Genomic DNA, 230,686 nt, shown 5'->3' with positions numbered 1-230,686 from the left:
GGCCCTCCAAGACCTCCGTCTCGCTGTTGTCCGTGATGCCCGTGGTGATGATCGCGGCGCGCAGCACGGGCTCTTTCTCCGTGCCTTCCAGCACGTACACCAGTTGCTGCCTGCGCTGGAGTTTGGCATCGGCGGAGCCCGTGACCTTGCTGCCTTCCGGCGGGGTGAAGCGCAGCGCGGTGTTTGGCACCTTCAGCACGCCGCTTCTCTCCGCGGTCATGATGGAAACGTCCGCCGTCATGCCGGGAAAAAGACGCTGCTCCGGATTCTCCACGTCGATGAGCGTTTCATAGGTCACCACATTCTCCTTCGTCGTGGGGGAGATGCGCACCTGCACCACCTCGCCGCTGAAGACATCATCCGGAAAGGCGTCCACGGTGAAATCCACCTTCTGCCCCATCTTCACGCGGCCGATGTCCGCCTCGGAGACCGTGGCGCTGATGCGCATTTTTTTAATGTCCTGCGCGATGGTGAAGAGCACCGGCGTGTTCATGGCCGCGACGACCGTCTGGCCTGCGTCCACCTTTCGTGAAACCACGATGCCGTCCACCGGCGCGGAGATGCGGCAGTAGCTCAGGTCCGTTTGAGCCTGGTCGAGCACCGCCTCCTTGATGGTCACGGTGGCATCCGCCTGCCCCAGCTCCGCCACGGCCTGCTCCACATCCAGCGCCATGACTCCGCGCAGGGGAAAGAGCTCCTTCTTGCGGGCCAGGTTCTGCTTCTTCCACATGGCGCTGGCCCTGGCACCGGCCAGCTCTCCTTCGGCGGCCTTCACCTTGGCGGCATAGATGGAGGTGTCCAGCTCTGCGATGAGGTCCCCGCGCTTCACGATGGAGTTGAAGTCCGCGTTGAGCTTCATGACACGGCCGGACACCTGGCAGCCCACGTCCACGCTCACCACCGCGCTGAGCGTGCCGCTGGCCATCACCACGGCGCGCAGGTCTCCTTTGGCGACGGTGGCGGTCTCATAGCGCAGCATGCCCGCCCCCGGTGGTTTGCATGCTGAAAGGGCAACGAGTGACAACAAGATGAAGATGCGTGTGTTCATTTCCAGCCGCCTCCGACGGCCTGATAAAGTTTGATGCGTGCGGCCACCGCGTCATAGCGTGAGCCGATGAGGTTCTGCTGCGCAGTGAAGAGATCCTGCTGCGCCGTCATCACATTCAGATAAGTCGCCACGCCGCGCTGATCCCGTGCGGAGGCCAGGTCATAGCGCCGCTGCTGGGCGGCGGTGAGCTCCTCCAGCGTGCTTATCTGCTCCCGCGCCGCACGCTGCGCCACCAGCGCATCCGCCACCTCCCGGAAGGCGCTCTGGATGGCCTTCTCGTAGTTTGCCACCTCGATGCGCGTGCGCACCTTCGTGGCATCGAGGTTGGCCTTGTTCCGGCCGCCTGCAAAAATGGGCAGGCTGATCTGCGGCGCAAAGCTCCACACCGCCGTGTTTGGGCCAAAGAGGCTCGTCAGCTCCGCGCTGGTGGTGCCATCGGAGGCGGTCAGCTTCACGGTCGGGAAGAAGGCCGCGCGCGCCGCACCGATGTCCGCATTCGCCGCACGCAGCGTGTGCTCCGCCGCGAGGATGTCCGGCCGGCCCAGCAGCAGCTCCGAAGGCAGCCCTGCGGAGACCGCCTTCACCGGTGCATCCGCCAGCGCCCTGCCCTGCGGCAGCCCGGCAGGCAGCGGCTGGCCGAGCATGAGCACCAGGCCGTTCTCCGCCTGCGCGCGCTGGCGCTGGTAGGAAATGATATTGGACTTCGCTGTGAGCACCTGCGTCTCGGACAGGCGCAGGTCCAGCTCCAGCAGGCCGCCCGCTTTGAAAATGCTCTCATTGAGGCGGTAGCTTTCCTCCACCACCGCCAGTGTCTTCTTCGTGTTTGTGATGAGCTCATCCAGCCGCCTCACCGTGTAGTATTGCGTGGCCAGCTCTGCGATGAGCGTCACCTGCGCGGCACGCTGCGTTTCGGTTTTGGCCAGGTAAGTCTCCAGCGCCTTCGCGCTCAGGCTGCGGATGCGGCCAAACAAGTCCAGCTCATACGAGGTGGTGCCCACCTTGGCGGACCACTGCTCCGTGGTCAGCCCGGCCAGGTGGCTCTGCGCCAGATCACTCGATGCAGACACGGTGGGCAGCAGCGGCGCGCGCTCGATGCGGTACTGCGCCCGCGCCTCCTCCACGCGCAGCATGGCCACGCGCAGATCGCGGTTGTTTGCCAGCGCGATGTCGATGAGCCGCACCAGCCGCGCGTCACCACCGAACACGCTGCGCCATGGCAGCTCGCTGCTTCCTGCCTCTGTGCCGCCACCGTGCGGAAAGCGCGCGCTCACCGGGGCTGCGGGGCGCTCCAGCTTCGGGATGAAGCTGCAGCCTGCCAGCAGCATCTGGCAGCCGAGCACGGCCAGCGCACAGCACCGCGTCTTGCGGAGAAATGGGGGCTGTTTCATGAACTTCATGGGTTCAATCATCACGCGATCCACATTTTCTGCGGCGGGATTCAGACCAGCGGATGAATCCGCATGACAAGCGGCATTCGGCGTGGATGAGCGGCAGCCGCCGCTCATGGGGCTTTTCCACCGTTCATCATTGCAGGAGGCCTCCCGGTCACTGTAGACTGGCATTTCACCCGGCGTGGCGCAGAGTGGCATGGAAATGAACGAGGCACTGCAGAGCACCGGCACCACACCGCCCTTCGCCGGGCGCGGCTATCGCCTCATGCAGACAGGCTTCTGGTCCTTGTTTGCGCTGATGGTCACCGTCACGCTCATCTCCGGACCACCCGCCATCGCCTTTGATGCTGACGCCCCGGCCACGGCGGAGGCGCTCAGGCGGGCCTTTGCCGCGCTGCAGCCTCTCATGTGGCTGCAAAACGTGGCCATGACTCTCTGCGGCATTCTGGCCACGCACCAGCTGCATCTTCTCTCCCTGCGGCACCGCTGGGATCTCTCCCCGCTGAAGCGTCTGGTGCCTGTGGTCATGCTCACCTGCGTGGCGTTTGCGGCCGTCATATCAGTCATCCTCAATGCCCTGCGCTGGTGCTTTGCCAGGATGGGGATTGGCGCGGAGGTCGCAGGCCGGGGGCTGCTCATTGAGCTGATCGCCACCGGTGCCGTGGCCCTCTTTCTCCTGGGCATGTGGGCCGCGCTTTATTATGCCTGCCAGGCTTTCACCCGGCTGCATCAGATTGAGGTGGCCTCCCTCCGCCATGCCGCCGCCATCAAGGAGGCGCGGCTGCAGACCATCGCCACACAGCTCAATCCGCACTTCCTTTTCAACTCTCTCAACACCCTCCGTGCGCTCATCGATGAAAACCCGGAGCAGGCGCGTGATGCCGTGACGCGGCTCTCGCTCGTGCTCCGCGCCTCGCTGACCTCCAGCGATCACAAGCTTATCCCCCTGCGCGATGAACTCATCGCCGTCGATGCCCTGCTGGGCCTCGAACTCGCGCGCTACGGCGACCGCCTGCAAGTGGAGCGACACGTCGGCACCGGCTGTGAAAAGGCGCTCGTTCCGCCGCTGCTGCTCGTCACTCTGGTGGAGAATGCCGTGAAGCACGGCGTGGCTGCCAAGCTGGGGCCGGGCCTTCTGAGCTATGAGGCCAGCCTGGACTCCGGGGCCCTGAAGCTGGTGGTGAAGAATTCCGGCGCCCTCGTGGAAAACTGGCAGGACAAAGGCGGCATCGGCCTCTCACACACGCGGGAGCGTCTGACCCTGCTCTTCGGCAGCGCCGCCACCATGACGATCAGCCCAACTGCCGGCGGAGTGGAGGCCTCCGTAATCCTCCCGCAATCGCAGCAATCATGAAAGCCCTCCTCATCGACGACGAACGCATGGCCCGCCGCGAAATGCGCCGGCTGCTGGAGGCACATCCCGAAATCGAGATCGTGGGAGAGGCAGACAGCGGCCACGCCGCGCTGAGCCTGCTGCCCGCGCTGAAGCCCGACGTCCTCTTTCTCGACATCCAGATGCCCGAGATGGACGGCTTTGAATTCGTCAATGCCATGAGCGCAGGCGGCCACAGCCCGCAGGTCGTTTTCTGCACCGCCTATGATGCGCATGCCCTGCGCGCCTTTGAGGTGAATGCCGTCGGCTATCTCCTCAAGCCCGTCGATCCCGCCCGCCTCGCCGCCGTCATTCAGAAGCTGCATGATCCCGCCCCTTCTGATGCCGATGCGCCGCAGGATGAGCCGCCTCTGCGCGAAACTGACCGCGTGCTGCTCAAAGGAGAACAGCGCACCTGGTTTGTACCCGTGCGCTCCATCTACCTGCTGCAGTCGGAGGGCAACCACACGCATGTCTTCTTTGAGGGCGGCAAAGTGTTGCTGCCCCGCTCGCTCGGCACTCTGGAGCAGCGCCTGAACATGCCCATTTTCTTCCGCGCCAACCGCGCCCAGCTCATCAACACCCGTGCCATCACCGACGTCACCGAATGGTTCAGCGGCGGCCTCCAGGCCACACTGGCCTCCGGGGACAAGGTGGAGATCTCCCGCAGGCAGGCCGCGCTGTTTCGAAAGCAGAAAGGTCTTTGATCATCCAGAGGCCGGTGATGCGCTCTCGTACACGCTGCGGCATATTGTGCTCAGTGGTCATGCGGTGCCGTCTTTGACAGGATGAACAGAATTCCAAGATTTCAGGATTAGAGCCAAATGCCTCGGCGCCACGGCCACCCTTCAGAATTAAATCCTGAAATTCTGGAATCTTGTTAATCCTGTCTAAACGGGCCACCAAGCCTCCCACCAACACTCGCATCACCCACCGCCCACTCTCCGCCGCTCGATCTTCGGTTTCATCAGCTCCCGCAAAATCATGTTCGGAAACCGCCGGCTCGGGGTGATGGCATAAAAGCTTTCCTTGATCTGCGGAAACTTGTGCCGCTCCACCAGTTCGCCGCTTTCGAGTTCGTCTTTGACCACCACGGGCGGCACCAGCGTCACGCCGTGCGTTTCACGTGCCATCAGTCGCAGCATGGCCATGTCATCCACTTCCGCCGCGATGATGGGCCGGATTCCCGTCTGATCCATCAGCACATCAAAGGCCGTGCGGATGCTGCTCTCCAGACTCGGCAGCACGATGGGCACCGTGCGCAGATCCTCGGGAAAACGAAAAGGCTTCATCCCGCGCTTCTTGTGCCCCACGAGACTGACCGCCTGCTCATCCAGCAGATGGCTGTGCCAGCCCGTCTCCGCATCGCGTCGCACCGGCGTGTTGGACAGCACCACATCCAGCGTGTGCGTCTGCAACTGCGCCAGCAGCTCGCGCAGACTCCCCGAGTGGATGATCAGCTCCACATCATCCCGTGGAATGAGCGGGCGCAAAAAGCTCAGCTGGAAATTCCGCGACAAGTTCGATGCCGCCCCCACGCGCAGCAGCCCACGACTCCGCCCCGCGCGATTCTTCAGCAGGTCCATCAGCTCCTCACCGCTGCGAAAGATGCCCTGCGCATACTCCAGCGCGATGCGCCCCGCCTCGGTCAAAACCAGCGACTTGTGCTTCCGCTCAAACAACGGCTGGCCCAGGCTTTCCTCCAGGCTGCGCAGCTGCACGCTGAGCGCTGACTGCGAGAGCTTCAAATGTTTCGCCGCCTGCGTGAGGCTGCCCTCCATGGCGATGGCGCGGAAGTAGCGGAGGTGGTGGTAGTTCAGAAAGGCCATGCTCTCACTTATAGCAAAGCGAACGATGAATGCCAATTCTTGAATTGGAACGAATCGTCTCTGTGACGGATGAAAGCAGCCTCATGGACCTACTCACCGCGATTCAATCCAACCTTCTCAGCCCCGCCATCCTCTTCTTCGTGCTCGGAGTCTTCGCGGCGGTTTCCAAAAGCGATCTCAAATTCCCCGAGGCCCTCTACTCCACGCTGACGATCTACCTGCTGACGGCCATCGGCTTCAAAGGCGGCGTCGCAGTGCATCAGGCGGGCATCGGCGTCGTGTGGCTGCCCGCGCTGGCCGCCATGCTTCTGGGGGCGCTGATCCCGCTGTGGACTTATCCTGTGCTGCGGAAGGCGGGGAAATTCAGCGTCGCAGACGCCGGAGCCATCGCCGCGCACTATGGCAGCGTGAGCGCGGTGACGTTCATCGCGGCGACGAATTTCCTCAAGAGCATCCACCAGCCCTATGAGAGCTATGCCTCCGCCTTCCTCGCCGTCATGGAGTCGCCCGCCATCATCGTGGGTGTCATGCTTGGCAAAGGGGCCCTCGGCGGAAAGCTTTCCCTGCGGGATTCAGGCCTGCGCCATGCGCTGCGGGACGCCGTGCTCGGCAAAGGCGTGCTGCTGCTGGTGGGCTCCCTCATCATCGGCGCGCTCAGCGGCCCTGCAGGCATGACCATGGTGGAGGGCTTCTTCGTCACCCCCTTCCAGGGAGTCCTGGCCCTCTTCCTTCTGGAGATGGGCATGGTGGCCGGGCGCAGGCTGGGAGACCTCAAAAAAGCGGGCCTCTTCCTCGTGATCTTTGGAATCAGCGCCCCGCTGCTGCACGGCACCGTGGGCGTGCTCCTCGGCCTCTGGGTCGGGCTGAGCATCGGCGGCTGCACCCTCCTCGGCGTGCTGGCGGCCAGCGCCTCCTACATCGCCGCACCGGCGGCGGTGCGCCTCTCGCTGCCGGAGGCAAATCCCACCTACTCGCTCACAGGAGCCCTCGCCATCACCTTCCCCTTCAACATCACCATTGGCGTGCCGCTCTTCTTCGAAATCGCCAAACGCCTGCATGCATAAAACCAGCTTCAACACACCACCAGCCATGAACCTTCATCCCATGAAACGCGTCACCATCATCTGCGAATCCATCCTTGAGGAACGGGTGCTCGAACTCCTGCAGGAGACCGGCGCCCGGGGCCACACCGCCTTTCCAGTGCGCGGCGGCGGCCACCAGGGCGAGCGGTACGCAGACATCACCGAAACCGCCAATGTGCAGATCGACGTGATCCTCAAGCCCGCGATCGCCGAAGCCCTGCTCCAGCGCCTGCAGACCGAGCTCTTCGCCGACTACGCCATGGTGGCCTATGAGAGCGATGTGCGCGTGCTGCGCCCGGACAAGTTCTAGCACCGCGCGCCCCCGCCCCGCCTCTTTTTTCCTTGAACCCTGCTCCGCTGAAACCAAACCGACACACAAAACCACATAACACCACATCCTAATACATGAATCCATCATTCTACAAACACACGATCTATCCGCTCGCCCTGCTGGGCGCCGCCGCGATCCTGGCCGCATGCATGCGCAATGAAGAACCGCCCGCCGACAGCCACGTGACCACGGCCGATGAGCAGGCGAGCCTCACGCCGGACGAGGTGCTCCGCCAGTTCAAGGAAGGAAATGCGAGGTTTCACAGCGGCCATCTGACACGCCGCAATTACAGCGAGCAGGTGCGGAAATCCGCGCCCGGCCAGTTTCCCAAGGCCATGGTGCTCAGCTGCGTGGACAGCCGGGTGCCGGTGGAGGATGTGTTTGACCAGGGCATCGGCGATGTCTTCGTGGGCCGCGTGGCGGGAAACTTCGTGAATGAAGACCTCCTTGGCAGCATGGAGTTTGCCTGCAAGGTGGCGGGGGCAAAGCTCCTCCTCGTCATGGGCCACCAGCACTGCGGCGCGGTCCGGGGCGCCATCGATGATGTCAAGCTGGGCCACCTGACCTCCCTGCTCCAAAACATCAAACCCGCCGTGGCCCGGAGCCAGCATTTCCCGGGTGAAAAGACCTCCGCCAATCCTCTCTTCATGAAGCGCGTGGCAGAAAACAACGTGCGGCTCACCCTCGCCAAAATCCGCGCTGAAAGCCCGATCTTGAAGGAAATGGAGGACAAGGGCCAGATCAAGATCGTCGGCGCCTTCTACCGCCTCACCGACGGCACGCTGGAGTTTGTCGAGTGATCTGGAAAAAAGCAGCGGCGGCGAGTTCCGCCCCGCTGCATCCCCCCCGATTGATTGCCTTCGGTAAAGCCGTCACTTGACAGCGGCGTGCCGCGTTGATTTTCCGCCCCTGAGAGAGGGCTGGTTTGACAACTTTGGACCGCCTTCTAGTCTCAGGCGATGAGTAATCCTGAAACCGGCAAGCCCGTTGACACTTCCAAGCCCCCCAGCCTCGACGAGAGTAAGGGCACGCGCCAGCCCTCCAGCACCAATTCCCCAGATCAAACATCCCATTCTGACCACGACCACGTCATCAGCCACGTCACCACCGCCGAGGAGCAGGCCAGCCTCACCCCGGATGAGGTGCTCCAGCAGTTCATCGACGGCAACAAGCGCTTCCGCTCCGGCAGGGTGACACGCCGCAATCACCGCGAGCAGGTGCGCAAATCCGCCGTCGGCCAGTATCCCAAGGCCGTCGTGCTCAGCTGCCTGGACAGCCGCGTCCCCGTGGAGGACGTTTTCGACCAGGGCATCGGCGATGTCTTCGTGGCCCGCGTCGCGGGAAATCTGGTGAATGAAGACATCCTCGGCAGCATGGAGTTCGCCTGCAAGGTCGCCGGGGCCAAGATGATCCTCGTCATGGGCCACCAGCACTGCGGCGCCATCAAGGGTGCCATCGACGACGTGCAGCTGGGCAATCTCACCACCCTCCTGGCCAAGATCAAACCCGCCGTGGCCCTGAGCAGCGACTTCACCGGCGAGCAAGTCTCCTCCAACCCCCTCTACATGCGCCACGTGGCCCGCAACAACGTCCGCCACGCCGTCTCCCAGATCCGCACCCTGAGCCCCATCCTCAAGGAGATGGAAGACAAGGGCGAGATTAAGATCGTCGGCGCCTTCTACCGCCTCACGGACGGGACGCTGGAGTTCGTTGAGTGATTTAACTGCACCTTGCAGCTGCAATCTGACCAGCATGCAGTCCAGAACCCGCAGCGTGCTTTAAAAGCATCAGCCCCTCACTCCACGCGCCAGCGTCCTGCATGCGGTGCCTCCCCTGATCAACGCAGAAGGAGGCAAGCCGCCGCTTTTTTCGAGATCTGATCTGAAGCTCAATCACTGGAGTCGGTCTCAAGACATTCTTTAATGCAAATATGTTGCAATTAAAGAATACACCATTATAACCTCTCTTGGGATGCCTGCTGACGCCCACAATCAGCCCGCTTGCAAAGCTGCTGACTGTCCACAAGCCGGCCCGGGGCATTCACGGCAAGGTTCAGGAGGCATGAACGCCTCCAACTTACGCCGAGCCTCTTTTCCCCCTGCTGTCGTCATGAACACCCCCAAACTCCCCGTCACTGTCATTTCCGGTTTTTTAGGCGCCGGAAAAACCACACTGCTCAATCACATCCTGTCCAACCGCGAGTCACGCAGGGTGGCTGTCATCGTCAATGACATGAGCGAGGTCAATGTGGATGCCCAGCTGGTCAAAGCGGGCCAAGCCCAGCTCTCCCGCACGGAGGAAAAGATGGTGGAGATGACCAATGGCTGCATCTGCTGCACACTGCGCGAGGACTTGTTGCAGGAAGTGTCAAAGCTCGCACTCGAGGGGCGCTTTGACCACCTTGTCATCGAGTCCACCGGTGTGTCCGAGCCCATGCCGGTGGCCGAAACATTCACCTTCACAGATCAGGACGGGCGCTCGCTCTCGGACATCGCCCAGCTGGACACCATGGTGACCGTGGTGGATGCGCGGAATTTCCTGAAAGACTATCACAGCACGCAGGAGCTGCAGGACCGCAATCTGGGCGTGGGAGAGCAGGACGGCCGCTCCATCGTGGATCTGCTGACGGACCAAGTGGAGTTTGCCAACGTCATCCTCCTCAACAAGACTGATGCCGTGTGCCCCGAAGAGCTGGACGAGGTGCGCGGCATCCTCAGGGCGCTGAACCCGCAGGCCCGGCTCCATGAGACCCTGCGCTCCCAGATTCCCCTCGGCGAGGTGCTCGGCACGGGGTTGTATGATCTCAGCACGGCGGAGCAGAATCAGGGCTGGCTGGAATCCCTCCAGGGTCACACTCCAGAGACTGAAGAGTATGGCATCAGCAGCTTTGTCTTCCGGTCCCGCGTGCCGCTGCATCCGCAGCGCTTTTCAGACTGGGCAAAGAGCCCGTGGCCCGGCGTGGTGCGTGCCAAAGGGATGTTCTGGCTGGCCACGCGCATGGAGCTGGCGGGCTTTGTCAGCCAGGCGGGCGTGATGCGCTCCACTCGTGCGATGGGCATTTTTTGGAGTGCTGTGCCGGAGGAAGAATGGCCGCAGGATGAGGAGTCGCTGGCGGAGATCCGCGCCAGCCTGCAGAAGCCCTATGGGGACCGCCGGAGCGAGATTGTGGTCATCGGCAGGAACATGGACCAAGGAGTCTTGGTGGCCAGGTTCCAGGCTTGCCAGCTCACCCCTGAAGAACTGGCTGGCGGACCTGAGGCCTGGGCACAACTGCCTGATCCTTTCCCCGCTTGGACTCCCACCGCCGAGGAGCATGCCCATGCCCACTGATCCCACAGTGCTGTGAGTGGGGTGCCCCCCATCACCAGCGTCCCACACCTCAAACCAGCCGATCCTTTATCATCAGCCCCCATTTCCTCAGGCCTCTGTCCTTGCCCTTCCACCCGATTACATTCACCACGTTTTTTTGCAGTCATACAGGTGAGTCCGCCTGTGTTACCAAGACGTATAAGACGCGACTTATCCTTAAATTTTGACACCGCCATCCACTCCCCCGCCCATCCTTTCCCCCACGACTCTGCTGCAGCTCTCCGCCATTCTCGGCAGTGAGATCTCACCCGAGCGTGCCCGTCTAGCCATCCATCAAGCCACGCAGGCGCAAAGCGATCCCCTCGCGCAGCTCAGCGCCGCCGCAGCAGGTGCAGGCATGCTGGTCTCCCCCGTGCGCCTGCCCCTCAGCGAGGCCGTGTGGCAGGCCCATGCCGACTCTCCCGTGGTGATCTGGAGCAGCGTGGAGAGCCGCTGGCTCGTCATCACCTACGCCGGCTGGTTCAGCCTTCGCCTCGCGGACGGGGAGCATCCCACGCATCGCATCACTGTCACGCGGCAGGCGCTCGCAAACCTCGTCGGGGTGGAAAGCGTGCACACCGTGGTGGAGGCCGGCATCGTCCACCTGGACCGCGCAGCGCAGGACATGAGCGCCGCACCGCAGCACGGCCACGCCGCGCATCATGACCACGCAGGCCTCAGCCCCGCGCGGCGCTTCATCGGCATGCTGCTGGCAGAGAAGCAGGAAGTCCGCACGCTGCTCATGTTCTCCGTCATCTCCGCGCTGCTCTACCTCGCCGTGCCCATGGCGGTGGATGCCATCGTGAGCAATCTCGCCTTCGGCGGCCAGGCACGCCCCTACCTCCAGGCCCTCGTCATCGTCTCCCTCGCCCTCTTTGGCTGCCTCGGTTTGCAGGCCGTCGTCACCGGCTTTCAGTTCTATGTGTCAGACATGATTCAGCGCCGCATCTTTGTGCGCGCCGCGTCAGACCTCGCCTACCGCCTGCCACGCGTGAAGGCGCAGGTGCATGATGAAGTGCACGCCCCGGAAATGGTGAACCGCTTCCTCGATGTGGTCACCGCGCAGAAGTCCACCGCCCTGCTGCTGCTCGATGGTGTGAACCTCGTCTTTGGCGGCCTCATCGGCATGCTGCTGCTCTCCGTTTACCATCCGCTGCTGCTCATCTTCGCCGCCGTCCTGCTGCTCCTCATCATCCTCAGCCTCTGGCTGCTCGGCCGCGGCGCGGTGGACACCAGCATCGAGGAATCACGCATGAAGTACGACCTCGTGAACTGGTTTGAAGAAGTCGCCCATTTCCCCTTCCTCTTCAAAGGCCCCGGCGGCAGCCGCATGGCCCATGAGCGCGCCAATGAACTCAGCACCGGCTACGTCATGGCGCGCGGCAGGCACTTCCGCGTGCTCATGCGCCAGGTCGCCGCGCTGCTCACGCTGCAGGTCGTCGCCTCCGCCGCCCTGCTCATCGTCGGCGGCTACCTCGTCATCAGCCAGCAGATCACCCTCGGCCAGCTCGTCGCCAGCGAGATCATCATGAGCGGCATCGTCGCCTCCCTCGCCAAGCTGGGCAAAAAACTCGAAGCCTGGTATGACGCCATGGCCGCCATGGACAAACTCGGCCACGTCTTCGATCTCGAAACCGAGCGCGAAGGCGGCGAAAAGCCCGCCACACACGGCCTCGGTGCCGAGGTCATCGCCAGCCAGCTCTCCTTTGCCCACATCCCCACCCTGCCGCTCTTCAGCGGGCGCAGCTTCACCATTCCCGCAGGCAGCAGCGCCGCCATCGTGGGCCCGCATGGCGCCGGCGCCAGCTCCCTGCTGGACATCCTCTTCGGCCTCCGCCAGCCCTCCGCCGGTTTCGTCACCATTGATGGCGTGGACCTCCGCAGCTGGGACCTCGAAGCCCTGCGCGAAAGCACCCAGCTCCTCCGCCGGGACGAGATCATGGACGCCACCGTCGTGGAAAATCTCCGCCTCGGCCGCAGCGACATCGGCATGGATGAAATCCGCGCCGCACTGAAACAAGTCGGCCTGCTTGATGAACTCCTCGCACGCCCTGAAGGCCTGAATCTCCACCTCAAGATCGGCGGCGCACCCCTCTCAGGAAATCAGCGCATGCGCCTCCTCCTCGCCCGCGCCCTCGCGCAGCGCCCGCGCCTGCTGCTCATTGATGAACTGCTCGACAACATGGACGACGCCTCCTTCGCCCAGCTCTCCGATGCCATCCTCGGCAAATCCCAGCCCTGGACCGTCATCGTCACCACGCGTGATTCCCAGGTCAGCAGCCGCTGCGATCACCTCATCGAGCTCGCCCCCTGCCGCCTGAGCGATGGCACCACCCCGAAATCTTCCGCCGCCTGATTGCCATGACGACGACTCACCCATCCCCCTCCCTCGCTTCCTCCGCGCCGCCGCTGCCCGCGCTCAGCCTCGCCAGCCCGGCACGCTTCACGCGCGTCTTCAGCCGCCTGCTGCTCATCAGCTTCGCCGTGCTCGCCATCGCGCTGCTGTTTCTGCCGTGGCGACAGTTCGTCGCCGGCACCGGCCGCGTCATCGCCTTCAATCCGCTGGACCGCCGCGTGAATGTGGAGGCCCAGGTCTCCGGCCGCGTGCGCAATCTCCACATCACCGAAGGCCAGCGCGTCAAAAAAGGCGAGCTCATCATCGAGATCCAGGACAACGACCCCAACCTCATCAACAACCTCCGCGCCCAGCGCGAAGCCATCGAAAGCCGCCGCGACTTTGCCCAGGGCCGCGTCGAATCCCTCACCGCGCAGATCACCCAGCAGGAGCTGGCCAAGGCCCAGGCCATCGATGGCGCGCACCAGCGCGTCGCCGGTGCGAAGATCGCCGCAGAAACCGCGCAGCTCAATCACAAGCGCACGCAGGAGCTCTTCAGCAAGCAGCTTGAATCCCAGCGCAGCATGGAGCTTGCCACCCTCCAGCGCGATGCCACCGCCGCCGATCTCAAGTCCGCCGAAGCCGCCCTCAAGCGCACCGGCAATGACATGGATGCCCTCATCGCCTCCATCCACGCCTCCAAAGGCAGCGCCCTCGGCGAAGTCGCCACCGCAGAGCGCGACCTCTCCGTCATCGACGTGCAGATCAATCAGAACCTCCGCCAGATTGTCGAGGCCCCGCGCGATGGCGTCGTCCTCCAGGTCGCCGTCACAGACGGCACCTACCTCCGGCCCGGCTCCCTCATCTGCGTCATCATTCCCGAAAGCGACAGCCGCAACGTGGAAATCTGGGTGGACGGCAACGACATGCCGCTCATCCACGCACGGAAAGAAGTGGACGGCGTCGTCACCCCCGGCAGCCCCGTGCGCCTCGCCTTTGAGGGCTGGCCCGCCGTGCAGGCCATCGGCTGGCCGCAGCTCGCCATCGGCACCTTTGGTGGCGAAGTCGTCTTTGTGGATGCCAGCGATGACGGCCAGGGCCGCTTCCGCGTTCTCATCGGCCCCGCCGATGACGTGGTGGACCGTGGCGATGGCAAAGGCCCCGTCACCGTCGGCTGGCCGGACCGCGAGCGCTGGCTGCGGCAGGGCACCCGCGCCAATGCCTGGTTCCTCCTCGATGAAGTGCCGCTCTGGTTTGAGCTCTGGCGCCAGATCAACGGCTTCCCCGCCGTGAACTCCAACGCCGACGGCAAGCTCGACCCCACCAAGAAGTGATATTTCCTACCACACTGAACCCGACCAAGACCCAGAACCTGATGAATACCAGCACCATGATCCCACCGACCAGCGCACAAGGCCTGCATGCCAGCCATCCACGCCACTCTGTTAAGTCGGGCCATCGTGGTTTGAATAAGCCTGCCCCATCGCCCAAAACCGCCCGCATCACGAGCCGCTCATTGCTGGGAGCGCCGATATTCTATCGGCTCTGGACGAACGTCCCCGGCACCACCCCACGCCCCAAGGCCCTCTCCGAAATGCAGCGTTTCAAGCAGGGGCATCGTTGTTTGAATAAGCCTTCCTCCTCGCCCAAAACGCCCCGCATCACGAGCCGCTCATTACTGGGAGCGCCGATATTTTATCGGCTCTGGGCGAGCGTCCCTGGCACCTCCCCACGCCCCAAGGCCCTCTCCAAAAGTCGGCGTTTGTCCACGCCGCAGGCCATCAGGCGCTGCCGTGCCGCCATGGTGGCCCTCATGCTCCCCTTCGCCGGAGTCGAAGCCGCGCCGGAGGAGAAAGAGAAGGAGAAATCCCGCCCGCTGCTCCTCCCGGAAGTCCTGCAAAGCGTCAAGACCCAGTACCCGCCCTACCTCGCCGCCATGATCGAGCAGGACATCGCCAACGGCCGCGTCCGCCAGGCCATGGGCGCCTTTGACCTCAACCTCAATGCCGGCGGCACCTTCGCCCCCGCCGGCTACTACGACGGCCAGACCGCCTACACCATGCTGGAGCAGCCCCTCACCAACTGGGGCGGCGGCGTCTACGGCGGCTACCGCCTCAGCAGCGGCTTCCTGCCCAACTACAACAAGGACCGCACCAGCACCGATGGCGAAGGCATCCTCGGCTTCCGCATCCCCCTCCTGCGGGACGGCACCATCGACCGCCGCCGCGCCACCCTCTGGCAGGCGCAGATTGATCAGGAACTCGCCGATCCCATCATCTTCCGGCAGTACCTGGACTTCATTCGCGCCGCTACCATCTCCTACTATGGCTGGCTCTCCGCCGGCCAGCGCCTCACTCTCACCGAAGAGCTCCTCCGCGTGGCCAAAGAGCGCGACTCCGCCATCGCCCAGCAGGTGAAAAACGGCGCCTCAGCCCCCATCGTGCAGGTGGACAATCAGCGTCTCGTCGTCAGCCGTGAGATCGCCGTCGTCCAGGCCCGCCGCCGCCTTCAGGCCGCCACCATTGAGCTCTCCCTCTTCTACCGCGATCTCCGCACCGCAGAGCCCATCCTCGCCCCGCGCACCCGCCTCCCCTCCGCCTTCCCCACGCACGGCCACCCTGCGGAATCCCAGCTGACCGTGGACATCGCCAAGGCCCTCATCTTCCGCCCCGAGATGCGCCGCATCGAGCTCACCCTGGAGAAAACCGGCATCGAGCGCCGCCTCGCCAAAAACAATCTCCTCCCCAGCCTCGAAGTCGGCGTGCAGGCCGCTCAAAGCTCAGGAGGCAGGCTCCCCTCCGCGCTGGAGCGCACTGAGATCGAGGCCAAGGTCGAGTTCAAGATGCCCCTCCAGCGCCGCGAAGCCAAAGGCCGCGTCGAGGTCGCCGACGCCCAGATCGAGCGCCTCAATCAGGAAATGCTCTTCGCCCGCCAGCGCATCACCGCCGACGTGCGCGACGCCCACAGCGCCCTCCTCGCCGCCCACGAAGTCCTCCTTCAGACCCGGCGCAACGTCGATCTCGCCCAGCAGCTCGCCACCGCCGAAGCCGAGCGCCTCAAGCAAGGCGCCACCGACCTCCTCGCCCTCCAGATCCGCGAGCAGGCCAGCTTCGACGCCAAAGTCCTCGAAGTCGAAGCCCAGTCCGAATACTTCCGCGCCCACGCCAACTACCGCGCCGCCATCGCCGCAGACAAATAACAAGCCCTCAGGCCTGGCATGAAAAGCAGCTCATCATTGTTTGAAAGCTGCCCCCTCCCAATCAGCGCCCCAGCCTTTTGGACTGCGGTCGCGCAGATGCAAGGCGCAAGCCTGCATCGCAGCTACCGCTTTCGCGGGGTGAATCACGATCTACTGCCCAAGCCCACCGTCCAGCCTGCGAAAGCGGCGTCGCGCCCAGGCTTGCCTATCCTGCGAAGCTTTAGCGAAGAAGGGCCGCACGCATTGATTGATTCGCTGCGCTCACCCTTCGGGCTCCTTGCAGTCGTCTGACTCACTTCGTTCGGCTCGCTTCGCTCACCCTGCGGTCAGCCTGCGGCTGTCTACCTCCGCTGCGCTCCGGTTCCAAGACGCTTCGCGCCCGCGAGAGCACCAGCCCTCACAACCACGCGCCAGCGTCTTGGACTGCGGTGGCACAGATGCACGGCGCAAGCCTGCATCGGCGACACCGCTTTCGCAGGGTATTGATCATTCCCCGACCTCATTCTGCCTGCCCGCCTGCCGGTGAAGCCCCTCAAAAGACGAAGCAGGCAGTGTCACCCATGTTCCAGCTCAAACCCGCGCCACCGCCGCCCCCCCCCAAAATGGGGTCAGTGTGCAAATTATTGACAAATTTCACCCACTAAAATCATCCTCATGAACCAGATCATCTCCCGCCGCGGCAAGCCCTCTTCTGCGGAACCGGACGCGCCTCAAAAAACTTTGCACCCACCGCGCCCTTCGGCAGCACGATGTTCTTCCCGGCGCGCTTCATCTCCATCAGCTCCGCCATGGAGATGGCATGATTTGGCACCACCGTGCCGCTCTGCCTCGGCACGATGATCTCCGGCCCTTCCTCACCCACGAGGTAAGGCTTTCCGGCCTGCACCGGCCCTCCTTTCGCGCGGCCTGGCGGTGTCTTATCATCCTCCCCCGCACCACCCATGCCCCCGTTCGCCACAGCATTGCGCCGCGCCATCTCCGCCTGCCTCTGCGGATCCGACATCGAGCGCCCCACCGGCCGCGCAGCCCTGTTCGCCAGATTGTTTTGGCCAAACGTCTCCGGCGTGGGCTTGTTCACCTCGTCGAAGTTCGTCTTCCCAATGCCCGGCCTCGTCGCATAGTTCAGCGTCTGGCTTGGCGTGTTGCTCTGCTCAGCGCTCAGGTTCATGCTCGGATTCATGGGACTCTGCCTGATCGTCGAACCATTGGGCGTCTGCCCCACCCCTCCCGCCACCTGCTGTGGCTGCTGGCCCATTGTGATCTTCGCCGCACCACTCACGTCACCGTTCGCCACCGCATTGCGCCGTGCCATCTCCGCCTGCCTCTGCGGATCCGACATCGAGCGCCCCACCGGCCTCGCCGCCCTGTTCGCCAGATTGTTTTGGCCAAACGTCTCCGGCGTGGGTTTGTTCACCGTGTCGAAGTTCGTCTTCCCAATGCCCGGCCTCGTCGCATAGTTCAGCGTCTGGCTTGGCGTGTTGCTCTGCCCGGCGCTCAGGTTCATGCTCGGGTTCATGGGGCTCTGCCCGATCGTCGAACCATTGGGCGTCCGCATCATCCCACCCGGCGGCTGCCCGGTTTGGCCGCCCGCCGTGCCTGCAGGACTCGCAGGCGTCGGAGTGGGAGCAGGAGGCTGCGCTCCACCGTCCGTCGTGGTCGACGCTTCAGCCCCTGCGGGTTTCTTCTTCGTCGGATCGAGATCCGATGCACTGTTTGTATTCTTGCTATAATTATAGGGTGATGGTGTGGCCATGATTCAGTGTCCTCTCAGTGTTAATTAAATGTTTGCTCTCCCGTCCTCTCTCAACGCCTCGTCGCCGCTCCCATCGCAGACACCCGCGAGGTGCTGCCGTCGCGGTTGATCTTCTTTCTGGGTTCGTGCGTCGTCGTCTTCAGACAGCATGTTTTGAAATGCCATGACACACCCTTGGGTCCGGATTTCAGAGTTCAAGTACTTTGATATTTTTTTCTGGTATCTTTAGGTATTCCTTCATCCCGTTGCACCCGCTTTCCAAATCCACGCCCCAGGCCGGCGGATGGGTTCAAGTCACGAAATCCCTCAGACCGCCACTCCCAGCCCTGCACGGCTCCTCACTCCACCGCGATAAGCCCCGCGCCTATTCACTTTTCACGCCATCCGCTCCTCGACAAACCGCGCCGCAGTTCAATACTCCCCCCCCGCCCCCTTCGATCCCCATGAAATTAGCCGACCCCGACTCACTGCCGCCGACCTCCCCCAAAACCATGGCGGTGCTCATTCTCATCCTCATCTGCCTCATGGCCGCCACCTTCAAGGCCGCCCTCTATCCTTCGCAGCCCTCCGCCTGGAAGAGCCTCCAGAACCCTCAGGCCCAGTCCGTCGCCGACACCAACACCCTCCTCTCCAAAAGCGGAGCCGTCATCGAAAACATCAAAACCACCGATGCCGTCACCACCGAGACCTGGAACCTGCGCCACCGCACCGGCACCTGGACCGTCCTCGTCCGCTTCGCCAAAACCCCCAAAGGCGATGCCGTGCAGTCCATCCAGATCCGCAGCGAAATCTCCCACCTCCCCGCCTTCACCCGCACCTGGGATTACACAGCCGCTGACGCCCCCGCCCCCGCTGCCAGCACACCGCCCTCGGCACCACCTCCGCCAGCCGCAAACGCACCTGCCAAGTAGCGCATTCGTCACTCCTCCCGGCACCAGTCCCCGTTGCTAAACAACACGCAGCGCCCCTCCTTGCCGTCAAAGACCACCGCATGGTCTGACCCCAGCGCCCCACACGCCGCCAGCACCACCCGCGCCATCTCTCGCGTGACGGGCACCCGCGCCGCCACCCGCATGATCCGCGAGGGGTCCATGCGCGGCCATGAGGTGAAGTCCGCCTCATCATCCACACCTCCTTCGCTGAATGATCCCACGCCCATCAGCGCCTGCTTCATCATCCAGAAGAAGTGCCCGAAATTTCGCAACTCCTCCTCTTCCGTCAGCCGCCGGTCCAGCTTCTCACAGTGCTTCTCAAACTCCCGCAGCAGCCCCTCCATCTCCTCCTCCGGCAAAAAGTGTTCCATCACCTCAGGCACAGCCACAGACCTTGCGGCCGCTGAGTGATCCACACCCACAGAACCCAGAACAAGAGGCATCACAGCATTCATAAACAACCGCCGCCAACCACCCGCCACCAAAGCAGGCATCAGCAGCATCCTCTTGGACGCAGCGCCCCGCTGAAATAGTCAGAGTTCCCTCCATGAAGTACGACAGGCACTCCTTGTATGTTGGAGACGTCCTGATTCCCGGACGCTGCGAAGTAACAGCGGGCTTGGAACTCAGGCTGGGTGGTGACGGCCAGCCTGCCTGAGCGTGTGCGGGACAAACACACCATCGCTCAATCCCCCGAGTCAGGCGCTTTGGCTAAGTTGCACCCACAATGTCCCCGCACTGCCAGCGCCACAGAGACGCGGGCTTCCGCTACTTCACCCGCCGATAATCCACCGGCCTCCGCCTCCTTCTCGTCGTCGGCTTGTACAACGTCGCGCTCCCCTTGCAGCGGTAGGCCATCGCCAGGCCCATCACATCATCATCGTGGCAGCCGCTGCGCGCCTCCTCGCGGCCGTTCTTGCTCCACATGAAGTTCTTGCACTCCGCCAAAATGTGCGGGCAGAACACATCCAGCGTCTCATTGTGAAACGCCAGCGCCAGACTGTCGATCACATCCCTGCGCTGGTCCCGGTCCTTCAGCTTCCACCCCAGCATGAAGTTCTGCTTCTCGCGGTCATACGGGTCCACCACCTGCCGCTTGTACAGCGGCACACCCGCATCCTTCAGCCGCTCCAGCACATGCAGCCCCATGTTCACCTCCAGCACCACCAGCGCCCCGCCATAATACTCGGACAGCAGCGCGATGTAGTCCGCCGTCAGCAGCGTCGTCCCCGTAAACGGCGGCCGCACACGCGCCACCACCGCATCCTTGTAGCACGCACCACCCGCCTCTTGGTACTCCGTGCGCAGCACCCCGATCGAATGCCTATCCGGGTCCCCGCTCGCCGCCTGATCCTCCCCCGTCATCGGGTCACACCACACGATGTAGCTGCACCCCGGCTGCGGCCTTTCCCAGATGTGAAAGCTGCCATAGCCGCTCGCATCCGTCTGAAACTCCACCCCGTCCCCCACCGCCACCAGAGAGCCCACCTCCGGCTCATGCAGCTGCGCCGCCAGCTCCAGCCGCCGCAGCGCCGCCACGTTAAAGCGCGGCCTGCCTGACGAAAGAAAGCAGCTCACCTCATCCTCCGGGTAAAACTCATCAAACGTATCCTCAGAGCCCGAGCACTCCGCCTCCATGATCGCCCGTCGCCACGCCATCTGCTCATGAGTCCATCCATAGCGCCGCCGCCCGTTCGCCTCACGCGGCGTCATCGTCGCGTCGATCTTCGCGCGCATCGCCTCCGTCACCGGCTTCGCATTCTCCGCAAACTCAAACCACGCCGCAAACACCTTCACCCACCCGTTCCCCGGCGCCGCATCCCCCGCACGCCACGCTTTGAGAAAATCATCCAAAGACAGCGCCCCCTGCCACGTCTCATAGTGCCAGCCGCTCGCACCGTCCGGCGTGCTCTCCGCGATCGCCAGCCCCGCATCATTCAGTGATGGCAGGATCGACGCCATGATCTTACGGTCATCCTTCACCCCGCCGCGCGGATACTTCGCACTCTCGCTAAACAGCACCGCCTGCCGCGGCTTCGAGATCCCCGGGTTCATCGACTCCGCGCTCGTGATCGTCGCCGTGCTCCCGTTCGCCCACTTCATCCGCCGCTCACGCGGCACCAGCGCATTGTGCCACGGGAAGCGGTCGTTCTCACTGAAGGTCCGTATCCGTTCCAGGATGCCCTGGCTGTTTGCGCTGATGTTCGCCAGAATCAGCGCATCCGTGTTCCGCTGCTGGCACAGATGGTAAATCACCTCCACGCTGAAGGTCGTCCCGCCGCACTGGCGGATCTTCGTCACAATCACGCGGATCGCCGGAATCCCCAGCGCCGTCAGCACCTCCACCGCCTCCGCCATCCGTCGCTGCAGCACATTCGCCCGCGGCGTCTCCAGCTTCTTCGTCGTTGCGTTCTGCACCTTCGTGCACGTCTCGAAATGGACCAGCGGCGAATGCGCCACCAGATGGAAATCAGCATCATTCATAGTGTAACCATCAGCCTTGGGTCCGGATTTCAGATCTCAAGTGATTTCTTCACCATTCTGGCTTTTTACATCATTTAATACCACACAATAGCCTCTTCCAACCTGTTCAAAACATCCAGTCCAGCCCCGGCCAAAAATCACCCTGCCAAAAATCCTGTTAATCATGCCCTCCTGTGAATCTCCATCCGTCCCGCCACCACACCAGGCCCCATTCACCCATCTCTCAGCCCCATTCACCCACCAGCAGCCACTTTTTCACCTCACCTAGTCCCATTCCCCACTTGCCCCCAGACAAATCCCGCGCACACTCCCCGCATGAAGATGCTGGTTCTCACCCTGCTTTTGCTCACCTCCGCCGCTCAGGCAGAGCAATGGCTCGTGAACGGCCGGACCTACAATGGCACCTTCCATAAATTCAGTGTCGACCACACCAAGGTCTTTGTCACCTCAGACAGGGACAGCTACAAAGGCAGCTGGATCAAAGTCACCGATCTCGACCCCGCCACCCGCGTCCGGCTCAAGGTCGCCACACCGCAGGAACAGGCCGCCGTCCAGGCCAAGAGGGAGCAAAATCGTCAGTTGGAAGCCCAGGCAGCAACTCAGGCCGCGACCCAGGCTGAGCAAAATCGTCAGCTGGACCTCCAGGCCCTGGCTCAGATTCAGAAGGAGCAAAGTCGTCTGGTGCAAGCCCAGGCCTATGCACCCTCCAATTCAGCGTACGCTGCGAGCCTTCAAGTACAAAACCAGGGACAACTGAGCAGCAGGCCTTCCTCCTCGATCTATACCCCGCGCTATTCCGGCTACCGCTATTCCGGCTACGGTTACTACAACTACGGTTATTCCCCCTTCCGCTACTCTCACTACTACTACCCGCGAACCGGATACCGCCACTACTCATCCTACGGCTACATTCCTCACGCCCACGTGACTCAGTACCACGTCCCCCATGTATACTCCTCAGGGGGCGTTCACGTGGTACAGCCCATCCTCCTCTGGAACCGTTAACAGCAAAGCCGTCACACAGGCCCACGGCTGCAATGAGACGCGAGCAGCAGCAGCGCCTGAGCACCCACCAAAAAAACGCCGCCACATTCCACTACCACACACGCAGCATCCTGTGTTTAGTGCTGGCCGCGTTCCACTCCGGCCCCGTCCGCACCTGGCGCGCACCACCTCAGCGCTTCCTCCTCATCCCATGAAACACCTGCTTTCCGCCCTGCTGGCCTCCTGCCTCCTCGTCTCCTGCGCCTCCAAAGACCTTGACCGCTGCCCTCCTGGCACCCCCGCCATCAAAGTCGCCCAGGCCGTCGACTGCACCCACAAGGACGGCAAGTTCACCCTCCCCGCCGGCATCTACCAGCCCGAGGCCCAGTCCGCCAAAGGCATCTATTACACCGCCCCGGAGCGCCTCAAAACCACCGGCATCATCCGCCAGGGCCATGAGCGCGGCGGCCTCTTCATCGCCAACGAAGGCTGGCAGTGGGCCTGGACCGGCCACCCCGGCTTTGAAGTGGAGGAAAACAAAACCTCCATCCTCAAAAAGCGCGGCATCCTCATGCCCAAATGCTACAAATTCGAGCCCTATGTGAAGTACACCAAGGTGAAGAGCCGCTAAACAGGCTCATATCACAGGAGGGAAATGAGCTCCTGAGTCACGTCTAAACGTGAGGCATGGGATTGTTCAACTGCTCCGCCAGAATGGTTTCGATGTCGGAGAGCAGAGCTGTGATGAGGGCGCTCCCGGTGAGCCGGGTGCTGCTTTGCAGGCGGTGCGCAATGCCCGCCTGCACGAGAGCGGGCATGGAATCGTTGAGCGCCTCACGCAGCTTGATCGACTGGAAGCGCTCGGAGCGCTCGTCGAGCCCAGGCTGGGAGAGACACGCGAGGAAGGTTTGCAGCGCCTGAAACAAAGGTGCCCAGGCGATCCAAACCGGAAAAGTCTCCGGCGGACTCCAGCTGATGAGAAGGCGCCATTGGGCATGGAGCAGGAAAAAGTGCTTTTCCCGGCCCACGCGGTGGGACCGGATGAGACCGGAGGTTTCCAGTTCATTGAGCACAAGCTGGACGCTGCGGGCAAAGTAGCCAGTACTGTTCGGCACGCGGTCTGCTATAGAGGGGTGAATGGAGCCAAGCATTTTTGAATTGAGGCGGCGGTGAAAGGGCCAGGGAGTGGGAGGTGGGCGACATCGTGGCATCCGGGCACGCGCAGCCCTGGCGCGCGCGCGCGCCTGCACTGCCCTTTGCTATGCGGGTTTCCAGTTGCTCAGCGTGCCATGCCGCGGCTTGCGCACCCGGGTGGCGCGCTGCACCTCAAGCCGCAGCGCCTCGGCAAGCTCCTCCTCGCTGGCCGTCTGCATCTGATGAAAGGCCAGCATCTCCAGCATGCGTTTGCTCGGCCGCCGTCCCAGCCTGCGCGTCAGCAGCACCGCGCAGATCAGCGCGGCATAGATCTGGATGGCCACGCCGTTTTCGCTCTCCGCAAACCAGTGCCGGCAGGGCAGCAGGCATTTGAGCCAGCGGAAAAATCCCTCCACCTCCCAGCGCTGCCGGTAGAGTCCGGCGAGCTCCCCGGCGCTGAGCTGTTCTGCCGTTTGATTGCTCACCAGCCATACGGGCTCCTCCATGTCCGGCCGGTCGACGACCACCAGGCGGAACGGGCCGCGCCTGCACAGGGCCCTCTCCCCGAGCATGACGCGCTCATCCCGGCAGACGCCGGCCTCAATGTCGCGCTGGCTTAGCGGCAGCTCCTGGAGCGTCTCCACCTTGACATGGTTCTGGCGCAGGCGCATGAGAAAGCCGCACCCGGCGCTCTCGAGCTCCTCGAGGTAGCGGTAGTTCATGCCGTAGTTGCGGTCGCCGATGTAGAACTCCCCGGCCTTGAGCTGCTGGCGCAGGGCTTTGCGCTCGCACAAAACCCCGTTGGAGGGCAGGCCGCCGGCAGGCAGGCCGTCGGCCAGGCGGTATTTGATGTGCAGGCGCACGGCGCGCTGGTCCTTGTACTGGCTGCGCCAGGTGGCCCAGTCCATGCGCGGGAGCACATACCACAAGGTGCTGTCGACCACGCGCAGCGCGGCGAGGTCCACGCCGCCGGGACCGGGCTGCGGGGGAAGGTCCGCCACCAGGCGCTCCAGCACGGCCTGGAGCAGCCGCGCATCAAAGAGGCTCTGCGCCTCCGAGAAGCTGCCCAGGCTTGCGGGCAGGGTGCCCAGGGAGCGTTGCGTGCGCTGCAGCCTGCTGGCCTGGCAGAGCCCGCGCATGGAGGTGATGACCGGGTTGAACAGGCCGAGCAAAAACAGCGAGAAGTAATCGCGCTGGTGGAGGGTGCGCCGCGGGTCGTGCTCGCTGCGGTGGGGCTGATGCAGCGGGCTGACCTCGTCGAGCACACGCTGGAACTGCTCGATGAGCTTCCAGTGCCGCAGCTGGGCGGCTTCAATCTTGGGGGCTGGGACTCGGGCTGCAGCCATCAGCAACTTCATGCCACCCTTCGCCCAAACGTACAGCAACGTTTTTGTCACATCACTCCACCTCAAACCCTGTGCCGAACACTATTGGCAAAGTAGCCCGTCTGGCGGGCGATTTCCGCCGGGTGGCCGTGCTCATGGCACAAAAGCCAGGCCATGACTTCGGCGCGGACCTGCCGACCAAAGAGAGCTCGGAGCTTGAAGAGAAACGTGGACGGTTGGTCGAGGCGCGGTTTCTGACTCATGCCACGGAGTTCAATGCGTCCGCGCTGCCAGCCCCAGCGCTGGAAATGAGGGTCAGGCTCCGCGAGCACTGGAACCCCCTCGAAGAGCGGCCGGGGTGCCTCCATGGTGGGGGCAGCCCCCCCTATCTTTTCCAGCAGCCGCCATTTGGCATGCTGGGAGGTGGAGGCCATTTTGTCAGCAATGGGACGAAGCAGCGTGGGGTCTCCCAGATGAAACTCCTTTGAGAGCGTCTGCAGGCGCTGAATGCTGATCAAAGCCCCGTTTTCGTGCAGCCAGTCCACGATTTCATCAAAGAGCCTCGGGTCGCTCCGGGCGATGGGCAGTGAGAAGAGCAGCAGAGCCTCAGGATCGATCATCCAAGGATCCCGGATGCTGGCATAACCCGCCACTCCCAAGGCGGACCACTGCCGCCATAGGAACTGAAGCAACACCTCCTGCAGGCGCTCCTTAAAGCTGTTTAATGAGGGATTCATGGCCCAGGCTTTTCAACACATTGGAAAGGACACACAGAAAGCCTTCAGACGGGTCCTGACTGCGGGTCCAGGAGGCTGCGGCCAGCAGTTCCTCCGCCGTCGGGTTCAGATCCTGAAGATCTTTGTAGTGGCGTCCCTGATCCGAATCAGCAGTGGCATAGAGCTTGAAGAACACCTGATCGTAGCGGCTGATATAGCTGATCCGAAGTGATGGGCCGTAGTCGCGTGTCACCAGGCGGTCGGCCATGCCTTCAGGAAAGCCGAAGCGGAGAACGAATCATCGGATGGACCGGTATTGAACCATTTGTCGAGCAGACCGAGATCCACCTGAACCTCATTCACCGCCTTGATCACCCAGTCTGGGAGTGGCTTCGCGGTGACGAGTGTCTCCGCCTCGACCCGGGCCAGCACATCCACATCCCGGGTGGTCGCGCGTCGCACCAGCCCCAGCGCCAGCAGAGAAGAGCCTCCACAGACGATGAAGTGCTGCCGGGGCTGATCCCGGGTGAGTTCGGCCAGCAAAGTGAGTGCCTCGTCAAGAAGGCTGGAATCGAGTTTCCTCATTTAAAAACAAATTAAATACTCAAATTCAGTATTTCAATTGTTTAATAACCTAAAACTGCCCCCGGTGCTCGGCCCTTCCCCTCTCCGCCACACGCCCCCTCCCCTCACTTCGCCCGCTGAATCCGCGCCGGCACATCATTGATGCTGTACCCCGCCTCCCGCAGCGCGTCCCACACCTTCACCAGGTTCCCCAGCGCCGCCGTCGTGTCAGCCTTCAGCTCCAGCTTCAGCCCGGGCGTGGCCTCTTTCATCGTCGTGATCGCCGCCGCCAGCATCTCCAGCTCCACCGGCTTTCCGTCCAGAAACACATGCTGCTGCTCATCGATGGTGATCGCCACGCGCACCTCCGGCGTCGTCGCCTCACCGCCCAGCGTCTTCGACTCCGGCAGCGTGATCTTCATCTGCGTCTTGTCCTTCTCAAATGTCGTCGTCGCCACAAAGAAGATCAGCAGGATCACCATGATGTCGATCAGCGACACGATGGGGATCGTCGGTACCGGGCGGCGTTTGGGGCGCAGATTCATGGCCATGGCGTGCAGCAGGTGGAGTGATGGAAAAGTTCTCGCTCACACACTCAGTGCGCCGGACGCTGCACTTCAAAGTGCTGGTAAAAATGCTGGATCGTCTCCTGCATGATCGACTCCACCCGCACCGCCAGCGCATCCAGCCGCCGGGAAAAATACGTGTGCGCCAGCACCGACGGCACCGCCACAAACAAACCCGCGATCGTGCACCGCAGCGCCACGCCGATCTCATGCGCGATCACCGTCGTGTCCGGTCCGCCACCCGCGCCAAACGCCGAGAACATCCCCACCAGGCCCACCGTCGTGCCCAGCAGCCCCAGCAGCGGCGCCACAGACACCATCACCTCCAGCAGCGGGATCCCGCTCTCCAGCCGGTGGATCTCCTCCCGCGCCTTGATCGCGCACGCATCATGGCACTCCTGCTTGCTCGTAAAGGCCCCGCTGATCGCCATGCTCCCCAGACGTGAAAGCATCGAGCCATCATGCACCAGAAACTCCTGCAGCGGCCGGATGTCTCCCTTCAGCGCATAGTTCGGGATCGCCCTTAGCTGGCTCACCACCGCGCTCGGCATGATCACCTGCTCCCGCAGCTGCAGCCACGCCATGATCGAAGCCCCGATGGCCGACATCGAACAGATCACGATCAGCCCCATCACAAAGCCCCCCGTCGAAAGAAACTCATAGATCAGCTGCAGCCCGGAAGGCGCAGCCTTTTCAGTGGCATCCGCAGCAGCGGCGGCGGCAGCCGCAAGCATGGGTGTGGCAGAGGCGAGAAGATCAGTTAATAACGACATCGTAGTTGAGTATCAGGTGTTCGAGAGTTTCCTTCGGCAGCAGGGGGATGACTTCTTCAGGGATGGGTGGGAGCTTTGCAGCATAAATCAACTTTTGGGTCAAGACCCTCAGCTTCTCATTGTTGCCCAGTTCATCGGTGACGAAGGCATGCTCCACCTTGCCGTTGAAGTCGACGACCACTTTAATATGAAAAACGTCAGGGCCCTTGCTGCCCTGCCGGATATACGGCTCATAGGTCTTGTGCAAGATCTTCTGGACCTGCTGGCCAAAGCGCGTCACGGGCTTCTTCGGGCTGGCGACTTTCTGAACGCCAGACTCCGATGACGCTCTCTCAGGATAGTATTCCAATCTCAGGCGTCCTCCATCCTGCTCCGTCAGCGCGGCCACGACTTCAGCAGGCATGGGCGGCAGCTTCATCTCACGGATCGCCTGCAAAGTAAATGTCGCGAATGTCCGAGTGCAGTTCTTCGTGTTGATGATCCGCAGGTCTTCCACCTTGCCTTTGGGGGTGACGTAAAATTCGACCACCATGCTGCCACTGCCCTGCGGGGAGTTACGCAGAGCGTTTATATGCCGATCCCACTTCTCCCTCACCTCTTTCCTGATCTGCGCTATGTAGCGCCCCTTGGGTGAGCGGCTGTTCGCAAGATCCCGGCGGGCCTGTTCGTCAGCAGCGCCCTGCTCATGCGTCGAGCACGCCACCAGCCCGCAGGCCAGAAAGACGGCACCCATCACTCTCATCATTGAATGCAAAAAATGACGCCTCTCGGTCATGTCAGTAAATGAGGACATTGTATTCAATTTTCAGGCGCTCCGGATCGTTCATCGGGAGCAATGGGAACACGTCAACGGGCATCGGAGGTATTTCAGCATCCTTGATCGCCCGCAAGGTTAATAAAGTGAGAGCACGGTAGGAATCCTTGTCATCCACCACGAGCGGGTCCTCCACCAGCCCTTGTTTGTTCACGTAAAAATTCACCTTCAGGCTCCCGTACGTGACGCCTTCCATCTGTAGTTTAAGGTAGATGCGCCACTTCTTTTCCACCGCCTGGGTGACCCGTTGGGTGTAGCGCTCCTTCGGCGTCGATGTCAGTTTCACCTTCGTCTGGGTGCCGCCACTGGCGCTGCCTTCCTTCGTCGGCGTGCTGCTGGGCTGCTGCTTCTCCACCTGCCGCACGCCGCTCTCCTTCGAAGTCAGATTCACAGGCACCTCATCCACTCCACCTCGGCTGGCACGCCCATCACTTGCCTCCGGCGGCAGGCCCCAGCGCTTTTCCATCAGCTTTTTCGTCTCCTCATTCATCAGCGGCCCTCCGCTGGCGGAGACCCCGCCCTTTTCCGGCCTGTTCGCATTAAAAACGATGCCCATTCCCATACGCCCGTCATGAAACTTTTTGACCCAGGGAATCAATTCCTCAGGCACTGGCGGGAACTTCGTATCCTGGATCACCATCACAGTAAACTTCGTCAGGACAGGGTCCGTGTTCTCGTTGTTCTTGACGTGGAGGTGCTCCATCTTGCCCGTCGTGCTCAAATAAATGAACACTCTCACGTGCCCGCGGGCCCGGTCATTCGGACTCTGCGCCAGGTAGTGCTTCCACTTCCCTCGCAGCCGCCCAGACACCTCATTGAGGTATCGCTCCATGCTTTCCCTCGCCTGCCTGTATGCTTCCACCTCCTCCTTCGTCGGCGCACTGCATGCAGAGAGCATGCCCAGCAGCGCCACCATCCCCAGCAGCCGCAGCGCCTGCGCTCTCTTCCCCGCATGCAGCAGCCCGCTCAGCACACCCAGCGCGCTCGCAGCAATTCTGAGCCCCGTCACGAAGCCCTCCAAGGGATGGAAATCAGCGGCCACGGGCATGATAAAGGATTTGCACGCGCCCCCCTTTCTTCCCCAGAGCACTGCGCACCTCCGCCGGCATCGGGGGGATTTCCGCATCTCGGATCGCCCGCAGCGTGAGCTCCGTCAGCCCCGGATCGCAGCCCTTTTGGACGGTGGCCTTCGGACTCTCCACCTTGCCTTGCGAGTTGACGTAAAAAACCACATCCAGCTCCCCCACAGACGGCACCTTCGACTGCATGAGGTAAAGGTACCACTGCCTTTGCAACCGTCCCACCACCAGCTTGCCATAGCGGCTCACCGGGGTCTCCTTCAGGTCCAGAGGATTTCCCTCCGCAGGGTACGCGCGATACCTCACATTATCCTTGTTCCACTGCACACGCGCCTCCCGCGCAGCGCGTTCCTCCGGCGTCAGCTTCGCATCCAGCGCAGCTACTGCACCTCCCTTGGTCGGAGGAGGAATGTACGCCTTGTACACGAGTTTCAGGACGCCCTCGTCCTTCGGCGTGAGTGAAGAGACCACATCCGCCGGCATGCGTGGGAGATCCACATCCCGGATCACATTCGTGGTCAGTCTCACCAGATCAGGGCTCGCCCGATTGGCGCCCACCACGCGCATCTTCACCACCTTGCCCTTGGGATTCACCCAGTAGCCCACCTCCATCCCGCCAAAGGCCGCATCATTCGGCCGCTTCTTCAGGTACAGGTGCCACTGCTTGTCCACCAGCTCGGACACTTTGAGGATGTACCGGCTCTTCGGCGGCATCTTCAGCGCCCCCACCCCGCTCTTCGCCGGCGAGCCGCACGCTGAGAGCATGCCCGCCAGAATCACCCAACCCAGCATCCGCACCTCGTCAGCCATGCCCATCCGCGCATAAAGCCTGAGTCTCGCCTGCATTGTCACTGCGAGAGCCAAGCAGGCACCCAGCATGTTGAGACCCATCAGAAAAATTTCTGCGGTGGTCAGATCAGTAAATAAGCGCATCGTATTCCACTTTCAGCCGGTCCTGATCATTCATCGGCAGAGATGGCACCACATCCGCAGGCATCGGCGGGATCTCCGCATCCTGGATCGCCCGCACGGTCAGCTCCGTGAGGATCGGGTTGGACTCCTTGTCATTCACCACCCGCAGGCTCTCCACCTTGCCCTTTTTGTTGACGTAAAAAACGATCTGCAGGTACCCCGCCGTCGCGCCGTCCCGCCGCAGGTGCAGGTAGATGTGCCACTTCTTCTCCACCTGCCCCGTCACCTGCCGGTAGTAGCGTCCCAGCGGCGTCTCCGCCGCATCCACCGCAGCCTCCTTGCCCCGGTTGGAAATGCTGCCCTTCGTCTGCGTCTTGCGGGTAAAAGGCGTGAAGGCGTTCGGGTCCTGGTTGTTCGTCGTGCGCGTCACGGCCTCATCCTCCACCACCGGCAGCGCCTTCGGGATGGGTTTTTCCTGCGGAGTCGGCGGCGGCATGTCCTGCGCTGTCTCCAGTTTTTTCGGCACCGGCTCCGTCTTCGGCGGCGCGTCCGGCGTCTTCACCATCGGGTCAGGTTTCTTCACCTCCAGCGGCAGCCGGTTCAGGTCCACCTTCGCCATCTCCTTGTCCGCCTCCTCCATCATCTTCGTCAGCGGCGTCTTCTCAGGCTCCACCTTGGCCATCTTCGGCGTCTCCACAGGCTTCTCCGTTTCTGGATGGGTCGTCTCCGGTTTGGGCGTCAGCACCGTCTGCGGCTTGGGCGGCTGCGGCGGTGCGGCATCCTTCGGCTTTAAAATGGAAGGCGGCGTCTGCGGGCTGGGCGGTGCCGGCGGCTTCGGTGCCAGCATCGCCACCTCGGGCGGCTGCGTCATCGGCCGCGCATCATCCTTCAGATCCCCGTTCTTAAAGTCACGGTCCGCCAGCTCGCGCGAGCGGATCTTGATGCCGTCCATCGAGGGCATCGGCTCCGTCGCATCCGGAGACGGCGCGATCACCGTCGCCGCATGCGTGTTCCGGTCCGCGATGAACGCCGGATTCTTCGGCGCCGTGTCCGCGCCCTGGCTCTGCGATGTCCGGATGTACACCTGCGGCTTCTGCACCTTCGGCGGCGGTGGCGGCGTCAGGAACTGCTCCGGAAACAGCAGCACCTCCTCCTCCTTTTTCTCCACCTTCGGCGGCTGGTGCGCCTCCAGCCACAGCCGGTGCGCAGCCTCGCTCGCAAACATCCACGCCAGCAGCACCAGCAGAAGCGCATGCACCACCACCGTGCCGGTGATGGCAATGCGCAGGTTGCTGCTGCGTTGGTTATCGATGGGATAAAAGTCAGTCACGATGCCGGGCCAATTTAGGGAAGAACGCGTCCCCCAATATAGTGCGCTCCCAGTCTTGAGAATCAAATGCTGATTGAGCAGCCTCACACCCCACCTCCCCCTCTCATCCTCAGCCTCCCACTCGATCCAATCACTCAGCCCCACCAGCCATCCGCCAGCCCCCAGTGCTGGTAGGGACGCGTTGTGCGCGTCCCTAGAATCCTTCGCCCCACCGCCCCCTTCCATCCCACCCGCTCTCCCCCTTCCCTACAGCCCCCGCCCTCCATCCCTCCACCATTGATTCGCCGCCCTCCCCCTCCGGCCTCACTTCGTTCGTCTACTCGCCACGCTCCGTTCCACCCCTGCAGTAATCCTGAAATTCTGCCATCCTGTTAATCCTGTCCATCTACACCATCTCCTCCCCTTGCCCCCTCTCCCAGCCAAAAAAAGGGCCCCCATCTCTGGAGGCCCTCTCATTTGAATCTTCAGCCAATCACTTCACCACCGCCTTGAACGCGATCGGGATGATCAGAATCGCCAGGATGTTCACCACCTTGATCATCGGGTTCACCGCAGGACCGGCCGTGTCCTTGTAAGGATCACCCACCGTGTCGCCCGTCACCGCCGCCTGATGTGCAAAGCTGCCCTTGCCGCCGTGGTTGCCTTCTTCAATGAACTTCTTCGCATTGTCCCACGCGCCACCGGCGCTCGTCATCGAAATGCCCACAAACAGACCCGTCACGATCGTGCCGATCAGCACCCCGCCCAGCGCTTCCATGCCCAGGAACGACACCGCGATCACAAAGATCAGTGGCAGCAGTGCCGGCACAATCATCTGGCCCAGAGCCGCCTTCGTCACGATGTCCACGCACTGCGCATAGTCCGGCGTGTCCGCACCCGTCAGGATGCCAGGCTTCGCCGTGATCTGGCGGCGCACCTCGCGCACCACCGCACCCGCCGCATTGCCCACGGCGCTCATGCAGAAAGACGTAAACAGGAACGGCAGCAGCCCGCCGATGAACATGCCGATCACCACCCGGTGGTCCATCAGGTCAAAGCTCACCTTGTGCCCCACAAACGCCTGCAAATCTTCCACATAGGAGCCAAACAGCACCATTGCCGCCAGTCCGGCGCTCGCGATCGCATAGCCCTTCGTCACCGCCTTCATCGTGTTGCCCACGGCATCCAGCTCGTCCGTGATCTTGCGCACGCCCTCGGGCAGACCCGCCATCACCGCGATGCCGCCCGCGTTGTCCGTGATCGGACCAAACGCATCCAAAGAAATCACAATGCCCGACAGCGACAGCATGGACACCACCGCGATCGCGATGCCATACAGCCCCGCCAGATCATAGCAGCCCCAGATCGCCGCAGCGATGGCCAGCACCGGCAGCAGCGTAGCCTGGTTCCCGATGCTGATCCCCGCGATGATGTTCGTCGCCGGGCCCGTTTCGGAAGCCTTCGCAATCAGACGCACCGGCTTGTGGTGCGTGCTCGTGTAGTAGTTCGTGATCCACACCACCAGCAGCGTCATCACCAGACCCACCGCCGCGCAGTAAAACAAGTTCGTGCTCGAAACCGCCATCTCACCGATCTTGATCCCCTGTGGGAAGATCGCCGCCGTGGACCACCAGAACAGCGCCGAAGCCACGATGCCAGACACCGCAACCCCGCACACCAGAGACGCCGTCGCCTCCTGCTTGATGAAGTTCACCCAGCCGATGCCAATGAGAGAAGCAATGATCGCCAGACCGCACAGCACAAACGGGTAAACCACCGCCGCCTCCGTGCCCACCGTCAGGTGGCCCACCAGCACGCCGCCGATCAAGCTCACCGCATACGTCTCGAAAACGTCCGCCGCCATCCCCGCGCAGTCACCCACGTTGTCGCCCACGTTATCAGCAATGGTCGCCGGATTGCGCGGATCATCCTCATTCAGATTCTGCTCATTCTTGCCCACCAAGTCCGCGCCCACGTCAGCCGCCTTCGTATAGATACCGCCGCCCAGACGTGCAAACACACTGATCAGCGAGCTGCCCAGCGCCAGCCCCACCAGCGAATCGATCGCATGCTTCGCGTGGTCCACGACACCGCTCACCACCAGGTAAAACACACCCACCGAGAGCAGGCCCAGCGCCACCACCAGCAAACCCGTCACCGCACCACCATTGAAAGCCACCTTCAGCGCCGAATGACTGCTCACCGAGGCCGCCTGCGCCGTGCGCACGTTCGCCCGCACCGCGATCATCATCCCGATGTAACCCGCCGCCAGCGAGCACACCGCGCCCACCACAAAGCCCGCCGCAGTCAGGCCGCCGCGCAGCCACCACACCGCCGCAAAAACAACGACCGCGATCAGGCTCACCGCCATCACCTGCCGGTTCAGGTAAGCCTTCGCCCCCTGCTGGATCGCCAGTGCGATCTCCGTCATCTTCGCATTCCCCGCATCCGCCCCCACGACCTTTTTGATCAGGATGAGCGCAAAAACAAGCCCCACGATGGAGAGGCCAATGGCAAGGGCGATGCCGTGAGTCAGCAGGAAGGATGGAAGCATGAGTGGATAAGGGTCGGGTGGTTGGTCCGTGGCGGGTAAAGCCGCGCACTTTAGCAAGTCGCAAATTACAGGCAAGAACTTGCTCCGAGTTTTCTGCCACCACTCTTTTTTCTTACCCACCCACTCCCAGCCCCCTCCCTAAATCCAAATCCCACCCACCCAGCCCCTCCGCCCCTGTTTTTCATTCTTCCATCTCCAACCGCCCGCCACACGATCAGCCCCCGAGCCACCCAGCGCCGTTATGTAGTACCGGCTTTCGTGTCCTTCGAAGCCTTGGCGCAGAAGGAAGCCGGTACGGTTTCTTCGTTCGTAGTTCACTTCTCATCTTCACCGCAGCCTGCCCGCACACCTGGGATTCTCGTTATTTCTCCGTGCAAAACACCCCTCACCTGATCAGCGATTTCAAACTCCGAAAACGTCGGTGAAAGCCAAATCCCCGCGGTAATCTCGCCTCTTTCCACGCGGTCTCCCGGCTGAAACTCACCACATTCAAGACTCGCCTCATACCCTGCAATGGAAACATCAACCAGATCGCCTTCATACAAATGCCCGTGCCAGCTCAAAGACTCCAGGTCCAGCATCAGCAAAGACACAGCACGCAAATCAGCCTGAATTTCAGCAACGGGGCACGTCAGGTAATGCTCAAACTCAGACTCACCAACGATCAGCAGGTAGCCATCCTTCCTGCCAAGTGCCACACGATAGGACTCCTCATCTTGGATCATCTGAAAATTCATCCCTTTCTTATAATCCATGCAGATCATTTTTCAGCAGCGAAAGCGCTGCCTGTCATGACGGACTTCCTCACTTCACCCCTCCTCCCGCACCAGCTCCCCATTCATAAACAACACCGATATCCCCTCGATCCCATCAAACTGGATCGCATAATTCGCCCCCACTACCGCACACTCTGTCAGCAGCTTTTTCAAGACCTTCTCAGTCACCGGCACCGAAGAGACAACCGTCACAACGTGTCCCGGATCCACATAGCGGCTCGATGAAAAATCCGCATCCTTATCAAGCCCGCCTTCACTGAACGATCCCACCCGCGCAAGCGTTGCCTTCACCATATCATAAAACCGGTCAAAATTTTCTATTCGTTGCTCAGCACTCAACGATGAATCCAGCTCCTCACAGCTATCAGCAAACGCCTTCATCCGAGCCGCAAAAGCCTCTTCCGCAAGTGTCGTCGGCAAGGTGTGGCTCATTGTGCATAAAAACGAAAATGAAAAAAACGGTGGTCACAGCAGCAATCAATGCAGGAAGGACTTTCACAATCTGCTGAGCTACAATCCGGCTGGATAAAGATCAAGCCCCCAGCCCCCTCACGGCTCAAACACCGCCTCCAAAAGCCAGACCAACATCATAAAGGCGCACATAAACCAGCCGAAAATGAAGAGGCTGAACATCGCCGAGTTCTCTTATTTGGTGTAAGTCCCGCTGCTGGTGCGGACTTTGCCAGTGAGCAGGCCTTTGATGGCCAGATATAAGAACAGCGAGGCGAAGAGAACCGGCAGCAAAATAGTGCCCGTCCTGGACTGGGCCAGAAGCGGGAGAAACTCAATTCCAAGCATGAGACATCCAACCATCACTTCAGCTGTTTGCCAAGGTTCAACGTGATCGGCCAGCCGCCCAATGCCAGGCGCTGAACATTCCGGAACCAAGCCCTCCCCCCTCACGGCGCAAACACCGCCACCAAGAGCCCGACAAACACCATAAAGGCGAGAATGAAATAGGCGAAAATGGTGATCCAGAACATCACAAAATTTTCTTTCTCGGTGTAGGTGTCGAAGCAGCCGCGGACCTTGCCGGTGCGAATGCCTTTGATGGGCAGATACAATAACACCGAGGTGACTAGAAGCAGCACCAAGATCTTCCCTATTCGGGACATGGCGAGCATGAGGGAGAGATGGAGCTCTGGCATGCGGCATTCAATCATCACTTCGGCCCACTGCCAATCTTCAACCTGATCGGCCAACCGCCCAATCCCGGGCGCAGAGCCTTCCCCCAGCCCACTTCCAAGAACCCGCAAAGCGCCGGTGCCTCGGAGGCAGGAACAACGCCTATTCAGAAACGGCCCCACCGCCAATACCAGATCTGCGCGGCACTAACATCCTACGGCTGTTCCTTGAGTCAGCTCACATTCATTCAAACCCCAGAAACGAACATGAGATCAAGCCGCAACTCTTCCCTCAATGCCTTCCTCGCCAAAATGTCCAGGGACGATGCCAGAACACATCGGGAAATGGGCATGGCCGCCGCAACCAAAGGCGCTCATGCCGGCAGGGAGGTCTCCAACCCCGGCAAGAACGCCGCCGGACGAGAGCCCTCCGCCCGCTAGAACCGAAACGAAAAAGAAGACCTGGCATGCCGGGCGCCCCGCGCAGGACAGGCCGCGTGGTTTTGGGGCAGTTGGTGTCAACAAAGCCACGCGGCAGCCGCACTGGGAGCGCCGTTTTTGAAAAACAGCTCTGGCACAGCCCCCTGAAGCACGAAGCTCCAACCCGCTTCATTCCGCGCCTTCGCTGCATTCGATCATCATCTCCTCCCCCCCCCCGCCCGCCTCTTCATCCCCGCCAGATGCTCGCGCCTCGCCGCGCGCTTGTTCGTCCGCGCCGCCAGATGCACCAGCGCCGCATTCGCCGCCGCCACCTCCTCCGGCTGCAGCAGCACTTCCTCGATGCCCGTGATGTAGCTCGTCAGGCTCGTGTCGATCACATATTCCGGCAGCTCCGTCTTGAACGTCGCTCCGCCCATGAAAAAGATCACCGATCGGAACTTCGACTCCGGCAGCTTCAGCAACTGCGCCAGCGCCCGCAGGTGCAGCTTGTTCTGCCAGATCGGATTCTGAAACGAAAACTTCCCCCCGGAGCCAAACGTCTGCGTCCACTTCGCCTGATGCTCAGAGCCGTAGATCCAGCCCGTGTAGTTCTTCGTCTCGATCACAAAGATCCCAAACGGCGACACCACCACGTGGTCCACCTGCGTCAGCCCATCCCCGTCCGGGCGCGGCACATACAGATCGCTGTAGCCACGGTATAGCGCCTCATCCAGCAGCCGAAACGTCCCCTGCGTCACCAGCACCTCCCCCAGCGATCCTTTGAAGGACGACTTGAACCGCCGGTACACAAACCGCACCGCATAAAGCACCGCCACCAGCAGAAACAGCGGCAGCGCCGGTTTGACGAGCGTGGTGAATAAAACGTTGGAGTCAGTCATCTGCCCCACTCTCCGCAGCAAACACCCCGCCACAAGCCCGGGTCCCCTCGCTCTGCCCTCATTGACCCCTCAGCACAGCCTGCGGCCTTCATCACTGGACGCACGCCTTTAACCATCATCAAACCCCGCATCAAAAGCCTACTCACGCGCAAAGCGGTAAAACAGCAGCTTGCGCGACAGCGGCAGAAAGACCTCCTTCGCCGCCTTCAGGTGCACCGGGTTCTCATTGTAGCGCAGACGCGCGGCTTCATCCTCAAAGCTCAGAATGAAGCACACGTCATAGCTCGTGTCAGAGAAAGCACCGCCCACCCCGTCCGTGCGGCCCACACAGGCATGCTTCACCTCCGGGATCCTTTTCCCAAAGTCATGCACCGCCTCGATCACCCTCCGCTGGTCCTCCTGGCTTCCAGCCTTCTTCAGCCAGACCAGCCCCACCTGATGCAGCCGCCCGCCTGCCTTCACTGCCCCCTGAGAAGCCGCGCAGCCCGCCAGCAGCAGGCTCAACGTCATAAGCACCACCGCCTGTATCTTCACCCTCATTTTCTTCATGTTATTTTGTAATTTTTTCTATTAGTTTATGGTTATTATCTTCTGAAAAAAAATCTCCAGCTTCACAGCGTCGGAATCGTCCCGCCATCGATGACGTATTCCGCGCCATGGATCGCCGCCGCGCGGTCTGAGGCCAGAAAGGCCACCAGCTCCGCCACCTCCCACGGCCAGGCCGGACGCCCGATGGGGATGCCCCCCAGCGCAGAGAGAATGCCCAGCCGCGCCGTCTCCTCATCCGTGCCACCGCTCTCCGCCAGCCGCTGCACCATTGCCTCCGCAGCCGTCGTGTAGATCCAGCCCGGAGACACAGACGTCACCCGCACGCCCTTCGGCCCCAGCTCCTTGGAGAGCGCCTTGCTGTACGTCGTCAGCGCCGCCTTCGCAGCCGCATACGCCGTGGTCGAGTCCGGCAGCGGCAGCGTCCGCTGGATGGATGAAATGTGAATCACCACGCCCCTGCCGCGCGCCACCATGTCCGGCACCAGCGCACGGTCCAGCCGCACCGCCGCCAGCAGATTCAGATTCAGCTCCTCCAGCCACAGCTCATCCGTCAGCGCCGCAAAGCCCCCGCCCGGTGCGTGGGAGCCGCCGAGGTTGTGGATCAAAACATCCACACCGCCGCACTCCTCCCGCAGCACACGCGCCACCACCGCCGTGCCCTCCGCCGTCGCCAGATCCGCAGCGATGAACCGCGCAGGCAGCGCCTCATCCGCCGGCGCCGTGCGCGCCGCCGTGATCACCTCCGCCCCCGCCGCAGCCAGTCGGCGCACCATGGCCTCTCCCGCGCCCTTCGTGCCACCGCTGACAAACACACGCTTGCCCGCAAACTCCGTCGCATCTCCCTTGAATGTCGGTGCTTTCATTGGATCGCAAGGTGAGAGATTTTGCCGCCATTCACCGTGAACGAATACTCGAGCTGCACCGGGCTGCCCGGAAACGTCCCGGACACTCGGCCCGTGGTCACAAACGCCCCGTCCGCCTCCCGCATTCCGATCACCTCCACCTGCGGCTGATACTTCTGCGTCGTCTCGGCGATCCACGTGCGGATCGCCTCCCGCCCCTGGCGGTCCTGGCTTTCATCACGCACCAGCGCATCATCCGCAAAGCACGCGGCGGCATCATCAATGCGGCCGTCATTCACAGCCGCGTAGTAGTCGGAAAGGACTTGGGGAAGGATCGTTTTCATGGTCTATGTCGTCTTGTTTTGGCGGTCAAAATCTTGACCTCACTCCATCGAACCACGAACTTACAAAATGGCAAGAACCCACAAAAAAGTAAGTAGCTTACCTGAGAAGCCACCCATTCCCTGGACCCGCCTCACCGCAGCGCAGGGCGTGGAGGAGGCCCTCCGCATGCTCGAAGGACGCTGGAAGTTTCTCATCCTCTTCCAGCTCTTTGGCGGCAACGTCATGCGCTTCTCAGATCTCGAGCGCGCCATCCCCGCCGTCACACAAAAGATGCTGGCCCAGCAGCTCCGCCAGCTTGAGAAAGACGGCATCGTCCAGCGCACCGTCTATCCCGTCATCCCGCCCAAGGTCGAATACTCCCTCACCCCCTGGGGCCAGTCTCTCTGCCCTGTGCTGGATGCCATCCTCAAATGGGCCGCCGCACGCGAAGAGCTGCAGTAAAAAACCACGCGCCGCATGCGCCATGCGCCATGCACCAGCGCATCAGCAGGTCCTCCATGTGCATGCTTTGAAGAGACCACCAAGTCCCTCATCAAACCCACCCCATCTCCCCCTTTCCCACTCTGCGGCGTCCCTGAATGGACGGCGAAGACACAGCACCAATCTTCGCATCGCATCAGCAGAGACGCCGCAGAGGCCGGAGTTCGGACTTCATCGGCCGCAGCGCAGCTCCCATGAGTCCAGCACCGCTCAGGCCGGTGCGTCGAAACCACAGCTCAGACCGCACTCACGCCGCAGGCTTCAGCACAAAGGCTTCAGTCACCTGCAGGTTTTGCGGCCCCTTGTACACCACTTTCCCTTCGATGTCGGCATTCTCCATCAGGCGCACATTCACCGCGCGCCATTGGGGGGCCTTCGGATGGGTGTCGCCGACGTAGGGATGGGACTTCAGGACAAGAGGATCGGATGAGGGTTTCATACGCAGATGTCATCGCACCTCCCGTCCAAACGTGTGTCCGGTTCTGTCCCGAACACATTATCAGGCGTTCCCTAAGTCCTCATGCCGCTCCCTCGGGCCAAATTTAGCCTTGTCACTTCACCCTCCTCACGCTGTCATCTCCTCCACACCCGCCGATGAAAACCATCTCCCTCACCCTCCTGACCTTCCTCTGCCTCGCCCTCAGCACCCAGGCACGCATCGGTGAAAGCTTGGACGACTGCATCAAACGCTACGGCGAGCCCGCCCAGCGCCCCCAGCCCAAGACCCTGCTCTTTCACAAGTCCGGCATCGCCATCACCTGCTTCTTTGTTGATGGCCTCTGCGTGCAGATCAGCTACAAAAAACTCGACTCCGTCACCCGCCTCAATGAACGCGAAGTGGAGATCCTCCGCATGGCCAATGGCAGCAAGTGGCAGCTGCGCCCGGACGACAACCGCAGCTCTTACCTCCACTGGTCCAATGAAACCTGCCAGTGCCAGTGGGACCGCAATACAGGTCTGCTGCAGTTTGAGTCGCTGGCGGAGAAGAAGAGAAAAGCAGACGAGATCCGCGCCGCAGAGAAAAAACTCCTCGAAGGCTTCTAGGCCTCCAGCCTCCTCACATCGCAAAGCCCCGCTTCATCCTGGCGCATCCCACCCCTTTCCTTTCCTACACAGCCCCCATCTTCTGGATGTCCGCCGCCTCGCGCAGCTGGCTCAGCCGGTTCTCGATCTTCTCCTTCGCCAGTTTTTCCATCAGAGACAATTTCACGATCTCCTTCACGCTTTCATACGGCTTCGGATCCGCATGCCGGATGTCATCCACTCGCAGGATCAGGAAAGTGCCGGGCTCCTCCAGCACCGGGCTGAGCTCCCCCTTTTTCATCTTCGCGATCACACCGGCCACCTGGTCGTTAATGTCTGAAAGCTGCGTCCAGGGCCACGCACCTCCCTCATCCGCGCGACTGTCGGCGCTGTTCTCACGCGCCATCTCCGCAAAGTCTCCCCCGTTCACCATCCGCGTGCGCAGGATCTCCGCCTGACTGCGCGCATTGGGCGTGGTGCTCAGGATCGTCAGCGTGTGAATCTTCACCGACTCCGGGTCGCGCCAGCGCTGCAGGTTCTTCTCATAATGCTCCCGCACCATCGCGTCCGTCACCTCCAGGTTGTTCGCGATCCGCGCCCGCACCGCGCTCACGATGATCATCCGCTCCCGCAGCTCATGGTACTTCTCCAAGGACATGCCCACAGCGTCGATCTCCGCCATCAGGGCGTCGTGATCCCCGTTGAAGGAGAGCTGCGTCACCTGCTTCTCATCATTTTCGATGTCCTCCTTGTTGATGACACCTCCCAGCCTGAAAAACTCATCCTCCAGCAGCTGGAAGTCGATGAGCCCGTTCAGCGCATTGCGTCGCACGTCCGCCAGCTCCTTCTTCAATCGCACCGGATCATTCGCCAGCTGGGACTGCAGCATCCGCACCTGCGCTTTGACCATCGCATCCAGATCGGAGGCATAAATCGGCATCCCGTTCACCTTGGCCACCACACGGTCTTTCGCTTGGCGCTCCTTGGCCTCAGCACCCTGCGCACCGGACTTGCCAAATCCAGCCAGTGTCAGCAGCAGCCACAGCGCCGCCACGCTCATCAGGCGTGCGCAGTTTTTCGGATCCATTCCACATCTCATGCGCCGCTTGCATCCATCACGCAAGCTCACCTGCCGCAGACGATGATCCATGGGTGAGGTCATGTTCATGTGAGAGATGTATATCAGTTTCTATTTTTTCCGTCGAGCCGGAATGGATAGGTCATTGCCCTACCCCATCCAAGACTCCGCTCATTTCATTCCAGCCATTTCCGGGCCTCCAGAGCGGCGCTCTGGTCGAAGTATCTGACCTCCGCCTTTGTGAACGGCTTGCAGAAAGTCGCCATGCCCTGCTCCCACTTTGAGTTTCCCACCATCGCCAGCCGCTCGATGCTGTTGAAGTGATGCAGCGCAAACTTGGTGTCTTCCCACAGGGCGCCCGCTGTCCAGCCGTGGAAATCCGTCATGTCAAACAGCACCCGCAGCTTGCCGTGCAGAGCCGCAAGGCGGTCAAACTCCGGCACAAAGTGATCGTAGTCTTCCTTGACCAGCTTGCCAGTCACGAACACCGCCACCGTGTTCCCATCGTTTTCTTCTTTGAGTTGTATCGGCATATGAGACTCCTTTGAAAACCTATCGGCTCTGCCTCAACTCGGAGGCTTGTCTAATTCGATTCCAGCCCCGTTTTTGGCTGATTCTTTTTGTCATGCTTCCCCCGACAGACCACCAGCCAACCGCGGTTCAAACACGTTCGTTTTCGTGAGCCCAGTACCCGTCGCTCCCGTAGTGCCGGAACAGGCCGCTCTCATACTCGCGGGTCACCAGCGCATCGTCAATGTACTCCGGCGATGCCTTCACCGCCTCGCGGCTCAGCTTCACGAAGACCTTCATTTCACTCCAGCTCACACGCTCGATCCATACCGGAGAAACCAGCACCTTCTTGCCCGGCCACCAGTTGCGTGTGTCCACCACCAGGTAGCGGATCGCCCAGGTCTCATCATCGATGATGAAGTCCACCACATGGCCGATCTCACCATCCGACGCCTGAATGTCATGCCCCGTCACCGCATCCGTGCTGCGCAGGTGCGGATCCCAGGAATGCTCCGGCGCCTCCGGTGCGCTCCAGTTCTCCGGGTCACGCACCAGATAAGGGTACGCGCCCCACATCAGCGGTCCGCCCCAGTACATCGGCCAGCCATAGTAGCCGTGGTAGTCCACCTCAAACTGGCGCGACACCGGCTTGTCACTGTCCCACGATGGGCTGTCCTGAATCTGCTGCCGCGTCAGATTCACCGCGATGGCTTTATCCTCCTTCACCGCACCCACCAGCGCATACGGCGAGATCAAAACCATCCTGCCATTGAGCCAGCCGCCCGTGTCCGCCACCAGGTAGCGGATCGTCCAGTGCTGGTCGTCGAAGTAAAATTCACGGACACTCCCGATCTCGCCATCGAGGCAGTCCAGCTTGAATCCTTTGAGTGCGTTTGCTTTGAGTAACATAACAGTGGAGTTGAGTTGCCAGCCCTTCAGGACGCCTACGCCAAACCCATCCCTGCTGGATGAATCGTGGCTTGCCTGTATCTATCAATACGCCGCCGGAGGGGCTGTTTGGTTGTGCCAATCTCCGGCCGCGCCAACAACCGCACCATGGGGTGAAACCCCACTATGAGGACTTGCATCACCCACTGACATCCTTGTCTTGAAGGCCAACGGCCTTCCGTATTTCAGCCCAGGGATGCCGAGCGATAGCGAGTGCTTCCCTGGGTTCTGCCAGCCAATCCGGAAAGCAAACCCAGCACTTCGCCACACGACGCCGGGTACCAGCAGCGTCTGCTACGCCATCACGCTGCAGGAAGCCGTGTCCAGCACCGCTGTATCGTCACATTCAGGTCTGCCCAGTTCTCTTCACGATGCCTCCCACAAACCTCACCCGCGCACATCATCCACACCTTCCGGCACCTCGGCAATCAGCCGCTGCATCGCCGCCACCTTCGCCCCGATGAAGAGCACATTCATCAAATCAATCTGCTCACGCGTGGCCCCCGATGTCCGGATCTTCATGTCCCCGGACCCAAAGCCCAGCAGCCAGTGGCGGAAAATATCGTCCCGGTGTTTCTCCAGCCCCATGCCTTGCGCGTTGTAGCTGTTGGAGCCGCTGCCAAAGAGCATCTTGTGCGTCAACTGCCCCGGCGTCACCTCCCAGTAGCTCAGCCGGTCAAAGACAAACACCGTCAGGAACCACGTGAGGAACATCAGCGTGGAAAACCAAAAATACGCGCCCATCGACAGGTGAATCGTCAGATGCTCAAACCACCGGAACACCTCGTCCCACCAGCCCACATAGGCCAGCACCACCGTCAGCAGCGCACCACCCATGATCACCATCCCCGAGGCCAGACCACGCACCGAAAAATTCGTGATCATGATGATCAGAAACAGCGTCAGGAAGTAGATCACCCCCAGGTTGTTGCCAGGATGCACCCACTCCAGCATCTGCCCCGTGCTCTCCGGATGCTGCTCCTGCCCGTGCAGGTAAGTCAGCGCAGCCATCACATACCCCACCACCCACACCGGCCACCAGAACAGCAGCGGCGAGTGACTGTAGATGCGGATGGTCGTCTGCCCACGGCGCAGCGCCGGATTCGCAGCGGCTGGCACCGGCTGCGTGCGGATCTCCTCAGCGCTGACCGTTTCCAGCGGCGCCGTTGCAGGGACTTCAATGGTGTTGTGCTCGTTCATGGTAGTTAGATTTTGTCCTCGTATTTTTCGAAACTTTTTTCCTAAATCGCCCGTGGAGACCTCCTCTGCCATGGCGCTTGTAAGTTAAAGAAACGTTCGGTTTGCCGCAGAGGAGCGGAGAGGCAGAGGGAGCAAAGAATGAAATCAATCTCTGCCACCTCTGCTCCTTTGCCCCTCTGCGGCAAACCGAACGTCCAAGACCTCGCCATATCGGAAATCATTTTTACAACCCGCGACTAGCTCCGTCCTCAGTCCTGCTCCGGCGTTGGATGAAACCGCCTCCCGCACACTCACGCGGCCGCCGCCTCCGTCATGATCTTCACCAGGGTGTCCTCCACCTCCTGCGCCGCATCGTTGAGCTGCGGTGTGTTAAACATCGCCAGCAGCGTCGTCGGCTTCAGGGTGGCCAGCACGGTCTTGCCGCCCTCCTCATACACGGAGATCCGGCAGGGCAGCGCCGTGGAGATGCTCAGGTTTTCATCCAGCACCTTCTTCGCCTGCTCCGGCTGGCACACTTCAAAGATCAGGCACTCATGGTCAAACACCACGCCCTTCTTCCACATGGTTTCCTTGAGATCATGCACCTGCATGACGCCGAACTTGTGGGCCGGCACCGCGATCTGCAGCGCCGCCGCCGTCTCTTTCACCGACTTGTCCGTGTTGAGTTGGATGAGCATAGGGATGGTTGGTTGGTTAAGGAGTGGATCGCATGGTCGCGGAAAGCGGATTTACTTTTTCGATAGTTCCCGGATCGCCAGCAGCAGCACCACCACCAGCACCATGCCGGTGATCGCCCACGTCCACGTGCCGTCTGCCATCCATCCTTCGCTTGGGTTCATCGTCAGTCATCGGGAGCGTTGCAGCTCACCGGTCAGGGGTGAATCTTGCCGTGGCCATGAAGGCGGCGCGTTTCGCCCTTCTAAAGCCAGCCGTGGCCTCCAGCGTCTTGTTGGATCGTTTGATGGCTTTGTCCATCACATCCACCATGGACGTGGCCGGGGTGCCGGCGGGTTCCAGGTGTTTCCAGACGTGTTCTTGCATGGTCGTGTCTTGGTTGATCCATCACCAGTGCAGGAGCAGCGCCACCACACCGGCTTTTGGAAACTGAAGCTTGTTTATATCTCCGATTTACCACGGTTCCCCCGTACATCTCCATGGGGTGAAACCCTACCGCACATGCCACGGCCCGGTGGGTGTTCACCCCATGGCGGAATCCCCCCCTGCACGCCATGCTCGTTTTCCCCTTCCTTCATGTTTTTTGGTGATCTCTGCCTTCGTGCCCTTCATTGACTCCCTCCCCTCATCCGCCCCCCACCGCCGTCTGGCAGCAAGACGGCGAAGGCATGAGCCTGACCCTCGCCGGAGACTGGCTGCGTGAAGGCCCCGCCGTCAGCGTCACGGGCACAGCCCCGGATCGCGCGCCCACCCGTTATCAAACAGACGCGCTGGGTGCCCATGACTCCACACTGCCCGCCTTCATCCTCGCGCATCTGCGCACGCTGAAGGCCCCCGCCGAGGGCGATCCGCAGCCCGCACCGCTGGACGGACTCCCCGACAATCTGCGCTGCCTGCTCCAGCTCGCACTCGCCGTGCCGGAGGATGGCGGCGCCCATCCGGACACACGCCCGCAGTCTCGGCTGGAAACCATCGGCAATATCACCCTCAGCGCCTGGCAGAGCGGCATCGCGCTGCTGGACTTCATCGGGCAGGCGGTGCTTTCACTCGGCCGCTTGGCACGTGGTCGTGCGCGCTTCCGCAGCTCAGATTTCTGGATGACGCTGCAGCAGTGCGGCGTGGAGGCCCTGCCCATCGTCTCGCTCATCAGCTTCCTCATCGGCCTCATCCTCGCCTTTGTCGGCAGCGTGCAGCTCGCGCACTTCGGTGCGGATCTCTACGTCGCAGATCTTGTGGGCATCTCCATGGTCCGTGAGATGGGCGTGGTCATGACCGCCATCATCATGAGCGGCCGCACCGGCGCCGCCTTCGCCGCGCACATCGGCAGCATGAAGGCCAATGAAGAGATCGATGCCCTGCGCACCTTCGGCTTTGATCCCTTCGACTTCCTCGTCCTCCCACGCATCCTCGCATTGGTGCTGATGATGCCCCTGCTCACCGTGTATGCAGACCTCGTGGGCATCCTCGGCGGCATGCTGGTCGGTGCCGCCTCGGGCATCCCGCCCGTGCTTTACTGGACGGAGACGGTCGCATCCTTAAACATCACCAACGCCTCCCTCGGTGTTATAAAAAGCCCCTTCTTCGGCGCCGCCATCGCCATCAGCGGCTGCATGCAGGGCATGCGCGCGGGGAATTCCTCCGCCGCCGTGGGAGAGGCCACCACGCGTGCCGTCGTCACCGCCATCACTTCCGTCATCGTGCTGGACTCCGCCTTCGCCGCCATCTTCACCCTGCTGGACATCTGACCATGGCCGCCAAAATCACCGTCCAAGATCTCACCATGGCCTACGGCGACCTCGTGGTGATGCATGACCTCAATTTCGAAATTCAAGACAAGGACATCTTCGTCATCATGGGCGGCAGCGGCTGCGGCAAGAGCACCCTCCTGCGCCACCTCATCGGCCTGCGCGAGCCAGCCAAAGGCTCCATCCTCTACGATGGCAAAGACTTCACCGCCACGCCTCTCGAAGAGCGCGGCCCCTTCTTCCAGCGCTTTGGCGTCATGTATCAGTCCGCCGCTCTGTGGTCATCCCTCACCCTCGCGGAAAACATCTCCATGCCGCTGGAGGAATCCTGCAAGCTCCCGCCCAAGACCCTGCGCGATCTCGCCTGCTACAAGCTCTCCCTCGTCGGCCTCTCAGGCTATGAAGACTTCTACCCTTCGCAGATCAGCGGCGGCATGAAGAAGCGTGCAGGCATCGCACGCGCCATGGCCTTGGACCCCGACATCCTCTTTCTCGACGAACCCAGCTCCGGCCTCGATCCCCTCAGCTCCCGCCGCCTGGACGATCTCATCCTCGGCCTGCGCGATGGCCAGGGCTCCACCATCGTCATCGTCACGCACGAGCTCGCCAGCATCTTCAGCATCGCCAACAACTCCGTGTTTCTCGACACCGCCACCCACACCCAGGGCGCCCTGGGCAATCCCTCCGATCTCCGCGATCACTCGGACAATCCTGCCGTGCGCCTCTTTTTAAATCGCGGCGACACACCTCCACCCACACCATGAGCAAAACCGCCAGCCCCACACTCATCGGCATCTTCACCCTCGTCGGCCTCGTGCTCGCCGCCGGGTCCCTCATCCTCTTTGGTGCCAGCCGCTTCTTTGAAAAGACCAGCCGCATCATGCTCTACTTTGATCAGAGCGCCAATGGCCTCCTCGTCGGCTCGGAGGCCCGCTTCGGCGGCGTGCGCATCGGTCGCGTCGCATCCATCCGTGTCCTGCTCGATTCCAAAGAGAACCGCAAGATCATCCCCGTCGTCGTCGAGCTCTCCGAGAAAGACCTCCGCTTCGTCGGCTCCACCACCGGAGACAAAATTGACTTCACCACCGATGCCGGCGTGAAGTTCGCCGTGGCCAATGGCCTGCGCGCACGCATGAAGCAGCAGAGCCTCCTCACCGGCCAGCTCTACATCGAGTTCGACATCGCCCCGGACAAGCCCGGCTTCCTCTTCAAACCCGAGAACCCGCCGAGCTTCCCCGCCGTCCCCACCATGGGCACCGAGCTCGATGCCATCATCTCCGGCATCTCGGACGGCCTGAAAAAATTCAACGACCTCGATCTCGCCTCAATCATGAAAGATCTGCGCGATGTCCTCTCCAACACCAAGGAGCAGATCGCCGCGCTCAATCTCAAGGCCATCAACGACAACATCCTCGGCATCACCACCGACGTCCGCGCCCTCACCGGCAACAAAAAACTCGGCCTCGCCATCGACACCCTCGCGACGGCGCTCAAGAGCTTCGATGAACTCGCCAAGAAGGCCAATCTGGGCATCGATCCCCTGCTCAAGGATTTGGAAAAAGTCATGCAGCAGGCCACTGCCGGACTGGAGAAAATCAAGGAAGCCTCCGCCGACATCTCCAACGTCACCAATCCCCGCGCCCCCGTCCTCATGCGCCTGCAAAACGTACTGGAGGAGGCGGAGCGCGCCTCACGCGCCATCAAGGAACTCGCCAACGAGCTCAAACGAAACCCCAGCACGCTCCTGCGCGGCAAAGACCTCAATCCATGAACACGCGCCTCCTCACCTGCGGCCTCCTGCTGCTGACACTCGCCGCCTGCAGCGTGCTCCAGCCCGTCAAAGACACCGCCACCCAGCACCTGCTGGAGCCTCTGGTGCCAGACCGCACCCTCACCGCTGCGCGCCCCGCCATCGCCGTGGGCCGCCCCTCCCTCCCCGGCTACCTCGACAGCCTGCAGCTCGTCACCCGCTCCGCCGGCAAGCTCATGGTCAGCAAGCTCGACCTCTGGGGCGAGCCCCTCGACTCCGGCATCTCCCGCGTCATCGCCAGCAATCTCAGCCGCCTCACCGGCTCCATGAACATCCAGCCCGTCGAAAGCTTCACCTCGCTCGATTACACCACCCTCCTCGAATTGAAGATCGCCCAGTTCGAACCCGACGCCGCCAGCCAAATGGTCCTGCAAGGCACCTGGAAACTCCAGCCCGTCACCGGCGGCGAAGCCCGCACCCACTACTTCCGCCTCCTCATCCCCGTCCCCCCAGATCCCACCTCCCTGCGCGCCCGCGTCACCGCCATGAACCAGGCCCTCGATCAGCTCTCCCGCCAGATCGCCCGCAGCCGGTAAAAGCACCCACCCAAAGTTGCCTTGTTCCTGCGGAACAAGGTCTCCCCTCATTTGGACTGCGGTGTCGCGCTCAGGCTTACCGCACGCCACCCGCCTCCCTCAGTTCGGATCCCCCTCATTGCGCCACGCCGCCATCGCCTGCGCATCCGTGGGTGCTTGCTGCATTCGTGTCAGCATCTCCCCTTCCCTGTATTCCGGCGAATGCTGGATCTCATCCCGCGTGAGATTCACCGAGATGTTCGACTCTCCCCAGTTCACGCCTTCGATCGACTTCGGAGAAATCAGAAACCGTTTTCCCGGCAGCCAGTACCGCGTGCTCACCACCACATGCACGATCTCCCAGGTCTCATCATCCACGATGAAATCCTGCACATGCCCGATCTCACCGTCCGTCGCCTTCACGTCGTAGTCCGTAACCTCAAACGTGCTGCGCAGGTGTGGATCCCAGGCCCACTTGCCGTCCACGGCGGAGTTCCACAGATCCCGGTCCCGCATGATGCCGGGATAATTCCCCCACAGCTCCGTGCCGGCCCAGTACGTCGGCCAGCCATGATGGCCGTAGTAGTCTTCTTCGTACTGGCGGGACACAGGCTTGTCACTGTCCAGAGAGGGGCTTTCCTCGATCTGCTGCTTCGTCAGGTTCACGGCGATTTGTTCCCTATCCCCCATCACGCCCACCAGAGCATGCGGAGAGATCAGCACCTGCCTGCCCGTGAGCCAGTTCCCCGTGTCCGCCACCAGGTAGCGCACCGTCCAGAAGCGGTCATCAAAGTAGAATTCGCGGACCTTCCCCATGGCGCCGTCCAGGCCTTCCAGTGAGTATCCCTTGAGTGTGGTGGCGGAAATGAGCATGGTCTTGGATAATGGCGTTGAGGGTGGGAAAATCAACGCAACCTGCCTGCCCCGCAACCCCGCCGAAATGGGGTGAAACCCCACCTGCACCTTCACGCCTTCACGCCTTCACGCCTTCACGCCTTCACGCCTCCGCAGGACCAGACCCTGTCGAAGAATGGCATCACCCACTGACGCTCTTGCCTTGAAGGCCAACGGCCTTCCGTCTTTCAGCCCAGGTGTGCCGAGCTTATACTTCGCTCGAGGGGGCTGTTTGGTTGTGCCAATCCCCGCCACGCCAACGCCCGCGCCATGACGTGAAATCCCACTGCCGGGACTTGCATCACCCACTGACGCCCTTGTCTTGAAGGCCAACGGCCTTCCGTATTTCAGCCCAGGGGTGCCGAGCTTTAGCGCAATGCCGTTAAGCAATGTTGACGACTTGATATAGAGGGGCAGCGGTGATGGAAGTAGGTGAGGTCATGCGCGGCCAGTCCTTCACGGACTGGCGCACCTTGCGCTGACAACTTCTGGCACGTCTTGGAGGCAGCGCATATGCGGCGATTTGAGCCCGCACCCGCCGCACTAGCTCGGCTTGCGAGGACTGGTCCATCAACCCCTGCGCCGAGCTGAGCACCAGCCACAACGCCTGGGTGTGCTCAAGACAGATGCTCAGGCTGATGCGCATCACTCCGGCGGCCTGCACCTCGCCCCCGGCTTGTGCGGCCGCCGCCAGGCGTTCTTCTGCAACCAGTGTGCAGGCCATGAGCAACGCAGCGATCTCCTGCTGTGCCGTCTCCGGCGTATGGCTTTGCAGCAGTCCGTTGCGCGCCACCTGCAGCTTGAGCTCACGGTAGAACACCTCCTGCTCCCAGCGCCGTGCATAAAGTTCGAGAACCTTCTGCGCCCCGGCCTGCTCCACGCTCAGGCTGGTCCACAGCCGCACCTCCACCCACTTGTTTTGCATGCGGCTCCACACGCGTCCGCGCACTTCGCGCACCACCAGCGTTTTGAGCACCCGGCGCCACTTGACCTTGTCACACAGGCGCACCTCCACCATGGCAGAGCCGTCGTCCAGCGGCATGCGCACCGCGGCGGCGAGCTTGTCTTTGACCCGCACCAGATAGTGTTGCGCCCTGGCCGTGTCGCATTGCTGCTGCAGCGTGTCGAGCACCGATGCATACCCGTAGAGGCGGTCAAGGATCAGCAGGCAGTGCTGCGGCAGAGCCTGCAGCAGCGGCAGGCTCAGTGCCTGCTCGCTCTCCCCATCAAGCCCCAGCGTGGCGTGCAGCGGCGCATGGGTGCCCAGCTCCACGAGCGCGGACATGCGGATGTGGGCGAAGGCGGCGCTGCCGCTGCGCGTCTGCATCTTGGTGATGCGTTCAAGCTGCTGTGCAGTGTTGGTCACGTTCCAGCGTGTGCCGTCGATGCCGAGGAGCCGCAGCCCCGCAAAAAAGCAGCTCTCATGCAGCTGCGCATCAGCCAGCGGCCGCAAGGTCTCGCGCATGATGAGCAGGAAGATGTCCCCGCCAAGCTGCTGGCGGCGCTGGCTGAGGGCGGAGTCACTGAGAGTCATGCCGAAAAAATGGCGCAGACATTGGGAGAAGCGACCGGCAAAAGGCAGCGTGTGCGCGATGAGGCCAACGATGATCTGCCAGGTGAAAATCTTGCGGCGGGGCCCCTGGTGGCGTTCCAGGTCGGCAGTCTCAAGTTCATCCCTGCTCCATTGCAGCAGCCTGAGAATGCGGCTGACGAGATCAACGGGCTGGTCGTGGGCAACAATAGCATGGCATGGCGGGGGCATCCCATGTCAGTTAACCATGAAACAACAATGTACAGTAATTATAGCTTAACGGCATTGAGCTTTAGCGAGTGCTCCCCTGGGTTTAGGAAGCCAATCCGGGAAGCAAACCCAGCACCTCGCCACACGACGCCGGGCACCAGCAGCGTCTGCTACGCCATCGTGCCGCAGGAGGGCGTGTCCCGCGCCCCATGGCATCCGGTCCCAGATGACACACGCACTCCATTGGCTCCTGTGAAAGCAGCCCTCTCATGCCCGCAGTCTCGCTCAGCGCTGCCCATCCTCCGGCTTGTTCAAAGCAGCGCTCAGACGCTGCTCCTCGCCCGCCTCGTCATTGCCTGCATCCACGAGCTGTTCCGCGATGGTCTCGTCCTTCTCAGCAGGCTCGCTCTCCACGCGGTGCCCGGCTTCGTCCTCACTTTCATCCCATGCGGAGATGCGGTCATTCCCCGGCACGGTTTCCGGCTCCAGCAGATCCTGGCTGTCGTCGGCCGCTGCATCCTCCATCACCTTGTCATTGAGATCGACTTCATCCCGAAGTTCCTGCGTCGTCCTGGTCGTGGGTTTCATAATAAAGCACCCTCCATCCTCCGGCCTCATCCAGCCATGGGGCCTTCACCCCAAATCGAAGATAGCTCCGCAAAACAAAGCCCTCACTCCGCCTTCTTCACACGCTTCGCCCGGCTCACTTCCTTCCCCACCGGAATCACCGCACGGATCGTCGTCCCCTTGCCGCGCTTCGACACGATGCTGAACACGCCGTTGACCATCTCCACGCGCTCGCGCATGCCGGTCAGGCCGAGTCGGCGGCTCCACTGCGGGGAGGAGAGCAGGTCCACGTCAAAGGATTTGCCATCATCCTTGATTTCCAGGCACACACCGCCGCGTGCATGCCGCAGGCTCACGTCCACATGGTGCGCCTGCGCATGCTTGGCCACGTTGATCAGCGCCTCCTGCGCCACGCGGTAGAGCACCGTGCGCTTGTCGTTGTCCAGCGCCTCCACATCCGGCGATGCGGTGAATTTGATCTCCCGCCCTTTGTGCTTGGGGATTTCGTTGATGTAAGTGCTGAGCGTCGGGATCAGCCCCAGCTGGTCCAGCATCGCCGGACGCAGTTCCCGCGCATAGTCGTGGATGATGCGCACGGACTGCTCCACCAGCTCACGCACCGGGGCCATGGCCTTCTCATCGACCCCCGCCGTGCGCGTGAAGACCGCCAGCCGCACATTGATGCCGATCAGCACCTGGCTGATTTTATCATGCAGCTCATGGCTGATCTCCTTGCGCTGATTTTCCAGGGCGAGGAGCCGCTGGTGGGAGGCCTCGCGCAGCTTTTTCTGCAGCTGGCGTGCCTGGTTCAGCAGCTCATGGGCATGCTGCTCGCTCATCTTGAGCGCGGCTTCCACCGCCTCACGGCGGATGATCTCCAGCTTGAGCTTCGCGTTGGAGGCGGCCAGCACTTCCATGCGGCGCTGGGTTTCCTCCGCACGTTTGCGCTCCGTGATGTTGTTGAAAAAGCATACCACGCGGTGGTCGCCGGACGGCAGCGTCACACGCTGGATCTGCCACTCATACGCCTCCTTCACATGGGTGTCCTTGCGCCGCTCCACAAACTGGGGTGCGTGGTACGGCTCCCCCGTCTTCAGCGTGTGCCGGAAGCGCCTCTCCGCCGCATCCGCCACCCGCTTCGGCCACAGCGACTGGATCACTTCCGCAAAGCACTGCCCGATCAGCGGCTGGACGTTGTTGAACAACGGCATCGCCTTCGGATTCACCTGCACCATGCGCAGCTGGTCATCCACCACATACACGCCGATGGGCGCCTGGCTCAGCAGCGCGGAAAAGAGCGCCTCATTGCGGCGCAGGATGTCCTCCACCTTTTTGCGCGCCGTGATGTCCACCATCACAACGTGGCATTCATGCTCGTTGCTCAGGCGCTTGGCCGCTATGTTCACGATCATCGGCGGCTGGTCCTGGCGCAGCAGCTCAAAGTCGGCGGAGTGCCGCGCATCGTCTTTAAAGACCTGCGCGAGGAAGACATTGAATTCCCGGCGCACTCTGGCTTCCAGCAGCGCGCCAAAGCGCTGGCCCAGCAGGTGTGACCGCTGCACGCCCACGATGGTGGTTCCGGTGAGATTCACCTGGCTGATGGTGCCGTCCACGCCCAGCGTGAAATACCCCACGGGCGCGAAGTCATAGAGATTCGTGTACATTTCCAGTCCCGCGTCCACCGCCGCCTTCGTGACCTTGAGCTCCTCGTTTTGCAGCTCCAGCTCGATCTGGTGAATCTGCAGCTCCTGCAGCGCGCACTGCGCATCCGCTGCATTGGGGGCACGCTTGGTTTTGACAGGCATTTCCCGCAGCCGGCCTTCAGCACGGCGGCGCAGGTCGATGGCTCGTTGTTTCATGATTTGGATTTCCTTTGCGGGGCGGCCGCCCGGCGGCCCTTGGGTTTGCCGAGAGCTTTGTCCAGCGCGCGGCTCTGCTCCGCCGCATGCTGCGTCAGCCGGCGGTGCTGCTCGCGCAGATCAGCCTCGATTTTTTTCGCCGCGGTGATGTCCGCAAACGTGATGACCACACCGTCGATGCGGTTGTCCACCGTGCGGTAGGGCATGATGCGCACCGTGAACCAGCGCCCGTCCTGTGTGGCGATGGAGCGCTCGCTGAAGACCAGCGTGCGCAGCACCTCGTGCGCGTCCTTGACCAGCTCGGGATAGAGCAGGTCGGACGCCAGGTCCGTGATGGGCCGCCCCACATCGCTGGGGATGAATTTGATGATCGTCTTCGCCTGCAGCGTGAAGCGCCGCACATGCAGCTCGTTGTCCAGAAACACCGTCGCGATGTCCGTGCTGTTGAGCAGGTTCTTCATGTCGTTGTTCGTGCCGGAGAGCTCGTCCAGCTTCGCCTGCAGCTCCGCATTCACCGTCTGCAGCTCTTCATTGAGCGACTGCATCTCCTCCTTCGAGGTCATGAGCTCCTCGTTCGTGGACTGCAGCTCCTCATTGGTGGACTGCAGCTCCTCGTTCATGGACTTCAGCTCCTCCTGGGAGGTCTGCATCTCCTCGCGCCCCGCCTGCACTTCATCACGCGCATGCTTCAGCTCGTTTTGCAGCTCCCGCTGCCGTGCGCTGCTGCTGGCCTTGCCTTTGGAATGATCAGGCCGCAGCTCGGCAGGGACCACGGTCTCAGCAAACACGATGAGCAGCATGCCCGCGAGCTCCTTCGGCTCTTCAATGGCCTGCACCATGATGTCCACCGCGCGCGTGTCCGCCGAGGGGCCGATTTTGATGCCCCGCACGGTGACGCTGCCCTTTTTGCGGATCACTTTTTGCATCGCGTTGGAGAGCTCCGTGCGAAGGCCGTCATGCGCCATGGCGATGACGTTCCAGTTCGCCTTGCCGGCGGCGGGCTCCAAAAATTTCCCCGTCTTGCCGCTGATGTAGAGGATGTCCCCATGCTCGTTCACCAGCACGGCGGGCGGTGCGTAGCGCTGCTGCAGCATCTGGTCCGCGACCGACTGCAAACTCGGTGCCGGCACTCGCGATGCGACCTGCGATTCCTGGCGGCTCGTGTGCGCCGGCATATACACGGCGGGAAAGTCCAGGTGGCTGCCCTGCATGGCGGTCTCGCTGCGCTGAAACAGGCGCTCCTTCAGCGCCAGCACCGTGAAGAGGTGCGTGAAGTTGCCGATGCTTTCCGCACTGCCGAGAAAAAGCACCCCGCCCGGATTCAGACTGTAGTGAAACAACGGGAAGAGCTTCTTCTGCAGCTCCGGCGTGAGGTAAATAAGAAGGTTACGGCAGCACAGCAGATCCAGCTTCGTGAACGGCGGGTCCATGATCAGGTTCTGCGGCGCAAAGACCACCATGGAGCGGATCTCCTTGTTCACGCGGTAGCCGCATTCTTCCTTGATGAAAAAGCGCGCCAGCCGCGCAGGCGACACATCCGCGACGATATTCTCCGGAAACAAACCCAGGCGCGCCTTGTCGATCGCGTCCTTGTCCAGATCCGTGGCATAGATCTGCAGCGAGATGTTGTCCGTGATCTTGAGCTGCTTCAGCGTCTCCTTGAAAGTCATGGCCAGCGAGTAGGCCTCCTCCCCCGTGGAGCAGCCCGCCACCCATGCGCGCAGGGTGCTGCCCGCAGGCCGGTCTTTCAGCAGCAGCGGCAGCGCCTTGGAGGCCAGCTGCTCCCACGCGGCCTTGTCGCGGAAAAAATTCGTCACACCGATGAGCAGCTCCTTGAAGAGGATGCCCAGCTCCTGCGGATTCTCCTGCAAGTAGCGCACATAACCGCTGATCTTGCCCACCTGATGAATCCCCATGCGCCTCTCCACACGGCGGTACAACGTGCTGCGCCGGTACAGCGTGAAATCATGCCCGCAGTGCGCACGCAGCAGGATGACGATCTTCTCCAGCGCGCTCTGCACCTTTTCCTCCAGATGCAGCTCGGACTTGTCCAGATGCGGCAGATGCCTCCGGTAGGCGATGAGTTTCTCCGGCAGCTCTTCAGCCGTGGCCACGATGTCCGCCAGCCCGGCATCGATGACGCTGCGCGGCATCGCATCAAACTTCGCCGTGGCAGGATCCTGCACCAGCACGATGCCCGCCTTCTCCTTGATGGCGCGCAGCCCCAGCGTGCCATCGCTGCCCATGCCGGAAAGGATGATGCCCACGCTCTGCTCACGCTGATCCTCCGCCAGAGAGCGGAAGAAGAAGTCGATCGGCAGCCGCAGTCCGCGCATCTCCACGGGAGCCAGCAGGTGCAGCACACCGCGCAGCACGGACATGTCGCTGTTCGGGGGAATCACATACACGCAGTTCGGCTCCGCCCGGGTGCGGTCCTTTACCTGCATCACTTTCAGCTTCGTGGCACGCTGCAGCAGTTCCGGCATCATGCCCTTCTGTGTCGGGTCCAGATGCTGCACGATCACGTAAGCCATGCCGCTGTCCTTCGGCACATGCCCGAGGAACTGCACCAGCGCCTCCAACCCGCCCGCAGATGCACCGATGCCCACGATGGGGCACTCAACGGCTTTCTTCGGCGGTGTCTTCCGTGGTGCAGGAGCGGCTTTGCGCAGGGTGCGCTTCCGCGCTGGAGGTGGGGCTGGCTTTTTCATGAATCAATCACAAGCCCTGTCTTTTGGCCTGGGTGGCGCCTGTGCCTTCAGCAGACTCCACGAACGACTGCTTGTCGAGCACGGTTAGCAGCACTGAGAATAGGAAGTCACTCATGGCGATTAAGATGTGCGCTTAATTTCCCAAGCCACGCACGATGTTCCTGAAGACCCTCATGGCTGACCGGTTCACTGCCCCTGGTCCCGCCTCTGTTGCAGGTCGATGAGATGATCCGAGAGAATCGGCAGCAGCGTCCGCTTGATCAGCGTCTTCGCTGCCACGGACACGTCCTCATTGGCCAGCGCGTTTTCATACTGGCTGATGCCCAGCTCCTCGCCCGCCTGCAGGCATTTCAAAATGGGGGCTTCTCCCAGCAGCACGTCCGACTCCTTCAGCGCCTCTTCAATGCCGGCCCATGTGCCTCCGGCAGCCGAGGGCTCCATGGCAAGTTCAGAAATAAATTGGTTCAGCTCAAAAACATTCGCCTGATGATCCGCGCGGATGCGCTCCAGCACGGTGTCGGTGGCTTCCGGATCATATTTGTCAATCACCTGGCTGTAGGTCTCAACGGCGGCGTTCTCCAGCGTCAGCAGCGCGTTGCACATGTCATAGGTCGTTTCGGTGGCGCTCATGGTATGGCAGGGTGTGGTATGGAATAAGGTGGCTTTCGGTGGCCTGCGGTCGCAGCGCCGATAAAAAAGAGCTGTGACAGCCGGGCGGGGGGTCGCCTCAACTGCCACAGCTGCTTGCGGTGAGAGGTGCGTCAGGAGATCAGACTAACCGGCTCCCTGCCCCTCTCGCGCAAATTACTTGCCGGCAAGTTCCTTGGCCTGGGCAAGGTGGGCCTTCAGCGTTGGGAGCATCTTTTCAGCCCATGCTTTCAGGTCGCTGTTCTTGGCGTCCTTGGCGGCTTCTTCGAAGTTGCTCACGCACTTCTTGTGGTCGCTGATCATGTCGGAAAGGAATTCCTTGTCGAAATCAGCCTTGGTGGCCTTTTCCAGCTTCTGGAATTCTTCCGCATGTTTCGGGCTGATCACGGCGGAGACTTCCACGCCCTTTTCGGTGGCCAGAGCATTGAGCTCCTTGTTCGCCTGGGTGTGGTCTTTGACCAGCATTTCAGCGAAGGCTTTGACGTCTGCACGCTCGGCTTTTTGCACGCCCAGTTCGGCGATTTTCAGTTCAGCATTGCCGGCGGCGGCTTCGGTTTTGACGAATTTGACGTCAGCTGCATCGAGGGTGTCCTTCGGTGCGGCGCTGCCGTTGGAAGTGAAGAGCATCGCGGCGCAAAGTGCGAGGGTGGATGCGGAGAAGAGAGAGGTTGTTTTCGATTTCATGGTGGTTGTTTTTCTTGGTTTTGAGGACGCAGTTGTTGGTGTCATCAGCAGCATGCTAGAGTTCCCGCGCCGCATCCGCCATGGGGTGAAACCCGACTCTTTTTATTTTTCACCCGGGCTTCCCGTGCCATGCCGCCGCTGCACAAAAAAGCCCTGCATCCGTGTCATGGAATGCAGGGCCGATGGATGAACCAACGCAGGCACTCAGGTGCAGCCGCGCAGCACAAAGAACAGCAGCAGCACAGGAACGGGGATGCCCAGCAGCCACAGCAGCGCCCAGCCGATTTTACCTTCTGTTGTTTTGCGCGTGATCAGTGTTTTCATGGAGTGCCTTGTGTATGGGGGGCGGGATCAGTCGCCGTTTTTTTATTTTACACTCTTATTGTAGTGCCGTGGCAGCACCACACGAAACGTGGAGCCCGCACCCGGGCTCGTCTCCAGCTCCAGGCTCGCATCCAGCAGCTCGCACAGACGCTTCACGATGGAAAGACCCACGCCCTCTCCGGGCAGCTGGCTGGGCGGCAGCGTGGTGGACTGCGCAGGCACCGTGGGTGCGTTCGCCAGATCTCCCGCCGTGCGGTCCTGGGCATGAATGTCATCCGCCGCATGCGCGGTTTGCGTGGCTTCATACAGCTGCCGTGCCAGCGGTGCGCCCGGGCCTGCGTCCAGTCCGGGGCCGGTGTCCTGCACACAAAACATCCAGTCATTCGTTTCACTTCCCTGGCCAGGCCCCCAGATCACGGTCACACCTCCGCTCTGCGTGTACTTGAGCGCATTGAGCAGCAGGTTTTGCAGGATGCGCTGGATCTTGGCCCGGTCGCCATGCACCCGCAGGGAGTCCGGTCCCAGCATCTTCAGATACAGTCCTCGCGCCTCCGCCAGTGGCGTGGATGTCAGGCAGAAATCCGCCAGCAGCACCCCCGCATCAAACGGCACCACCTTGCGAGTTTCCAGTCCCGCATCCAGCCGAGCCAGACTCATCAGATCCTTGAGCATGTCATTCAGAGATGACACGCCCTTCTGCAGCAAACTGGCAAACTCATGCCGGATCGGTTCCGTCACATTCTTGCGGTCCAGCACCGAAGTCGCTCCAGACACCACGCTCAGGCTGCCCTGCAGATCATGCGTGGCTTCACGCCATGCGGCCGCACGCGCCCGGTCCAGATCATTCAGCGTGGCCAGCGCCTGCTCCAGTTCACGCACATGCCCGTTCGCCTCCGCCTGGTGCAGCCGCCAGTACTGCGTGGCGCTGTCGCTGATGCCTTCCCAGCACAGCTGCGCCCACGCACGCCGTGCCGTCGGCAGAACAGGCGGCTCCAGATGGGGATGCGCCGGCGCATAGGCCTCCAGCTCCTCCATCACCGCCATCTGCAGCTGGCCCCACTCCTGCGTCAGCTCCCGCAGCTGGTAGCCCTGCTGCCAGCGCTGCAAACCATGCTCGATCACCTGGTCCTTTTCATTCTGCTGCGCCTGCGCGCTCTCCACCTGCGGCCACGCGCGCAGCCTCAGGGCCAGTGAATCCAGCACGCCGGGAATGTGGTCGTTGAACTGCAGCCGCGTCAATGATGACGCGATGTCCAGTTCCGCCACACTTTCCGTCGCAGTGCGCCAGCGTTGCAGGATCACCTCCCGCTGCTTTCCCAGGTGGGCCGCCAGCGTGCTCAGCTGCTCACGGGTCCGTGCCATTGCCTTGGCCGCGCTTACCACTTGATGCGCCCCTGGTGAATCTGATCCTGCATGCTCAGCTGCGACCACAAATATTCCTCGGTCGCATCAATCATCATCTCATCAATGAAACGATGCATCGTCGTGGAGATGAACAGCGTGGATGCCGCGCCAAACTCCAGATGCAGGCCTTCAAACTGACGCAGGTGGTGGATCAAAATGGCGCGCAGGTGCATCAGCTCACGCAGCATTTCAGGCAGTTCATACCCCTGCCGCAATCGCGTCGCACCGTGCTCCTCCGCATCTTTCAGTGACTTCTCCGCCACCACATCACTGCCGTAAAACCGCAGCGTCTTCACCAGGTTCTCAAAAATCTCAGGCAGGTGGTTTTTGAGCGCCACCGTGTTCAGGTTTTCGCTCGCAATGATGGCGGCGTCGCCATGCACTCGCGAAAGCCATTCATTGAGGATCACCTCCTTCTGCGCACCAAGGTAGTCGGCGAGTTGGACGTTCACACTGGCGGGAGGGGTTTCGGGCGGTGGTATCGTGGGGGCTATCATTGGGATTGAACTCATGTCGTGGTTGAAAGATCGCAGGAGTGGAAGGCCGGCGGCACGGTGCCTGCCTGAGCCTCTTCATAAGACTAGGGAGCGCGCACCTCATCCGCCATGGGGTATAACCCCCATCACCTCATGACAAAGCGATGCTGAAAGTCTCAAGCCCGACCGGGAGCACTCGGATAGGCGATGATCTCCGTGGCCCGGTTTCTCTCAGGATCGGCCTCATCTCCGCGAGTGCAGATCCCCTGCCCTCCGGCATCCGCAAAGATGACTTCCGCACGCGTGATTTCTGACGAGTTCTCAGCATGCACGGAGATGAGGATGCTCCCGTCCTGCAGCAGGTCGTGATCACGTCCGGCTTCTCGCTCCTGGATGCTTCTGCCGATCCATCCGCCGCAGACCGCACCAGACACGGCTCCGATCGCCGTACCCGTCAGCGCAGCCAGAACGGGACTCGCATCAATGAAACCGCCGAATCCCGGGATGGCCAGCACGCCGATCCCCGCAATCCACCCCAGTGCACCGCCGATGCCCAGCCCAGCAATGACGCCTTCAGGCATCTTCGTGCGCCGAATCGGCGCAGCTTCGTGGCCCGCATTCTGATCCGTCAGCAGTGCGGAAATGTCGTTGCTGGAAAAGCTCGCAGCCTTGAGCTGATCAACGATGTGTCCCGCCTGAGTGCGCGAGTTGGCGAAGCAGAAGACAGAAGTTCGAGGCATGGTGGTTGGGGCTTTAAAAGGTGATGGCTGGACTGAATTCGCCGCTGAGCCTGCAGGTGGTCGGAACCAAATGCGCCCCGCTGCTCGTCACGCCACACTATGCGCTGCCCCCTCCCCTTCACCATGGAGTGTTCACCCCATTGGCCGCACTGGCGATCTCGCTAGTCTTTCAGCATGAGTTCCTCCTCCCGATCCGGCTGCCTCCTCACGCTGCTTCAGCTCCTCGCCGTCTATCTGCTGAGCCACGGCCCGGTGATGGCCCTGTATTCCAGCCAGCGCATCCACGGCACAGTCCCGGCTGTGGTCACCACAATCTACCAGCCCCTCACATGGCTGTATGAACACACCCCGCTCGGCACCCCCATGACCGCCTACGATGCCTGGTGGAAGAACCTGCTGAAGAAGTCCTGAACCGCGCCCGCAAAAAAGGAGGAAGCGGTCGCCCGCTTCCCCCTGGAGGTCGTTGAATTCAGCCGCAGATGTTAGAAGCGGAACTTCACGCCCAGACGCGCCACGGTGAAGTCAGTGTTCGTGCCGGAGGCAAAGTAATAGTTGCCGTCCACAAACACGCCCATGCAGTTGAGGCTCGCAAAGCGGGCTTCAAGACCGCCACCCACATGGAAGTCACCACGCGTCGTCGCGTTGGTGCCCACGCCGCCGCCCGCCATCACATACGGGGCGATGCACAGGCTCTTGATCGGAGCACGCAGAACGATGCTGCCATCCATCTGGTGATGTTCGCTGTTCGTGGCATACACGCCGTAGCTGCCCTGAAAGCCCAGGTACTCGCTGACGAAGTATTCTGCCAGGACGCCACCACCGGCGACACCTGAGCCGCCATGGCTTGGAAAGAAGGCACCACCAAAGGCGCCCATGGCAAAGCCAGGTGCAAAGCAGTCACAGCCTTGGGCGGCGGCGATGGTGGGTTGCACGGCTTTGGAGTTGTCCACGGTGCCAGCGAAGGCGCTGGTAGCCAGGGTGAGAGTGAGGAGGAGTGAGGTTATTTTCTTCATGGGATGCATTGCGTTGGTTTTTTGACGGAGCCTTTGGAGCAGAAGTCCAAAGCCCCCCCCTCTAGGGGGTGGTGGCATTTTCTACCATGGGGTCAAACCCTACCCCGGCGGACGCTCCTCCCACGCGACATTTCATGCAAAGTAGGGTTTCACCCCATCGCAGTTGCCGTCCCTGCCGACGACGCTTGCCCACAAGCCATGAATTCCCCACCTACCCCTCCCATCACCGAGCCCCCCCTCAGGTTCAGTGTCGAGGCTGCACGCCAGCTGCTCGAGCAGGCGCTGGAAGCCGAGAAATCTGTCGAAGACACCGAGACAGATCTCGCTCAAAAGCGCGCCATCAATGCCTACACCGGCGCCTCCGCCCTGCTGCCGCCCGAGGTCATCGCCACCGCCGCCCCCGAACAAAGACGCTCTAGTTGAAGGAATGTCAGCAGGTAGGGTTTCACCCCATGGTTAGTTTTCCAGCGCTGGCTGATAACTGACGTCCAACAGCCGTACCAGCAAAGAATCAAGCCTTGCTGGCTCGAATGCTGTCCTTCCAGTACAAGCATGAGTGAATCCCTGTTGAGCCAATTGTCCGCCCATTACCTGGCGGCATTGCGCACCCATTTGGAGCAAGGCCGCCAGGCGAGCCTCCTGCCCGCCCATGCACTGGGTACTGAGGCGGTAAACATGGAACTCGAGACACTGGACCTGGCCAAAGTCCACCATCAGGCCCTGGCCGTGCTCATTCCCACTGATGGCTCGCCCAGCACACGCAACGAGATGACGCGGCGTGCGGAGGGCTTCTTCACCGAAGCCATCGTCCCCATCGAAAAAACCCACCGCCTGGCTCGCGAGTCCGGCGCCGACCTGCAGCAGCTCCAGGAGCGCCTGGGTCAGCGCACGCTGGATCTCGCAGATTCCCATCGTGACCTCCAGCAGGGCATCACCGAACGCATGACCGCCGAGGCCGCGCTGGAAGACAGCGAGCGCACCTCCACCCAGCTGCTCCTCGAATCCCGCCAGCTGGAGCAGCAGCTCAAGGACATGGCGCGCAAAATCATGTCCGCAGACGAAGTGGAGCGCAAAAAAATGAGCCTCCAGCTCCATGACGATATTGGCCAGTCCCTGCTTGGCATCCACATGCGGCTGCTTACCTTGAAAAAGCAGATGGCCGCCAGGCATGAAGGCATCACCCAGGAAATAGCCGCCACGCAGCAGCTGGTGGAGGCTGCCGTGAAAACCATCAACCACTTCGCCCACGAGTTCGGCATTCCCCATGAAATTTAAGCTCACTGATCTTTCGCGTCTCTATCACGCAGCTTTGCAGCAATTCCTGAAGGAAGGCCCGGCCGCCAGCATGGCACCCGCGCACGAGCTCGGACACCAGGCCATCGCCCTCGGGCTGGAGACGCTCGACCTCGCACGCATGCATGAGGTCGCCCTCGTCTCTCTCGTTCTGCCCAGTTACACTTCCAGCGCCAGCAGCGGTCTCATGGCGCGCGCCGGTCTGTTCTTTGCCGAAGCCATCACACCGCTTGAGGAAACTCACCGCGGCGCGCGTGAGGCCAATATTCAGCTCAATCACATGGTCCAGACCCTCAGCCTGCGCACCCAGGAGCTCGCCGCCACTGTGGAGGAGCTCCGGCAGGAAGTCGAACAGCGCAGGGCCATGGAGGAGTCCCTCCGCATCAGCCAGCAGACCTCCAGCGACCTGCTCAAAAAATCCCGCGAATTGCAGGAGGAGCTCCGGCAGCTCTCGCGTCAGCTCCTCACCGCCCAGGAGGAGGAGCGCAAAAAAATCAGCCGCGAGCTGCATGACGTCATCGCCCAGACCCTCACAGGCATCAATGTCCGCCTCGCGGCCTTGAAGACAGACTCCACCGTCAGCAACAAGACGCTGCAGGGCAAGATCTCCAGCACGCAGGAGCTCGTGGAAAAATCCGTCGACATCGTCCACCGCTTCGCACGCGAGCTGCGCCCCTCCGTGCTGGATGATCTCGGCCTCATCCCCGCGCTGCAGTCCTTCATGACCTCCTACATGCAGGACACCGGCATCCGCGTCAGCTTGCAGGCCTTTGCCGGCATTGAGCAGGCGGACGGCGCCATCCGCACCGTCCTCTACCGCATCGCCCAGGAGGCCCTCACCAATGTGGCGCGTCATGCGCAGGCCAGCCAGGCAGGCTTGAGCATCCAGAATCCGCACGGCGGCATCTGCATGAAAATCACCGACAACGGCTGCGGCTTCACCGTGGAAGGAAAGAGCAGCGCGAAAAAGAACAACCGCCTCGGCCTGCTCGGCATGCGTGAGCGCATCGAGATGATCGGCGGCACCTTCTGCGTGGAGTCCGCCCCAGGCAGAGGCACCACCATCTGCGTGGAGATTCCATCCCCGGATACCAGCGCCTAGCACACCACACAAAACCCGTCCTGCAACACTCCCACCTTGGAATGCCCATGACCCCCATCACCGTTCTTCTCGCAGATGATCACACCATCGTCCGTGAAGGCCTGCGTGCACTGCTCGCCTTGGAAGCTGACATTCAGGTGGTCGGTGAAGCCGCCAACGGCCATCAGGCCGTCGCCTTCGCCAACAAGCTCGCCCCGAATGTCGTCGTCATGGATCTCGCCATGCCCCTGCTCAGCGGGCTTGATGCCATCTCCCGCATTCGCGAATGCACCCCCGCCTCCACCAAGATCATCGTGCTGACCTCCTACGATGAGGAGGCCTACATCCGGCAGGCCAGGGAGCTCGGTGCCTCGGGATACCTCGTCAAGCAAAGCGACTCACAGCTCCTCGCCCGGGCCATCCGCGAGGTCTATCAGGGACACGATTTCTTCAAGCCCATCCATCACTCGTCGGTGCAAACCCCATGAAGCACCCCAGCTCCAGCATCCTCCGGCGCGGAAATCGAGGTGAGAATTCACCTCCCGCCAGCAATCCCTCTGTAAAGTAAACTCAATATGAACTCCATCAACGTCCTGCTCGCCGAAGACCACCAGATCGTCCGCGAAGGCCTGCGTGCCATGCTCAATCTGGAACCAGACATCAAGGTCGTCGCCGAAGCCGAGAACGGCCGCCAGGCCGTGGATCTCGTCACCAAGGTGCGCCCCGACGTCATCGTCATGGACATCGCCATGCCCCTGCTCAATGGCATGGAGGCCACACGCCAGATCCTTCAGGCCTTTCCCGGCACCAAGATTCTCATCCTCTCCGCCCACAGTGATGATGCCTACGTCGCCATGGTCATGGCCATCGGCGCCTCCGGTTATCTCATCAAGCAGACCGCCGCCCATGTCCTCCCAGAGGCCATTCGCGCCGTCCATCAGGGCAAGACCTACTTCAGCCCCATCATCGCCAAGCGCCGCAATCATCAAAAGCAAAAAGCCCGCGATCAGGGAGATCTCCCGGGCAAGGCCGTCCCCACCCTCAGCGCACGCGAGATGGAAGTGCTGCAGCTCATCGCCGAAGGCAAGGCCAACAAGGAAACTGCGGATGAACTCAACATCAGCGTCAAGACGGTCGAGAAGCACCGCCAGAGCCTCATGGACAAGCTCAACATCCACGACACCGCCGGCCTCACCCGCTACGCCATCTCCATGGGCATCATTGAGAACAGCGTCCAGGTGACGATCCTCTGATCCCGTTTGGGGGTTAACCCCCATGGCCAAACCGGGGGCCGCATTGGATGATGTGTCTGTCATGACACTCACCCCCGCACACGCTGCGCGTCTTTGTCCAGCCGCCAGTCACGAGTCCGTGCCCATGCGCTCACCGCAAGGCCAAACGGTGACGACTGAGACCCGCATCGAGATCGGCGGCTCCAGCGTCGGCGAAGATGAAACCGTGATCTTCATCCGCGACAACGGAGCAGGCTTTGATCCCCGTTACGCCGCCAAGCTCTTCGGCGTGTTTCAGCGCCTCCACAGCCAGGAAAAGTTTGAAGGCACCGGCATCGGCCTGGCCAACGTCCAGCGCATCATTCTCCGCCATGGCGGCCGCGTGTGGGCGGAAGGCGCGGTGCATGCCGGCGCCACCTTTTACTTCTCCCTTCCCACCCAAACTCGCTCAAACGAATGATCGCACCTCATACCCTCAAGAGCATTCTCCTGGTGGAGGACGACCCCCAGGATGTGCAGCTCATCCTCGCCGCTCTGGAGCAGCACCATCTCGCCGACAAGGTCTTCGTGGCGCACGATGGTGCCGAGGCGCTCGACTATTTGTACTATCGCGGCACGTATGAGCACCGCCCCCGCGGCTATCCCGTCCTGGTGCTGCTGGATCTCAAGATGCCCAAGGTCGACGGCCTCGAAGTCCTCAAAACCATCAAGTCTGACGCGCAGCTCAGGGCCATCCCCGTCGTCGTCCTCTCCTCCTCACGCGAAACCTCCGACCTCGCCGAATGCTACCGCCTGGGCGTGAACGGCTATGTCGTCAAAGCCATGGATTACCAGGGCTTCATGACCTCCGTCCGCCAGATCGGCGCCTTCTGGGGAAAGCTCAATGAACCGCCGCCAAACTGACGCGCAGGTCTTTGTGAAGGTGGAGCTTAGGGGCATGGCTGCTAACATGGCACGCACTTTTAAACTCACATTTATGTGCTCGGCACCTGATTGCCTCGAACTTATCCGCGTTCCAGATCGCAATCATAATCAACCCACCACTCCACCCGTTGAGGAATTCCAACCCCCTGGAGCCAGTCATATCGTACCGGCGGAAATCACACAGCGCTCAGGCAGAGCATCGTAGGCAGACGCTTCGCTTCCCGGCACCCGCCAGCAGGCTGCATTTGGAGATACATCCACGCTGGCAGCACTTCCGACGAATGGAGTCCGCCTCTGCACCTTGTGACCGATCTGCCAGTGCCGGGCTTTTTTGCTTCCCCCCGAAGGTCCCGCTCATCTACATTGAACGAAGCCACTTTAAAAACATCCCCCTCACCGTGCGCCGGCACCTTCAGGTTTTACCAGGCAGCGTGATCACCAGTCACAGAAAGAAGTCAAAATGAGCCCCCCTCTACGCATCCTGCACCTTGAAGACAATCCGGACGATGCCGCGCTCATTCTCTACCATCTCAAAAGCGGCGGTCTCTCCTGCACCACCACCTGCGTGCATAACCGCGCTGCGTTTGCAGCAGCTCTGGAACTCGGCGACTTTGATCTGATCCTCTCAGACTACACCCTGCCTGACTTTGACGGCCTCTCCGCCATCTCCCTCGTGCGCGCCAAATGGCCCGATCTGCCCTTCATTCTCGTGTCTGGCACCATGGGGGAGGACTTCGCCATCGATTCTCTCCGGAGCGGCGCCACTGATTATGTCCTGAAAACGCGGCTCTCCCGGCTCGTTCCCGCCGTGCGCCGTGCCATGCAGGAAGTCGCGGAGCGTGCCGAACGCCGGCGGCTGGAGGCCCAGTTCATCGAGGCGCAAAAAATGGAGGTCATCGGCCAGCTCGCCGCCGGTGTCGCCCATGACTTCAACAACATCCTCGGCGTCATCATGGGCTACAGCGACATCATGCTGATGAAGCTCGCCGCCACCGATCCCCTGCGCACTCCTGTCACAGAAATCCGGCGCGCCTCAGAGCGGGCTGCCGGCCTCACTCTCCAGCTCCTCGTCTTTGGCCGCAAACAAAGCGTGCAGCCCGTCATCACCGATCTCAATGTCGTCCTGCGCGATCTGGAGCAGATGCTGCAGCGCCTCATCGATGAAAACATCATCCTGACCCTCGTTCCCGGCACCCAGCCCGGGCACATCATGGCAGACCCCGGCTACATCGGGCAGGTGCTCATGAACCTCGCCGTCAATGCCCGCGATGCCATGCCGGACGGCGGCAGGCTCACCATCGCCACCAGCAGGGTCACGCTGGATGAAAACTTCACCCGCGAAAATCCCGGCGCCACCCCCGGAGACTACATGAGGCTCAGTGTCAGTGACACCGGCAGCGGCATGACCCCTGAAGTCAAGGAGCACATCTTCGAGGCGTTTTTCACCACCAAGCCCGCCGGCAAAGGCACCGGCCTCGGGCTGGCCACATGTCAGACCATCGTCCAGCAGTCCGGCGGCTTCATCACGGTTCACAGTGAGCTTGGCAAAGGCACCCTCTTCCAAATTCACTTCCCCTGCGTCCAGCAGCCACAGGCTCTCACCGCCGCAGCAGCTGCTGCTCCCCCCCCATCATCTGCCGGCGACCCGCTGCCACGCGGCACTGAAACCCTCCTTGTGGTGGAGGATGACCCCTCCGTGCGCCACCTCGCCGTGGAAGTGCTGAAAAACCAGGGTTATCACGTCATCCCCGCCATCAACGGCCAGGAGGGACTCAACCTGGCGCAGACCCACCAAGGGCCGCCGATCAGCCTCGTCCTCACCGATGTCGTCATGCCCGTGATGGGAGGCAAGGTGATGTCTGAGTGGCTCAAGGTCACCTACCCCGGCCTCAAAATCCTCTTCACCTCCGGCTACACGGATGATGTCATCTCACATCATGGTGTGCTGGATGCTGGTGTGGATTTCCTGCCCAAGCCCTACACGCCCGCCACCCTGTCCCGCAAAGTACGCGATCTCCTGAACGCCTGAAGCCTTCATGCAAGCGCCCCTTTCAGCCGCCAAGCCCGAACACCACCGCATCGAGGCCCTCGAAGCGGAACTGCGGGACACTGCGGCCCGCCTCAGCCGTGCGCAGGAGGAGCTGAGCTGGAAAAACGCCTTTCTGGAGGCCCAGGTCAACTCCACCATCGATGGCGTCATCGTCGTGGACCCGCAGGGCCGGAAGATCCTGCAAAACCAGCGTGTCGCCGACCTTTTCAAAATCCCCCGCCACATCGTGGAGGATCCCGACGACACCCGGCAGGTGCGCTGGGTCATGGACATGACCCGGGATCCGGACCAGTTCCGTGAAAAAGTCGTCCGCCTCTATGCCCATCCGTCTGAAATCAGCCGTGATGAAATTGAACTGACAGACGGCACCGTGCTGGACCGCTATTCGTCTCCTGTCCTCGGCAAGGATGGCGCCTGCTACGGCCGGATCTGGACGTTTCGTGACATCACCGAACTCAAACAGAGGGAGGCCGCCCTGCGCGAAAGTGAAGAGCGGGTGCATGCCGCGCTGCGGGCCTCCCACACCGGCACCTTCCGGTGGGACATCCGCTCCAATGAAGTGGTCTCGGATGATGCCATGCATGCGCTCTTCGGCCTGCCTGCAGCACAGACGGTCCGCACCCTGGAGACCTTCCTCGCCACGGTGCATCCCGATGACCTCGCCGGCGTGATCGAACGCTGCCGGCGTTGCGCCAGCGATGGCGCCGATTTTGACATGGAATTCCGCGTCCTCTGGCCGGATGGCAGCCTCCACTGGCTGGATAACAAAGGCAGGACCAGCTTTGATGAAGCTGGCAAACCTGCCTGCATGACGGGCACCTGCGTGGACATCACCACCCACAAAGTGCACGAGGAGTCCCTGCAAAAACAGCAGGCGGAGCTGCGTGTTCTCTTTGACCTGATGCCCGCGATGATCTGGTTCAAGGACACCCAAAACGGTTTCATCAAGGTCAATCAGCGCGTGGCCGAGGCAACGGGCCTGTCCATCGACGAGATCGAAGGAAAAACCGCAGAAGAAGTATTCCCCAAAGAAGCGGCCGGGTATTACGCGGACGATCTGGAAGTCATCCATTCGAAAGCAGCCAAACTGGGCATCATCGAAAAGCTAAGGGGGCCGGAAGGCCAGGAACTCTGGGTGCAGACCGACAAGATGCCGGTCTGCGACAAGGATGGAAAAGTGACCGGCCTCATCGCCATGGTTCACGACATCACCGAGCGCAGACGGACGGAGGAGGCCCTCCGCGAAAGCGAATTCCGCTATCATTCGCTGTTTGAGAACATGCTGGAAGGATACGCGCATTGCCGCATGGTGCATGAGGAGGGACAGGCGCGGGACTTCATCTACCTGGAGGTCAACAGCGCTTTTGAAAAGCTCACCGGGTTGAAAAATGTGGTCGGAAAACCCATCAGCGAAGTCGTTCCCGACTTTTACGAAACCAACATGCCGCTGTTTGAGATGTATGAGCGAGTGGCCTCGACTGGCGAGCCGGAACGCTGTGAGACGCATTTGAAAGCGTTGGGGGTGTGGTTCTCCATCGCCGTTTACAGCCACCAAAAGGGGCACTTCGTCGCCGTCTTTGACGACATCACCGAGCGCAAAGTGGCCGAGGAGGCGCTGCGGGAAAGCGAGGAGCGCTTCTCCGGTGCCTTTGAGCATGCCCCCATCGGCGTGGCCCTCGCCTCTCCCACCGGGCGGTGGCTCAAGGTCAACCGCGCCCTCTGCAAGCTCGTCGGCTATACCGAGGAAGAGCTGCTCACCCGCAGCTTCCAGGACATCACCCATCCCGATGACCTCCCCGACAGCCAGGAGTGCGTGCGCCAGCTCACCACCGGCGAAAGCCGTGTCTATCAGTCTGAGAAACGCTACATCCATGCCGCCGGCCATCTCGTCACCGTGCTGCTCAATGTGTCGCTCGTGCGCGACAGCCAGCAGCAGCCGCGCTACTTCATCGCCCAGATTCAGGACATCAGCGAGCGCAAGCGCACGGAGGAGTCGCTGCGCCTGCTGAGCTCCGCCGTGAAGCAGTCGAAGGAATCCATCATGATCACCGAGGCGCAACTCGACCTGCCCGGCCCGAAAATCATCTTCGTCAATCCCGCCTTCACGCAGATGACCGGCTACACGCCGGCGGATGTCCTGGGTCTCACCCCCCGCCTGCTGCAGGGCCCGCGCACGGACCGCACCGTGCTCGACCGCCTGCGGCGCAGCCTGGAGGCGGGGGACACCTTTTCCGGGGAAACCATCAACTACCGCAAAGACGGCACCGAATTTGTGCTGGAGTGGCAGATCGCCCCCCTCCTCAATTCCAGGAGTGAAATCACGCACTTTGTGGCCATTCAGCGCGACATCACCGCACGCAAGCGCCTCGAAGCCCAGCTCGTGCAATCCCAGAAAATGGAAACCGTGGGCAAGCTGGCCGGTGGCGTGGCCCATGAATTCAACAGCATTCTGACCGCCATCCTCGGCCAGAGTGAGCTGCTCCTCGACGATCTCCCTTCAGCCAGTCCGCTGGCAGGCAAAGTCACCGCCATCAATCAGGCGGCCGGACGGGCCGCCATCCTGACGCGCCAGCTTCTCGCCTACGGTCGCAAGCAAACGCTGCAGACAGAAATGCTCAATCTCAACTCCGTCCTGGCCGGCATGGCAGGCACGGTGCGGCATCTGGCGGGGCATGACATCGACATTCGCAACATCCCCGAGCCTGGGCTCCGCTTGGTGAAGGCGGATGCGGGGCAGATCTCACAAGTCATCGTGAACATCGTCATCAATGCCTGTGATGCCATGTCCGGCGGCGGCAGACTCACCCTCGAAACAGCCAATGTCACTCTGGATCAGGCCAGCGTGGAGCGTTATCCCGACCTCAAGCCCGGTGACTACGTGATGCTCGCCATCTCCGACACCGGCACCGGCATGAGCCCCGCAGTCCAGGCCCGCGTGTTTGAGCCCTTCTTTTCCACCAAAGGCGTGGGCGAAGGCACCGGCCTCGGCCTCGCCACCTGCTACGGCATCATCAAGCAGAGCGGCGGGCACATCACCGTCTACAGTGAGCCCAATGTGGGCACCACTTTCAAAATCTACCTGCCGCAGGTTGCAGCCGCCTCAGGCCCGGTTCCTTTACGCACCACCGTCCCCGGTCTGCCTCATGGCACTGAAACCATCCTCCTCGTCGAGGACGACCCCGCCCTGCGGGAGATGGCCGGCACCTTGCTCCAGCGCCTGGGCTACACCGTGCTGGCCGCCTCCAACGGCATCGAAGCCCTGAGCTTGCAGGAGGCGCACCTCCCCGGCCAGATCGATCTCTTGTTCACCGATTTCGTCATGCCGCAGATGAACGGCAGGGAGCTCGCGGAGCGGGTGCATGCCACCAGTCCGCACACCTGCACCCTCTTCACTTCCGCCTTCACGGCCAACGCCATCACCCATCAAGGCGTCTTAAACCAAGGGGCTCCGCTGCTGCAAAAGCCCTTCACCCCCGCTGCTCTCGCGCAGAAACTGCGCGAAGTGCTTGATCAGCCCCCGCCTGCATCGAAACCGGAAGCCGCAATCTCTTCCAATGGGGCAAACACCCCATAACAATTCCACGCCATCGCCCCGAGTGTGCGCCGCGACATCTCCCACATGGGATGTCCTCACGGAATCATCATGACCACACTCCAAAGGCCCGTTCCCGCCACCGCCCCACCTGCACCGCCCCCTCCCGCAAGCGTCACCGAACGCCTGCACAATGACGCCTTCCTGAAGACTGGAGCCTTGCAGGACGCCATCCTCAACAGCGCCAATTTCTCCAGCATCGCCACAGACGAAAAGGGCGTCATTCAAATCTTCAACGTGGGCGCGGAGCGCATGCTCGGCTACGCCGCCGCCGATGTGCTCAACAAAATCACCCCGGCGGAAATCTCCGATCCGCAGGAGGTTGTCGCCCGCGCCGCAGAGCTCAGCCTGGAGCTCGGCACCACCATCGCCCCCGGTTTCGAGGCCCTCGTCTTCAAGGCCTCACGCGGCATCGAGGACATCTATGAGCTCACCTACATCCGCAAGGACGGCAGCCGCTTCCCCGCCGTCGTGTCTGTCACCGCTTTGCGCGATGTGCATGACCACGCCAGCATCATCGGCTACCTCCTCATCGGCACGGACAACACCGTGCGCAAACAGGCCGAGGCCGAGCAGGAAAAGCTCGACCAGCTCCTCCGTGATCAGCAGTTCTACACCCGCTCGTTGATTGAATCCAACATCGACGCGCTGATGACCACCGATCCCTCCGGCATCATCACCGACGTGAACAACCAGATGGAGACGCTCACCGGCCGCTCGCGTGAAGAACTCATCGGCGCTGCGTTTAAAAACTACTTCACCGATCCCACCCACGCCGAGGCCGCCATCAAGCGAGTGCTCAGCGAAGGAAAAGTCACCGACTACGAACTCACCGCCCGTGCCAAGGACGGCACCGAAACGGACGTCTCTTACAACGCTACCACCTTCCATGATCGCGATGGCATCCTGAAGGGCGTGTTCGCCGCTGCGCGTGACATCACCGAGCGCAAACGCTGGGACAAGGTGCTGCAGGAAAAAACCGTCGAACTCCAAAAAGCCAAGGCCGTCGCCGAGAAGGCCAATCTCGCCAAATCCGACTTCCTCTCCAGCATGAGCCATGAGCTGCGTTCGCCGCTCAATGCCATCCTCGGCTTCACCCAGCTCATCGAGTCGGACACACCTCCGCCCACCGCCTCGCAGAAGGCCAGCATCGATCAGATTCTCCACGCCGGCTGGTTTCTCCTGGAACTCATCAATGACATCCTCGACCTCGCCGTCGTCGAGTCCGGCCGCCTCTCACTTTCGCTGGAGGCCGTTTCTCTGCCGGAAGTCCTCATCGAATGCCAGGCCATGATCGAGCCAACAGCGCAGAAGCGCGGCATCAGCATGTCCTTCCCCAAATTTGAAGGCCCCTGCTTCATTCAGGCGGATCGCACCCGTCTCAAGCAGGTCCTCATCAATCTCCTTTCCAACGCCATCAAGTACAACCGCGCCGGCGGCACCGTCGTGGTGGACTGCGATTTCACCATTCCCGGACGCCTCCGCATCGGCGTCAGAGACACCGGCGCGGGACTTTCGCCGGAACTGCTCGCGCAGCTCTTCCAGGCCTTCAATCGCCTGGGCAAAGAAGCCACCGGCGAAGAAGGCACCGGCATCGGCCTCGTCGTCAGCAAACGCCTGGTGGAGCTCATGGAAGGTTCCATCGGCGCGCACAGCACCGTCGGCACCGGCAGCGTGTTCTGGATCGAACTCGGCTCAGCCGTGGATCCCCACATTGATTTCATCAAATCCGTCACCACCACGCTTACTGCCATCCCCGAGGGCACAGGCAAGCGCACCCGCCTGATTCTCTACGTGGAGGACAATCCCGCGAACCTGAAGCTCATCGAGCAGCTCATCGCCCGCCGTTCGGATCTCCGCCTCCTCACCGCCCAGAATGGTACGGACGGCATCAGCCTCGCCCTTGGCTACATGCCGGATGTCATCCTCATGGACATCAATCTCCCCGGCATCAGCGGCATCGAGGCCATGAAGATCATCCGCCTTGATCCCACCACCGCGCACATCCCCATCGTCGCCCTCAGCGCCAATGCCATTCCGCGCGACATCGAAAAAGGCATCGAAGCCGGCTTCTTCCGCTACCTCACCAAGCCCATCAAGGTGAACGAATTCATGGAGACGCTCAATGAGACACTGGCCTTCGCCGAGAAGAGATTGCTGCAAGCCGCCTGAGCATGGGCCTCACGCCTTTCACCGCGGGTCCAGCAGCGCCGCCATTTCAGCTTAATCCCCCGGCAGCACAGCCAGACGGGAGGCCCCATCCGTTGCACAAGCATGCTCCTGCTTGCCGAATCTTATGACCAGTATGAATGGCGCTCAATTGAGGAGCGGCGTCGTTCGTTTTCGCAGTCCCCTCGCAGCGCCAAGTCCAGCACTCATGCGAACGCGACAGCGTCTTGGAGTGCGGTGGCAGAGATGCACGGCGCAAGCCTGCATCGCCGACACCGCTTTCGCGGGCTATGGCAGGCTCTTTGGCCTGAGCCTGCCATCCGGCCTGCGAAAGCGGCGTCGCGCCCAGGCTTGCCGCACGCACTCCAAGACGCTGCCGCGTGGCTCGGGTGCCTCAGCCATTCAGAACCCACTCTGCCCCCCATTAACTGATCCCCATTCATGACCAGTGCTGACATCTTCGTGGGCCTGCTGCTGGCCGTCGTCATTCTGGCGCTGGTCGCACGCAGACTGTCCCTTCCCTATCCCATCTTCTTTGTCCTCGGCGGTCTGGCTCTCAGCCTCATCCCAAAGCTCCCCGAGGTGCGGCTGGATCCCCAGATGGTGTTCGAATTTTTTCTCCCGCCCCTGCTCTTTCCCGCCGCGCTCTTCACCTCCTGGCGGGACTTCCGGGCCAACCTCCGACCCATCACGCTTCTCGCCGTCGGGCTCGTCCTCTTCACCACCGGGGCCGTCGCCTTGCTGGCGCACTATTTCATGGGCCTGCCGCTGGCCGCAGGCTTCGTGCTCGGTGCCATCGTCTCGCCGCCAGACGCCATCGCTGCATCAGCCATTGCAGACAGCCTGAAGATCCCGCGCCGCATCGTCACCATTCTCGAAGGCGAAAGCCTCGTCAACGACGCCACAGCCTTGGTCGCCTACCGCTTCGCCGTGCTCGCCGTCATCACCGGCTCGTTTTCACTCCCGCATGCAGGCGCTCGTTTTGTCATCATGAGCCTGGGAGGCATTGCCATCGGTCTGCTCATCGGCTGGCTCGCCGAGCACTTCCACAAGCGCGTGGATGACGCCCCCATCGAGGTCACCGTTTCATTGCTCACGCCCTTTGTCGCCTACCTGCTCGCGGAAAAGCTGGAACTCTCCGGCGTGCTCGCCGTCGTCATTGCCGGCCTGTACCTCGGCTGGCGCATGCCCGAGCTGCTGAACTTCAAAACGCGCCTTCAGGGCGGCCCCGTCTGGGAGATGGTCGAGTTCCTCCTCAATGGCTTCGTCTTCATCCTCATCGGCCTGCAGTTGCCCGAAGTCATCGAAGCCCTGTCAGTCCAGGCCATCCCCACTTCCCGGCTCGTGCTCTATGCGCTGACGATCAGCCTCACCATCATCCTCGTTCGCATCCTCTGGGTCTTCCCCGCCATTTATTTGCCGCGCTGGTTTTTGCAGAATCACGCCCGGAACAATCCCACGCCCCGCTGGCGGCATGTCATGATCATCGCCTGGACCGGCATGCGCGGTGTGCTCTCCCTCGCCGCCGCGCTCGCCCTGCCCATCACCCGTCAGGATGGCACCCCGTTTCCCGGCCGTGACTTGATCCTCTTCCTCACCTTCACCGTCATCATCGTCACCCTCGTCGTGCAGGGCCTCAGCCTGCCCTCGCTCATTCGCTGGCTCGGCATCAAAGAAGACAGCTCATCCGCCACTGAAGAACGCAAAGCACGCCTGAAGGCCAATCAGGAAGCCTATGCCAGCCTTCAGGAGATCGATGAAAAAGATCCCGCCAAGGCCGATGCCCTGCAGCGTCTCCGCCTCGAATACCAAGACCACATCCGCCAGGTGGAAGGTGCCGCCTCCGCCACTGCCAGCTCCCCGCTGCGCCGCTTCTCCACCGAATACGAGCGCCTCTCTCTCGCCGCACTCCTGCACGAGCGCCAGACCATCCTCCACCTGCGCAATGAAGACGTCATCAGCGATGAAGTCCTCCGCCGCATCCAGCGCGACATCGATCTCGCCGAAGCCCGCCTCGAGCACCGCCAGTGATGCAGCAGCACATAGAACAGCTTCCGAAACTGATTTCCTGAAAGCGAGCGTGGTGCCCCTCCGCGGCAAACCAAACTCCCCCAGACTCTCCATTCCGAAAAAATCCTGAAATTCTGAAATTCTGTGAATCCTGTCAAAGAATTCACCGCAGGACCTTTCAGGAACAGGAAGCAGAGAATCAACTCAATCTCTGCCACCTCTGCCTCTCAGCCCCTCTGCGGCAAACCGAACTCCCCCAAGTTCTCCATTCCGAAAAAATCCTGACATTCTGAAATTCTGTGAATCCTGTCAAAGAATTCACCGCAGGACCTATGAGGAAAAGGAAGCAGAGAATCAACTCAATCTCTGCAACTTGACTCCTCCGCGGCAAACCGAACTTCCCCAAGCTCTCCATACCGGAAATGAGCTCTGCCCATCGCCATCGCACACCGGCCTCATCACACCTCATCCACCGGTGCGATCCCCTTCAGACTGTCAAAGCTCACCTTCTTCATCGTCGCGATGAACTCCCGCATATACGCCGTCCCCGCCAGCGCACGCGTCGTCGCCGCATTGAGATTTGAAAACAGCCCGCTCTTGCGCACCGGCCTCTGCGCCACATAGCGCCGCTCCAGGTACGGCTGCACCGCCCACCCCGGCATCGCCGCGATGCCACGCTGGCTCGCCACCAGTTGCAAGATCGCCACCGTCAGCATCGCCGTGCGCCTTACCGGATTCACCCCCATAGGCCCCAGCACCTCGCGCACCACATCGATGCGATCATCCGGGATCGGATACGTAATGAGAGTCTCCTTCGCAAAATCCTGCGCCGTGAGGAATTTCTTCTTCGTCAACGGATGCTGATGCGCCAGCAGCGCCAGCACCTCATAGCGAAACAGCGGATGATACACCACGTCCTTGCGCGGCGGTGCTTTGGAAACAATCACCAGATCCGCCTGATCCTCGATGAGCAGCCCCGTGGGATCAGGCTGAAACCCTGAGACCAGATCCATCTCCACCTCCGGCCACGCGATGCGAAACTCATCCATCGCCGGCATCAGCCAGTCGAAGCACGAATGGCACTCCACCGCGATGCGCAACTGCCCCGCCTTCCCTTCCGCAATGCGTGCCACATCCCGCTCGCACTGCCGCATCTGCTTCACGATCTCATGCGCCGTCCCCAGCAGCCGCTCACCCGCAGGGCTCAGCCGCAGCGGGCTGCTCTTCCTCTCAAACAACGGCACCCCCAGATGCGTCTCAATGCTCTTCACCTGATGCGACAACGCAGGCTGCGACAGGTGCAGTCGCCGCCCTGCCTTGGAAAGATTCCCCGTCTCAGCGAGGGCGATGAGGGCATGCAGATGGCGGATTTCGATCATGCCCCATCATAACCATTTTCGATGATGATCCACAAAACTCTCTGGATTGTTAATGCTCCATCCAGCGATAGTTATTGCGTCGCTATGAGCGACAACATCATTCACACACACAATCTGGGCTACCCGCGCATCGGCGAGCAGCGCGAACTCAAGAAAGCCACCGAAGCCTTCTGGCATGGCAAACTCTCACGCGAGGAGCTGGAAGCCACCGGCCGCCGTCTGCGCCGTGACAACTGGGCCAAACAAAGCGCCGCAGGCATCGACCTCATCCCCTGCAACGACTTCTCGTTCTACGATCAGATGCTCGATTTCTCCTGCCTCATCGGCAATGTGCCGCCACGCTTTGGCTGGAAAGGTGAAGACGTCGATCTCGACACCCTCTTCCTCATGGCGCGCGGCTCACGCGGCGAAGGCCACGAAGGCTGCACCCATGGCTGCGGCACACATGAGGCAGCCTTTGCCTGCGAGATGACCAAGTGGTTCGACACCAACTACCACTACATCGTCCCCGAGTTCCGCGCGGACACCCAGTTCTGGCTTGTCGGCAGCAAAGTCTTCCGCGAGTTCGCCGAACTCAAAGCCCTCGGCCTGCGCGCCAAACCCGTGCTGCCCGGCCCCGTGACCTACCTTTCCCTCGGCAAAGTCCAAGACTCCCAGCATCCCGACTTCGACCGCTGGACGCTGCTCGACGGACTGGTGTCAGTCTATGAAAAAATACTGCAACGCCTCGCTGAGCAAGGAGCCGAGTGGGTGCAAATCGACGAACCCGTCTTCGCCCTCGATCTCTCCGCACAGCAGCGTGACGCCATCGTGGATGCCTGGCGTCGCATCGCTGCCGCCGCGCCCGGTTTAAAAATCATCGTCGCCACCTACTTCGGTGCCCTGCGGGAAAATCTGCCGCTCTTCCTCTCGCTCCCCGCGCACGCCTTCCACGTGGATTGCGTCCGTGCTCCGGCAGAGCTGGATGAAGTGCTGGAACATCTGCAGCAGGATAAAATTCTCTCCCTCGGCGTGGTCGATGGTCGCAACATCTGGAAAAACGACTTCACCAAATCCCTCAAGCTGCTCACCGCCGCGAAGGCCGCGCTCGGCACGCAGCGCCTCTGGGTCGCCCCTTCATGCTCGCTGCTGCATTCACCCGTCACACTCGCCTCCGAGCCCGCGCTCGATGCGCAGATCGAAAACTGGCTGGCCTTTGCCGATGAAAAACTCACCGAGGTCGTCACCCTCAGCGCCCTGCTGCGCGGCACCTCCCGCAGCGGAGTTCGGGAGGCCAATCAAGACGCCATCCACAGCCGCGCCACCAGCCGCCGCACGCACAATCCCGAAGTCCGGGCACGCCTCGCTCTCATCACAGATCAGGATGCACGCCGTCATTCCCCCTTCCCGCAGCGGCAGCTCTTGCAGCAGTCCCGTCTTGCCCTGCCCGAGTTCCCCACCACCACCATCGGCTCCTTCCCACAAACCGCCGAAGTCCGCTCCATGCGCGCCCGCTGGAAGAAAGGAGAGCTCACCACCGCCGAGTATGAAGTCTATCTGGAAAACGAAACGCGCGCCTGCGTCTCCTTCCAGGACGAGATCGGCCTCGACATGCCCGTGCATGGCGAGTTCGAGCGCAATGACATGGTCGAGTACTTCGGCGAGCAGCTCGACGGCTTCCTCTTCACCGCCAACGGCTGGGTGCAGAGCTACGGCACCCGCTGCGTGAAGCCCCCCATCATCTACGGCGATGTCAGCCGCCCCGCCCCCATGACTGTGCGCTGGTCGAAGTTCGCGCAGAGCCTCACCCCACGCCCCATGAAAGGCATGCTCACCGGCCCCGTCACCATCCTGCAGTGGAGCTTCGTGCGCGATGACCAGCCGCGTTCCGAGACCACACGCCAGATCGCCCTCGCCATCCGCGATGAAGCCGTGGACCTCGAAGCCGCCGGCATCGCCGCCATCCAGATCGACGAGCCCGCCATCCGTGAAGGCCTGCCCCTGCGCCGCATCGACTGGGCTTGGTACCTCGACTGGGCCGTCACCGCCTTCCGCCTCAGCGCCAGCGGCGTGCGTGATGACACCCAGATCCACACCCACATGTGCTACTCCGAGTTCAACGACATCATCGCTGCCATCGCAGACATGGATGCCGACGTCATCACCATCGAAACCTCACGCTCCAACATGGAGCTCCTCGGCGCTTTTGTGGACTTCAAATACCCCAACGAGATCGGCCCCGGCGTCTATGACATCCACTCCCCGCGCGTGCCCTCCGTCAGCGAAATGGAAAACCTCATGCGCAAAGCCGAGGCCGTCATCCCTCGGCGCAATCTCTGGGTAAACCCCGACTGCGGCCTCAAAACACGCGGCTGGGCCGAGGTGAAAAACTCCCTCATCCACATGGTGCAAACCGCCAAAAAACTGCGAGCCACACAGTCGCAACATGCCGTGTAGTACCACGATCTATTGAAAACAGGTCTGTTTTTCTCTGCCGTGATCGCCCTTCTTCGCAGCAACCCCAAAGGGGTTGCGTAGTTGAGCCCAGGGTCTGATCTTTCTTCGATAATGCAGACACTCAAAATAGGGTTAGTTGAGTTGGATGATTTTTTCGAAGTTGGCAGGTGATTGGAAGCCGAGGGAACTGTGGAGGCGAGTGGTGTTGTAGAAGGTTTCGATGTAGTCGAAAACCATGAGATGGGCCTGGGCACGGGTGGCGGGTATCATTGAACCAAAGCACTCGGCTTTGAGGGTGGCCCAGAACGATTCCATGGCGGCGTTGTCGTAGCAGTTGCCTTTGCGGCTCATGCTCTGGGTGATCTGGCAGAGGTCGAGACGCTGGCGAAAGGCGGCGCTGGTGTACTGGCAGCCGCGGTCGCTGTGGTGGAGCAGATCTGGCAGCGCGGCGGCGGGCCGTGCTTGAAGGGCACGGTCAAGGGCCTGGGTGGTCAGTTCGGTGGCGAGGCTGTCGTGGGTGCTCCAGCCGATGATGCGGCGGCTGCAGAGGTCGAGCTCGGCAGCCAGGTAGAGGAAGCCTTCGCCAGTGGGCAGATAGGTGATGTCAGTGAGCCAGACTTCATTGAGGCGGGTGACTGCGGGGTGCTTGAGCAGATGATTGGGCGACACCGGAGAGGCTTTGTCGGCCACGGTGGTGCGAGGCACGAAGCGGCGTTTTTGCTGCACATAAAGGCCCTGCTGGCGCATGAGCCGGGCGATGCGGTTTTTGCCGTGGCGTGCCCCTGCATGGCGCAGGGCGTGCATGATGCGCGGGCTGCCGTAGGTGCGGCGGCTCGCGTCGAAGGCGGCGCTGATCTGGCCGCCGAGCGTGGCGTCCTGACGGCGACGCTGACGCTGGTTCTTGTGCTGGTGGGCATAGTAACCGGCGGGGCTGATGGCCAGGGTGTGGCAGGCTTCACGAATGTTCATGGCAGGTCGGTGCAGGCGCAGCTGGTCGATCAGTGCGTAGCGTTCGGCGGATCCTGGGCAACGATGGCCAAGGCTTTTTTTAAAATGTCACGCTGACGAATGACGGCGTCGAGTTCACGGCGCATGTCGGCGAGTTGCACGGCGAGCTCCACGGTGCTGGCTGCGCCTGCGCTCGTCCCTGCGGCGCTGCGCGCCTGGGGGCTCGCTACGGCGCAGCCAGCACCGTAAATCTCCTTCCAGTCGCGCAGGTTCCATTGCGAGACGCCCAGCTCGCGGGCGAGCTGGGTGGCAGAGCGCCCCTGCTGCAGCAGCGCGACAGCATCGCGTTTGAACTGCTCTTCATACTGACGTCGCTTCGCTTTGACCTGGGGCGTTTGATGTGTTGCGGATCTGTTCATGCTTTGTGGGAGTTTACCCCTCTTTTCGTGTCTGCATAAACGAAGGAAGGTCAGGTCAGCCGAGCCTCAGCGAGGCGACCCTGGGTATGTCAGACAATCCGGTCAGCAAACCCAACGCTCCTCACCACCACGCCAGGTTCCAGCAGCGTCTGCAACGCACCCCGCCGCACGTCTCTCACGCGGGCAACCATTCACACCATCGTTCGATTAGCCGCCTCTGAAAACCCACGGCAACCGCCCTCAACAAACGGCCATTCATTTCAGGCCTGTCTTCAACGACTCTGAATCTAATCCGCCATGCACATCCAAGACATCCTCTCCGCCGCACGTGGCACCACCACGTTCTCCTTCGAGTTCTTCCCGCCACGCTCCCCCGTGGCGGTGCAGACGCTGCAAAGCACGCTCGATTTCCTCGCACCACTGCGTCCCGCCTTCGCCAGCGTGACCTACGGCGCAGGCGGCGGCACGCGCGAGCTCACTCAAAGCCTCGTGGCCGAGCTGACACAGAGCGATGTCTTTGATCCCATCCCGCACCTCACCTGCGTGGGCCACAGCGAGTCTGAAATCATGGCTCTGCTCATGCGCTACGCCGCCGCCGGAGTCAGCAACATCCTGGCTCTGCGCGGCGATCTCCCTGCGGGCAAATCAGACAGCGGAGTCTTCACCCACGCCGCCGAGCTCGTTCGCTTCATCAAGCAGTTCAATGAGCGCGGCCTTCACCCACACCCACGCGGCTTCGGCATCGGCGTCGCCTGTTTTCCTGAAGGCCACCCCGCCACCCCCAATCGCATGACCGAGATGGATCACCTCAAAGCCAAGGTGGATGCCGGCGCCGACTGGCTCTGCACTCAGGCCTTCTTTGACAACGCAACCTTCCACGACTTCCGCGACCGCTGCGCACTCGCAGGCATCACCGCGCCCATCCTCGCTGGCCTCCTCCCTCTCACCACCGCCGCCGGCATGAAACGCATGGCCGCACTCGCCGGCGGCATGCGCTACCCCGCCCGCCTCATCCGCGCCCTCAACCGCGCTGGCGATGATCCCGAAGCCTTCCGCCGCATCGCCCTCCACCACGCCACCGAACAATGCGCCGACCTCCTCGATCACCACGCCGACGGCATCCACCTCTACACCCTGAACCAGGCCCAGCCCGTCCTCGGCATCTTCTCCAGACTCGGCCTCTGCCGCAGCGCAGCCACCACCAGCATCACCTAGAGTAGGTACACACCCCATCGCGGCGCTCACTCTCCAGTGCCTAGTTTTGGGACCATGAAAGACCCCATCTACAAAACCCTCGAGCTGACCGGCACCTCTTCCAACACCATTGAAGAAGCCGTCAACAAAGCCCTCAAGCGCGCCCACAAAACCATCAAGGGCCTCCGCTGGTTCCAGGTCATCGAGACGCGCGGCAGCGTCGAAAAAGGCCAGGTGCACCAATGGCAGATCACCCTCAAAGTCGGATTTGAAGTCCTGGACAAGTAAAACCCGTCCTCTCAGCTCTGCCGTGGTCCCTCACGCAGATCTTCCCGCGTCAGCCTCGTCTCGCCGAACAAGCTGCTTTTCAGCGGCACCATCAGGCTGAACATGCAGGCCCCTGCGGCGCTCAGTCCGCCTCCCATGAGGCATCCTTCCACCGCGCCCACCAGCCAGCCCACCATCGGTTCCGCCACCCTCAGCGGGCCGGCCGTCTCGTTATCGAAAAACGTGGAGCCCACCAGCCAGCCCCACACCCCGCCCCAGAAAGCTCCCAGTCCTCCCCAGCACTTCACACGTCCCAGCTTGCTGAAGCCACCTGCCGCAGTCTCGCCCGCGCTGCGTTCACACCCCGCGAAGGAGAGCTGCTTCATCTCACACACGCAGCGCTGAAAGTGCCACGTGTCGGCTGCGGGTTCTTCATGAGACTTGGCGGTCGTCAAAGCGGTATCTTCAGGAGGATTGGGATTCATACTCTTGCAGGGGTCCTTGTTTCATCGGTACAAGCCGCATTTTAAGCATCACATGCACCCTCTTTCGATGGGGTGTTCGCCCCATTTTCTCGGCTTCGTACCCGTTCCTTACGCAAAGTAGGTTTACACCCCATGGCAGCGATCCGCCCTCAGGGTGCAAAATGATTTCGCCATGATGACGCACAGCAAAACCCACATTCTCGCCCGTCTTGAAATCGGACTCCGCACCGATGCGAAACGTTTGACCAAACTGGAGGACGAATTGATGCACGTCCTTCAGCGTGGCCGTGGTCTCGGCACCGAATACGGCTCTCCCGGAGACTGGAGCAATGCCTGGGGCCATCACTGGGATCTCGTGGAGCGCATTCTGTGCCGCATTCACGACCTTGTCAGTGAGGTGCAGGCCGGCATCCAGAGCCACGACACAAATCGGCATGAAAAAGCCCTGCAAACGTGGACCAAGCTGCAAATTGAAGACACCCGGCTTGAGCAGACCCTGCAAGCGCTGCAAGGCCAGGCTCTAGGTCTCAATGCCGCGGCCCAGTCCGAATGGGCCGCCATAGCCCGGAGCCTTGAGACGCATCTGCATGTCATTCACAACTGCACCGATGCCATGCGCATCAAACTCGAACTGCTGAAGACCAACTCCAGCGTGGAGGTCGATGAGCAGGTGCAAAAGCTCCTGCTCCGCCTCTCCAGCTCCCCTCAGCTCCAAAGCAGCGGCTCCATCGACAGCAACGAGGAGTACCAGCATGCCGCCGTCGAGCTCCAGCAGGAGAAAAACAAATTCATGGGCTTCATCGATCTCGTCAAATGCATGTTCCTCTGGACCGACTCCACCCAGGAGCGCGCCGACAAAAACACCCCGCAGGAATCCTTCTGATCCGAGCTTTCCCCTCATGAAAACCAACATCGGCCTGTGGATCGACCATCGCAAAGCAGTCATCGTGCTCGAATCCATCGCGGGAGAAGAGATTCACATCATCCTGTCAGACGCAGAGCGCCAGCCGGGCCGCATCACTGGCACACGCTCCACCGCTTCATTTGAAGCCCAGAAGGTCCAGGCCGACGACGTCTCCCAGCGCAGGTTCACCGCAGATCTCCATTATTACTACCAGGAGGTGGTGGCTCTCGTGCATCATGCCACGTCCCTGCTCGTTTTCGGCCCCGGCGAGGCCAAGGGCGAACTGGTCAGGGAACTCGAACCTGCCATGCCCAAAGGCTTCCCCGTGGCCGTCGAATCCGCAGACAGAATGACCGACCGCCAGATCACCGCCCACGTCTGCGATTTTTTCAAAGAAGCAGATTCAGTCGTCCCTCTGCATTAGTTTCACCCTCTCCGCATGAATCCATTTTCTCAGCCTGAGATCACCGCATCGAGAGCTGCGGAAGTCTGGCCTCCTGAGACCGTGCTGGCCATGAACATTTTCCTGCTGCAGCATCCATTACTCGACGTGCAGCCCTGGTTTGAAGAGCAGGTCGCTGCACATTGCGCGGGCTCACCCCACGGCAGGCGCGTGGATTCCTCGCCCGCCGCTTGAGTCATCAAACTCAAGCTCTCCCACACCCGGAATAGCGAGGACGGCAATGCCGCGCACAACCATGCATTAACGATCCATCCTCACAGCCTCCTGAAACTGACAGCCACAGACAGAACGGGGTGAACACCCCATGGTTCTTCTGCCGCCGCTGTCCCAACATACCATCGTAAAGCATTTACCTCCCTCCTCCTAATGAACATCATCGTTATCCTTCTCATCCTCCTTCTTCTTGGAGGCGGTGGCTACGGCTTCAGCTCCGGCAACCATTTCATCGGCGGCGGTGCCAGCCTCATCGTCATCATTCTCATCGTCCTTCTCGTCACCGGGCGTCTCTAAAAATTAACGTCCCAATCCATCCCTCTATGAAACATCTCTCATTCCTTTTCATTCTCCCCCTGGCCCTCAGCCTCGGCATCTCCTCCTGTGTGGGCCCCGGCTATGCCGGTGGCGGCGGTTACGCCGGTGGCGGCTACGGCAATGGTTACGGCGGCGGCGGTTTCAACACCTACTCCACCCTGCCCCGCAACTACAGCGGCAGCGCCTACAATCACAACGGGCGCTATTACTCCGGTGGCCAGTATCAAACCGGCAACTACAACCACCAGGGGCAGAACTACACCAGCCGCTACTCCCACAACGGCCAGCACTACTACGGCGGCAGCCATCAGCATTACACCCCGCAGCACAACAGCAGCTACAACTCCAACCTGCGCGTCAACACCCCTGTCCTGCAGACTCACGCAAACAGCCAGTTCATGCAGGGACGCCGTTAATCAACGTCCGGCATGCGTGCGTGTGTAATCCACACTCACCTCATTCCCTCAACAGGGGCAGGTCTAACCACCTGCCCCTTCTCGCATTCAATGCTTCGATGAATCTTCTGAAATGGGGACCATTCTTTTGAGGCTTGCATAACAAGGCTGACATCATTGCCTTGAAGGCCAGCGGCCTTCCGTATTTCAGCCCACGGCTGCCGAGCTTCAGCGAGTGCTCCCCTCTGCCAGCCACTCCGGCAGCAAACCCAGCACGCCTCCACACGACGCCGGGTCCCAGCAGCGTCTGCTCCGCCATTGCGCCGCAGGTCGCCTCTTTTTATCACAAAGGTCAATCTCATCGCGGCCTCCCGGAGGGAGCAGAGAAATGACATCACGATCCGCTGAAAACAGGTCTGTCTCTGAGGGCTTTTGAAAAGGGGGCATGCGATGTGGCAGCAGCCCACGATTGGACGAAGGATTTCAGGGACGCGCACATCGCATCCCTACCATCCAAAGCATCGCGTGCCGCAGGGCTGGTAGGGAACCGCTGTGCGGGTCCGAAGTTTCGGGTCTATGGCGTCGCGGGCGCTCAAAAAGGTGCGCCGTCCATGGAATGTGGAAAGGCAGTCGATGTGGGCCGTTGCCGCGATGGTTCCAAGTGTAATATAATGCCACAATCATTGGAAAGCAGCTCAGCCTCTCAGCTTGAGGCTGCATCAAGACTCCTTTTCAACTGCTGATGGTATTAGCCGGTGGTGAAGCGAAGCGGTGCAGCGTGAACCACCTGACTCCGCCATGAAACAATCCCCCTTCAGAATCGCCTGCCGAAGGTAGGCGAGAAGCATTCCGCCACCCAGCGCAAACGAGAATCCCTCGCACGCTTCTCTCACACCACCACGACACCTTTCCGAACTCTCAATCAATCCGCACCCGCACGCAGCGCACCCACCTCCATAAATCCCGCCGGCGTAAACTCACGGTCACTAAAACTCACCCCATGCTTCACACTCGCGCCATTCACCTCAGTCACGCTTCCCTGCCCGGCCCCGCTCACCGTGAGGTTCGCCGGCACGGCCTGCTTCTTGTCATTGCTGACCACCCGCGTCGTCTCGATCCTCCGCACCAGCTTTCCTGACGCACTGTACTTCTCCACACGCAGCGGCACCTCACGGCGGCGATCCACCCACGTGCGCACGCTGCCATAATTAGAGCGCTCTCCTTTGCCTGGCTTCGATTCCAGCACGTCACAGCTCACACGGTTCACCATTTCCGTGCCAACAATCGCCTGCTGCTTCCAGAGAAAGAAATTCTCCACCACATCGGCATAACTCAGATCACTGCCCAGCAGCGCATCCTTCATCTGGCTGCCGTCAAGAGTCCGCACCGTGTTCGGCGGCACAAACACCGTCCCCGTCGCGCCCCCATCGCCCATCTTGCGCAGCAGCACCGCCTCCCCCGCCCGCTCCTTCGGCCACAGCACCTGATACACCACTTCCGTGCCCGCACTGCTGCGTCGCTGTTTGATCTGCAGTTGCAGCGTGGACTTGCCAGCCCCCTGCACCTCCATCTTCAGCCTCACCACAGACGCGCCATCCTGTTGCATCGCCCCCAGTTTCGCAGCGAGTCCATTCGCAGCATCATCCGCATGGGCGGACATCGCCAGCAGCACAGGACAGATCAATCGAAGAAGAGTTTTCATAATGAGGTATTGAGGTAAAATTTCAGCCCTGCATCGCAAGGCTCGGTGTCAGTCGTGAACTCCGCCACGCAGGATACAGCCCGCTGATGACGCCCACCACCACCGCCAGGCCGACGGCCACCGCCATCAGTCCCAGGTTAAAATCCGGCTCCAGCATGCCGTGGATCGCCGGGAGCGTCTCCAGCACCTTCACGCCAATCGTGCCGATGATCACTCCCACGATGCCGCCCAGAAATCCCAGCAGGGCCGACTCCCACAAGATCATTCGAATCACGCGCCCCGGCTTCCAGCCGATCGCCAGCAGGATGCAGATCTCCTGCTTCCGTTCAAAGACCGTCATCAGCATCGTGTTCATCACCCCCAGCACACCCACGATCACCGCCAGCAGCGAAGTCCCCCAGCTCATCGCGCTGATGAAACGAAACGCCTGGCTGTTGCCCAGATGCTCCCCCGCCACCATCGCTCGCGCCTCGGGCGCGGCCGCATTGATCTTCTCGCAAAGCTCCTTCATCTGCTCCTCGCTCAGCCCCGGCGCGGCACGGACGTCGATCACGTTGATCCGCCCTTCGTTGCCCGTGATGTTTTGAAACAGCGCCAGCGACAGAATCACCGATCCGTTCTCCACCATCGCGCCGCCATCAACGATGCCCGTGACGATCAGTTCCTTCGTTTCGATCTGCAGCGTGTCGCCGACCTTCTTCTTCAGCGTCTCCGCCGCCGTCTGCCCTAGCACCGCCGCCGCCTCCATACCATCCTGTGGCATGCGTCCGGAGATCAGCTTCAGGTTCTGCCAGGAAAAGCCGCCCCACTCACGTGCCGACACCACCATCATTGAGGCATCCTCCACGCTCGTCAGATCCGCATAGATGGAGCAGGCCTCCGCCACCTGCGGAATTTTCACGATGCGGTCGCGCACCTCGGAGCTGAACGGTTTCGGCGCCAGCGCGTTGCCCATGTTGCTCACAACGATGTCCGTACCGCGCACCTTCATGCCCGTCGCCCAGCTGGCTTCAAAACCGCGTGATATACCGACCAGCGCCACCACGGCGCCGATCCCGACGGAGATGCCCACCAGCGTCAGCCCGGTGCGCACAGGGCGTCGCAGCAGGCCGCGCGTAACAATGGAAAAAAAGTTCATATCAGGCTGCGGGTGTGGGTGTTTGTTGATCAGCCACGATCAGGCCGTCCTTCATCTCGATGGTTCGGGTGGCCATGCGCGCGATGTTCAGATCATGCGTCACCAGCACCAGCGTCATGTTTTGCTCACGCCGCAGCCGGATGATCAGCTCCAGAATGTGCTTCGAATTTTCACTGTCCAGATTCCCCGTGGGTTCATCTGCCAGCAGCACCCCGGCTCCATTGGCCAGACTGCGGGCGATCGCCACCCGCTGCTTCTCACCGCCGGAAAGCTTCGTGGGGAAATGATTCAGGCGATGCCCCAGACCCACGGACTTGAGCAGCTCCACGGCCCGTTCAGATCGTGTGCCAACAGGCCTGTCCGTTTCAAACATCGGCATCTGCACATTTTCCACCGCCGTGAAAGTCGGCAGCAGATGGAAGGCCTGGAAAATGATGCCTATCTCACGGGCGCGGTACGCCGAAGGGTCAGTCATCTCGGCCATCGAGCTGCCGCGATAATGCAGGATGCCCGCGCTCGGCACATCCAGCGCACCCAGCATCTGCAGCAGCGTCGTCTTGCCGCAGCCGCTCGGGCCGATGATCACCACAAACTCTCCCTGCGTGATGCGAAAGTTCACCCCGCGCAGCGCCTGCACGCTGCCCTCATCGTATTCTTTTTTCAGACCGCGCGCCTCGAAGACGAGCGCGGGTGATGCGGTTGTATGGGATTCTGTTAAAGGGGCTCTCATGATTTCTTGGGTAGGACCGTCGTTCATCGAATACCGGCCAGGATCTTCGTCACGGCCTGGACCGTTTCCGCTTTCGCCGTGCAGCGATGTGAGTAAGGCACGAGAGTTTCCGAAGCCGCTCCATCCAGATGCGCGCTCCAGTAGGGCACGATCCCGTCGCTGCTCGCGCGGCATTCGGCCGCACGGCGTGTGGCGATGATGGAATGAAACGGCACCGTCATGGAATGCCGCGCCAGCGCTCGTAAAAAAGGATGCTTCGCCGCCAGATTTTCCACACCTCCCACGCCCCACGCATGAAAGTCCCGTGACGCGGGATGAATGAATGATGCCGGCAGCGCCATGAGCGCCTTCACCTGCTCCCCTGCCGTCTTGGGCAGAAACAGCGCCGTCCGCACCAGCGTCCGCAGCACACTGTTGTCAGCCAGCACGCTGCCCTGATGCGGCGTGCTGATGAACACCACCGTGCCGATGTCATTCCGCCTCTTGAAAAAAAACGACTGCTGCAGCATGTGCCGCGTGGTCGCATCCACTTCTCCTTCCACGCGCTCCGGGCTCACGTCAAAAAAGGCACGCCAGAAATCCTCGCCTGAATCAATGACCTGCATGCGTGCCAGCAGGCCGCCCATGCTGTGCCCTACCAGCACCATGCGGCCAAACCCGGCATTCTCGTGCCGTGCATCAAACCGGCTGCGGGCCTGCGTCAGCAGCTCCCTGAGCCGTGCCGCCGAGGCTGGAATCGGCAGCTTGCTGGGATAGCTGAAGCACACCGGCTGGTAACGACGGCGCAGGCCCTCATCCGCATACATCTCATTGACGCAGTTTTTCCAAACATCCGACCCCGCCAGCATGCCATGCACAAAGATTACCGGCACCTTGCCCTTGTCATAGCGGCTGAGGAAAAACAACCGTGACGCACGCTCACCCGAGGCGGAGGCGGCCTGCTGCCCCTCCCCTTTTTCTTCCACACGCGCATCCGTCAGCGTGCCCTGCAGGGCCGCCGTGAGGTTCTCTGCCAGCGGCTGGACTTGTCCGCCCACCGCGATCTCCGACACCGCCAGCGGATTGTAAAATCGCAGCCGTGCCTCCGCTGCATGCCCCGGCACATCAGGTGGAAACTCCAGCACCGCCGTGGCTGAAAGGCATTCACCTTGCGGCGGCTGAAACCGCCGCTGCACACGCACCGCATCATCCTGCGCCAGCACCACGGGCACGCCAATGCCGCCATGCGCCACCACCCTGTGAAATCCATGCAGCCTCACCTCAGCCGCAGGCCGGCAATGCGCGAACTCCGCCAGCGCCAGCGTGCGTGTTGAATCAGATGGCACAGGTGCATCAAACGTCAGACGCCATCTTCGCATACCCCCGGTTTGCATCTCCTTCCCCCACGCCGCCGTTCCTTCTCGGGCACGGAGAGATTGCACCACCTGCGCCACCGCGTGGTCATACTTCAGCAGCGCCGTTTGCGCCGTCACTGTGCCGGGCTTTTCATGCTGCATCACCAGCCACGCCTCGTGCGCCTCCTCCAGGCTCGCACTCGGCAGCCCCTGGCAGGCCGCCAGATTGAATACAGATGCAATGACAATGGCGAAGGTGAGCATGCGCGTCATGTCTGTTTGGCATTCCCATGCCATTGCGCACCCACGCGTGGATCACGCAGGCTTCGAAGCACATCCAGCATCGCATGCCGGTAGCTCGGAAAGGGCGCGCGTTCGTCAGGTGTCTTCGGCAGGATCTCATCCTTGCGGTGAGGCAGCTCAGCGTGCGGTATGCCCACATGCAGATGATGCACGCCATGATAAGGCTCATGCAGCAGCGTGAAGGCCACCAGCCGTCCGGTCCATCCCTCGGCCACGATGTGCCGCGTCGCGCTGTTCACCGTGTTCCCGGTCAGACCCACATGCTCCACATACTTGCGCCAGCTTTGCAGATTCCCCGCGATGAATGCCGGAGCAAAATACATCCACCCAAAGTAATACCACACCTGCCAGTATGAAACGGCGGCAATGATCCCGATCCACACCACCACCATCAGCGCCAGCTCCATCCAGATGCGCTTCCGCACCTTCGGGCTGCGTATAGGCGAGCCCTTTCGGAGAAAAGACCGCAGAAACAAAAACGGCGTGTACACTATTCCGCAAGTCAGCTCAAGAAATGCCACCAGCACCCGGCTCCACCGCGGTGCCTTCGTGAAAACAAACGGCCACAGCTCCTCATCACGCTCCGTGGCAAAGTACGCATGATGCGTCTGATGCGCCGCACGGTACAGGCTGAAGCTCATGAAGCTGAAGACCCCCAGCAGCACGCCATCAAATTCATTGAAGCGCCGGTTTCTCCGCAGCAGCCCATGCGTCGCCTCATGAAAGCCCACCGCCGCCCCATGCATGAGATGCGCCACCAGCAGCACCAGCGGCACAGCCCACCACAACGAAGCCCCGCTGTGCAGCACCGCCCAAAGCCCGATTTCGGCAAACAAAAACAAAAACACCACGATCTGAAAAGCCGAGCGGCTCACCCAATGTGTTTTGACGGAGGGTTCAGTTTTCATCGCAGTGTCGTCATCAATGCAGCCGTTAAAATTTCCGGCGACTGGCACACACCGGCGAGCACATCGAGATACATGCGCCCCACCTGCTCAATGTCTGCCAATGTGAATTGGTTCGCGTGAAACAGCCACGCGACCTCCATCGCCTCCCCTTCCTCATTGATCTCACACGCCAGGTTGAATCGAGACGTCCCCGTGCTGCGCATGCGCAGTTGCAGCGAAAGCCCCGGCACCGCCACATCAGGAATCGGATGATTCTGCAGCGCAAAACGCACCTCAAAAATCGGATTGTGCCCCGGAGGTGTCGCAATGCCCAGGGCACTCACCAGTTCCGCAAACGGAATCGCATTCGCAAACGACTCCACCGTCGTCTCATGCACCGCATGCAGACTCTCGGCAAACGACCGCGTGCGATCAATCTGACCGCGCAGTGGCACAATGCCGGAGCAGTAGCCCATCGTCTCGCGCGCCGCCTGCGTGCTGCGGTTTGCCACCGGCGTACCGACCACGATGTCATCCTGCCCCGTCCACTTCGACAGCGTGATTTGAAACGCCGTCAGCAGCGTGCTGAAAAGCGTCGCACCATTCCGGCGCGCCAGTTCCCTCACTGCTCGGCCAAGTTCGCCAGACACCTGCGTCACGCAGCGCTTCATCTCACCGCTCACGGCGGTGTTCCAGAGCCGTGGCGCTCCAGCCAGATGCGTTTTCCAAAACTCCAGCCGTTGTTCCAATACCGCAGGCTGCCAGAAAGCACGCTCCGCAGCACCCCACTGCCCATACGTCTGCGGCACCGCTGTCAGAGCCGCGTGATTTCCCCGCACTCCCTGCATGTAGGAGGCAAACAAATCCTGCACAAACACACCCAGCGTCCAGCCATCCGCAATCGCATGATGAATCACCAGCACCAGCACATGCTCGTCCGCAGAGCGCCGAAACACCTCCGCGCGGTACAGCGGCCCTTGCACCAGGTCAAACGGACGGCTCGCAATCTCCCGCGTCAGTTCTTCGATCGCCTCCGGCTCTTGCTGTTCCGGTGACAGCTCATGAAAGCGCAGCGCAGGCACCGCCGTCCGGCGGATCATCTGCATCGGCTGCACCTTGCCCGGCAGGATCGAAAGCCGTAGCACCTCCTGCCGGTCCACCACTTTTTGCAGCGCCGCCTCGCTCCCTTGCGGTGTCAGCAGTCCACGCACCTGAATCAGTGCGCAGATGTTGTTGGACACATCCCCGGCAGGCACAGGCGCCGCCTCCCACAGCTCGCGCTGCGGAAAGCTCAGCGGCTGCAGGCGGATTTCTCCGCTCGCCAGCCATTGCTTCAGCCGTGCTCGATTGTCTTCAGACATCAGGCTTGAGCCTTCAGCGCCTGGGGTTTTTCATCCTCGATGTCGGCATCATCCAGCAAGCGGTCAATCTCTTCATCACTCAGCGCCTCCAGATCCACGTCCTCCGTTGCCACGGGTTCCGCAGGCTCTGCAGGTGCTTGCGGTGCAGCCGCTGCTCCCATGTGTTCAGAAATCAGTGTCGCGATCTGCCCGATCGTGCGCGCACGCATCAGGCTCGCCGGCGGCAGCGCCACTCCGATGGAGCTCTCGATCGAATTTTCGATCTCCACCGCCATCAGTGAATCCAGCCCCAGGTCCGTCAGCGGCTGGTCAAAGCGCAGCCCCTCAGGTTTCACCCGCAGCACAGAACCCACCACATCACGCACCGCCTGGCCGATCACATCCGCACGCTCCGCAGGTGCGGCAGATTCAATCTTGCGCCGCCAGTCGCTCTTCGCACCGCTCGCTTCCGGTGCGTCCACGCCGGCCGCATAGATGCGCTCCAGCAAAGGACTCTCCTGGCTGCCACGGAATGACTGCCGCCATTTCGACCAGTCCACCCGCATCGCCATCGCCTGCGTGGCACCGGCATTAAGATAAGACTCCGTCAAAAAAACCACTTCACGCGGAGACAGCGGCGTGGTGCCCTGACGCGCCAGATATTCAGCCACACGTTCATTGCGTGCCACATACCCTTCTCCGCCCAGCGCGCCCCAGTTGATCACCAGCGCCGGCAGCCCCATGGCCGCGCGGTGATGTGCCAGTGAATCCAGGAACGCATTCGCAGAGGCATAGTTCGCCTGTGCCGAATTTCCAAAAATGCTCGAGACAGACGAGAACATCACGAAGCAGTCCAGGCTCATGCCCAGCGTGCCTTCATGCAGCATCCACGCACCGTGCGCCTTCGGTGCCAGCACCGTGCGCATCCGCTCACGTGTCAGCGCCGCCATCGGTGCATCATCAATCACCATCGCCAGATGAAACACGCCCTTCAGCGGAATCTTCGTCGTGGCGATCTCCGCCAGCAGTCGCTGGATGTCTTCAGGCGCACCGGCGTCTGCCAGCACCACCTTCACATCCACACCACGTGCGCGCAGTTTCTTGAGAAAGTCTTCCGCCACAGGCGTGCTCGGTCCGCTGCGGCTGCTCAGCACCAGATGCTTCGCGCCACAGTCGGCCAGCCACTCGGCCAGCACCTTGCCAAATCCGCCAAACCCACCCGTGATCAGGTAGCAGCCGTCCGCCTTCACCGCAAAGCCCGGCGTCAGCGGCTCGCCACGTCTCACCACAAACGGCTCTGGGAATGACACGATCACTTTGCCCGTGTGCCTGCCCTGCGCCATCAGGCGGAAGGCCACATCAATGCGGCACGCCGGGAAAGCGCGGAACGGCAGCGCATGCAGCGCCTTCTTCTCCACCAGTTCGGCGATCGTTCCCAGCAGCTCGCGCGTCTGCTCTTCATCATCACTGAAGATCGCATCCATCGCCACCACGTGGAATGAAGCGTTCTTCCGCAGATGCCACAGCGGGATGCGGCTGTTTTGATAAATGTCCCGTTTGCCGATCTCAATGAACCGGCCCGACTGCGCCAGACAGGAAAGTCCCATCGGGATGGCTTCAGCAGCCAGTGCGTTCAGCACCACATGCACGCCTTTGCCATGCGTCAGTTCCATCACCGCCTCGGCAAAGTCGCCACGCCGTGAGTCGATCACATGCTTCACACCCAGCACAGAAAGCAGCGCGCGCTTCGCCGGACTCCCGGCGCTGGCGATCACTTCCGCCCCCAGATGATGCGCGATCTGGATCGCCGCCATGCCCACGCCACCTGCACCCGCATGAATCAGGATGCGTTCGCCCTTCTTCAAATTCGCCGCCGTCTTCAGCGCATACCATGAAGTCATGAAGACCACCGGCAGCGTCGCCGCTTCTTCAAACGACAGCCCTGCAGGAATCACACGCACATCAGCGGCGCGCGCCATGGAATACGTCGCAAGTCCAAACACCGCCAGGCCAAACACACGGTCGCCGGTCTTCACATGCGTCACACCGCTGCCCACCGCCTTCACGATCCCGGCCACTTCATCGCCAAAGACACGCGCATCCGCCGTTTCGGCAGGATACAGCGCCAGCGCCTTCAGCACATCGCGGAAATTCATCCCCGCCGCCTTCACTTCAATGACAACTTCACCTGCACCGCACGGTGGCAGCGCAAAGGGCACCAGTTTCAGCGCATCCAGCAGACCGCGCTCACGCGACTCCAGCCGCAGCGGCACGCTCGCATCCAGCACCTGCTCACGCGGTTGCAGCCCTCGGTTGATGCGCCGCACATAGCGCGTTTCACCACGGTAGGCGATCTCGCGCTCCGCATCCTCCTGCTGCAGTTCAGTCCAAAGCATCCCCTTGTCTGCGGCAGAAGCCTCAGGTGGCAGGTCAATGCCACGGCAGGTGTAGTTGCTGTGCTCATTGGCAATCACACGCATCAGGCCGATCGACGGCCCCTGCGCCAGCGCCACCTTGTTGTTCCGGCCCACAGCTTGGGCACCACGCGTCACCACATCGATCCGCAGCTTGGCCGCCGGATTCAGCAGCTCCAGCGCCTGCGTCAGGTGAAACAATCCATCCGTTCCCATCATCGCGGCATCCTTGCCAGCCACGGGTTCCTGCTCATCCAGGCTCCACAGATAGACAAACCGCTCCGGCACTTCATCCGCGCAGGCTTTCAGCAGCATCTGCCAGTCTTCCAGCGACTCCGCACGCAGGGCAAAGGCATCCGTGCCTTCCGGCTCAAAGGCATTGCCTCGGTGAGCCACGCGGCAGTTCACTCCGCTCTCACGCAGTTGCACTGCCAGCTCATCTCCCAGCCCGCCTGCATCCGCCATCACCAGCCAGGATTTCTCCACCGGTACTTCCGCCAGAGCAGGCTCGGCATGCACCGCCTCGCTCCACGGCTTGCGTGCCATGAGCCCGATCAAGCTTTCGCCGCCTTGGGAGCGGATCAAACCGGAGAGCGAAACCGTTTCGCTGAATCCCGTCTCGCCCAGCACCTTCTGCCATTGCTCACGCTCCAGCAGCGGATGATTCGGCCGCAGATCACGGTCCGTGAAACGCCACCAGCCGCTCGTCAGTCCAAAGACCGCGTTCAGCCACAGATGCGGCGTCGCCACATCCACAAACATCAGGCTGCCACCGGGCACCAGCAGCTCATTGAGATTGCGCAGAGCGCTGCGCACATCGCTCACCGCATGGATCACATTCGTGCCGAGGATGATGTCAAACGAGCCAGCCTTGAACTCCTGCTCCGTGCCGGGCTTCTCCAGATCAAAGACCTGATACTCCACTTCGGCGAAGCTGTTCAGCTTCTGCTTCGCCGCAGGAAAGAAAGCCGGTGAGACATCGCTGAACACATAGGTATGCACGCCACGCTCCAGGCAGGGCAGCACCTGAGAGGCCAGCCCGCCCGTGCCTGCGCCGATTTCCAGGATGCGCAGCCCGCGTCCTTCCGGAAGCTGACGCGCCGCCTCGCTCACCGCACTGGCCATCGCCGCCAGCCATGGGCTCGTCACGAGTCCATCGCCATAAAATTGATCCAGCAAATCCGCACCACCACTGGCAAACAAGACCTGCACCGCCTCCTTCTCACCACGCATGATGGGCCCAAGCTCCCCACAGGTGGCGCCGCAAATCAGCGCCTCCGGCAGATGGCCCGGATACAGGGAGATGCATGAACTCAGCAGCGCCGCTGACGAATCCGCTGCCTTCGTGAAGGCCGGTGTCGTCTGATACCCCGCACCTTTCAGGATCAGCAGCTTTTGCTTCACCAAGTTGTTCATCAGCTGCACAAACGAGCGCTGCATCGAGTCGCTCACGCCGAGTGATTTCGCCGTGAATTCCCCTTCCGCACCCATCGCACGCAGACCGCTCGCCACTTGCGCGGCGGTCAGTTCATCACCAGCGGCGCTCGCCGCATCCAGGTTGTTGCGTCCGCGCATGTCCAGCACTTCATCCAGCGCGCTCTGCGCCGCCGCATGCAGCCGGCTCAGTGCCACCGGGGCCGCAGCAGCGGGTTTGTTCCCCAGCTTGCGCTCCTCCCAGGCGATGTGATACGTCACATCACGGCCCTTGCCGTTTTTACCGGTGCGCTTTGATCCTTCCACGCTGATCGCACGGAATCCGTCAATGCGCACACACGGCCGGCCCGCCTCGTCATACAGGTCGATGCCGCCTTCCACGAATTCATCATTCGCATCCTTCACTCCCGCACACACCCGGCTCGAAGCCCCCGGCGTGCGCAGAAACAAGATGCGTGAAAAGCGCACCGGCAGCCGCAGTCCGGCCGTGCGTCCTTCCACCGTCGCCGCACCTGCGGAGAAGATTTGCAGCGCGCCATCAAACAGCACCGGATGCAGCGGATACTCCGCCGCACGTGGTGCGATGGCAGCACTCAGCGCCACGCGTCCTGCCGACTTGCCGGCATTCGCGGACAGCTCACGAATCGGTCGAAACTCCTCACCGTAGCGCAGTCCCATGTCACTCATGTGATCATAGAAAGTGTCCAGCCCCACCGCAGGCAGCTTGGACGCCTCCCAGGTCGTTGCAGCAAAGGAGGACTCGGTGCGCTCACCGCGCATCGCACCCACCACGTGAGTGGACCATGAGGCCCCGTTTTCAAACTTGCTCTGAATGGAGAACGTGCGCTCCGTCAGATCATACGTCAGCTCCATCAGCAGCCCGGACGGTGGATCAGGCAGAATGAGAGGCTTGCGGATCTCGAAGTCTTCAATGACGAAGGCCTTGCCCTCAAACAACTCCACCCCGGCCTCCAACGCCATTTCCACGAATCCTGCGGCAGGAAAGATGATGAGGTTCTCCACACGATGATCCTTCAGGAAGGCCATGTGGCGGTTGTCCAGCCGCGTGATCCACGTCGGCGTGGATCGCGCGAGGCGGATGTCCAGCAGACCCTTGCCTCCCGGAGCCAGCCGCCCTTCGCGCATCTCGGCAGATTCATTCCACCACCGGCTCTTGTCCCAGGCATACGTCGGCAGCGTCAGATGACGCCGCGATGGCGTGAGCGCCTTGAAGTCCAGCACCACTCCCGCCAGATGCAGATCCAGCGCGGTTTCCAGCAGAGACTCATGCTCGCGCTCACGGCGTGCGGAGGCCAGCACCGTGGCCTTGCCCCCATTTTCGCCCAGGCATTCCTGCATGGAGCGCACCAGCGCGGGATGCGCACCGATCTCCAGCCACACATCCGCTCCAAATTCCGCCACCGCAGCAATCGCATTCGCAAACTCCACCGGCTGCCTCACACCGCGTGACCAATGGCCCGCGTCACAAGAAGCACCACTCAGACGCCTGCCGGTCACCGTGCTGAAAAACGGCAGCTTTTCAGCCTGCGGTTTCAAATCGATCAGCGCCGCCTTCAGGGCATCCGCAGCGGATTGCATCATCGCATGATGAAACGGATGACTCACCTGCAAAAAGCGCGCAAACACGCCCTTCAGTTCCAGTTCGGCCGCGATGGCCTCCAGCGATGTCTTCAATCCCGACAACGTGAGCGAACGCGGCCCGTTGAAGGCAGCGATGCTCACCGCACGGTCATGCTTGGCGATCACCGCCAGCGCTTCTTCCGGGCTCATGCCCACCGCCAGCATCGTTCCGCCAGCTGCAGCGCATTCATCCATGAATCGCCCGCGCAGCACGATGATCTTCGCCGCTTGCTCCAGCGTCAGGATGCCTGCGATGCACGCTGCCGCCACTTCGCCCACACTGTGCCCGACGACTGCCGCAGGCTTGATGCCCCAGGACTGCCACAGCGCGGCAAGCCCCATCTGCATGGCGAAAATCGCCGGCTGCGAGATCGCCGTCTGCTGCATCTTCGTCTCCGCCTCGGGACGATTGAGTTCATCGATCAGTGAAAACTTCGCCCAGGGCTTCATCGCCTTGTCACAGGCTTCGATCATCTTTTGAAACACCGGCTCGTGCTTCATCAGCTCGCAGCCCATGCCCTGCCACTGCGGCCCCTGGCCGCTCATCACAAACACCACGCGTGCCGCATGCTCGGGCCGGGGCGTAAATGCACTGCGCATGCGCGGCCCGGGCTGACCCGACGCAAAGGCGCTGAGCTCCTGCACCACTTCGCCCAGCGTCCGCGCGGTCAGCGCCAGACGGTGGGAGTGATGATTGCGCCGAGCACCCAGCATGTAAGTGAGGTCCGGCAGCAACGGTGAGCTGCCGTTCAGCTTCGAATGCTCGTCCAGCCACACGCTCAACTGCCACGCCGCAGACTGCAGCGCCTTCTCAGACCGTGCGGAAAGTGTCAGCGGCCATGCGCGGTTGTTGCTGGGAGTCACATGCGCACGCGGCGCCTGCTTCGGTGCCTCGGACAAAATCACATGCGCATTGGACCCGCCAAAGCCAAAGGAATTCACACCCGCGAGACGCAGCGCTCCAAGCTCCGGAAACTCTTCGCTGACCACCGGCACGCGCAGCTTAAGCGCGGTGAAATCAATGTGCGGATTTGGCGATTCAAAATGCAGGCTCGCCGGGATGCGCCCGTGCTTGAGCACCAGCGCCGCCTTGACCAATCCTGCCACACCCGAGGCGGTTTCCAGATGCCCAAGATTCGTCTTCACAGATCCAATGATCAGCGGCGCATCCTCCGCACGCTCCGCACACAGGGCCTCGGCAAGTGCATGCGCTTCGATCGGATCTCCCACCGCAGTGCCCGTGCCATGCGCTTCCACATAGCCGATGTCTGCGGGCATCACGCCCGCCAGCACACACGCATCATGCACCAGATTGGCCTGCGCCTCCGGACTTGGCAGGGAGATGCCATTCGTATGCCCGTCTGAATTCACCGCAGACCCAATGATCACCGCATGAATCGGATCACCATCCGCGATGGCATCAGAGAGTTTTTTCAGCAGCACCATGCCCGCGCCTTCACCGCGCACGAAGCCATTCGCCGAGGCATCAAAGGCCTTGCATTTGCCCTCAGGCGAAAGCATCCCCGCCTGCGAAAATCCGATAAACCCATCCGGCGTGATCATCACCGTCACACCGCCGGCCATCGCCGTTTTGCAGCGCCCATCCAGGATGTGCTCGCACGCCACATGCACCGCCGTCAGGGCGGAGGAGCACGCCGTGTCCATCGCGATGCTCGGCCCCGTCAGATTCAAACAATACGAAATGCGGTTTGCCGCGATGCTGTGCGCGCTGCCCGTCGGCGTGTGCGCGCTGATGCCCGCACGATCCGTCGCCGTGTGCTGCAGGCCCTGGTAATCATTGTGCGAAATGCCGACGAACACACCGATGTCCGTGCCCTTGTCCAGATCCAGCACCACTCCCGCATCCTCAATCGCCTCATACGCCGTTTCCAGCAGCAGCCTCTGCTGCGGATCAATGTACGGCGCCTCACGCGGCGAGATGCCGAAGAACTGCGGGTCAAACTGGTCGATGCCGTCGATGAAGCCGCCGCGCTTGGCCACGGTCTTGCCCACGATGCCCGGCTCCGCGTCATAAAAGCGCTCCACATTCCAGCGGTCAGCCGGCACTTCACATACCGCATCACGCCCTTCCTCAAGCAGCTTCCAGAACGCCTCCACATCATTCACCCCGCCAGGGAAACGGCAGCCAATCCCGATGATGGCGACACTCTCCTTGTTTAAGATTGGAAGCGGGGGCGGCAGTGACGAAGCGGATTGATTGAGTGTGGGCATGTGTGTGATAAAAGGAAAAAAGTTCACGGCCCAGCTGCATGAGTCCGTCTTCACCGCTGACCTCCAGCGGCAGTGCCTTCCTTTAGCCCCTCCCACCCCATACCCACCATGGGGTAAAACCCTACCCTGGCCGCTAAACGCTCGAACAAGTGCCCCCTTGCGGTCAGTTCCAAAAAAGGTAATTTCCGGCATGACCATTGTCCTCGAACTACCCGATGCATGGAAGCGTCTGCTCGGCCTCGACACGGCTGACGCCGCCGGGCGCGCGCGTGAGATGCTGATCACCGAGAGCTATCGTGAAGGCAGGCTTTCGCGCGGTCAGGCTGCGGAAATGCTGGGGCTGGGCTTTCATGAGGCGGAGACCTTTTTCAAGCGGCAGGGCGCAGAGCAGCAGCCCTCCTGGGAGGAGCTTGAAGAGAGTTCTGCAAAGTTGCGTTCATTCTTGCAGGCATGAACTCGACCGGCGTGGTCGTGGCGGACACCACCCCGCTGAACTATCTCATCCTGATCGGACGCACCGATATTCTTGGCTCGCTCTTTGGAGAAGTCTTGATCCCCTCGGCTGTTCTCGCGGAACTTCGTCATCCCAGAGCTCCTGAAGCCGTGGAGCGCTGGCTCCAGGTGCCTCCGGCTTGGCTGCGGGTCATGCAGGTCCGTCATCTGGATGAGACTGTGCAGCTCGGCAAAGGTGAAACGGAGGCCATCAGTCTCGCTCTGGAGCAAAGGCTGAAAGTGGTCCTGATGGACGAACGCCGCGGCAGGATGGCGGCGGAAACACGCGGCCTGCTGGCTGTTGGCACGCTTAACTTGATTGACCTCGCAGATGAACGCCGGCTCTGCAATGGCATCGAATTGCTTGAAGATCTGCGGCAAACAACCTTCCGCGCCGATGCAGAACTGCTGAAGCGCTTTGAAGCTCGGATGCAGGCGCGGTGGAAATGATCCCGGCAGGCCCCGTCTCCCCATATGGGGTCTTACCCTACCTGCCCACTTAGCCATTGCTTCCCACCCCCAGTCGCAGCGATAACTTTCCACATATGTGTGGCATTGCTGGTATCATGGATCTGGCCGGAAGGCGTACGGTGTCTGAAGGTGTGGTTGAACGCATGGCTCGCGCCCTGACTCACCGAGGCCCCGATGAAGAAGGCTTTTTCAAGCGCCCCGGCGTCTCACTCGCTTCCCGCCGTCTCAGCATTGTCGGCCTCGCCGATGGCCAGCAGCCCATGTGCAATGAAGACCAGAGCGCCTACACCGTTTACAACGGCGAGTTCTTCGATTTCCCTGAAAAGCGCGCCGAGCTCGTTTCGCGCGGCCATGTCCTGCACACCCACTGCGACACCGAGATCATCCCGCATCTCTGGGAGGAAAGCCATGAGGGCATGTTCGAGCGCATGCGCGGCCAGTTCGCCGTGGCCTTGTACGATGTCACGCGCCACCAGCTCACCCTCGGGCGCGATCGCTTCGGCATTGCCCCATTGTATTGGACACGCCAGGGCGACTGGCTGCTCTTTGCCTCCGAGATCAAAGGCCTGCTGGCTTCTGGTATGTTCACCCCGCAGGCGGATTTGAAGGGCATTGATCACATCTTCACCTTCGGTGCCATGCCCGGCCCGACGACATGCTTCGCCGGCATCCACCTCCTCCCCGCAGGCCACTACCTGCAGATCACTCCCGGTGAGGCAGAGCCCATCAAGGAGCACACCTACTGGGAGATGGACTTCCCCAATCAGGGCGATGAAGACCCCACGACGGATCCCACCAAGCTCGTCGATGAGTTGGAGAGCCTTCTCCTTCAAGCTGTGGACAAACGCCTCCGCGCCGATGTCCCCGTCGGCGCCTACCTCTCCGGCGGCCTCGATTCCAGCATGATCGTCGCCATGGCCTGCAAGCTCAAAGGCGAATCCATCAACACCTACACCATTCGTGTCGATGATCCGAAGCTCGATGAACTCAGCGCCGCCCAGCGTACCGCCAAACACATCGGCACCAAGCCCCCCATCGTTCAGGACTTCCGCGCCAGCGATGCGCTGGACATGTACCCCCAGCTCATCCACGCCGCCGAAGCTCCCGTCATCGACACCTCCTGCGCCGCGCTGCTCATGCTCGCACGGCGCGTCCACACCAATGGTCAAAAAGTCGTCCTCACCGGCGAAGGCGCGGACGAATGGCTCGCAGGCTATCCCTGGTACAAGATCGCCAAGATCTTCGGCGCGCTCGATGTCATCCCCGGCCTGCGCCTCAGCGATCTCGCACGCCGCGCCTTCCTCCGCCTGAACAAAGTCCCTCACTATCCCGCCACCAGCCGCAAGATGTGGGAGGACGCCGTCGGCGGGCCCAATGCCTGGATCGACAGCTATGGCGTGCTCGCGCTCTCCAAACTCCGCTTCTACGGCGAGCCCATGCGCGAAGTCCTCGCCACCGCCCGCCCCTGGGAAAGCCTCGGCATGAATCTCGAGCGCGCCAAGCACTGGACCCCGCTCAATCGCAGCCTCTGGGTCGGCGCACGTGTCACCCTCGCCGGTCATCTGCTTCAGGCCAAAGGAGACCGCGTGGCCATGCACTCCTCCGTCGAAGTCCGTTACCCCTTCCTCGACGAAGACGTCTTCGACTTCACCTCCAAGCTCGCCCCGCAGTGGAAGCTCAAGGGCTTCCGCGACAAACACCTCCTGCGCCTCGTCGCCGAACGCTGGCTCCCGAAAGAAATCGCCCGCCGGCAAAAAGTCATCTTCCGCGCCCCGCTCGACAGCTTCCACATCGACCCCGAGCCCAAATTCGTCAGCGAGCTTCTCAGCGAAGAATCCCTGCGCCGCACCGGCTACTTCGACATCGCCCAGGTCCGCCACTGGCGGAAAGCCTTCCGCGAGCTCCGTGCCGGCTCCCTCCCGCGCCTCTCCGTCGAAATGGGCCTCGCCGCCGTCGTCGCCACCCAGCTCTGGCACCACACCTTCATCGACGGCACCCTCGCCGATCTCCCCACCTCCGCACCAAGTAAAGTGTAGGACGATCTCAGCCCCCCTACAGCCGCAGCCTTCGGAACGCGGAATTGATTCCTCAGCACTCCGCAAACACCTGCGGCATGAATGGCTCTCAGTGATGGGAACCTCCCTAGCAGGCTGTCTCCTTGTCTTGAAGGCCAACGGCCTTCCGTATTTCAGCCCAGGGGTGCCGAGCTTTAGCGCAATGCCGTTAAGCAATGTTGACGACTTGATATAGAGGGGCAGCGGTGATGGAAGTAGGTGAGGTCATGCGCGGCCAGTCCTTCACGGACTGGCGCACCTTGCGCTGACAACTTCTGGCACGTCTTGGAGGCAGCGCATATGCGGCGATTTGAGCCCGCACCCGCCGCACTAGCTCGGCTTGCGAGGACTGGTCCATCAACCCCTGCGCCGAGCTGAGCACCAGCCACAACGCCTGGGTGTGCTCAAGACAGATGCTCAGGCTGATGCGCATCACTCCGGCGGCCTGCACCTCGCCCCCGGCTTGTGCGGCCGCCGCCAGGCGTTCTTCTGCAACCAGTGTGCAGGCCATGAGCAACGCAGCGATCTCCTGCTGTGCCGTCTCCGGCGTATGGCTTTGCAGCAGTCCGTTGCGCGCCACCTGCAGCTTGAGCTCACGGTAGAACACCTCCTGCTCCCAGCGCCGTGCATAAAGTTCGAGAACCTTCTGCGCCCCGGCCTGCTCCACGCTCAGGCTGGTCCACAGCCGCACCTCCACCCACTTGTTTTGCATGCGGCTCCACACGCGTCCGCGCACTTCGCGCACCACCAGCGTTTTGAGCACCCGGCGCCACTTGACCTTGTCACACAGGCGCACCTCCACCATGGCAGAGCCGTCGTCCAGCGGCATGCGCACCGCGGCGGCGAGCTTGTCTTTGACCCGCACCAGATAGTGTTGCGCCCTGGCCGTGTCGCATTGCTGCTGCAGCGTGTCGAGCACCGATGCATACCCGTAGAGGCGGTCAAGGATCAGCAGGCAGTGCTGCGGCAGAGCCTGCAGCAGCGGCAGGCTCAGTGCCTGCTCGCTCTCCCCATCAAGCCCCAGCGTGGCGTGCAGCGGCGCATGGGTGCCCAGCTCCACGAGCGCGGACATGCGGATGTGGGCGAAGGCGGCGCTGCCGCTGCGCGTCTGCATCTTGGTGATGCGTTCAAGCTGCTGTGCAGTGTTGGTCACGTTCCAGCGTGTGCCGTCGATGCCGAGGAGCCGCAGCCCCGCAAAAAAGCAGCTCTCATGCAGCTGCGCATCAGCCAGCGGCCGCAAGGTCTCGCGCATGATGAGCAGGAAGATGTCCCCGCCAAGCTGCTGGCGGCGCTGGCTGAGGGCGGAGTCACTGAGAGTCATGCCGAAAAAATGGCGCAGACATTGGGAGAAGCGACCGGCAAAAGGCAGCGTGTGCGCGATGAGGCCAACGATGATCTGCCAGGTGAAAATCTTGCGGCGGGGCCCCTGGTGGCGTTCCAGGTCGGCAGTCTCAAGTTCATCCCTGCTCCATTGCAGCAGCCTGAGAATGCGGCTGACGAGATCAACGGGCTGGTCGTGGGCAACAATAGCATGGCATGGCGGGGGCATCCCATGTCAGTTAACCATGAAACAACAATGTACAGTAATTATAGCTTAACGGCATTGAGCTTTAGCGAGCGCTCCCCTGGGTTCTGGCATCCAGTCCGGGAAGCAAACCCAGCACTTCTTCACGCGACGCTGGGCACCAGCAGCGTCTGCTACGCCATCACGCCGCAGGAAGCCGTGTCCGCACCCCATGGCCTCCATCCCCGGCTTCGACCCCTAAACTCCACAGGCTACAAAATAATATAAAATACAATCCCTACCTCACGGAATCTTCGCCAGCTCCGCCCGGCCCAGCGCCTTCACCTCCGCATCATCCTTCTCCATGTCAGGCATCGTCAGCCCCTTCTCGATGTACTTCCGCGCCTCTTCATTCTTCCCCATGTGCGCAAACGTACGCCCCAGCTCGATGAAATGCCGTGGGCGCCGCGGATTGATCGCAATCGCGCGCTCAAAGCACTTCACCGCAGCCTCATTCGTCGTCGTCGGCAGCTTGCCGTAGATCAGTCCGCCCAGCATATGTTTCAGCGTGCCCACATTGGCCAGCACCTGATGCCACCTCCCCAGCACATGCCAGGCCACATCATTGCGCGGATTCAGGGCGATGGCACGGTCCGCGCCCGCTTTGATCAGCGGCGTCGCCGCCACCTGCTCCTTGTTCCCCTGATACGGCAGCATGCGCCCGTAAGTGATCGCCGGTGAGATCTGCGCGTCCGAATCATTCGGCCCCAGCTTGGCCGCACGCTTGCCATAGTCCAGCGCCACCGCACCGATCCTGAGCTTCTCCGCCCCCGTGCCCGCGTCAGACATCAGATGCCGGTACTGCCGCGCGATGCGCACCAGCAGGGCCACATTCCCAGGCTCCAGCTTCTCCGCCGGCAGATAGTACCGCAGCGCATCATTGGCCTTAAATTGGACATCATACACATCACCGCTCTGCATCAGCTCAGTCGCGCTTTGCGCACGGCTGGTCGTACAGGTGAGCAGCAGTGCTGCGGCATAGAGAGTGGTTCGGCAGAGGGAGGATAGGTACATGGTGTTAGTTTTGGTGTTCAATCAGTCGGCCCGCATTCAGGAGTGCGGCCTCGCTCAGGCGCGGACCCACCAGTTGCAGGCTGGTCACGGGAGTCGTCTTGCCCTGGGGCGGCATCGAAATCGGAATGGCCAGCGCGGGATTGCCCGCATAGTTCACCGCCACGGTGTTCTGCATCTCAAACACCCGCAGTTCAAACACCACATCAGAGCCCCAGTACGGCATCTTCGGCGGCAGTCCCTGCAGCGTCGGCACCGCGATGAAATCCACCCGCTTGAAAACCGACCGCAGCTCACGCTGCCAGGCCGCCTTGCGCTTCACCGCCCCGGCATAGCCAAATTTGTAATCCAGCTCGCCCTTCGCCAGCACCAGCTTCGTCAGCAGGCTCACGCCTTTTTGGTTCGCGTACTTCTGGTCGTTGTACCACGCATCCCCCAGCGCCACCACCTTGCCGTCCTTCTCCGCAGCACGCCATTTTTTCTCGAAGTCCTTGCTCAGTCTCACGATCTTGAAATGCCTCGCCGTGAGCTCCGCGTCGATCGCCTTGTCGATCGCCGAATCCGTCCCGTTCAAATACAGCCGGCCGATCGTGATCTGTCGCGCCCGTGGTTTGTCAGCCACCGCCTCCCGGTACTTTCCCGCAAACCCACGCTGCAGCAGATCCATGCCCTGCGCCAGATCGCCAATGTTTCGCGCCAGCGGCCCCACCGTGTCCAGATGCTTCGGCGAGATCGGAAACACTCCCTTCGTGGACACCAGCCCAAAGGTCGTCTTCAGCCCATACACGCCGTTGCAGGCCGCCGGCACCCGGATGGATCCACCCGTGTCCGTGCCAAACGCCACGTCCGCCATGTGCGTGGCCACGGCCACCGCCGAGCCGCTCGAAGAACCACCCGGGATCACATCATCTTTGCCATCCAGCCGGCTCTTTGGCGTTCCAAAAAATCGGTTCTCCCCGGACACCGTCACCGCAAACTCCGTCAGATTCGTTTTGCCCACGATCTGCACATTGCGTTCCCGCGCCAGCGCCAGACACGGCGCATCACGCACCGCCGGGGCACTGTTCTTCGCCACAAACTCAGACCCCGCCGAAGTCACCCGCCCCTTCATGTCGATGTTGTCCTTCACCGCCAGCCGCAGCCCCTCGCCCTGCGCAGATGCCGGCCAGTAGCTGATGAACGCATGCGCACGCGCCTGCTTCAGCCGCCGCTCCTGCGGCGAGACACAGCCATCAAGCACCATCATCACCACCCCGCCAAGAACAAGACCCCACACACGCTTTTTTATCATATAGACGCTTAGCATGCCCCCGCACCACCGCCCCCACAATGGGGTGAACACTCCATAGCGCGGATGACAAACTCATCTCTCTGCTCGCAACTTTGATGGAAGGAATGCGCGGCAGGTACGGCGGCACGCGACTGCATCCGCAGCTTCTCAAAGCTTTGTTTCGCACACTGCGCACACCGCTTCCAAAGCCAAACCGCCGCCCCTGCCACAAAAACCCAGCGCCACCCATGCCCGCAAAAACCCTTTATTCCTACTTGCGTGGTGTATATTTGAGCATAATACATTCCACACATTCATCCTGACAACAGACTCCTCACGCAGTCATCCCCCACACACAAACCACCCTTCCTCACGCCATGTCTCAGCAAACCCCAGAAGCCGAAGTCGAGTCCTGGGTCGACATCGTCAAACACAAGGTCTCTGCGCTGCGATTCGGCTCTCTTCAGATCATCGTCCATGAAGGCCGCGTCACACAGGTCGAGAGCACGGAAAAGACCCGCCTTGCAGTTGAGCCCTTGGTCACTCAAACCAGAAGGTTGTTCCAGGCTGCCAGCTGACCTCATTCCCACCTCACGAATTCAAGCCATGTCATGCCACTCCAACATCGTTGAAACCATGGGCCGCACCCCGCTCCTCAGGCTCAACCGTCTCAGCGCAGGCGTGCACGCAGCGGTCGCCCTCAAGATCGTCACCATGGGGTGTTGCACCGGTGAACGCCACCTCTCCACCGCCCTCACCGAGGGCAGCCCGCAACCCAGTTGGATCCTAAAACGCCATGTCAGCCTTGCCTTCACCTCTTATCTACACCGGGGACAGCATCCCCCGCCCTCTCATCCGCCGCCGTCATTTCGTCCTGCGTGAGCCCACGCCCGAAATCGAGCGCAGCACCTTCATCCCCAAGATCATCTCCAAGCCGGTCAATCCCGGCTATGGCTTCAAGTTCGCCATCTTCGCCGGCATCCATGGCGATGAAGAAGCAGGCACGCTTGCCGCCTTTGACATCATCCGCTGGGCCTCCGAGCAGCCCGTGGAACTCCACGACTACGAGCTCCACATCTATCCCGTGTGCAATCCCACCGGCCGCCGCTCCCGCACCCGGCATTCCGGCAGCGGCATTGATCTGAACCGCCAGTTCTGGAATGAATCCGACGAGCCTGAAATCCAGTACCTCGAAGGCGAGCTGCGCCGTGAAAAATACGACGGCATCATCTCCCTGCATTCAGATGCAGACAGCGATGGCGTTTACGGCTTCGTCGGCGGCTCCTTCCTCAGCGAGCATCTGCTGAAGCCCGCACTGCGCGCCGCTTCCAAGATCCTTCCGCGCAATGACTCGCAGGTCATCGATGGCTTCCTCGCTGACAAGGGCATCATTCGCGAAGGCTACCTCGGCATGCTCACCGCACCTCCCGGCCAGTCCTCCTCAGCCCTGGAGATTGTCTTTGAAACCCCGTCTCTGGCGCCCATGCCCCTGCAGGTCTCCGCCACCGTCGTCGCCGTCAAAACCATCCTCGCACGCTACCGCCAGCTGCAGTCCTACGCCCCGAATCTCTAACCCCCATTCTTGGGAACATTGGATGCGCAGGCCGGTGCGGACAACGCACCGGCCTGCCTTTTTGTAGCAACACAACACTGTTCAACTGGCGGAGATTCCAATGCCATCGCTGCGGCTCGTGACCGCAGGCTTCGAAGCCGCCAATTTTCACCCCTTTTCCGGCGGCGCTGCGTTTCTCCAAACCATGCCGCAGGTGAACAAGAGGCCGATGCATCAGCTCACAAGTTTCAGCAGATGAAACAAGGCGAAATCGGCACTGCATAATGACAGCCGCAAAAAAATCGAGGCCAGATAAAAGCCTCACCCCGATGTTTCGGTAACTCTTTGTACTTCAAAGAGTGGTGCTCGGGAAGGGACTCGAACCCTTAAGCCTTTCGGCACAAGATCCTTAGTCTTGCGCGTATACCAATTCCGCCACCCGAGCAGGTGTGAAAAACAGGGGCCGCGAATATAGACGCTTCAGTTTTTATGCAACCACTGTTTTGCATTTTCGTGCACTTTTATGAGCCGATGGAAAAGTCGATCACTCTTGCCTTCGTGGCGCGTTTTGGCTGTCATCCCTTCTCATGCGCACTTCCCTGCTCCTCTGCCTGCTGCCGTCCCTTCTCCTCGCGGCCTCGCCCTACCCTGAAAAGACCCCGGACACCCCGGGAAACAGGCTCATCGACCGCTATTTCGCCGAGCAGACGCGCGAGATCACCGCAGACAACGGCCTCGCGCAGATCACCACCGCTGCAGACTGGGAGGCCAAGGCCCCCGTGTACCGCCGCCAGCTCTTTGAGATGCTCGGCCTTGATCCCCTGCCGGAGAAGACCCCGCTGAATGCCACCAAGACCGGAGAGCTCAAAGGCGACGGCTACATCGTGGAAAAAATGCACTTCCAGTCCATGCCCGGACTCTACGTCACGGCCAATCTCTACCTCCCTGAGAAGGTGGACAAACCCCTGCCCACCATCCTCTACGTCTGCGGCCATGCCGTTGTGGTCAAAGACGGCGTCAGCCTCGGCAACAAGGCCGGCTACGAGCACCACGGTGTCTGGTACGCCCGCCACGGCTATGCGTGCATGATCATCGACACCGTGCAGCTCGGCGAGATCCGTGGCGAACACCATGGCACCTACAGCAAAGGCCGCTGGTGGTGGTTCTCACGCGGCTACACGCCCGCCGGGCTGGAAGCCTGGAGCTGCATCCGCGCGCTTGACTACCTCGAAACCCGCAAGGAAGTGGACAAGACCCGCTTCGGCGTCACCGGCCGCAGCGGTGGCGGTGCCTACTCCTGGTGGATCACCGCGCTGGATGAGCGCATCAAAGCCAGCGCGCCAACAGCAGGCGTCACCGACATGCAGAATCAAGTCATCGACGGCTGCGTCGAAGGCCACTGCGACTGCATGTTCTTCGTGAACACCTACCGCTGGAATTTCGAGCGCATGGTCGCACTCGCCGCACCGCGCCCGCTCCTCATCGTCAACACCGACAAAGACTCCATCTTCCCCATCGACGGCGTCTTCCGCATCTACCAAAACGTGCGCAAGATCTACTCCCTCCTCGGCAAGGAGGGAAACATCGGCCTCCAGGTCGCCGAAGGTCCGCACAAAGACCTGCAGCCGCTGAACATCGGCGCGTTTCACTGGTTCGAGCGCTTCCTCAAAGGCGCCGACTCCATGGCCGTGATCGATGAAGGTGCCAAGAAAACCATCGAGCCCGCCTCCCTGCGCGTCTTCAAGGAGATCCCCAAAGACGAGATCAACACCAAGGCCGACGAAACCTTCGTCCCCATGGCCAAAGCCCCCGCACCCGCCACCAATGCCGCCGACTGGACAAAGCAAAGCGACACCTGGATGAACGACCTCAAAGACAAAGTCTTCAATGGCTGGCCCAAGGACATCGCCTCCGTCAATCCGCAGAAGGAAAGCAGCGCCGAGGTCGATGGCATCCGCATGACCGCCTACGATTTCGAAAGCCAGTCCCCCTTCCGCCTGCGCCTCTACATCGTCCATCGCGACGGCCTCCGCGCCGAAGACCTCCAACTCGTCGCGCTCAACGTGCTTGATGAAGCCGGCTGGGATGAATTCTGCGCCACCTACCACAGCCGCTTTGGCAAGCTCATCGAAGTCTTCCCCGGCGCCCCAAAAGACGACGCCGCCTTTGAGCAGGAAAAGAAAATGTTCACCAATTTCAAATGGGGCATGGCCTACATCTGCCCGCGCGGCGTCGGCCCCACCGCCTGGACCGGCAGCCCCAAGGCCCAGACCCAGCGTCTCCGCCGCTTCTACCTCCTCGGCCAGACCCTCGATGGCATGCGCGTGTGGGACGTCCGCCGCACCCTGCAAACCATCCGCGCCATCCCCGGCTTCGGCGAAACCCCGCTCTGGATCCAGGCCCATCGCGACATGGCCGTCGATGCCCTCTACGCCTCCCTCTTCGAAGACAACATCAAGCGCCTCGACCTCCACGACATGCCCCTCACCCACAACGGCACCGTCGCGGGCGATCCCGAGTCCGTCGGCCCCGCCATGCTCAACGTCCTCAAATACCTCGACATCCCCCAGGCCACTGCCATGGCCGCCATGCGCAGCAAAGTCGTCATCTACTCCGCCGACAAACCCGCCTGGGACTATCCCACCACAGTGACCAAGAACCTCGGCAAAGAAACCCAGTTCCAAGTCCGCGTCCCCGTGCAGCCCGAAGAGGTGAAGGAAGAGCCGAAGAAGAAAGAGGAGCCCAAGAAACAGCCAGCCGCTGCTCCCGAAAAGTCCGGCGATGCTCCCAAAAAATCTGCCGCCCTCCCGCCCGCCCCCATTCCAGTGGTGATCGCCACCCTCCCCAACCTCCCCTTCGCCAGCCCACCCCCGCGCCGGGACATGCCCAAGAAGGACACCATTAAAAGAGACACCATCAAGAGAGACCGCATCAAAAGGGACAGCCCCACACGGCGGAAGTGAGCCGCAGCCTCTGGAGTACGACAGATTGGCTTCGCCTGTTTGACTTCGTCTATCTCCGCTGCGCTCCGGTTCGCAAAGCCTCGGCTCTCTTGTCTGTCGGCCAGCGCCCACCCATCCCCCCTCGCTTCCAAAATACCGCACTCTGCTCGCATTCAAAAAGACTGACAAAACCGGCCCATTCATGAATGATCTCAGGAACTGGAAATTCCGTTCCCCATCGTGAAAGCCCTCCTGTCCATTCTCCTCGCCTGCACCCTCAGCGCCTGCGGCCCGACACCTCAGAAACAAACCCGCGCCGAGATCACCGGCACGCAATCCGAACGCGTCACACGCGCCACCGCAATCCTCTCCAAGTACTGCGCTCTTCCCGGCCCGCTCCTCGATGCCCACATGGCCGAAGACATCGCCGACAACAGCGGCGGCATGGTCCCCGGCCCCTCCGACTTCTACCTCTCCGGCGTCATCACCTTCCCCGCCACAGACCTCCCCAAGTGGCAGAAGCTCCTGGCCCCAGCCATCCCCGCCATCACCTCCCCCCAGTATCACAGCATCCTACCAGCCCCCGCTTGGTGGCCCGCTGCAGCCGCCTTCAAAGACTGCGAATATTACGAGCCCAAAAAACTCACCGGCCGTTCAGGCGGAATGGTGGCCCTTTCGCCTGGCTCTGCAGCTCTTTATTTTTCGACTTATCGTCAATAAACGTCAGCAGGCAGCTCAGCAGTTTTTCCCTCCTGCTCGCAGCAGCCTTCCTCATCCTCGGCTGCCGCCATCCGCATAGCGATCCATAGAATTTCGGAGAACGCATAGAAAACTCAGGAAACAATCTCTGCGGCGTTCCAGCCTCTGCGGTGTAAAAATTCAATTCCGCATCCCATTCGCAATCCCGTCAAAAATCAGATTCAACACCGCAGAGTTGGGAACGCCGCAGAGTTTTTCAGAACAAATCTCTGCGGCGTTCCAGCCTCTGCGGTGTAAAAATTCAATTCCGCATCCCATTCGCAATCCCGTCAAAAATCAGATTCAACACCGCAGAGTTGGGAACGCCGCAGAGTTTTTCAGAACAAATCTCTGCGGCGTTCCAGCCTCTGCAGTGTAAAAATTAAGTTGAGCGTTCAAGCACTCAATAAATCTTTCATAATGTCTGCCTCGATACATCCCGACCTCGGCGGTGACCTTACCCAGATTGCCATTGGAGCCGCGATCACCGTGCATCGAGCTCTCGGACCAGGGCTGAATGAGGCGGACTATGAACAAGCGCTGCATCTGGAATTGGAAGCTCTTGGCATCGAACATGAGCATCAGGCACCGTTGCCTCTTTGCTACAAAGGGGAGCCGCTTGATTGCGGCTACCGCATGGACGTAGTCATTTCAAAACGTCTTCTCTTGGAACTCAAAGCTGTGGACAAGCTTCACCCCATGCATGAGGCGCAGATGCTGACCTATCTGCGCCTTTCCTCGATTCCTCTTGGGCTGCTCATGAACTTCAACACCCTGATTCTGCGGAATGGCATTGTCCGGCGGGCGTGTTCCATGCAGCCAGCCTCACGTCTCTATCATGAAGCGGCTCCCTCAATGGAGTTTGATGAGCTTTCCCGTGAAGTTCTGGCGGCGGCTTTGGAGGTGCAGCACGTACTTGGACAGGGTCTGCTGCGCAGCGCCTATGAAGCCTGTCTGGCGCGGGAGCTGCAATTGAGAGGCATTGAGACGCAGATAAAGCTGCCCGCAAATCTGATCTATCGTGACCATCTTATTCCCAGCAGCAAAGAACTCCCCATGATCGTTGCAAACAGCCTGATGGTGGCCTGCCATTGCGTCAAAGAACTCAGTGCACTCCAGATCGCCAGAGATCGTTCTCTGCTAAAAGCCGCCGGAGTAGGCACAGGTCTCTGCATCAACTTCCATGCCGAATCCCTCGGCACCGAAATTCGCAGAATTCGCACCCGGGGAAAATAACTGCAACCATCAGGCTTCACACCGCAGATAAGAACTCCACAGAGTTTTTTCAGAAACAATCTCTGCGGCGTTCCAGCCTCTGCGGTGTAAAATCAGTTTCCCATTCACACCACACCGCACCACTCCGATTCATCCCCCATGAACCGCAAGAACCCCGCCATCGATGAACACATCGCCAGCGCCAAAAAGTGGCAGCCGGAGATGAAAGCCCTGCGCCGCATCATCCTCGACACCGGCCTCAACGAAGAACTCAAGTGGGACCAGCCCTGCTACACCCACGACGGCCACAACGTCGTCCTCATCGGCGGCTTCAAAGACCACTGCAGGCTCATGTTCTGCAACGGCTCCCTGCTCAGCGATCCCCACAGCCTCCTCCAAAAACCCGGCGAGCACACGCAGGCCGGCCGCTTCATCCCCTTCACCACCGTCGCTGAAATCAAAGCGCTGGAGCCCGACCTGAAATCATTCCTCCACGCCGCCATCGAAAACGAAAAAGCCGGCGTTAAACCCACCTTCAAAACCACCCCCGAGCCCATCCCGGAAGAGCTGCAAACCAAGCTCAACAGAAACCCCGCGCTGGACGAAGCATTCGCAGCCCTCACCCCCGGGCGCCAGCGCGCCTACCTGCTGCACTTCAACGCCGCCAAGCAGTCCGCCACCCGCACCTCCCGCATCGAAGCCTGCACGCCCCGCATCCTCGCCGGTAAAGGCATTCACGACTGCATCTGCGGCCACTCCCAAAAGATGCCCGCCTGCGATGGCTCGCACAAGCACTTCTCCTAGACACCCTTTCCCCGGCAGATCGCAGCCGGGTCTATACGCCCCGTCAGCGCTCCGGCGGTCAGCCTTCATGCCCGGCGGGGTGAAGTCAGGTGAGTGTCAAACCCCATTGGAGAGGTAAGGTTTGGTGCCAAGGTGCCAATACCTATATATAGGTATTGGCACCTTGGCACCAAACCTCCAAAGGGCCATGAGGGCCATGAGGGCCAAATGACCCCATTTTGGCCCTCATGGCCCTTGGCCCCAATCCATCGAATGGTGACACTATTTCCCCGTCGCCCCACACACGCTACGCGCTCCGGTGGAGGGGGATCGTCCCTATTCCTCCACGCACCGCGTTCACCCACCGTTCCGCGCTCCCACCCACCCAGCGGCCCACGCTTTTAAGAACGCCACACCCAGCAGAGCGCTGAGGGACCAGGATGGTCCCTCTCCGCCAGAGCTTCGCCCAAAGCTCGCTCCCCCAACGCCCAACGGGAAGTGATACCAGGGGCGGCAGCGGGGGCACCAGCGGTGAGTATCAATTCCCCATCGGAGAGGTAGGGTTCAGGCTCACAGGCTCACTACCTATATATAGGTAGTGAGCCTGTGAGCCTGAGCCCGCGAAGGGTCATGAGGGCCAAATGACCCCATTTTGGCCCTCGTGACCCTGACCCCAATGCATCCATGGCGAAGACCACTCCCTCTTCGCCCCTTAGGCATGTGGGAGCACTTTTGCAGCTCTGAAGCGCGGTCACACCCGCACCAGACTCTCGATCTGCGCAGCCGCAAACGCATGCCCGCCCAGCGTCAGTCTCAGCGCCTTGGCGGAGCTTCCCGCAGGCTCCTCCACCACGCGCAGCAGACCTTCACGCTCACGGGCCTCCCCGCGCAGCTGCACGCGCACCAGCTTGCCCAGCGGCACGCCCCAGCGTTTCTCAAAGGCGCGCTTCTCATGCTCCGCCTCCTCCTTCCAGCGGGCAAAGCCCTCCTCGCTGGTATGTACTGGCAGTTCCTTGTTCCGGCGACGTGCTTCTTCAGCCGCCTTTTCCGCAGCCATCTCCGACTTCCACGCCGAATAACCATCCGCCTCCGCCGCAGGCGCCGCCTCAAAAAGCGCCAGCCCCTCGGTGATCTCCGGCATCACGCCACGCTCCGCCCCAGGCACCGCAAACCGGCCCGCCACCGCCCAGGACCGCGCCGTGAAAAGCGGCAGCACAGGCTCTTCTCCTCGTTCATCACTCATCAAAAACGCCTACCTCCTCCGGCCGCTTTGTCATTCGGATTTCGTCATTGATTCGCTTCGCCCGCCCTTCGGGTTCACTTCGTTCGTCTGTTAGACTTCGGCTGTGCGCGCTGCGCTAAGCTCATCCTTTCCTCTTTAAGCAGCACGCGTCACCCGCTTCCAGAAGAAGTCCAGCTCCCGCGCCAGCACGCTCATCACCTGCGCAGGCGTGGCTTCCAGAGCACCGCTTTCCGCTTCCTTGATGATCCGCTGCATCGCATACAGCGCCGCGACGTTCTGAGTGTCCAGGTGAATCGAGTCCACATTCGTCTTCAACACCTCTGGGAAGGCGGCACTTTGCTGCAGGATCGCCCAGCTCTGCTGCTCGCGGTCCGTCTTAAACGTGGTGATCTTCAGGCGCGGCACCGACGTGCCCGTGGAATGCGCATCCTGATTCAGCTCCGCCAGCCTTCCAGCGGCAAAACCCGCCAGCGTGCGCCAGTAGGAGCCGTCCGCGAAATTCGCCAGTCCAAACACCACTTCCAATCCTTGCAGAGACCAGCACATCGCATAGCGGCCCGTCATGCCCGGCAGCTCATGCTCGCTGAAGCGCACCAGAGGGAAACGCCTGCCCGCCAGCCGGATCAGATCCGCCAGCTTCGTAAAATCCAGCGGCAGAGACACCGCCTCCGCAGCCATTTGCAGGCGCAGCGCCTCGTAGCGTCCCAGCAGCGCATCACGCTCCGCATTCTGCGCAGGGGGCAGCCCCGTCACCGCAGGGCGCGATGGCGGAACAAAGGCCGGGGGCGTACCCGCCGTAGCAGACGGCGCAGGCAGTTCCGCAGCAGCAGCAGCCACGGCTGGTTCAGGCGTTGCAGCCGCAGTACCCAGCACATCCGCCAGACGTTCGGCCACGGAATGCGTGCCATTGCTCTCAGACGCAGGCGGAGCACTCGGCTGCCTCAGCTTGCCCAGCATCTCGCGCAGATTTTCAAAGGCACCCGCCGAACTCGGCGAGAACTGCGAAGGCGCCTCATCCGCCTCGCTCGCGTCCGCATTCACCACCGCGCTTGGCGGCGGCAGATGCTTCCCATTCAGGCCCGCAGGCGGCGGCAGCAGCGGTGCTTCATTCTGCTGCGGCAGCGCCGGCGTGGGTTCCGCAAGTCCCTCCGCCATCAGCTTCATCTGCGCCGTCGTGCTCGAATCAAAAATCGGATACTCACCCGCAGATGTCTGGTTTTCCTCCGTGCTTTCCGCCACCTCCTCCGTCATCAGCGGCAGCACGCCCTCATCCGCAGTCAGGGTATGCAGAGAGACTCCGCCCTGCATCACCGGAGCCGAAAGCGTCTGCTGGAAAAAGTCCCACTGCTTGGCCGCATGCCGCAGAAACGTACGCGCCGAGACCGAGCCCAGCGGCCGCCCCAGGAAGTAGCGCTTCACATCCAAAAAGTTCGTGAACTCACGTCCTGCATCTATCGGAATGCCCGCATGCTGCAGGCGCAGGCGCAGCAGCGTCGCCGCCTCACTTTCACCAATGCCGCGCAGCAGCATCTGCGAAGCCGTCAGCCGGTCTTCCATCGCGCTCGGGAGATGGTGCCCAAAAGTCGCCTGCCACACATCCTGGTTCAGGCTCAGCACCACGTGCACGCCATCCATCTCAGACATGTCCAGCAGCAGCGAGGCAATGCGCAGCCCCGCCTCCGGATTTCGATAATACGCATCCAGGTGATCCACCAGCAGCACCACGGGCCTCCACAGCCCCAGCAGTCGCAGCCACGTCACCGGGCCCTCATTGGACTCATCCGCCGCCAGCATGCGCAGCACCGCCATGTGGGACATGCCGCCGTCCAGCGCGTGGTTCAGCATCGCATTCACCCACGACTCCAGCGCCGTCGGGATCGCCGGCACACGCTTCATCGCCTGCTCCGTCATCGGCCTGCGCAGCTGCCCTTCAAAGCGCCGCACCCAGTCGCCGATCAATCGCGCACTGCCTTTCTCGTCAAATACTTCAATCGGATCACCGCCCAGCACACGCAGCGCCTGCTCCGGATTCGCACACGGCAGCGTGCCGTTCTCGATCAAACGCCGCACCAAAGTCGCGCACACACCCGCACAGGCCTCACGCAGCTTTGTCCAGCCCTCACGCGTAGCCTCCGCCCGTGCCATCGACTCCAGCCCGCGCACCGCCACCGCCGAAATACCGATCGTATCCTCCAGCCGAAACGCCAGTGGCACCAGCACCACCTGCCCGTTTGCCGCAGCCGCAAGGCGACCCAGCAGATGCGTCTTGCCATAGCCCGCACGCGGAGCCGTCAGCAGCAGCAAAGGCTGCCCGCCGGTACGACCCGCGCTGCTCTGGCGCTCATCAATCGTCGTCGTCAATTGCCCTAAAATGTCCCCGTTCAAGCCCGGCACCGAGCGATTCTCCGCCACGCCAAACGGACCCGCGCAGACATCATCCGCAAACGGATTCACGCTCTCCCCCTGCGGCAAAGCAGGAGGCAGTCCAGACGCGGACGGTTGCAAATTTGGTAATGGCGATTCTGGACTTTCCACAATGAATGCGGTTTCAGGGTTCTGATTCAGGTCAGATACAATGATATTTATGCCAATTCATACTCCGCAGAAAGTAAGTTTTTTGCCTTTGACGTTATTCTCGAAAACGAGAATAACCGGACACACCGATAGAACGCATCAGCCACGCCTCCGGACGGGCCGAAAAACCGGACCTCAATAAGTACGACAGGCCCTCCAGCCTGTCGATCAGCGCTCCCTAATCCCCCAGACCAGCGCAAACCAAACACCTGAAGGTTCATTCACCCACCAGACCAACAATGTGTTCCATGGGCAATGGATGACTCTCAATGAACTGCCGCGCCAGCCCGCGGATCGTGCTCGGGATATTCTCCTCCGTCAAAGCCACGAAGGGCTCCAGTCCCTCGTACCCATCTCGAAACAAGCGAATGGCCCCTTCAAGATACATCCACTCTTTGAAACGCTCCGAGTGGCAGGTCAGCACCCAAAGACGCGCCATCTGGCACACGCCATCCTCCGGAGCCAACTGCCCAGACAACAACTGCTCCGCTACCTGCCTGCCCACCACGATCTCATGCAGCCTCTCCGTTTCAGTGGCCACCCCTAGGGCCGCAAAAGCTCTGGCCGCCGCCTTGCGAAGATCCTCTGGATGCTCATCCCTTTCACAAATCGCCAGCTTCAGCACCTCAGGAACATCGTAACCAGCCTCAAGCAGGCTGATCCCCAGCTCGGGAAGAAAACTCAGCGATGCCAGCGGCAACTCTGCCGCCGACCACCGCTCCAGTGCGGCCTTCAATGTGATTCCATTCTCTGGGGTCATGCGAGATGCTTCGATCTGAGTTCCGACGAGTCCAACATTCAAATACCCGCTGCTCAGGCAGACGCTCGAAGTCTGCCGCTCTGGAACTGGGGAAGCAAGTTCAACAACCATGCAGTGGCATCATGAACGTGGCGACTGCCGTCACCAGCGCTCCCAGCGGCGGCAAACTCAACACCGTGGAAAGCATGGACCCGAGCTTCGCTTCGGGATTCCGCCGTCTCACGATGAATGCAGCGGCAGAGCCTAGGACCATCAGAACCAAGTTGGCCACGGGACAGGCGACAAGGGCAATGTAAAGCGCGCCCCAGCTTCGGTCCTGCCAGGCCAGGAAAACCGAGACCAGACAAACAGCCAGAGTGACAACGGCGAACCACCTCTTGAAGACTCGCATGGCCTCACGGCCACAGCGCGGCTGTTTCTTTTGGTCAATGGCAGGATCACGTCTCGAAACCCACTCAAGAAATGTCCATGCCAAAACTTTGCCACACTTATGCTCGTGATCCGCAAGCAAGATCGCAGGACCTGGAGTATCCAAGTCCATCAGAATCTCACGCCCGTTCTCGTCCTCGGCGAAAATATAGAACACGCGGTCAAGCGGGTGGCCAAGCCAGCTCATCTGCCGATTGCGTTCGTTAACGGCAAGAATCTGATTCACGTCGCTAAACATGCCCGCCATTTCCACACCCGTGCGTAAAACCAGGTGCCGATAGTCTGGCGGAACCTGGATACCAAGCTTCGACTCAATCTCCAGGATATCCCTCTCGGTCATGAATGGAATGTGGCCGAACGCCACGGCTGTTGCGATCAAAAAGTCTTCCTCACCTCCTGCCACTCCTCCCAGCAGCGCACCGGATCGATGTCCTTGTAGCCGCGCTCCGCATCAATCTTCGCCGCAACATCCCGCGGCATCGCCACCGCCTTGCAGCCATTGCGGATTTCGATCACCTCCGCCTCCGTCAGCGCACTGCCCTTCTCCTCCTCCCGGTTCACCAGGATCGAAATCAGACTCGGGATCGGATAAATCAGCAAAGGCTCGGAATCACTCATGTCGTGGGTGGAAAGTTCCAAACTCCCTTTCACTCCTCCGCATACGGGTCAAGCCCGAGAATGGATTTATGCTCAGACGGCTTCACCTCCAATTGCTTGGTGTGAAACAGCGTTTGCATCGTCGTATCCAGCGGTGCAAAAGGCCCGTATTCGATGAGCAGCACCTCGCCAGCAGCGGTCCTCCCCCGGATGCTCAGCATTTCCACATCATTGGGCCCCACCTTCACAGCTCCGCTCCGAATCATCTCCTTGGCCTTTTCAGGGGGCAGCGAATTGAGGATCTCCACTGGATACTGATGAGCAAAAGCAGCCTTGGCCGCTGCCAGCACGTCCGTATAGAGCATCTGCAATTCCTTCTCACTCACCGCCGCCTTCTCCGGCCCTGCCTGCCCCAGCGGCAACGAATAATAAACCGGCGACTTCGGAGTCTCACGTTTCAGCCTGACCGCCGTCGCATAAACCTGGACAGTATCCGTGCACAACGCCGAGGTGATTGAAAGTTCCGTCCATTCAGAGTCCAGCAAGGCCCGCACACGGTCGGGAAACGGCGTTGCAGGCTGTGCCTTGGCCACGCCGCAACAAAAGCTGAATCCACAAAGAAGCACGAGAATATGGATCATGCAGGTGGCTCCCATGGATAATGAATCGAAAGACCACATGATGGGCACACCTGATTTTCCGGAAGCCTGACGGATTGAGGAAGCGGCTCGCGACATCTAAAGCATAAGAACGGACGCCCGAGCCAATCCAGCGTGATGGGAATATACCGCAGCGCCCCCGGCTCAAAGTGAAGGCACCAATGAGGTCGCTCGACATCGCCATGATAGCGGCAGGCACCCATCGCTTCCATGTCTTCGTTCTCATCGCTGTTATCGCATGCCACCAGCTGCATCCCCACCTCCAGCCGAATCTGGTGGTAATGTAAATCGACCAAGGTGCCGTAAGCATCCAGTGCCACCCAGTCGCTGGTTTCACCTTGGCAGCAGCCGTTGAAGTCAGCGTAAATTTTTGGAATCATGAAATGGCATCCATGGCTTTTTTAATAGCGCCTCCATCAGATCAAAAAAACAGCCACCGGTCAATCTTGAGGATTTCACACCCCATCCGGATCAATCCCCAGCCTGCGCAGCTCCTGCCGCTGCCCCTCATCCAAAGGCCTGCCAAGACCGGCAGCCAGCTCCTCCATTTTCCAACGCTGTCCGTTCATGAAAGCCAGCGAAAGCCCCAGCCCTGCTTTTGTCACCGCCTCACGCAGTGGCGATCCCTCATCCAGGCCATCATGCACCACCTTCAGCATGTCGCAGAGGCGGCGCAGTTCACGTTCATCATTTTGAGTCATGGCGGGCACTGGTCATGGTTTTTGGATGAAGAATGGCAGCTCACTCCAGCTTGCCCGCAGCAGACACACCTCCCTCCTTGGAACACGCAGCCATGGCCCCGAAAAACCGAAAGCAAGACCGCAGCAGCAACTGGCTCAGCGCCAGCGCCCCAATGACGTAGCAGACGATGATCAGCAGATGCGAAAACTGCAGGCTCGCAAAATCCTGCAACCCCGCCGCCATGAAAACGAAAGGCGCTGAGGCAGGCCCGATGAACAGGGACAACCGATACGCGAGGTCAGTTTGAGTAGGGGGCTTCATGGGAAAGTGCTGGCTGATTCACGGCTTTTTGGGTGATCTCTCCTGAGCAAACGTTGCCTTGCCAATCTCAGCGTTGCAGGTGCTGCTCCGTAACGGGCTGGTCCCCAAGGAATCCGCACATGCAACGGCTGAATTGTTGATGATTTCACCCATCGAAGCGAAAAAGCCGCCGCAGGTCAAGTTTCGGCGCATGCCTCAGCTTTGACCTCACATCCATGCCCCCTCGCCTCTTCAGCAAGTCAGTCACTCATGCCCATTCCAACCTGCACATGTAAGTCAACGCCCCGAGGAAAATCAAAGTCCCCAGACTAAAGAAACCCCAGCGCACGCGGCTTTTAAACACCAGCCCAAGACCCGCGAAGAACAGGGACGTCGTGTAGTACACGCCATCCAGCGCAAACTGGTCCCCCACGGTGCCCTCGTGCTGCCCCTGAGAAAAAAGCTCCTCGGCCTTCGCCGTGTGCTTCACCTTCTCCTCATACATCCACTGGTAGTAATCCTTGCTGAAGTTCTGCTTGCTGGCCTCAAAGATCACGTCCTCCGGCAGTTCCGCCAGGATGCCGTCCGCATCATACTTTTTGCGCGGCTCCAGCGGCAGGCCGATGGCATCGTACGCCTCATCGCTGTACTCACGGATCTGATGCAGCAGAAAATCACGCTCCTCGCCCTTCGGCGTGTGCTGCGCCCGCGACACCAGCTGGATCACCTGCAGCTTCACCAGGCTGTCAGACGCGATCTTGGAATCCGCAAACGTCCCCGCATCCGCAGACTTCGTCGTAATGCGGCTGGACTGCCCAAAGCTCTCGATCGACTTCCCACCCCACAGCCCGCCCTGATACCCCGCGATGCTCCCCAGCGTGGCCCCCAGCCCGAGGAGGATGGCGGCGCAGAGTTCAAACAGCTCCACCGAAGCCTTGGTTTCCGCCTCCGTCGCCGTGGCAGGGGCCTTCGTGTTCGGCTCAGACTGTGGAGTGACGGTTGACTGATTGTCGCTGGCGTTGGCGTTGGCAGATTCCATAAAGCGCACCCCTCCTAGGATGAAGGCTGCAAATCTTCAACATGAAAGCGCAGTTGGACGGGCCTTTATCTGGACACCGCCTCACGAAAGCGGCAGTAGTTTGCAATGGCGGCGGCCAGGGCACGGGCCGCACCAGGATCAGATGCGGCACGACTGGCCATCAAAAGCTCTTCATCCTCATCAATCGTCACCTCCGCCCATTCCACAATGGATGCACACCGGCCATTCGAAGCCTCCTTGCGCAGGATGCAGTGCGCGATGCTGCCTTCTGGTAGAGCCAGCCAGAGCATCATGTCATCGCCGCCTGCATGGTCGCAGCCAAAGAGAACCACGCGGCTCGCGTCCACTCCGCGCTCAGCGAGGACGGTCCTCACATCCGCCCAGTCCGGACTCACCCTCAGGTGCGTCGTCTGGTCAAAAAAATTCAAACAGTGCTCGTCGATCATGCAGAGAGAGGGAGACACGCCAGTATCCCCCGCTCTGCCTCAAGCCGCAACCCCAAGCCCTTCAAACGCGCTTCGTCATTTTTTCAGATCCTTCTCAATCAGCCTGCTTCTGGCATAGGTCACATCGCCGAGCTTGCCAGGAAACCGGCGCCCGATCTCATCCAGCAGCGGCTCCACCTTCTCCTTCGGAAAATCCCCGGTGCCCAGCGTCCGGATGGCCACCCCTTGCATGTCCTTGATGTGATCCGTCGTGTTCACGATCTTCCGCGCTCCGGTGGCGATGTCCCGCACAAACTCAAACGATCCCGTTTCCACCGCGAGCACATCCGTCGCCGCCTTCTCTGCCTCTTTTTCCGAAACCACCCCCTCACCCGCATCGGTCGCCAGATCCAGCCCCTCCTGCATGTAGAGCCGGAAGCGGATCGTCGCAGGCTTCCCCTCCTTGGGCTGATGCCCCCCGATCTTGTAGAAGCACTCTTTCTTCACCTCCGGCCTGAAGTCATAGCTGTTGCCGCACCAGCTGAAGGCATGCGGCTGCACCCGCACCCACGTTCCATCCTTGTTCCGCGCCTCCAGCTTCAGATACACATCCCCATCCTGTGCACCCAGAACGATGTCACGGTCGCTCCGGTTGATCAGATAAACATCCACATCCTTCCCTTTCACTGCCCGTGCGTAATCCGCAAACAGCGTCACCTTCCCCTCCGTGCTCGGAATTCCGCCCGGCAGTTTGGCAATCGGAATACCTTCAAAAAGCATGATGCCGGTCTCATCGGTGGGACTCTGTTCTGCCGGAACTTTGACTGAACTCTGGGCTCGAGAAGCCTCCACACCGAGCATCAAGACAAGAAGGATGAATCGAAAGTTCATAGGGCGGTGGATTCTGCTTGGCTGTCCAACCAGCGCTTAGCCACGCTCAGAACGCATGGGGCCGATTTTTAGAAGACTCCACCTATGAAATCGAAAAAGCCGCCGCAAGTCAAGCATTGGGCACAGCCGCCGATCAAGGCCTGCCAAAGCAGTCGCTAGCTTTGGCTCGTTCAGGACCGCCCCTCACTGTCCCCCGGAAAGTGGGTGCGCTTCGTGCTGCCTGCTGTAAAAATGCCTGCAACATCCCTCTCGCTCCCGCAAAGAACCCCTCTCGCCCCATACTCGAAGATCACAACCCGTCAATCGGAAGCAGCAGTTCCACTCCGAGCTCCATATATTAAACTTCCTTCTTCTCACACGGAAGTTCACACAACCCGCGTGAGGTTTGGAATCGACTCAAAGTGTTGCAGATCATAAAACCAGTCCACAGGTGGCTCCGCACGCGGCTGAGACTGCGCCGGCCGTGCCGAAAGCAGACGGGCCTCGGATTCGCCGGTATTGGTGAACCGGTGCCGGATCAAAGATGAAAAAGCCACCGAGTCTCTTGACTCGAGATCCCTGCTTGCGGTGCTATGATGACTGTCTTCAAACTCGGCACGCACCGTGCCGAACTCCACTAGGACAAATTCATGCCCGCTATGGCAGTGAAACTCTGTCTGCCCGCCAGGCTGAAGGGTCACGATCTCGATCTTGGTCCTGTGATCGCCAAGAAAAGATTTATCCACACGGCGCATTTGCGCCGTAGGTCCTATTTTATGGGGCGCGCGGTCTGAATCTTTGACTACGGCAATATCTTCCACTCTGGCGCTGGCAAGATAGTCAAGAAACAAGTCTAGAGCCTGTTATTAACTTTTGCCGAATAGAGAAGAGAGCATGAGGGTCGCGAAAGCGAGCCAGTGCATGCCAGTCAGAGTCGAAGCCAGACGCTCGTAGTCCCGGGAGAGGCGTTTGAAGCGTGCCGCCCAGCCAAAACTGCGCTCCACAACCCAGCGTTTTGGCAGCAGCACAAAGCCCATCTTGGCTTCCGAGAGCTTGACCACCTCCAGCTTGATGCCGTGCTGTTGTGCCTGTCGTGCAGGCTCCTCACCGGTGTAACCTTGATCCACATAGGCCAGCTCCACATTCTCTCCGGTGGACTGCTGGATGTGCGCTGCAAGCTCGCCGACCTGCGCACGCTCCTGCTCGTTGGCGGCCGTCACTTTCACCGCCAGCAGATGCCCGAGAGTATCCACCGCAATGTGCACCTTGCTGCCTTTGCGGCGCTTGTAGCCATCATAGCCCGCCCGGCCGCCGCTCTCTGGCGAGGACTGAAGTGTGCGTCCATCCATGATGGCCGCTGTGGGCTGGGCCTTGCGTCCCTTGGCCAGGCGCGAGAGTTCACGCAGATCATGGGCCATGGCTTCGAAGCAGCATGCCTTCATCCAGCGCTGCGCTTGCTGGTAAACGCTCTGCCAGGGTGGCAGGTCATGAGGCATCATGCGCCACTGGCAGCCGCAGCGCACAATGTAACGCAACGCGTTGAACAGCTCGCGCAGCGGATAGTCCCGCTGGGGCGCATCTTCCTTCATCAGCACCAGGTAGGGACGGCAAAAATCCCATTCTGCATCGCTGACATCACTTGTGTAGGCAGTTCTTGGTTTGTCGGTCGAAGGTTCCATCCCAAGCTTATTGCTTTGACCCTCACCGGTGTACAGCACTTTTTAAAGTTAATAACAGGCTCTAGGCAGGTAAATCCATGGGCCTCGATCATATCGATAACGTCATCATAGCTCGGGCGCTTTTTGACCCCGTCCAAAAGTTGGTTGAGAGTTTCCAAGCTAAGAATCTTATGGCCTTTTCGCTTTCTAACTTCTTTCCATTTATCGAAAATGGCGGCACGCTTGATGCGGTGCGGCCCTTTCCTCGGCGTGTTCAAAGGCTCCTCCCCCCTGTACGCACGAAGAAAGCCGAGAATGGTGGAAAGGTTCGGGGCGATCATAGGCGGTCAGGATGAAAGAGTGATGCTCTGGAAAAAGTCGAGAAAAACTCGGCTTTCAACGGCGAAATCCTGTAATTGAGGTCGAAATAATTGCTCCTTTCTCTAGCACAAACTTCGTGTTTGTGAAGTCAATACCAACAGCCACACACGTTATCAGCTCCATCTATGAACACACACCTCCTTAACACCGCTGACGATAAGGCAACCGCTGCCACGATCACCGCCAAAGACTCGCACACTCTCGTCGCAGATCTGTCTGCCAGCTACCTCCAAGAATGGGCCTGCGGAAAACAGCCAAGTGCGGATTTTTATTTGTCCCAGCTCAAGTCCGAAGCCGGACGCGCCGCGTTCAAGCAGTCTGTCGGTATGGGCCAGCTGCTGCGCCAGGTGCTGGCATGAGATGAGTTCCGCTGAAAAAAACATACCCCGGGTGAGTAATCACCCGGGGTAGGTCTGGCAAAAAAAATGCGCCTGATCACCTGCGGTTAAACCCCAGTGAACTCAAACACCAGCCGCAGCAGCGATTTGACCATCTCGCAGCTTTTGTAGCCGGCCTCCATCAGATACTCGAGCAGATCGGTTGCATGAGGATCTTTGACCGAACGAACTACCTTCACAAACACACGCTGTTGAAGCCTGTGGTAACGCACCTTGACCGCTCCGGCCGTCGTCCCTGATTCGCTGGCGAAACCATGAGAATCAAAGTTATGCGTCACCGCGAATCCCACCAGAAACTCACGGTCATGGTCGCGAAGTTCCTGCAGCGCGGTTTTCAGCGACTCAATCAAAGGTTCGACACCCTTCGACAGTTCCTGAAACTCCACCGCCTTACTGGGCGTGGCGGTGTTTGCCGCAGCCACGGGCGGGGAGTGGCTTCCGCCGTCGCCCTCAGCATCCATGGAGTCACAGCGGGATTCGCACTTCAGAATGCTCATCGCGTGATTGCGTGCCACCACGCATGCATATCCAGGTGTGGGAACCCGCCCGGCGGCGAACTCACGTTCGAGCTGGGTGAGCATGTGTGTTTCGACTTCCGAAAGCCCGTAATGATTTGCACCCAGGACCCGCGCCGCAGTGGCGAGCCCTTTCTTGCGGCACAATTCATAAGCCCTCAGTTTTGCATCCGTCATTTCGAGCATGGTCTTGTTGTTCATGTCGGTGTGAGGTTTGTAGTTTGAGTTTGTTTAATGCCAGACAATAAAAGGAGCAGAAAACGGCACGTTGATTACAACTCAGTTTGAAGAAATGCTGTCGGACCTTCTAACGTGCGAGAGCCGCAAGGAATTAGAAATGACTCTGCCTGCGAAACAGCAATCTCTGGATTCCGAAGTGAAGCTGCACGGCAAGAAACGTGGGCAAAGAAAATGTGCGAGTCCTCGAAACCGGAGTTCAAGCCATGCTCCGGCCCGCTTTCAGGCACGCCGATATGGAGTGCGATCGTGAAGTGATGCAAGCCCGCACCCGCTTCCCGCAGGCTGGTGAGAGGCACAAAAGCCCCTGCCTCTTCGCACACCAAGCGGGTACTCGACGAGCTTTACCAGAAGGGGATGTATAAAAGGTGCTGTCCCTCTGGAAGCTGAAGGAAGAAGAAAGCGAAATATATTTTCAGAATACGTATCCATGAAATCGAAAAAGCTGCCGAAGATCCAGGTCGCCCGGAGCCGCCAGCAATCCAAAACTGTCATGATACCCGCGAACTAAAGTTCGCGGGGTGCCCCCCCTTCTCCTTTCCCTATTTCTCCATCCACACTTCCCCGCATGGCCCACCACCTGCTCCATTTCCCATCCGCCTTCTCCCCCGGCCCCTTTTCCCCTTTCACTTGCCCCTTTTCACTGCACCCTCCCCCGCAAAGAACCCCTTCCGCGCCGCGTTAAGCTTTCACCCCTCTCATGAATCTCGCCCTCCGTCCCGCCACGCATGAAGCTTTGCAACGCTTTCGCCTGCGCCGTCAGAAGCTGCTGCAGTTCCGCGCTGCCCTATGTGCCGCGGCGCTCGCCCTAGCCGCCTTCACGTTGATCGCCCTGCTGGACCGCGCGTGGTTCATGCCGGACGCGCTACGGCCCTGGATCACCCTCATCGCCTACGGGGGCGCTGCCTACGCCGCATGGCGCGTGGCGTGGCGCTTCATCTCACAGGCGAATGGCAAAGAAGGCACCGCCAAGCTCATCGAGGCCGCTGAGCCCGCCCTTCGCGAGCGCCTGCTCGCCGCTGTCGAGCTCGCCGATCCACGTGGCGGCGTGAACGTGAAAGACTCCGTCGAGTTCCGTGAGAAGCTCCAGGACGACGTCGCCGCCTCCATCGAAGGCATCGACTGGAATGCGAAGCTGCCCACGCGCACGCTGCGCCCCTGGTTCATCGCCGCCGGTTCAGTCGCCGCCGCCGTCCTCGTGCTCTGCCTCATTCCCGGCCTCCACCTCGGCGGCTTCATGGCACGTGCCGCCCTGCCCTTCGCCAATCTCGAACGCCCCGCCACCGTCAAGATCCGCATCCTTGAGCCTCTCCAGGCCAGCGCCCTCGCACCCATCGGCTCCGAAGTGCCCCTCATCATCGAAACCGAAGGCCCGCAGCCCGCGCAGGCCACGCTCGAGTTCGCCGTCGAAGGCTCCAAGCCCCGCCGCACCGAGCTCTCCGCCGTCGGCACCGCACGCTTTGAAGGCGTCGTCCCCGTCGGGCAGACGGACGTTCGCTACCGCATTCATGCGGCCGATGCCATCACCCCCTGGCGCACCCTGAGCGCCCGCGCACGGCCCCGCATCGTCGAGTTCACCAAGACCATCGTCCCACCCGCCTATTCCGGCTGGCCGGAGTCCCAGGTCAAAGCAGATCAGGGCGACCTCGAAGCCCTCGACGGCTCCACCATCAAGCTCACGCTCAAGACCAACCAACCCGTCTCGAAGAGCGACTTCCAGCTGAACCCCGATCTCCCCGAGAAAAAGACCCTGCCCTCCACCACCACGCCCGAAGGCCTGCTCACCGCAGACCTCACCGTACAGGCCACGCACAGCTCCTGGCAGGTCACTTTGAAGTCTAAGGAAACCGGCTTCACCAATGAAGAGAGCACTCCTTGGCGCATCACCACCATCCCGGATCTCCCGCCCACCGCGCAGATCAACGAACCCGCCGAGCAGATCGAGCTCCTCGCCGATGAAGCCGTGCGCCTCGCCGGACTCGTCACGGACGACGTCGGCCTCGGCGGCGTGAAGCTCTCCCACGCCATCAACGGCGCCAACTGGACCGAGCGCGATCTCCCCTTCACCAAGTCGGCCAAAGAAGCCCCCGTGCAGACGCTCCTCCCGCTCGCCCCCCTCGGCGTGAAGACCGGCGATGCCCTCCTCATCAAGCTCATCGCCATCGACCTCAAAGGCCAGAAGGCCGAGTCCCCGCCCATCCGCGTCATCATTCTTGAGCAGACCGTCGATCCCCGCCAGCGCGACTGGGCGGAAAGCCAGCGCCGCCTCGCGCTGAAGGCAGATCGTCTCGATGAACAAACCCGCGAGCTGCGCAAGGACCTTGAAAAGGTGCGCAAGAGCGAAAAAAACGCCCGCAAAGAAAGAGATCCCGACAAGGCCAAGGACGAAGCCGCCAACGCCCTCGCCTCCGCCCAGGAAAAACTCGAGCAGGTCAAAGCCCAGTCCGAAGAACTCTGGAACGCGCTCAAAGACGCCGCCCGCGATGCCCCCAATCAGCTCGATGCCTCCGAAGCGCAGCTCCTTGGCAAAAAGCTCGCCCAGCTCCGCCGCGAGCAGCTCCCCGATCTCGAAAAGCTCAATGCCGACGAGATCGAAAACACCGAGCAGATCAAGCGCGCTGCCAATGAAGCCGCCGGCCACGCCAGCGTCATCGCCGATGCCCTCCGCGCCTTCGCCGCCGAAGACACCGCCAAGATCGCCGCGCAGGAGTCCCAGCAGCTCCAGCGCCAGTCCCGCATGCTGACTGAGACATCTCTTCAAGCCAACCGCGATGCCGAGCAGCGCCCCAAGTGGCAGGAGCAGCAGCGCGCCCTCATGGCCCAGGCCAAGACCCTGCAGAAGGATCTGGCCAAGCTCGATGAATCCCAGAAAGGCCGCTTCCATGGCCCCGTGCTGGAGATGGACAAACGCATCACCGAAACCTCCGCAGATCTCGCCAGCAGCCTCGACAAGCCCGACCAGACCAAGAGCCCCGAGCACCTCTACGGCGCTTCGGACAATCTGCGCAGCCGCCTTCAGCAGGCCTCAGACATCACCCGCGGCATCGCCGAACAAACCGCCAACGAAGCCACGCAGCGCCGCGAAAACCTCACCCGCCAGGACAACCCCGCACTTCAAAAGCTGGAGGAGGCCCGCAACTACCTCGCCAACGCCGAAAACATCACCCGTGATCCCCGCCATAACAAGAAGGACCACGACGACCTCACCGCCGTCGAGAAAGCCGAGAAGCTCCTCGCCCAGTCCGCCAAACAACTCCAGGACCAGGCCGAACTGCGCGAGCAAAACCAAGCCACCAACACCCAGGCCGCGCTAGACATGAACCGCGCCAGCCGCGCCGTGGACGAGCTCGCCCGCCAGACCGCCGAGGCAAAGAAAATCCCACTTCTCTCCCCCGAAGAAGCCGAAAAAGCCCGCCGCAGCAATGCCCCTCCCTCCGCCGCCACCAAGGCCCTCGCCACGCTGAAGGATCAGGCCGCACAGCTCTCCCAGGCCGCACGCGCGCTGGAGGCAGACGCCTTAGCCCAAGACGCCGCACAGGCTCTTGAAGTCGCGCAGGTGGAGTCCATACGCCCGCAAAATCAGCAGGACCTCGCAGCCACCGCCGCACAGGCCAAAGCCGCCGCCGAGGCCCTGCAGCAGGTGCCGGACAAGATCAACCGCGCCCGCATTGCCGATGCCATGCAGCAGAAAGATCCGCAGGCCGCGAACAATCTCCGCCAGGCCGCCCAGCAGGCCAGCGATGCCTCCCGCAACGCCGCCGAACAAAACAAAAACCTCGCCCGTGAAGCCTCGCAGCAGCAGCCCGGCCAGCAGCTCAATACACAGCCCGTGCAGCAGGCCACCGCCGATGCGCAGAAGAAGGCCAACGAACTCGCCGCACAGCTTCAGCCCCAGATCGATGCCGCACGCGCCCAGCTCGCCTCTCTCACTCCTGAAGTCAGCGACATGATGAAACGTGTGGCCGCCGATCTCAAAAAGACCCAGCAGGAAACCCAGACTGCCGCCGATGCCGCCAAGGCCGAAAAACCCGTCGCCGAAGTCGCCGAAAAAGCCCAGGAACTCCGCCCCGAAGCCGCCGAGAACGCCGAGAAAATGGCCGCCCTGCAGGCCGCACTTCGTCAGGAAGCCAACGCCTCCGATCTCACCAAGCAGGCCGAATCCCAGCTCGCCCGCACCGCCGATGTCGCCCTCGCGCAGATGCAGCAGAAGACCCCGCAGATTGCGCAGAATTTGAAGCAGGCCGCCCAGGCATCGCAAAGCAAGCCACAAGCCCAGGCCCTGCAGTCCGCCGCCAATGCCCAGCAGCAGACCGCGCAGGCTTTGGAACAGCTCGCACAAAACATGCAGAAGGTCGAAGACGGCCAGGAGCTCACCGAAGCCGAGCAGGCCTCCATGCAGCAGATGGAGCAGGAACTTGGCGTGCAGGAGCCGCTTGATGAAGCCTACCAGCGTGCCCAGCAGCTCGCCGAAATGGCCAAGGACGCCACTCAAAATCCGCAGGCCGTGCTTGAGGCTCTGGAAAAAGAACTGCCCAAGAATCAGTCCATGCAGAAGGCCCTCGCGGAAACCGCGCAGACCACCGCACAACTGGCCGAGCAGGCCGTCGCCAAAGAAACCCAGCAGGCCGTGCAAAACGGCATGGCCCAAAAACAGGCCGCCAGCGATCTCGCCCGCGTCTCACGCCATCAGCAGCGCCTCGGAGATAAAGAAGCTGCCGAACAGGTCGCGCAGGCCAGCAATCAACTCCAGCAGGCAGGTCAGCAGGCCGAAGCCACCCAGGCCAATCCCGTGCCCAATCCGCAGGCCGCGCAGCAAAGCCTCGCCAACGCAGCTCAGGCAGCCAAAGCCGCCGAAGCCACCGCCAGCAAGACATCCCCCGCCATGCTCGCCTCCCCCCTCGAACAGCTTCAGGGCCAGATGCTCGCCCAGGCGCTTGATCAGCTCGATGCACAGCTTCACCCCATGCAGGGCAACCAGCAGCAAAACGGCCAGCAGCAGCAGCAATCACAGGGCGGCAAGCCCGAAGGCGGCCAGCAATCCGCGCAGCAGAGCCTGAGCGACGCCCAGCAGGCCCAGCAGCAAAGCATGGCAGACTCCCGCAATCAGGGTCAGGCCCCGGGCCAGAAACCCTCCCAGCAGCAGGCCCAAAACCAAAAGCAGCAGGGCCAAAACTCCCAGGCCCAGTCCGCCGAAGGCGGCAATCAATCCACCCAGCTCCAGGACGGCGTCCTCGGTCAGGGCACCATCCTCGTCAAAGGCGACTGGGGCCACCTCCCGCAAAAAATGGCCGACGACCTCACCGAAGCCACCCGCTCCGAAGCCGCCCCCGAATACCGCGCCGCCATTGAGAGCTACTACAAGGCGATCGCCGCCAAGGCGAAGCGGTAGGAGTGAAAGAGCTTCAAGCGCGAAGGTTCCATGCAGGCTGAGCTTGTCAGCGCGGAACCAAGTACTCATGGGCGATCTCCCACAGCGGCTGCTGCATTGTCCAAAACTTCAGACTTGCAGGCGCAAATCATCAAGTGCCTTAATCTGGCATGAGAATGATTCTGATCATCACCGGGCTTTTTTTAGCCTGTGATTTCACCACCGCGCAGCAGGCGGGCGGCAGTGGCCCATTGAAGTCGAGCTATGAAATCTTCAGTGGCGGCACCACACGTCAGCTCGTGCTGGTGGCGGATGAACTCGCAGTCAAGCAGGCGGATGGACGCCGCACGATCAGCAAAGCCGGAGACACGGATCTCGCTGCGGCGGCCAAGTCGCTGCGCTCACGCACAGCGGCAGCGTCTCAGGTGGAGCTCGTGCTCACGCATGCAGCGGGTGGCGCAAAATCACGTGCCGGCGCTGAAGCGGCGCGGCATTTCGTCACGCGTGAGGTTCTCGTAAAGTTAAAGCCGGGCGCCACAGCCAAGACCGTGGCGCAAAACGCGGGATTGCGCGTGAGCAGCGAGCCAGCTCACGCGCCCGGTTACGCGATCTTCGATGCCCTCACCTCCGAAGGCGCGCTGCTTGCCATGGAGGCGCTGCGTGCGCTGCCCGAAGTCGAAAGCGCCAATGTCATGCTGGCCACACAAAAGGCTGCCAAGTCCACTCCCAACGACCCGCTGTTTCCCGAACAGTGGCACCTGAAAAACATGGCGCAGCTCGGCGGCGCACTGTGGGCGGACGCAAACATCCCCAGCGTGTGGGACACCTACAGTGGCGCCGGCATCATCATCGGCATCATCGATGGCGGCCTGGAGTACACCCACCCGGACATCCAGCCGAATTACAACACCGACCTCGACTTTGACTACAATGGCAACGACTCCGATCCTTTGCCGGGAGACGTCACCACGGACAGGCATGCCACCTCATGCGCCGGCGTGGCCGCTGCGCGCGGCAACAACGGCATCGGCGGCTCCGGCGCGGCACCGGAGGCCACGCTCACCGGCTTTCGCCTCATCGCCGCGGCCAACACCGACCAGGATGAAGCCTCGGCCTTCCTCGCGCACAACGACGTCATTCACGTCAAGAGCAACTCCTGGGGCACGCCGGACGCCAGCGGCTATGGCGGCCCCGGCCCGCTGGCTGCCGCAGCTTTGGAGACGGGCGTCACCAGCGGGCGCAATGGCAGGGGCCTCATCTACGTCTTCGCCGGCGGCAACGGTTTTGATCTGGCGGACAATTCAAACCTCGACGGCTACGCCAATTCCCCCTTCGTCATCGGCGTGGCCGCAATGAACGACTTTGGCTTCCAGAGCTACTACTCCGAACCCGGGGCCAATCTGCTCATCACCGCCCCCTCCAGTGGCGGCCGGCACAATGCAGGCATCCGCACCACGGACATCACTGGCGAAGGCGGGTACAACAACACCGCAGCGGGCACAAGCGATCTCGCGGATCGCAACTACACCAAAACCTTCGGCGGCACCTCCAGCGCCTGTCCGCTGGTTTCCGGCATCATTGCGCTCATGCTTCAGGCCAATCCCAATCTCGGGTGGCGCGATGTCCAGGAGATCCTCATCCGCACCGCACGCAAGGTCCACCGCACCGACCCCGATTGGTCCACCAATCAGGCCGGCCTCAGTTTTAATCACAAATACGGCGCAGGCTTGGTCGATGCCGCTGCCGCCGTCGCGCTCGCTCAGCAGTGGGTCAATCTTCCCGCAATGACCACCACGCAGGTCGCGCAGACCGGCCTCGCCCTCGTCATTCCAGACAACAGCGCCACAGGCGTTACCCGCACGCTGAACTTCACCGACGCCAATTTCTCCGTCGAGCATGTCACCGTCACTGTGAATGCCACGCATACCGCCGTGGGCGATCTGGAGGTCACCCTCACCTCTCCCTACGGCACGGTCAGCAAGCTCTCGCAAGTGACCCCGGATGGCACCAACAATCTGGCCTGGACCTACAGCTCCGTCCACCACTGGGGCGAATCCGCTGCCGGCAACTGGACCGTAAAAGTCGCCGACCGCGTACGCTCAGACACCGGCACCCTCACTGCAGTCACCGTCAAGCTTTACGGGACCACCAGCGACAAGGCCCGCATTGCCGGAGCCTCCGCCACGCTCAGCACCGAAGGCAACACCCCTGCCAACTCCAGCGCCGATCCCGGCGAAGCCGTCACCTTCACCCTCGGGTTCAACAACATCGGGGCCACCGCCACCAGCAGCCTCACCGCCACACTTCTCCCCATTGGCGGTGTGCAAGATCCCTCGGCGGCGCAAAATTACGGCGCCCTGCCCGCAGGTGGCGCTGCCGCCACCCGTTCATTTTCATTCAAGCTCGCCGGCGGCTGCGGTGTTTCGATCCCCCTGGTCTTTCACCTGCAGGATGGTGCCACTGATCTCGGCTTCGCGAATGTGAACATCCCGCTCGGCACCTCCACAGCCACCACTGCCACCGGCGGCGGTGTCACCATCAATGACAACGCCACGGGCTCTCCCTCACCTTCCAACCTTTCCGCCGCCGGCCTCATCGGGCGTGTGCAGGACATGACCGCGCAGATCATCGGCTTTTCCCACAGCTACGTGGATGATGTTGGCATCCTGCTCCACGGACCGGATGCCTTGGAAATACGCCTGATGTGCGGCGGCGTGGGCGGCACCGCATCCTTGGCCACCTTCACCTTCAATGACGATGCCAGCGTCATCTTTCCCGAATTTGGCCCCAGCGTCCTCACCGGCACCTATCGCCCCTGGGACTACTACGGCAGTTCCCGCACCTTCACCGGGGACATCGCCACCGAGGCCGCCTACACCCTGAGCGAATTCCGCGGCGTGCCGGCCAATGGCATCTGGAAGCTCTACGTTCAGGACTTCTCCGCAGGTGATTCGGGATCCCTCCTCGGCTGGAAGCTCTTCTTCACCACAGTCACCTGCACGGACAATGTCATGCTCACACAGTCCGCCACCAGCGGTGTTGAGGCGGCAGGCACCATCGAGGTTTCGGTCACACGCACGGGTGGGCTGGAAGGCAGCGCCACCGTGAATTACGCCACCAGCAACGGCACCGCCAGCGCCGGCAGCGACTACACCGCCACCAGCGGCACGCTGACTTTTGCCGTCGGCGAGCTGGTCAAAACCTTTGCCATTCCCATCACCAACGACACCACGCTGGAACCGGACGAAACCATTCAGGTCACCCTTTCTTCCGCCGCTGGGAATACCACGCTGGGCACTCTTGCCACGGGCTCCGTCACCATCCAGGACAACGATGCTCCCACACCCGTCGCCATCTCTCCTGACACGCAGACCGTGACCGAGGCCGCCACCCTGCTCACCTTCACCGTCAGTCGCAGCACCCTCGGCAATGCCGGCACCGTAGACTATGCCACCGCCTTTGGCACCGCCACCTCGGCAGACTTCACCGCCGCATCTGGCACGCTCACCTTCACCACCAGCGACCTGAGCAAGACCTTCACCGTCGCCATTCTGGACGACGCCCTCGTCGAAGCCTCCGAATCCTTCACCGTCACCCTCAGCGCGCCTGCTGGCGGCCTTTCCCTTGGTTCTCCTGTCACCTCCACCATCACCCTTGTCGATGGCGATGCCGATGGTGACAGCATGTCTGATGACTACGAGACAAGCGTGGGCCTCAATCCCGCCGTGAATGACACCACGCTCGATCTCGATGGCGACGGCCTCAGCAACCTCCAGGAGTTCATCCTCGGCACCCCGCCCAATTCCGGCAAAAGCCAATACCCCGTCACGACTGCGAGAGCCGGAGACAACATCGGCATCACCTTCCCCACCCTCACCGGCCGCACCTACAAAGTCGAGCGCAGCGACACCCTCACCTCAGCCTGGACCATCGTACAGCAAAACATCCCTGGCTCCGGCTCCAATCAAACCATCACCGACATCGGTGGCAGCGCGCAGCCCCGTCGGTTTTATCGGGTGACTGTTACTCTACCCTAGACCAGAGTTGGTCGAAAAGCATCCCCCGCCAGGTACGATCCCACCCTCTTGACGCCGGCCCTCATGGCTGTGGCTTCTTGAGTAATCATCATGTTGCGGACAGGTGGGGCCGCGCTCTTGTCACAGGCCGGGAAGCTCGTGGCTTTTCGCGGACCAGCCTCTCCATGAAACCCTTTCTTCTGCTCGCCACATCTCACACGCCTGATGGCGCTGAGCTGACGCTGCATTCGCACGATTCGCATTTCTACCTGCGCGTGAACCGCCAGCCCCTCATGGGCACCAACGCCTCAGAATCCGAAAAAGTCCTCGCAGAACTCGCCTGCGCACGCCTTGGCGCTGGCCCGGCAAACGTCCTCATCGGCGGCCTCGGCTTCGGCTTCACGCTGCGCCGGGTGCTGGAGCTCATGGGCCCCGCCGCGCACGTTCAAGTCGCGGAGCTTTTGCCGCAGGTCGTCGCCTGGAACCGCGAATACCTCACTGGCGTGAACGGACAGCTCCTCGATGATCCGCGCGTCGAGATCACCGTGGACGATGTCTTCCAGGTCATCAGCCGCGCCCCCAAAGCCCACTACGACGCCATCCTCCTCGATGTGGACAACGGCCCCATCGCCATGGTGCAGGACGGCAATGCACGCCTCTATCAGACCCAGGGCTTTTCCGCCATCACCCATGCCTTGAAGCCCGGCGGCCGCGCCACCTTCTGGTCCGCCAGCACGGATCACGCCTTCGCCAAACGACTCTCCAAGGCAGGCTTCAAAGTCGAAACCGTCGCGGCCAAAGCCTACCCGCAGGCCAAGCGCTGCACGCACACCATCTTCGTCGCGGAGCGAAAATAGTCGCGCTCGACGGCTCCGAGTGAGTCCATGCAGCAGTGACTTCACCCATGGAATAATGGATCGCAGAATCAGCCCATTAACATGGCTAAACTAATGGCTATGAAAGATTTGGCTAAGTGCCAACCTATCTAAAAAGTGCTGATCCAACATAAAATTCAGGCAGGATTTCTCATCGCCCTGGTCTTCTTGCTCCTCACCGGAGTGAGCGCATGGTGGAGCGAGCATCAAAATGCAGCCACCTTTGATTCCTTTGACCACACCCACCGCGTCAATGACACGCTCGACGAGATTCTCGTGGAAACGCTCAACATTGAAACGGGCAACCGCGGCTTTGCCATCTCGGGTGATGACGCTTTCCTGCGCCCCTATCAAGCAAGCAGTATCACGGTGCCAAAGGCCTTCGCGACAGCGAAACGTTTGATGGAGGAGAATCCCCGGCAGCAACTGCGGCTGACGGCGCTCGAACAGTTGATTCAAGAAAAACTCAATCATGCCAGCGAGGTGATCAAACTGCGCCGCAGCAGTGATGCCAACGCGGCACTTCAGTTCATCAGCCAGGGCCAGGGCATGAAGACCATGGATGAAATCCGCAAAGTGATCGTCGCTCTGAAAGAGGAGGAAAACCAGCTCCTCCCAGGCATCAAGACCCGGGCGAAAAAGCTCTCCAACATCACCATGACCATCGTGGCCTTCGGCGGCGTGCTCTCCCTCGGCATGATCGGCTTTGCCAGCTTCATCGTGCGGCGCGACTTCGAAAAACGCCAGCAGGCGGAGGCGGAGCGCGAGCTCTTTTTCACCGTGCCGCTGGACATGCTCTGCATCATCAAATCAGACGGCTATCTCAAGCGCGTCAATCCCGCCTTCACCCAAATCCTGGGCTGGAGCGCCCACGATTTGACGACACGCCCCTACATCGAGTTTGTTCATCCGGATGATCGCGCCGCCACGGAGGCCGAAGTCGCCCGGCAGCTCGCTGAGGGAAAGGGCATCCTTCAGTTTGAAAACCGCTGCCTGCTCAAGGACGGCTCCTCCCGCGTGTTCTGGTGGAAGTCCGTGCCTCAGCCTGACGGCCTCATCATCGCCACCGCGCGTGACGTGACCGAGCAGAAAGCCGCTGAAGAAGTTCTCCGCTCCCGCGAGGAAAAGCTTTCCGTCACGCTCAATTCCATTGGCGATGCCGTCCTGGCCACCGACGCGCAGCGGCGCATCACGCGCCTCAACCCCATCGCAGAAAAGCTCACGGGCTGGACGCTGGCCGAGGCGCTTGGACGCCCGGTGGAGGAAGTCTTCCGCATCATCAATGAAGAAACGCGCGAGCCCGCCATCATCCCCGTGGATGATGTGCTGGCCACCGGCGAAATTCACGGTCTGGCCAATCACACCGTCATCATCTCCCGCGACGGCACCGAACGCCCCATCACCGACAGCGCCGCCCCCATTCGCGATCCCTCCGGACGCATCATCGGCGTCGTGCTCGTCTTCCGGGACGTCACCAAGGAGCACGATATCGATCGCATCCTGCGCGACAGCGAGGCTCTGAACCGTGCCGTGATCAATTCCATGATGGCCAACATCGCCGTCGTGAACCGCCACGGCACCATCATCGCCATCAACGACGGCTGGGAGCGTTTCGCGCGTGAAAATGGTGCAGCTGACAAGATGGCATCCCTGGGCGTGGGCGCCAATTATCTGGAGGTGTGCCACAAGGCTGCACTGGACTCCGGCGTGGACGTTCAGCAGGTCATTGAGGGGCTGCGTGGCGTTCTGGATCATTCCAGACCGACGTTCAAACACGAGTACGCCTGCCACTCGCCCAGCGAGGAACGCTGGTTCACCATGCAGGTCACCCCCTTGTCACGAAAGGAAGGCGGCGCAGTCATCGCTCAGATCAACATCACCGCCAACAAGCTGGCCGAGGCTGAAGTGCGCAGGCTCAACGAAAACCTGGAGCAGCTCGTCTACGAACGCACCGGCGCACTGCGTGAGAGCGAAGAGCGCACCCGCCAGATCATCGACACCGCCCTTGATGCCGTCATCACGGTGGATGCAAACGGCTTGATCAGCGGCTGGAATCCCCAGGCCCGCGTCATCTTTGGCTGGGACGCTGATGAGGCCATCGGGCGCAGCCTCTTTGACACCATCGCCACCCCGGACCAGCTCAAGACCCATGAGCAGCTCTGGCAGCAGTTCTCGAAGTCTGCAGATCGCCGCATGGAGCTGACCGGCACACGCCGTGATGGGGCGCAGATCCGGATGGAGCTGACCAGCGCCAGCTTCACCATCGGTGGAAAGCCGCACTACAGCGCCTTCGTCCGCGATGTCACCGAACTCAGAAAAGCTGAGGCCGAGATGCTGGCCAGCCGGCGCCGCATGAGCGACATCCTCAACAGCATGTTCACCTTTGTGGGGCTCTTCACCCCTGAGGGCCGCATGCTGGAGATCAATCACTCCCCTCTGGAAGTCACCGGGGTGAAGCGTGACCGCGTCATCGGTCAGTTGCTGTGGGAGATTGACTGGTGGAGCTATTCAGCCGAAGCCCGGGAGAAAGTTCGCTCAGCCCTTGCCCGCGCCGCCAGCGGCGAAATCGTGCGGGATGATTTTGAGGCTCACACCATTGGAGGGCAGGTGATCGTGGTGGACGCCGTTTTCAATCCCCTGCGCGATGACAGCGGCCGCATCGTTCAGGTCGTGGCCTCCGGCGTGGACGTCACGGTGCGCAAGCGGGCGGAGCAGGCGCTGCGCGAAAGCGAGCTGCGCTACCGCTCTCTCATCGAGACCAGTGGTGACGCCATCTTTTTGCTGAAATCCGATGGCTGCATCCTCTCGGCCAATGAGGCCGCCGCCCACATGCATGGCTACACTGAAACCGAGCTCATCGGCATGAATATGCGTGACCTCGACGACGCCGAGGCCGCACTGGCGGCGCCCGGGCGGCTGAAGCAAATTCAGCAGGGCGAGACCCTCCGCCTTGAACTCAACCACCAGCGCAAAGACGGCTCCATCTTCCCGCTCGAAGTCGTCGCCACACCGGTTCAAATCGATGGCGAGTGGTGCATCCTTGCCAACGAGCGTGACATCACAGAACGCAGGCAGTCCCAGGAACGGAACGCCGCCTACCTTCGCAAACTGCACCGGCTCTCCGAGCTAAGCATGCAGCTCTCCGGTGAACCGGGAGCCGTTTTTGATGAAGTCGTTGGCATGGTGGCCACCCTGTTTGAAGTCCCCGTGGTCTGTCTCTCGGAGGTCGTTGGCCAGGAGCTGCAGATCAAGGCCGTGTGGTCCCACGGTCAGATCATGCACGAAGGAGGCAGCGCCCCGCTTTCCACCAGCCCCTGCTCCCTGGTGGTCGGCAGCAGAGACCTGAGCGTTTGCGAAAAGGTGCAGGAGCGTTTCCCCCATTCAGCGTTTGTCCGCGACCACAATGCAAATGCCTATTGCGGCATCCCCTCGCTGGATGCCCGCGGAAACGTCGTCGCCGTCACCTGCCTGCTGGACAGCAGGCCCCGCGAATTCACCGAGGAAGACCAGCAGATTCTGCTCATCATCGCCCAGCGTGTTTCCATGGAGCTGGAACGCAGCCGCAACCTCGCCGAGCGCAAAAACATGGAAAGCCTGGCCCTGCGTTCGCAGCGCATGGAGGCCCTAGGCACACTCTCCGGCGGCGTGGCGCATGATCTGAACAACGCCCTCGCCCCCATCCTGATGGGAGTGGAGCTGCTCAAGATGCGGTGCCCCCAGGAGTCGAAGATTCTGGACATGTTTGAAACCAGCGCCAGGCGCGGTGCGGAGATGGTGCGCCAGCTCCTCACCTTTGCCAAAGGCGCGGAGGGAGAACGCGTCGTCCTCCAGGTGGAACGTTTGGTCCACGAGCTGGAGAGCCTGATGACCAGCAGCTTCCCCAAAAACATTCATCTCGTGGTCACCTGTGCTCCGAAACTTCCCACGGTGCTCGGAGACGCCACGCAGATGCATCAGATTCTCCTGAACTTGTGCGTCAATGCCCGCGATGCCATGCCCACCGGCGGCACCCTCACTCTCGAAGCTCTGTCCCTGGAGGTGGATGATGTCTTTGCCAGTTCAATGCCCGATGCCCGGCCCGGCAGCTACGTGGCTCTGCGCGTGCACGACACCGGCACCGGCATTTCAAAAGAAATCATCGAGCGGATTTTCGATCCTTTCTTCACCACCAAAAGCCCGGACAAAGGCACCGGCCTCGGCCTCTCCACCGTCATGGGCATTGTAAAAAGCCATGGCGGATTCCTGCAGGTTTCTTCGCAGCCAGGCCTGGGCTCCACCTTCACCGCCTTCCTGCCCGCCCATGTGGCAGAAGGTGGTATGACACTCGCGCCCGCAGCGGTGGTCCCCTGCCCCGGCCATGGTGAAACCATCCTTCTCGTGGATGACGAAGCCGCCGTGCGCGAGATGGCAGGCATGGTCCTGCAGCGGCTGAACTTCAAACCTGTGACCGCCACCGACGGCGCGGACGGCCTGCAACTCGCCATGCGCCATCAGGCCGAGCTCCGTGTCATCATCACCGATCTGCACATGCCGCACATGGACGGCCTCGCCTTTGTCCGCGTGCTCCGCTTGGTACTGCCGGACGTCCCCGTCGTCGTCGCCAGCGGACGCATGGAAGATCCGCAGGCCGCTGATATGAAAGCCCTCGGCGTGACCCATCGCCTCGACAAACCCTTCACCGAAGGCCAGCTCGCCGAAGTGCTGCAGGACGTCCTTTCGCCACACTCGAACGCCTGAGCTAGGCGGTGTTTGAAAACCCTCATCGGCCGTATTGAAGCCAGTCGATGACGGCAGCAAACTCGATGAGCGAGAGGAAATGTGCGGCGAGTTTGTCTCGCCGAGTGCTGGCACAAGCCCAGCGCTTCAGACGGCAGAAGTAGTTCTCAATGCGATAGCGCTGTCGGTAAAGTTTACGGCTGACCTTGCGCTGGATTCCACATCTGGCTCTGCGTGGAATGCAATGGGTTGCCCCGAGCAGTTGAAGCTGCTGACGTAGCTTGTCACTGTCGAAGCCTTTGTCGCCAACCACGCACAGCCCTGCAGGGTTTCCCAGCAGCGGCAGAACATGGTGCCCTTCATAGGCCTGTCCTGCGATGAGCAGCAGGTTCACTGCAAGCCCCCGCCCATCAGTAAGGGCCATGATCTTGGTATTGCGGCCTCCTCGCGTTTTGCCCATGGCCTGCTTGTCTGCGCCACCTGCAGGATTTGCAGCACACTGATGAACCACCACATGCGTGCCATCCACAAGCCTGATGCGGTTCCTGGTTTTGCGGGAGACCATGGTGAGCATGCGCTTCCAGAGACCTTCGCGCGCCCACTGCCGATGCCAGCCATAGATGGTGCGCCAAGGACCAAAACATTCGGGCAGGTCACGCCAAGGACCCGCGTTGCGCAGCCGGTAAAACAAGCCTTCAAGAACAAGATCCAGCGACGCTCGCGGACGGCCGCCAATGTTCAAAGCACCATTTTTTTGAGTCGCTTTTTGAGCGGCTCCCACCATGCAAAGCGTTGTGTTTTCATCGGTTTTCTCTCATGCCACAAATGCTTTCCTTGGGCAATCGAGGGTTTTCAAACACCGCCTAGAGCATTTTAAATAATACTATAGCCACAAGAAGCAAACCAACCTGCAGCGTCTTTGGCTGTGATTTTTGAGAATGCCAGACTGATGGCTTGGTCGAGTTGCTCGGGGGTGCGGGCCTCGGCGCTGCGCAGCAGCGCTTTGATCTTGCTCCACATTTTCTCAATGGGATTGAGGTCGGGCGAGTAGGCCGGCAGGAACCGCACCTCCGCTCCTGCTGCCGCCACCAAGCGCAGCACTTCCGGACTCTTGTGCACCGCGAGATTGTCCATCACCACAATGTCACCTTGCTTGAGTGTTGGGCAGAGCACCTGGCCGATATAGGCCACAAAGGCGTCGGTGTCGGCGGCTCCTGCCAGGTGCATGCAGGCCGTGGTGCCATCGAGCCGGATGGAGGAGATCATCGTGGTGCTCTGCCAGCGGCCACAGGGGGCTGCGGCATGCAGCCGCCGCCCACGGGGTGCCCTGCCGCGCAGGCGCGTCATGTTGGTCTTGGCACCGCTCTCGTCGAGAAAGACCAGCCGCCAAGGCTCTAAGCCGCCTTGCCGGCGCTTCCAGCAGCGGCGTGCTTTGCGGACGTCCTCCCGGTCCTGCTCGGCGGCGCGGAGCGTCTTTTTTTATATGTCAGCCCCATGTCCACGAGCACATAATGAATCGCGGGCAGCGTGCACTTCAGCCCCAGAGCGTCGCGCAGTTCGGCCAGCGTCATGTCGGGCTTGCGTTTGAGCTGCTGCCTAATGGTCATGCGGTGCTCAGCCACAATGAGCTTCTTGCGTCCGGCGAGGTGGTGCCGGGACTTGATGCTGCCGGTCTTGCGACGCTGCTGGAGGAGCTTTTTGACCATGCCCAGCGAGACGCGAAAGCGCCGTGCGATCTCATCACGCGTGCCTTCACCTTTGTCATACGCGCTGACGATGCGTTCACGCATATCAAGGGAGAGTGTTGCCATGCCCAATGCATAGCATATTCCCGCCCAATGGCTACATTATTATTTAAAATGCTCTACGGCACCCGCTTCCACTCCGTTCCGTCAGACCGCCTCAGCGTCTGCCCGTCCTGCGAGATGTGGAAGTGCTGCACGTCATTGTCACCCTTCACCACGACGGCCTCGTCGTCGGACTGCACCATCCATTTGCCATCCCACGGGCGCACCACCCAGTCCTCGTGCCAGCGTCCGTCATCGAAAAACTCCAGCGTGGAGTCACCGCGCTTCCAGTGCGTGTGCTGCCAGCGCGCCTTGCGGGCGGCGCTCACCTCCTCTTTCGTCACCGCCTTGCGCAGCGCCACCAGTGAGGCCTCCGGCTGCGGGCGGCTTTTCAGGCGGCAGTACCGCTGCTCCCCCTTCCCAGGCCAGTTTTGAATCACGAACCCGCTGTGGTCCGCATTGAAGACTAGCTTGCGATCCTGCGCCAGCCGCAGGGTCTGGCCGTCCTTCACTGCAAAGCGGTGCATCTGCCTTTCATCCGGCGCTTTGAAAAACCGGAACTCGCGGCCGCTGGCACGGAACGTCACCTCCGCAAACTCCGGCTCATTCTCCGCCTTGCTGAAGCTCCACGTCGTTTCATCCAGGTAGTCCAGAAGTTGCTGCGCCGTCATCTTCGTGTCTCCGGGCAGCGCCCCGCCTGCGGGCCGCAGCGTGTAGTCATCCGGCAGGCGGCGGACCTCGGCCTTCATCAGGCGCGTCGTCGCACCGCTGGGGCAGAGCAGATGCCCCAGCCCCACACGTCCGTCGCGCATCCGTTTCAGCGGCGGGAAAGGCTCCAGCGTGTCGTAGGCCGCGCAGTCGGTGTACACCTTGCAGCCGTTCACCGCATACGTGATGCGCCCGTCGTGACAGGTGATTTCAAATTCGAAACGCCCTACGCCATCTCCCAGCAGCGCATCGTCCACCGTCGAGTCAAACTTACCGTCCAGCATCTCCACCCGGCTCCCGATTTTTTCGAACTGATGCACGCAGCTGACCCAGCGCGCCGACTCCTCATCGCGTCCGTAGCCAAGCATGACCCCCATGCCAGCCTCGGCACGCGCCCCCTTGATTTCAAACACCCCGCGCACCTGGAAATCATCACCGATGCGTCCGTTGTGCAGGATGAATGCTGAATCACCCATGCCTACGTTCGTGAGCACGCCTTCCTTCGTCGCTGTCCAGTTGCCTTTGTCCAGCTGCCAGCACAGCAGCCGGGGTTCGATGTTGAGCGACACCCACCCGCCCTTGGCGAACTCCTGCTCAAACCGCACGGACGCGAGCTTGGAGGCCACCAGTTCGTTGTCGCGGCCACCCGGCTTCGTCAGCAACGCTTCATACAGGCGCGCCGCTTCTTCCAGTCGTTTGGCATTCCACGCAGACTCTGCCTTCTCCCAGTCATCCTTCAAATCATGGGCATAGAGCTCGGACTCGCCGCGGATGTCGCGCTCGTTCGTTTTGAACGGCAGCATCACGATGATGGCAGGCCGGTTGAACCGCTTCGGCTGTGATTTGAGCACCTCCGTGGCCCGCCCATACTCTTCGCAGGCCCAGGCATGGATGCCCAGCATGGACAGCGCATTCTCCCGCTGCATCTCGTTCCGCGCGTCCTTCACTTTCTGTTCGGACAGCGCCATCGCGGTCTCCTTGACGATTACGTCCTTGAACACCTTCCTACCCAGGCTGGAATCATCCAGCACATCCCCGAGGATCTTGAAAAAGTAATACGGCACCTGCGTGTCGTAGCGGTGCGTGCGGGCGCACATGATGCCAAAATCCAGCATCTTCTCATGGCTTCCTCCCCAGCGCGGCAGCAGGCCGTTCAGCCACGCCTTGTAGGCAGGCAGGTAGTCAAACTGCGCCGTCAGCGCCCGGTTGAACCATTCAGCACTGTCCTCCTCCACCTCTTTTCTCGTCACGATGCTGATGTCCAGCATGTTCGTCGCAGGCTGAGGATACTGAGGCTTCAGCTCCCAGGCCGCCCGGAATTTTTCAACCGCCTGCTTCATGTGCTGCACGCCCCCCGATCCATCAAACGGGTCAGTGGCCGATCCTCCGCCCTGCCTTGCCTTGCGCAGCTCAAACGCCCCCTTCAGCATCAGCTGCGCATACTTGGACTTGAGCGGCGTCTCGCAGATTTCCGCCACCTTCTTTTCATCCGTGGTGAAGACCTCTTCATAAAACAGCGGCACCAAATTTTCCGCCAGGATCTCCTCATCTTCCTCAGGGTAGCTGCCGTCCAGCAGTGAGAGCCTCGCGGCCTCCATCAGCGGCCGGTCATAGGTCCTGTCATCTCCCTTTTGCCCGGCATCGCGCCGGATGTCCTCAAAGGTGACAATCAAGAGATAGCGCACCGCAGGCAGGATCGTCTGCGCCAGCTTGTGATTGTAGCCGCGTTTGAAAGCCGCCGCGCATGCAGGAAAATCGCGCGTGCTGTCATGGATGGCCCAGCATTGCAGCCAGTAGATCAGTGGATCATCCTCCCCCTGCTTGATCAGTTCCGCGCAGTCGCTGGCCAGATTCGCAGAGCTGTAGCTGAAATCGCGCTCCGCATGATTTCTCAGCAGCGGTACGCCGCGCCGCACCACCTTCACCGCCTGCTCCTTCACCTCAGCACTGACACCAGGCCTCGCCGCAAACGGCTGTATGCACACCCGCTCGCACCACGCCAGCCACTTCTTTTCATAATCAACCGCCAGCCGGCTCCCCGCCGCCTGCGAGAGTTCCGGCAGATCACTCCGGTCTTTGATGAACTGGCTCAGCACGCTGATCTCCATCAGCGCCAGTGAGCCCAGAATGAACAGGCAGGTCTTCATCGTCATGGCAGGTGCAGGTTGTTTCCCGTGGCCACCTTCGGACTGAGCCCAGCACCAGCAACCGGTTTTCATTCCCCCCCTCCCCAGCAAGACGCTTCCCCTAGGGCACCACTTGTACCGGCGTGCCCACATGCACCTCGCGGAAAAACTTCTCCGCCATGTGCCCCGGCAAACGGATGCAGCCGTGCGATGCGGCGTAGCCGGGCAGATAGCCCTGATGCATGCCCACCCCGCCATAGATGCGCATGAAGTAGTACATCTTGGCCCCTTCAAACCGCGTGCCCGGCGGCCTGCGGTCCTTGCGGTTGTCGATGTTCTGCATCACCACATTGCCCTGGTAGTCCTCGTAGTCGCCGTAGATGGAGGATTTGTGGTCGATGTCCTTCTCCATCACGTGATACCTGCCCGGCCGCGTGTCATACCCCTCCGAGCCGGAGGAGATGGGTGATCCACCCGCGAGCTCACCCCGCTTGAAGAGGTACACCATCTGCTCGCTGAGATTGATCACCACGCTGGGCTTGCCGCGCATGTCGTCGGCATACCAGAAGGAGTTGTCGTTCGGTCCAAACAATCCCGTCACCCCTTTCCACACAAAGCGCGAGGCCCGGGGGATGTCACTGGTCACAAACCTGCGGCTGTAATGAAACGCATTGTTGCCCGTGTTTTTCACGGTGTTGCAACTGACAAGACTGAGCGAAAAAAGAAGAAGCAGTCGGAGTAACCTCATGCAAAACAGCAATGCTTCCAGGATTGCGATTTGCAACGCAGGAGAGACGAAACTTTCAGGAAGCACGATGGCCACTCATGCGGCCCGTCGGCCAGCGCTTTCGCACCCCTCCCCTGCCCCTTACGGCTTCACCAGGAAGAACGCACGGAAGCCATCCAGCAGCGGCAGGTTCGTCACCTCCAGGCCGGTGGTTTCATCCACCCACTGGGACTGCGGATTGAGCAGGTAGTTTTGATACACCGCCGTGGCAGGATCAGTATCACCGCTCCACAGACGCAGGCGCGAGCCAATGGCGAAAGGCTGCGCACCCGGAGCCTGAGCCGTGGCCAAACCAGTGCCGAGCAACGAGGTGCCTGCCGTCTGCGGCAGCGCGAGTGCCGCACTGCGGACTTCGCCCAGGAAGGTCAGTGTGGCCGGCGTGCTGCGGATCTGCACCAGCATGCCAGTCTGCGGTGGGATGACACGCGCGGCATCATCCGCGAGCGAGGTCTCACCATCACGCACCCACTGCGCTTCACCGTTCGTCGCAGTCTGCAGCCAGTCGATCTGGAACTGGCCGCTGGCGCTGTCAAAGAACATGAGGCGGTCCGCTGTATCCGCCGTGGCGGCAGCCTGCAGGCCGGACACCGGCAGCAAGGCGCCCAGCGTCCAGTGCGGACGGATGCGGATGCGTGCACCTGCCAGCGCGCTGTCCGCGCTGGTGGTCAGGGAGATGCTGCTGCTCGTAGAAGCCGTGGTGTCGAGATCCCAGATGCGGCCGGTCAGCGCACCGCTGAGCACTTCCACATAGTAGCTCACACCATTCTGCAATTGCGTGCGGATGTCTCCGCCGTTGATGCTCAGCACCACCGTGCGGCCGCTGACCGAGGCGACCTGACCCGTGTAAACGGCAGGCAGCAGCAGCGGCATGGACAGCGACTGGCGGCCCACCGCAAACTGCATGCGTGCCCAGCCCTGCGCACCCGTGGTGGCTGTGGCTTCTGGCGTGCCGTCGAGGTTGGCATCCAGAGTCACCTTGATGCGCAGGTAGCCGCGTGCCGCACCACTGAAGGCAGACTCCACGCCGTTGTAGCGCAGCGTTTCCGTCTGATCTGCATTGGCCGTGGTCACAGGTGTGAGCGCCAGCTTGGTCCAGGTGCTGAGATCATTGCTGCCTTCCAGCGAGTAGCGCAGATCCGCATGCTCACCCGCAGGCCGTGTCAGCACTGCGTCGATGGCACCCGTGACCGTGTTGTTCACCAGCGTGAAGCGCGACACACCCAGGCCGCTGCCACCCGCCGTGCCCAGCGCGTATTCCAGCAGGTTCGTCTGGCCATCCGCATCCGGATCATCATTCGGACTGTTGAGTCCGCTCAGGCTGTTCTGTGTCTGCCATGCCGTGAAGGTCGTCGCGGTGGTCACCGTGCCGGGATTGCTCACCAGATTGCGTTTGACCTCCACGCCGTTCGGCGAGCCCGCACTGCCCAGGAAGCCGAAGTCCACGGTCATCATGCCGGATTCATCCGCTGCGTCATCCATGAAGGACTGGAAGCCGTTTTCACCGGTCGCGGCGGTCACGCTGCTGTTCAGCGGCATGGTGCCGTAGGCCAGATTGATGATGCCGGAGGAGACGCCCGTCGCAGAAGGCTGCGTGGCGTCGCTGCCATTTTCATCAAAGCGGTCATCCTTGGCGGTGTCCGCATTGGTGGTCAGCACCACATTGCCCGTGCCCACCACCGAGGTCATGCCATCGAGCGGCGCACCTGTGGCAAACATGCTGGCAGGAATGTGGACGTAGTAGGCCGCAGGCGCGGTGGCGTAAAGCATGTAGGTGCCGTCTGCAGCAGTGACAGCCTCGGACACCGGCGTGTCCGTCACGGCCTGCGCCTGCTGGAAGAGCTGCACGGTGACATTCGCCATCGCCACATCGATGCCCGCCTCATACGTGCCGTTCGAATTCGCATCACGGAACACCAGGTTGCCCACCATCAGCGCCTTCGCCTTGAGTCCGAGGTCAATGGTCAGGTCAATGTTGGCATCGTCATCATTGTCGCTGCTCTTGTCGAATCCGGATTCACGGCCGTCCGTGTCCGTGGGCAGCGTGCCCGCCACCAGGGAGAATCCGGCGGTCACCACTCCGGTCGTGCCCGGATTGGCCGCAGGATGCGCGTTCTGGTTCAGATTGTCGTCATTGCCATTGGTCGTCAGCGCGGTCGGCACCAGGAAGTTCAACGGGCCGGTGGCACTGAACTGCGCGGCGGGGATGCGCACAAAGTAGGTCTGTGGCGTCACGGCCGGCGGTGCATAGAAGAGGTACTTGCCGGTGGTGTCGGTCGTCGTGGTGCTCACCACTTTCTCCACGCCAGCACCGTCATTGTAAACGAGCTCCAGCGGAATGCCTGCGAGGCCGCTGTCCACACCCGCCTGGTATTTGCCGTCGGCATTCGTATCACGGAACACCAGATTGCCCACGCCCAGACGCTTGGCGAAACCAAAGTCGATGGTCAGGTCGGTGTTGCTGTCGTTGGCATCATCTGAAGTGCCCTGGAAGCCGCCTTCCTGCGCGCCGGTCGGCGCGGCATTGGCCGTCAGCGTGACCGCCGGTGCCGTGATGCCTACCTGCTCAGGACTCTGCGAGTCGATGCCGTCTTCACCCAGGTTGTCATCCCCCAGGGTGGTCTGGTTTCCGCGCAGCGACATCATCTTGTACAACGGTCCCGGACCCACCGGACCACCGTTGATGCTGATGGATGCCTTGAAGTTGTCTGCGGCCACATGCACCGTGTAAACACCGGGGCTCAGATTGGTGAAGAAGTAGCGGCCGCTCGCATCCGTGGTGGTGCTGCGGATGAAGCTGGTGGACCCCGCCGTGCCGCTGCCGGCATACAGCAGCATCCAGACGCCGGGCACACCTTCACCTGCATCCGCCACGCCGTTGTTGTTGGCGTCGTTGAAGACCAGGTTGCCGATGTTCATCAGGCTTGGCAGCGTGCCGCCGGTGAAGCCCATGTCGATCGTGAGATCCACATCCGCATCATTGAACTCATCCATTGAATTGAGGAAGCCCGTCTCACCCTGCGGCTCGGTGCCATAGGCCAGCGCAAAGGCCGTGGAGCTCACGCCCGTGCTCGTCGGATTGGCGGCATCCTGGCCGTTTTCGTCCACTCCATCGTCCTGGCCGTTGTCACTGCCGACGCCAGTCACAGAGGTCGTGCCAAAGAGTGCGCCACCGCTCGTGAACTGCGTGGCGGGGATGTAGAGGAAGTACTCCCCTTCTTCATACGTGTTCAGCAGGTAGGTGCCGTCGATGCTGGTGGTTGTCTCCATCACCGGCGTGGCGGTCGCTGGATTGTCACCCGCCTTGAAGAGGCGCACATTGACCCCGGCCACGCCGAAGTCCGCGCTGTCATAGTGACCGTTCGAATTCACATCGCGGAAGATCAGGTTGCCCACGCTCAGCGGCTTCGGCGCAAAGCCGAGGTCGATCGTCAGGTCCACGTTCGCATCATCAAAGTCATCGGACTCCGAGTAGTAGCCGGTTTCCGTATCGGCTGCAGTCGGTGATTGGGCCGGCACCAGCGTGAAGACCGGCGTGCGTGCGCCCTCCGTCAGCACGGAACCGGTGGTGTAGCCATCCTGCTTCGTGTCATCGTCTCCCGCCGTCGTGGTCGGCACGGCAGAGCCCGCCGCCACCGGCTTCGAAGGCACCAGGTTCGCCAGCGTGCCACCTTCCTGGAAGTTGCTGTCAGGAATCTTCACATAGTAGCTGCCCGGCGCCACGCTGAAGCTGTAGAGACCGCCGCCGTAGGTCGTGGTGCTGCCCACCGCCGTCGTCGCGTTCGCCTCATTGGTCCACAGTTCGACGGTGACACCATCAATGCCGTATTCATTACCGGGATCAAAGAGGCCGTCGTTATTGAGATCGTTGAAGACCACGTTGCCAACGCCCGAGCGCAGCACAAAGCCAAGGTCCACGGTGAGATTGGTGGAGGCGTCATTGATGTCGTCGCTGCTTCCCTGATAGCCGCCTTCCTGGCTGCCGGTCGGCGCATTGGTCGGCGTCAGGTCAAGGATCGCCGTCTGGATGCCATTGACGGATGGGTTGCCATTGTCGAGACCGTCTTCACCCAGGCTGTCGTCACCGCTCTGCGTGCCGTAGATGCTGGCATAGCCAAACAGCGGCGAGCCAAAGTCAAACTGCCACGATGGCACGCGCACAAAGTAGCGGCCCGGCGCCAGATCAGTGAAGAGATAGGTGCCGTCCGTGTTCGTGGTCGTGGTGGCCACCGGCGCATCAAACGGAATGAACGCACCTTCTTTATAAAGCTCCAGCGTCACACCGCCCACGCCTTCACCGGCATCAGCACGGCCGTTGAAGTTCGCATCCAGGAACACCAGATTGCCCACAGACACGGAGCGGAAGAAGCCGAAGTCGAAGGTCAGGTCGGTGTTGGCATCGTTCGCATCATCCATGAAGGCATTGCTGCCAAACTCACCGAGAGAATCGGTCGGCTCGTTTCCTGGGGACAGGTAGAACTGCGCAGACTCCACGCCCGTGGCGGACGGATCATCCACATCGATGCCGTTTTCATCCGCATTGTCGTCCACGCCATTGTCAGCACCGTCGCCGGGCAGGGAGCGCCAGCCGGAGAGTGGCTTGCCCGCCGCGAATTCGGTGGCCGGGATGAAGATCTTGTAGGCTCCCTCCACCAGATTGCTGAAGATGTAGCTGCCGCCGTTGTTCGAGATCACCGTGGCGATCGGATTGGCCGTGTGCACATCCGCCGTCGCGCTGAAGAGCTGCACCTTCACACCGTCGATGCCTTCTCCAGAATCATAGACGCCGTTGCCGTTGAGGTCCACGAAGACCAGGTTGCCCACGCCGACGCCGTTCGGATTGTTCAGCGCAAAGCCGAAGTCGATGGTGAGGTTGAAGTTGTCATCATCAAACGAGTCGATCGTTTTGAACGCACCCGTCTCACCGTTCGCATCGGTCGGCTCCGCATTCACTGCCAGCGTGAAGACCGCGCTGCTGATGCCGTTGAGGAATGGGGACGCGTCATCGAGTCCGTTTTCACTGTCAGGCACGTCATCATCCAGATCCAGGGAGGCGCTGCTGGCTCCCGCGAGGGAGGAGAGTCCGTTGAGCGGACGCCCTGGCTCAAACTGCGTGTATGGAATGTGCACCACGTAGTCGCCCGCTGGCAGCGAGTCGAAGAAGTACTTGCCGCCCCCGCTGGTGATGGTGCTGAAGAGCGGCACACCAAAGCCCGGTGTCTGGCTGCTGCGGTAGAGTTCCACCGTCACACCGTCCACGCCTTCACCCACGTCAGCCTGTTGGTTTTTGTTGGCGTCGATGAACACCAGGTTGCCCACGCCGACCGGCGTCTGGAAGCCGAAGTCGATCGTCAGGTCGATCGCCGCGTCGTTCTGGTCATCCGACGTGTATTCAAAGCCGGTCTCACCGCTGTCGTCCGTCGGCGCATTGCCGGGATAGAGGCTGATCACCAGCGACGACACGCCGTTGTCCGTTGGCAGGCCGTCATTGATGCCGTCTTCACCCACATCGTCATCGCCCACGAGACCTTCGAGAATGCTGATGCGCTGATACAGCGGTCCTCCGACCTGGAACTGCGAGGACGGAATGTGCACCACAAAGTTGCCGGGGCGCAGGAAGTTGAAGCCGTAGCGGCCCGCCGCATCCGTCGTGGTGATGGACAGCGGATTGTCCACTTCAGGGAACTGCGTGTCCGTGTAGATTTCGACCTTGACCCCGGACAAGCCTTCGCCCGAGTCATAGTGACCGTTCGAGTTGTTGTCCGCGAACACCATGTTGCCCAGCGCCACCGGACGGAAGAGACCGATGTCCTCAGTAAGGTCGATGTTGATGTCATTGATATCGGTGGAGGAGTCAAAGCCGGTTTCCGAGCCTGTATCCGTCGGCGCCGCATCACGCACCAGATTGATGATGCCGGTGCTCACACCCGTGATCCATGGAGTGTCCGTCGGCAGCGCATCCTGGCCGGTGTTGTCGTCACCTGCGGTGACCACAGGCAGGCTGTAAAGGCCGCGCAGATTGCCACTGTACTCAAACTGATAGGCCGGCAGATGGATGAAGTACTGCCCCTGCCACAGATTGCTGAAGAGGTAGAGACCGCCATTGGAGGTGACAGCCGTGGCCACCGGAGTCGCCACTCCAGGAGTGTCGCCCCAGCGGTAGAGCTCGATGGTCACATCATCACGGCCCTCGCCCACGTCGAAGCGGTTGTTGCCGTTGTCATCCACGAACACCAGGTTGCCGATGCCCATGATGCCCGGCTCCACAAAGCCGAAGTCCACCGTCATGTCGCCATTGGCGTCCACCGTGTAGTTGTCCAGTTCGCCACCACGGCCAAATTCCGCGCCGGAGGAGCCGTTGCCCACAGGCTCGGCGCCGGGAGTCAGCGTGATCAGCGGGCTCTTCACCACCGTCTTCGGACCACCGGGCTGACGGCCGCTGTCATCACCGTCGATCTGGTCATCCAGGTTGGACGAGATCGGGCTGCTGTAGCCGCTGCCGGCCAGCGGCAGACCGTCCACAAAGTTGGACTCAGGAATCTGCACCTGGTACACGCCTGGAGCCTGGCCGGAGAAGTAGTAGAAGCCTTTGTTGTCCGTGTAAGTCCAGCCCACGAGGAACTCGGCGCCGTCGGCGGAGTTGCCGTTCAGATCCCGCCACAGGTCCACGCGCACGCCGGGGATGCCCAGCTCCGCCGCATCCTGGATGCCGTTGGCATTGTCATCATTCCACACCAGCGAGCCGATGGCCACGCTGTCTGGCAGCGGCGCAAACGGACGCCCGATGGAAAGGTCACGCGGGCCTGACCAGATTTCAAAGTTCGGACCTGGAGGCCGTGGGATCGGCACTTCAAACACATTGACCGTGCCGTTGGGCGCAGTGGTGATGTCCACACTGATCAGCGCACCGCTGTTGTAGCTGCCGGCGTTGACCGGCTTGCCCCAGCTGTAACCGGCGATGTAGAGCTTGTTGTTCGATGGGTTGAACTCGATGTCACGCGTGTCCACCTCGCCTTTGCCTGCGCTGGAGAGCGTGGCGATGAGCTGCGGCAGACCCGGCGCGGCAGGCGTGCTGAGATCCACGCTGAAGACCTCGCCATCGGAGCGGTTCACGCCGTAGAGCGTGCTGCCTTCGATGTCGATGCCCGAGATCAGCGCGATGGACTGCCCGCCCGGCACCATGGCCATGAGCTGGATGTCGGTGACGATGGTGTTGAGCAGCGCGCCCGTCGTCGTGCTGTAGCGGCGCACTTCGCGGGTGTCATTGGTCTGCACCACCAGGTAGAGGTTGCCATCCGGGCCGAAGTTCATGTCTTCCACACCCGTCTGGGTGATGAAGGTGAAGGGAGCCGAGGCGCCGATCGGCTTGCCCGGAACGGCGCCCGTGGGTCCCTGGAAGCGCACGATGCGGCCGCCGTTCACATCATACACATAGAAGTTCCCGTCCGGCCCGATGGCAAACTGCGTCACCAGGCTCATGCTCGCGTCGCTGTTGTCGAGCACCGGACCCATGTCGGTGCCGGTGGGGCTGATCTTGCGCAGGTTGCTGGCGCCGTAGTGGGCCACATACCAGTTGCCGTCCTGACCCAGCTCCATGCCATACGGCACGTCGCCGTAGTCCGCATTGCCCTGGCTGAGGCTGTTGCCAAACGCAGGCACCAGGGAGCCGGAGTAGAGTCCCGTGCTGGAGCTGAAGGCCTGGATGCTGTCCGCCTGCGTGGCGGACACATAGATGCTCGGCGTCACATTGACGAAGCCAAAGTCGATGGTCGTTTCGTTGTAGGTGCCGCCGCCTGTGCCCGGCTCATCTGCGGCAGTCAGCGTGATCACGGGGCTGTTCACCGCGCCACCGCTCAGCTGCAGGCCGTTGTCATCATTGTCCACGCCGTTGTCCGCAAAGGTGGTGTTGCTGCTGGAAAGCGGCTGCGCGGCCGGGGCGCGCGGGATGCGCACATAGACTTTCAGCGGTGGCACCGAAGTGAAGAGATAGGCCCCGCCGGCGCTCGTGGTGGTGGTTCTCAGCAGCACATCATCCGTGCCGCCGATGCTGCCGTCCGCGCCTGCATTCCACAGCTGCACTGTGACGCCGTCGATGCCCGGCTCGCCGTTGTCACGGAGTCCGTTGTCGTTCGTGTCCTGCCAGACGAGGTTGCCCACGTTCATGCCGCGGAAGAGGCCGAAGTCGATCGTGTTCTCCGTGTCCGCATCACCGTCATCCACCGTCGGCTCAGTGCCCGTGGCGAGCGTGATGACTGGGGAGAAGACCGGTGTGCCGGGACCGCCGGGCTGGGAGGCGGCGTTGTTGTCATTGTCCACGCCGTTGTCGAGGTTCACCGGATTGCCACCGATGATGTTCAGCTCGGTGGGCATCAGCACGCGCATGAAGTAGGTGCCGGGCTGCAGATTGATGAAGGTATACTGACCCTGCCCGTTGGTCGTCGTGCTGGTGAACATCAGGTCGCTGTTCGGACCGCTGCCACCGATGGCATGATCCGCGCCCGGATCCCAGAGTTCCACCGTGACGCCGCTGATCCCGGATTCACCCACATCACGCAGGCCGTTGAAGTTGCTGTCCTCATACACCGTGTCACCGATGCTGAGCCCCTTCACCAGCAGCGAGTAGGACTGCGTGGCGGAGCAGTTGTAGGAGTCCGTGCTGCGCACCGTGAAGTTCGCCGTGCCATACACCTGGGCCGAGCCGGAAAGCAATCCGCTGGAGGAAACCGTCATGCCCGCCGGAGGAGAGCCCGCGATCACCGTATAGGTGTACGGTCCGGTGCCGCCGCTGGAGGTGAGCTGCTGGCTGTAAGGAATGGCGTAGTAGGCGCTCGTCAGCGAGGTCGGTGTGATGCTCACCGACGGGCAGTTGACCGACAGCGTGTAGATCTGGGTGGCGGAGCAGTTGAACGAATCCACCGCCTGCACCGTGAAGGACGCCGTCGTTGCCTGCGTCGGAGTGCCGGAGATGAGGCCGCTGGAGCTCATCGAAAGTCCGGCTGGCAGTGCGCCGCTGGCCACGCTCCAGGTGTAGGGAGCGCTGCCGCCTGACACCGTCAATGACGCCGTGTAAGCCGTGCCCACCACGCCGTTCGTCAGCGTTGTCGGAGAGATGGTCATCGTCGGGCAGACGATGGTGATGGTATATGGCTGCGTGCCCGGCGCACCGTTCACATCCAGCGCCTGCACCGTGAAGGAGTAGGTGCCGGGAGACGCCGTGGTGGTGCCGGAGATCGCGCCTGCGGTGGAGATCGACAGGCCCGTGGGCAGGTTGCCCGTCAGCTTGCTGAAGGTGTAAGGTGCGGTACCACCGGTGGCGGTGAGCTGCGTGAAGTAAGGCACCAGACGTGTCGCGTTCGAAAGCGTGGACGGCGTGATGAAGATCGGCGGATAGTTCACCGTGAAGGTGTAGGAAATCGTCGAGGAGCAGTTGTCCGCATCCGTCGCACGCACCACGAAGGTGAAGCTGCCCAGGCTCGTCGGCGTGCCGCTGAGCACTCCGCCGCTGGTCAGGCTCATGCCGGTAGGCAGCACGCCGGAGGCCAGGCTCCAGGTGTAGGGGGAGGTGCCGTTCGCCGCTGTCAGCGTCTGGCTGTAAGCCGCATACTGCACACCCGCTGGCAGCGTCGCCGGAGTGATCGTCAGCGTCGGACAGGCGATGACGATGGCCAGCGCCTTGGTCACCGAGCAGTTCACCGAATCCGTGGCGCACACCGTGAAATTGTAAGTGGCAGGCACGGATGTCGGCGTGCCGGAGATCAGACCGGCGGTGCTCATGGACATGCCCGCAGGCAGCGCCCCGGAGGCGATGGTCCAGTTATACGGTGTGGTGCCGCCAGACGCGCTGAGCTGCTGGTTCGGATACGCCACATTCTTCGTCGCGCTCGGGAAGGTCGGCGCTGTGATGGTGTAGGACGGGCAGTTCACCGTGATGGCATACACGCCGGACTTGGCGCAGCCGTTGGCATCCGTGGCGGTGACGGTGATGTTGTAGGTGCCCGGCGCGCTGGAAGGCGTGCCGCTCAGGATGCCGCCGCTGCTCAGGGTCATGCCGCTTGGCATCGTGCCGGTGAAGCTCCAGGTATACGGGCTGGTGCCGTTGCTGGCGGTCAGCGTCTGCGGGGAGTAGGCTGCATACTGCGTCGCTGCTGGCACCGTGGTCGGAGACAGCGAGAGCGCCGGACAGGTGACCACCCAGTTGAACGAGGTGTCGAGCGAGCAGCCGTTCGCATCCGTGGAGCGCACCACAAACGAGTATGTGCCCGGTGCACCGGTGATGGTGCCGGAAAGCAGACCGCTGCTGGAAAGTGTCGCGCCGGTGGGCAGCGTGCCAGAGGGCCGCGTGTAGGTGTAGGCCGAAGTGCCGCCCGTGGTGCTGAACTGCTGGCTGAAGGCCGTGTTTTGCGCCACCGAGGAAAGCGTGGTTGGGGACAGCGTCAGCGTCGGGCAGACCACGCCAATCGTCATCGCCTGTGTGGCGGAGCAGTTGGAGGCGTCCACCACTTTCACCGTGAAGCTGTACGTTCCCGTCGCGGCTGTGGGCGATCCGCTCAGCACACCAGCGCTGGAAAGCGCCAGTCCGCCCGGCAGCGTGCTGCCGGTGGCGAGGCTCCACACATAAGGCGAGTTGCCACCGGCGGCGCTGAACGTGGCGGAGTAGGCCGAACCCTTCAGCGCATTCGTCAGGGTCGCAGGCGTGATCGTGATCGCCGGGCAGGAGCGCAGGCCGAAGTCGATGGTGTTTTCCGTGTTCGTCAGCCCCGTGCTGCCTGGCTCGCCGCCAGGAGTCAGCGCAAACACCATGCTGTTCACCACCGAGCCCGCACCACCCGGTTGCGAGCCGTTGCTGTCATTGTTCACGCCGTTGTCAGCGGTCACCACCACGCTGCTGGCCAGCGAGTAGGCGGCGGGCGGTGTCAGTCGCACGTAGTAGTTGCCGGCGGTGTAAACCTTGAAGCTGTAGGAGCCGCCGCTCAGCGTGGAGCCCGTCTGCAGCACCGTGTCTGCGTTCAAGCCGGTGCCGCCCACGGCATTGTCCGCGCCGGGGTTCATGAGGTCCACCTGCACGCCGCTCACTCCCGTTTCCGCAGTGTCCTTGAGGCCGTTGTTGTTGACGTCGTTCCACACCAGGTCACCCACGGTGATGCCGGTGAAGAGACCGAAGTCGATCGTGTTGTTGCCATTGGTGCCGTCGCCATCCACGCCGGTGGCGGGTTCCGTGCCCACCTGAAGATCGATCACCGGACTGTACACAAACGTGCCTGGACCACCGGGCTGGCTGCCGTTGTTGTCATTGTCCACGTCGTTGTCCAGCGTCACCGCCACGCTGCTCACACCCGGCACGCTCACCGTTGGCGTCACTCGCACGTAGTATTTGCCCGGCACCAGATTGGTGAAGGCATACACCCCGGTGCTGCTGGTCAGCACGCTCGCACCCACCTGCGTGTCTGCATTCGCACCGCTGCCGCCCACCGCATTGTCCGCACCCGGGCTGAAGAGCTGCACCGTCGCGCCGCTGAGGCCAAGTTCCCCGGCATCGCGCAGGCCGTTGCTGTTGGCGTCGTTCCACACCAGGTTCCCCACGTTCACCCATGGCGAGACAGAGCACGGCTCCGTGGCGATGGTGAGCACACCGGATGGATCGGTCACGAAGGAGCCTTCCGTGGCGTAGCTGAAGGCGGTCAGCGCGCCGTTGCTGTCATACGTCGGCGTGCTGCTGAGGTCCACCATGTGCAGCACCATGCCCGTGGCGCCGCCGGTCTGGATGCCTTCCCAGGTCGCCGAATTGACGCCCATCGCGCTCCAGTTCGTCGCGTTGTTCACGCGGCTCACATCGATCACGCATTGGAAGCGCACGCTGCTGCCGGTCTCCGTGACCTTGTTCAGCATCACGTCTCCCGCCGTGGTGTTGCCGGACGCCGTGCTCACCATCAGGTTCGCCGCCGTCTGCCAGCTCTGGCTGCCCAGCGTGGCATCATACTTGTAAATGGTCACCGTCGGGCTGGCGCGTGTGATGCCGTCCACATACACGATGGCATGGTCCGCAGTCGCAGGATTCCCGCCCGTGCTGACCAGGAACCACAGCGCGTCCACCTTGGAGGCGCCGATCTGGTTGAACGTCAGGTCCACGTTCAGGCGGCTCAGCGCGGCATCGTAGATCACGTCCGCCTTGTTCATCGTCGCCACTCCGCCCTGCGTGTAATTGAAATCATACGCCTGCACCGGCGTCCATTCCGTGGCCCCGCTCAGCACGCCGTCGGCGTTTGAATCCATGGCCAGGAAGTGATAGCAGCCCGTGGCGCTTGGGCCGCTGGACTTGAAGCCGAAATCAACGGTCATGTTGCCATTGTTGTCATCGCTGTCGTCGATCGTGTTGAACGCGCCGCTCTCGCCGTTCGTGTTGATCGGCTCGCCGCTGTCACTCAAGGAGATCAGCGCGCTGCTGATGCCATTGGTGGCGGGCTGCGCGTTGTCGATGCCGTCGTCATTGCCCACGATGTTGTCGTCCACGTCATTGTCGGAGGAGCTGGATGGGAAGATGGAGATCGTGTTCACCAGCGGCTTGCCCGTGGCAAACTCGGAGGCCGGCACGCGCACATAGTAGGAGCCCGGCACCACGTTGCTGAACAAGTACTGCCCAACCTTGGTGGAGGTCGTGCTTGAGGTGGTGCTGGTCACAAATGAACCCGCGCTGTTGAGCAGCTCCACGCGCACACCGCCGATGCCTTCACCGGAATCATAGACGCCGTTGTTGTTGGCATCTTTGTAAACCAGGTTGCCGATGCGGCAGAAGGTCGGGCGCAGACCAAAGTCGATCGTGTTGTCGAGGTTGCTGCCAAACGGCGCCAGCAGGCTGCCCGGCTCTGTCAGCGCGGAGAGCGTGATCATCGGTGAGTAAATCGGCGCGCCCGTGGCGGACTGCGTGATGCCGTTGCTGTCATTGTCGATGCCGTTGTCCGCATTGCTGCTCGTCGTGCTGCGGCGCGGATGCGTGATCGGCGGCGTGAGCTTCACGTAATACTTGCCCGCGCTGAGTCCGGTGAAGCTGTAAAGGCCGTCGCTGCCCGTGGTGAAGGTGGTGCCCACTTTTACATCGTCCCCGTTGTTCACCGTCGTGTCGGTGGAGGTGTAAAGCTCCAGCTGCGCACCTGCGACGCCGGTCTCACCCACATCCACAAGGCCGTTGTTGTTGGTGTCGGAGAAGACGAAGTTGCCCATCGTCATCGCGGCGCTGAAGCCGAAATCCACCGTCATGTCCTGGTTGCCGCCGCCGCTGGCCAGATTGCCCGGCTCCTTGCCCAGCGCCAGATTGATCACCGGGCTGGACACCGCCGTGCCCACGCCACCGGGCTGGATGCCGTTGCTGTCATTGTCCACGCCGTTGTCCAGATTCACGCTTGGAGACGCCGTCGGCCACATCGGATCAGGCGTTGGCAGGCGCACGAAGTAATTGCCCGCGGACAGGCCGCTGAAGAGGTAGTAGCCGTTCGCATCCGTGGTCGTGGTGGAGACCAGCGTGTCATCCCCTGTGTTCGGCAGCGAGTCAGCGCCGGGATTCATGAGCTGCACCGTGAGGTTTTGCAGACCGGGCTCACGTGGGTTCTTGATGCCGTTGCCGTTCGTGTCCGCCCAGACGAAGTCACCGATGGCCAGCGTCTGCGGATTCGTGGTGGCGCTGCCCTGCAGCAGAATGTTGTCGATGTCGATGTACCCTGAGCCGTCACCGCCCCAGAGATACATTTCTACCATGAAGGACTTGCCCGCGAGCTGCGCTCCCGTCGGCAGCGTGGATGCACCTCCGATGGAGTTCGTCCATGCCAGGTTCATCGAATACCAGGAAGCAGTAGCCGCAAGCTGGAAGACGTTCGTCGTCACCGTCTTCACGGTCGCGCCTTCCATCCAGGAAAGGAACACCTTCCCCTGCACCGGCGCGGTGCTGCCCACGCGGTACACATCAAACAGCAGGTTGCCGATGTTGCCCGTGGCCGTCGGGTCCATGTCAAACCGGATCCACAAGCTGTCAGGGCGCTGCACCAGCGAGGACGGCACAGCATCATAGCCCGTGTCATACGCGGAATCCCAGTCGCGCATGCGGCGTGAGAGCGCACCACTGCGGATCGGTCCGTTGTTGGTCGGTTCGCTGATGTCCGTGAGGCCGTTCATGTCGTCCTCGATCTGGATCTTCGCCGCGTTCACCACGGCGGAGCTCTTCATGCTCGGCGGTGCGGGCAGGCCGCCGCTGCTGCTGTTCAGCTCGTATTCCAGCAGGTTCGTGAGGGAGGCCGGCACTGCGCGCAAACCAAAGTCGAGCGTGTTGTCCGCATCGATGCCGCCCACCACATCACCCGGCTCACGGCCCACCGCGAGCGTGACGATCGGGCTGACGATGGCGGTGCTCACTCCACCGGCCTGCACGCCGTTGTTGTCATTGTCCACGCCGTTGTCCAGCGCCACCTGCGGTCCGGAGGACAGCGGATAAGCCGTCGGTGGCGTGGCGATCTTCACAAAGTATTTTCCAGGAGCCAGTCCGGTGAACGCATACGCGCCCGTGCCGTCCGTGGTCGTCGTGCCCTGGGACACATCATCCCCGTTGCCGATCACCGCATCCGTCGTGGAGAACAACTGCAGCGAGACACTGCCGATGCCCTGCTCACCCACATCCTTCGTCCCGCTTTGGTCCGTGTCCTGCCACACCAGATTGCCCAGAGTCAGACCATTGATCACGGCGATGTAATCCCGCGTGCCGGAGCATGTGGCGCTGTCCACGCCGCGCACGGTGAAGCTGAAGCTGCCCGCCGCCGTCGGTGTGCCGCTGATCACGCCCGTGCTGGAGTTCAAGGTCACGCCCGGAGGCAGGCTGCCGGCGGTGACCGAATAAGTGTAAGGGCTGATGCCGCCTGTGGCGGTGACCGTCTGGCTGTAGGACACACCGCGATACCCCGAGCCCAGGCTCGTGGGGTTCAACGCCAGTGTGGGGCAGCTCACCGTCATGGTGATGGTTGTCGTGCCGGTGCAGCCATAGCTGCCGCGTGCCGTCACCCCAAAGCTGTAGCTGCCGGGTGCCGTCGGCGTGCCGCTGATGACGCCGGTGGGGCTCAGCGCCAGACCGGAAGGCAGACTGCTGCCCGACTGCAGAGTCCAGGTGTAAGGAGCCGTTGCGCCGGAAGCCGAAAGCGTCGTCGAGTAGCTGCTGGCCACAGTGCCGTTCGGCACGCTGCTTGGCGTGATCGTAATGGCGGGGCACTGCAGCGTCAGAGAGTAGGCCGAAGTTCCAGGGCAGCTGTTTTGATCCATCGCCTGGATCGTGAAGTTGAAGGTGCCCGCCGTGTCCGTGGGAGTACCGCTCAGCAGACCTGCCGAGCTCAGCGTCATGCCCGCGGGCAGCGTGCCCGTTTTCACGGTCCATGTCTTCGTGCCCACACCACCCGTGGCGCTAAACTGCTGCGAGTAGGCCGTGCCCACCGTCGCGGTGGTCAGGGATGAAGGGGAGATGGTGATCGCCGCGCAGTTCACGCCCAGCGCCAGCGCCTGCTGCACCACGCAGCCGTTCAGGTCGCTCGCCTGCACCGTGAAGTTGAACGATCCCACCGCCGAAGTCGTGCCGCTGATCAGACCTGCGGAGGAGAAGGTGATGCCGGATGGCAGTGCGCCTGCGGCCAGCGTCCAGGTGTAAGGCGAGGAGCCGCCGGTCGCCGTGAGCTGCTGGCTGTAGGCCACCGTCGTCGTGGCCTGTGGCAGCGTCGTCGGTGTGATGGCGATGGCCGGGCAGCTGAAGATGATGCTGCAGGAGCGGGTGGCCGTACATCCCACGGAGTCCGTCGCCGTCACGCTGAAGGTGTAGGTTCCAGGTGCCACCGTCGGTGTGCCGCTGATGACTCCGCCACTGCTCAGGGTCAGACCCGTTGGCAGGCTGCCGCTCGCAAGCGACCAGGTGTAGGTGGAATTGCCACCGCTCGCGGTCAAAGTCTGGCTGTAAGCCTGATACTGCATGCCGCCGGCCAGGGTGGACGGACTGATGGTGATCGTCGGGCAGTTCACATGCAGCGTGTAGCTGCGCGTGGCGGAGCAGCTCGCGCTGTCGGTCCCCTTCACCACCACCGTGTAATCTCCCGGCACCGCCGTGGGTGTGCCGCTCAGCAGACCGGCGCTGGAAAGGCTCATGCCCGTGGGCAGTGCGCCGCTCTGGATGCTGAAGGTGTAAGGAGAGCTGCCGCCCGTGCCATCCAGCAGCACGGAGGAGTAGGCCGCAAACTGCTGCGCATTTGAAAGGGTGGACGGAGTGAGGGTGATCGTTGGGCAGATGACTTTCACGCTCAGCGCCTTCGTGCTCACGCAGTTGTTGGCGTCACGCGCACGCACCGTGAAGGAGTAGGTCGCCGGTGCGGAGCCCGGCGTGCCACTGAGGACGCCTGCGCTGCTCAGGCTCATGCCGGTGGGCAGCGCACCGCTGGTGATGTCCCACTGATACGGAGCCGTGCCGCCCGTCGCCGTCATCGTCACCGCCGTGTAGGCTGCATACTGCGGCGCATCCGTGAAGGTGCTCGGAGAGATGCTCAGCGTCGGGCAGCCCACCGTGAGCGAGTAGCTGCGCAGACCGATGCCGCTGTAGGAGTCCGTGGCGCGCACCGTGAAGGGATAGCTCGCAGGCACCGCCGTGGGCGTGCCGCTCAGCACTCCGGTCGTGGTGTTCAGCGTCAGCCCGGCAGGCATGCCGTTGTTGCCGGTGTTGGTGACGCTATAACGTGCCAGAGCTTCAGCAGAAGTCAGCGCGCGGTTGTAAAGAACCGGTTCATCCAGCGCGCCATTCCATGAGGTGCCGGCGGTCGCGCTGCCGCCCATCACCAGCGGCTGCGTCGAATGATTGATCGCCGCGCTGAAGGCCTTCGTGGCAACCTGCACGCCGTTGACATAAATGCTGATGCTGGTGAGATCATACGTGGCCACCACATGGCTCCAGCTTCCCACCGTCAGCGTTGCATCGACAAATTCGGACGTGCCTGCCACCGAGCCGGTGCCGTTGATCCAGAAGCGCACGGTGCTCGTGCCGCTGCGCTGGATCAATCCGTAGCCGTTCGCTGGAGCGGTCGCGTTCGATGTCTTCTCGATGAGGATCTGATCTGCCGCAGGTGTGGCAGTGGCCGGACGCACCCAGGCTTCCAGGCTGATCTGCGCCGGACGCATCACCGACTGATCCGCCACCTGCAGGTAGTCATTCACTCCATCAAAGCTGAATGCTTGTCCCACCAGACCGGCGGTGAAGGCCACGCCATTCATCAGCGCGCCGTTGTTGCCCGCGATCACTTCCGTGGCTCCGCTTTCACCGGGCCACCATGCGGCGGCGCCGCTCAATGCGGAAGGTCCGTAGCTCCAGGCGTATGGCGCGGTGCCGCCCGTGGCTGCCAGATTTTGCGTGTAGGCCGCATACTGCGTCGCCGCAGGCAGCGTGGCCGGATTGACCGTCACGATCGCGTTGCTCAGCGTCAGCGTGTAGTTCTGCGTGCTGGAGCAGCCGATGCTGTCCGTGCTGCGCACCGTGAAGTTGTAGCTGCCAGGAGCCGCCGAAGCACCGGGTGTGCCGCTGATGACACCGGCGTTGTTCATCGTCATCCCATTGGGCAGAGCACCGCTGCTGATCGCATACACATAGCCGCCCGAACCACCGCTGGAGGTCAGCGTGAGCGGATTGTAGGCCACATACTGCGTCGCCACCGCCACCGTGCCGGGGCTGATCGTGATGACCGGACAGGCGCGGAAGCCGAAGTCGATCGTGTTCTCCGTGTTTGAATTGCCTGTGCTTCCCGGCTCGCCGCCAGCCGTCAGCGTGATCACCGGGCTCATCACCGCCGTGTTGATGCCGCTGCTCTGGATGCCGTTGCTGTCATTGTCACGACCGTCATCCGAAGTGTCCACCACGCCTGAAGCCAGCGGATAAGCCGACGGCGGTGTCGGCACACGCACGCGGTAGTTCGCAGGCTGATACACCGTGAAGCCATACACGCCCGAGCTGTTCGTCGTCGTGCTGGCGATGACCGTGTTCACCGTGCCATCGAGCAGTTCCACCGTCACTCCAGCGCCCACACCGGCTTCTGTGCCGCTGCTGAAGACGCCGTCGTTGTTGGCGTCGATGAAGAGCTGGTTGCCAAGCTGGATGCCGGAGAACAATCCGAAGTCCACGCTGAGTTCCGTGTCAGGATTGGTGTCGCCATCGTTCGTTGGCTCCGTGCCGCTGGCCAGCGTGATGACCGGGCTGTAGATATACGTTCCCGGTCCGCCGGGCTGGCTGCCGTTGTTGTCATTGTTCACGCCGTTGTCCAGCGCCACAACACTGCCGCCGGTCGCGGGGATGTTCGCAGGCGGCGTCACACGCACCACGTATTTGCCGTCGGCCAGTCCGGTGAAGTTGTAGGCGCCCGCCGAGTTGGTCGTCGTGTTGGCGATCAGCAGGTCATCGGCATCTCCGGCGATGTCGTTCGTGCTGCGGAAGAGATCCACCACGACGCTGCTGATGCCGATCTCAGGATTCGAGCCCGTGTCGCGCACGCCGTTCTTGTTCGCGTCGTTCCACACCAGATTGCCGATCGTCAGCGTGGCGGTGGTGTTCACCTGGCAGAGGTACACAAGGTCAGCCGCCACCGCATTGGTGCTGCTGCCGCCGGAAAGCGCCAGCGTCGCGGTGTCGATCTGGGATTGCGTCGCGCCATTGGCCACGCGGAAGTGATAGGTGAACTGCCTCCACAGCGGCTGCGTGTTGTTTGCACCCGCTTCCGTCCAGTTGTTGTAATCCGATGCACCAAAGGCCGAATACGAGATCGTGCCGCCGCTGTATCCGCAGCACTGGCTCACGCCCGGAGCAGTCGCGCTCATTTCACCCTGCGGCACCGTGTAGTATTGATACAGGCCCGGCGTCGCTCCGGTGATGATTTGGAAAATCTGCGCATTCGCTCCGAGATTCCACAGGATCGAAGCCGCACCAGAGGAGGCGCTGGAGGCCCACACGCTCAGCTCATATTCTTTGCCCGGCTGCAGCACGCTGCTCCAGCTGCCACCGCCCGCAGGCATCAGATTCACAGCGGAGTTCGTGCCCTGCAGCAGCACCATGCGCTTGCCGTGCCGGCTCTTCACACTCTCCATCCAGGAAACCTTGGAGCCGCTGCTGCCCACCGCGATCTGCACGCGCTGCACGGGCTCGCCGATGCCGCTGGTCCCGTTCGTGCCGCCCAACCACTGGTAGGCATTGATGCCGGCGCCAAACGAGGTGCCCGTGCCATCATATCCCATCACGCTTGTGGCGGTGCCCGTCGCATTCGGCACTCCCAGCAGTTCAAAGCTTGGGTTGTCGATGAGATTGGTGATCTGACATGGGTTCGCATTGGCGAAGCCGATGTCGATGGTGCTGTCGAAATCCGTGTCGTCTCCATCCACGCCAGCGCCGGGCTCCGTGTTGGGATAAAGGGTGATCAGCGGTGTGACCACCGCGATACCGGACACCGCCTGGATGCCGTTGTTGTCATTGTTCACGCCGTTGTCCTGATTCACCTGGCTGGTGCTCACCTTCGGGTAGAAGGTCGGCGGTGTCGGGATGCGCACGTAATAGATTCCGGGAGCCAGTCCGCTGAAAAGATACTGACCATCCCAGTCGGTGGTCGTGGAGGCCACCAGCACGTCATCGCCGCTGCCGTTGTTCGCCACGCCATTGATGCCCGGGGCCCACAGTTGCACCGGCAGATTGGGCACGCCGCTTTCGGACGAGCCGCGCAGGCCGTCATCGTTCATGTCCACCCACACCTGATTGCCGATGCCCATGCCTTTGATGTTGAAGGTCACCGCAGTCGCGGTGCTCTGGCAGCTGTAGGCGTCTGTGGCGCGCACGGTGACGGTGTAGGTGCCCAGCGTCGTCGGCGTGCCGGTCACGTTGCCATTGCTGGCCAGGCTGAGTCCGGGTGGCATGCTGCCGCTCACCAGCACAAACGAATACGGCGCGGTGCCGCCGCTGCCGGTGATGCTCTGGCCATAGCTGGTGCTGAGGTAGCCGTTGGCAGGCGTGGTGCCTCCCACCGCGATCGCCGGGCAAACCGGCGTCAGCGTATAAGAACGTGAGCCTGTGCATCCGTTCGCATCCGTGGCAATGAGCGTGAAGGTGACCGGCGTGCTCTCCGTGGCCGTGCCGCTGAGCACCCCCGTGCTGCTGTTGATGCTCAGCCATGCGGGCAGACCCGTCGCACTCCAGGTCAGCGGCGTCGCGCTCGTGCCGCTGGTGGTGATCGTCTGCGAATAGCTGAGGCCAAGGTAAGGCACAGGCAGCGTGGTCGGGCTGAGGGTGATCGCAGGGCACACTTGCACCTGATAGGTGGCGCTGCCCAGACATCCCGTTGAATCCGTGATCGCCACCGTGATGCTGGAGCTGCTGCCGTCTCCTGTCGCGGCGGTCCCGCTGAGGACGCCGTCGCTGCTGAGCGTGATTCCGGCAGGAAGCGTACCGCTGCTCAACGTGTAGGTGTAGGGCCCGGTGCCGCCGCTGCTCGCCAGAGTCTGCGAATACGCGGTGCCCGCCGTGGCGCTCGGCAGTGTACCCGGCGTCACGGTGAAGATCGTGCAGCGTGGGTCCAGGGTGTAAATCTGCGTGGTCGCACAGCCGTTGGCATCCGTGGCCCGGATGGTGAAGTTGCCCGGGCTGTTGTCAGTCGGCGTGCCGGAGATCTTCCCGGTTGTAGCATTCAGCGTGCACCACGCTGGCAGGGCGCCGGCGACGACGCTGTATTGATAAGGTGCCACGCCGCCCGAGGCCGCCACCGTCTGCACATACTGCTGTCCCACCGTCGCCGGTGGCAGGGTCGCAGGCGACATGCTGATGGCAGGGCAGACTTGCAGCGCCGGCCACACCTGGCTGCCGACGCATCCGTTCGCATCGGTGGCGGTGATGGTGAGGCTGATCCCAAGTCCGTTCGCCGTGGTGGGTGTGCCGCTGATGACAGCCGTGGTCGGGTTCAGCGTCAGGCCCGCAGGCAGCACGCCGCCCGAGACTCCCCACACGTAATCCAGCCAGCCCGTCACCGGCTGCAGCGTCAGATTCGGGCCGGACCAGTACAGCTTCATCACCGCATTGCCGCCGGCTTCATAATATTCCACCCGGATGGGCACCACGACCCCTGCGGTCAGATTGACCGTGGCGGTGTAGCTGGTAGCGCCCTGATCCTGCCATTTGTCGATGACCAGCGTGTTGTTCACCCACACGCGCACACCGTCATCGCTCGTGCTCTGGAAGGTGTAGGTGCCGGTGGTCGCAGGGCGGATGAAGCCGCTCCAGCGCACCGAGAACTGATCCACTGGAACCACAGGGTCCGGCGAGCCCGCGCCCCAGTCATTGTTGATGGACGCTTCCTGCCGTGTCAGCAGCAGTGTTTTGAAGGTCGTCGTCGAGTAATACTGCGCCGTCAGGCCGGAGGTCGGAGTGGCACTGAATGACTGGCTGTAGGGCACTCCCACCGTGCCCACGGCTGGAGTTGCCGGAGTGATGGTGACGGCAGGGCACACGGGTGGCAGCGTGTAAGTCCGGGAGGCGGAGCAAAGATTCGCGTCCGTCGCGGTCACCGTGAAGGTGACGGAGGTGGAGTTCGTCGGCGTGCCAGACAGCATTCCGGTGCTCGCATTCAGATACAGCCAGGATGGCAGACCCGTGGCGCTGAACGTCACCGGCGTGGCGGTCGTGCCGGACGCCGTGATCGTCTGCGCGTAAGGTGAACCGATCACCGGAGATGGCAGCGTGGTGGGGTTCACCGTGATCACCGGGCAGATCTTGATCTGCAGCGCCTGGTCTCTGAAGCAGGTGGTCGCATCCATGGCACGCACGGTGACGGTCGTGCCGTTCACCCCGCTCGTCGGCACCGTCGGCGTACCGCTGATGCTGCCCGTGCTGCTGATGCTCAGGCCTTCCGGCCATGTGCCTGAAGACTTGCTCCAGGTGTAAGGGGTCGCACTGCTGCCAGTGGCGCTCATCGCCTGCGTATAAGCGCTGCCCACCAGACCGCTCGTCAGCGTCGTGGGTGTCATCACAATCACCGGGCAGGAGCGGAAACCAAAGTCGATCGTGTTTTCAAAGCTCGTGCTTCCCGAGGACCCCGGCTCCGTTCCCGTGGCCAGTGTGATCACCGGGCTGATCGTTGCAGTGCCAGCACCGCCGTTTTGCGAACCGTTGCTGTCATTGTCCACGCCATTGTCGGCATACACCGTGAGCGTGGCGGACGTGTAGAGCGCAGGCGGAGTGGGAATGTTGACGCGATAGGTTCCCGGTGCCTGGCCGCCAAAGAAGTACTTGCCGCTGGCGTCGGTCGTCGTGGTCAGCAGCACGTTGCTCGTGGTGGCGTCCAGCAGTTGCACCGTGATGTTCGCCTGGCCGGATTCAGTATTGGACTGATAGAGGCCGTCGCCGTTGAGATCGGCAAACACGAGATCGCCCAGGCTCACGCCATCGCTCAGCGCAAAGTCCACGGTGAATTCCGTGTTGGTGTTGGAGTCGCCATCGTTCACCGATTCCGTGCCGGGGATCAGTGTGATCATGGGGCTGTAGATCGGCGTGCCGGGACCGCCGGGCTGCATGCCGTTGTTGTCATTGTCCACGCCGTTGTCCAGCGCCACCACCACACCGGAGGTCACAGGCAGTGATGCCGGTGGGGTGACCTGCACATAGTAGCTGCCCGAAGGGATGTCGCTGAAGACATAGACACCGCTGCTGGAGATGGTGACCGGAGTCGAAACTTCGTAGTCCGCATTCACGCCTGTACCGCCGCGCACGCCATCCGCGCCGGGATGGAAGAGACGCACCACCGCGCCCACCGCACCCGTTTCGCCGTAGTCTTTGATCCCGTTGCGGTTCGTGTCCTGCCACACCGCATTGCCCAGGCACAGCCGCGTGTCAGCCACATCCACCTTTTGGAACACCATCGAGTCTTCCTGACCGAAAGGATTGTCGCCAAAGACGCCCATCGTCTTGCCGTCGGCGGAGATGCCGTCACCACCGTTGTAGAGGTTCCAGAAGGAGTAGGTGCTGTCCTGCGCCACGTGGCCGTCAGAGACGAGCAGGTCGGAGATGCGCGTGTACAAATCCTGCGGCGTGTCCCACATCACCGCAAAGCTTCCCGTCGATCCGCTGCTGTAGATCGTGCCGAGCACACGACCCGTGTCACTCACCGCACCGACGATGCCGCCCAGACTGTCCTGTGGCAGGATGCGTGGCAGGTTGGTCCGCGTGCTGGTCTGCGTGTCATACACAAACGGTGTCGGCACGCCGGAAAGACGCTGGCTGCTGCCGATGTAGCGTCCGTTCGGGCTGATGCGGCCCGCGTTCAGCGAACCTCCGGTGAAAGTGACCACCACCGTGCTGTAGCCTGCTGCGGGGCTGCCACTGAGCACCTTGCTCACGCCACTGCTGTCCGTGACCAGCAGCTTGGTGCCATCGGCGGAAGCATCGACGACATCACGCACGCCGGAGATCGCTGTCCAGGCACGAGTATTGAGATTCCAGTAGCCGCCCTGCGCCAGCACCGGGCCGCCGGGGCCGTCAGGATCCACCGTGCCAAAAGCATACGCGCTGTCGCTCGTCAGCGCAGAGGGGATGGCGCTCATGCTGGCGTTCGAATCATACGGAGTCAGCAGCCGCACCGTCGTTCCGCTCGTCTGGCTGTAAAACCATGGGACGATGCTCAGCTTGTTGCCCACCGTCCATTTTTCATAGCCGACCGCATCACCGCTGTCATTCACGTCACGACCCATGGCATACGGATGTGTCGAATCCAGCAACGGCACGTTCACAGCCACGTTCGTGAGCATGTTCATGGTGAAACCGTAGGACTTGGTGGCCACGCGGATGCCGGTGATCCATCGGCCGTTTGGCGACATGTTGTAAAGGCAGGTTCCAACTCCGTTGTTTTCACCGCCGAGCACGTCGCGACCGAGGCGCGTCACCAAGTAGGCGCCGCCGACGCTTTGATTGAGAGGCGTCGGGCAGTTCGAAGTCACGGTGGCGGAGATGATGATGCTGCGCGTGATCGTCGCCTGGCAGTTGTTGGCATCGGTGACTTTTACCGTGAGCGTGGTAGTGCCCGAGATTGTCGGCGTGCCGCTGATCGCGCCGGTGGAGGTGTTGAAGCCCAGGCCTGCAGGCATCGAACCACCCGTGATCGCATACGTGTAGGGTGCGGTGCCGCCTGCGGTGATGAAAGTCTGCGAGTAGCTGGAACCCACCATGCCCACGGCCAGCGTGCCGGGGCTGACGCTGATGACAGGGCACTGCGGTGTGATGGTGTAGCTCTGCGTACCCACGCAGCTGTTCGCATCCGTGGCGCTGATGACAAAGGTGCGTGAAGTCGAGCTCGTGGGCGTGCCGCTCAGCACACCGGTGCTTGCGTTGAAGGTCACTCCCGCTGGCAGCGTACCACTGGCGAGGGCCAGGACATACGGAGAGGTGCCGCCGCTCGCGCTCAGCGTCTGAGAAGAGCTCGTTCCCACCATCCATGAGGTGGTGAGCGGAGACAGGGAGATGACCGGGCAGATTTTGAGGCTGATGATCTGGTCCTTAAAGCAGCCGTTGGCATCCATGCTGCGCACCGTGAAGCTGCTGCCAAGTCCGTTGGCAGTCGTGGGCGTGCCGCTGATGACACCACTGCTGCTGATCAGCAGACCTGCTGGCAGCGTGCCATTGCTGATGGAATACGTGTAGGGCGAAGTGCCGCCGCTGGAGGCGAGGGCCTGGCTGTAAAACGTGCCGACCGTGGCCGCCGTTGCCGTCGTGGGAGTGATGCTGATGGCCGGGCAGACCTGCAGGGTCAAAGTCTTGGAAGCCTGGCAGCCATTGGCGTCCGTGGCGCGCAGGGTGAGGCTGGTGCCCGTCGCATTCACCACGCTGGGTGTGCCGGAGATCACGCCGGTGCTGGCATTGAGCGTGAGCCCCGTTGGCAGCGTGCCGCTGGTCAGCGCCCAGGTGTAAGCGGCGCTGCCACCGCTGGCCGTCAGCGTCTGCGAGTAGGCGGTGCCGGACACGGCCTGCGCCAGCGCTGCGGGCAGGATGCTGATCGTGGGGCAGACCGGTGCCAGAGTGCAGGCCTGCGTTTTGGCGCAGCCATTGGCATCCGTGGCACGCACGGTGAAAGCTGCAGTCGTCGTGCTGGTCGGCGTGCCAGTGATCACACCTGCGGAACTCATCGTGGCCCAGGCTGGCAGGGAGCCACTGGCCAGTGTGAAGGTGTAGGGCGAAGCACCACCGCTGGCGGAAATGGTCTGGGAATAAGCCGCCCCCACCGTTGGCGTGGTCAGTGTCGCAGGCGCGAGCGAGACCACCGGGCAGACTTGCAGTGAAAGCGTCTGCGATCCCTGGCAGCCATTGGCATCATTCACCCGAACGATGATGGAGCTGGCCGGACTGGCCGCTGCCGTCGGTGTGCCGCTGATGACTCCGGTGCTGGAATTCAGCGTGAGGCCTGTGGGCAGCGTGCCGCTGATGAGTGTCCATGAGCTGTAAGGCGCCGTGCCACCGCTGGCGGCCAGTGTCTGCGAGTAGGCCGTGCCCACGGTGCCTTGCGTGAGGGTGGTGGGGCTGATGGCGATGGTGGCGCAGCCCGGCGTGACGGTGTAGGCGCGCGTGCCGGTGCAACCGTTCGCATCCGTGGCGCGCACCGTGAAGGTGGCCGCCGTGGTGGTGGTGGGCGTACCGCTCAGCACCCCTGCACTGCTCAGCGTGGCCCAGGTGGGCAGCGTGCCGCTGGCCAGCGTGTAGGTGTAGGAAGCCGCACCACCGGAAGCGGTGATGGTCTGCGAATACGCCGTGCCCACCGTCGGTGCGGTCAGCGTGGCAGGTGAAAGCGTGACGACGGGGCACACCTGCAGCGTGTAGGTCTTCGTGCCGGCGCAGGCGTTGACGCTGTCCGTGGCGGCGATGGTCACACTGACTCCTGCTGCATTGCCCGTGGTCGGCGTGCCGCTGAGGACGCCACCGCTGCTCAGTGTCAGCCCTGCTGGCAGCGTGCCGCTGGTGACTGACCAGGTGTAATTTCCTGAACCGCCGGTGGCCGCGAGCGTCTGCGAATACGCGCTGCCGACGGTGCCCAGCGGCAGCGTGGCTGTGGAAATGGTGATGGCCGGGCAGCCCATGGCAAAGGTCATCGCCTGCGTGCCCTGGCAGCCGTTCGCATCCGTGGCGCGGATGGTCACGTTGCCGCTGGTCTGTGAAGAAGGCGTACCACTCACCACCCCCGTGCTGGCATTGAGTGAGAGACCCGCTGGCAGCGTGCCGCTGACGACCGCATAGGTGTAGGCGGAAGAACCACCTGAAGCGGTGATCGTCTGCGAGTAAGAAACACCCACGGTGCCCGTGGCCGGAGTGGTGGGAGAGAGCGAAATGACCGGGCAGATTTGCAACGTCACGGCCTGCGTTCCCTGGCAGCCATTGGCATCATTCACGCGGAAGGTGATCGTGGTCGCCGGACTGGCGGATGCCGTCGGCGTACCGCTGATGACGCCCGTGCTGGCATTGAGCGTCAAGCCCGCTGGCAGCGCACCACCCGTGACCGTCCACGTGCTGTAGGGCGCGATGCCACCGCTCGCGGCGAGCGTCTGCGAGTAGGCCGTGCCCACCGTGCCTGCGGGCAGTGTCGTGGGCGTGATGGAGATCGTCGGGCACACTGGCGTGAGCGTGTAAGCCAGCGTGGAGGTGCAAGCATTGGCATCCGTGACACGCAGCGTGAAAATGGCCGTGGTGGTGGAATTCGGCGTGCCGCTGAGCACACCGGCGGAAGTCAGCGAAGCCCAGGTGGGCAGCGTGCCGCTGGCGAGGGTGAAGGTGTATGGGCCGGTGCCGCCGCTGGCCGTGATCGTTTGAGAATAAGACGTGCCCACCGTCGCCGTGGCCAGCGTGGTGGGCGAGAACGTGACGACCGGGCAGATTTGGAACGTGATCGCGCGTGATCCCTGGCAGCCATTGGCATCATTCACCCGCACCGTGACGGAGGTCGAAGGACTGGCGGAAGCCGTTGGCGTGCCGCTGATGACACCCGTGCTGGCATTGAGCGTGAGTCCCGCCGGCAGCGTGCCTGCGGTGACGGTCCATGAGCTGTAAGGCGCCACGCCGCCAGTGGCGGAAAGCGTCTGCGAGTAAGCGCTGCCCACCGTGCCCTGCGCGAGTGATGCCGGCGTGATGGTCACCGTCGGACACATCGGCGTGATGGTGAAAGAGAGCGTCGTGGAGCAGCCATTGGCATCCGTGGCTCGCACGGTGAAAGTGGCTGCCGCTGTGCTGTTGGGCGTGCCACTAAGCACGCCTGAGGAACTCAGCGTCGCCCAGGTGGGAAGTGCACCGCTGGCCAGCGTGAAGGTGTAGGATGCGGCGCCACCAGAAGCAGTGAGTGTCTGCGAGTAGGCCGTGCCCACAGTGGGAGTTGGCAGGATCGAGGGTGAGATCGAAATGATCGGACAGATTTGCAGCGTCACCACCTGCGTGCCCTGGCAGCCGTAGGCGTCATTCACGCGCACGGTCACGGAGGTCGAGGGACTGGCGGAAGCCGTCGGCGTGCCGCTGATGACGCCGGTGCTGGAATTGAGTGTCAAACCCGCAGGCAGCGTGCCGCTCGTCACGGTCCAGGTGTTGTAGGCTGCGGTGCCGCCGCTCGCGCTCAGGGTCTGCGAGTAGGCGGTGCCCACCGTGCCTGCCGCCAGCGTGCTCGGCGAGATGCTGATCGTCGGGCAGGCAGGTGCGACGGTGTAAGCCTGAGTGTCAAGACAGCCAGCAGCATCCGTGGCACGCACCGTGAAACTCGTCGAGGCGGAGCTCGTGGGGAGACCGCTGATCGTCCCGTTGCTCGTGCTCAGAGACAGCCCCGAAGGCAGCGTGCCGCTGGTGAGCGCCCAGGTATAAGGCGAGATGCCGCCCGTGGCGCTGAGGGTTTGTGTGAAGCTGGTGCCCACCGTCGGTGTGTTGAGCGTGGGCGGAGTGACCGTCACCGCCGGGCAGGTAGGCGTGATGCTGCTGGTCAGCGTGCCGGTGCAGCCCTTCGCATCCGTGGCACGCAGCGTGAAGCTGGTTGCGCTGGAGCTGGTGACAGTGCCCGAGATGACGCCCGTGCTGGAATTCAACGTAAGGCCGGCGGGCAGCGCCCCGGTGGCCACCGCGTAGGTGTAGGGGCCGTTGCCGCCGCTGGCAGTCACCGTCTGCGAATACGCGGTGCCCACCGTGGGAGTGGGCAGCGTGCCCGGAGTCAGCGTGATGGTGCTGCAGGTCACATTGAACAGATAGTCTTCCACTTCACCCGGACCGCTGGCACCCGTGGGGCCGGGATTGGTCACGGCAGTAAGACGGAAACGTGCGCCGAGAGCACCCACCGCAGCAGTGGCAGGCACATTGAAGGTGTAGCTCTGGCTCACATTGTTCGTGCCAGAGGGGATCACGACGTTGTTGATGATCTGGTCGCCGCTGTCCGTCAGCGATCCATTGTTGCCAAAGTCCACCCAGCCGTTCAGGAAAGCCGGCGCGCCGGAAGTGTTCGTCACCTTCACCGTCACACTCACGCCCGTGGCTCCCTGCACCGCGCTGGCTGGCAGCGTCACGCCGTCTTCGTCATCCGTCCATGACTGGTCGTCCGCATTCGCCGCCGTATTGAAGGCCGCCGGAATGTCGTAATCAATCAGCGAGCCCATCAGCAGCGAGCTGAACACGGTGTCGCGTGCCACCGGGAATAAGGAATAGTCGCCGAAGTCGTCCAGCACCTGCGTGAACTCATAGCGCATGGCGCCACCGGAGATGGCGCTTGCCGCGATGCTGGAGTTCACGGTGGTGGCCACGCCGGTTGTTTTGTCCAGCGTGTACAGCGCCTTGCCCGCCTGCGCATACAGCGTGCCGTAGCCATCCGTGGAAAGACCGAACACATCGGCAATGGCCGCGCCCCCCGTGGTTTTGATCTGCCCCACAAGCTGTGTGGCGGTGCCGCCTTCAGGCACTTTATAGAGGTAGAAGGAGGTGAATCCGCTGCCGGCCACGGTATAATACAGTTCATTGCCGATCCAGGCGAGGTCACCGGCGCTGGCGAGCGCCTCGCCATTCGGAACGGTGGCTGGCGAGCTGTAGGCACGGGTCAGCGCCGTCGTGGAGCTGGTGCTCAGCGAGGACAGATTGAAGGTGTAGATGTCGCCGTCGTTGACGCTGCTGATGTAGGGCTTCCCGGCCGAGTCAAACACCAGGCCGTTGAGGCTGTTGCCAAAACTTCCCAGCCGCGTGACGGCTCCGGTCGTCGGGTTGATCTGGTAGATGTTGTTGAAGTCAATGCCGTAGAGAATTCCCGAAGGTGACCACGCCAGGTCCGTCAGGTAGTGGGCGCTCGAATCCTTCGTCTGACCGACGAGCACCTTGGCCCCCGTGGAAACATCGTACGTCTCCAGATAACCGGTGCTGCCAGTGCCGGAGCTGACGTAGAGCAAGCTGGAGTAGCTGGTGCCGGATGCCACCGTCATGAAATAAGACTGCGAGGCGGTGCACCCGTAGGAGTCGCTGACCTGGACCGTGAAACTGCTGGTGCCCTTCGCCGTGGTGGTGCCGCTCAGCACGCCCGCGCTGCTCAGGGAAAGGCCCGCAGGCAGCGTGCCCGACGCCAGCGACCAGGTGAGCGGTGTGTTCACAGAGCCCGAAGTCGCCGTGGCCACCATTGTCACATTGACCGCCGTGGACAAATCCCACGACCCCATGGCAAACGGTGAGATCACATAGCTCGTGCATGCCGGCGTAAATGTGTAGCTGCGGGTGCCGACACAGCCGCTTTGATCCACGGCTTTCACCGTGAAGGTCTGGGTGTCACCGGAGGTGGGAGTGCCGGTCAGTGCGCCGCCCGAGCTCAGGGTCAGCCCGTCTGGCAGCGTGCCGCTGCTCACACTGAAACTGTAGGGTGACGTGCCGCCGCTGGCGCTGATCGTCTGCGAGTAGGCGGTGCCCACCGTCGCAGTGCCCAGAGTGGTCGGGCCCACCGTGATGGCCGGACAAATCTGCACCAGATAATCTTCCACTTCACCATTGCCGCTCAGGCCCGTGGTACCTGGAGAACTCGTGGAGGTCAGGCGCACGCGCACGCCCACATTGCCAAGGGTGGCGCCGGCCGGCACGGTGAAGTTGATGGTACGGTTGGAATTCGAGCTGCCCGTGGCGATCGTCGTGTTCGAGGCAATCTGTTCGCCAGAGTCCGTGAGCGAGCCGTTCTTGTTGTAATCGATCCACGCATTGAGGAAGACGGTGGCACCACTGGTGTTCGTGACGTTCACAATGATGCTTCCTGTCGTACCTGCGACCAGACTGCTCGGCAGGGTCACGCCGTCTTCATCATCCGTGCCCGTGTTGTCATCTCCCATGGCGAGGGAACTGGCCGTGATGCTCGTTTCACTGTCGGTGGTGGCACCTATCCTGATGGTGCTCACCGTCGTGCTGCTGGCACCGCCGAAGCCGCTGTAATCACTATAATCCGTCGCGGCAAGAGCCCCCACCGCTGAAACCACAAAGAACGTGATCCCCGCCGTCAGTGAGCGCTGGCCTCGGGCGCAACGCCTCCTAAGCCACGCGGCAGCGCGGAGAATCGAGGCAGTCGACTCGCCTGTTTCTTTAGAAACATTCGAGGAACTGCTGTATTCCAGAGGAAGACCCATGTAATTTTTGCGAATAAAGTCAGCTTAACAATACTCATTATAATTTCAATAGAAAGAACGCATTTATTTAAGTTTCCCTAAACAACCATTTTTCATCCCCCCCAATTTTGTAAAAAAGGCGCACTCCGGAGCTCGACACACCTTCGATTGCCCTTATTCTCCGCGCCCCCCTCAAAAAAGTGGCAAACATGAGCAAAAAAATCGTTCTCGCATACTCCGGCGGCCTCGACACCTCCGTCCTTCTCTCCTGGATCAAGGAAACCTACAACGCCGAGGTCATCGCCTTCTGCGCCAACGTCGGCCAGGACGATGAGCTCAAAGGCCTGAACGCCAAGGCCAAAAAGACCGGAGCCTCGAAGATCTACATCGACGACCTGCAGGAGGAGTTTGCCACCGATTTCATCTTCCCGATGATCCAGGCCGGAGCCATCTACGAAGGCGAGTACTTCCTCGGCACCAGCATCGCCCGCCCCCTCATCGCCAAGCGCATGGTGGAGATCGCCAAGGCTGAGAAGGCTGGTTTCATCGCCCACGGCGCCACCGGCAAGGGCAACGACCAAGTGCGCTTTGAGCTCACCGCCGCCGCCCTCGCCCCGGAGATCGAAATCATCGCCCCATGGCGTGACGAGCGCTTCCGCACCCAGTTCCCCGGCCGTGCCGAGATGATCGCCTACTGCGACGAGAAAAAGATCCCCGTCCAGGCCAGCGCCAAGAAGCCCTTCTCGATGGACCGCAACCTCCTGCACATCAGCTATGAGGCCGGCATTCTCGAAGACCCTTGGTTTGACGCCAGCGATCCGAAGAACAAAGGCTACTTCAACACCCTCTCCGTCTTCCCCGAAGACGCCCCGGACAAGGCTGAAACCGTCATCCTCGAATTCGAAAAGGGCAATTGCATCGCCGTCAACGGCAAGCTCCTTTCCCCTCTCGGCGTCATGAAGCTCCTCAACAAGCTCGGCGGCAAGCACGGCGTCGGCCGCGTGGACATGGTGGAAAACCGCTTCGTCGGCATGAAGAGCCGCGGAGTCTACGAAACCCCCGGCGGCAGCATCCTGCACTTCGCTCATCGCCAGATCGAAAGCCTCACCATGGACCGCGAAGTCATGCACCTGCGTGACAGCCTAATCCCGAAATACGCCACCCTGGTGTACAATGGCTTCTGGTACGCCCCAGAGCGCCTCGCCCTCCAGGCCCTCGTCACCGAGAGCCAGAAGAAGGTCAGCGGCACCGTCCGTGTGAAGCTCTACAAAGGCAACATCATCCCCGCCGGCCGTAAGAGCGTCTTCAGCCTCTACAATCCGCAGATCGCCACCATGGAAGCCGACCCCACGAAGGCCTACAACCAGGACGACGCCACCGGCTTCATCCGCCTCAACGGCCTCCGCCTCAAAACGGGTGCGATCCGGGACCGGAAGAAATAAGACGAGCTTCGCGAGTTTCGACTCAGCCCAACTCACCTCATCAACACGCCGAAGAGCATCCCTCTTCGGCGTTGTTGTTTTCCCCCACTGCCATCCATCGCGCCCCGGCCGATCCAAAAGGTGGAAGCCCCCCCATCTCCAGCAAGACCTCGCCAGTCACGCGCCAATTTTGTATTCCAAAATCCGATTCAGTTTATTGCAGATCAAAGGATCATGACAAACTTGTTAAAATAATGCCTGGCATTTAGTACGCATCTATCGCCATCCCTCCCATTCGTTTTTTTTTCACCACCACAGCGGCCTTCAAACTCGAATAACCCTTTGTCGCTGGAACACCGGCCTCAAATCCCCGCTTGCCGCCCAACCACCCATCTCATCCCAAGGAGCTCCCCCATGCGCGTTCTCGTCCTCGTCAAAAACAACGACGTCAGCGATCAAGACTTCGTCCCCACGCCTGAGGTCCTCGAATCCATGAAAGCCATGGGCCGGTTCAATGACGAACTCCGCGCCGCCGGCATCTTGATCGATTGCGATGGCCTCAAGCCCTCCAGCTACGGCAAGCGCGTGGCATTCGACGGCCCCAATCGTACCGTCATCGACGGTCCCTTCCCTCACACCCGCGAACTCGTCGCCGGTTTCTGGCTCTGGGAGGTCAAGGACATGGACGAAGCCCTCGCCTGGGCAAAGCGCTGCCCCAATCCCATGCCCCAGCCCAGCGAAATCGAAATCCGTCCCATCTATGAGATGGATGATCTGCGGTAATCAGACCCCATTCATGCCCGCCTGAGTGGCCATCAGGAAACTAGGGCTGTATTCGTCTTACCCTGCGTGAAGCCGCGAACGCCGCTCCGCTTGCACCCCCATCTCACCACAGCATAAACCCCGTCTCCCCCGCGCGGCGGATGCGGGGGCTGAAGAGCACAAACATCGCCCCAAGGGAATAGCTCAGATTCGCCACTCCCACCCACAGTGGGATCACCGCATGCGGCACCAGGGCAGCACGTGGCTCCGTGGTGTCTGGCAGGACGCGGCTCAGGAAATACAGACCCGCACCTGCTCCCGCCAGAAACACCAGCGCCAGCAGCAAGCGGCAGGACCGCTGTCCATTCATAAAACCATACATCACCACCAGACTCAGGGCATACCAGACCAGGGATCCGGCGAACCAGCGAAACACCTCGTGAAACAAAAACAGCGTGATCACCGCCGCTCCGAAAATCATGTGTGCCCATATGAGCTTGCGCGTGAAGTCGATTTCTTCACGGTGCTTGGCGCCACGGTTGCGCTGCACATCAAGCATGGGAGGTCAGGGGGCGGAGGTTGGGGTTTCGTCCAAGTTGTCTTTGATCAAGACGACTGATTTGGGCGTCAAATCAAAGCTAGCACTCTTCTTAGCAAGTTTACGGCCAATATCCATGCAAAGGTTGCATGTGATCATGACATTCTTCACCACTCCCCTACTCCATACCGCTGCGGTGGACAACCCGGAAAATGTATTCCCATTGAGAACCACTCCATTGACCCCTTCCTCAATCAGCACCCCCGTCCCTGCATCGATCCCCATCGGCGTTTTCGCCTCAGCAGGGCGCTTATCCTTCCCTGCCCCGATGTAGGTGTTGCAGAAGGTGTTGCCGCTGATCGTGTTGCGCTCGGAGTCCTTCCCCACCCGCACTGAAAACTCATGCGCCAGCACAAAGGTGTTCGCGCTCAGCGTGCAGCCGCAGGCATCCCGCAGGTCAATGCCACCCTGCAGATGATGGGCGATCACGTTCGCACTCAGCGTGATCCCATAGCAGTCGCGGTCCAGGATGATCGCCGTGCCATTGCACTCCTCGATCATGTTGCCGCTGAGCACGGAGCCGTAGGTGTTCTCAATGATCACGCCATTGCCCAGGTGATCGTCGATGTTGTTCCCGTTCATGCACAGGTTGAAGGCATCGATGCAGCGCAGCCCGTCCCAGTTCTCTTCAAAGTGGTTCGCGTTCACCACGATGTCATGCCCGCCGAGGATCTCGATCCCGCTCTTCTTGTTGTAGGTGAGGATGCAGTCCGCCACGCGCGGATCTTCCGTGCAGTTCACCATGTGGATGCCATGGCCGCCGTGGTGGTCCACCGACACGCCTTCGAAATAGATCTCCTGGATGCCTTCGGCAAAGATGCCGTCGCCGCTCTTCTCATTGCCGCTCACTCGCAGGTCCGCCATCTGCACGCGCCAAAGCTGCGCCTTCTTGTCGGTGTCGAGAGTCGGCGGGCGAAGGATGAAGGCGGGGGCGCCCGCTTCATTCTTGTTAAGGATGTGGGTGGCCGCACCGCTGCCCACGATGCGCGTCTCCGCAGTCTTCACCCGCAGCGGCTCGGTGATCTCATAGTTCCCCGGCGGGATGGTGACGAGCCCCCCGGCTGCCGGCAGGGCATCCAGCGCGGCTTGCAAATTGGGATGTTTGCCCGCGTCCACCGTCACCGGTGCGGCCGTTTGCGCATGAGACATCACCACAGACAGAGACAGAAACAGAAAGCAGAAGATTGATTTCATCTCACACAAACGCACCGGAAATCGCTTTTTCGTCGCCTGTTGCAGATATGAGCCCAGCCGTGACAGCCTTAACGGAAAATTTCTGATCTTGGGCACATCCGCCCAGCTTCCCTTTTACGATGGACGTGCGCCCACGGGTTATAGTAACTTTTTTCTGCCTATGAAAACCGCGCTCTCCCTTATCGCCTTTTTCGCCCTGCCTCATCTGGTGCTGGCCCAGCTTGCCCCGGATGTGAATCCTAACCAGCCATCCCAAGGCATCGATCCCGCCCGGATATCGCATGATGTGAGCCCTGCGCATTTTGGCGCGCTCACTTTCTATTTTGAAAATGACGCCTTCGCCGACACGGACCGCGATTACACGAATGGCGCGCGCATCAGCTGGACATCTCCCAGCCTCAACAAATTCAGCGATGACCCCACAGCGGGGAATGTGGCCGGCTTCTTTGACGACGCCCCCTTGATGGGTGACTCCGGCTACACGCGCAATGTGGCCGTCTTCATTGGCCAGAGCCTTTTCACCCCGGTGAACACCCAGGCCAACACCCTGGTGCCAAACGAGCGCCCCTATGCCGGCTGGCTGTATGGCGGGCTGGGTCTGGTCTGGAAAACGCCACGCGTGAAGAACACCTTCGTGTTGAATATTGGCGTCGTCGGCCCCTGGGCCATGGGGGAGGAGACCCAGCATGCCGTGCACCATGCCCTCGGCCAGCGCTCTCCGCAGGGCTGGGACAACCAGCTCCGCAATGAAGTCGGCATCAATGCCTCCTACGAACGCAAGTGGCGCTTCCGCAGCAATCCAGATGGCAGCGGGCTGGCCTGTGACTTCCTCCCTTATGCCGGAGCCACGCTGGGCAATGTTTACACCCTCGCCAATGTGGGCGGCGAGTATCGCTTTGGCTACAATCTGCCCGATGACTTTGGCACCAGCGGCATCAGCGATGCAGCCACCACGCCCACACCCGTGGAAGGCGCGGCAGCCAGAAACTGGGTTCACCGCTTTGGCATGCACATGTTTGCCCGCGCTGAAGGCCGCGCCGTCGCCCGCAACATCTTCCTCGATGGCAACACCTTCCGCAGCAGCCACTCCGTGGACAAAAACATTTTCGTCGCCGATCTCTCCGTCGGCTTAGCCATGAACTGGCGCAACTCCAAGCTCAGCTACGCCTTCACCTACCGCACCCGCGAGTTCAAAGGCCAGCCCGAAGGCCAGCTATTCGGCTCCATCACGCTGAGCATCTTCTTCTGAGAACTGGGGACTGCGGGCTTCGAACAAGACGCAGGCAGCGTTTCCAAAACCGCTTTCGGCCATATCATTTGGAGAGGCTTCCAAGTGGGAGCAGCCAACACAAATCAAAATCTCTGCCACCTCTGCCCCTTTGCCCCTCTGCGGCAAAAACGAACGGCCTCCAGTTCGCCACGCCGGAAATGACTTTTGCGCCCGCATGCCCCCGCCGGCATGTCATTCGTCATTCGTCATTCGTCATTCGTCATTCGTCATTCGTCATTCGTCATTCGTCATTCCCTTTACTTTCCGCCTGCAAAACATCCGCACCGCGCCACGTTTGCCTCTTCCACCCATGATCAAACGCCTCACGCTCCTGTTTGTCGCTGCTCTCTCGCTTTCCGCTTACGCGGAGCCGAAGAAGCTCCTCGTTGTCACTGTCACCACTGGCTTCCGTCATTCCTCCATCGAGACCGCCGAGAAAGTCCTCGCTGAACTCGGTGCCAAGTCCGGTGCCTTCACCGTCGATTTCGTCCACCAGCCCGAAGGCCAGCCGAAGAATCCCGGCAAGGCGCCTGAGCGTGGGCCCAAGGACACCGACGAATCCTTCAAGGCCAAGGCCGAAGCTTTCAGCAAGGCTTCCGCAGACTTCAATGAAGCCAACAAGATCTGGAACGACAAGATCAAAGCCTACATGGCCGACAAGATGGCGCTCGATAAAATCAAAGGCTACGACGGCTTCGTCTTCGCCAACACCACCGGCGATCTCCTCCTCCCTGACCGCGACGGCTTCATCAAGCTCATCGAAGGCGGCAAGGCCTTCATCGCCATGCACTCCGGCTCCGACACCTACCACCCCTTCCGTGGCTACATCGACATGCTCGGCGGCGAATTCGAAACCCACAAATCCCAGGTCGAAATCCAGCCCGTCGTTCACGACCCCGCCCATCCCATCACCAAGTCCGTCCCCCTCGGCTGGAAGGTCTTCGACGAAATCTACATCATCAAGACCTTCGACAAAGCCAAGGTCCACGGCCTCCTCGGCCTGAACACCCATCCGAACCTCGAGCAGATGAAGGCGGAAGCCGCGCAGCGGAAGGAAAAGAACATCGAAGACCCCAAGAAGGATGCCGACCTGAAGGATGTCGAAGCCCAAAAAGGCCGCTACTATCCCGTCTCCTGGTGCAAGGAAGTCGGCGCCGGTCGTGTCTACTACAACTCCCTCGGCCACCGCGAAGACGTCTGGGACCCCACTTGGAAAGCCGACACCAAGGAGCGCAAGAACAGCCCCGAGATCGCCGAGACCTATCAGGAAATGATCCTCGCCGGCATCAAGTGGGCCCTCAAACTCGAAGAAGGTGTTTCCACTCCCGGCAACATTCCTTGAGGATGAAGTCAGTTTGATTCAAGCCAGGGCGCTGTGGAAACACAGCGCCTTTTTTTTGTTCTTCCGAGAAGCAATCCATTTGGACTGCGGTTGCGCAGCGACGAAGGAGCGCAGCCACCGCTTTCCACAGGCCGGTCAGCTCTGTGTACCACGAGACTCTCTGAGGCGGCAGCTACCTCAGCGCACTCCAAAAAGAGCCCGGCAACTTGTCACAAGCCACTCGACGGCTGCCCTCTGCGCGGTCCTTCTGGCACAGGGTGCGTATTGATTGGCACCCATACGGGAGGAGCTGGCAGCACACCTCCTGGCGGCACCTGACAAGCCATGCCCATCGACATCATGTCACGATAACCACCCATGTCCTTCGTCGGAGCTTCCGGATCCTTGCTGATGGCCTCCATCAGCGTCATGGAGTTCATCGCGATGGAGCCCAAGGCCACGGCTCCCAGAGATACCATCGCCGCCTGCGTCAGGATCTTCTTGAGCGGATTCGTATCTGGCAGCGCCGTCACATCAATCGGCGTGCCGTTCAAATACTTGAAGTAGGCCACACAGGGACTTTCTCCCGTGCCCACCAGCAGCGCCTGGCGTTCCTCCGCATTCATCATCGAAAGGTTGTGCACGTTCTTCTGGCACACATCACAGAAGCGCGTCTTCTCATTCCCCTCCATCTGCGCCCAGAGCTTGGGACAGGCGAAAGAAAGGGCCGGAAACTCGGCGGTGGCGCTCATGGTTGGATTGGATCTTTGATCACCCACGATTGTTCACAAATCCGCCCCCATGTCAGCATCATTCTTTTTCGCCAAGCACTCACATGCTTGAGCTCGTTCTGGAGCCACCCTACGCCAGCTCAAACTGCACGTGGTTGTAGTCCAGCACCTCAGGACAGCCCGCCTCAAATGGAAACGGACGCGCGGCGGTGATGGCAACCACATCGCTGCCAGCGCGGCGGCCGGCCTCGATGCCTGCAGGGGCATCTTCGAAGACCAGGCATTGGTCCGCCGTGGTGCCGCAGAGTGCGGCGCCCTTCATATACCCTTCGGGATCAGGTTTGCCGTGCGCCACCATCTCGGCGTTGATCATCAGCGCGGGAATCGGCAGACCGGCTGCTTTGAGACGACGCGTGGCCAGCGCACGGCTGGCGGAGGTGACGACGGCGAAGCGACCGGCTGGCAGCCGCGCGAGAAGCTCCGCAGCACCCGCAATGGCGACGACGCCTTCCGTATCGTCAATCTCCCAAGCTTCCAGCTTCCGCGCCTCCGCTTCCTCATCCAGACCCGGAATGGCAAACTCACGCACGGTGTCGATGGTGCGCCGCCCATGGCACACCGCCAGCACAGGGCCCGCATCACGCCCATGCCCGGCAGCCCATTCGTGCCAGACGCGCTCCACGGCGGCGCGTGAGTCCAGCAGGGTGCCGTCCATGTCGAACAGGATGGCTTGGTACGGGCGGTCGAGCTTGAGAACAGGAGGTGTGGAAAAAGACATGCGTTGCTGTGGAAATGAGAGAGTTGTTCCCGGAACGGCCAGAGTCCTGCCGGGCTTGATCTCGTTCTAGAAGCGGCGGCACTTCCTGCCCCACCAGAATGACCTGCTACGAAGCCGAGAAGCGAACCGCGTGAGCACCATCACATGCTGGACACTGACGCAGCAGCCACCTCCGCACGCTTGTCCTTGCTGAAGCGGATGTCTTCAGCGCGCTCAATGAAGATGGTGTCTTCGCAGATGTTCTTCGCATGGTCGCCCACGCGCTCCAGAAACCGAGCGACGAAGATGAGGTGGATGTAGCCTTCCAGTTCCGCGTGGTGGGATTCCATCACGGTGATGATTTGACGATCCAGCGATTTCTCGGCGGCATCGAGTTCCTTGTCCAGCAGACGCGCGGCGGTCGCGGCATCGGGATCGGCATTGAGGAAGGCCTGCAGGCTCAGGTCCAGATTGCGATCACACAGCGAATACACCGGCTGGATGAGCTTCACTTCGGGAAACTCGGGCAGGTTGTTGATGATGCGCGCGCGCTTGGCGATGCTCGATGCCTGATCCGCGATGCGCTCCAGATTGTTCGCCACGCGGATCGTTCCCATCACCTGCCGCAGGTCATGCGCGGTGGGCTGAAACTTCACCAGGATCTGCATGCCGTGTTTGTCCACGCTCTTCTCCAGTTCGTTCACGTCCTGATCCGCGGCGATGGCCGCGTTGCACAGGTCGGTGTCACGCTCCAAAAGACCCCGCATCGCACTGGCGAGATTCTTGCGCGCCATGCTGGCCATGGCAAGGACGTCGCCGCGGAGCTTGTCGAGCGAATGGTTGAAGCTGGAGAGGATGTGTTCGTGCATGGCTTTTAAAATGACTCAATGTGACGGTTTCGCTACATTGGAATTGCGGAAGATTCCATATGGACCGGGAGCTCTTCCTCCACCTCGCCTTTGGGGTCTCGGTGGGTGCGCTCGCAGAATTCGGGGTAACTGATGATCTCAAAGGTGCCGTCGAGATTCTCCCCGATGGCGGTCATGGACTCCACCCAGTCGCCGGAATTGAGGTAATGCGTGCTGCCCACCATCTTGTTGTCCGCCTTGTGGATGTGCCCGCAGATGATGCCGATGCAGCCGCGCTGCTTGGCCAGGTTTTGCAGCTGCTCCTCGTACTTGCCCACCGCACCGATGGTGGACTTCACCTTCTGCTTCACCCACGCGCTGAAGGAGAAGGGCTCCTTCCCCCGCAGGCCGCGATACGCGTTGTACAGCCGGTTGATGCGCAGGAGAAAATTATACCCCAGCCCGCCGAGCTGCGCCAGCCACGCATGGTTCGTGCTCACGGCATCAAAACCGTCTCCATGCACCACGAGGTAGTCCCCCTTCGGCGTGTGGTGGATGTGCTCGTCCGTGATGATGAAATGCTCAAACTGGATCGGGATGAAGCGGTCCAGCACGTCATCGTGATTTCCGCGCAGGTAGATGATCTCCGTGTTCTCCTTCTCCATCTTGCGCAGCACGGTGCGGATGAAGTTGGTGTGCCCCTTGTTCCAGCCGCCCATGCGGCGCAGATGCCAGGCATCAATGATGTCGCCATTGAGCACCAGTTTGTCGCACAGGCAGTTGCGCAGGAAGTGGGAGGCCTGCGCCGCCTTGCTGTCAGGCATGCCCAGATGCACGTCGGAAATGAAGAGGGTTTTGAAGCGCAGCTTCGATTTGCCAGTGGCGGGATTCAGAATGGGAGCGGCTTCACTCATCACATCAAAACGTTCGTTTTAGGCATTACTGATGCCAGCTCATGCTCAAATTGTTCAATCACCCGCTCCCAGCCCAGGTCAAAGGCTGACTGCCGGGCGGCAAAGCGCAGCGCGTCGTTTTGCCATGCGGCGGCGGCCACGCGGGTCTGCGCCAGAAAGGCCCCCTCCTCATTGAACGGCGCCAGCCAGCCGTTTTCGCCAGAGCGGATCAGCAAACGCGGCGCCGCATAATCATACGCCACCACCCCCAGCCCGGCGGCCATGGCCTCCAGCACCACATTGCCAAAAGTTTCCGTGATGCTGGGAAAGAGAAACACATCCCCCGAGGCATAGTGCGCCGCCAGATCCGCCCCCGTGCGCGCTCCGGCATAGTGAAACTCCGGCCGCTCCTCCTTCAGCGACTCCAGGCGCGGACCATTGCCCACGATGACCATGCGCGCCTTCGGCTGCACTTCTTTAAAGACATCAAACGAGCGCACCACCAGCTCCAGATTCTTTTCCGCCGCCACGCGGCCCACGTAGATGGCCACCGGGGTGCTCTCATCCGCGCCCCAGCTTTGCCTCAGGGCCGGATCACGCCGAATCGGGTCAAACATCTCCGTGTCCACCCCGCGCCCCAGCACGCCCACATTCTGGATGCCCCAGCGTTCCAGCATCGCCGCCGTGTCTGCGGAAGGGGTCAGCGTCCGCGCCGTCTGGTTGTGGATCGTCCGCAGCACCCCCTGGGCCACCGTTTCCAGTCCGGGCAGGTGGTAGTCTTCGAGGTAGTTTTGGAAATTGGTGTGGAAACCGGACACCACCGGGATGTCGCGCTTCCCCGCCGCACGGATGGCGGAGATGCCCATGAGCGTTTCCGTGGCCACGTAGAGCACATCCGGCCGGAAGGCGTCAAACAGCTCCAGCATCTGGCGGGTGGAGGCAAAGCCAAAGCGCAGCCCCGGATACCCCGGCAGCGGCATGGAGTGCATCACATGGCGCTGCAGGCCGGCCCCTTCCTCCTCCACCGTGGTGACCACCTCCACCACATGTCCCCGGCGTTCCAGGCCCGCTCCGAGGGTGTACAGCGTCCGCGCCACGCCATTGATGTCTGGCGGGTAGGTGTCGGTGACGATGAGAACCCTCATTTCGGGAGATAATGAACGAAAGCAGGATGGAGCGCATCCCTTAAAGCAGTCCAACTTTGTCACCGTGACGAATCCGTCACGCTTGTTATGTGGGAAGAAAGCAAGACTGTTGCCATGTGACACCTTCGTTGCCATCATGAGTTTGCCGATGGCACGGCCACATCACAAAGCCACTCCATGAGCAAGATACTAATCGTCGAGGATGAATCAGACATCGCGGAACTCATCTCCCTTCATCTCAACCGTGAAGGACATGAGGCGATCTGCATCGGCAACGGTCTGCAGGTCATGCCGGCCGTGCTGGCTCAGCAGCCGGAAATCATTGTGCTGGACCTGATGCTGCCCGGCCTGGACGGCATGCAGATCTTCAAGCGCCTCCGCGCAGACACCCGCACCGCCGCCATCCCCGTCATCATCCTTACCGCCAAAGGCCAGGTGACCGACAAGATCGCCGGCCTCGAACTCGGCGCGGACGACTACCTTACCAAGCCCTTCAGCCCGCGCGAGCTCTACCTGCGCATCAGCGCGGTGCTCCGCCGCGTGAAGAAGGTCACCCACGTTTCGGAAATCCAGCGCGGCCGCTTCATGCTGGACCGCAAAAACATGAAGCTTTTTTTGGATGGCACGGCCCTGGACCTGACCACCATCGAGTTCAAGCTGCTCACCACCCTCATGGAAAACGACACCGCCGTACACAGCCGCGCCGATCTCCTGCGCGATGTGTGGGGCTACAACAGCGACGTCGCCACCCGTACCCTGGACACTCATATCAAGCGCCTGCGTGAAAAACTCGGTGCAGCCGGCGAACATATCGTCACCATTCGCGGCACCGGCTTTCAGTTCCAGACGGAACTAGCCGCCCCCCAGCCTGCATGACCTCCCTTTCCCTCTTTCTCGCCCTGATGCTTGGCGTATGCCTTTTTGCCTGGGCTCGGCGTGAGAAATACTGGACGAAACGCTGGGAGGGAGTGGCCAAAAACCTCGGTCTGAGAGCGCGGGATGCGGACCTGCTGCCCATGCATGCCACCACCGTCCTGCTCGCCCGCCAGCAGGCGGAGCAGCAGGCCGAGCAGCGCCGCGTCTTCGAATCCCTGCTCGATGAAATCAGCCAGGGCCTCGTGCTGGTGGATGACCACCTGCGCATCCGCTACGCCAATGCGCCGCTGAAAAAACTCCTCCACCGCAAGGAGATCCACGTCGGCCGCCCGCTCATCGAGGATGTGCGCGACCACCAGATCTCCGACCTCGTGCAGGAATCCATGGCCGAAAAGCGCCACTCCACCCGCCGCATCCAAATGCTGCCCTCAGACGTCGGCGCCGGGTCCAATCTGGGTGGCCGTTACTTCATCATCGAGGCCGCTCCGCTGGGCCCGGACGTGGGCGGCGGCGCCTGGCTCATGATCCAGGACGTGACCGAATCCGCCATGACCGAGCAGATTCGCCGGGATTTCGTGGCCAATGCCTCGCATGAGCTGCGCACCCCGCTCACCCTCATCAACGGCTACATCGAAATGCTGCAGGAAGACTCGGCCAAATCATCCCCCACGATGAAGCGCAGCCTCGATGTCATGGAAAAGCACGGCAAGCGCATCGCCCGCATCATCGAGGACATGCTCGCCATCTCGCGCTTGGAAGACGCCAGCAGCTCCTTGAACAAGGAGCCCTTTGACGTGCATGACTGTGCCGAGGACGCCGCCGATCACCTCGCCCCCATGCTCGAAGGGCGGGATGCCCGCATCGAGCTGGACTTCCCCAAGGGCGACTGCCTGCTCACCGGCGACCGCTTCTACTGGGACCAGATCTTCACCAACCTCATCGAAAACTCCATCAAGGAGAACACCAAGCCCGGCCTCGTCATCCGCGTCTCCGGAGAGTGGAAAAAGGACGAATGCATCCTCAAAGTCAGCGACAACGGCATCGGCATCCCCGCGCACGATCTGCCTTTCGTCTTCAAGCGCTTCTACCGTGGGAACAAGCACCACTCCTCCACCCAGGTGAAAGGCACCGGCCTCGGCCTTTCCATCGTCCGCCGCGCAGTGGAAGCCCACGGCGGCACCATCGAACTTACCAGCTCCCCCGGCATCGAGACCACCTTCACCATGCGCCTGCCCTTGCAGCCTGCGTAAGCCGCATGCTCTGATTTGCGGAGATCGACACTTCGAAAATCAACAATCCTTGTTCATCAATCCTCAATCATTCACATCCAGAACGCTCTGGAGCCGGAGGATCGACGATTGTCGAACAATCGATTTTTGATTTTTGAAGTTCCATGCCACACCTCCGCGGCAAACCGAACGTCCTTCATGCCAGCCATGAAGAAAATGCATTTTGAAAAGCCGCCATAGCAGACAGTCTCTCCACGCCCCCGCCGCACCCCAAATTTTGAGTTCATACCTAAGCTTGAGCACAGGCGTACCCTGTGGTTAGAACCCCTCCTGTGGAAGACCTCTTCGGCCATTTTATCTCCTACCTGCGCGTCTCCGTCACCGACCGGTGCAACGAACGCTGCCGGTACTGCATGCCCGAGGAGGAGCAGGCCTGGTTCGCCAAGGACGAAACCCTCAGCTATGAGGAACTCCTGCGCACCGTCCGCGTCGGTGCCACCCTCGGCATTAAAAAAATCCGCGTCACCGGCGGCGAGCCCCTCACCCGCCCCGGCGTCGCCGGTTTCTGCGCGAATCTCGCCCAGATCCCCGGCATCGAAGACATCGGCATCTCCACCAACGGCACACTCCTCGCCAAACTCGAAGACGGCGTCACCATGGCCGAGCGTCTCGTCAAAGCCGGCGTCCGCACCGCCAACATCTCCCTCGATTCCCTCGACCGCGCCACTTACCAGCGCACCACCAGCCGCGATCTCCTCCCCCGCGTCCTCGAGGGCATCGACGCCGCCATCGCCGCCGGCTTCCAGTCCATCAAGCTCAACTGCGTCCTCATGAAAGGCCAGACCGAGCGCGAACTGCCCGCCCTCATCCATTTCGCCCGCGAAAAGAACGCCCTCCTCCGCTTCATCGAGCTCATGCCCGTCAGCACCCAGGACGTCCTGAGCGAGGACAACTTCCTCCCCATCGGCATCGCCAAGCAGCTCGTTGAGCAGACCACCGGCCCGCTCACACCCCTGCCCGATTTCAAGACCAACGGACCCGCCGCCTACCATCTCATCCCCGCCACCGGCCAGAAGATCGGCTTCATCGGTGCGATGACCAACCTGCACTTCTGCGAGAACTGCAACAAACTCCGCCTCACCTGCGACGGCAAGCTCCGCCCCTGCCTCGGCTCCTACCTCGAGTTCGACCTCCGCTCCGTCCTCCGCGCCGGCTGCACCGACCCCGAACTCGCCGCCTTCTTCCAAAACGTCGTCTCCCGCAAACCCAAGGAACACGACTTCCGCCACAACTACCAGCCGAACCGCCGGATGATCGCGATTGGGGGCTAGAGCTTGCAAGAACGCGAGAGCGTCTTGGAGTGCGGTCGCGAAGATGCAAGGCGCAAGCCTGCATCGCAGCTACCGCTTTCGCAGGCCTGCCAGTGCATGCAGTCCACAAACTTCTCCGAAGCAGACGCTGATCGGCTCGTTCAGGAAACTCACCTCATGCCTGCCACGAGACATTCGAAAGCGGCAGCCACCGCAGACGCACTCCAAATTTGCCCCGCGCAGAAACCGTTCACTCCAAGGCTCTTTGCACAAGGTTTCATCGGTAGCCGGACTTCCAGTCTTCACATAAAAGACTCCCGACATCTCCCCCAATCAGCCGCAGCCATAACTCCAGCACGCGTTCCTTTGGAACTGGCCTCATATGCCTCTCAATACCTTCAACAAGATGTTCAAAAACGACTCTCCCATCACGATGCGCAGACATGCACCAACCTGTGTCATCATGAATGACCGCCACACTTCCGTTCATGATACCAGACAACTTCAGTTCATCATATAAAGCAGCCAGACTTTCCAAAGGCGGATCATCTTCGCCCGACCCATCCATATGGGTTACGCCAAACATGGTTTCACGAATCCTTTCATCACGTTGATTATACTTCTTATGTCAGTTAACTGCTTTGACGTCCAAGTAAAAGCCTGCACAGGATTAACACGATTGCAGATTCAACAAAATTCGAGGCATCAATTCAATCCCGCCCGCCATCAGCCCGCGCCCCCAAATCACAACGCCTTAATCCTGCATCATTCCATCATCCTGTGAATCCTGTCCAAAACCAATCGACCTAACAGAACACAGTCCCTGCCTCACCCACAGCCTCCCACACTCATCGAAGGCAAAATATCACTTTCCATAACCTCCCCTCATCCCTAGCATCCGCCTTCCCATGAGCCAGCTCACCCATCTCAACCGCAAAGGCGAAGCCGCCATGGTCGATGTCTCCGCCAAGCCCCCGCTCCGCCGCGAAGCCATCGCCGAAGGCCGCATCCTGCTCCAGCCTGCCACGCTCGATCTCATCCGCAAAAACCAGGTCAAAAAAGGCGACGTCCTCAGCATCGCCCGCATCGCTGGCATCCAGGCCGCCAAGCAGACGCAGTTCCTCATCCCCCTCTGCCACCAGATCCCGCTGAGCAAAGTGCAGATCGATTTTGAATTGCGGCCCAAAGCCATCCACATCACCGCCACCGCCATCACCGTCGCCCCCACCGGCGTCGAAATGGAAGCCCTCACCGCCGTCAGCATCGCCGCACTGACCATCTACGACATGTGCAAAGCCGCCGACAAAAAGATGCGCATCGAAGGCGTGAAGCTGGTGAAGAAGACCAAGGGGTGAGGGTGTGCCGCATGCCATGCCGGCATGTTCGATGAAGGCCAAAGGCCTTCCATATTTGAGCCCAGGGTTCGAAGAACCCTGGGTACACGACCCATCATCCCGTTCTCTCAAGGACCAACCACAACGTGGTTGTGTCCACCGCCGCCGCGCCATCTTTTATCTTCAATCCCACACATATGCTTCATCCCAGGTCTGTCCATGGCGTCGCAACAACTCACGGTATTCCTCCTGAAACGTGATCTTTCGATGATGCTCTTCCTGTCTCGAAATGTATTGCGATACGGCGCTCAAATTAGATTCGGACACCGAGAAACATCCATATCCGGCCTGCCAGTGAAACTGGCCGAACAATCCACCACGCTTTTGAATCCAATTGGTGGAGACACGTTTGATCTCCTTCACAAACTCCGCAATCGCCAGCGTGCGAGACAACGTGGTCAGAAGATGCACGTGATCCGCGACACCGCCGATCTGGATGGGCAGGCTGTCGAGCGTCTTGGCGCACCCGCCGAGATACGCGTGAACCTCGAAGCGAAACGCCGGATCGTGGAAGACGGATTCGCGCCCCTTGGTGGAAAACACGGTGTGGATCAAAACTCGGGCGATGGATTGAGGCATGCGCAAGTTTTGGATCATTCGGCGGCGGACGCAACTCCGTTGGAGTTGCACGGGAAGGAGGCCATGAAAGGACGGTAACCCAGGGTTCTTCGAACCCTGGGCTCAAATACGAAAACCCGTTGGGCTTAAAAACAAAACACGCGACACCTTCCGGCATCGCGTGTTTCAAACACACAGCGCAAAGCAATCCGCTTACGCGAAGAGGTTCGTAATCGGCTGCCCCTTGTCGGCAATCGTGAACGGACGCTTGCTCGGGCTGTAGATGACCTGGTCCAGCGGCAGACCCAGCGCATAGGCGATGGAGGCATTGAAGTCCATGATCTTGACTTTGTCTTCCACGACTTCGCGACCTTCCTTGTCGGTCTTGCCGTAGGTGAAGCCGCCTTTGACGCCGCCGCCGAACATGACGCCGGAGAAGGCCTTCGGATAATGGTCGCGACCAGCGTTCTGATTAATGTCAGGCGTGCGGCCGAACTCAGAGGTCAGCACAATGAGGGTGTCTTCGAGGAGACCGCGATTGTGCAGGTCAGCCACCAGCGTGGCCAGCCCTTTGTCCAAAGTTTCGCAGCGGTCAGGCACGGCCACAAAGTTGGCGTTGTGCGTGTCCCAGCCGCCGAGAGAAACTTCCACGAAGCGCACACCACGCTCCACCAGACGGCGGGCGAGCAGGCAGCCCTGGCCGAAGGCTTCCTTGCCGTAGGCGGCGCGGAGATCTCCGGGCTCCTGGGTCAGGTCGAAGGCCTTCAGGTCTTCGGACTTCATCATGGCCATGGCATCGTCATACATGTCGGCATAGGCCTTCACATTGCGGTGCGGGAAGGTGGTGCGGAAGTCCTTGTCGAGCTCATCGGCCAGCTTCATGCGCGCCTGGAATTTCTCTTCGGGGCTGCCGTTCTTGATGTTCTTCAGTCCGTTCTCCGGATTGCTGACGAACAGCGGAGCCTGCGCCGCGGGGAAGAAGCCGGCGCCGGGATGACGGCTGTCATTGCCGATGAAGACGAAGTTTGGCAGGGTGCTATTGCCACCGCCCTGAAACACATTGAGCCACGCGCCCATGGCGGGATGGCGGATGGTGCCGCGCATCTCGTAGCTGGTGTGCATCATGTAGTTCCCCTGCTCATGCGCACCTTGGGTGGAAGAGAGGGAATTGATGACGGTGCCGTGGTGCATCTGCTGCGCGGTGAGCGGCAGGTATTCGGAGATGCGCACGCCATCCGCGCTGGTCTTGATGGGCTTGGTCGGGCCGGCGGTTTCCACGCCTTCCTTCGGATCCCAGGTGTCCATGTGGGACTGACCACCGCTCATGTAGAGATAGATGACGTTCTTCGCCGTGGCTGCCTGCCGCAGCTTCGAGGAACCCTCAAAGGCGGCGAAGGATTTGCTGGTGAGCGACTGGCCCAGCAGACCGACTCCCAGGAGGGAGCTGGCTGTCTTGGCAGCGAAATCACGCCGGGTGATTTCACCTGAGCGGACGAGTTTGGAGGCAAGTTCCTGTTTCATGGGAGGTGCGCGTGTGGTGTTGGGTTGATCGTGTCTTACTGAATGAAAATGAACTGCTGCGTGTTCAGCAGGGAGAAAACGAGGTCCTCCATGCTGCTGAGGCCGCTGTCCTGGGCCTTGAGCCAGACGGCCTTTTCTGCGGCGGTGGGCTTGCGGGAGAGGATGGTCATGTAGGCGGCGTCCACCTTGTCATCCGCATACGGGGCCTTGTTCACCGTCAGCATGAGCTGGCTGTACTTGCTGGTGATCTGCGGCAGGAGGCTGCCGTTCATCATGGCCAGGGCCTGCGGTACGCTGGCGTCATTGTTCGCGTTTTCGATGGTCTCGCGGTCGCTCTGGCCAAACTCACGCAGGTAGTGGCCGCGCGGTGCGGGGCTTTCCAGCTCGGCGGCACGCAGCGTATCACGGCTGATCCGCTCACGCTGGTTGATGTAGTACTTGCGCTCCTTTTCATCTTTGATGCCAAAGAAATCCGCCTCTTCCGCGTAGGCGGCCTGCGCCTTCAGGGCCACCGCCTTCCGTTCTTCCGGGCTGAGCTCCTTGCGGTCGTAGCCAGGGATGAGGATCTTCTCCGCCTTGGCACCATTGGCCATCATCATCATGTCGCCACCACCGCTCATCATCGCGGGGGAGGAGTCGCCGCCACCGCTGTTCTTGGTCAGGGAGACGGTCTGGTAGGGCTTGCCGGTGACTTTTTCAAAGAGCTTCTTCTCCCCGGGAGCGATGACCTCGGCGTAGGTGACGCGGCGTCCTTCGTTCTGGATGCGGTTGACCTCAGTGCGAATGGCGTCGGCCTTCTTCTTGAGCTCATCCGCTTTGGCCATGGCAGCCACTTTGGCAGGGCCTTCGGGCAGGGCCTCGGCGGCATCGCGGGCTTCCTTGGTGGCGAGGCGTGCCTCGGCAAAGAGCTTCTGCTGCGCATCGGTGCGCTCACGGTTCTTGCTGTAGATGTCGGCGGCTTTCTTCAGACCTGCCAGAGCTTCCTCAGGTGTGAGCGCCTCGACGCCATCAGCGATCTTCTTCGCCTGCAGGATGCGCTGCTCCATGGCATCGCGGGTGGCTTGGTTGATCATATCCGGGCTGGGATTGATCAGGGTGACAAAGGAGTCCCACATCTGCTCGGCGCTCATGCGGCGCAGCAGCGGACCGGTGAAGTGATACACATTGCCGGGCGCATGCTCTTCACGTGTGACCTGGGCCTGATAGGCCTTGGTGTTGTAAAGGACGCGCAGGACGCCTTTCATGTCGTAATTCATGTCCACCACCAGCTTCTCCAGCTGCTTCTCCATCTCAGGAATCATCGGCACGGTGTTGTCCATGAGCTCATCAAGAGGCTCGATGAGGGCCAGGCCAAACACGCGCTTCCACAGGCGGTTGGCGATGACGGTGGTGAAGCGTGGGTTCTCAGGGCTGGTCATCCAGCGCGCATAGGCCTGCAGGGGTGTCTCCCCGTTTTGGGTGATGCACTCGTGCCCCATCATCGTGCCGGGTTCGACGGCAGACTTGGGCTTGGCGTCGCTGTACTGGTAGTCATGCGGCAGCGTCGGCTTGCGCGCGCTGCTGCTCACAGAGGTGTAGCGCATGGTGTCGCGCACATCGTTCATCGCTTCCTGATAGCCGCGCTGTTCCTTGCGCAGCACCTGGCGCGCTTCCTCGCGCTTCTTGTTCACCTCCTTCATCTCCGCCTCGTACTTCTTCTGCTCCTCGACGAACTTGGCCTCCAGAGCGGCTCGTTCCTCCTTGCTCAGTTTGCCGGTGTTCTTGGCGCGCTGCGGACGCTGCGGCTCCTTGATGGAGGCGCGAATGGCGTTTTCCTTTTCACGCATCAGATCGGTCACCCCGCTCATGGTGTCGCCGCCGTAGTCCTGGGTCTGCACGCCATAGGTGAAGGCGGCCATCTTGAAGAACTGCATCTGCGTCCACTTGTCGAAGGGGTGGTTGTGGCACTGCGCACACTCGATGCGGGTGCCGAGGAAGACGCGCACGGTGTTCGCCATGTTGTCCAGCGGCATGCCACGGTCGCGCATGTAGTAACCGATGGCTCCATTGTCCCAGGCCTTGCCCTGCGCCGCCACCATCTCACGCACAAACTGATCGTACGGCTGGTTTTTGCGCAGGCTGTCTTTGACGAAGTTGGCATAGGCCGCGCCGGTGATGGCACCCGTCTGATTGCCATTGGAGGTCACACGCAGCACATCGGCCCAGTAGTTGAAAAAATGCTGCACATAGGCTTCGGAGGCCAGCAGCTTGTCGATGAGCTTGGCGCGCTTGCTCGCATCCTTGGAGTTCAGAAACTCCTCCGTCTCACGGGTGGTCGGGATGCGCCCGATGACATCCAGGTAAATGCGGCGCACGAAGGTGTTGTCGTCCGTTTGCGGATTGCCTTGGAGCTTGTTGGCCGCCCAGTCTTTGGCCAGAACCGAGTCAATCTGCCTGGCAGCAGCAGCGGTGTCCATCTGGCCCGCAGCATGGGCAGAAGACAGCGAAACGAGCGCTAGGAGGGGGAGGGCGAAGAGTTTCTTCATGTTCGAATAAACGTGCCAATTGCACAACCTTTTCACAATCGTGAACAATCCCTGCATAATGCTTATGCCCTCTTGGCGGGTTAACCCCGACCTAAACAGCCCCAGCCCAGCCTGTAAGAGAAGCCTCCAACTCCTGCTTCCCCAGCCTTTTTCCGGTCCGTCAGCTCTTCAGCCTCCCTTGTCACTCTCCGCCCGCCTCTTCACCGTGATCTGATGAATTCCCTTCCGCAGCGTCGCCACGTTGAAATTGACGATCAGCCCGGTTTGGTAGTGTCCCAGCCTCACCTTGGACTCCAATTCCTGCTGCTGCAGCCGCGTGATCTCCTCCTGGGAGCGCACCAGCAGCAGCAGTGAATCACCCACCACAAAGTCCAGCCGCGTCGCAGTCTGCACCAAGCGGCCATGGTAGTTGAACTCCAGCGGCACATGGCGTTTGAAATCAAACTCCAGCTCACGCAGCTCGATGGCCAGGCACTCTTCATAGGCGTCCTGTGTCAGCCCGGGCCCCAGGGCACGATGCACGTTCATGCAGGCCCCGATGACAAGATGCGGCAGATCAGCGGCGTTCATGGCGCAGTCGGCTGCAGCGTGTCTTCTCCCAGAATGCCGTAGATCTCCGCCGTGGTGCTCTGCTTGTGCGTGGTCAGCCACTGGTCCATGGCAGCAGAAAGCCGCGCCTTCACCTCGGGATAGCGCGCCTTCAAATCACGCTCGCAGTGCGGATCTTCGCGCAGATCAAACAGGCGCTCGATCGAATGGTTCACCCCGGGAGTCCTGATGTATTTAAAGCGCTCCGTGCGCACGCAGTGCTCCTTCGTTTTCAGCACCGCGTCCTGAAACTTCTCTTTGAGCACAAAGTGAAAGTCAAAGTCCGGATCAATGAACGTGGTCTCATCCATCGGCGGAATGAACAGCGGCTCCTCCCCCGGAATCGTGCGGCGGAAAAAGAGGTAGCTGGTTTCACCGAAGTAAGCCAGCCCCAGACTCTTCTTCTCCCCACGGATCAGCGGCGCCAGGCTCGCGCCTTCAAACCGCGGCTGCGCAGGCACACCCACGAGGTCCAGCAGGGTGGGTGCAAAGTCTAGCGTGCGCGCCAGCTGTGCATGCCGCTGCGGCTTTTCCAGACCAGGGATGTGGAAAATCGCCGGCACATGATTGGCCTGATCCCCGCCATTGAAGGTGGTGCCGTGGCCAAAGGTACAGTTCGGCTCAAAGAGATCATCCCCATGGTCTCCGGTGACCAGGATGATCGTGTCATCCAGCAGCCCTTGCTTTTCCAGTTCGGCCACCACACGGCCCACCGAATCGTCAAACATGCGCACGCAGCCGTCATACAGCGCGGTGATCTGCTCCACCTCCTTGCGCGGCAGCTTGCTCCACTTTTCGTTGATGTCCGTGCCACCGATGAACTCGTCCACGTTCAGCGCCAGCTCATGTTTGTGCGGACCGTCATACTTCGGGTCCGTCCACATCTTCGCGTAATGCGTGGGCGTCTTGTATGGGAGATGCGTGCAGGAGTAGTAACCAAAGAGCAGGAACGGCTGCCGGTCCCCCGCACGCTGCTTGATGCGGTCGATCACCTGGTCCGTCACCACCTCCGGCGTCATGTAGTTCGCGAACGACTTGAGCTTGGGAAACAGCATGTGCCCCACGTGATTGTCAAAAAACAGCGGCAGAATCTGATGATGCAAAAAGACCACCTCGCTCATGTACACGCGAAAGTTGTCAAAATCGGAGACAATGATTTTCTCGAAGCCCATCGGCAGCTCGTTGAATCCGCACGCACACCAGTCGCCGATCACCGCCGTGTCATAGCCCTGACGCTTCAGCTCCGCGCCGAGTGAGGGCGCTTCCTGATTCGCCTTGTCCACCATCGCCCGGCTCGGGAACATGTGCCGCACCCCGTGCGTGTGCGGATACTGCGAGGAAAACATGCTCGTGAGCGATTCCAGCGTCGAGGCGATCGGCGTCAGGCAGCGCTCAAAATTCACCCCCTTCGCCGCGATGCGGTCGATGTTCGGCGACGTCAGTCGGTGATACCCATTGCAGGAGAGATGATCCGCACGCAGCGAGTCCGACCCCAGGATGACAATGTTCTTGGGCCTCTTCCTGCCACCCGCCAGCTCCTCCACATCCGGAGTGCGATTCACCCCGTAGCCGCTCACCACAAACAACCCCAGCAAGCCCGCCACCGCCGTGATGCTAAACAGCAGCGGCCTTGCAGCCCGCGTGAACCACAGGCGCAGCTCAAAGAGATAAAAGCCCGCCGCCGCCACCAGAGCCACCAGCGGAAACACCTGCGTGATCATGCCATGCACGGCATCCTGCACGCCCGTGCCACACACCCGTCCCAGCGCATCATACCAGCCCAGCAAATAGCTGTAGTCACCGAAATACGGCTTCTCCAGCATCAGCTTGAAAATGAAAAAGCCATACAGCAGCCCCGCAAAAAGCAGCGTGCGCCACACGACGCCCCAGCGCGCAAAGGTCCGCACCTTGCCCCACAGCCGCACCAGCGGGTAAATGAGCAGCACATACCCGGCGGCCACCAGCAGGTAGCCCTTCAGCACCACCAGATTGCTCCACACCAGGTACCACCAGTGGTGCTGGATGGCCACCTCCGAGAAGCGGTTGTTAAACCCGTACGAGTTGCCCGCAAAGCTCAGGATCGCGCTCAAATACCACGCCAGCAGCGTGCCGAACACAGTCAGCACGACAATTTTCAAAATGTGACGACGTTGCAGGGATGGAGGCGACATGCTGGAGGGGAACCTAAGACTACAACACTATATATGCTGCTCCATCGGTATATCTCAACTCCTCACATCACTCAAGACAGCGTTGCCGAGATAACGTCCCTCCCCTCCGCCACGTCCAGCATCCAGCATCCAGCATCCAGCATCCAGCATCCAGCATCCAGCATCCAGCATCCAGCATCCAGCATCCAGCATCCAGCATCCAGCATCCAGCATCCAGCATCCAGCATCCAGCCTTCACGGCGGCAGCTGATTCGGCGCCGGCAGCTTCCCCTCCACCACATCCACCCGCGCTCCCACCTTCACCCAGTGGCACAGCGCGATGATGTCTGCAGAAGCCATGCGGATGCAGCCATACGAGGCCGGCGTCTTCAGCTTGGCCTCCTCCGGCGTGCCGTGAATGTAGATCGCCCGCTCAAAGGCATGCCGGTTGCGCCACTCCATGCCACGCAGGCGCAGCACGCGGGTCACGATGGCATCACGCCCCGGCGCATCCACCGGCACGATCTCACCAGTCTCCTCCCGGGCCTTCAGCCTCGCCCCCACCGGCAGCCCCTGCCCCACGATGTCCACCACCTCCATCCTTCCCAGCGGAGTCAGGTACGTCCCCCGTTTGTCTCCCGTGCCAAACCGGGAAGTGCTCACCCGAAACAGCCGCCGGGGAGTTTCCCCCTCCATCGTCACCATCATCTGCTCCGCCACACTCACCACCAGCCGCTGTGCCACTGGCACCACCACCTGCGGCGCCTCACCAGCGGCCTGCCGCCGCGCATGCCCGCACGCCACCAGACCCAGCATCAGCCCGGTGAGGTGTACGGCCACTGCGATTCTCTTCATCCGTTCCCACATGGTGTGTCCGTAAAATCAGCAGTCGGTTTCCAGCACGCAGCCCGTTCAATCAGCCCCCGGCAGCCGCAATCCCGTCGTTCTCTCATGCGGATAGTAACGTTCCCGATGCGAACGCGTATGCCCAATTGGGTCAATCCAACGCCAGAAATCATCCACCTTCGCATGGGTTTCATGGGCGCAGCCCACCATCAGGCAGCTTCCCAGCAGGATCATCCAACAACGCATCACATTCATTCCACACCACTCTGAGATAGGCTGCAAAGGGGTTCAAGCATTGCTTATAGCCCCCTGATTTAATCCAGCCCAACCCACAAGCCCGGTGCAAATCAGCACTCTTTTCATCTTCGAGCTCTAAAAGCTCATGGGAATCTGCGAAGCTTCGACCGAAAGCGCAGGCGGGATCACGCGGCGGAAATCGTCGAGTGACACAGGCTTGGTCAGGAAGGCATTCATGCCGCACTCGCGGCACTCCTCTTTGACTCCAGTGAGAGCATGCCCCGTCATGGCGATGATGGCGGGCTGATGTTTGAGCTGGAAGTTGCCGCGAATACGCCGCGTGGCCTCCACTCCGCCCATGACAGGCATCTGCAGGTCCATGAAGACGATGTCGTACCCACCTTGAGCCACCATGCTGACGGCCTCCTCACCGTTGTTGGCGATGTCCATCCTCACATAGCCCAGGCGCTGCAGCAGCATCGAGGCGATCTTCTGATTCAAAGGCTGATCCTCAACCAGCAGAATCTGCGCCGGGTTCTGGCTGGCGAAGTTGTCCGTCTCCGCCTTGGCAGCCTTGGCAATGGCACGGTTCGTGGCTTGAGAGACATGAATGTCATGGCCGCCAGCAGCAGCGCGTGCAGAACCTTGATTTGAAAAAGCCGGAGGCGCGGGCGTCTCCAGTACCGAGGGGGTCTCAAACGTGGAAACCATCTGCGGCTGTCCCATCGGCTGCTGTCCCATCGGCTGCTGTCCCATCGGCTGCTGTCCCATCGGCTGCTGGAAGTAATAAGGCTGCTGCGACTGTTGCACAGGCGTGGTGATCGGGCGCAAGGAGGGCGCTGCCACAGGAGCCGGCACCGTAAGGGGTCTCTCCACGGGTGCGGCCGCAGTGACAATCGGAGAGAGCACCACCCGGCGTGGCATGCGGTACAGCTCTGCCATGGTGCGCAGGAGCTCACGACGTTTGATCGGCTTGGAAAGCCGCGAGTGCCGGCTGCCCGCAGGCGGACTGAAGCGTTCACGATCCAGCTTCGCGCTGGTGATGGACATGATCGTGATGATGGCGGTGCCACGCATGGCGGCCGCATTCAGCATCTGCACGGCCTCCTCATGCTGGAGGCCCGTGACGTCGAGGATGAAAAGGCCCGCTTCTTCGATCACCGCATCAAGCTCCACCAGCGAACGGTCACGCAGCAGCCTCACGGTCATGCCCCATTGCATGAGCGACTGGTTCAGCACCTGCATCGTGGTGGGATGCGCGCTGTACACGGCTACGGGCCGCGCCTTGACACCATCGATCCAGGCCAGTTCTTCCTCACGCGATTCATCATCAGGGGCGACGATGAGCGGCAGTTCGAAGAAGAAGTCAGACCCCTTCCCCTCTTCGCTCACCACGCTGATCTCCCCCTGCATCATCTTGATAAGCTTCTTGGAAATGGCGAGGCCCAACCCCGTGCCGCCGTATTTGCGCGTGGTGGAGGTGTCTGCCTGGTTGAAAGCCTGGAAGAGCTGGCCGATTTTTTCTGGTGGAATGCCGATGCCGGTGTCGCGCACGGAGAAGTGCAGCAGCGTCTTGTCACCCTGCGGTGTCTGGCGTGAGACCTGGCGCACCAGGATCAGGATCTCCCCCTTCTCGGTGAACTTGATGGCGTTGCCCACGAGGTTGACGAGGATTTGTTTGATGCGCTGGAAGTCGCCCAGCACCTTGCGCGGCAGCGCCGCGTCGATGTGGACATTGAGCTCGATGTTCTTCTCCGCCGCTTTGTGGGAGAAGACGTCCGTCGTTTCGCCAAGCAGCTTCTCGATGTCCACCGGCAGCTTTTCCATGTCCATCTTCGCGGACTCCAGCTTGGAGAAGTCGAGGATGTCATTGATGACGTGAAGGAGTGATTCACCGCTGGAGCGGATCATGCGGATCAGCTCCTCCTGCTCGGGATCCAGCCCCATCTCAATGAGCAGGCTGGTGGTGCCGATGATCCCATTCATCGGCGTGCGAATCTCATGACTCATGTTCGCCAGGAAGCTGCCCTTCGCTGCGGTGGCGGTTTCCGCCTGCCGCTTGGCCGCTTCATATTCGACGAGCAGCGTGTGCTTGCGCTGGTCATCTTCCTGCACATGGGAGATCATCGTGTTGAACTCCTCCTGCACGAGGTCCAGGTCATCATTGCCATTGGCGGGAACGCGGACATTGAGATTCCCCGCACGCATCGCACGGAAGGCGTCGATGAGCGCATGCGTCTTCTTCGTGATGCGCCGGCCGATGATGTAAAAGCTGAACACTGCCAGGGCCAGCCCCGCGCAGGCGCCGAGGATGGGCACCGTGAGGCGCTGGGAATTGAAAAGATGCCGCAGCTGCACCAGCGGCTGGCGTGCGATGAATGCGCCCGCCACATGCCCGCTGCGCGAGTACAAAGGCGCGGCGCTGATGAGCCAGTGGTCCCCACCATTGATCTCCAGATCACGACTGTCACTGGTGTCATCCATCACCAGGGTACTGCCTGCCATCACGCGGTAGATGAGATTGCTCACGTGGGCCGGAGAGGGCTCCTCGATGAAACAATTCTGGCAGCCCGGCAGGATGACGATGGGCGGAGACTTCGCCACCGGCGGAGCACCGCCGCCCTCAGACTGGCGCGGTGCCACCACCTCCACCTGCAGACCCAGATTTTGCAGGGCGGGCGGGATCTCCACCGTCTGCAGGCGCATCCGCAGGCGGGTTTCATTCTCCCAGTTCAGCGGGGCCACTCCGGCTATCTCGCTCTCCGTGAGCGCCTGCCGGTTCAGCTCCATCTGGCCCGCCAATGCCACCGCGCCCAGGTAGGAGCTCTGCACGAAACGCAGAGTGATAAACTCCTGCCAGATGAAGCCCGTGGCAGTCGCCCCCGCACCCACCAGCACGGCAAACATGCCGAGCAGTGTAAAGCGGTTGGCGATCTGAAAGTGAAACCTCATGAAGCAGAACCTGATTTGAAGCTCGAGAAACCTGACTCCGCCGCTTCCGAATCCTGCACCATGGCACGACGCACCGCCAGGCACAGGCTTTCAAGATTGAAGGGCTTGTGCAGCACATCCACAAAACCAATCGCCTGGCAAAGATCCTTCACATCCTCCTGGAAGTACCCGCTGCACGCGATGACGGGCAGCCGCGGATCACACGCACGCAGCCAATCCAGCACCTCAAATCCGGAGGCGCCGCCAGGCATCGTGAGATCCAGAATCGCGGCGGTGAATCTCTGCCCCGATTCCATGCCCACGCGCACGAGCTCCAGCGCCTCCTCACCACTGCGGGAGGTGACGGCCTCAAACCCGTGGGCCTCCAGCACGGCCTTTCCCACCGCCAGCACATGGGGTTCGTCATCGATGATCAACACGCGTGCAATGGCACGCGAGGCAAATTCACGAGGCAGAAGCTGGGTGGTCGGGGGCATGGCGTTCAAGAGTTGGCTGGTTGAATAATTTCGCCGGCTTACATCGCGGTGTAGCTGAGGCATTTGATTTCGTCGAGTGAGGTGTGCCCGCCGATGACCTGCTGCAGGCCTTCTTGATAGAGCGAGCGGAAACCATTTTTAAAGGCGGCGGCGCGCATCGCGCTCAGCGGGGCGCCCTCTTCCACGAGGTCGCGCAGTTCATTGTTCACCTCGCACAGCTCCATCAGCGCCACGCGTCCGGCATAGCCTGTGCCATGGCACTCGTCACACCCGCGGGCGGTGTAGATCGGTGTGGTGATCGGCTGGGTGATGACCGCCTGCTTCGCCATCAGGTCCTGCACGTCCGGCGGGGCCTGCATCGGCTGCTTGCAGTAGGTGCACAGGCGGCGCGCCAGACGCTGCGCCTGGCTCAGTGCCAGCGAATCCGCCAGCAGATATTTCTCCACCCCCATCGACAGCAGTCGTGACACCGCGCGCAGGGAGTCATTCGCATGCAGCGTGGTCAGCACCAGATGCCCCGTGAGCGAGGCATTCACCGCCGCTCCCGCCGTTTCCGCATCGCGTGACTCACCGATCAGGATGATGTCAGGGTCGGCACGCAACAGGGAGCGCAGCCCGTTTGCAAAGTCGAGTCCGCGCGCATTGTTCGTCTGCGTCTGATTGATCCCTTCAATTTCGTATTCGATCGGGTCTTCAATCGTCTGAATGTTCACGCTCTCATCGTTCACGCTGTTGAGCAGCGCATACAGCGTGGTCGTTTTACCAGAGCCGGTCGGGCCCGTCACCAGCACCAGCCCCTGGTCGCGCTGCATGGTGCGCGTGAGGATGTCGATCTGGCGCTGCGAGAGATTGAAATCCGAAAGGCGCTTCACCCCGTCCTGCTTGTCCAGGAAACGCATGATCACCTTCTGGAACTCACGCCGCGTCGGCACCGCAGCCACACGAACATCCACCCGCCGCCGGCCGATCGAAAGCGCCATGCGCCCGTCCTGGCACTCCTGCCGGTTCTGGCTCATGCCCGCGTAGTTTTTCAGCAGCGCCACATAGCGGTTGAGCTGGCTCTCCGGCGCGGTCATGATCGTCTTCATCGTGCCGTCCATGCGCGCACGGAAGCGCGTGAAGCTGTAAAATTTCTCCAGGTGCAAGTCGGAGGCGCGGCAGCGGATCGCAGTAAACAGCGCCCACTGCACCAGCTGCTCAGGCTCGTGGTTCGGATTCTGCGGATTGATCCGCGCCATGTCTTCCGGGGAAATTTCCACCACGCTGGCATCATCCGCCACCGAGAGCGTCGTCCCCTCCATCGAAGCCACCGCACTCGGGTCAAAGGTCGCGCCCGCTCGGTTGATCGCCTCACGGATGCTCGCCAGATCCGCCAGCACCGGCACGATCTTCACCGACGGATTGCCCATCGACAGCCACTCGTCCTCAAAGGCGTAGCAGTCGGCGCTCTCACTCAGCAAAAAGACGACCTGTTTGCCGATGTAGAGCGGGTAGACATTGTGCCGCTCCAGCAGCGGGATCGGGAAGAAAGTCTGCCGCTGCGCTTCCGTGGCGCTGTACACCAGCGTTCGGCAGCCGCTCACGAGGTGCTGCAGGGCGATGCCCATGTTGCGCTGCACCACATTGAAATGCGTGACTCCCAGTGTCTCAGTCTTGCCTTTCTGCGCCTCGTAGAAACCCTTCAGCTTCGTGATTTCAGCCGGCTCATAAGGATAACGTTCCAGCAGCCATTGGAAGGTGCCCTCCAGCCCCAGGTCGGCAAACACCGGCGGCTGCAGTTGCTCCATCGCGTTGGACTGGGAGATCGGCATCTGGCCAAAGCGCTGCACCAGATCTTTCCGCGTGTTTTGATACTGGTCCTGGGTGATCAGCACCCGGATCGTGAGGAAGTGCGGCACTCCCCACAAATCTCCCGCCCGTGGGTTGTGGTGCGCCATCACCAGCAGCGGTCCGATGGTGCTCACCGGCAGCCAGGGATCCGCCACATACGGCACCCGGCCAAGCTTCCGGATCAGCCGCTCCGCATCCGGCGAGCAGCTCTCACGCAGCAGCGTCACCGGCAGCATCCCATGCTGCAGCGCCAGCCCCTCAATCGATTGAATGGCAAGGATCGCCGTCTGCCTCGCCTCAACTATCGTGTTTGGCGGATTACTCGCAGCACCAAAGGATTTTGGTGCGAGCGGGTTCGTCGGGATCTGGAGGGTGGCAGCCATGAGTTTTGCTTGGCAGGATCAGCGTCCCGCCGTTTGGAAGTTCGGCGGAAAAACAAATGCCGTGGTGAAGTCCGTACCTTCGAAATTCATCAGAATGCCGGTGCCGCTCTGCCCGGGTTTGAGCAGTTCAAACATGCGCCCCGTCCAGCGCAGACGATGCACAGTGGAGTCACTGGAGGTGACCGGATTGTACCGTGGATCCACATAGGGGGAGCCCGGCTGCGCACGGTTGCTGTTCGGATCACGATATTGCAGCGTGCGCAGAATGACCATCTCATCCGAAACGGACCCGCTCCTGGCATCAAACAGCAGTTCGTAGTTCTGCTGCGCGAAACGTGACAGCGCCTGGTTCAGCGTCTCCTGCCGTGACTCGGCCAGTGCGTCTTTGGAACTGCCTAAAAATTGACTGAACGATTGCACCGCAATGCCCGCCAGCACTGACAGAATGCAGATCACCATGACCATTTCCGACATGGAAAACCCACGCTCACTGCCGGCTGGCAGGAAGGTGATGCGCTTTCCTCGATGTAGGGGGAGGGTCATGCCGTGGTGCGTCAGTAATTAATCGTCCCGGTCGGGCTGGTGAGAGTGACCTTGACCATGGACGTGATCGTCGGGGGGAAAGCCACCGAGTAACCGGATGGCAAGTAGAGGCTGAGCGTCGGCTCCGCGAAGCTCAGGTAGTTGCGCAGCAGCTGGTATTTCGCGTCGGGCGTCGAAGCTGCTGTCCATTCCAGCGCAGCCTGGGTCCGGCCTCGCACCTGGATGTAGCTCGCCTGCGCCAGATTCAGCGACTCCGCACGCGCGATGGCCAGATTGCGTTCACTGTCACCCCGCATGCGGGTGACGGACGGGATCGCCATGAAGGCGATGATGCCAATGATCGACACACAGGCCATCATCTCCACCAGCGAGAAACCGCGGCTGAACAAGTGAGATTTGGAAGAGGAGGTGTGCATGGTGAAGCTGAGCGGGAGACCGGTTTATTGATTGACCAGGTCCACATGGGGAAAATCGCCTTGCTGCCAGTCTGGCAGCGTCAGGTACTGCTGCGCATTGTACAAAGCGGCGGTTTGCAGCTGATTGCCATTGGTCGTGTAATCCGTAAAATGATCGGCCGTCGTCTGATCGAGAAAGCCGACGCGCACACTCGGATCTGACGATGTCGAATCGGGTTTCAGGAGCTTGAAACGTTCCTGACTGGAGGGCTTGGAATTATACTCGGCACGCACGCTTTCGAGACCGCGATACTGCGCCGTGCTGCCCACGCGCATCTGCGCCATCACCCAGGCCGTCAGCGCACTCTGCACCGACGCCTGCTGCTGCCGTGCCATGACACGATTAGCGTCGCGTGAGGCATTCGAAATCGCTGCCACCACGATCGATGACATGATGCCGATGATGGCAATCGTGAAGATGGCCTCAACAAAGCTGAATCCTTCCCTTCTCTGTTTGCAAATTGTCATGTTCATAACCAGCGCCGCCTCGTTCCCTTTTGCAAAAAAAACGCCGGGGAGTCACCTCCCCGGCGGACGTGAATCGTCCGAAACTGAGTTCAAACCCCAGTGCCGGGCGCGTCAGCACCAATCTTAGTAAGTGCCTGGATCATACTTGACCTGCTTGTTGGTGTCGTCCCAGGTAAGGTAGGCAGCAACAGCGGCTTCTTCGGTGTCGTTGATCGGACCGGAGGTGAAGGTCTTGCCGGAGAAGGCACCCGTGGCAGGGCTGACGCCGGTCTGTGCCTTGGTCAGGAGGTTTTCCGTGGCCCAGCCCGTGGTGTCAACGCCAGCGGCGATGGCGGCGTTAAGCACGGAGGAGACGGTCTGAGCATTGCGCTTGGCGGCAGCACTCTTCGCGCTGTCGTTCAGGTTGCCGATGTTCGGGATCGCGATAGCGGCGATGATGCCGATGATGGCGATGACGACGAGCATTTCCACGAGGCTGAAGCCAGCTTTGCGGGAGGTGTTGAGCTTGATGTTTTTCATAGTGTGTTGTGTGTGTTTTGGCTGTTGGTCTTGCATTCGAGATGATCAGCTTGTGGAGTTGTTCAGCCTCGAATTATGGAAATTGTAGTTTATCGTGTGGATAACTTCAATAATTATTTTCATATTTTTTACAATTACGACACATCCAATCGCTTCTGTTTCAGTCTTTGCAGTCGTTTTCCCCAGCTAAAGGCTAGGCTTAAGGCCCGATAATTCGCGCCTGTCTTTTTTCGAATGCGGCCAAAGTTTAAAGCTTTTTCCCTTCGAAAAGCACCCAAATCCCCCGTTGTGTGCTCCAATTTCATCCAATCTGGATTTAATTGGCGATTTAATTCTTCTCATAATTCAGGCCTTCTCCTTCCGGCTGCAATTATATGGTTATTATTAATGATTCGTTAAATTTTGAACAAAGCAGATTATCATGAATGGAATTTTCCATACTAGCAATAAGCTAAAGCTTCATCTGCAACCCGCAGTCCACGACCAACTCCGCGACTTCCGCTCGCCAACTCCCCCCAAAGAGGCCAATTTCCATCCTTCATGAATCCTCTTCTCATGCCAGCACTCCTGCTCTTCGGGCTCTGCACCTCTGCCCTCGCAGCCGAGCCCCCTGTCAGCCCCGTGCTGCCACCCGCCGTGGTCGTCCCCCCGGAAATCCATGAGATCGCCCCGGAGCAAGTCGTCCGTCAGCTCGTCGATCACCCGGACACGCTGATCATCGACGTCCGCACCGAGGACGAGCGCCACACCCGCGGCTACATCCTCAATTCACTCAACTACGACTACTTCCACGGCCAGCAGGCCCTCGATGCCATCGCCAAGCTGGACAAAACCAAGCCCTGCATCGTCCACTGCGCCATCGGCGGCCGCGCCCAGTTCATTGCCGTCCAGATGCACCAGCTCGGCTTCAAAAACATCCTCCTCCTCAAAGGCGGCTTCAATGCCTGGACCGCCAGCGGCCAGGCCATCGCCAAATGAGGGCCTATTCCGCCTTCTTCATCTCCAGCCGCTCCCCGCAGCGCATCACGCGGTACGGCTGCTCCAGCCTTTCGCAGGCGCTCACAAATTCGTCCGTGGTTTCCGTGTTAAACTCAAACATGTCGTAGTGGCACGGCACCACCAGCCTTGCCTCCCCCACCTTGGCCAGCGCCGCCGCCTCCGTGCCATTCAGGTTTCCCGCCACCCGCCGCTCCGGCCGGTTCCCATTGATCGGCAGCAGCATCAGATCGCAGGAAAACTGACGCGCCATGCTCACAATGTCATCGTGCCAGAGCGTGTCACCGCTGTGGTAGATCGTAAACGGCCCGCACCTCACCAAAAAACCCGTGCAGTGGCAGTGCTCGTCCTCATCACGGATCACCTCATTGTGCTTCGCAATGACCCCGCGAATTTCCCATTTTCCCTCGAAATACTTGTCCCGGTCCCCCGTGCCGCAGTACGTCACCGCAGCATCTCCCAGCCGCTTCTTCGCCTCGGGAATGACCGGATACGGCACATACAGCCGAAAACCCGGATTCGCCTCGGCCAGCGGCACCAGCGTCGCGCCGTCCAGATGATCCGTATGCACATGGCTGGCCGTCACACGGCTGATCCCCGTCAGGCGTCCCGGGTCGATGCAGCGCTCCGTCATCCTCACATGCGGCTTGTCCGTGGCAGCATACTTTTCCGTCAGTGAATCAGAAAGGTAAGGGTCAAACAGCAGCCGCTCCCCGGCCCACTGCACCAAAAACCCGCTCTGCCCCAGCCACCACACATGCAGCGTGTCCTCGTCCAGCGAAGCCGCCGCCATGTCGGCCAGCAGCGCATCGTCTTTTTGTAACGCTGAGATCATGCGCCGAATTGGATCGCTGCGATTTTTTCCGCCATGTCATGGCTGGCGCAAAACACCAGCTCAGCCGCCGCCGCGCGCGACATCCGCGCATGCAGCGCCACCACGCGCCCCATGCTCAGCCCGTCCACATACGCCTGCACTGGCCGGTGCTTCGGGTCGATGTTCCGGATCTCCACCGTCGTGTCTGGAGAAAGCAGCGCACTGCGCCAGTGCGCCGGCTGCAGCACATTCGAGCCCACAAGTAACCATGCCGGCGTATCCGCCAGCAGCGGTGCCGCCCCCATGCTCCGCGCATACGCCGTCGATCCGGCAGCCGTCGCCACCAGAGCCCCGTCGCACACCAGCTTGGGAATTCGTCGCACGTTATTCACAGTGATTTCCAGCCATGCCGACTGGCTCGTTGCGCGCTCCAGCCACGAGTCATTGAACCCATGCGCCGGATGCCTGCGCCCCTCTTCGTCCTCAAATTCAAGGAAGAGCATGGGCATCTGCCGGAAAATCACATCACTCGGTGGAAACGAATTCGCCGTTACTTGATCCGGACCGTTCAGCAAAAACCCCAGGTGCCCCGCATTGACGCCGAAAAACGGCAGTCTCTTCCGCCAGTGCTCACGGATGCTCCGCAGCATCGCCCCGTCCCCGCCGATCACGTTGATGAAATCCGCCTCCCCCGCCGCCACATGCCTGCCATCCAGCAGCTGGCTCAGCGCAAGCACCCTCGGGTTGTCCACATCCGCCTGCAGGAAAAACTTCGCGTCCTCCAGCGTGCCCCGCGCCCAGTTCCCCGGCACCGGCGCCCGGTACAGGCCGTAGCGCGCCAGGTAGGCCTCCGCCCGTGGCGGCACCAGATCGCGCACGCATTTCCCATGGCTCAAATGCTCGCGGATCTCCGTGCTGGAGCCCTCCACCAAGTGCTCGATCACCTGCGCATGCGGCGGCAGGTCGTCATCGCTCATCGTGTAGCCCGGCCGCTTCAGCACCGCAAAATTCGCCCGCTCCCACAGCTCCAGCCCCTGCGCCCATGTCCGCTGGATCAGCGACTCCCCTTTCGCGCCTCCCGTCACCAGATCCGCCCCCACCACATGCCACAGCTCCCCTTCCGCCTCAAACCGCCGCTGCAGCTCATGATTCCGCGTGAAGGTCTCCTGCTCAAAGTCCGACAGATCCACCGTCACCTTCGGCAGCCCGCCAAAAACAATGTCCGCCAGCGCCGCCCGGTACACCGAAGGCACGCTGTCCGTCTCCGGCTTGTCCGGCCGGGGGCCGCAGGGGATCACCCGCACCTCGTCAAAATCCTGTGCCAGCCGCACGGCGATGGCGGCATGGTGGTTCCCCGGGGGATTGAAGCTGCCTCCAAAAATAGCGATCCGCTTTGGCATGCCCCACCGTGCCAGTGCTCCATGCGAGTGCAAGCAGCCAGAAGCCCTCCTCGCAAAGTCAGCCGGACAGCCGGGCAAATCTTTATTCCCATGTCGTTTTTGCAGCGCACCCATATCGCTGCATGATACTGTGCCGCCTTTTTGCCGCCCTTGCTCGCACGGCAGCTTCCCCTTTGATATTCAACGCCTCACCATGAGACTTTCCCTCCCTTCCCTGCTCCTCTTCACCGCCCTCACTTCCTCCCTGCAGGCAGAGGTCACCTTGGACCCCTGGTCCTACACCGAGACCGATCTTTACCCCAGCGCCATCATCTCCACCGCCACCGTGGATTGGAATGGAGACGACCAGATCGCTGAAGACAAAAAAACCGCTGACGACCCCAAGCCCAGCAAAAAAGAAATCCCCATTTATGGCGACGAAAACGGCTGGCTCGCCGTGGATCTCACCGGCCTCCCCAAAAACGCCCAGGTCGAAGTCACCATCTCCATCGACGGCTTCCTCAAGCCTTCCACCTGGAAAGGCAAAGTCACCCGCATCACCAAAGCCGGCGAGGCCCGCATCTTCCCCAAGGCCCTCTGGGACTACGATGCCCTCCTGAAAGTCCGCCAGCAGCGCCCCATCAACGTCACCTTCCAGGCCACCGTCAATGGCGTCGCCGTCCCCGACGACCACGAAACCTACGTCATGCGCTCCATCAATGACTGCATGTTCTACGTCCTCATGGACGAAGAAGGCGAGGACTTCGACGACTTCTCCTGGCTCTTCGCCGCCTACGTGAATGAAAACCACCCCGAGGTGGACATGATCCTCAAGGAAGCCCTCAAAAGCGGCATCGTCTCCGACTTCTCCGGCTACCAGTCCGACGAGCCCAAAGACGTCATGATGCAGGTCTTCGCCATCTGGAACGCCCTCCAGCGCCGCGGCATCAAATACAGCGATGTCTCCCACACCCTCCCCAGCAAATACGTCGTCAGCCAGACCGTCCGTTTTCTCGATGACTCCGTGCGGGCCACTCAGGCCAACTGCGTGGACGGCTCCGTCCTCATGGCCTCCGTCCTCAGCAAGATCGGCATCACCTCCTACCTCGTCATGGTCCCCGGTCACTGCTTCCTCGCCTTCGACCTCGGCGATGGCGAAGACGCCAAGCGTATCGGCCTCGAAACCACCATGCTCGGCAACGACGAAATCAAGTCCGTCGAAGAAATCGCCAATCTCACTGAGAAAGCCAAGCTCACCGAGTTCAAAGCCTCCTACAAGACCTTCACCAGCGCCGTCAAAATCGGCAACGCCAACCTCAAGAAGTACAAGACCGAGCTCGAAGACGACTCCGAGGACGCCGATCCAGACATCCAGCTCATCTCCATCCCCGACGCCCGCGATCTCGGCATCATGCCAATCGCCACGTCCAGAGATTCCAGGTAGCAAATCGCACCTCCAGTCTCCACAGGTGAAATCAAGTAATCCTACTTGCCCGGTGGGCGTAGCCCTTTCATAATTATTACCATGCGACTGACCAAACGCGGAGAATATGCCTTGCGCACCATGATACGGCTGGGCATTGCCGAGAAACAAAAAGAAGGAGTGATTTCCGTCTCCTCATTGGCGGAGCAGGAGCATCTGCCGTTTAAGTTTCTTGAAGCCATCTTGTTTGAGCTGCGTACAGCCGGCTACGTGGAAAGCACGCGCGGCAAATACGGTGGCACGCGTCTCGCCAAGCCGATGAAATCCATCAAAATGGGCGAAATCGTCCGCCTCATTGATGGCAAGCTTGCACCCATCGGCTGCGCCAGCGAGACGGAGTATGAGAAGTGCACCTGCCCGGACGAGACGCACTGCGGGCTGCGCATGCTCATGATTGATGTCCGCAACGCGATCGCCAACATTCTGGACCGTTACACCTTGGAAAACGTGGTAGAAGTCACCCTGCGCAAACAGGAACAGTGCGCTGCAGCCCCGAAAAAGTCCGCCAAGAAAAAAGCCGGTGCCCGGCATGCCGATCCATCAGACGGCTTCCTGGCCGTGCTGCTGGACTCTGTGGCATAGCCCGGACTGTTTGTGCTAGGCGCAGATTCGCTGAACTCATGCCCTGGCGTGATCAGCGGCTTTAACAACAGCGCCCTTCCGTCTCCCGGGAGTGTTGCTGCCTTCGGCATGTGCCACCGCTCACGGCGCTAAAAAGCAACTTTCACCCGTCCGCACCACCCGCTGCGTCCGAAATCTGCCGGAAGACAAAAGCTTTATATTCCTACTGGACAAGAGTGATATAAAAGCTTAATCTCCCACTAGATAGATATGCTTTAAAACAGCACATCAAAGAACCGATCCGAAAACGGAAGGACTTTTCAAAATGCGCCCGTGTCCGAATCCCCTCCCTGGGAAAGGCCGCGGTCCACTCCACGGAACAAATGAAAAATCCCCTGCATTCAGACTTCACCATTCTCGCTCCACCGCCGGCCATGCTCCGGCCATGCTCCGGCCATGCTCCGGCTTTGTGGATGTCGCTGAGGTGATGCGGTGACGGACTGCCATGCCAGTTCGTCTTTCCTCAGCACCCGTCTGTTCTGCCTCCTTGGCTCCCTCCTTCAGGATCAGCCTCTCCCCGCGCACGCCCTTTTTCCAGGCATCACAGCGCTTCAGCCCCCGCTTCTTCTCATGAAACTTTCTGCTTCCCGCTCCAGCTCCCGCCGCCGTGGCATGGCCTTGGTCATGGTCGTGCTCATGCTTGTGCTCATGCTCACCCTCATGCTCGCCGTGTACTCCATGTCCGGTTCCGAGCTGAAAGGAGCCAATCGTTACGCCAGCGGCCAGCAGGTGCGTCAGTTTGGCGATCTCGCGGTTGACGTGGCCATCGCGCAGTTGCGCAAAGGCACCACGCCGAACGCACAAAACCTAGGCCGTGAGGTCTGGACCTCCCAGCCCGGACTCATCCGCCAGCACGATGCCTCCGGAGATCTGCTCGCTGCTTACAAGCTCTACTCCAGCTCTCAGATGGTCGTGAACGGAGGGACCGATGCAGAAGTCTCCCTGCTCAACGACACTCCGCCCACAAACTGGCAGGAACTCAAGGCACGTTACGTCGATCTAAATCGTCCGATCCACCGCATCGAAACCACCGGCACCACCACGCTGCATTTCCCCATCATCGATCCGCGCGCCATGACCGGGCAGCCTGACACCGTCAGCGGCTTCTCGTATTCAGACAAGCTCGTCAATGGCCGCACCGTCACCGGAGTGAAGACCACCGGCGGAGACAGCCAGCGCCTGCCCATGCCGGTGGAGTGGCTCTATCTGCTGCGTGATGGCACGATGGGCACGCTGGACCTGCAGAACAAATTCGTCGCCTCCGTCGCTCCGACCGCGGACAATCCCATCGTCGGCCGCATCGCCTTCTGGACCGATGACGAGAGCAGCAAGGTGAACATCAACACCGCCTCCGAGCCCACCCCCTGGGCCGTCCCCACCTTCTACCACGAAGACGATGCGGCCTATGCCCGCTACCAGCCTGTGAATGGAGAGCTCCAGCGCTACCCCGGTCATCCCGCCACCACCGCGCTCAGCCCCATTCTCTTTCCCGGCAAAACACTCACCCCTCCAGACAAGGATGTCATCTATCGCCTCACGCCCAAGATCGGCACCGGCGGCTCTGTCAGCGGCACCAAGTCCTTCCAGGACAGCAGCATCGCCCAGATCAAACTCGCTTCCTTTCGCAAAGAGCGGCTCTACGCCAGCCTGGATGAATATCTGCTGCAGGAAAACCGCACAGAAAACAACTTCGGCCTGGGTGTGCAGGCGCGGGACGTCCTGCAGCGGAAAGGCTTCTTCCTCACCGCGCAAAGCCGCTCCCCAGAGTTGAATCTGCACGGCCTCCCCAAGATCGCCCTGTGGCCCGTCAGCTACCGTGGAGCCGATTACGGCACCTCGTATGATCAGCTCATCGCCTTCTGCTCCACCCTGCGCCAGAGCGGCACCGGCGGCCTGCGCAAATACATCTTCCAGCGTGGCAACGCAGACTCCACCACGCAGGACATCCAGCGACCGGAAAACCAGGCCCTGCTGAATTATCTCCACACTCTCCTGCAAAACCCCATGCCCGGCTTCGCCGCCGTGCCCAGCCAGAACTTCTCAGCCAAGTACGGCGATGACCTGCGGCAGATCCTCGTCGAAATCTTCGACTACGTCCGCAGCACCAACCTGCATGACGGCAACATTGTGCAGGACCCCAAGGTCATCACTCCCGGCGTCGATGCCACGCAGAACTTCCTCCTTGGCTACGCTTCCGGTTCATCACGCACGTTTCAGTTCAAGACTTTCACCGACCCACGCTTTTTCCGCGCAGACCCCGACAGCCCGGACGCCAGCGCCTCTGGGCTCGTCGAGGCCCTGGGCTATCCCGGTCACGGCCAGGTCACGCCATCGCAGTGGGTCATCGGCGGCAATACATACCAGGGCATCGGCCGCTTTCCCACCGTCACCGAAGTCGGCCTGCATTTCATCTGCGCCGCGGACAACACCGACGACCCCGCCAACACCTATCCTGAAGTCTATCCCAACATGGGCAGGCCCGGTGGCCGCACCGCGCCCACCATCGATGGTGCCACTCCCCAGGCTCGCTGGTATTCAAACTTCCCCCCGGTGCCCACTCCAAATCCCTTCCGCGGCGAGAAGGCAGACACCAAAACCTGGCCAAAAACCAACGGCTTCCCCTACGGCCCGGACCCCGCGCATCCCGGCTACCAGTCCGTAAACTGGAACTTCCAGCTCAACAAAAACACCCCTCTTCAGCCCGGCATCCGCCGCATCCAGTCACGCCTGCTGCTGGAGTTCTTCGTGCCCGCCGCTGGCTACACCCTGCTCGAACCCGAGTTCACCGTGCTCGTCTCCGGCCTCAAGAAATTCCGTGTCAACGGGCAGCAGCTCTTCCCCAATGACAGCGAGGTCCTCTACACCGGACGCCGTGCCACCAACACCGGCAGCCAGATGACCGGTGGTTACGGCATCGGTCTCAAAGGCGTACTGCGTGGCCGCGAAGCCATCGCGCGCGCGCCGATGACCGCTGACAAAAACTGGGGCAATGCCGACTGGAAGGTCAAACCCTCCACCACCTCCGGCGATGAAGCCAGCGTGCTCAACTACAACCTCATCAGCAACTTCATCGACATCGATGTGGGCCGTGACGGAAGCAAGCCCATGAACTTCTCCCAGGCGGATCTCAGCATCGAAATCTACAGCGGACACCTCTATCGCGTCCCTGCAAGCGGAGACACTCAGGCTGTCCTTGTACAGACCCTCGCCCCCAGCTTCCCTGCTGCCCCTGCCATGCCCGCTCCCACGTTGGTCCGTCAGTCCAACAACGCCATGCCAGCCGCTAACGACAAGCTGGAAGCCCCCGCCTGGTGGACCTTCTACAGCCGGGGCGCCCTCGGCATCAGCCTCACCAAGGCCCAGGAGAACGCCATCCGAAACGATTCCTCAGGCTTTTACAGCAGCTTCACGAAAAACAGCACCGCCCCTCAACGCGGCCGCATGTTCCGGGACAACGTGGCAGCCCGCACCGGCTCACAGCCCGCCCGCGGCGCCTACTTCTTCGGCTTCGATGCCGAGGATTCAGCAGTGCGCCTGTTCAAGCCACAGGTCTCCTCCAGCGTGGCGCAGGCCGAGATCGAAGAAGGCAGCGACGTGGTGCAGACCGTCACCATCAAGCATGGCGACTACCGTCTCACCTCCGCCATGAACGTGGTGGACGCCAGCCAGTGGCAGCCGCATCGCTATTACGGCACGCGCAGGCTCGCCCACAGCTTCACCAATTTCGTTTCCAATCAGCTGCCCGGCTATGACTACGGCACCAAGTCCGACGTCCCCAGCCGTCTCGTCGCCACCAAGGCCGGAGCCACTTATCCAAACACTCGCATTCCGGATCTCCCCTACTTCAACGCCGCCACCACAGCAGCACAGCTCTACGGCGACTTTGACAACGGCCCCGGCCCTGCGCGCGATGGCGCCTACATCAACAAACCCGATGAAGGCAACCTCAACAACGTCGTCAACGGCGTCCCCTACCTCAGTGAATCCAATCAGCACACCACGGCAGACAGCGTCTTCTTCACGCCGAATCGCCTCATCGCCTCTCCCGGTGCGCTCGGCTCTCTGCCCACCGGTGTGAAGTCGGGCAAGCCCTGGCGCACCCTGCACTTCCGCCCGCAGCAGGGTCACCCCGGCGGCCCGTCCAAACTCGGCGGCACCAATCCGCCCGACCATCTGCTGCTCGAATACTTCTGGATGCCCGTCGTGGAGCCCTACGCCATCAGCGAGCCCTTCTCCACCGCCGGCAAGATCAATCTGAACTACCAGATCCTCCCATTCACCAACATCCGCCGCGCCAGCGGCCTCCACGCCCTCCTTGCCAGCGAGCGCATCACCGCCGTGCCCACCAGCGACGCGCCCAACTACAAGGTCTTCCCCAGCAATTCGGATCAAAACACCTTCTGGACCACGGCAGGCGGCCAGCGCTGGCACTACAACATCGACGCGGAAAAGACCCTCGCCCAGTTCGAGCAGCGTTTCAAGGCTGGCAAGATCTTCCTCAGCGCCAGCGAGATCTGCGACGTCCATCTCGTGCCGGATCGTGACGTCGCGGACCACACCCAGATGGAAAGCTTCTGGGCCACCCGCCGGCTCACCGGAGACAACTCCCGCGAGCGCCCCTACACCAATCTCTACCCGCGCATCACCACGCGTTCAAACACCTACCGCGTCCACTACATCGCGCAGATCATCCGCAAGGCACGCTCCACACCGGTCAACACCATCACCGATGGCGACTCCTTTGAGAGCGAGTATCGCGGCTCCGCCGTGGTGGACCGCTTCCTTGATCCCGCGCAGGCGGATCTCCCGGACTTCACCACCAGCACCACCGGTTCTCCCGAGAGTCTCGACAATCACTACCAGTTCCGCGTCCTCGAAAAGCGCAAGTTCGGCAACTGACTCACCCAAAAAACCAAAACAAAAACATGAAAATCCGCACCTCCCGCCTCCTCAAACATTCGCAGGGTTTCTCCCTGGTGGAAGTCACCCTCGCTCTCGCCATCGCCGCTTTTGGCATCACCACCATCATGGGCCTGATCCCTCATGGCGTGACCAACGTCCGCACCGCAGGCGAAATCACCGCCGCCTCGCGCATCTCCCAGCACATTCTCGGTTCACTTGATCAGTCGCAGGCCACTGGTGCGCAGCAGAAGCAGCGCTACTACTTTGACGCCTACGCCGTCCCTGTCGATCCTGCAGGCCGCAACAAGGACGACATCGCCTTCGTTGCCGAGGTCGGCGTTCCTGCCACCGATGTGCTCCTTCCCGGCAACACCGGCACCAACGATGCCTTCCTCCGCCGTGTCACCGTGAAGCTGAAGCAGACACCCGTCGCTGATTTCAATTTCAGCGAAGCCCAGCCGGCCACCTACAAGCTCTACTCCTACGTCGTTGCGAGGACTGGCAAATGAAACCCTCCTTCTTCCATTCACGCCGCAGGCAGGCATTCACTCTCGTGGAGCTCATGGCCTCCATGGTCCTGCTTTCACTGCTCATGATTGCCTGCGTCACGGCACTGGACTCCGTGCGGCGCTCCGTCACCGGCGTGCACAACAAGACCCAGCAGTTTCGTGAAGCACGCCAGGCGTTTGAACTCATCACCAAGACACTTTCCCAGGCCACGCTCAATCCCTACTGGGACTACTATTACAAAGCCACCGGCTCCAATACCGCACCTGCCACCGGTGCCGTCACTCCACCCACCGCCTACATCCGCTTCTCGGAGCTGCAGTTTCAGATCGGCCCGGCCACCACGCTGCTCGGCGGGAAAGCCACTCCTGCCAGCACCCCGGGCCATGCTACTTTTTTTCAGGCCCCTCTGGGGCTGACGCATGATCAAAGCGGTCTCGGCAGCCTGCTCAACGCACGCGGCTACGCCATCCAGTTTGGCGATGACAACACCAACCGCCCGCCCTTTCTCTCCGACTACACCATTCCCGTGCGCTACCGCTACCGCCTTGTGGAATTCCGCCCGCCGTCTGAGCAGGCCGCTCCCTTTCAAGGCAACACCATCTACACGCATCCCACCGACTGGTTCCGCCAGGACCTCGAACAATCCACGCGCATCGTGGCGGAAAACATCATCCTGCTTGTCCTTTCTCCTCGCGTCTCTGCAGAGACCGCCCTCGCCACCAAGAAGACCCCGTATTGGATCGCACCCAGCTACACCTACAATTCCCTCGACGTGAACAATGACACTCCCGCCGTGGAAAAAGTCACTGTCGATGCCGCGGGCAATGCCACACAGGGCACGCAGCACCTCCTGCCGCCGCTCGTGGTCGTCACCATGGTCGCACTGGATGAAACCTCCGCCGCCAAATGGGCGCGGGAGTGCAATCAAACGCCCGTGGATTATCTGGCGCAGGCCGCTGCGCCCTTCACCGATGCCTCCGCCTACGATGCAGATCTCGCCAGCCTGGAGGCGTGGCTCAATCAAAAGCGCCTCAATTACACGGTCTTCTCCAGCACCGTCCCCCTGCGCAATGCCCGCTGGGACTCACGCACTTATTAAATACCAGCACCTCACATGATCCATCGCACCCATCCCAGCCGCCCGGGCTTCACCTTGATTGAACTCATCGTCGTCGTCAGCATCATCACGGTCATCGCCGTGCTCAGCGCGCCCTACATCGCCGGCATGGCCGCCTCGGCGCGTTTGCGCACAGCTTCAGAGGCTGTGCAAAACCGCCTCATGGAGGCCCAGTCCCTCGCCATCCTCTTCAACACCGACGCCGAGCTCCGTGTTTACGAAGCTGCCGATCTCATCGACGGCCGGCCCACGCTGCGGAAGCTGCGCATCCACACCCTGCGCCCGCCGGAAGATGTCACCAACGCCCCTGCCACCGACGTCTTTGAACCCATCGGCGCCGTCACCAGCCTCGATCAGGAAATCGAAATCAGCGCAGACGCCACCCGCTCCTCCATCATCGACCTCGGCTTCCAGCAAAGTGCATCAGACATCTACGGCCGCTACATCGCCCTGCGCTTCCACTCAGACGGCAGCCCCGCTCTTCAGCCTGCCAGGCCGTGGTTCCTTACCCTGCATGAAAAGGACGCGCAACTGCGTGACACGAAGCTCAAAAACTTCGTCACCGTCCAGATTGATGCCGCCACCGGCCACCTCCGCACCTTTCAGCCCTGAGCATTTCAGTCATTACGCCATGCTGCGCCTGCGCGTTGCTCACCTTGTTCAGGACGTGACAGGCGAACTGTGACAAAACAATGACAGAACAATTTTAAAGTCTATTTGACGAATAGTGGTTATAGGCCATTTAATTCCTACCATAAAAGTAGGGCAGCAACACCAGTGCGAACACGATCCAGGGCGCCATCATCAACAACACCGGCGCAGGCACCAGCGGCACAAATGCCGTGGCACTCGTGAAGCAGGACGCAGGCGTGTGGATTCTCGCCGGAGCCAGCACCTACAGCGGCGGCACCACGGTGAGTGGCGGCACCTTGATGGTGAACAACGCGACGGGCTCTGCCACGGGAACGGGCTCCCTCACCATCGCCAGCGGCGGACGCCTCGGTGGCAATGGCACCGCGGGATCGCTTACTGCGGGCGCGGCCCTGACCCAGCAGACAGGCGGAGTGATCTTCGCGGGCCAGAACGGAGTTCAGGATGCACAAACTCTCACGCTGCAGGCCGGCGCGGGCTTCACGCTCAGCGGCAGCATCGACCTCGACATCATCGGCGGCGCGGTGACACTGAGCGGAGCCACGCTCACCATCCACTCAGCGCTGCCGGTCACCAGCGGCACATGGGTGGCAGGATCAACATGGAACCTCATCGACTGGACCTCCGTCTCCGGCACCTTTTCCAGCGTCACCGGCCTGCCGGATCTCAGCAGCCTGGGCCTCGCGTGGGACTGGAGCCAGCTTTACTCCAGCGGCACGCTCAGCGTCGTAGCCGCAGCACCGGAGCCCTCCCGTGCGCTTCTGGCGATGTTCGGGCTGGCCCTGCTGCTGCTGCGCCGGCGGCGCGCAGTGTGAGATCACGCCACGCGGGCCAGCTTGATTTCTGCATGCGGCTGCCGTGCTGTTTTAAACCGCGGGGGCTGATGAATGGCCTGGAAAATTCCAATGCGGGATTCGCTCACCACCACGGCGGTGATCACCGGCTGCGCCAGCAGAGCCAGCGCTGTCTGTATCTGAAGAGCACCCAGATGCAGACCTGTGGAGTCAGCCAGATTGAGACGGCCCGGCATGAGAGTATTCACTGCCTGCTCCTGACGACCACGGGATAAAATGCCCTGCACAGACAGCAGGATCACGCCTCCCAAGGGTTCATCCGGAAGTCGCAGGCTGATATGAACCTGAAGATATTCCTCGGTCATGGTGGCATCCCAGGTTCGTTCGGGAACATCGGCATGAATCTGGAAATCAATTGGGACAGCTGACAAGGCGTGCTCAATGGCAGTACTGAACCTCCCTTTCGGAGCGACTGCATCGGCGTGGTGACGGAGCAAGTAATGCTTGAGCAGAATGCCAAAGCAGGAAATGCGAAGTGCTGACATAGGAGGCAGTTCCGAATGGTTCACGCGCTCAATGCCACGCCAGGCTGGGATGTGTGGCGCAAAACATCCAGGACATGATGCAGATGACCGATGATGTCCTGCGAGCTCTCATCCTCATGCCGGAACTCTCCTCGAAGGATGCCCGCCTGGGTGTTCGAAACATCCACCGCAGACGGTTTGAAGTCCAGACCGGCACAGCTTTCATCCGTGAATGTCAGCACGCCGGAAACACGAATCAGGATGGCGGCCGCAGCGGGCTGACGCGGCGTGATCAGCAGCTGCAAAGGTCTTCCCACGAGCTGCTGTGCAGGGAGTTTTGAGACCACAACCACCACGGCATAATCATGCGACAGCAGCCGCAGGCTGCTTTTGAAGGTGGCGAGAAGACTGGCATTGGGAGGCTGAATGACCTGCTGTTCCTGAAGCAGTTGCTCAAGAAGCCATTCGCGCAGCGTGAATTTTTGATCGTTGTGCATGATGGAATGCGGCTGTTATTTTTCTATGCCGGTTGTTTTACCGCCGCATCTTCACATCGCGTGATGCGGCACACCGGATGGAGGCGGTCAAATCTCAATGCCTCCCGGCGGTCTGCGGTCAGGTGCGCCTTACTTCTATTAATTGTATATGATTTAAAAACCATCAACCGGAAAAACGCGACTCATTCAAAAATGATGCAGCCCGCCATCCGGCAGAAACGATGAAACACATCCGGCCTTTGAGAAGCCCGGGGATTCGCCGCCGCACCAGCGCATGACTTATTTTTTTAATTCCTACTTGCCGTATGTATTTTGTAACATATTACTCAACACAGGCCGAAGCAATCCACCCGATTCCCCGCCACCCTCAAGAGACTGACCGGACCACCGGAGGTGTTCGAAGCATGCATAAGCATCTGTTTGAAGCATCTCAGGCGCTGTCCCAACGCGTGATCCGAAAGGATCAGGTCGGTCCCAAACCGAAACACAGGCCACCGTTCCGCAGCCGCTCAAACATGAACAAGACCCTCTCGACAAGAACACTGGATCAGCGCTTCCTGACACAGGCGCTTGGTCTCCTGCTCCTCACCGCGACCGCTGCCTTTGCTGCTGAAGTGGAGTCCAAGAAGCTCACCCGCGGCACCTATTACCAAAACCCGCTCAGCTACAGCACGACGCGTGATCCAGATCCGCCGAAGTATGTGCGCAACGTGAGCGAGCTTGGCGTCGATTCGCTGCTGAACGTCAAATGGCTCGATGTCGGCCTGGACTACCGCTTCCGCTATGAGTACCGCGACAACGACCTGCGCCGTGCGCAGAAGGGAGTGGACCAGCCCCTGCTCCACCGCACCCGCGCCTACATCGGCATCAAGGACATCCTCGACCCCTTTCGCTTTGCGTTTGAGATGCAGGACTCACGCCGCGAAAACAGCCATTATGCGCGTGACAACCGCGACGTGAATGAGTTTGAGATCATCCGCGCCTACGTGGAGCTCTATTTCAAAGACCTCTTCGGACATGACGCCATCGGCAACGCACGGCCCTTGAGCATCCGCTACGGGATCCACAACTTCGAATTCCTCGACCGCCGCCTCATCGGCAACAACCAGTGGCGCAACACCGCAAACGCCTTCCAGGGCTTCCAAGCCAGCCTTGGCCAGGAAAGCAGCGACTGGCAGCTCGACCTCCTCGCCGTGCAGCCGCTGAACCGTCTGCTGTATCAGATGGACCGCCCGGTGGAGCAGCAGTGGATGTATGCCGCCATCGGCCATCTGCGCCAGTGGTCGGACATCATCACCTTGGAGCCTTATTACCTCGCGCTGCATCAGTCCGCCTATCGCGGCGTGGCGGAGCGCATGGTGCACAATCCCGGCCTGCGTGGCTACGGCATCATCGGTGCCACGGGCTTCGACTATGACGCCAGCATGAACTACCAGTTTGGCCAGAACGGCACCAGCAAGGTGCGCGCCTATGCCGGCACGGTGGAGGTGGGCTACACTCTCAGCTCCAATCCATGGAAACCGCGCGTCAGCCTGTTTTACGGCTACGCCAGCGGCGACCGCAATCCGAACGACAGCACGGACAACCGCTTCGAGCGCTTCTTTGGCTTCGGCCGTCCGTGGTCGGCGAACGACTACATCGTCTTTGAAAACATCAGCACTCCCAAAGTTCGGGTGGAACTCAAGCCGCGCCACAATCTGCGCGTGGACTTCGGCTACAGCTACTACTGGCTCGCCAGCGGCACGGACCGCTTCAACGCCGCCAACAACGCCCGGGATCGCACTGGACGCAGCGGGAACTTCCTCGGCCAGGAGTTCGACATCCGCGCCCGCTACACCTGGGACGCGAAAACAGAGTTCACCATCGGCTACGCCTACTTTGCTGCAGGCGGCTTTGTGGAGCGCCAGCTGCAGCGCCCCAGCACCAACTTCGCTTACTTCGAATTCAGTCATCGCTTCTTTTGAAAAGTGAAAGGGCAAACACCGAACCGCCAACAAACCTCGTCATTTCCAATCCTATTCTCAAACCTCATGAAAACACGCCTCAGCCTCCTCTCCACCGTCCTCTTCGGCCTCACCGCCCACGCAGCCGACTTTGAGCTGCTCAATGTCTCCTACGATCCCACCCGCGAACTCTACTCGGAGTACAACAAGGCCTTCGCCAAGCACTACAAGGAAACCACCGGCAAAAAAGTCAGCGTCGACCAGTCCCACGGCGGCTCCGGCAAACAGGCTCGCGCTGTCATCGATGGCCTTGAAGCCGATGTGGTGACCCTCGCACTCGCCGGAGACATTGACGTGATCGGCCAGCAGGCCGGCTTGATCTCGAAGGACTGGCAGAAGCGCCTTCCCAACAGCAGCGCCCCTTACACCAGCACCATCGTTTTTGTCGTGCGCAAGGACAACCCGAAGAACATCCAGGACTGGGACGACCTCGTGAAAGAAGGCGTGAACGTCATCACTCCGAATCCAAAAACATCCGGCGGCGCCCGCTGGAACTACCTCGCCGCCTGGGCCTATGCGCTGAAGAAAACCGGCAGCGAAGCCAAGGCGAAGGAGTTCATCGCCGCGCTCTTCAAGAACGTGCCCGTGCTGGACACCGGCGCACGTGCCGCCACCACCACCTTCGCACAGCGCGGCATCGGCGATGTCTTCCTCTCCTGGGAAAACGAAGCCTGGCTCATCCAGCGTGAGTTCCCCGGCCAGACCAAGATCATCATTCCCTCCATCAGCATCCTCGCCGAGCCGACCGTGGCCGTCGTGGACAAGAACGCCGAGAAAAAAGGCACCGCCGAAGTCGCCAAAGCCTACCTCGAATACCTCTACTCTCCCGAGGCGCAGGAGATCATCGGCAAAAATTACTACCGCCCGCGTGACGCTGCTGCCGCTGCCAAATACAGCGCCCGCTTTCCCAAGCTGAACCTCGTCACCATCGACGGCGACTTCGGCGGCTGGGGCAAGGCGCAGAAAAAGCACTTCGACGACGGCGGCATCTTTGACCAGATCTACCAGGAAAAATAGCAAGCCCCAAAGGTCCGCCCTGCGTGATGCGCTTCATCAGAGTGAAGCGCATTCACGTTGCACCACACGCTCATTGATAACCAGCCTGCTTCATCCCTTGTCACGCCCACGCCATATCCTTCCCGGCTTCAGGCTCTCGCTGGGTTTCACCATCACCTACTTGAGCCTCATCGTGCTCTTCCCGCTCTCCATGCTCGTATGGAAGGCTACGAGCGGCGGCTGGGAACACATGCTTGCCACGTTGACCCAGGCGCGAGTGATCTCATCGCTCAAGCTCAGCTTCGGCACGGCCTTCGCCGCCGCTCTGGTGAATGGCGTCTTCGGCCTGATCACCGCATGGGCGCTGGAGCGCTACGCCTTCCCCGGCCGCCGCCTGCTGGATGCCATGGTGGATCTCCCCTTCGCACTGCCCACCGCCGTCGCGGGCATCGCGCTGGTCACACTCTATGCGCCGAATGGCTGGATCGGCGCATGGCTCGCACAGCATGACATCAAGGCCGCCTACGCACCGCTAGGCATCACCATCGCCCTCACCTTCGTCGGCTTCCCCTTCGTCGTGCGCACCTTGCAGCCCGTCATCGCAGATCTCTCCATGGATGTCGAGGAAGCCGCCGCCTGCCTCGGCGCGAACCGCTGGCAGACGCTCACACGCATCGTGTTTCCCGCACTGCTGCCTTCCACCCTCGCCGGCATGACGCTCGCCTTTGGCCGCGCCGTCGGTGAATACGGCAGCGTCGTCTTCATCTCCGGCAATCTGCCCTTCAAGACCGAGATCGCCCCCCTGCTCATCACCATGCGCCTCGAAGAGTACGACTACTCCGGCGCGGCCACCATCGGCGTCATCATGCTCGCCGCCTCCTTCGCCATCCTCGTTCTCTCCAATCTGCTCGCGCAGTGGAGCCGCAAACGCACAGGCATGAGATGACGAATCACCCTTACCTTTTTTCCACTTACTGCCCCCTTTCGCATTTTTAAAGCATGGCCGCCATCATCGACATCCATCCACCGCGCACCGTCCGGCCTCGCAAAGCCACCTCCGACTCCCTCTTCTCGCGCTGCCTCATCATCGGCACCGCTGTGGGTTTCATGGGGCTCATGTTTGTTCTCCCGCTCGTCGTCATTTTTCAGGAAGCCTTCCGCAAGGGCTGGGAAGGTTTCGTGGAAGCCTTCGATGACCGCGCCACCATGCACGCCATCTGGCTCACGCTGAAAGTCGCCGCCATCACCGTCCCGCTCAACACGCTCTTCGGCCTCGCCGCCGCCTGGTGCGTCTCGCGTTTTCAGTTTCGTGGCAAACGCCTCCTCACCTCCCTCATCGAGCTGCCGCTGTGGGTCTCCCCTGTCATCGCGGGCATGGTCTATGTGCTGCTCTTTGGCGCGCAGGGTTTGTTTGGCCCGGCGCTGAAAGAGCACGGCTTCAAGATCATCTTCGCGCTGCCCGGCATCGTTCTCAGCACCATCTTCGTCACCTTCACCTTCGTCGCCCGCATCCTCGCCCCGCAGATGGAGGCGCAGGGCCAGGCTGAAGAAGAGGCCGCCATGACCCTCGGTGCCAACGGCTTCCAGATGTTCTGGCGCGTCACCCTGCCGAAGATCAAATGGGGCCTGCTCTATGGCATCATTCTCTGCAACGCACGCAGCATGGGCGAGTTCGGCGCCGTCTCCGTGGTCAGCGGCCACATCCGCAACAAGACCAACACCGTGCCGCTGCACATCGAAGTTTTGTACAACGAATACCAGTTCGTTCCCGCCTTTGCCGTCGCCTCCATGCTGGCTTTGCTGGCGTTGGTGACCCTGATTTTGAAAACTCTGACGACCACCCGCCGAGGAGCAGCATGAGCATCCACATCCACCACATCTCCAAATCTTTCGGCAGCTTCCAGGCGCTGAAAAACGTCGACCTTGAAGTCAAAACCGGCGAACTCGTCGCCCTGCTCGGCCCCAGTGGCAGCGGCAAGACCACGCTGCTGCGCATCATCGCCGGACTCGAATTCGCCGATGCCGGCGCAGGCAGCATCCAGTTCCACGGCACCGACGTCACCAACCGCAGCGCCTACGAGCGCAAGGCAGGCTTCGTCTTCCAGAACTACGCCCTCTTCAATCACATGACCGTCGCGGAAAACATCGCCTTCGGCCTCCGTGTCATGCCACGTGCCACACGGCCCGACCGCGAAGAAATCGACAAAGCCGTCACGGAGCTCCTGCGCCGCATCGCCCTGGAAGGCTACGGTTCACGCTACCCGTCCCAGCTCAGCGGCGGCCAGAAGCAGCGCGTCGCACTCGCCCGCGCCCTCGCCGTCGGCCCGCAGGTCCTCCTGCTCGATGAACCCTTCGGCGCCCTCGACGCCAAGGTGCGCAAAACCCTGCGCAAATGGCTGCGCCAGTTCCACGACGAAACCAAAGTCACCACCCTGTTTGTCACCCACGATCAGGACGAAGCCTTCGAACTCGCCGACCGCGTCGTCGTTCTGCATGAAGGAGACATCCAGCAGATCGGCTCACCGCAGCAGCTGCGCGAGCATCCCAAGAATGAGTTCGTCGCCGACTTCCTCGATTGCGTGATGATTTGATGAGGACGGGGCAAACAACTTTGAAAAGTGCTCCGACGCAGGAGCAACAATTGTTGTTTTGTCAGGCTGACTGACACTTTTTAACTCATTCATTGATAAGTGGCGCACCCGTCAGGATTCGAACCTGAAACCTTCTGATCCGTAGTCAGATGCTCTAATCCGTTGAGCTACGGGTGCGTTGAAACTTACCTTCCCGCCGTGTTTGAAACAGCGGGCAACGAGAATAGACCAGCGCGTTCTTTTGTCAAACTCTGTGGAGAGATTTTATTCACTTTATTCACGTTCCTCAGCGCGATTGCTCATACGCATGCGCCACACGCAGCACGGTGGCTTCATCCAGCGCTTTGCCCACGATCTGCAGTCCCACAGG

179 protein-coding genes, 2 tRNA genes and 2 pseudogenes (2 of these 183 only partly in view) are annotated in these 230,686 nt (G+C 61.3%); 75 read left to right on the top strand and 108 right to left on the bottom strand.

What is annotated here, in order from left to right; all coding sequences use genetic code 11:
• Both AC3RLQ_RS02985 and AC3RLQ_RS02980 read right to left on the bottom strand, forming a co-directional pair.
• A protein-coding gene (locus tag AC3RLQ_RS02985; protein WP_493034198.1) for an efflux RND transporter periplasmic adaptor subunit crosses the window boundary here: on the bottom strand, positions 1-1,048 show its 5' portion. 80 nt of this gene lie to the left of the window's left edge; only the first 1,048 of its 1,128 coding nucleotides appear in the window; its start codon is at positions 1,046-1,048; its stop codon lies beyond the left edge, outside the window.
• Entirely contained in the window at positions 1,045-2,610 is a 1,566-nt protein-coding gene (locus AC3RLQ_RS02980) for an efflux transporter outer membrane subunit (RefSeq protein WP_493034197.1), read from the bottom strand. The genes AC3RLQ_RS02985 and AC3RLQ_RS02980 overlap by 4 nt, the downstream gene beginning before the upstream one ends.
• Before the next feature lie 31 nt (positions 2,611-2,641).
• Between AC3RLQ_RS02980 and AC3RLQ_RS02975 the strand changes: the two genes are divergently transcribed.
• Together AC3RLQ_RS02975 and AC3RLQ_RS02970 are read left to right on the top strand one after the other, a co-directional pair.
• Positions 2,642-3,793: a sensor histidine kinase gene (locus AC3RLQ_RS02975; protein WP_493034196.1), complete on the top strand. Its 1,152-nt coding sequence runs from the start codon at positions 2,642-2,644 to the stop codon at positions 3,791-3,793.
• Positions 3,790-4,518, top strand: a complete 729-nt coding sequence (locus tag AC3RLQ_RS02970; protein ID WP_493034195.1) for a LytR/AlgR family response regulator transcription factor — start codon at positions 3,790-3,792, stop codon at positions 4,516-4,518. The genes AC3RLQ_RS02975 and AC3RLQ_RS02970 overlap by 4 nt, the downstream gene beginning before the upstream one ends.
• Positions 4,519-4,737: 219 nt before the next feature.
• Here AC3RLQ_RS02970 and AC3RLQ_RS02965 read toward each other — a convergent pair whose 3' ends face one another.
• On the bottom strand, positions 4,738-5,640 hold the full coding sequence (locus AC3RLQ_RS02965) for a LysR family transcriptional regulator (RefSeq protein ID WP_493034194.1): 903 nt from the start codon (positions 5,638-5,640) through the stop codon (positions 4,738-4,740).
• 83 nt (positions 5,641-5,723) lie between these two features.
• Between AC3RLQ_RS02965 and AC3RLQ_RS02960 the strand changes: the two genes are divergently transcribed.
• From AC3RLQ_RS02960 to AC3RLQ_RS02925, 8 genes are all read left to right on the top strand, one after another.
• Positions 5,724-6,704, top strand: a complete 981-nt coding sequence (locus AC3RLQ_RS02960) for a sodium-dependent bicarbonate transport family permease (RefSeq protein WP_493034193.1) — start codon at positions 5,724-5,726, stop codon at positions 6,702-6,704.
• A gap of 25 nt (positions 6,705-6,729) precedes the next feature.
• Positions 6,730-7,032, top strand: coding sequence for a P-II family nitrogen regulator (locus AC3RLQ_RS02955; RefSeq protein WP_493034190.1), 303 nt, complete (start codon positions 6,730-6,732; stop codon positions 7,030-7,032).
• A 95-nt stretch (positions 7,033-7,127) separates the two neighbouring features.
• The gene (locus tag AC3RLQ_RS02950; RefSeq protein ID WP_493034188.1) at positions 7,128-7,853 is read left to right on the top strand and encodes a carbonic anhydrase family protein; all 726 of its coding nucleotides are present in this window, start codon (positions 7,128-7,130) and stop codon (positions 7,851-7,853) included.
• A gap of 159 nt (positions 7,854-8,012) precedes the next feature.
• Positions 8,013-8,771 (top strand): carbonic anhydrase family protein, encoded by a 759-nt coding sequence (locus tag AC3RLQ_RS02945; protein WP_493034187.1) that lies wholly within the window; start codon positions 8,013-8,015, stop codon positions 8,769-8,771.
• A gap of 391 nt (positions 8,772-9,162) precedes the next feature.
• Positions 9,163-10,383: a GTP-binding protein gene (locus AC3RLQ_RS02940; protein ID WP_493034185.1), complete on the top strand. Its 1,221-nt coding sequence runs from the start codon at positions 9,163-9,165 to the stop codon at positions 10,381-10,383.
• A gap of 202 nt (positions 10,384-10,585) precedes the next feature.
• Complete coding sequence (locus AC3RLQ_RS02935; RefSeq protein ID WP_493034183.1) at positions 10,586-12,757, top strand: peptidase domain-containing ABC transporter; 2,172 nt, start codon at positions 10,586-10,588, stop codon at positions 12,755-12,757.
• Between the two features lie 5 nt (positions 12,758-12,762).
• Complete coding sequence (locus AC3RLQ_RS02930) at positions 12,763-14,070, top strand: HlyD family secretion protein (protein ID WP_493034182.1); 1,308 nt, start codon at positions 12,763-12,765, stop codon at positions 14,068-14,070.
• A gap of 131 nt (positions 14,071-14,201) precedes the next feature.
• A complete protein-coding gene (locus tag AC3RLQ_RS02925; RefSeq protein WP_493034180.1) occupies positions 14,202-15,935 on the top strand; it encodes a TolC family protein in 1,734 nt (577 codons plus the stop codon).
• A gap of 664 nt (positions 15,936-16,599) precedes the next feature.
• Here the strand turns inward: AC3RLQ_RS02925 and AC3RLQ_RS02920 are convergent.
• Entirely contained in the window at positions 16,600-17,688 is a 1,089-nt protein-coding gene (locus AC3RLQ_RS02920) for a hypothetical protein (protein WP_493034178.1), read from the bottom strand.
• 443 nt (positions 17,689-18,131) lie between these two features.
• Between AC3RLQ_RS02920 and AC3RLQ_RS02915 the strand changes: the two genes are divergently transcribed.
• Positions 18,132-18,599 (top strand): hypothetical protein, encoded by a 468-nt coding sequence (locus AC3RLQ_RS02915; protein ID WP_493034176.1) that lies wholly within the window; start codon positions 18,132-18,134, stop codon positions 18,597-18,599.
• Positions 18,600-18,607: 8 nt separating this feature from the next.
• On the opposite strand, the gene AC3RLQ_RS02910 is transcribed toward AC3RLQ_RS02915, so the two are convergent.
• Positions 18,608-18,991, bottom strand: a complete 384-nt coding sequence (locus AC3RLQ_RS02910; protein WP_493034174.1) for a hypothetical protein — start codon at positions 18,989-18,991, stop codon at positions 18,608-18,610.
• Between the two features lie 397 nt (positions 18,992-19,388).
• Positions 19,389-21,104 (bottom strand): hypothetical protein, encoded by a 1,716-nt coding sequence (locus AC3RLQ_RS02905; RefSeq protein ID WP_493034173.1) that lies wholly within the window; start codon positions 21,102-21,104, stop codon positions 19,389-19,391.
• Between the two features lie 315 nt (positions 21,105-21,419).
• Between AC3RLQ_RS02905 and AC3RLQ_RS02900 the strand changes: the two genes are divergently transcribed.
• Together AC3RLQ_RS02900 and AC3RLQ_RS02895 are read left to right on the top strand one after the other, a co-directional pair.
• Positions 21,420-22,109, top strand: a complete 690-nt coding sequence (locus tag AC3RLQ_RS02900) for a hypothetical protein (RefSeq protein WP_493034171.1) — start codon at positions 21,420-21,422, stop codon at positions 22,107-22,109.
• 190 nt (positions 22,110-22,299) lie between these two features.
• Positions 22,300-22,719 (top strand): hypothetical protein, encoded by a 420-nt coding sequence (locus AC3RLQ_RS02895; protein WP_493034170.1) that lies wholly within the window; start codon positions 22,300-22,302, stop codon positions 22,717-22,719.
• A gap of 43 nt (positions 22,720-22,762) precedes the next feature.
• Here the strand turns inward: AC3RLQ_RS02895 and AC3RLQ_RS02890 are convergent, their stop codons facing one another.
• The 16 genes from AC3RLQ_RS02890 to AC3RLQ_RS02815 all read right to left on the bottom strand — a co-directional run bounded on the left by AC3RLQ_RS02890 (position 22,763) and on the right by AC3RLQ_RS02815 (position 35,812).
• Positions 22,763-23,203, bottom strand: a complete 441-nt coding sequence (locus tag AC3RLQ_RS02890; protein ID WP_493034168.1) for a hypothetical protein — start codon at positions 23,201-23,203, stop codon at positions 22,763-22,765.
• Between the two features lie 144 nt (positions 23,204-23,347).
• Positions 23,348-24,568: an IS4 family transposase gene (locus tag AC3RLQ_RS02885; RefSeq protein ID WP_493031625.1), complete on the bottom strand. Its 1,221-nt coding sequence runs from the start codon at positions 24,566-24,568 to the stop codon at positions 23,348-23,350.
• A gap of 62 nt (positions 24,569-24,630) precedes the next feature.
• Positions 24,631-25,284, bottom strand: coding sequence for a hypothetical protein (locus AC3RLQ_RS02880; RefSeq protein WP_493034166.1), 654 nt, complete (start codon positions 25,282-25,284; stop codon positions 24,631-24,633).
• A complete protein-coding gene (locus AC3RLQ_RS02875) occupies positions 25,259-25,531 on the bottom strand; it encodes a hypothetical protein (protein WP_493034164.1) in 273 nt (90 codons plus the stop codon). The genes AC3RLQ_RS02880 and AC3RLQ_RS02875 overlap by 26 nt, the downstream gene beginning before the upstream one ends.
• The gene (locus AC3RLQ_RS02870) at positions 25,513-25,848 is read right to left on the bottom strand and encodes a hypothetical protein (RefSeq protein ID WP_493034162.1); all 336 of its coding nucleotides are present in this window, start codon (positions 25,846-25,848) and stop codon (positions 25,513-25,515) included. The genes AC3RLQ_RS02875 and AC3RLQ_RS02870 overlap by 19 nt, the downstream gene beginning before the upstream one ends.
• Positions 25,849-25,952: 104 nt before the next feature.
• Positions 25,953-26,372 carry an ExbD/TolR family protein gene (locus tag AC3RLQ_RS02865; protein ID WP_493034160.1) on the bottom strand — a complete coding sequence of 140 codons (420 nt, stop codon included), beginning with the start codon at positions 26,370-26,372 and terminating at the stop codon, positions 25,953-25,955.
• A 50-nt stretch (positions 26,373-26,422) separates the two neighbouring features.
• The gene (locus tag AC3RLQ_RS02860; RefSeq protein WP_493034158.1) at positions 26,423-27,166 is read right to left on the bottom strand and encodes a MotA/TolQ/ExbB proton channel family protein; all 744 of its coding nucleotides are present in this window, start codon (positions 27,164-27,166) and stop codon (positions 26,423-26,425) included.
• On the bottom strand, positions 27,150-27,899 hold the full coding sequence (locus AC3RLQ_RS02855) for an energy transducer TonB family protein (RefSeq protein WP_493034156.1): 750 nt from the start codon (positions 27,897-27,899) through the stop codon (positions 27,150-27,152). The genes AC3RLQ_RS02860 and AC3RLQ_RS02855 overlap by 17 nt, the downstream gene beginning before the upstream one ends.
• A 43-nt stretch (positions 27,900-27,942) precedes the next feature.
• Positions 27,943-29,028, bottom strand: coding sequence for a hypothetical protein (locus tag AC3RLQ_RS02850; RefSeq protein WP_493034153.1), 1,086 nt, complete (start codon positions 29,026-29,028; stop codon positions 27,943-27,945).
• Positions 29,012-29,992: a hypothetical protein gene (locus AC3RLQ_RS02845; protein WP_493034151.1), complete on the bottom strand. Its 981-nt coding sequence runs from the start codon at positions 29,990-29,992 to the stop codon at positions 29,012-29,014. The genes AC3RLQ_RS02850 and AC3RLQ_RS02845 overlap by 17 nt, the downstream gene beginning before the upstream one ends.
• The gene (locus AC3RLQ_RS02840; RefSeq protein ID WP_493034149.1) at positions 29,976-31,301 is read right to left on the bottom strand and encodes a hypothetical protein; all 1,326 of its coding nucleotides are present in this window, start codon (positions 31,299-31,301) and stop codon (positions 29,976-29,978) included. The genes AC3RLQ_RS02845 and AC3RLQ_RS02840 overlap by 17 nt, the downstream gene beginning before the upstream one ends.
• 472 nt (positions 31,302-31,773) lie before the next feature.
• Positions 31,774-33,834 carry a sodium-translocating pyrophosphatase gene (locus tag AC3RLQ_RS02835; protein WP_493034147.1) on the bottom strand — a complete coding sequence of 687 codons (2,061 nt, stop codon included), beginning with the start codon at positions 33,832-33,834 and terminating at the stop codon, positions 31,774-31,776.
• A 314-nt stretch (positions 33,835-34,148) separates the two neighbouring features.
• On the bottom strand, positions 34,149-34,589 hold the full coding sequence (locus tag AC3RLQ_RS02830) for a hypothetical protein (protein WP_493034145.1): 441 nt from the start codon (positions 34,587-34,589) through the stop codon (positions 34,149-34,151).
• A gap of 54 nt (positions 34,590-34,643) precedes the next feature.
• The gene (locus AC3RLQ_RS02825) at positions 34,644-35,042 is read right to left on the bottom strand and encodes a hypothetical protein (protein WP_493034143.1); all 399 of its coding nucleotides are present in this window, start codon (positions 35,040-35,042) and stop codon (positions 34,644-34,646) included.
• Between the two features lie 213 nt (positions 35,043-35,255).
• Positions 35,256-35,408, bottom strand: a complete 153-nt coding sequence (locus AC3RLQ_RS02820; RefSeq protein WP_493034141.1) for a hypothetical protein — start codon at positions 35,406-35,408, stop codon at positions 35,256-35,258.
• Positions 35,409-35,509: 101 nt separating this feature from the next.
• Entirely contained in the window at positions 35,510-35,812 is a 303-nt protein-coding gene (locus AC3RLQ_RS02815; protein ID WP_493034139.1) for a hypothetical protein, read from the bottom strand.
• A 189-nt stretch (positions 35,813-36,001) separates the two neighbouring features.
• Here AC3RLQ_RS02815 and AC3RLQ_RS02810 point away from each other — a divergent pair, with 189 nt between their 5' ends.
• Positions 36,002-36,175 (top strand): hypothetical protein, encoded by a 174-nt coding sequence (locus AC3RLQ_RS02810; RefSeq protein WP_493034137.1) that lies wholly within the window; start codon positions 36,002-36,004, stop codon positions 36,173-36,175.
• Positions 36,176-36,372: 197 nt separating this feature from the next.
• Here the strand turns inward: AC3RLQ_RS02810 and AC3RLQ_RS02805 are convergent, their stop codons facing one another.
• The 4 genes from AC3RLQ_RS02805 to AC3RLQ_RS02790 form a co-directional block, all read right to left on the bottom strand.
• Entirely contained in the window at positions 36,373-37,053 is a 681-nt protein-coding gene (locus AC3RLQ_RS02805; protein ID WP_493034135.1) for a nuclease-related domain-containing protein, read from the bottom strand.
• Positions 37,054-37,191: 138 nt separating this feature from the next.
• Positions 37,192-37,602 carry a Dabb family protein gene (locus tag AC3RLQ_RS02800; RefSeq protein ID WP_493034133.1) on the bottom strand — a complete coding sequence of 137 codons (411 nt, stop codon included), beginning with the start codon at positions 37,600-37,602 and terminating at the stop codon, positions 37,192-37,194.
• Positions 37,603-37,664: 62 nt separating this feature from the next.
• Complete coding sequence (locus AC3RLQ_RS02795) at positions 37,665-38,465, bottom strand: SDR family oxidoreductase (RefSeq protein WP_493034131.1); 801 nt, start codon at positions 38,463-38,465, stop codon at positions 37,665-37,667.
• Positions 38,462-38,788, bottom strand: coding sequence for a nuclear transport factor 2 family protein (locus tag AC3RLQ_RS02790; protein WP_493034128.1), 327 nt, complete (start codon positions 38,786-38,788; stop codon positions 38,462-38,464). Before AC3RLQ_RS02790 ends, AC3RLQ_RS02795 begins: the two co-directional genes overlap by 4 nt.
• Positions 38,789-38,855: 67 nt before the next feature.
• Here AC3RLQ_RS02790 and AC3RLQ_RS02785 point away from each other — a divergent pair, with 67 nt between their 5' ends.
• Positions 38,856-39,230, top strand: coding sequence for a winged helix-turn-helix transcriptional regulator (locus tag AC3RLQ_RS02785; protein WP_493034127.1), 375 nt, complete (start codon positions 38,856-38,858; stop codon positions 39,228-39,230).
• A gap of 286 nt (positions 39,231-39,516) precedes the next feature.
• On the opposite strand, the gene AC3RLQ_RS02780 is transcribed toward AC3RLQ_RS02785, so the two are convergent.
• Complete coding sequence (locus tag AC3RLQ_RS02780; RefSeq protein WP_493034126.1) at positions 39,517-39,708, bottom strand: hypothetical protein; 192 nt, start codon at positions 39,706-39,708, stop codon at positions 39,517-39,519.
• Between the two features lie 155 nt (positions 39,709-39,863).
• Here AC3RLQ_RS02780 and AC3RLQ_RS02775 point away from each other — a divergent pair, with 155 nt between their 5' ends.
• On the top strand, positions 39,864-40,313 hold the full coding sequence (locus tag AC3RLQ_RS02775) for a hypothetical protein (protein WP_493034125.1): 450 nt from the start codon (positions 39,864-39,866) through the stop codon (positions 40,311-40,313).
• Positions 40,314-40,377: 64 nt separating this feature from the next.
• On the opposite strand, the gene AC3RLQ_RS02770 is transcribed toward AC3RLQ_RS02775, so the two are convergent.
• The 6 genes from AC3RLQ_RS02770 to AC3RLQ_RS02745 all read right to left on the bottom strand — a co-directional run bounded on the left by AC3RLQ_RS02770 (position 40,378) and on the right by AC3RLQ_RS02745 (position 45,069).
• Complete coding sequence (locus AC3RLQ_RS02770) at positions 40,378-41,379, bottom strand: peptidylprolyl isomerase (protein WP_493034123.1); 1,002 nt, start codon at positions 41,377-41,379, stop codon at positions 40,378-40,380.
• 167 nt (positions 41,380-41,546) lie between these two features.
• Positions 41,547-41,903 (bottom strand): SpoIIAA family protein, encoded by a 357-nt coding sequence (locus AC3RLQ_RS02765; RefSeq protein WP_487685349.1) that lies wholly within the window; start codon positions 41,901-41,903, stop codon positions 41,547-41,549.
• Positions 41,904-42,030: 127 nt separating this feature from the next.
• Positions 42,031-42,789, bottom strand: coding sequence for a PRC-barrel domain containing protein (locus tag AC3RLQ_RS02760; protein WP_493034119.1), 759 nt, complete (start codon positions 42,787-42,789; stop codon positions 42,031-42,033).
• Between the two features lie 426 nt (positions 42,790-43,215).
• Positions 43,216-44,028: a hypothetical protein gene (locus tag AC3RLQ_RS02755; protein WP_493034117.1), complete on the bottom strand. Its 813-nt coding sequence runs from the start codon at positions 44,026-44,028 to the stop codon at positions 43,216-43,218.
• 290 nt (positions 44,029-44,318) lie between these two features.
• On the bottom strand, positions 44,319-44,705 hold the full coding sequence (locus tag AC3RLQ_RS02750; RefSeq protein ID WP_493034114.1) for a DUF302 domain-containing protein: 387 nt from the start codon (positions 44,703-44,705) through the stop codon (positions 44,319-44,321).
• A 187-nt stretch (positions 44,706-44,892) separates the two neighbouring features.
• A complete protein-coding gene (locus tag AC3RLQ_RS02745) occupies positions 44,893-45,069 on the bottom strand; it encodes a hypothetical protein (protein WP_493034112.1) in 177 nt (58 codons plus the stop codon).
• A gap of 245 nt (positions 45,070-45,314) precedes the next feature.
• Between AC3RLQ_RS02745 and AC3RLQ_RS02740 the strand changes: the two genes are divergently transcribed.
• From AC3RLQ_RS02740 to AC3RLQ_RS02725, 4 genes are read left to right on the top strand one after another with little or no spacing between them, the layout of a single operon-like run.
• Positions 45,315-46,448: an MlaE family ABC transporter permease gene (locus tag AC3RLQ_RS02740; protein ID WP_493034110.1), complete on the top strand. Its 1,134-nt coding sequence runs from the start codon at positions 45,315-45,317 to the stop codon at positions 46,446-46,448.
• A gap of 2 nt (positions 46,449-46,450) precedes the next feature.
• Positions 46,451-47,212: an ABC transporter ATP-binding protein gene (locus AC3RLQ_RS02735; protein ID WP_422317729.1), complete on the top strand. Its 762-nt coding sequence runs from the start codon at positions 46,451-46,453 to the stop codon at positions 47,210-47,212.
• Entirely contained in the window at positions 47,209-48,219 is a 1,011-nt protein-coding gene (locus AC3RLQ_RS02730; RefSeq protein WP_493034107.1) for an MlaD family protein, read from the top strand. The genes AC3RLQ_RS02735 and AC3RLQ_RS02730 overlap by 4 nt, the downstream gene beginning before the upstream one ends.
• On the top strand, positions 48,216-48,794 hold the full coding sequence (locus tag AC3RLQ_RS02725) for a PqiC family protein (protein WP_493034105.1): 579 nt from the start codon (positions 48,216-48,218) through the stop codon (positions 48,792-48,794). The genes AC3RLQ_RS02730 and AC3RLQ_RS02725 overlap by 4 nt, the downstream gene beginning before the upstream one ends.
• 99 nt (positions 48,795-48,893) lie before the next feature.
• On the opposite strand, the gene AC3RLQ_RS02720 is transcribed toward AC3RLQ_RS02725, so the two are convergent.
• The 10 genes from AC3RLQ_RS02720 to AC3RLQ_RS02675 form a co-directional block, all read right to left on the bottom strand.
• On the bottom strand, positions 48,894-49,646 hold the full coding sequence (locus AC3RLQ_RS02720; protein WP_493034103.1) for a PRC-barrel domain containing protein: 753 nt from the start codon (positions 49,644-49,646) through the stop codon (positions 48,894-48,896).
• 403 nt (positions 49,647-50,049) lie between these two features.
• Positions 50,050-51,429 carry an IS4 family transposase gene (locus AC3RLQ_RS02715; RefSeq protein ID WP_493029839.1) on the bottom strand — a complete coding sequence of 460 codons (1,380 nt, stop codon included), beginning with the start codon at positions 51,427-51,429 and terminating at the stop codon, positions 50,050-50,052.
• 264 nt (positions 51,430-51,693) lie between these two features.
• Positions 51,694-51,996 carry a hypothetical protein gene (locus AC3RLQ_RS02710; RefSeq protein WP_493034101.1) on the bottom strand — a complete coding sequence of 101 codons (303 nt, stop codon included), beginning with the start codon at positions 51,994-51,996 and terminating at the stop codon, positions 51,694-51,696.
• 83 nt (positions 51,997-52,079) lie between these two features.
• Positions 52,080-53,834 (bottom strand): PAS domain-containing sensor histidine kinase, encoded by a 1,755-nt coding sequence (locus tag AC3RLQ_RS02705; RefSeq protein ID WP_493034098.1) that lies wholly within the window; start codon positions 53,832-53,834, stop codon positions 52,080-52,082.
• Positions 53,831-56,545, bottom strand: coding sequence for a chemotaxis protein CheB (locus AC3RLQ_RS02700; protein ID WP_493034095.1), 2,715 nt, complete (start codon positions 56,543-56,545; stop codon positions 53,831-53,833). The genes AC3RLQ_RS02705 and AC3RLQ_RS02700 overlap by 4 nt, the downstream gene beginning before the upstream one ends.
• A 186-nt stretch (positions 56,546-56,731) precedes the next feature.
• A complete protein-coding gene (locus tag AC3RLQ_RS02695; protein WP_493034093.1) occupies positions 56,732-57,175 on the bottom strand; it encodes a DUF2383 domain-containing protein in 444 nt (147 codons plus the stop codon).
• A gap of 174 nt (positions 57,176-57,349) precedes the next feature.
• On the bottom strand, positions 57,350-57,877 hold the full coding sequence (locus AC3RLQ_RS02690; RefSeq protein WP_493034090.1) for a DUF4142 domain-containing protein: 528 nt from the start codon (positions 57,875-57,877) through the stop codon (positions 57,350-57,352).
• A 366-nt stretch (positions 57,878-58,243) separates the two neighbouring features.
• On the bottom strand, positions 58,244-59,563 hold the full coding sequence (locus AC3RLQ_RS02685; RefSeq protein WP_493034089.1) for a sensor histidine kinase: 1,320 nt from the start codon (positions 59,561-59,563) through the stop codon (positions 58,244-58,246).
• A gap of 14 nt (positions 59,564-59,577) precedes the next feature.
• The gene (locus AC3RLQ_RS02680) at positions 59,578-60,117 is read right to left on the bottom strand and encodes an RsbRD N-terminal domain-containing protein (RefSeq protein ID WP_493034088.1); all 540 of its coding nucleotides are present in this window, start codon (positions 60,115-60,117) and stop codon (positions 59,578-59,580) included.
• A gap of 140 nt (positions 60,118-60,257) precedes the next feature.
• Complete coding sequence (locus AC3RLQ_RS02675) at positions 60,258-60,821, bottom strand: DUF3341 domain-containing protein (protein ID WP_493034086.1); 564 nt, start codon at positions 60,819-60,821, stop codon at positions 60,258-60,260.
• A gap of 174 nt (positions 60,822-60,995) precedes the next feature.
• Between AC3RLQ_RS02675 and AC3RLQ_RS02670 the strand changes: the two genes are divergently transcribed.
• Positions 60,996-61,232 carry a hypothetical protein gene (locus AC3RLQ_RS02670; protein WP_493034084.1) on the top strand — a complete coding sequence of 79 codons (237 nt, stop codon included), beginning with the start codon at positions 60,996-60,998 and terminating at the stop codon, positions 61,230-61,232.
• Positions 61,233-61,303: 71 nt separating this feature from the next.
• Here AC3RLQ_RS02670 and AC3RLQ_RS02665 read toward each other — a convergent pair whose 3' ends face one another.
• A complete protein-coding gene (locus AC3RLQ_RS02665; RefSeq protein ID WP_493034081.1) occupies positions 61,304-61,834 on the bottom strand; it encodes a hypothetical protein in 531 nt (176 codons plus the stop codon).
• A 198-nt stretch (positions 61,835-62,032) separates the two neighbouring features.
• On the opposite strand from AC3RLQ_RS02665, the gene AC3RLQ_RS02660 reads away from it, so the two are divergent.
• The 11 genes from AC3RLQ_RS02660 (at position 62,033) to AC3RLQ_RS02610 (ending at position 76,206) form a co-directional block, all read left to right on the top strand.
• Positions 62,033-62,257: a hypothetical protein gene (locus AC3RLQ_RS02660; RefSeq protein WP_493034079.1), complete on the top strand. Its 225-nt coding sequence runs from the start codon at positions 62,033-62,035 to the stop codon at positions 62,255-62,257.
• Between the two features lie 129 nt (positions 62,258-62,386).
• Positions 62,387-63,109 carry a histidine kinase gene (locus AC3RLQ_RS02655; RefSeq protein ID WP_493034077.1) on the top strand — a complete coding sequence of 241 codons (723 nt, stop codon included), beginning with the start codon at positions 62,387-62,389 and terminating at the stop codon, positions 63,107-63,109.
• Positions 63,099-64,229, top strand: a complete 1,131-nt coding sequence (locus AC3RLQ_RS02650) for an ATP-binding protein (RefSeq protein WP_493034075.1) — start codon at positions 63,099-63,101, stop codon at positions 64,227-64,229. Before AC3RLQ_RS02655 ends, AC3RLQ_RS02650 begins: the two co-directional genes overlap by 11 nt.
• A 47-nt stretch (positions 64,230-64,276) precedes the next feature.
• Positions 64,277-64,696, top strand: a complete 420-nt coding sequence (locus AC3RLQ_RS02645; RefSeq protein WP_493034073.1) for a response regulator — start codon at positions 64,277-64,279, stop codon at positions 64,694-64,696.
• Positions 64,697-64,783: 87 nt separating this feature from the next.
• The gene (locus AC3RLQ_RS02640) at positions 64,784-65,461 is read left to right on the top strand and encodes a response regulator (protein ID WP_493034071.1); all 678 of its coding nucleotides are present in this window, start codon (positions 64,784-64,786) and stop codon (positions 65,459-65,461) included.
• 61 nt (positions 65,462-65,522) lie between these two features.
• On the top strand, positions 65,523-65,900 hold the full coding sequence (locus tag AC3RLQ_RS02635) for a sensor histidine kinase (protein ID WP_493034069.1): 378 nt from the start codon (positions 65,523-65,525) through the stop codon (positions 65,898-65,900).
• The gene (locus tag AC3RLQ_RS02630) at positions 65,897-66,343 is read left to right on the top strand and encodes a response regulator (RefSeq protein WP_493034067.1); all 447 of its coding nucleotides are present in this window, start codon (positions 65,897-65,899) and stop codon (positions 66,341-66,343) included. The genes AC3RLQ_RS02635 and AC3RLQ_RS02630 overlap by 4 nt, the downstream gene beginning before the upstream one ends.
• 481 nt (positions 66,344-66,824) lie before the next feature.
• Positions 66,825-68,393 carry a response regulator gene (locus tag AC3RLQ_RS02625; protein WP_493034065.1) on the top strand — a complete coding sequence of 523 codons (1,569 nt, stop codon included), beginning with the start codon at positions 66,825-66,827 and terminating at the stop codon, positions 68,391-68,393.
• Positions 68,394-68,400: 7 nt separating this feature from the next.
• Complete coding sequence (locus tag AC3RLQ_RS02620; RefSeq protein WP_493034064.1) at positions 68,401-71,988, top strand: hybrid sensor histidine kinase/response regulator; 3,588 nt, start codon at positions 68,401-68,403, stop codon at positions 71,986-71,988.
• Positions 71,989-72,057: 69 nt separating this feature from the next.
• On the top strand, positions 72,058-74,178 hold the full coding sequence (locus AC3RLQ_RS02615; protein WP_493034061.1) for a hybrid sensor histidine kinase/response regulator: 2,121 nt from the start codon (positions 72,058-72,060) through the stop codon (positions 74,176-74,178).
• Between the two features lie 438 nt (positions 74,179-74,616).
• Positions 74,617-76,206, top strand: a complete 1,590-nt coding sequence (locus AC3RLQ_RS02610; protein ID WP_493034059.1) for a Na+/H+ antiporter — start codon at positions 74,617-74,619, stop codon at positions 76,204-76,206.
• 437 nt (positions 76,207-76,643) lie between these two features.
• On the opposite strand, the gene AC3RLQ_RS02605 is transcribed toward AC3RLQ_RS02610, so the two are convergent.
• Positions 76,644-77,564 carry a LysR family transcriptional regulator gene (locus tag AC3RLQ_RS02605; protein ID WP_487685476.1) on the bottom strand — a complete coding sequence of 307 codons (921 nt, stop codon included), beginning with the start codon at positions 77,562-77,564 and terminating at the stop codon, positions 76,644-76,646.
• A gap of 84 nt (positions 77,565-77,648) precedes the next feature.
• Here AC3RLQ_RS02605 and metE point away from each other — a divergent pair, with 84 nt between their 5' ends.
• Positions 77,649-80,000 carry a 5-methyltetrahydropteroyltriglutamate--homocysteine S-methyltransferase gene (gene metE, locus AC3RLQ_RS02600; RefSeq protein ID WP_493034057.1) on the top strand — a complete coding sequence of 784 codons (2,352 nt, stop codon included), beginning with the start codon at positions 77,649-77,651 and terminating at the stop codon, positions 79,998-80,000.
• A 132-nt stretch (positions 80,001-80,132) separates the two neighbouring features.
• Here the strand turns inward: metE and AC3RLQ_RS02595 are convergent, their stop codons facing one another.
• Both AC3RLQ_RS02595 and AC3RLQ_RS02590 read right to left on the bottom strand, forming a co-directional pair.
• Positions 80,133-80,990 carry an IS3 family transposase gene (locus AC3RLQ_RS02595; protein ID WP_493038741.1) on the bottom strand — a complete coding sequence of 286 codons (858 nt, stop codon included), beginning with the start codon at positions 80,988-80,990 and terminating at the stop codon, positions 80,133-80,135.
• Positions 80,991-80,998: 8 nt separating this feature from the next.
• Positions 80,999-81,367, bottom strand: a complete 369-nt coding sequence (locus AC3RLQ_RS02590) for a transposase (RefSeq protein WP_493030056.1) — start codon at positions 81,365-81,367, stop codon at positions 80,999-81,001.
• Between the two features lie 297 nt (positions 81,368-81,664).
• On the opposite strand from AC3RLQ_RS02590, the gene AC3RLQ_RS02585 reads away from it, so the two are divergent.
• Together AC3RLQ_RS02585 and AC3RLQ_RS02580 are read left to right on the top strand one after the other, a co-directional pair.
• Positions 81,665-82,582, top strand: coding sequence for a methylenetetrahydrofolate reductase (locus tag AC3RLQ_RS02585; protein WP_493034055.1), 918 nt, complete (start codon positions 81,665-81,667; stop codon positions 82,580-82,582).
• A gap of 54 nt (positions 82,583-82,636) precedes the next feature.
• Entirely contained in the window at positions 82,637-82,849 is a 213-nt protein-coding gene (locus AC3RLQ_RS02580; protein ID WP_493034054.1) for a dodecin, read from the top strand.
• A gap of 11 nt (positions 82,850-82,860) precedes the next feature.
• Here the strand turns inward: AC3RLQ_RS02580 and AC3RLQ_RS02575 are convergent, their stop codons facing one another.
• On the bottom strand, positions 82,861-83,313 hold the full coding sequence (locus tag AC3RLQ_RS02575; protein ID WP_493034052.1) for a general stress protein: 453 nt from the start codon (positions 83,311-83,313) through the stop codon (positions 82,861-82,863).
• 172 nt (positions 83,314-83,485) lie between these two features.
• On the opposite strand from AC3RLQ_RS02575, the gene AC3RLQ_RS02570 reads away from it, so the two are divergent.
• The 5 genes from AC3RLQ_RS02570 (at position 83,486) to AC3RLQ_RS02550 (ending at position 85,627) form a co-directional block, all read left to right on the top strand.
• Positions 83,486-84,196 (top strand): hypothetical protein, encoded by a 711-nt coding sequence (locus AC3RLQ_RS02570; protein WP_493034050.1) that lies wholly within the window; start codon positions 83,486-83,488, stop codon positions 84,194-84,196.
• A gap of 16 nt (positions 84,197-84,212) precedes the next feature.
• On the top strand, positions 84,213-84,641 hold the full coding sequence (locus AC3RLQ_RS02565) for a hypothetical protein (protein ID WP_493034048.1): 429 nt from the start codon (positions 84,213-84,215) through the stop codon (positions 84,639-84,641).
• Between the two features lie 15 nt (positions 84,642-84,656).
• Positions 84,657-84,854, top strand: coding sequence for a hypothetical protein (locus tag AC3RLQ_RS02560; RefSeq protein WP_493034045.1), 198 nt, complete (start codon positions 84,657-84,659; stop codon positions 84,852-84,854).
• Positions 84,855-85,046: 192 nt separating this feature from the next.
• Positions 85,047-85,190 (top strand): DUF3309 family protein, encoded by a 144-nt coding sequence (locus AC3RLQ_RS02555; RefSeq protein ID WP_422320226.1) that lies wholly within the window; start codon positions 85,047-85,049, stop codon positions 85,188-85,190.
• 26 nt (positions 85,191-85,216) lie between these two features.
• The gene (locus AC3RLQ_RS02550) at positions 85,217-85,627 is read left to right on the top strand and encodes a hypothetical protein (protein ID WP_493034042.1); all 411 of its coding nucleotides are present in this window, start codon (positions 85,217-85,219) and stop codon (positions 85,625-85,627) included.
• A 901-nt stretch (positions 85,628-86,528) separates the two neighbouring features.
• Here AC3RLQ_RS02550 and AC3RLQ_RS02545 read toward each other — a convergent pair.
• Genes AC3RLQ_RS02545 through AC3RLQ_RS02515 form a run of 7 tightly spaced genes read right to left on the bottom strand, consistent with a single transcriptional unit; the run spans position 86,529 to position 100,761 of the window.
• Positions 86,529-87,308 (bottom strand): outer membrane lipoprotein-sorting protein, encoded by a 780-nt coding sequence (locus tag AC3RLQ_RS02545; RefSeq protein WP_493034040.1) that lies wholly within the window; start codon positions 87,306-87,308, stop codon positions 86,529-86,531.
• A 22-nt stretch (positions 87,309-87,330) separates the two neighbouring features.
• Complete coding sequence (locus tag AC3RLQ_RS02540; protein ID WP_493034038.1) at positions 87,331-88,446, bottom strand: ABC transporter permease; 1,116 nt, start codon at positions 88,444-88,446, stop codon at positions 87,331-87,333.
• A gap of 1 nt (position 88,447) precedes the next feature.
• A complete protein-coding gene (locus tag AC3RLQ_RS02535; RefSeq protein ID WP_493034037.1) occupies positions 88,448-89,176 on the bottom strand; it encodes an ABC transporter ATP-binding protein in 729 nt (242 codons plus the stop codon).
• 23 nt (positions 89,177-89,199) lie between these two features.
• Positions 89,200-90,783 (bottom strand): esterase/lipase family protein, encoded by a 1,584-nt coding sequence (locus AC3RLQ_RS02530; RefSeq protein ID WP_493034036.1) that lies wholly within the window; start codon positions 90,781-90,783, stop codon positions 89,200-89,202.
• Positions 90,780-91,721, bottom strand: a complete 942-nt coding sequence (locus AC3RLQ_RS02525; protein ID WP_493034034.1) for a fatty acid desaturase family protein — start codon at positions 91,719-91,721, stop codon at positions 90,780-90,782. The genes AC3RLQ_RS02530 and AC3RLQ_RS02525 overlap by 4 nt, the downstream gene beginning before the upstream one ends.
• On the bottom strand, positions 91,718-93,061 hold the full coding sequence (locus AC3RLQ_RS02520) for a condensation domain-containing protein (RefSeq protein ID WP_493034032.1): 1,344 nt from the start codon (positions 93,059-93,061) through the stop codon (positions 91,718-91,720). Before AC3RLQ_RS02520 ends, AC3RLQ_RS02525 begins: the two co-directional genes overlap by 4 nt.
• On the bottom strand, positions 93,061-100,761 hold the full coding sequence (locus tag AC3RLQ_RS02515) for an SDR family NAD(P)-dependent oxidoreductase (RefSeq protein ID WP_493034030.1): 7,701 nt from the start codon (positions 100,759-100,761) through the stop codon (positions 93,061-93,063). Before AC3RLQ_RS02515 ends, AC3RLQ_RS02520 begins: the two co-directional genes overlap by 1 nt.
• A gap of 190 nt (positions 100,762-100,951) precedes the next feature.
• Here AC3RLQ_RS02515 and AC3RLQ_RS02510 point away from each other — a divergent pair, with 190 nt between their 5' ends.
• The 3 genes from AC3RLQ_RS02510 (at position 100,952) to asnB (ending at position 103,760) form a co-directional block, all read left to right on the top strand.
• On the top strand, positions 100,952-101,215 hold the full coding sequence (locus AC3RLQ_RS02510) for a UPF0175 family protein (protein ID WP_422321383.1): 264 nt from the start codon (positions 100,952-100,954) through the stop codon (positions 101,213-101,215).
• The gene (locus AC3RLQ_RS02505) at positions 101,212-101,703 is read left to right on the top strand and encodes a PIN domain-containing protein (protein WP_493034027.1); all 492 of its coding nucleotides are present in this window, start codon (positions 101,212-101,214) and stop codon (positions 101,701-101,703) included. Before AC3RLQ_RS02510 ends, AC3RLQ_RS02505 begins: the two co-directional genes overlap by 4 nt.
• A gap of 95 nt (positions 101,704-101,798) precedes the next feature.
• Positions 101,799-103,760: an asparagine synthase (glutamine-hydrolyzing) gene (asnB, locus tag AC3RLQ_RS02500; protein WP_493034026.1), complete on the top strand. Its 1,962-nt coding sequence runs from the start codon at positions 101,799-101,801 to the stop codon at positions 103,758-103,760.
• A gap of 187 nt (positions 103,761-103,947) precedes the next feature.
• On the opposite strand, the gene AC3RLQ_RS02495 is transcribed toward asnB, so the two are convergent.
• The 3 genes from AC3RLQ_RS02495 to AC3RLQ_RS02485 form a co-directional block, all read right to left on the bottom strand.
• Entirely contained in the window at positions 103,948-105,327 is a 1,380-nt protein-coding gene (locus AC3RLQ_RS02495) for an IS4 family transposase (RefSeq protein ID WP_493029839.1), read from the bottom strand.
• A 258-nt stretch (positions 105,328-105,585) separates the two neighbouring features.
• Complete coding sequence (locus tag AC3RLQ_RS02490; protein WP_493034024.1) at positions 105,586-106,356, bottom strand: hypothetical protein; 771 nt, start codon at positions 106,354-106,356, stop codon at positions 105,586-105,588.
• Between the two features lie 4 nt (positions 106,357-106,360).
• Positions 106,361-107,644, bottom strand: coding sequence for an amidase (locus AC3RLQ_RS02485; protein WP_493034022.1), 1,284 nt, complete (start codon positions 107,642-107,644; stop codon positions 106,361-106,363).
• Between the two features lie 356 nt (positions 107,645-108,000).
• Here AC3RLQ_RS02485 and AC3RLQ_RS02480 point away from each other — a divergent pair, with 356 nt between their 5' ends.
• Positions 108,001-108,201, top strand: coding sequence for a YezD family protein (locus tag AC3RLQ_RS02480; protein WP_493034020.1), 201 nt, complete (start codon positions 108,001-108,003; stop codon positions 108,199-108,201).
• Between the two features lie 218 nt (positions 108,202-108,419).
• On the top strand, positions 108,420-109,196 hold the full coding sequence (locus tag AC3RLQ_RS02475) for a M14 family metallopeptidase (protein ID WP_493034018.1): 777 nt from the start codon (positions 108,420-108,422) through the stop codon (positions 109,194-109,196).
• 339 nt (positions 109,197-109,535) lie between these two features.
• Here the strand turns inward: AC3RLQ_RS02475 and AC3RLQ_RS02470 are convergent.
• Positions 109,536-109,620 (bottom strand) — tRNA-Leu (locus AC3RLQ_RS02470).
• Positions 109,621-109,762: 142 nt separating this feature from the next.
• On the opposite strand from AC3RLQ_RS02470, the gene AC3RLQ_RS02465 reads away from it, so the two are divergent.
• From AC3RLQ_RS02465 to AC3RLQ_RS02450, 4 genes are all read left to right on the top strand, one after another.
• The gene (locus tag AC3RLQ_RS02465; RefSeq protein ID WP_493034016.1) at positions 109,763-112,138 is read left to right on the top strand and encodes an alpha/beta hydrolase family protein; all 2,376 of its coding nucleotides are present in this window, start codon (positions 109,763-109,765) and stop codon (positions 112,136-112,138) included.
• Positions 112,139-112,357: 219 nt separating this feature from the next.
• Positions 112,358-112,837, top strand: a complete 480-nt coding sequence (locus tag AC3RLQ_RS02460) for a hypothetical protein (RefSeq protein ID WP_493034014.1) — start codon at positions 112,358-112,360, stop codon at positions 112,835-112,837.
• Between the two features lie 405 nt (positions 112,838-113,242).
• Complete coding sequence (locus AC3RLQ_RS02455; protein ID WP_493034012.1) at positions 113,243-114,091, top strand: GxxExxY protein; 849 nt, start codon at positions 113,243-113,245, stop codon at positions 114,089-114,091.
• Positions 114,092-114,229: 138 nt separating this feature from the next.
• Entirely contained in the window at positions 114,230-114,874 is a 645-nt protein-coding gene (locus AC3RLQ_RS02450; RefSeq protein ID WP_493034010.1) for a DUF1801 domain-containing protein, read from the top strand.
• A gap of 730 nt (positions 114,875-115,604) precedes the next feature.
• On the opposite strand, the gene AC3RLQ_RS02445 is transcribed toward AC3RLQ_RS02450, so the two are convergent.
• From AC3RLQ_RS02445 to AC3RLQ_RS02375, 15 genes are all read right to left on the bottom strand, one after another.
• On the bottom strand, positions 115,605-116,096 hold the full coding sequence (locus AC3RLQ_RS02445; protein WP_493034009.1) for a hypothetical protein: 492 nt from the start codon (positions 116,094-116,096) through the stop codon (positions 115,605-115,607).
• A 135-nt stretch (positions 116,097-116,231) separates the two neighbouring features.
• Positions 116,232-118,601: a hypothetical protein gene (locus AC3RLQ_RS02440; RefSeq protein ID WP_493034007.1), complete on the bottom strand. Its 2,370-nt coding sequence runs from the start codon at positions 118,599-118,601 to the stop codon at positions 116,232-116,234.
• A 286-nt stretch (positions 118,602-118,887) separates the two neighbouring features.
• Positions 118,888-119,406 (bottom strand): HAD family hydrolase, encoded by a 519-nt coding sequence (locus tag AC3RLQ_RS02435; protein WP_493034005.1) that lies wholly within the window; start codon positions 119,404-119,406, stop codon positions 118,888-118,890.
• 124 nt (positions 119,407-119,530) lie between these two features.
• The gene (locus AC3RLQ_RS02430; protein ID WP_493034003.1) at positions 119,531-120,238 is read right to left on the bottom strand and encodes an SMI1/KNR4 family protein; all 708 of its coding nucleotides are present in this window, start codon (positions 120,236-120,238) and stop codon (positions 119,531-119,533) included.
• On the bottom strand, positions 120,235-120,477 hold the full coding sequence (locus AC3RLQ_RS02425; RefSeq protein ID WP_493034001.1) for a hypothetical protein: 243 nt from the start codon (positions 120,475-120,477) through the stop codon (positions 120,235-120,237). Before AC3RLQ_RS02425 ends, AC3RLQ_RS02430 begins: the two co-directional genes overlap by 4 nt.
• A 29-nt stretch (positions 120,478-120,506) precedes the next feature.
• A complete protein-coding gene (locus tag AC3RLQ_RS02420) occupies positions 120,507-121,145 on the bottom strand; it encodes a hypothetical protein (RefSeq protein ID WP_493033998.1) in 639 nt (212 codons plus the stop codon).
• Positions 121,094-121,495 (bottom strand): hypothetical protein, encoded by a 402-nt coding sequence (locus tag AC3RLQ_RS02415; RefSeq protein WP_493033996.1) that lies wholly within the window; start codon positions 121,493-121,495, stop codon positions 121,094-121,096. Before AC3RLQ_RS02415 ends, AC3RLQ_RS02420 begins: the two co-directional genes overlap by 52 nt.
• A 75-nt stretch (positions 121,496-121,570) precedes the next feature.
• Positions 121,571-121,816, bottom strand: a complete 246-nt coding sequence (locus AC3RLQ_RS02410) for a hypothetical protein (RefSeq protein ID WP_493033995.1) — start codon at positions 121,814-121,816, stop codon at positions 121,571-121,573.
• Positions 121,817-121,856: 40 nt separating this feature from the next.
• Positions 121,857-122,117, bottom strand: coding sequence for a hypothetical protein (locus AC3RLQ_RS02405; RefSeq protein ID WP_493033994.1), 261 nt, complete (start codon positions 122,115-122,117; stop codon positions 121,857-121,859).
• Positions 122,118-122,364: 247 nt separating this feature from the next.
• The gene (locus AC3RLQ_RS02400; protein ID WP_493033993.1) at positions 122,365-123,135 is read right to left on the bottom strand and encodes a hypothetical protein; all 771 of its coding nucleotides are present in this window, start codon (positions 123,133-123,135) and stop codon (positions 122,365-122,367) included.
• A gap of 65 nt (positions 123,136-123,200) precedes the next feature.
• Complete coding sequence (locus AC3RLQ_RS02395; RefSeq protein ID WP_493033992.1) at positions 123,201-123,599, bottom strand: hypothetical protein; 399 nt, start codon at positions 123,597-123,599, stop codon at positions 123,201-123,203.
• A 57-nt stretch (positions 123,600-123,656) separates the two neighbouring features.
• Positions 123,657-124,451, bottom strand: a complete 795-nt coding sequence (locus AC3RLQ_RS02390; protein WP_493033991.1) for a hypothetical protein — start codon at positions 124,449-124,451, stop codon at positions 123,657-123,659.
• A gap of 365 nt (positions 124,452-124,816) precedes the next feature.
• A complete protein-coding gene (locus AC3RLQ_RS02385; protein WP_493033990.1) occupies positions 124,817-125,281 on the bottom strand; it encodes a cupin domain-containing protein in 465 nt (154 codons plus the stop codon).
• Positions 125,282-125,296: 15 nt separating this feature from the next.
• Positions 125,297-126,109 (bottom strand): IS5 family transposase, encoded by an 813-nt coding sequence (locus tag AC3RLQ_RS02380; RefSeq protein WP_487688717.1) that lies wholly within the window; start codon positions 126,107-126,109, stop codon positions 125,297-125,299.
• Entirely contained in the window at positions 126,019-126,429 is a 411-nt protein-coding gene (locus AC3RLQ_RS02375) for a hypothetical protein (RefSeq protein WP_493038848.1), read from the bottom strand. The genes AC3RLQ_RS02380 and AC3RLQ_RS02375 overlap by 91 nt, the downstream gene beginning before the upstream one ends.
• A gap of 165 nt (positions 126,430-126,594) precedes the next feature.
• On the opposite strand from AC3RLQ_RS02375, the gene AC3RLQ_RS02370 reads away from it, so the two are divergent.
• Positions 126,595-126,828, top strand: coding sequence for a hypothetical protein (locus tag AC3RLQ_RS02370; protein WP_493033988.1), 234 nt, complete (start codon positions 126,595-126,597; stop codon positions 126,826-126,828).
• 86 nt (positions 126,829-126,914) lie between these two features.
• On the opposite strand, the gene AC3RLQ_RS02365 is transcribed toward AC3RLQ_RS02370, so the two are convergent.
• Positions 126,915-127,583, bottom strand: coding sequence for a sigma-70 RNA polymerase sigma factor region 4 domain-containing protein (locus tag AC3RLQ_RS02365; RefSeq protein WP_493033987.1), 669 nt, complete (start codon positions 127,581-127,583; stop codon positions 126,915-126,917).
• Positions 127,584-128,319: 736 nt separating this feature from the next.
• Here AC3RLQ_RS02365 and AC3RLQ_RS02360 point away from each other — a divergent pair.
• The 4 genes from AC3RLQ_RS02360 (at position 128,320) to AC3RLQ_RS02345 (ending at position 142,615) form a co-directional block, all read left to right on the top strand.
• A complete protein-coding gene (locus AC3RLQ_RS02360) occupies positions 128,320-133,008 on the top strand; it encodes a hypothetical protein (RefSeq protein ID WP_493033986.1) in 4,689 nt (1,562 codons plus the stop codon).
• A gap of 155 nt (positions 133,009-133,163) precedes the next feature.
• Positions 133,164-137,024 carry a S8 family serine peptidase gene (locus tag AC3RLQ_RS02355; RefSeq protein WP_493033985.1) on the top strand — a complete coding sequence of 1,287 codons (3,861 nt, stop codon included), beginning with the start codon at positions 133,164-133,166 and terminating at the stop codon, positions 137,022-137,024.
• Between the two features lie 164 nt (positions 137,025-137,188).
• Positions 137,189-137,860: a spermine/spermidine synthase domain-containing protein gene (locus AC3RLQ_RS02350; RefSeq protein WP_493033984.1), complete on the top strand. Its 672-nt coding sequence runs from the start codon at positions 137,189-137,191 to the stop codon at positions 137,858-137,860.
• A gap of 135 nt (positions 137,861-137,995) precedes the next feature.
• Complete coding sequence (locus tag AC3RLQ_RS02345) at positions 137,996-142,615, top strand: PAS domain S-box protein (RefSeq protein WP_493033983.1); 4,620 nt, start codon at positions 137,996-137,998, stop codon at positions 142,613-142,615.
• 22 nt (positions 142,616-142,637) lie between these two features.
• On the opposite strand, the gene AC3RLQ_RS02340 is transcribed toward AC3RLQ_RS02345, so the two are convergent.
• The 6 genes and pseudogenes from AC3RLQ_RS02340 to AC3RLQ_RS02315 form a co-directional block, all read right to left on the bottom strand.
• A complete protein-coding gene (locus tag AC3RLQ_RS02340) occupies positions 142,638-143,378 on the bottom strand; it encodes an IS5 family transposase (RefSeq protein WP_493031932.1) in 741 nt (246 codons plus the stop codon).
• 89 nt (positions 143,379-143,467) lie between these two features.
• Positions 143,468-144,007, bottom strand: a pseudogene (locus tag AC3RLQ_RS02335) (IS630 family transposase); the annotation flags it as partial.
• On the bottom strand, positions 143,989-144,384 hold the full coding sequence (locus tag AC3RLQ_RS02330; protein ID WP_493038808.1) for a helix-turn-helix domain-containing protein: 396 nt from the start codon (positions 144,382-144,384) through the stop codon (positions 143,989-143,991). The pseudogene AC3RLQ_RS02335 and the gene AC3RLQ_RS02330, both read right to left, overlap by 19 nt.
• A gap of 74 nt (positions 144,385-144,458) precedes the next feature.
• Complete coding sequence (locus tag AC3RLQ_RS02325; protein WP_493033982.1) at positions 144,459-147,236, bottom strand: hypothetical protein; 2,778 nt, start codon at positions 147,234-147,236, stop codon at positions 144,459-144,461.
• A gap of 100 nt (positions 147,237-147,336) precedes the next feature.
• Positions 147,337-147,963 carry a L,D-transpeptidase gene (locus AC3RLQ_RS02320; RefSeq protein ID WP_493033981.1) on the bottom strand — a complete coding sequence of 209 codons (627 nt, stop codon included), beginning with the start codon at positions 147,961-147,963 and terminating at the stop codon, positions 147,337-147,339.
• Positions 147,964-148,083: 120 nt separating this feature from the next.
• Complete coding sequence (locus AC3RLQ_RS02315; RefSeq protein WP_493033980.1) at positions 148,084-178,659, bottom strand: putative Ig domain-containing protein; 30,576 nt, start codon at positions 178,657-178,659, stop codon at positions 148,084-148,086.
• A gap of 188 nt (positions 178,660-178,847) precedes the next feature.
• Between AC3RLQ_RS02315 and AC3RLQ_RS02310 the strand changes: the two genes are divergently transcribed.
• Both AC3RLQ_RS02310 and AC3RLQ_RS02305 read left to right on the top strand, forming a co-directional pair.
• Positions 178,848-180,080 (top strand): argininosuccinate synthase, encoded by a 1,233-nt coding sequence (locus AC3RLQ_RS02310; protein ID WP_397383789.1) that lies wholly within the window; start codon positions 178,848-178,850, stop codon positions 180,078-180,080.
• Positions 180,081-180,473: 393 nt separating this feature from the next.
• Positions 180,474-180,842, top strand: coding sequence for a YciI family protein (locus tag AC3RLQ_RS02305; protein WP_493033979.1), 369 nt, complete (start codon positions 180,474-180,476; stop codon positions 180,840-180,842).
• Positions 180,843-180,945: 103 nt separating this feature from the next.
• On the opposite strand, the gene AC3RLQ_RS02300 is transcribed toward AC3RLQ_RS02305, so the two are convergent.
• Together AC3RLQ_RS02300 and AC3RLQ_RS02295 are read right to left on the bottom strand one after the other, a co-directional pair.
• Positions 180,946-181,380 (bottom strand): hypothetical protein, encoded by a 435-nt coding sequence (locus AC3RLQ_RS02300; protein ID WP_493033978.1) that lies wholly within the window; start codon positions 181,378-181,380, stop codon positions 180,946-180,948.
• A gap of 6 nt (positions 181,381-181,386) precedes the next feature.
• Positions 181,387-182,613 carry a right-handed parallel beta-helix repeat-containing protein gene (locus tag AC3RLQ_RS02295; RefSeq protein ID WP_493033977.1) on the bottom strand — a complete coding sequence of 409 codons (1,227 nt, stop codon included), beginning with the start codon at positions 182,611-182,613 and terminating at the stop codon, positions 181,387-181,389.
• Between the two features lie 160 nt (positions 182,614-182,773).
• Between AC3RLQ_RS02295 and AC3RLQ_RS02290 the strand changes: the two genes are divergently transcribed.
• Together AC3RLQ_RS02290 and AC3RLQ_RS02285 are read left to right on the top strand one after the other, a co-directional pair.
• Positions 182,774-183,862, top strand: a complete 1,089-nt coding sequence (locus AC3RLQ_RS02290) for a lipid A deacylase LpxR family protein (RefSeq protein ID WP_493033976.1) — start codon at positions 182,774-182,776, stop codon at positions 183,860-183,862.
• A 196-nt stretch (positions 183,863-184,058) separates the two neighbouring features.
• The gene (locus tag AC3RLQ_RS02285) at positions 184,059-185,225 is read left to right on the top strand and encodes a ThuA domain-containing protein (RefSeq protein WP_493033974.1); all 1,167 of its coding nucleotides are present in this window, start codon (positions 184,059-184,061) and stop codon (positions 185,223-185,225) included.
• Between the two features lie 209 nt (positions 185,226-185,434).
• On the opposite strand, the gene AC3RLQ_RS02280 is transcribed toward AC3RLQ_RS02285, so the two are convergent.
• From AC3RLQ_RS02280 to AC3RLQ_RS02260, 5 genes are all read right to left on the bottom strand, one after another.
• Positions 185,435-185,956: a hypothetical protein gene (locus AC3RLQ_RS02280; RefSeq protein ID WP_493033949.1), complete on the bottom strand. Its 522-nt coding sequence runs from the start codon at positions 185,954-185,956 to the stop codon at positions 185,435-185,437.
• Between the two features lie 109 nt (positions 185,957-186,065).
• Positions 186,066-186,713 carry an HAD-IA family hydrolase gene (locus tag AC3RLQ_RS02275; RefSeq protein ID WP_493033941.1) on the bottom strand — a complete coding sequence of 216 codons (648 nt, stop codon included), beginning with the start codon at positions 186,711-186,713 and terminating at the stop codon, positions 186,066-186,068.
• A 140-nt stretch (positions 186,714-186,853) separates the two neighbouring features.
• The gene (gene phoU, locus AC3RLQ_RS02270; RefSeq protein ID WP_493033939.1) at positions 186,854-187,561 is read right to left on the bottom strand and encodes a phosphate signaling complex protein PhoU; all 708 of its coding nucleotides are present in this window, start codon (positions 187,559-187,561) and stop codon (positions 186,854-186,856) included.
• A 32-nt stretch (positions 187,562-187,593) separates the two neighbouring features.
• On the bottom strand, positions 187,594-188,454 hold the full coding sequence (locus AC3RLQ_RS02265) for a UDP-2,3-diacylglucosamine diphosphatase (protein WP_493033937.1): 861 nt from the start codon (positions 188,452-188,454) through the stop codon (positions 187,594-187,596).
• Positions 188,454-189,578, bottom strand: coding sequence for a glycosyltransferase family 4 protein (locus AC3RLQ_RS02260; protein WP_493033935.1), 1,125 nt, complete (start codon positions 189,576-189,578; stop codon positions 188,454-188,456). Before AC3RLQ_RS02260 ends, AC3RLQ_RS02265 begins: the two co-directional genes overlap by 1 nt.
• A 177-nt stretch (positions 189,579-189,755) precedes the next feature.
• On the opposite strand from AC3RLQ_RS02260, the gene AC3RLQ_RS02255 reads away from it, so the two are divergent.
• From AC3RLQ_RS02255 to moaA, 3 genes are all read left to right on the top strand, one after another.
• Positions 189,756-190,454: a response regulator gene (locus AC3RLQ_RS02255; RefSeq protein WP_487687297.1), complete on the top strand. Its 699-nt coding sequence runs from the start codon at positions 189,756-189,758 to the stop codon at positions 190,452-190,454.
• Positions 190,451-191,704: a sensor histidine kinase gene (locus tag AC3RLQ_RS02250; RefSeq protein ID WP_493033932.1), complete on the top strand. Its 1,254-nt coding sequence runs from the start codon at positions 190,451-190,453 to the stop codon at positions 191,702-191,704. Before AC3RLQ_RS02255 ends, AC3RLQ_RS02250 begins: the two co-directional genes overlap by 4 nt.
• Before the next feature lie 311 nt (positions 191,705-192,015).
• The gene (moaA, locus tag AC3RLQ_RS02245; RefSeq protein WP_493033930.1) at positions 192,016-193,014 is read left to right on the top strand and encodes a GTP 3',8-cyclase MoaA; all 999 of its coding nucleotides are present in this window, start codon (positions 192,016-192,018) and stop codon (positions 193,012-193,014) included.
• 256 nt (positions 193,015-193,270) lie between these two features.
• Here the strand turns inward: moaA and AC3RLQ_RS02240 are convergent, their stop codons facing one another.
• Positions 193,271-193,579: a hypothetical protein gene (locus tag AC3RLQ_RS02240; protein WP_493033928.1), complete on the bottom strand. Its 309-nt coding sequence runs from the start codon at positions 193,577-193,579 to the stop codon at positions 193,271-193,273.
• 322 nt (positions 193,580-193,901) lie between these two features.
• Here AC3RLQ_RS02240 and moaC point away from each other — a divergent pair, with 322 nt between their 5' ends.
• Positions 193,902-194,348 (top strand): cyclic pyranopterin monophosphate synthase MoaC, encoded by a 447-nt coding sequence (moaC, locus tag AC3RLQ_RS02235; protein WP_493033926.1) that lies wholly within the window; start codon positions 193,902-193,904, stop codon positions 194,346-194,348.
• 162 nt (positions 194,349-194,510) lie between these two features.
• Here the strand turns inward: moaC and AC3RLQ_RS02230 are convergent, their stop codons facing one another.
• From AC3RLQ_RS02230 to AC3RLQ_RS02170, 13 genes are all read right to left on the bottom strand, one after another.
• Positions 194,511-194,966: a transposase gene (locus tag AC3RLQ_RS02230; RefSeq protein ID WP_493033924.1), complete on the bottom strand. Its 456-nt coding sequence runs from the start codon at positions 194,964-194,966 to the stop codon at positions 194,511-194,513.
• Positions 194,967-195,158: 192 nt separating this feature from the next.
• Complete coding sequence (locus AC3RLQ_RS02225; protein WP_487687282.1) at positions 195,159-196,466, bottom strand: DUF1501 domain-containing protein; 1,308 nt, start codon at positions 196,464-196,466, stop codon at positions 195,159-195,161.
• Positions 196,467-196,501: 35 nt separating this feature from the next.
• Positions 196,502-198,991: a DUF1549 domain-containing protein gene (locus AC3RLQ_RS02220; RefSeq protein ID WP_493033922.1), complete on the bottom strand. Its 2,490-nt coding sequence runs from the start codon at positions 198,989-198,991 to the stop codon at positions 196,502-196,504.
• Between the two features lie 168 nt (positions 198,992-199,159).
• Positions 199,160-199,561 carry a GxxExxY protein gene (locus AC3RLQ_RS02215; RefSeq protein ID WP_493033920.1) on the bottom strand — a complete coding sequence of 134 codons (402 nt, stop codon included), beginning with the start codon at positions 199,559-199,561 and terminating at the stop codon, positions 199,160-199,162.
• A complete protein-coding gene (locus tag AC3RLQ_RS02210; protein ID WP_493033918.1) occupies positions 199,558-201,750 on the bottom strand; it encodes a sulfatase-like hydrolase/transferase in 2,193 nt (730 codons plus the stop codon). The genes AC3RLQ_RS02215 and AC3RLQ_RS02210 overlap by 4 nt, the downstream gene beginning before the upstream one ends.
• 234 nt (positions 201,751-201,984) lie before the next feature.
• On the bottom strand, positions 201,985-202,584 hold the full coding sequence (locus AC3RLQ_RS02205; RefSeq protein WP_493033916.1) for a L,D-transpeptidase family protein: 600 nt from the start codon (positions 202,582-202,584) through the stop codon (positions 201,985-201,987).
• A gap of 363 nt (positions 202,585-202,947) precedes the next feature.
• Entirely contained in the window at positions 202,948-205,764 is a 2,817-nt protein-coding gene (locus AC3RLQ_RS02200) for an ATP-binding protein (RefSeq protein WP_493033914.1), read from the bottom strand.
• A complete protein-coding gene (locus AC3RLQ_RS02195) occupies positions 205,761-206,240 on the bottom strand; it encodes a response regulator (protein WP_493033912.1) in 480 nt (159 codons plus the stop codon). Before AC3RLQ_RS02195 ends, AC3RLQ_RS02200 begins: the two co-directional genes overlap by 4 nt.
• Before the next feature lie 38 nt (positions 206,241-206,278).
• Positions 206,279-208,453, bottom strand: a complete 2,175-nt coding sequence (locus AC3RLQ_RS02190) for a GspE/PulE family protein (protein ID WP_493033910.1) — start codon at positions 208,451-208,453, stop codon at positions 206,279-206,281.
• An 18-nt stretch (positions 208,454-208,471) separates the two neighbouring features.
• Positions 208,472-208,996, bottom strand: coding sequence for a type IV pilin protein (locus tag AC3RLQ_RS02185; RefSeq protein ID WP_493033908.1), 525 nt, complete (start codon positions 208,994-208,996; stop codon positions 208,472-208,474).
• An 11-nt stretch (positions 208,997-209,007) separates the two neighbouring features.
• Positions 209,008-209,412, bottom strand: coding sequence for a type II secretion system protein (locus AC3RLQ_RS02180; RefSeq protein ID WP_493033906.1), 405 nt, complete (start codon positions 209,410-209,412; stop codon positions 209,008-209,010).
• Between the two features lie 24 nt (positions 209,413-209,436).
• Positions 209,437-209,919, bottom strand: a complete 483-nt coding sequence (locus AC3RLQ_RS02175) for a type II secretion system protein (protein ID WP_493033904.1) — start codon at positions 209,917-209,919, stop codon at positions 209,437-209,439.
• Between the two features lie 123 nt (positions 209,920-210,042).
• Positions 210,043-210,438: a prepilin-type N-terminal cleavage/methylation domain-containing protein gene (locus tag AC3RLQ_RS02170; RefSeq protein ID WP_493033902.1), complete on the bottom strand. Its 396-nt coding sequence runs from the start codon at positions 210,436-210,438 to the stop codon at positions 210,043-210,045.
• Positions 210,439-210,978: 540 nt separating this feature from the next.
• Between AC3RLQ_RS02170 and AC3RLQ_RS02165 the strand changes: the two genes are divergently transcribed.
• Positions 210,979-211,416, top strand: a complete 438-nt coding sequence (locus AC3RLQ_RS02165) for a rhodanese-like domain-containing protein (RefSeq protein ID WP_493033900.1) — start codon at positions 210,979-210,981, stop codon at positions 211,414-211,416.
• 4 nt (positions 211,417-211,420) lie between these two features.
• On the opposite strand, the gene AC3RLQ_RS02160 is transcribed toward AC3RLQ_RS02165, so the two are convergent.
• Both AC3RLQ_RS02160 and AC3RLQ_RS02155 read right to left on the bottom strand, forming a co-directional pair.
• Positions 211,421-212,269 carry an MBL fold metallo-hydrolase gene (locus AC3RLQ_RS02160; RefSeq protein ID WP_493033898.1) on the bottom strand — a complete coding sequence of 283 codons (849 nt, stop codon included), beginning with the start codon at positions 212,267-212,269 and terminating at the stop codon, positions 211,421-211,423.
• Positions 212,266-213,648: an NAD(+)/NADH kinase gene (locus tag AC3RLQ_RS02155; protein ID WP_493033896.1), complete on the bottom strand. Its 1,383-nt coding sequence runs from the start codon at positions 213,646-213,648 to the stop codon at positions 212,266-212,268. The genes AC3RLQ_RS02160 and AC3RLQ_RS02155 overlap by 4 nt, the downstream gene beginning before the upstream one ends.
• A 193-nt stretch (positions 213,649-213,841) precedes the next feature.
• On the opposite strand from AC3RLQ_RS02155, the gene AC3RLQ_RS02150 reads away from it, so the two are divergent.
• The 7 genes from AC3RLQ_RS02150 (at position 213,842) to AC3RLQ_RS02120 (ending at position 223,726) form a co-directional block, all read left to right on the top strand.
• A complete protein-coding gene (locus tag AC3RLQ_RS02150; protein WP_493033894.1) occupies positions 213,842-215,071 on the top strand; it encodes a hypothetical protein in 1,230 nt (409 codons plus the stop codon).
• An 81-nt stretch (positions 215,072-215,152) separates the two neighbouring features.
• Positions 215,153-215,692, top strand: coding sequence for an RrF2 family transcriptional regulator (locus tag AC3RLQ_RS02145; protein ID WP_493033892.1), 540 nt, complete (start codon positions 215,153-215,155; stop codon positions 215,690-215,692).
• A 609-nt stretch (positions 215,693-216,301) separates the two neighbouring features.
• A complete protein-coding gene (gene vccA, locus AC3RLQ_RS02140; protein ID WP_493033890.1) occupies positions 216,302-220,630 on the top strand; it encodes a Verru_Chthon cassette protein A in 4,329 nt (1,442 codons plus the stop codon).
• Positions 220,631-220,656: 26 nt separating this feature from the next.
• On the top strand, positions 220,657-221,142 hold the full coding sequence (gene vccB / locus AC3RLQ_RS02135; RefSeq protein WP_493033888.1) for a Verru_Chthon cassette protein B: 486 nt from the start codon (positions 220,657-220,659) through the stop codon (positions 221,140-221,142).
• On the top strand, positions 221,139-222,242 hold the full coding sequence (vccC, locus tag AC3RLQ_RS02130; RefSeq protein WP_493033886.1) for a Verru_Chthon cassette protein C: 1,104 nt from the start codon (positions 221,139-221,141) through the stop codon (positions 222,240-222,242). Before vccB ends, vccC begins: the two co-directional genes overlap by 4 nt.
• 15 nt (positions 222,243-222,257) lie before the next feature.
• Positions 222,258-222,872 (top strand): Verru_Chthon cassette protein D, encoded by a 615-nt coding sequence (gene vccD, locus AC3RLQ_RS02125; RefSeq protein ID WP_493033884.1) that lies wholly within the window; start codon positions 222,258-222,260, stop codon positions 222,870-222,872.
• 239 nt (positions 222,873-223,111) lie between these two features.
• Positions 223,112-223,726: an autotransporter-associated beta strand repeat-containing protein gene (locus tag AC3RLQ_RS02120; RefSeq protein WP_493033882.1), complete on the top strand. Its 615-nt coding sequence runs from the start codon at positions 223,112-223,114 to the stop codon at positions 223,724-223,726.
• Between the two features lie 2 nt (positions 223,727-223,728).
• On the opposite strand, the gene AC3RLQ_RS02115 is transcribed toward AC3RLQ_RS02120, so the two are convergent.
• Together AC3RLQ_RS02115 and AC3RLQ_RS02110 are read right to left on the bottom strand one after the other, a co-directional pair.
• Positions 223,729-224,136, bottom strand: a complete 408-nt coding sequence (locus AC3RLQ_RS02115) for a hypothetical protein (RefSeq protein WP_493033880.1) — start codon at positions 224,134-224,136, stop codon at positions 223,729-223,731.
• Between the two features lie 134 nt (positions 224,137-224,270).
• Positions 224,271-224,726: a hypothetical protein gene (locus AC3RLQ_RS02110; protein WP_493033878.1), complete on the bottom strand. Its 456-nt coding sequence runs from the start codon at positions 224,724-224,726 to the stop codon at positions 224,271-224,273.
• Positions 224,727-225,241: 515 nt separating this feature from the next.
• Between AC3RLQ_RS02110 and AC3RLQ_RS02105 the strand changes: the two genes are divergently transcribed.
• The 5 genes and pseudogenes from AC3RLQ_RS02105 to AC3RLQ_RS02085 form a co-directional block, all read left to right on the top strand.
• Entirely contained in the window at positions 225,242-226,690 is a 1,449-nt protein-coding gene (locus tag AC3RLQ_RS02105) for an alginate export family protein (RefSeq protein ID WP_493033876.1), read from the top strand.
• A 66-nt stretch (positions 226,691-226,756) separates the two neighbouring features.
• Positions 226,757-227,746, top strand: a complete 990-nt coding sequence (locus AC3RLQ_RS02100; RefSeq protein ID WP_493033875.1) for a sulfate ABC transporter substrate-binding protein — start codon at positions 226,757-226,759, stop codon at positions 227,744-227,746.
• A 97-nt stretch (positions 227,747-227,843) separates the two neighbouring features.
• Positions 227,844-228,671 carry a sulfate ABC transporter permease subunit CysT gene (gene cysT / locus AC3RLQ_RS02095; protein WP_493033874.1) on the top strand — a complete coding sequence of 276 codons (828 nt, stop codon included), beginning with the start codon at positions 227,844-227,846 and terminating at the stop codon, positions 228,669-228,671.
• 53 nt (positions 228,672-228,724) lie between these two features.
• Positions 228,725-229,585 carry a sulfate ABC transporter permease subunit CysW gene (gene cysW / locus AC3RLQ_RS02090; RefSeq protein ID WP_493033872.1) on the top strand — a complete coding sequence of 287 codons (861 nt, stop codon included), beginning with the start codon at positions 228,725-228,727 and terminating at the stop codon, positions 229,583-229,585.
• Positions 229,582-230,298, top strand: a pseudogene (locus AC3RLQ_RS02085) (sulfate/molybdate ABC transporter ATP-binding protein); the annotation flags it as partial. The gene cysW and the pseudogene AC3RLQ_RS02085, both read left to right, overlap by 4 nt.
• A 118-nt stretch (positions 230,299-230,416) precedes the next feature.
• Here AC3RLQ_RS02085 and AC3RLQ_RS02080 read toward each other — a convergent pair.
• A tRNA-Arg gene (locus AC3RLQ_RS02080) sits at positions 230,417-230,493 on the bottom strand.
• Positions 230,494-230,602: 109 nt separating this feature from the next.
• Positions 230,603-230,686, bottom strand: partial view of an Asp-tRNA(Asn)/Glu-tRNA(Gln) amidotransferase subunit GatA gene (gene gatA / locus AC3RLQ_RS02075; RefSeq protein ID WP_487687212.1) — the 3' end only. It continues 1,338 nt past the right edge of the window; 84 of the gene's 1,422 nt are visible here — the last part of the coding sequence; its start codon lies beyond the right edge, outside the window; its stop codon occupies positions 230,603-230,605.

It is taken from the genome of Prosthecobacter sp. GW821-HT29F12, assembly GCF_058803405.1.
Note: the sequence above shows the minus strand (reverse complement) of the source record. Positions and strands in the feature narration are given on the sequence as shown.

What these genes read in the sequence shown, in the direction of transcription:
- AC3RLQ_RS02980 (WP_493034197.1), bottom strand. Translation starts at nt 2,610, where the DNA reads ATGCCAGTCTACAGTGACCGGGAGGCCTCCTGCAATGATGAACGGTGG.
- AC3RLQ_RS02975 (WP_493034196.1), top strand. Translation starts at nt 2,642, where the DNA reads ATGAACGAGGCACTGCAGAGCACCGGCACCACACCGCCCTTCGCCGGG.
- AC3RLQ_RS02970 (WP_493034195.1), top strand. Translation starts at nt 3,790, where the DNA reads ATGAAAGCCCTCCTCATCGACGACGAACGCATGGCCCGCCGCGAAATG.
- AC3RLQ_RS02965 (WP_493034194.1), bottom strand. Translation starts at nt 5,640, where the DNA reads ATGGCCTTTCTGAACTACCACCACCTCCGCTACTTCCGCGCCATCGCC.
- AC3RLQ_RS02960 (WP_493034193.1), top strand. Translation starts at nt 5,724, where the DNA reads ATGGACCTACTCACCGCGATTCAATCCAACCTTCTCAGCCCCGCCATC.
- AC3RLQ_RS02955 (WP_493034190.1), top strand. Translation starts at nt 6,730, where the DNA reads ATGAACCTTCATCCCATGAAACGCGTCACCATCATCTGCGAATCCATC.
- AC3RLQ_RS02950 (WP_493034188.1), top strand. Translation starts at nt 7,128, where the DNA reads ATGAATCCATCATTCTACAAACACACGATCTATCCGCTCGCCCTGCTG.
- AC3RLQ_RS02945 (WP_493034187.1), top strand. Translation starts at nt 8,013, where the DNA reads ATGAGTAATCCTGAAACCGGCAAGCCCGTTGACACTTCCAAGCCCCCC.
- AC3RLQ_RS02940 (WP_493034185.1), top strand. Translation starts at nt 9,163, where the DNA reads ATGAACACCCCCAAACTCCCCGTCACTGTCATTTCCGGTTTTTTAGGC.
- AC3RLQ_RS02930 (WP_493034182.1), top strand. Translation starts at nt 12,763, where the DNA reads ATGACGACGACTCACCCATCCCCCTCCCTCGCTTCCTCCGCGCCGCCG.
- AC3RLQ_RS02920 (WP_493034178.1), bottom strand. Translation starts at nt 17,688, where the DNA reads ATGGCCACACCATCACCCTATAATTATAGCAAGAATACAAACAGTGCA.
- AC3RLQ_RS02915 (WP_493034176.1), top strand. Translation starts at nt 18,132, where the DNA reads ATGAAATTAGCCGACCCCGACTCACTGCCGCCGACCTCCCCCAAAACC.
- AC3RLQ_RS02910 (WP_493034174.1), bottom strand. Translation starts at nt 18,991, where the DNA reads ATGGAACACTTTTTGCCGGAGGAGGAGATGGAGGGGCTGCTGCGGGAG.
- AC3RLQ_RS02905 (WP_493034173.1), bottom strand. Translation starts at nt 21,104, where the DNA reads ATGAATGATGCTGATTTCCATCTGGTGGCGCATTCGCCGCTGGTCCAT.
- AC3RLQ_RS02900 (WP_493034171.1), top strand. Translation starts at nt 21,420, where the DNA reads ATGAAGATGCTGGTTCTCACCCTGCTTTTGCTCACCTCCGCCGCTCAG.
- AC3RLQ_RS02895 (WP_493034170.1), top strand. Translation starts at nt 22,300, where the DNA reads ATGAAACACCTGCTTTCCGCCCTGCTGGCCTCCTGCCTCCTCGTCTCC.
- AC3RLQ_RS02885 (WP_493031625.1), bottom strand. Translation starts at nt 24,568, where the DNA reads ATGGCTGCAGCCCGAGTCCCAGCCCCCAAGATTGAAGCCGCCCAGCTG.
- AC3RLQ_RS02880 (WP_493034166.1), bottom strand. Translation starts at nt 25,284, where the DNA reads ATGAATCCCTCATTAAACAGCTTTAAGGAGCGCCTGCAGGAGGTGTTG.
- AC3RLQ_RS02875 (WP_493034164.1), bottom strand. Translation starts at nt 25,531, where the DNA reads ATGGCCGACCGCCTGGTGACACGCGACTACGGCCCATCACTTCGGATC.
- AC3RLQ_RS02870 (WP_493034162.1), bottom strand. Translation starts at nt 25,848, where the DNA reads ATGAGGAAACTCGATTCCAGCCTTCTTGACGAGGCACTCACTTTGCTG.
- AC3RLQ_RS02865 (WP_493034160.1), bottom strand. Translation starts at nt 26,372, where the DNA reads ATGAATCTGCGCCCCAAACGCCGCCCGGTACCGACGATCCCCATCGTG.
- AC3RLQ_RS02860 (WP_493034158.1), bottom strand. Translation starts at nt 27,166, where the DNA reads ATGTCGTTATTAACTGATCTTCTCGCCTCTGCCACACCCATGCTTGCG.
- AC3RLQ_RS02855 (WP_493034156.1), bottom strand. Translation starts at nt 27,899, where the DNA reads ATGGGTGCCGTCTTTCTGGCCTGCGGGCTGGTGGCGTGCTCGACGCAT.
- AC3RLQ_RS02850 (WP_493034153.1), bottom strand. Translation starts at nt 29,028, where the DNA reads ATGCCCGTGGCCGCTGATTTCCATCCCTTGGAGGGCTTCGTGACGGGG.
- AC3RLQ_RS02845 (WP_493034151.1), bottom strand. Translation starts at nt 29,992, where the DNA reads ATGCGCTTATTTACTGATCTGACCACCGCAGAAATTTTTCTGATGGGT.
- AC3RLQ_RS02835 (WP_493034147.1), bottom strand. Translation starts at nt 33,834, where the DNA reads ATGCTTCCATCCTTCCTGCTGACTCACGGCATCGCCCTTGCCATTGGC.
- AC3RLQ_RS02830 (WP_493034145.1), bottom strand. Translation starts at nt 34,589, where the DNA reads ATGGATTATAAGAAAGGGATGAATTTTCAGATGATCCAAGATGAGGAG.
- AC3RLQ_RS02825 (WP_493034143.1), bottom strand. Translation starts at nt 35,042, where the DNA reads ATGAGCCACACCTTGCCGACGACACTTGCGGAAGAGGCTTTTGCGGCT.
- AC3RLQ_RS02820 (WP_493034141.1), bottom strand. Translation starts at nt 35,408, where the DNA reads ATGCTTGGAATTGAGTTTCTCCCGCTTCTGGCCCAGTCCAGGACGGGC.
- AC3RLQ_RS02810 (WP_493034137.1), top strand. Translation starts at nt 36,002, where the DNA reads ATGAGATCAAGCCGCAACTCTTCCCTCAATGCCTTCCTCGCCAAAATG.
- AC3RLQ_RS02805 (WP_493034135.1), bottom strand. Translation starts at nt 37,053, where the DNA reads ATGACTGACTCCAACGTTTTATTCACCACGCTCGTCAAACCGGCGCTG.
- AC3RLQ_RS02800 (WP_493034133.1), bottom strand. Translation starts at nt 37,602, where the DNA reads ATGAAGAAAATGAGGGTGAAGATACAGGCGGTGGTGCTTATGACGTTG.
- AC3RLQ_RS02795 (WP_493034131.1), bottom strand. Translation starts at nt 38,465, where the DNA reads ATGAAAGCACCGACATTCAAGGGAGATGCGACGGAGTTTGCGGGCAAG.
- AC3RLQ_RS02790 (WP_493034128.1), bottom strand. Translation starts at nt 38,788, where the DNA reads ATGAAAACGATCCTTCCCCAAGTCCTTTCCGACTACTACGCGGCTGTG.
- AC3RLQ_RS02785 (WP_493034127.1), top strand. Translation starts at nt 38,856, where the DNA reads ATGGCAAGAACCCACAAAAAAGTAAGTAGCTTACCTGAGAAGCCACCC.
- AC3RLQ_RS02780 (WP_493034126.1), bottom strand. Translation starts at nt 39,708, where the DNA reads ATGAAACCCTCATCCGATCCTCTTGTCCTGAAGTCCCATCCCTACGTC.
- AC3RLQ_RS02775 (WP_493034125.1), top strand. Translation starts at nt 39,864, where the DNA reads ATGAAAACCATCTCCCTCACCCTCCTGACCTTCCTCTGCCTCGCCCTC.
- AC3RLQ_RS02770 (WP_493034123.1), bottom strand. Translation starts at nt 41,379, where the DNA reads ATGGATCCGAAAAACTGCGCACGCCTGATGAGCGTGGCGGCGCTGTGG.
- AC3RLQ_RS02765 (WP_487685349.1), bottom strand. Translation starts at nt 41,903, where the DNA reads ATGCCGATACAACTCAAAGAAGAAAACGATGGGAACACGGTGGCGGTG.
- AC3RLQ_RS02760 (WP_493034119.1), bottom strand. Translation starts at nt 42,789, where the DNA reads ATGTTACTCAAAGCAAACGCACTCAAAGGATTCAAGCTGGACTGCCTC.
- AC3RLQ_RS02755 (WP_493034117.1), bottom strand. Translation starts at nt 44,028, where the DNA reads ATGAACGAGCACAACACCATTGAAGTCCCTGCAACGGCGCCGCTGGAA.
- AC3RLQ_RS02750 (WP_493034114.1), bottom strand. Translation starts at nt 44,705, where the DNA reads ATGCTCATCCAACTCAACACGGACAAGTCGGTGAAAGAGACGGCGGCG.
- AC3RLQ_RS02745 (WP_493034112.1), bottom strand. Translation starts at nt 45,069, where the DNA reads ATGCAAGAACACGTCTGGAAACACCTGGAACCCGCCGGCACCCCGGCC.
- AC3RLQ_RS02735 (WP_422317729.1), top strand. Translation starts at nt 46,451, where the DNA reads ATGGCCGCCAAAATCACCGTCCAAGATCTCACCATGGCCTACGGCGAC.
- AC3RLQ_RS02730 (WP_493034107.1), top strand. Translation starts at nt 47,209, where the DNA reads ATGAGCAAAACCGCCAGCCCCACACTCATCGGCATCTTCACCCTCGTC.
- AC3RLQ_RS02725 (WP_493034105.1), top strand. Translation starts at nt 48,216, where the DNA reads ATGAACACGCGCCTCCTCACCTGCGGCCTCCTGCTGCTGACACTCGCC.
- AC3RLQ_RS02720 (WP_493034103.1), bottom strand. Translation starts at nt 49,646, where the DNA reads ATGCTCATTTCCGCCACCACACTCAAGGGATACTCACTGGAAGGCCTG.
- AC3RLQ_RS02715 (WP_493029839.1), bottom strand. Translation starts at nt 51,429, where the DNA reads ATGCCCCCGCCATGCCATGCTATTGTTGCCCACGACCAGCCCGTTGAT.
- AC3RLQ_RS02710 (WP_493034101.1), bottom strand. Translation starts at nt 51,996, where the DNA reads ATGAAACCCACGACCAGGACGACGCAGGAACTTCGGGATGAAGTCGAT.
- AC3RLQ_RS02705 (WP_493034098.1), bottom strand. Translation starts at nt 53,834, where the DNA reads ATGAAACAACGAGCCATCGACCTGCGCCGCCGTGCTGAAGGCCGGCTG.
- AC3RLQ_RS02700 (WP_493034095.1), bottom strand. Translation starts at nt 56,545, where the DNA reads ATGAAAAAGCCAGCCCCACCTCCAGCGCGGAAGCGCACCCTGCGCAAA.
- AC3RLQ_RS02695 (WP_493034093.1), bottom strand. Translation starts at nt 57,175, where the DNA reads ATGAGCGCCACCGAAACGACCTATGACATGTGCAACGCGCTGCTGACG.
- AC3RLQ_RS02690 (WP_493034090.1), bottom strand. Translation starts at nt 57,877, where the DNA reads ATGAAATCGAAAACAACCTCTCTCTTCTCCGCATCCACCCTCGCACTT.
- AC3RLQ_RS02685 (WP_493034089.1), bottom strand. Translation starts at nt 59,563, where the DNA reads ATGGCACGGACCCGTGAGCAGCTGAGCACGCTGGCGGCCCACCTGGGA.
- AC3RLQ_RS02680 (WP_493034088.1), bottom strand. Translation starts at nt 60,117, where the DNA reads ATGAGTTCAATCCCAATGATAGCCCCCACGATACCACCGCCCGAAACC.
- AC3RLQ_RS02675 (WP_493034086.1), bottom strand. Translation starts at nt 60,821, where the DNA reads ATGCCTCGAACTTCTGTCTTCTGCTTCGCCAACTCGCGCACTCAGGCG.
- AC3RLQ_RS02670 (WP_493034084.1), top strand. Translation starts at nt 60,996, where the DNA reads ATGAGTTCCTCCTCCCGATCCGGCTGCCTCCTCACGCTGCTTCAGCTC.
- AC3RLQ_RS02665 (WP_493034081.1), bottom strand. Translation starts at nt 61,834, where the DNA reads ATGAAGAAAATAACCTCACTCCTCCTCACTCTCACCCTGGCTACCAGC.
- AC3RLQ_RS02660 (WP_493034079.1), top strand. Translation starts at nt 62,033, where the DNA reads ATGAATTCCCCACCTACCCCTCCCATCACCGAGCCCCCCCTCAGGTTC.
- AC3RLQ_RS02655 (WP_493034077.1), top strand. Translation starts at nt 62,387, where the DNA reads ATGAGTGAATCCCTGTTGAGCCAATTGTCCGCCCATTACCTGGCGGCA.
- AC3RLQ_RS02650 (WP_493034075.1), top strand. Translation starts at nt 63,099, where the DNA reads ATGAAATTTAAGCTCACTGATCTTTCGCGTCTCTATCACGCAGCTTTG.
- AC3RLQ_RS02645 (WP_493034073.1), top strand. Translation starts at nt 64,277, where the DNA reads ATGACCCCCATCACCGTTCTTCTCGCAGATGATCACACCATCGTCCGT.
- AC3RLQ_RS02640 (WP_493034071.1), top strand. Translation starts at nt 64,784, where the DNA reads ATGAACTCCATCAACGTCCTGCTCGCCGAAGACCACCAGATCGTCCGC.
- AC3RLQ_RS02635 (WP_493034069.1), top strand. Translation starts at nt 65,523, where the DNA reads ATGACACTCACCCCCGCACACGCTGCGCGTCTTTGTCCAGCCGCCAGT.
- AC3RLQ_RS02630 (WP_493034067.1), top strand. Translation starts at nt 65,897, where the DNA reads ATGATCGCACCTCATACCCTCAAGAGCATTCTCCTGGTGGAGGACGAC.
- AC3RLQ_RS02625 (WP_493034065.1), top strand. Translation starts at nt 66,825, where the DNA reads ATGAGCCCCCCTCTACGCATCCTGCACCTTGAAGACAATCCGGACGAT.
- AC3RLQ_RS02620 (WP_493034064.1), top strand. Translation starts at nt 68,401, where the DNA reads ATGCAAGCGCCCCTTTCAGCCGCCAAGCCCGAACACCACCGCATCGAG.
- AC3RLQ_RS02615 (WP_493034061.1), top strand. Translation starts at nt 72,058, where the DNA reads ATGACCACACTCCAAAGGCCCGTTCCCGCCACCGCCCCACCTGCACCG.
- AC3RLQ_RS02610 (WP_493034059.1), top strand. Translation starts at nt 74,617, where the DNA reads ATGACCAGTGCTGACATCTTCGTGGGCCTGCTGCTGGCCGTCGTCATT.
- AC3RLQ_RS02605 (WP_487685476.1), bottom strand. Translation starts at nt 77,564, where the DNA reads ATGATCGAAATCCGCCATCTGCATGCCCTCATCGCCCTCGCTGAGACG.
- metE (WP_493034057.1), top strand. Translation starts at nt 77,649, where the DNA reads ATGAGCGACAACATCATTCACACACACAATCTGGGCTACCCGCGCATC.
- AC3RLQ_RS02590 (WP_493030056.1), bottom strand. Translation starts at nt 81,367, where the DNA reads ATGAACAGATCCGCAACACATCAAACGCCCCAGGTCAAAGCGAAGCGA.
- AC3RLQ_RS02585 (WP_493034055.1), top strand. Translation starts at nt 81,665, where the DNA reads ATGCACATCCAAGACATCCTCTCCGCCGCACGTGGCACCACCACGTTC.
- AC3RLQ_RS02580 (WP_493034054.1), top strand. Translation starts at nt 82,637, where the DNA reads ATGAAAGACCCCATCTACAAAACCCTCGAGCTGACCGGCACCTCTTCC.
- AC3RLQ_RS02575 (WP_493034052.1), bottom strand. Translation starts at nt 83,313, where the DNA reads ATGAATCCCAATCCTCCTGAAGATACCGCTTTGACGACCGCCAAGTCT.
- AC3RLQ_RS02570 (WP_493034050.1), top strand. Translation starts at nt 83,486, where the DNA reads ATGATGACGCACAGCAAAACCCACATTCTCGCCCGTCTTGAAATCGGA.
- AC3RLQ_RS02565 (WP_493034048.1), top strand. Translation starts at nt 84,213, where the DNA reads ATGAAAACCAACATCGGCCTGTGGATCGACCATCGCAAAGCAGTCATC.
- AC3RLQ_RS02560 (WP_493034045.1), top strand. Translation starts at nt 84,657, where the DNA reads ATGAATCCATTTTCTCAGCCTGAGATCACCGCATCGAGAGCTGCGGAA.
- AC3RLQ_RS02555 (WP_422320226.1), top strand. Translation starts at nt 85,047, where the DNA reads ATGAACATCATCGTTATCCTTCTCATCCTCCTTCTTCTTGGAGGCGGT.
- AC3RLQ_RS02550 (WP_493034042.1), top strand. Translation starts at nt 85,217, where the DNA reads ATGAAACATCTCTCATTCCTTTTCATTCTCCCCCTGGCCCTCAGCCTC.
- AC3RLQ_RS02545 (WP_493034040.1), bottom strand. Translation starts at nt 87,308, where the DNA reads ATGAAAACTCTTCTTCGATTGATCTGTCCTGTGCTGCTGGCGATGTCC.
- AC3RLQ_RS02540 (WP_493034038.1), bottom strand. Translation starts at nt 88,446, where the DNA reads ATGAACTTTTTTTCCATTGTTACGCGCGGCCTGCTGCGACGCCCTGTG.
- AC3RLQ_RS02535 (WP_493034037.1), bottom strand. Translation starts at nt 89,176, where the DNA reads ATGAGAGCCCCTTTAACAGAATCCCATACAACCGCATCACCCGCGCTC.
- AC3RLQ_RS02530 (WP_493034036.1), bottom strand. Translation starts at nt 90,783, where the DNA reads ATGACGCGCATGCTCACCTTCGCCATTGTCATTGCATCTGTATTCAAT.
- AC3RLQ_RS02525 (WP_493034034.1), bottom strand. Translation starts at nt 91,721, where the DNA reads ATGAAAACTGAACCCTCCGTCAAAACACATTGGGTGAGCCGCTCGGCT.
- AC3RLQ_RS02520 (WP_493034032.1), bottom strand. Translation starts at nt 93,061, where the DNA reads ATGTCTGAAGACAATCGAGCACGGCTGAAGCAATGGCTGGCGAGCGGA.
- AC3RLQ_RS02515 (WP_493034030.1), bottom strand. Translation starts at nt 100,761, where the DNA reads ATGCCCACACTCAATCAATCCGCTTCGTCACTGCCGCCCCCGCTTCCA.
- AC3RLQ_RS02510 (WP_422321383.1), top strand. Translation starts at nt 100,952, where the DNA reads ATGACCATTGTCCTCGAACTACCCGATGCATGGAAGCGTCTGCTCGGC.
- AC3RLQ_RS02505 (WP_493034027.1), top strand. Translation starts at nt 101,212, where the DNA reads ATGAACTCGACCGGCGTGGTCGTGGCGGACACCACCCCGCTGAACTAT.
- asnB (WP_493034026.1), top strand. Translation starts at nt 101,799, where the DNA reads ATGTGTGGCATTGCTGGTATCATGGATCTGGCCGGAAGGCGTACGGTG.
- AC3RLQ_RS02495 (WP_493029839.1), bottom strand. Translation starts at nt 105,327, where the DNA reads ATGCCCCCGCCATGCCATGCTATTGTTGCCCACGACCAGCCCGTTGAT.
- AC3RLQ_RS02490 (WP_493034024.1), bottom strand. Translation starts at nt 106,356, where the DNA reads ATGTACCTATCCTCCCTCTGCCGAACCACTCTCTATGCCGCAGCACTG.
- AC3RLQ_RS02485 (WP_493034022.1), bottom strand. Translation starts at nt 107,644, where the DNA reads ATGATAAAAAAGCGTGTGTGGGGTCTTGTTCTTGGCGGGGTGGTGATG.
- AC3RLQ_RS02480 (WP_493034020.1), top strand. Translation starts at nt 108,001, where the DNA reads ATGTCTCAGCAAACCCCAGAAGCCGAAGTCGAGTCCTGGGTCGACATC.
- AC3RLQ_RS02475 (WP_493034018.1), top strand. Translation starts at nt 108,420, where the DNA reads ATGTCAGCCTTGCCTTCACCTCTTATCTACACCGGGGACAGCATCCCC.
- AC3RLQ_RS02465 (WP_493034016.1), top strand. Translation starts at nt 109,763, where the DNA reads ATGCGCACTTCCCTGCTCCTCTGCCTGCTGCCGTCCCTTCTCCTCGCG.
- AC3RLQ_RS02450 (WP_493034010.1), top strand. Translation starts at nt 114,230, where the DNA reads ATGAACCGCAAGAACCCCGCCATCGATGAACACATCGCCAGCGCCAAA.
- AC3RLQ_RS02445 (WP_493034009.1), bottom strand. Translation starts at nt 116,096, where the DNA reads ATGAGTGATGAACGAGGAGAAGAGCCTGTGCTGCCGCTTTTCACGGCG.
- AC3RLQ_RS02425 (WP_493034001.1), bottom strand. Translation starts at nt 120,477, where the DNA reads ATGAGTGATTCCGAGCCTTTGCTGATTTATCCGATCCCGAGTCTGATT.
- AC3RLQ_RS02415 (WP_493033996.1), bottom strand. Translation starts at nt 121,495, where the DNA reads ATGATTCCAAAAATTTACGCTGACTTCAACGGCTGCTGCCAAGGTGAA.
- AC3RLQ_RS02410 (WP_493033995.1), bottom strand. Translation starts at nt 121,816, where the DNA reads ATGACTCAAAATGATGAACGTGAACTGCGCCGCCTCTGCGACATGCTG.
- AC3RLQ_RS02405 (WP_493033994.1), bottom strand. Translation starts at nt 122,117, where the DNA reads ATGAAGCCCCCTACTCAAACTGACCTCGCGTATCGGTTGTCCCTGTTC.
- AC3RLQ_RS02400 (WP_493033993.1), bottom strand. Translation starts at nt 123,135, where the DNA reads ATGGAATCTGCCAACGCCAACGCCAGCGACAATCAGTCAACCGTCACT.
- AC3RLQ_RS02390 (WP_493033991.1), bottom strand. Translation starts at nt 124,451, where the DNA reads ATGAACTTTCGATTCATCCTTCTTGTCTTGATGCTCGGTGTGGAGGCT.
- AC3RLQ_RS02380 (WP_487688717.1), bottom strand. Translation starts at nt 126,109, where the DNA reads ATGGAACCTTCGACCGACAAACCAAGAACTGCCTACACAAGTGATGTC.
- AC3RLQ_RS02375 (WP_493038848.1), bottom strand. Translation starts at nt 126,429, where the DNA reads ATGATCGCCCCGAACCTTTCCACCATTCTCGGCTTTCTTCGTGCGTAC.
- AC3RLQ_RS02370 (WP_493033988.1), top strand. Translation starts at nt 126,595, where the DNA reads ATGAACACACACCTCCTTAACACCGCTGACGATAAGGCAACCGCTGCC.
- AC3RLQ_RS02365 (WP_493033987.1), bottom strand. Translation starts at nt 127,583, where the DNA reads ATGAACAACAAGACCATGCTCGAAATGACGGATGCAAAACTGAGGGCT.
- AC3RLQ_RS02360 (WP_493033986.1), top strand. Translation starts at nt 128,320, where the DNA reads ATGAATCTCGCCCTCCGTCCCGCCACGCATGAAGCTTTGCAACGCTTT.
- AC3RLQ_RS02355 (WP_493033985.1), top strand. Translation starts at nt 133,164, where the DNA reads ATGATTCTGATCATCACCGGGCTTTTTTTAGCCTGTGATTTCACCACC.
- AC3RLQ_RS02350 (WP_493033984.1), top strand. Translation starts at nt 137,189, where the DNA reads ATGAAACCCTTTCTTCTGCTCGCCACATCTCACACGCCTGATGGCGCT.
- AC3RLQ_RS02340 (WP_493031932.1), bottom strand. Translation starts at nt 143,378, where the DNA reads ATGGTGGGAGCCGCTCAAAAAGCGACTCAAAAAAATGGTGCTTTGAAC.
- AC3RLQ_RS02330 (WP_493038808.1), bottom strand. Translation starts at nt 144,384, where the DNA reads ATGCGTGAACGCATCGTCAGCGCGTATGACAAAGGTGAAGGCACGCGT.
- AC3RLQ_RS02325 (WP_493033982.1), bottom strand. Translation starts at nt 147,236, where the DNA reads ATGAAGACCTGCCTGTTCATTCTGGGCTCACTGGCGCTGATGGAGATC.
- AC3RLQ_RS02320 (WP_493033981.1), bottom strand. Translation starts at nt 147,963, where the DNA reads ATGAGGTTACTCCGACTGCTTCTTCTTTTTTCGCTCAGTCTTGTCAGT.
- AC3RLQ_RS02315 (WP_493033980.1), bottom strand. Translation starts at nt 178,659, where the DNA reads ATGGGTCTTCCTCTGGAATACAGCAGTTCCTCGAATGTTTCTAAAGAA.
- AC3RLQ_RS02310 (WP_397383789.1), top strand. Translation starts at nt 178,848, where the DNA reads ATGAGCAAAAAAATCGTTCTCGCATACTCCGGCGGCCTCGACACCTCC.
- AC3RLQ_RS02305 (WP_493033979.1), top strand. Translation starts at nt 180,474, where the DNA reads ATGCGCGTTCTCGTCCTCGTCAAAAACAACGACGTCAGCGATCAAGAC.
- AC3RLQ_RS02300 (WP_493033978.1), bottom strand. Translation starts at nt 181,380, where the DNA reads ATGCTTGATGTGCAGCGCAACCGTGGCGCCAAGCACCGTGAAGAAATC.
- AC3RLQ_RS02295 (WP_493033977.1), bottom strand. Translation starts at nt 182,613, where the DNA reads ATGAAATCAATCTTCTGCTTTCTGTTTCTGTCTCTGTCTGTGGTGATG.
- AC3RLQ_RS02290 (WP_493033976.1), top strand. Translation starts at nt 182,774, where the DNA reads ATGAAAACCGCGCTCTCCCTTATCGCCTTTTTCGCCCTGCCTCATCTG.
- AC3RLQ_RS02285 (WP_493033974.1), top strand. Translation starts at nt 184,059, where the DNA reads ATGCCCCCGCCGGCATGTCATTCGTCATTCGTCATTCGTCATTCGTCA.
- AC3RLQ_RS02280 (WP_493033949.1), bottom strand. Translation starts at nt 185,956, where the DNA reads ATGAGCGCCACCGCCGAGTTTCCGGCCCTTTCTTTCGCCTGTCCCAAG.
- AC3RLQ_RS02275 (WP_493033941.1), bottom strand. Translation starts at nt 186,713, where the DNA reads ATGTCTTTTTCCACACCTCCTGTTCTCAAGCTCGACCGCCCGTACCAA.
- phoU (WP_493033939.1), bottom strand. Translation starts at nt 187,561, where the DNA reads ATGCACGAACACATCCTCTCCAGCTTCAACCATTCGCTCGACAAGCTC.
- AC3RLQ_RS02265 (WP_493033937.1), bottom strand. Translation starts at nt 188,454, where the DNA reads ATGAGTGAAGCCGCTCCCATTCTGAATCCCGCCACTGGCAAATCGAAG.
- AC3RLQ_RS02260 (WP_493033935.1), bottom strand. Translation starts at nt 189,578, where the DNA reads ATGAGGGTTCTCATCGTCACCGACACCTACCCGCCAGACATCAATGGC.
- AC3RLQ_RS02255 (WP_487687297.1), top strand. Translation starts at nt 189,756, where the DNA reads ATGAGCAAGATACTAATCGTCGAGGATGAATCAGACATCGCGGAACTC.
- AC3RLQ_RS02250 (WP_493033932.1), top strand. Translation starts at nt 190,451, where the DNA reads ATGACCTCCCTTTCCCTCTTTCTCGCCCTGATGCTTGGCGTATGCCTT.
- AC3RLQ_RS02240 (WP_493033928.1), bottom strand. Translation starts at nt 193,579, where the DNA reads ATGTTTGGCGTAACCCATATGGATGGGTCGGGCGAAGATGATCCGCCT.
- moaC (WP_493033926.1), top strand. Translation starts at nt 193,902, where the DNA reads ATGAGCCAGCTCACCCATCTCAACCGCAAAGGCGAAGCCGCCATGGTC.
- AC3RLQ_RS02230 (WP_493033924.1), bottom strand. Translation starts at nt 194,966, where the DNA reads ATGCCTCAATCCATCGCCCGAGTTTTGATCCACACCGTGTTTTCCACC.
- AC3RLQ_RS02225 (WP_487687282.1), bottom strand. Translation starts at nt 196,466, where the DNA reads ATGAAACAGGAACTTGCCTCCAAACTCGTCCGCTCAGGTGAAATCACC.
- AC3RLQ_RS02220 (WP_493033922.1), bottom strand. Translation starts at nt 198,991, where the DNA reads ATGAAGAAACTCTTCGCCCTCCCCCTCCTAGCGCTCGTTTCGCTGTCT.
- AC3RLQ_RS02215 (WP_493033920.1), bottom strand. Translation starts at nt 199,561, where the DNA reads ATGAACGCCGCTGATCTGCCGCATCTTGTCATCGGGGCCTGCATGAAC.
- AC3RLQ_RS02210 (WP_493033918.1), bottom strand. Translation starts at nt 201,750, where the DNA reads ATGTCGCCTCCATCCCTGCAACGTCGTCACATTTTGAAAATTGTCGTG.
- AC3RLQ_RS02205 (WP_493033916.1), bottom strand. Translation starts at nt 202,584, where the DNA reads ATGAAGAGAATCGCAGTGGCCGTACACCTCACCGGGCTGATGCTGGGT.
- AC3RLQ_RS02200 (WP_493033914.1), bottom strand. Translation starts at nt 205,764, where the DNA reads ATGAGGTTTCACTTTCAGATCGCCAACCGCTTTACACTGCTCGGCATG.
- AC3RLQ_RS02195 (WP_493033912.1), bottom strand. Translation starts at nt 206,240, where the DNA reads ATGCCCCCGACCACCCAGCTTCTGCCTCGTGAATTTGCCTCGCGTGCC.
- AC3RLQ_RS02190 (WP_493033910.1), bottom strand. Translation starts at nt 208,453, where the DNA reads ATGGCTGCCACCCTCCAGATCCCGACGAACCCGCTCGCACCAAAATCC.
- AC3RLQ_RS02185 (WP_493033908.1), bottom strand. Translation starts at nt 208,996, where the DNA reads ATGACCCTCCCCCTACATCGAGGAAAGCGCATCACCTTCCTGCCAGCC.
- AC3RLQ_RS02180 (WP_493033906.1), bottom strand. Translation starts at nt 209,412, where the DNA reads ATGCACACCTCCTCTTCCAAATCTCACTTGTTCAGCCGCGGTTTCTCG.
- AC3RLQ_RS02175 (WP_493033904.1), bottom strand. Translation starts at nt 209,919, where the DNA reads ATGACAATTTGCAAACAGAGAAGGGAAGGATTCAGCTTTGTTGAGGCC.
- AC3RLQ_RS02170 (WP_493033902.1), bottom strand. Translation starts at nt 210,438, where the DNA reads ATGAAAAACATCAAGCTCAACACCTCCCGCAAAGCTGGCTTCAGCCTC.
- AC3RLQ_RS02165 (WP_493033900.1), top strand. Translation starts at nt 210,979, where the DNA reads ATGAATCCTCTTCTCATGCCAGCACTCCTGCTCTTCGGGCTCTGCACC.
- AC3RLQ_RS02160 (WP_493033898.1), bottom strand. Translation starts at nt 212,269, where the DNA reads ATGATCTCAGCGTTACAAAAAGACGATGCGCTGCTGGCCGACATGGCG.
- AC3RLQ_RS02155 (WP_493033896.1), bottom strand. Translation starts at nt 213,648, where the DNA reads ATGCCAAAGCGGATCGCTATTTTTGGAGGCAGCTTCAATCCCCCGGGG.
- AC3RLQ_RS02150 (WP_493033894.1), top strand. Translation starts at nt 213,842, where the DNA reads ATGAGACTTTCCCTCCCTTCCCTGCTCCTCTTCACCGCCCTCACTTCC.
- AC3RLQ_RS02145 (WP_493033892.1), top strand. Translation starts at nt 215,153, where the DNA reads ATGCGACTGACCAAACGCGGAGAATATGCCTTGCGCACCATGATACGG.
- vccA (WP_493033890.1), top strand. Translation starts at nt 216,302, where the DNA reads ATGAAACTTTCTGCTTCCCGCTCCAGCTCCCGCCGCCGTGGCATGGCC.
- vccB (WP_493033888.1), top strand. Translation starts at nt 220,657, where the DNA reads ATGAAAATCCGCACCTCCCGCCTCCTCAAACATTCGCAGGGTTTCTCC.
- vccC (WP_493033886.1), top strand. Translation starts at nt 221,139, where the DNA reads ATGAAACCCTCCTTCTTCCATTCACGCCGCAGGCAGGCATTCACTCTC.
- vccD (WP_493033884.1), top strand. Translation starts at nt 222,258, where the DNA reads ATGATCCATCGCACCCATCCCAGCCGCCCGGGCTTCACCTTGATTGAA.
- AC3RLQ_RS02110 (WP_493033878.1), bottom strand. Translation starts at nt 224,726, where the DNA reads ATGCACAACGATCAAAAATTCACGCTGCGCGAATGGCTTCTTGAGCAA.
- AC3RLQ_RS02105 (WP_493033876.1), top strand. Translation starts at nt 225,242, where the DNA reads ATGAACAAGACCCTCTCGACAAGAACACTGGATCAGCGCTTCCTGACA.
- AC3RLQ_RS02100 (WP_493033875.1), top strand. Translation starts at nt 226,757, where the DNA reads ATGAAAACACGCCTCAGCCTCCTCTCCACCGTCCTCTTCGGCCTCACC.
- cysW (WP_493033872.1), top strand. Translation starts at nt 228,725, where the DNA reads ATGGCCGCCATCATCGACATCCATCCACCGCGCACCGTCCGGCCTCGC.